Genomic DNA, 230,686 nt, shown 5'->3' with positions numbered 1-230,686 from the left:
AAGGCGCTCTCCATGCAAACCACCTTGCTCTGATAGAGGAGAAACACCAGTGGCATTGATCGAAGCTGTAGGCGCTCGCGAGATTCTCGATTCGCGCGGAAACCCGACCGTCGAGGTAGAGGTGCTGCTCGAAGACGGAATCGTCTCGCGCGCGGCCGTTCCCTCGGGAGCCTCCACCGGTGCGTTCGAGGCGTACGAACTGCGCGACGGAGACAAGAGCCGCTACCTCGGCAAGGGTGTGCAGAAGGCTGTCGCCGCTGTCATCGACGAGCTCGGCCCGGCCATCGAAGGCCTCGACGCGACCGACCAGCGCCTCATCGACGCCGAACTGATCAAGGTCGACGGCACCGAGAACAAGAAGCGCGTCGGCGCCAACGCCATCCTCGGCGTGTCGCTCGCCGTGGCGAAGGCCGCGGCCGACTCGGCCGACCTGCCCCTGTTCCGCTACGTCGGCGGCCCGAACGCGCACACGCTGCCCGTTCCGCTGCTGAACATCATCAACGGTGGATCGCACGCCGACAACGACATCGATGTGCAGGAGTTCATGATCGTTCCGCTCGGTGCGGAGTCGTTCTCCGAAGCACTGCGCTGGGGCGTCGAGACTTACCACTCGCTCAAGTCGCTGCTGCACTCGAAGGGCCTCTCGACCGGACTCGGCGACGAGGGTGGCTTCGCCCCCAACCTGTCGAGCAACCGCGAGGCTCTCGATCTCATCGCCCAGGCGATCCAGAACGCGGGCTTCACGCTCGGCAGCGACATCGCGCTCGCCACCGACGTCGCCGCGAGCGAGTTCTACAAAGACGGCTCGTACCACTTCGAGGGCAAGCAGCTCTCTGCGCTCGAGCTCACGGCGTACTTCGCCGACCTGGCCGCGAACTACCCGCTCGTGTCGATCGAAGACCCGCTGCAGGAAGACGACTGGGAGGGCTACCAGCACTTCACGGCCGAGCTCGGCTCCAAGCTGCAGATCGTGGGAGACGACCTGTTCGTCACCAACCCCGTTCGCCTGCAGAAGGGCCTCGACCTGGGCGCCGGCAACTCGATTCTGGTGAAGGTCAACCAGATCGGAACGCTCACCGAGACGCTCGACGCCGTCAGTCTGGCCCAGCGTCACGGCTACACCGCGATCCTGTCGCACCGCTCGGGTGAGACCGAAGACACCACCATCGCCGACCTCGCGGTCGCGACGGACTCGGGCCAGATCAAGACCGGAGCGCCTGCCCGCAGCGAGCGCGTCGCTAAGTACAATCAGCTTCTGAGGATCGAAGAAGAGCTGGGCGACGCCGCGTTCTACGCCGGTCGCACGGCCTTCCCCCGCTTCAAGGGCTAAGACCACCACCGAACGAAAGGCGCTCGATGCGCAAGCCGACACTGGGCGCGCCCCTCGGGGCCGCTTCGTCGGACGACGCGCCGAAGCCTCGGAATGCGCGTGCCCCCCGGGGTGCGCGCATTCCGCGTTCGCGCGGCGCCTCGTCCCAGCGGTACAGCTTCAGAGTCTCCGGCCTCACGTTCGTGATCCTGGGCGTGCTCGTGGTCTTCGTGATCGTTCTCGCGCCCGGACTGAGGCTCTACATCGAACAACGGCAGCAGCTCGCGTCGCTGCAGCAGGCCGTGATCGACAAGCAGACAGAGAACACCCAGCTCGACTCGCAGGTCGCCCGATGGAGCGACCCGGCCTACATCAAGGCGCAGGCCAGAGACAGGCTGTACTTCGTGATGCCGGGGGAGACGAGCTTCCTGGTGATCGACGACCAGGCGCCGACCGCGCCGGCCGACAACGCCCCGGTGACCACCGGCATCCAGAACACCAAGGTCGACTGGCTCGGCGCCATCTTCTCCTCCGGCGTCAATGCCGGTCTCAGCACGCAGACGCCCGAAGAACTCCAGAAATCCGGAACCATCCAGTGACGACACCCCCGTTCGACCCGCCCTCCGAGAAAGACGTCGCGACCGTCTCGGCACAGCTCGGACGCCCGGCGCGCAACGTGATCGGCATCGCCGCGCGCTGCGTCTGCGGCGCGCCGACCGTCGTGGCGACCAAGCCGCGGCTCGAAGACGGAACCCCGTTTCCCACTCTGTACTACCTGAGCCACCCCGCCGCCACAGCGGCCATGTCGGCCCTCGAGGCGACCCAGGTCATGGCCGAATTCCAGGATCTGCTGCCGAACGACGACGAGCTTCGCCAGCAGTACGAGTCGGCCCACACGACGTACATTTCTGATCGCGAGGGCATCGAGGTCGTCCCCGAGCTCGCGGGCGTCTCAGCCGGCGGTATGCCCGTGCGAGTGAAGTGTCTGCATGCCCTCGCGGGTCACGCGCTGGCGGCCGGCCCTGGGGTGAACCCGATCGGCGATCTCGCACTCGAGCGCGGGCGCTGGTCGCCCCTCGTGTGCGAGTGCATCGACTACGAGGCCACGGCATGACCGGGCGCCGTCGCACTTCACGCCTTCGGGTCGTGGCGGTCTCGGCGGCGCTCGCCACAGGCATCCTGGTGGCCGCACCTGTCGGGCCGGTGCAGACGGCGCACGCTGACACGGTGCGCAATGCCGAGTACTGGCTGGCCGACTATGGCGTTCAGGCGGCGTGGAACACCACGCGCGGTGCCGGTGTGACCGTCGCCGTGATCGATACGGGGGTCGACGGATCCGTGGCCGACCTCTCGGGGGTCGTGACCGGGGGAACAGACGTCTCCGGTGTCGGCTCGCCCAACGGCCAGACACCGGTCGGCGACGAGAATGAGCACGGAACGATGGTGGGCTCGCTCATCGCGGGCAGGGGCACAGGCCCGAACGACGGCGTCATCGGAGTTGCCCCGGAGGCGTCGCTCCTCTCTATCAGCGTGGCCCTGGGTGCCGGAGTCGTCGGAACCGACGACCAGATCGCCAACGCCGTGCGCTGGGCAGTCGACAACGGCGCCGATGTCATCAACATGTCGCTCACCCGCAACAGCCTCGACTGGCCTACGAGCTGGGATGACGCGTTTCTCTACGCGGCCGATCACGATGTGGTGGTCGTGGCCGCTGCGGGCAACCGCGGCAGCGGCACCACGGAGGTCGGAGCGCCGGCCACCATTCCTGGCGTGCTGACCGTCGCCGGCGTCGACCGCAACGGCGACGCCAGCTTCGACGCGTCGAGTCAGGGCATCACGATCGCCGTCGCGGCGCCTAGCGAACAGCTCGTGGGAGTCGTTCCCGGTGGCGGCTACGTGAGGTGGGCGGGAACGAGTGGGGCCACGCCGATCGTGTCTGGACTCGTCGCGCTCGTCCGCGCGGCGCATCCCGACCTCGATGTGGCCGGCGTCATCAATCGCATCGTGAGCACGGCCACTCCGAAGGGAGAGCCGGTACCCGGGCCCATCTATGGCCACGGGCTCATCAACGCCGAGGCTGCGGTCACGGCAGACGTGCCGTCGGTGACCGCTAATCCCATGGGATCGCTCAAAGACTGGGTCGCCACCTACAGGCCATCGCCGGATGCCTCGGGTGCGGGCCCGAAGCCGATCGCGGCCTTGGAGACCGGCGACCCGGCGAAGACGGCTCAACCGAAAGCATCCTGGTGGCCGAGCGTTGCTAAACTGACCATGAACGGAATTCCCATCGCAGTGATCTCCGTGTTCCTGATGCTCTTCGCGATGATCGTCACAGCAGCAGTGGTGCATGTTCGGCGCGTGCGGCGCAGGGAGTAGATTAACTACAACACCTTCCCCCTAGGAGAGCTTTCACTGTGCCCAGAATCTTGATCGTCGGCGGCGGCTACGCCGGTTTCTACACCGCATGGAAACTCGAAAAGTGGCTCCGGCCAGGCGAGGCAGAGGTCACCGTCGTCGACCCGCTTCCCTACATGACCTACCAGCCCTTCCTTCCCGAGGTCGCCGCAGCGTCCATCGAGCCCCGTCACGCGATCGTGCCGCTGCGCCGTCACCTCAAGAAGACCGCCATCGTCGCCGCGAAGGTCACCGGCATCGACCACGCGTCGAAGACCGCGACCATCACGCCCAACATCGGTGAGCCGTACGAGTTCGCCTATGACCAGATCGTCGTCACCGCCGGTTCGGTTTCGCGCACGTTCCCGATCCCGGGCGTCGCCGACGAGGCCATCGGACTCAAGACCATCGAAGAGGCCGTCGCCATCCGCGACCGAATTCTCACCAACATGGACAAGGCGGCCAGCCTTCCGGCGGGCCCCGAGCGCGACCGGCTTCTGACCGTCGTCGTCGTCGGTGGCGGGTTCGCTGGCATCGAGATCTTCGCCGAGCTGCGCTCGTTCGTGAGCGGCCTGCTGAAGCAGTACCCCGAGATCGCATTCGAAGACACGCACTTCCACCTCATCGAGGCCATGGGTCGAATCATGCCCGAGGTCTCGCTGCCCACGAGCCTCTGGGTCATCAAGAACCTGGCCGAGCGCGGTGCCCAGATCCACCTCGATACTCAGCTCAAGTCGGCCGTCGGCGGAGTCATCGAGCTCTCGACGGGCGAGAGCTTCGAGTCCGACACCATCATCTGGACCGCCGGTGTCATGGCGAGCCCGATGCTGAAGGGTACCGACCTGCCCATCGAGGAGCGCGGCCGACTCAAGGTGCGCCCCGACCTCCGCGTCGGCACCGCCGACGAGATCGTTGCAGGCGCATGGGGCGCCGGTGACGTGTCGGCTGTTCCTGACCTGTCGGGTGGTGGCGTCGGCGGCTTCTGCGTGCCGAACGCCCAGCACGCCGTTCGCCAGGGCCGCCTGATGGCCAAGAACATCGTCGCCGATCTGCGCGGCGAGGCGCTCGTCGAGTACAACCACAAGAACCTCGGAGCCGTCGCCGGCCTCGGTATCGGAGTCGGTGCCTTCCAGTCGGGCAAGATCGCCGTCAAGGGCCTGCCCGCGTGGTTCATGCACCGCGGCTACCACGGCCTCGCGATGCCCACGTGGGAGCGCAAGATCCGCGTCATCGGCAACTGGGTCTTCAACTTCGTTCTGGGACGCGACATCGCCTCGCTCGAGGCTCGGGTCACCCCGCGCGCCGCGTTCGAGACGTTCGCGTCGCGCCCCCGTCCGGCTGCCGACGCGCCCGCTCCGGCACCCGCCGCGGCTGCTGCAACGGCACCCGCTACGTCGTCGATCACCTCCGCGCCGACCGAAGCGGCACCGACCGTCAAGAAGGCGGCCGCCAAGCGCGCGCCCGCCAAGAAGTCGGCCGAGAAAGACCTGCCGTCGCCCGAAGGCGCTCCCATCATCGCCGGTGGCGGAGACCCCGTCGACACCAAGTAGTCGCATCGCCTCGAAGCGCCCGTTCCCTCGCGGGAAGCGGGCGCTTCGTGCGTTAGGCCGACGTCGTGTCGGTGTCGTTCATCGACTCGGCGTGCATGGTCTTGCCGCGCGCGATGGTCTCGTCGTCGTCGGTGAGGATTCCGACCGTCTCAGTGACCCGGCCCGCGATGCCCTTCACGGCATCTGCCGGGGGTTTCTCGTCTTCGGCATCGGGGATGTCGTCTGCCGACAGGTCGTAGGTGCGCAGCGTGTCGTCGTCCGTTCCCGGATGCTCCGCGAACGCCACGCAGAGCCTCGCGACCTCCTCGGCGTGCGCGTGCATCACCGAGTGCGCGGAGTCCGGCATCTCCCAGCTGCGCGAGTGGGGGAGGAGGCGGCCGACGCGTGTGACCCATCCTCGTGGCGCTACAGCGTCGTGCTCTCCGCGGATCACCAGGGTGTTCGCCTGAATCAGAGGGAGCCGGTCTTCGAGGGGAAAGGTCATCATGCGCGGCAACACGCGGAAGAACCACTTGAAGCCGCAGAGCAGGTAGGAGCTGACGGCCAGGAGCTTGACCCGGCCGGGTTCGTGCCACGCCGATTGCAGAAAGCGAATCGCCTGAGTGGGGATCCGCCGCTCAGCCGCATTGACCACAGGGCCGATCAATACCAGGGTCGTGATCTCAGGACGACGCGACGCGAGATCGCTGACGATCTGCGTGCCCATGGAGTGGCCGACGACGATCGGATCGACGAGCCCGAACTCATCGATGACCCGGCTCACGAGGTCGGCGTAGCCCCGGATGCTCAGGGCCGAGCGCGGATGCGGCACGCCCGCGAATCCCGGCAGGTCGAGAGCGTGCACGGGGCCGAAGCGGTTGAGATTCGGTGCGAGGCGCTCGAAATAGTTGCTCGAGACGCCGATTCCGGGAACGAGGACGAACGGCCGGTCTCCGGTCTTGCCGATCGTGCTCACGCGCACATACAGATCACCGTCGTAGACCCGATCGACAGTGACCTCGGTGGAGGAATTCGTCTGGGGTTCGGATCGGCGCGACGCATTCATTTTTAGAGGCTACTAAGGAGTGATCGATAGAGTGCTGGAAGTGTATTCGAGGGAGAGACGATGACGACAGGGCAGGAGCGGGAGTTCCGGCAGCGGCTGGACGCCGAGTACCCCCGGCTCGAGTCTCTGTTCACCCGCATCTACGGCGACTCGCCTGCGGTCGCCGACCATCTCGCATCCCTCGTTCGTGAGCTGACCGAGTCGTGGCAGTCGCGGCCTGCCGATCTGCGTCGGCTCGACGAGAAGCGCGAGGCGGAGCCGGACTGGTTCCTGTCGAATCGCATGCTGGGAGGCGTCTGCTACGTCGATCTCTACGCGGGCGATCTCTCGGGAATCCGCGATCGCATCCCGTACTTCGTGGAGCTCGGGCTCACGTACCTGCACCTGATGCCGCTGTTCCTCGCGCCGAGCGAGAACTCCGACGGCGGTTACGCGGTGTCGAGCTATCGGCAGGTGAATCCGTCGCTCGGCACGATGCAGCAGCTCACCGAACTCGCGGCCGAGCTGCGTTCGCACGGCATCTCGCTGGTGATCGACTTCATCTTCAATCACACCTCGAACGAGCACGAGTGGGCACAGAAGGCGCTGGCCCGTGACCCTGAGTTCGAAAACTTCTACTGGATCTTCCCCGATCGCGAGATGCCCGATGCCTACGAAGAGACCGTGCGCGAGATCTTCCCCGACGATCACCCCGGCTCCTTCGTGCAGCTCGACGACGGCCGCTGGGTGTGGGCGACGTTCCACTCGTTCCAGTGGGATCTGAACTACTCGAATCCAGCTGTCTTCCGGGCGATGGCGGGGGAGTTGCTCTTTCTGGCGAACTCCGGCGTCGATGTGGTGCGCATGGACGCGGTGGCCTTCATCTGGAAGCGGCTCGGCACGACCAGCGAGAACCTGCCTGAAGCCCATCTGCTACTGCAGGCGTTCAACGCCGTGTGTCGCATCGCCGCTCCCTCGCTGCTGTTCAAGTCGGAGGCGATCGTGCACCCCGACGAGGTGGCTCAGTACATCTCGCCAGACGAGTGCCAGCTCAGCTACAACCCTCTGCAGATGGCGTTGATCTGGAACTCGCTCGCCACCCGCGAGGTCGGCCTCCTCTCACAGGCGCTCGAGCGTCGCCACGCGATCGCCCCGGGCACCGCGTGGGTGAACTACGTGCGCAGCCACGACGACATCGGTTGGACTTTCGCCGACGAAGACGCTCGCGAGCTGGGCATCGACGGCTTCGACCATCGACACTTTCTGAACTCGTTCTACGTCAATCGCTTTCCTGGCAGCTTCGCGCGCGGGGTCGCCTTTCAGGAGAACCCGAAAACCGGGGATGCGCGCGTGTCCGGCACGACGGCATCCCTCGCCGGGCTGGAGGCCGGCGACCCCGAGGCCGTCTATCGCATCGTGCTGGCGCACTCGATCATTCTGAGCACGGGAGGAATTCCGCTGCTCTACCTCGGAGACGAGGTGGGGCAGACGAACGACTACGGTCAGCTCGAGGTTGCCGGTCACGGCGATGACAGCCGCTGGGTCGGTCGACCGCGCTACCCGGCCTCGCGCTACGCCTCGAGACAGGATGCGACGACGGATGCCGGCGCCATCTACCTCAGGCTGCGTCACCTGATCGCGGTGCGGCAGGCCACGCCGGAGTTCGCCGGGGGAGACCTCGTGCCCTTCGGCACGAACAACCCGCACGTGCTGGGCTATCAGCGCACTGGTCGCCACTACGGAGTGCCGTCGACGGTCGTTGTACTCGCCAACTTCGCCGACACGTCGCAGACCGTGACGCAGGAGACCCTGGCGGGGCTGCCGCCGACGGCCGACGACCTCGTCACGGCGAGCACCGTCGACCTGTGGACCGATCTCGTGCTGGAGCCGCACCAGTTCCTCTGGCTGCGCATCTGACGCTCTGCGCTGGTCGAGTAGGTCGCGCAGCGACCGTATCGAGACCAGACCCACCTCGAGAATCGGTAGTCTCGATGGTGACCTAAGCCCCCATAGCCCAATCGGCAGAGGCAGACGACTTAAAATCGTTTCAGTCAGGGTTCGAGTCCCTGTGGGGGTACCAGATCGACCCCTCTGCATCCCAGTAACAGCGCGGAAGTTGACGATTTTCGGCCAGGTCGAGAGACGGTTATGCCCACAATCTGACGTTATCGACGTTGCTGACACCGGACGGAAGACTGGATTTCTGGGACTCGTCGGTCGCGCGACACTACCGCCGAGCGAACTGGATGACGCCGTTCAGGTCCTGGAAGGTGGGCACGGATCGGTCCGAATTGATGTGGCAGGCGAGGACTCGAGCAGTATGGCGCCCAACTCAGGGCCCGTCGTGAAGTCGCACTGCACTCGAACGCCGCCATCGGACGGTTCGACCCGTGATTCCGATGGCTGCGTTGTCGCCTGGGCCGTGTTCCACAGCGACTGCGTGCCGTTGTCGAGGTATCCGAAGTCGGTCATGTGCTCGGAATAGAGCCTGATTCGCTCGGCCGGGTCGGGATACTTCGTCCACGCTGCTGAGGTCGGATCATCGTTGTATGCCGAGTGCAGGATAGGGGCGTGTTCGGTCACCCCGAGGAGCCCGGCTAGGGAATTGCCATCGACATCGATGACTGTCGCACCGAAGATCGGCGACCGGGGGTCGACCCTTTCGATGCGTCCGAGGCCGGCTTCCTCATCCTGTACGGCTTCCCCGGCGTAGACGCGATCGACTTTGAGGTTCGCGCTCGTACCGATCCGCTTCTCGACGCCGGCGGAGCCGAGCATCACGAAAACAGACACTCCAAGATCGTCACCAAATAGCGCGTCTGCAACCATCGTCGAGCCGTAGGAGTGCGCAATGACATCGATCGTGTCGAGACCCGTCCCCTGCCGGGTCGCCGTGAGGGCCTTGACGTCGGACGCGAATCGGGGTGCTCCCCGTGCGGCGAATCCGCCGAGGGTCGCCTCGATGCCGGGAGGAGGGGTTTGGTAGCCGATCCAGGCTATGACCGATCGGTGGCCGGGGGCGCCGGCGCGACCTTGCGCCTTGTACACGTTCTCGGCTGCGTTGGTCCAGAGCTGCATGTCCGACGTATAGGTGCCCATGCCGGGCACGACAAAGGTCGCCTGTTCGGCCGCGTCGAGGTCTCCGACTGCTATCGACGCCAAGGGTGGTTCGTCGTCGGTCAGTGAGATCAGGTATCGGGAAGGGGTGGGATGGCCGCGCAAGGCTCCTCGAATTGCCGTGAGCGCGGCGAGTTCAAGGCCGGCGTCCGTGTCACCGGGGTTCTCCGCGACTAAGCGACTTGCTGCACCGATCCGCTCCGCCAGATACTGTCGATTCGCGGTGTCGCGTGAGGTGTAATCGACACCCTGGAGGTTGCCGACCACTTGGGGCGCCGAATCGATCATCTGCGCTTGCTTCTCACGTGGGTAGCCATCCCACCATTCGGCGACCACATCGGGTCGTAGATCAAGCACCTTGATGACGAGGTCAGGGTGATCCGCCAGATAGGCGTCGGCAGCTTTCTCGGGCAGGCTCATCAATTCGACGAGGTCGGAGTCCGGTGCCACGGGATCGTATCCCGGACCCATGCCGACGGCCGCGGCGACGACGACGGCGCTCACCACAAGCCCTACCGCACGACGCGATGCTCGTCGCATCCCCATCACCACACCCTCCGCCCCGGTAGGTCGTGAGCCCCCCGGATCGTCGTAGAACAATTTTAACCGACCTGCCGTGCGGAGACAATGAATGTCAATGCGGAATCAAGACATTTCCAAACTATCCCGCATTTGTTACTGTCGGGCAGAAGCACGGGACACACTCGAGAGGGGCACGAGATGGACCCGACGACCGCCCAGCGCAGCAGCTCGCTCAACTTGGGCGCGCGGCCCGGTGGCAGGGCATGAACGACCTCCTCAGCCTCAGCCTCCTCGATGGTCCTCTGGTCGTCGCGGTCTTCGCGATCGCCGCAGTGGCGTTTCTTCTGCTCATCACCATCCGGCCGAGTCGACGGTGGCGGCGGCCGCGCTGGATTCTGGTCGCCGTCATCGGTGCAGTGGCGGGCGCTGCCCTTGGCGTGGGACTGACCTGGTCGCTGTCCGACGACCTCGACCTCTTCGGTGTCGACCTCACCCCGGTCTCCCGCACCTGGATCGCTGGCGGCTTCGCAGGTATCGGGGTCGCCCTGGCATCGCTCTGGCGTTCGACGTGGCGCCGGGTGATCGCGGTGATCCTCTCGGTCGTCCTCTTCGTCGCGACTTCGGCGATGGGTATCAATATCGACTTCGGGCAGTACCAGACGGTTCGCAGTGCCTTGGGTCTCAGCACCTACACGGGCTCGCGTCTTCCCGAGATCGCACGGCCCGATCCCGACACGCAGCCAACAATCGCGGGCTGGACCGCACCCGCGGATCTGCCCAAGGTCGGGGTGGTCGGCGAGGCGACCATCCCGGCCACGGTGTCTGGCTTTCCCGCGCGCCCCGCTGTCGTGTATCTGCCTCCGGCAGCCCTCACCTCGAACCCGCCGAAACTGCCCGTGCTCATCATGCTCTCAGGCCAACCGGGCAGCCCGCCGGCGCCGCTCGAGACGGCCAAGCTGCAGCAGAGTCTCGACGCGTACGCAGCCGCGCACCAGGGACTTGCTCCGATCGTGGTGTCGCCCGATCATCTCGGCGACCCCTCGAGCAATCCGATGTGCGTTGATTCTCCCTTGGGCAATTCGGCGAGCTACCTCACGGTCGACGTGCCGGAATGGATCCGCTCGACCCTTCCGGTGCTCGATGACCCTGGCGGCTGGGGGATCGGCGGACTGTCGCAGGGGGGAACCTGCTCCATTCAGTTGGGTGCCGCCCACCCGGAACTCTTCAGCGTGATTCTCGATGCCTCGGGGGAGGAGTTCCCGACCTTGGGTGACAAGCAGACCACGATCGATCAGGGGTTCGGCGGAGACCCAGCTGCCTACGCGGACGCGTATCCGGCGGCGATCATGGCCGCGCACGCCCCGTACACCGACACGTTCGCCGTGTTCGGCGTGGGCAGCAACGACAGCGGCTTCCTGCCGGGCGTGCAGAAGCTGTACGCCGACGCGAAGGCCGCCGGGATGACCGCCACCTACATCGAAGCGCAGGGCAGCGGTCATGACGCGACCACCTGGTCATACGTCTTCGAAAAGGGGCTCGGGCTGATCGCGGATCATTGGAAACTAGGGGGTTAGGGTGAACGTGATGCAGGGGGCGCACGACACGCTTGTGGCACATCCGGAGATCGTCGTGTTCGCGACGCTCGGCCTGGGCTTTCTGCTCGGCAGGGTGACCGTACGCGGTATCGGCCTGGGAACGGTGACCTCGACACTGCTGGTCGGCGTGATCTTCGGGGCCGTCGTCGGGGGCGACCTTCAGGTGGCGCCCGTCATGCGGCAGACCTTCTTCCTGTTGTTCCTGTTCTCGCTCGGCTACAAGCTCGGCCCGCAGTTCGTGTCGGGGCTGCGTCGAACAGGCCTGCCGCAGGCCGTCTTCGCCCTGCTGATGGCTGCCGTCGGATTCGCCACGGCGATCGGCATCAGCCTCGTGCTCGGTTTCAACCCCGGGGTTGCAGCCGGGCTGGCCAGTGGCGCGTTGACGCAGTCCGCAATCATCGGCGTCGCCCAGGATGCCATCTCGGGCCTCCCGGCCGATGGCGCGACGGTGCAGGCCTGGAGCGATCTCGTTCCGGTCGCCTACGCCGTCACCTACATCTTCGGAACGCTCGGCGCCGCCCTCTACATCTCCTTGCTCGCCCCTCGCCTCCTCGGGATCCGGGACGTGGCGGCAGCCTCACGGGATCTCGAGTCGCGGCTCGGCTTCACGGAGGAGCTGGCCGATGTCACGAGCGCCTATCCGAAGGTCGTCCGCCGCGCATATGAGCTGAGTCGGTCATTCGCATCCACGTCGGTGCGCGAGTTCGAGGCCGGGGTCGCGGCGAGCGCCGTATCCGGACTGTACGTCGCACGGATGCGGCGGGGCGGCGGCATCATCGATCCCGGCCCCGACGATGTGCTGTCGGCTGGCGATGTCATCGTGGTGGCCGGTCCTCCGGCCGTTCTGATCGAGCGCCAGCTCGTGACGACGGCTGTCGAGAGGGCCGATGAGGAGCTCCTCGATTTCCCTCTCGAGGAGCTCAGCATCGTCGTCACCAAGAAGAACGTCATCGGGATGACCGTCGCCGATATGAGGAAGCATCCGAGGTCCCGTCGGATCTTCCTCACCCGGATCACCCGCGGCGGCCAGCCGATCCCCGTCAGGCCGGATACGGTTCTCCGCTCCGGCGACGAGCTTCGCGTTCAAGGTCCTTTCGAGCTTCTCGAACGGGTGATCCCGCTTATCGGCCAGCCGGAACGAACCGATCCCAAGACCGATATCGTCACGATCGGCCTCGGTATCGCGGTCGGCGCCCTGATCGGGATACCGACCCTTGTCGTCGGAGACATCCCCCTCTCGCTCACGTCGAGCGTCGGGGCGCTTCTGGTGGGGCTGCTGCTCGGATGGCGGCGGTCGAAGCGCCCCACGTTCGGGCAGATCCCGCCAGGCGCCCAATGGTTCTTCGAAACCGTGGGACTTGCCATGTTCGTCGCGATCGTCGGCATCGATGCCGGACCCGGATTCATCGAGGGCATCCGTGACTACGGCGCCGGCCTGCTGCTGGCCGGCGTGGTGGTCACCCTGGTCCCGCTGATCGTCATGACCGTGCTCGGGCGGTACATGTTCCGCAAGACGGAACCGGTGATCATTCTCGGCATGCTCGCGGGTGCCCTGACGACGACGGCGGCCGTAGGTGCCCTGCGCGAGAAAGCCCGCAGCAGCATCCCCCTTCTCGGGTTCACCATTCCCTACGCCGTGGGGAACATCGTTCTGACCATCGGCGGCGCCGTCGTCGTCGCCGTCATCGCCGCCTGACACGAAGGAGCCACTCATGCCGATGTCCAGCATCTCCCGCGAGCAGATAGCCCGGCTGCAGACGTTGTCGCCGTTCGAGCTGAAGGCCGAGCTGCAGCGCATCGCCGGAGAGCACGAATCCCGCACCGCATTCCAGATGCTCAATGCCGGTCGCGGAAATCCCAATTTCATCGCGTCGACCCCGCGCGAGGCCTTCTTCTCGCTCGGGCAGTTCGCCTTGACCGTCAGTCGCGAGAACAGGGAATGGGATCGCGAGCTGATCGGAGTCCCCGAGAAAGACGGCATCGCCGACCGGTTCTCGCGATGGCTCACGGAGAACGAGTCGCTGCCCGGAACCGATCTCCTGCGCCGCACCCTCGACTACGGCATCGACAGACTCGGGTTCTCACCCGACTCGTTCGTCTGGGAGCTGGCGGACTCCGTGATCGGGGACCACTATCCCGAGCCCGATCGGATGCTCCGGCACGCCGAGGCGATCACTCACCGGTACCTCGTGCAGGAATTGTGTGCCGGTATCGAACCCGCGACACCGTTCGACCTCTTCGCCGTCGAGGGCGGAACAGCGGCGATGTGCTACATCTTCGACTCGCTGATCAAAAATAAGATCCTCTCCAAGGGCGACCGGATCGCGATCATGACGCCGATCTTCACGCCCTACCTCGAGATCCCTCATCTCTCTGACTACGACTTCGACGTCGTGCACCTCGCCGCGAGCGACGTCGACTCCCGGGGCGTGAACCTCTGGCAGTATCCCCGGAAGGAGATCGATCGTCTGCGCGATCCGTCGATCAAGGCGCTCTTCGTCGTCAATCCCTCGAACCCGCCGTCGGTGCGCATCTCAGACGACACGATGGAGCAGCTCTCCACCGTGGTGCGCGAGCACAATCCCGCGTTGACGATCATCACCGACGACGTCTACTGCACCTTCATCGACGGGTTCCGCTCGCTGTTGAGTGAGCTTCCTCGCAACACCATCGGTGTGTACTCCTATTCGAAGTACTTCGGCGCGACAGGGTGGCGCCTCGGCGTCGTCGCCGTGAACCAGGACAACATCTTCGACGAGAAGATCGCGGCGCTCGGTGAAGACGAGGCCGAGGAACTGGACCGCCGGTACGGGTCGCTCTCGCTCGAGCCCCGCGGCATCCGCCTCATCGACCGACTCGTGGCAGACAGCCGATCCGTCGCCCTCAACCACACGGCCGGCCTGTCGCTGCCGCAGCAGTGCATGATGCTGCTCTTCTCGTCCTACTGCGTCCTCGACACCGAGAACCACTACCGCAAGGCCGTTCAAGGCTTGATAGAGCGGCGGCTGACCATGCTCACCGACGGTATGACCGTGACGTTCCCGGACGACCCGAATCGGGTGGGCTACTACGTCGAGCTCGACCTGCTCGGTTACGCGCGCAGGCACTGGGCCCCCGAGTTCGCTGACTTCCTCGTGGCCAACTACGAGCCGACCGACATCCTGTTCCGACTCGCAGAGCAGACCGGCATCATCCTGCTCAACGGCGGCGGGTTCGAAGGACCGGAGTGGTCCATCCGGATCTCGCTCGCCAACCTGCGCGACGTGCAGTACGCGCAGATCGGCAAGAGTGTTCGTGCGGTGGCGATGCAGTATGTCGACGAGTGGCAGAGCGCCCTGTCGGGAAGAATGACGTGAACGCGAACACTCTCTCGAGACTCAGGAGGCGCGACGTGACCTTGTCTGTCCGATCCGTCATCACCCGCATACCTGCGACGCTCAGTCTGGTCGCCGTCGTCCTCGTGGCCGGGGTAGTCGGCCAGGGTCTCTGGGTGCCGACGCCGCAGCAGCCGTGGTGGGAGTCCGTCGCCTATGGGCTGCCGGCATTTCAGGAAGGCCGTTGGTGGACGCCGATCACGGGTACGTTTCTGGTCATCCATCCGTGGGCGTATCTCATTGCGATGGTGGGCTTCGTTTGGGTCGGGCTGCTGGAATGGCGACGGGGGAGCCGGGTCGCGCTGGTCTACTTCGGGGCCGGCCAACTCATCGCCATCCTGGCCACAGCCGCGTTCCTGTGGGGCGCGAGCCTGCTTCCGTGGCCGTGGGTCATCGAACTCGCGGGCATGCTCGACGTCGGCCCGTCCGGCGGAACCATGGCGTGCTTCGCGGCCTGCGTCAGCCTGTTCCCGTCTCCGTGGCGTCAGCGGGGATGGCTCATCGTCGTCGGCTACGCCGCTATCGGTGTGTTGTTCTTCGGCACGCTCGCCGATATGGAGCACGTGGTTGCCGTCATCTTCGTGCTCGCCGTCGACAGGTCGTTCCATATCGAACGGGCAAGTATCCGTGAACGGAGGCTCCTGGCCTTCGCCACGAGTCTCGCCCTCGGGGTCATACAGGTATTGACGCTGCTGTTGCCGACAAATGGACCGTTCGGCCCGACGGTGCCCGGAAACGGCCCGTGGCTGGAAGCCACCATCGATGCCGTGGTGATCCTCGTCGTGACCAACGGCCTGCGGCTCGGCCGCCACTGGGCATGGGTGCTCTCCGTCATCTGGGCCGTTGTGAACGTCGTCATCGCCGCGTTGTATCTCGGGTTGTCATTTGTGGACCCCGTGGAGCTACCGCTGGGCCTGGGCGATGTCGATGTGTTCTTCGCGACGGCGGTGCTCTGGGCCGCATTCCTGCTGTACCTCATCGCGACCCGACATGCTTTCCACTCCCACCGGCGGCGGCCGCTCGGTGCCGGTACTGATCCTCGCGGCGACACGGCTCCCACCGCCGACGACGCGCGGCAGATCATCACGCAGTACGGCGGTGGCAGTCTGTCGTGGATGGCGACGTGGGAGGGCATGGAGTACTTCCGGACCGAACAGGGAATCATCCCGTATCAGAAGCACGTCGGCGTGGCACTGGTGCTCGCCGACCCGCTCGGGCCTGAGTCCGCGGCGGCAGCGAGCATCGCCGAATTCGTCGGCGCGGCCGAGCGCGATTCCCTCATCCCGTGCTTTTTCAGCTCGAGCCAGCACACCCGCGACAGTCTTCCCGACGGGTGGCGTGACCTGATCATCGCCGACGACACTATCGTCGATCTCCCCGGCCTGGCCTTCACGGGCAAGAGTTGGCAGCACGTCAGGACGGCGATCAACAAGGCCGACCGTGAGGGCATCACGTTCCGCATGACCACCTTGGCGGAGGAGTCGTGGGGGATTCGCCAGCAGCTGCGCGCCATTTCCGAGTCGTGGGTCGGTGACAAGGATTTGCCGGAGATGAGGTTCACGTTGGGCACCCTGCAGGAGGCGGAGGACCCCGAGGTGCGGCTCGCCCTCGCCGTGTCGCCCAACGGAGACATCGACGGCTTCCTGAGCTGGCTGCCGATCTACGGGCCGGAGGGAACGCACACGGGCTGGACTCTCGATCTGATGCGGCGGCGCGAGGGCGGTTTCGGTGCGGTCATGGAGTTCTTGATCGGGTCCTCGGCGCGCACCTTTGCCGAGGAGGGCGCGTTGATCGTCTCGCTGTCTGGTGCACCGCTGGCTCATCAGGCGACCGACGACGAGGGCACGATCGCGCACCTGCTCGGCCAGCTCAGCGGCATCCTCGAACCGGTCTACGGGTTCTCGTCGTTGCATCGGTTCAAGCAGAAGTTCAATCCGCGCACGGAGCCGATCTATCTCCTTTACCGCGACGAGGGCGACCTCACCCGCATCAGTGCGGCGCTGACCCGCGCGTTCCTGCCCAATGCCACCCTGCGTCAGTTCGCGGGTGCCGGCATCGACATGCTTCGCCGCGAGTGACCGGATGCGGCAGGGCCGCGCGGTCGGCCCGGCCCACGGCCGGGTGTCAGGCGGGTGCGCTGCCGCCTGGCAGGCCGGCTGCGCCGAGCCGTGTGGCACCGCGCGAGCGGGCGCGCTGCTCCTCCAACGCGGCGGCGAAACCCGACTCCCAGTCCTCGACCACGTCGATGCCGAGGCGCCGAGCCTCTTCTATCGAGAGCTCCTTCGGGAATCCGTGGGTGTCGGAGAGGCGGAACACGTCGAGCCCGGTCAATGTCGACCCCTGGTACTCGGCGAGGGCGCGGAGCCCGCTCGTGAGAGTGCGCCGGAACGCGGTCTCCTCTTTTACGAGCACGGCGATGACTTCGTCGCGCGAGGCGGCTACCTCGGGGTAGTCCGCGGCGTACAGGTCGGCGATCACGGGAACGACCGTGGAGAAGAAGTTCTCGGACAGACCCAGCGAGAGCGCGAATCGGATGGCGCGGCGCAGCAGGCGTCGCATCACGTAGCCCTGCTCCTTGTTCGACGGGCGCACGCCGTCGACCGCGAGGAACGTTGCCCCGCGGAGATGATCGGCGATGATTCGCATCGCCGCCGTCTCGTCTTCGTAGCGGCGTCCCGTCAGCGCTTGCAGTGACTCGATGATGGGCCAGAGCAACGAGATGCGGAACACGTCGTCGGAGCCGATCGATGCTGCTGCGATCCGCTCCAGGCCGCCGCCGAAGTCGACGTTGCGCTTGGTGAGTTCCTCGAATGAGCCGTCCTCGCGGCGGCGGTACTGCATAAAGACCTGGTTGCCGATCTCCATGAACTGCCCGCCGTCGCTGGCCGGATGTGCCAGGCCGTACGACGCATCCTGATGCTCTGCGCCGAAGTCGTAGAACACCTCGCTGTCGGGCCCGCAGGGGTCGCCGATCGGCGTGCCCTCGAGCGATCCGCCTCGCGACCACCAGTTCTCGCCGCCGTCGTAGAAGAAGATTCGTTCGCCCGGCTTGACGCCCCGAGCGTCGCCGTCTGCCTGCGAGCCGATCTCGGCCACACCGTTCGAGACGCCGCGCTCAGCGAAGACTGCGGCCCAGATGGATGCCGCCTCGTCGTCGCGTGGGATTCCGTTGGCCGGATCGCCGATGAAGCACGTGACGTAGATCCTCGAGGGGTCCAGGCCGACCACGTCGACCAGGAAGCTGTAGAACTGGCGGATCTGCGTCTCTTTGAAGTAGTCGCCGAGTGACCAGTTGCCGAGCATCTCGAAGAACGTCGTGTGCCGGTTGTCGCCGACCTCGTCGATGTCCTGCGCACGCACGCACGGCTGGCTGTCGGTGAGACGCACGCCAGCCGGATGCTCCTGCCCCAGCAGGTAGGGCAGCAGCGATTGCATGCCGCTCCCGTTGAACAGGGTAGAGGTGTCACCCTTCGGAACCAGGGGCGCCCGCTCGATGACGGTATGCCCCCTCTCCTCGAGGTACGTCAGATACGAGTTGCGGATTTGCCGAGCGTCCATACTTTTAGGCTTTCACATCGGTCATGCGTTGGTGCGCTCGTTCGTGCCTCGGATGACGAAGGCGACGCTGATGAGGGCGAGGGCGCCGGCAATCAGCTCGATGGTGGCCCCGATGCCAGCGAGTGGTCCTGGGGTGCCGTGGGTGATTGCGAAGGTGGAGAAGTCCCAGAGTCCGTGGAGCACCATGGCCCAAATGAGGGTGCCTGTGACGCGGCGGACGATATAGAAGACCGTTCCGGCTATGAAGGCGAAGACGACTTGCTGGATGGTTGGGCCGAGCGCTTGGCCGTTGGTGGCGTTGAGCAGGTGCATGACTGCGAAGAGGGCGGAGGTCAGTAGCCAGACCCAGACTTCGCTGAGACGGCTGCGAAGGGCCGTGAGGAGAAGACCGCGGGTCGTGAGCTCTTCTGTGAAACCGACGAGCAGGATGACGAGCGAGGCCGCGAAGAATGCCCCGTCGTAGGCCGCCCAATCGGTGGAGATGAGGTTGAAGATCAAGGCGATGGCCATCAGAATCGGTGCGATGATCGGCCAGCGCACGCTCCGGTGACGGTCGAAGAGGGCGGGCTTCCACCAGCCGAGGAGACTGGTGGTGATCGCAAGCAGGACCGCGGCGATGATGAGGGAGAGGCCTCCGCCGAAGAAGAGGTTGCTGCCACTCTCGCCGAGTTCGTCGTAGCGCACCCCGGAGAGGGCTTGGATGCTGTAAACGACGACGGCGTAGCCGACGTAGATCACCAGACCGATCCACACCTTCGGTCGAACCCTCAAAGTCTCACTCATCGGACTTCCCCTCTTCCTTGCTATTCGTTGTGTTTCCTCGCCGAGTTGTGCGGCCACTTCTTCGTGGCCCTGGGTATCTATCGGCTGAAGTAGGCATTCGACTTCGATGTATAGAGCAACACAAGCCCGATCAGGGCGACGATCGCCGCGAGGATCGTGGCGATGAAGTTCGCGGGGTGAGCAATGAACTGAACAATCGCGGAGATGAAGGAGAACACGAAGGAGATAGCGACCAGGATCCGAGCGATGTTGCTGCCGCCGAATAGCGCGAAGGCGACCACGAAGGAGGCGACGCCGACGACTATTGCGATCCAGGCGGTCTCGTTCGAAATTCCTTCCGGGTTCAGTACTCCGGTGAGGACCAGAATTCCGGAAACGATCTGAAGCACTGCGCCGATCCACGCGAGTATTGCGATGAGAACGACGCCGCCCGGACGCTGACCAACCATGACTGCTCCCCCTAGCAATTCCTGATCTCTTCTCGACCTGCCCTGTCTACTACTTCTCTGAGCGACGGAGCCGGTGGGTTCATAGTAGACGGATTTGGGACATATTCGAATGATAAATTCCTCGTTTCGGTCGCTGCAAAAAATCTATTCGGATGTGTCTCGGATCGAGTTAGGGTTGTCCCACGCCCATGAATCCGTCTCGTAATCGGGGTGGATCGCGAACCGGAAGGATCGAAGAATGTCGAGAGAAGAGCACGCACGCGAAGGTGCACAGGCAGTCATCCCGGACGACGAAATCCTCGATGTCGCCGTGGTGATGCCCCGCGGATCGACCATCTCCGGGGTGCTCGGTGCTGCGGCAGGCGTCGGCCTGGGCGGCAACAACCAGACTGCGTGGGGCGTCGCCGGCGGGATGCTCGCGCAGCGCGCCAACAGCGCCTCGCATGGAAGCTACCCGTCGATCGTGCTGGCCGTGTCAGCAACGAAGCTCTACGTCCTCGGCCGCACCTCAACGGGGCTGGTGGGCGGGTGGAAGCACCTGCACCCGGTGGCGCACATCGACCGCAGCAACCTCGAGATCGGCCGTCGACAGAGTGGAACTGTGCGGGTCATCGAACTGACCGACACCACCACGGGAACGAAGCTCGAGTTCGAGGCGCAGAACATCGGCGGCCTCGGCCTCAAAGACCTCCTCGCCGAACTCGGCGAATAACGCTCCAGCAGCCGACCAGCACCGACATCGGGGGATGAAATGACGACAACGACACACAACCGCAACGATCGATTCGGACGGTTTCTCGAACGCCGGGACGACCGCGACTTCCCGTATTACAACGGCCAGCCCGTCGAGATCCCCACCTGGAAATGGGTGCTGATCATCCTGGCCTGCGTTGTCGGGTTCGTCGCCCTGACAACCATCCCCGCGGCAAACAATGTCGAGTTGCTTCTGCCGCGATCCCTGTTCACCGCAATCATGCTCATCGCGTTCATCCTTCTGGCCGGAAGACACTGGACGGCGATCTTCCGGAAACCCACCGGCGGCGACTGGGTTGCGATGCTGGTGTACGGCCTCGTAACCTTCGTCGTCTCGTTCATTCTCGGCGCACTCGTGCGGGCGATCTTCGGCGCGACCGCCAACACGGCAGCCGACGGGCTGGCCTCCGGTGGAGCACCGGAGATCATCACCTTCTACGTCGGCACCGCGATTCAGCTGCTCGGCGAGGAGCTGTTCAGCATCCTGCCCTTCCTCGCCCTGATGTATTTCTTCTACACCAAGGCAAAACTCAGCCGGAAGACGTCGATCATCATCGCCTGGCTCGTGATCGGTGTCTACTTCGGGGCGGCCCATCTGCCCACCTACGACTGGAACGTGATTCAGGCGCTCGTCGGGATCGGTGTCGCCCGGCTCCTGCTCACCCTCGCGTTCATTCGCACCAAGAATATCCTCGTCTCGACCGGAGCTCACATCCTGAACGACTGGATTGGCTTCACCTTCGTGCTCGTCACCAGCGCCGCCCTCGTTTCGTGATCCTGGCTGAGATCCTCAGTGCGGATTCGGGACGCCGTCGCCTCCGGCGATCGGGGGCGAGACGACATCGGCCATCGGCTGGGCCCAGGCCGCGACCTCGGCGAACAGCGCGGAGAACGTCTCGCGTAGCTGCTGAATCCCGTCGAGCACCGCACCTACCGCATTCACACCCTCTGGAGTCGCCTCGAGGACGACGGCCCGTCGGTCTGCGGGAACCGCGTCGATGAGGCGACGCACGTAACCCTTCGCGCAGAGCTGATCGACGATGTACGCGGCCCCCGCGGGAGAGACCCCCAACGAGGACGACAGGTCATTCGGACGGACCCCCACTTGGGTCGCTATCTGCACCAGGGCCGCTCGCTGACGAGCAGCCAACTGTCCTTGCATAGCCGCATCAGGCATAAAACCGACCAGCGAAGCGCCCGCCTCACAGACCCGTCGAAGAAGATCGATCGGATCCGTCGATAGTTCGTCTATTCGCGATGATTGTGGCGGAGTCGTTCCCGCGCTGATTTCCTGAGCAAGGTCTTTACTCAGGTGGAACAGGTCAGAGATCGACGTGCGGAACATTTCGGACTGCTCCTCACCGCGGTTGGTGAGGACGACCTCAACAACGCGGCCATCGCCGTCCGAGGGCCGTGTGACGACGAGGCCGTTCTCGCGCAGGCGGGACAGCATTCGCGATAGGGCACGACGGTTCATCCCGCTGACATCGGCAACCTGTCGAGTCGACACGGCGTGATCTTTCACGAGTGCAATGATCGCGAGGATCTCCTCGATTTCGGCCCATTGGGTACCGAATGTGTCATCGACGATGCGGGTTATCTGGTCGTTGAAACGCCCCAGTAACTCCATGGCGCGGTCTTGCCCTGTTGTGTCCGTCATTGTGCTCGAGAAGCAACGTCACTACACGTTGTTCGTTCAGCCCCGACGCGGGGGTCGAGATCTACTTCAGTTACGTTGGTCATGGCAGCCCTTTCAGCGATCGATACCGTGAAGCCGGCCGAGGTCCGGGGCTAACTGTTTCTTAAGTTTATCTCAGCGTCCGACGTGCATCTTCCTCGCGCGGTGATGCGAAGGCGTCGGGCGATCTCGAATTCGGTCTAGATTCAAGACAGTTCTGAACATATCCTTTCTTCAACGCCCCTCGAGCGGGGGTGTCCGGCGGCACCGATGCCGCCGTTGGATGACGGAGGGGGCCGTTGTGTCTGGATCTATTTTTTCTTATCGAGGATGGCGGATCGCCGCGGGTGTGGCGTGTGGGATCCTGGCGGCGACGGGATTAGCGGCCTCGGCCTTTGCTGCGGGTCCGTCAGCCCCTGACCCGGCCCGGAACGGGACCGCGTCGCTGACCGTCACTGTGCAGGGCAGTTCCACCTTCGAGGTTTACCGAGTCGATGTCCCTGGCGCACCGATCGACTTAACGACGAATGATGGATGGCAGACAGTCAACGGCCTGTTAGACGATCTCGGCAGCAACCCGACGGAGCAAGAACTCGTCGATCGCGGTCTCGATATTGTTGCCGTGGCCCCGGCCAACCCGCGGGTCGATCCGTTGCAGCTCGTCTTCCCGAATCTGCCCTTCGGTCTCTACTACGTCGAAGAAACGGTACCGGCCGCCGGTTTCGACCCCGTCCTGCCATTTTTGGTTACCGTCCCGACGACCGATCAGGCGGACGGGGCCAGCTGGATCTACGACGTGCAGGTGTCGCCGAAGAACCGTTCGACCACCGACAAGACCGTTGCAGACGGCACTGCATCGCATGGTGACCTGCCCGGGGATCCTGGTTCAGGAAGCGTGTTCACATGGACGGTGCGCGGCAACGTCGTCGACAACATTCAGGATCAATACGAGGTGATCGACAATCTCGACCCCCGGCTCGTATTCACCTCGGCCCGTGTGTATCTCACGACCGGTTCTCCTCAAACGACCATCCCCCTCACCGAAGGATTGGATGCGGACTACACGGTTTCCACAGATGCGGGCGGTGGAACCGGTGAAACCGTGGTGACAATCGATTTCCGGCCCAACGGCCTTTTGCAGCTCCAGAGCATCGATGAAGCCACCACCCAGGTGGTCGTCGAAATCGACACGACCATTTCCGGTGAACCTGACGGCGGCGCATCCGGACTTATCGCTAACACCGCCACCGTTATCCAGAACAATGGATTCGTGACCGAGATCCCCGGCACCGAAACCAAATGGGGCAAGGTCACAGTCACGAAGCAGTCCACTACCGGGCAGCTCCTTCAAGGTGCGACCTTCGAGGTGTACGCATCCAACAGCAACGACTTCGCCACCGCAGCGACCACCGGTCTCACCGGCACGACCGCGGCCGATGGCACGACGACCATTGGCAGCATCCGCTACTCCGACCACGCTCTCGGAGACGGCATCAGCACATCCTCGACGGCATACGAGTACTACTGGCTCGTCGAGACAGTGGCGCCCGCGGGCCACGAATTGCTTCCTGACGCAGTTCCCTTCCAGCTCACCGAAGGCAACAGCACCGACTTCACCGTCGGTGTGTCGGTCGAGAACGTCCCGACCAACGGCGGCTTCACCTTGCCGCTGACTGGTGGAACGTTCGCGACCGTGGTGTTCTACCTCATCGGAGGCTTGCTCGCCGTCGGGGCAGTCCTGCTGATCCTGCGGACGAGGCGCGTGCACGGGTGACCAAGCGAGCGCCGATGCGCGCCATCCTCCGGCCCGATCGGTGGTGGCAGGTGCCGGCGATACGCACGGCGACGTTTCTCCTCATAGCTTTTCTTGGGGGCGCATCGCTTGCTTACCCGTCCGCCGCGGAGTGGATAGGTGCTGTCGGTAGGTCGCAGACGATCTCGCACTACGGGGAGACGACAACCAGGCTCACGCCGGAGCAACGCGCCGCCCTCCTCGAGGCTGCGGCTCGGTATAACGGTGAGCTGACGGACAGCCCCCTCAGCGATCCGTTCCTGCCGAGCCCCGACGGGCCGGTGATGGGATCTGATGCGGGCCGGAAAGACTACGAGAAGCAGCTGCGTGCAGGCGAGTCGGACGGCCCGATGGCCAGATTGATGTTCCCCGCTATCGATGTCGACCTGCCCATCTTCCATGGCACGGCCAACGGCACGTTGGCGAGGGGTGCCGGACACTTGTACGGCTCATCGCTTCCCGTAGGCGGTCGGGGCACGCATTCCGTCATCACAGCGCACAACGGATACACCGGCGCCGAGATGTTCGACGACCTCGACGCTGCGCAACTCGGTGACACCTTCACGATCACGGTCGCGGGAAAGGTCCTCACGTACCGGGTCGACCAGATAGAGGTCGTCACACCCGACGAGCTCGATCATCTCCTGCAGGTTCCGGGCAGTGATTACGTGACCCTGGTCACATGCACCCCGCGGTTCATCAACTCCGACCGGCTGCTTGTGAGGGGTACTCGGGTAGGAACGGGCTGGGAATCACAAGCTGGAGGCGACCTCGAGCCTGACTCGGCAGCAGGTCCAGGTATGCCGTGGTGGGTGGTCGTCGTCGCGCTCCCACCTGCCCTGGCTGCGGGCCTCCTCTGGGTGACGAACTCGGCTCGAAAACGAAGCACCGCATTGCCCGAGAACCCGCAGGCCGAGAAGATAAGCGTGCCTTGACTCAGGCCGCCGGTGTGGGATTCTGCTCGGCACCAGCCTTGCTGGAACGAGCGCGTGGAAATGCCTTTGCGAGTCGTCCGAGGGTGGCGAGGTCAGCGTGGGTGGCGAGGTCGGCATGGCTCCCGACGGAGCGGCTGCGGCCGATCGAGTCTTCCAACTGAATCACGCCGTGCTCGATGCGGTCGTGGGTCTGAGCGAGGGTTCCGGAGAATTCTTTGAGCACCGGACGCAGCTTGGCCAGCGACCGGACCGAGTTCGCCATGTCGACGATGAGAATGCCGACGAGCGTCCATGCGAATGCGATCGACACGTCGTGCGGAATCGCAACGAGGAGGGCAACGAAAGCGGGATGCAGCACGTAGATGAGAAGCAGGCCGAGTATCCCGAACAGGAGGGAATTCTCGAGACAGATTCGTCCCTGCAGGTTGAGCCGTCGATCGCTGTAGTCCCAGAGCGTGATGTGGAAGGCCTTGTCGAGCACCAGATGTGTCGTGAACTCGAGGGTGCTGGTGATAATCACGCACGCAATGAAGATGACGAAGATGTTGTGGAAGTTCGGCACGACCAACAGGATCATCGCGATTGCTCCGAAGCCGTAGATCGGCACGAACGGACCTGTCAGGAATCCCCGATTCTGGAGAGAACGCTCGCGCACGAGCACGTAGAGTACTTCGGCGATCCATCCGATGAACGCGTAGCAGGCCACGAACAGGAAGATCATGCTGAGTGCGTACATCAGGTCGGGCTTCTCCGGCTCGGGGGGGTCCTGAAGACTGCGAGTTGCTCGCTATGTGTCATTTGGGACCACCTTTGTCCAGGCGATGTCGTCCGGCCGCACTGGAATACCAAATTTTCGCCTTCACGAGATATTGCACATGCGCAGGCGAAAATTCAAGACGTGATCCGGTTCGAATTTGATGCGGCAGTTGCTGTACAGGATGCGAACAACCGTGAAGATACGCATCGCCGTTGCTCGAGTATTGCAAACTTTCCTGCCCACATTTTGCCCACACTTTCGCGAGAACCGACGTAGTCGGCCGTTATCTCGCGTGATCAATATCCGTAGACATTGGCTGAACTTCCGCAAAAGTCAGGCAGAGGCGCGGCGATGTATCGAGTTCGAGTCCCTGTGGGGGTACCACTTCGACCTCGCTGCACCCCCTTATTGGCGCGGAAGTTGCCAATCATTGGAAAGGTCGCGGGGCGGTTTTGCCCACAATCTGTCGTTATCAACGGCGCTCGCAACGGATATCGACAGTGTTTAGCTCAGTCGTATCCAACTGGAGACGGTGCATAAGCATCGCCGAAACTGGCTCGACCACGATGGCATCGTTCGTGTCTCACAAACCGTGAATTCACCGCTGTGAGACAGTTCCCTCCGATGAGACGACTTTTCGAGACAGCCCTCATGCTGAATCTCCGGGCGATACGAGTCGACACTGGGGGAGCGGGCGGTGGCTCGAAAAGCTGTAGTTATTTGAGACGTGACCAAGGTCGCGGGTGGCGCTCCTCTCTTAGGGGCACCACTATGGAAGCAATACGACATGTCCCCGCCAGCGTCTCTGGAGCACGCGGGCCTTAGCCCGAGGAGTGTGTTCTGCGTGACGACTCTCATTGCTTGGGCTGCAGTCGATCAACGCCGGGTCTCCTCCATCTACATTGCCAGCGACAGTCGCATCTCCTGGGGTAGCTCTCACCTTTGGGACCAAGGACGCAAAACCTTCGCCGCAACCGAGACGCCTCACATTTTTGGATACTGGGGCGACGTTCTGTTTCCCTCGATTGCGCTGCCGACGGTTTTGGACCAGCTGGCGGCCAGCGCCATTAGTCCCACAAGTTCGGGCTTCAGCGCGATCGGCGGCGCCATTCAAAGCCTCTGGACTGACTACCCAAAACCGGAGAAAAGAGACTTCGGGATCGTGATGGCGACCCGACGAGGACGTGGCATGGAAGCGGTCTTTGAACTGGGAATTATGACGTTCGAAGCGAGTACCGAGACGTGGGACATAAGGGAAGCCGATATGCCCGAATCATCATCTCAACTCCACCTCGCGGGAAGTGGATCCACAGAAGTCCGGAAAGCCTGGCATTTGTGGGAGGACAGCAGTCAAGGTGGAACGAGTCGAGCTATCTACAGCGCATTCGCGGAAGCACTCGCCGAAGGAAAGGATCCCCGCTCAGGGGGTGGTCCGCAACTAGTTGCGCTTCAGCAGACGGGTCCTGGCCGGCGGTTTGGCACCGTTTACCAGGGGAAGCGCTACCTTGCCGGCGCGCAAATACAAGAATCGGCCGCACGAGCCACCGCGGTTAATTGGTTCAACGAGCTATTCGAACGTGTCGACGGCGGCGACGGAAGACGATTAGTTAACGCCCAGCGCCACGCGCCACGAAGAAGCAAAAGGGCGTAGCGTTCCAGTGCTCTTGTCCTGAATCCAGGACTGTGGGACGATATCCGCATCTGCGATGCAGATGCGTATGTCGGATTCGAACTCCTGTGTGCGCACGCAATTCCCATTCCTTCCACAACTCGGGGGAGGGTCTACGTTGGCGGCGGCTGGTTCTCCAGCCGCTTTTGGGTTTAATAGACGCATTTGATCGCTAGAGTGCGTCCTGAGGCGGCCGGGATCTTCGGCCGGACCTCGTGTTCGAGATTCTGGCGCTCTACTGTGAGAAGGTCAGACCAAATCTGCGCAATCAAGTAGCTTACGGTCTGTTCGACTACGACGAGTTAGCCTTCTCGGACGCGGTGCAGGCCTGGGGGCAAGCGCTGCAGCTGGTCTACATGCCCTACTGAAACAGTATCGGGCGGAAGCGGCGCCCACAGACGAAGACCGAATAACCCATACGAATAGGGCAATCAGCGATGCTCAGAATGGAGCACGTCAGAGTGGCTGAGCAAGACGCGCCCGACCCCGAGCGGGAGTTCGGTGTCAACGTGCTTGAGAACGTTTTCGTGACGTGGATCGAGCCAGAGCTCGCCCGACGTGGACTGGCCCCCGACCGGAGCTCCGTGTGGGCCGGCGTAGTGGAGCTCTTTCCTGGTGGTGGCTTCAAGACGACGCTCAATGATGAAGCCAAGATCGCCGCAAGGGCGACCCCCTCTGCAGGGATCGCGCCAGGCACACCGCTGACCGAGGAGAACATTGAAAGCCTCGAAACGTTCCAACCGACCGGGGTCGGGACCGACAGCGGTTGGATCGTCTACGTCGTGTTCGCAGGGGCTCCGTACCTGGCTTTCGACTTCCGCTACAACAAGAGCCGCGTCGGTGAGCTACTCGATCTCGCCGACGACTACCTCACGACAGCCCGGGCTTCCTACGTGGGGGCCCTTCGTCCCGCTGTCGACAACCTGTACTCCGCGGCCGAGCTCACCGTCCAGGCGCAGATGCTCGGCGAGTCTCAGACAACCACCTTCCATCGAGTCCGCGCGAAGTGGCTGAAGAACGCCGCCGACATGGCGAACGTCCCAGCTATGCACAACTACATACTCCAGGAACTGCACGGCCAGCGGGCAGCAGCCCGCTACGCAGATGGCCCACTGAACATGACGGCCACCGAGGTCGCTGAGGTGCTCGACGCTGTGACCCAGATGATCGACTTCGCGCGCCAGCGCACCGGCGTTCCTCGCCAGGATTTCTAAATCGATGCGGTTGAACAAAAAGCTGAAAACAGAGGTGAGGCGACGAGATGTCGATTGACGCTGAGGCGACGCGATCCACCCTGCCCTTACTCGATGTCCCCTTCGTCTTTTCTCAAGTTCAACTCTTGTCTTCTCAACAGTTTCGAGATGAGGCAAGGAGCAAGTGGGATCAGCGCGTCTCCATCGATGACCTGGAGACGCTTCACCAGCTCGGGCTACTCGTCCCGCTCTATCGAGCAGATGATGATCAGAAACCCGAGGCCCTGCCGGCGCCCCATGAAGACGACCACAGCAAGATCGCTCGATACGCGCGTGAGGGTCTGATTCGCGATCCACAAGGCGAAGACGCCTCGCCCTGGCCGCACTGTCGCCCGAATGGTGTGGGGGACAACTGGTGGGACGGGTTCTTTTACAGTCATTGGCAGCTCCTGGGGCTCCGCGATGCTCTCCAGCAGCGCGAGAACCTACGCAGAGTTCCTAATGAGGACAAGGGGTCTCGTGCGTTCGCAGCGCGGCAGCGGCATGAGTACCTGGCCTTAGCTGCGTTGTCGGCGAGGTTCTTCCCATCCATCATTGGTCGGGTTACGTACCGGGATGGTGCCGAACGCGAGACGCTCCTCACAGCCCGCCACGATGTCGACGCCACGGCACGACTCAGCGCAGCTTCTTTTCCAGCTGACCGCCTTCGGCCGACAGCGGAGTTCCTGCTCTCCCGCGCCCACGCGCATGACCCCATGCGAGAGTGGTGGGATCTCGCAAGGCATTCCGATGCGAGCGGCTGGTTTCGTCTACGCGGCGGCGCGCTCGAAGCGGTCTGGCAACGAATCGCCGCGGAAGTGTTCCTACGCGCACACGATGAACTCGCCTCGCTGGGCACCCTTGACTCGCTCCCTGAGACGGGTGACCCGCACATGTGGCATCCCTTACAGGAACGGATCGGCCTGCATCATGACAGTGACGGCATCCACCGGAGCCTGGCCCGGGTGGGACTGTCACCTGAACCATCGGTCGTGCTCGTGCTCGAAGGACAGACCGAGATGGTTCACATACCGGCGCTGCTCGATGCCCTAGGGATTAGCAAACCGCAGCAAGTGCGCGTCATCAACCAGCGCACATCGAGCGACAGGCCCAATCAGCTGGCCCGCTACGTCGCGCCGAGGTTGGGGCGGATACGGGGCAACAGGCAACTGATTGAGGCTGGCCCCACGGCACTGGTGGTGGCAATGGATGCAGAAGGACCGATCTGGGGCACCCCAGCAGCACGAGACCGACACCTCCACGAGTTACGCGAGATCGTCCGTCAGGAAGTCGCTGCGCAAGGCGGTGCCGTCACCGATCATGAACTCGAAATCCTCGTACAGCTGCATACCTGGGGTGACCAAAAGTACGAGCTTGCGAACTTCACCGACGAAGAACTAGAGACAGCGATCACGCAGGTGCTTCGAGCGAACTCCAAGACCGAACGTTCCGAGACGAACTGGGTGGCTCGACTGCGCACCGACATTGAGTACGCCCGGGAACGTGAGCTCGATATCAAGGTGGTCTTCGACCGCATTCAGCAGCAAGTCAGCAAAGTCGAACTCGCCGAGGCACTCATGCCTGTCCTGCTCGCCAAGCTCGAACACGAAGACAGTTCGGATCATACCCATCCACCGGTCCTCGATCTTGTCTTCGACCTAGTCACTCTCGTCAACCGACTCTCCGGTGGCGGATACAGTCTGGAGAAGCCCGCCGAGGCGCCCGGCTAGTGATAAATCTGGGGGTTCTCGATCGCGAGCCGTGGCGCGAGTCACTAGACAAGCGGACACCTCAATTAGGGATCGCTCGAGGGTGTTCCCCTAGAACACGAGGAGAGGTCGGGCGTAACCTCACCCCCAGAAGCAATGCAAGGTCTCCGATGATGTCCCTTATGTTTGGGCGGGAACTCCGAGATCAGGGGTGCCCCAAGGTGCGGAAATGCAAGGTAACTCCAGTGGTGATCGCACCCCTATTGGGACGTCGGTCGACGAACGATCGGGCGTTCTCCAACACGATGGCAAGGTTCTGCCACCGGACGACTCGCAGCCTTCCTGATATTGGAAACAGCTGCAGCGCAACAAGCGGCACCCGGTCCCGTCCTCGGCAAATGCATTGCTCGGCTCAACAAAATTGCAGCTGAGCTTGAACCTCTGGGTGCGGAGCTTCCGCGGCTCGAGCGCGGTCGAACGCGGCCATCGCCGGCGGAAACCTTCTACCGACAATCCTTTCCGACGCATGGAATAAGGCCGGTTGGCACGTGGAAGCCCGACGGGCGAGCGGCGGAGCACTGTTGGACCTGTGGCAGATCGTCATGTGACTTCAGGACGGACATAATCTCACGGCGCCCACAGGGCAGAACATCGGTCTTGTAACTGCGGAGTAGCATGAGGCTCCCGGAACCAATCTTTCTGCGCATAGACCGGCCGAATATTGCAAGAACAGTAGCCGAGCGCAATATTGTGGGGGAGTAGGTCCGCACAAGACCCACGTCGATTCCTGTCCGCCAAGATCCCTAGACGGCGGCGCTGACGTTGACGCGAGTCCGGAGGTCGCTGAGGCGAACCCCGATTGTGCTCAGTGATGCTCGCATTTCGTCGAAAACGGGTGCTTCGCCGGCCGGGTCTTCGATTGTCATGATGACGGCAAATTCGACGCCGGCCTCAGGGGGTCGTTCTCCGGCTCGGCTGAGATAGTCGACTTCGAGGGTCCAGTCGGTGGAACGTCCTACGCCTCGGGGCATCGCTGCTTCATAGGATTTGATCGGGTACCACTTTCCTAGTTCCGTGGCGAGGGTTCTCTCATTGGCGTAGGTGAAGCCGGAGAAGAACTGATGCGTCGGCTGCGTCTTGCGCGCGAACCGTCCGTTTTCGTCGGCCTGTTTGACTGCGGCGTCGAGGTTGATTCGGACCATCTCGTCACCGTGGACATAGTTCAGAGTCGGCCGGGCGACGATCGTCAACCGCAGTAGGCCGTGGCAGCTGCCTTCGCTGTCTGCTAGAGACCGTGGCCAGGTGAACGGGAACTCGATTCCGCGCCCGGGTAGCACCCGGTCGTTCAGAAGCACCGTCATTCGATGTGTATCGCCGTCGAGGGTTTCCTCCACAGTTTGCGGGACGCCGTGGCCGATGAAGGACTGGCCGATGTTCTTGAGCGGTTTGCTGTTGAGCAGTGCCGGCGACTCAGCGTGATGGATGGTCAGTGCGATCAGTGCCTCTCGGGACAGCGAGCCGGCAGTGCTCTGATCGAGCGTAGCGAGGTACCGGGACACGATCGGCGCTGAGTAGCTGGTGCCTCTCACGTTGTTCATGTTCCCGAACGCATCCATAGCGCGGAGACCAGTATCCGCACGCATCGAATCAGGTGCGGCGCCGCCGTAGGCCGCGAGATCCGGCTTCAGCGCCGAGGGAATCCGTCCGCCGCGGCGAGTGTAGCGCGTTGGAGCTCCTTCGATTTCGAAAGCAAGCCCCGGCGGATTGATGGCCCCGATCCCGAGATTGGCCAAGCTTTCGCTGGGCGAGCCGACGCCATCTGGGGCTCCTCCCTGGGCCAGCATGGCGATGGCGTCTGTCGGGTTCGCTGGCCACTCCAGTCGCTGGTCGATCCGCGAGAGATTTCCGACCGAAACGACGAAGATGATGTCCAGCTCGAGGGCGATCTCATCAAGGCGACGCGCTGCAATGCTGTAGGACGTGGCTCCGGGTGGCCGTCGCAGGATGGAGGAAAGGTTGAATATGCGGACTCCGAATGCGTCTCGAGCCCTCTGGCAGCCTTCCCGCAATTCAGCGAAGAAGTCCTCCAGCGAGGGGTAGTAGACACCTGTGAAGTTCGCGGCAGGGAATATGCCCAGGTCGTAAATCCGGCAGTCTTCCGCTGCCGGGAGCAGACCGCTGTTGAAGGAGCTACCCATGGCGATGATGGACGCGATTTGGGAGGCATGGTTGGCGCCGTTGATGCTGCGATGTTCCTCCGCTAGCAAGTCGGTGGCTTCCACGACAGAGGATGCCATGGGTCCGAAGACGCCGCCGTCGATTACTCCAACCACTCCTTGGGCGATGTCGGGGGTCCTGAGCTCTACCGGCGCGCCTAAATTATCAGGATCAACGCCTGGCGAAACTTCGGGATCAGGAATCTTCTCCTGCAGTCGTACGCGCTGGACGACTGCCAACTGTTCCACCTCGCCAATAGCAAGGCGAACATCTGGCGCAACCGGCAAAGCATCAGGAAGGTCATCCCGTCGGTTCTGGATAAGCCGTCGTATTGCCACGCCATCGACGGAGGTCGTCGAGGATCGCGGTGTGAATAGCATTTTCGGGAGGTTGGTTCGATCGATTGCTTCGTGACTACTCACGACCGCGTCGAGGGCACCGAACTGCGCGAGGGCTTCTCGACGCATTGGTTCATTTTCTGGAACATCAAATGTGTCGATTTCAAGCTTCGTATCGGCTTGGACTCCGACCCATTCTTCTGCTTCGTCCAGGGTGAATCCGCGTTCTGTGTTTGCGCGCCACTCTCGCACCGAGTCGATGGCACTGGTCTCGGATCGCTGCAGAGTAGGTGAATACCGCTCGACTCCTCGTGCGTCGGTTTTGATGGCAACGGCTTCTTCGGCAGAGCGGATGAGATCAATAATGGCGCCCAGCTTTGCGGAAGACGTCGCGAACACCAACTCCCCATAACGAATGGTGCCGACATGGCTCGCCCGTCTTGACGCAAAGAGCTTCGCGAATGGACGGTGCGATTTGGCGAGAGCGTCGGGACGCATCTGAACAACGATATTGATGAGATCACTGTCAGGGTGTCGCTCGAGAATTCGTTCCAACGCGGACGCAATGTCGTCTCGATGCTCGACGAAGGCGTCATCGAATCCTTTGAAAAAGTCCTTGCCGGCGCCCCCACCCTGAGGTGTCATCTTTGTGTCGCGGAACCGTTCTGGGTCAAGAACGATCTGAAGTGGACCACCAGCCATGTTCTGTTTCCCCCAGCTGTCGCGCTACGACGTCGTGCTTTGAAGCCAGCGAGCAACTGTTCGCCGGTCGCGGTCGAAAATAACTCCTAATTCGTTCGGCCCCAGATGGAGCGGCCCTTCGTTCAGCACCGACGCCAGTACAGCATCGGGTAGCTGTAACTGCGCTTTCAGGCCGTCTCCGAGTCGCAGCCCAGTCGCGTTCAGCGCCCGGCGCAACGCATCCATCTGGCTCACGTCGGACCTATCTGTCAGCACCCAGGTCTTGATGCTGGACAGGCTCAGCGTCTTCACGTCGGCGCCGGAGTGTCCTTCGGTCGCCCATCCGATCGCCTTTGCAAGGGGCCTCGGGTCCGGAAGGTGAACTAGCTGGCTTTCAGCAATGAGCGTGCGGTCCGGAAGAGACGGAAGTCCGAGGAAGATCTGGTGTTCGAAACGGCGCCAGATCGCTGTGTCGAGCAGTTGTTCGTGGTTTGTGATCGCGATCGTCAAACCGAACGGCGTGCGCTTGTCGAGATTCTGTAGCAGCGCATTGACGACGCGTTTGATCTCTCCGACCTCGTTGGAATCGTCTCGGATCTTCGCGACGGCGTCGAACTCGTCGAGGATCAGGACGGTGTCGTAGGAGTTGCAGAAGTCAAAAAGCGCACCTAAGTTACGCGCCGTGGTGCCGAGGAGCGACGATATAAGACCGTCGAGCCGAGCGATGACGGCCGGTCGACCAAGTTGGGCCGCGATCTTCATCGCTAGGGACGTTTTTCCGGTCCCGGGCGGTCCGTAGATGAGAAGTGAGCGGCTGATAGGAAGCCCCGCGTCGTAGAGCCGTTCCTGATGGCGCCATTCGTCCAGCAGCGATTCATACGCGGTCGTCGCCGTGTCGCTGAGGACAGGCCCGCGCATTTGATTCGCCGGGAATACCACTTCACACAGGGGCGCACCGGTATCCCGATCCACCGGGAGGGGCGTTCGTGTCCCCAACTTTTGAATGGATGCCGCTTCGCCTACCGAAGCACGAATAAAGTCGATCGGCTCGATGGCTTGTCTCTTTTCGCTCCGGGACAGGAGGCTGCGCAATGACTTCGCCTCGCGGCTGTCGCCCGACTCAGCCAAGCGTTCCGCGAGACGTGAGATCTGCTTAGCGATAGCCTCGGCGCTTCCTGTCAAGGCTGTACGTGCTAACGCCTGCACGACGTCGAAGTTCTCCATATGGACACTGTAGCCCGCAGGTGTGACATGGGGACCCAGATTGTGTGACAGATGAAGCGTGTTCATGTCCTATCGGGCCAGGAGTCAAAGCAACCGTCCACATACGAGGATGCGGGAACTGCCTGTCGTCGCCGAACCGAGATGACCGTGCCGTACCGGTGAGAGTTACTAACGTCGAGTGTCACTCGCTATCGGGACTGCTGAAGGAGACCCGTGCGCTGGGCTCGCTCTCGCAGAAGACACGTGTTCACCGCGGTGACTCCGGTGCTCTCTAGCGACGTAAGGGTGCTTGGACCCGGGCGCGGTGAGCGGGAGCGACAGGAGGGGAGTCGAGTTGTCATATGACCCCCGGTTATGTTGAAGGGAGCGCAACATTGAAGGTAGCCAGATAGTCGATTCGGTGGGTATGCCATCGGGAAGTTTCGTCCGGCGTGCGCAGCGTCGGCCTTTTTGTTACTACTGTGTCCCCATGCCCGCGGACACCCCCGACTCTTCCCTTCGGAACTCCTTACCGCGGATTCCCGAACGCCAACGCGTTCCCCATCCCGTAGGCGATACAGCAACGAGAATGGAAAGCCCTGATGAAAAGCGTGAAGCTGAGGGGCTCCTCGTCGAACTGTGCAAAAGAATAGACGAACTCGCGAGCTTGTCAGATCGTGGATATTTCGAAACCGAAGCGGGATCGTCCCTTGCGTTAGACAATGCAGCAATCCATCCACTCAGTGTCACCGCTGCTTCAAGCGCAGCCATCTTGTCGGCGATTGACCACCTCAATACGGTAGCCATCGTCGTACGAGCGGGAACCATGCCGTGGGTCTCGCTCTTCACGTTGCTTCGATCAGTCATCGAAACATCTTCCGTGGCCATCTACGTGCTGCAAAGCGAGTCTCGCAGTGAGCGAATCCTGCGCGTTCTCCGAGGTCAATTCGCAGAGATAAAAGACCGAGTGAACTCGCAAAAGAACTTGGGTGAGCCAGATGTGGATGCGGAAGCGGATAAAGATCTTATCCGGCGCGCCCTGGCGGGGTACCCGGACGCAGGATCGTGGGAAGAGATTGCGGGCAAGAACGGGGCTCGAAGCGGACCGGATCCAAGCATCACGCAAAAAATTTTGCTCGCCAGCGCGTCCGTACCTGTGCGAGATAACCGTCCGCCCTCAGCTGTGCTTGGCATGTGGCAGCTCTTCAGCGGCATCACTCACGCCAGACAGTACGCAATGATGACGATTCTGGACAAAGAGGAGCTCGAGTACGACGAAGAAACGGGGGTCGTCAACGTTCACTTTACGACGGGCGCCAGGTCCTTGGTCGGCAGCATCGTTATCGCGATCGACGTCGTCAACGCTGCGGTACAACTCTACGGTCGACGTTCGACTGAATTTACGAAGGTGCCTGAGGACGTTGTCCTAGAAGGCATTCTCCGCAAGCAACAACGACAATAGCGTCGGGCAGGCAATTCATTTGCGTAGCTTATGGCTATGCTCCAAGAGAGGGTGATGTATGGCAGGCGGACCTCGGGACTACAGCTCTGGGACAGAGAAGGCCTTATTTCGTCTGTCTTCCGGAACCTGCTATTTTCCCGACTGCACCACTCCAATCATTCGCACCATTGAGGGGCATCCTGTGGTCGAAGTGGAGATAGCCCATATTCGTGGCGCGAACAAGAACTCGGCTCGGTTCGATCCGTCCATGGACGATGCCGAGCGTTCGGCATTCGCCAATCTCATCCTACTTTGCACCGTTCATCACAAACTCGTCGACCGGATTTCCCCTGAAAAATACCCGGTCGAAGTCTTGAGGAGCTGGAAGGTGCTCAACGAGGCGACCGAGGGAATCGAAGCACTCAGGCAAGATGTGACAGCGGCCAACTTCGAGGCGCTACTCGAGCGGATTGCTGGCTCGCTTACCCTAAAGCGAACAGTGGAGCTCGACCTCCTTGCCGGCTTCGTCGTCAGCTCCACCGACATTGCTACGGTCCCTCCTGACTCATTCGACGTTGTACTCCGGCACAACCCTCATATGGCTAATATGACCCATGTGATGGTGAGTAACATCCGCAATATCGGCTCTCAGCCTGTCGGCATCGAGGCCGTAGATCTGTATTTCGGGTTACAGGCAAATGACGGATCAGAAAGTGAAGCATCATTCACTTTATTAGGACGAAATGATTTCGGATCGTCTAACCCGTTGCTCCCATATCGCCTTCAAGACGGAGCCGCAGTCCGGTGGCTCACCAAGATGGAAACGGTGCGGTACGTCGTCGAAACTGCGACCGAGAACGGGTCTAAGGTCCTCAATCTGCGGTCCCGCGTCCGACTGTCAACCGGGGAAGTGATCGACTCGATCAAAGTGCCCTGGCCATTCAAGAGCAGCTGGGATTGACCATGATTGCCTGAGGCCTCACCGGAAGGGTCGTTGCATTCGATGTGTCGCTGATAGGCAAAAATGCCCCCGCGCCCGCTGCGTTCTTCGACTACTCGAGGGTCGTTTCGGCGGAGCTCGCTCAGATGGCCGACGTGCCGGGCGCCGCGGTCTTGAGCCCAGACGCGATGGAATGGAGAGCCATTTTCTTACTCGAGAATCGCTTTCTGTGTCGGCGCCAGTAGCTCGGGAGTGGCCCCGCGCCAACCGAAATACTGGAAGAACTTCGAAGCGGCCGACAAGGCAGCAGCACGGCTCTCCTCGATTGAGGTACCCGGCCACATGACTATGTCCGGCAGCCTGAGTACGTTGTCGCTGTAGGTGTAAGGGACCCAGAAGCCGCCTGCGTGCCCCTGCGACTGACCGGCTGCCAACGCCCAGTCCTTGATGCCGTGCGCCTCAATTGACACAACATACTCGGGGCCGGGGGAGTTCAGGGTCTCGGGTGAACGGGCGTCCTTCTCCGCCTCCATATATCGCGCCGCAAACTCAAGCCACATAGTAAAGTCCGCCACGACCTCCTCGACCGATATGAAATTCGGATCAGCCTGTCCATCGGCCAGGATCAGTCGGCGGTCCTTCACTGCGCGGATGATGCCCATAGACCCGACGAATAGGCCCGACTGGAATGTGGTCCAGGTTTCCGGCAGGTAGGCGCCCTCATTCGTCGACCCGGAGACCCAGTCCTGGCCTTGTCCAGTAAAGGCCATATGAGGGAAGGCGCGTCCCGCATGGCGCACCTCGCTGCGATCGACCCGGGCGCGCAAAGTGGGGATGTCGAACCGATCCTCTCTGAAGGACCCGCCGCTGATGATGACGCGGAAGTATGGTTCAGGGACTCGGTCGCGCTGCCGGAGAAACACCTTGTCAACCTGCGCGGTGTAGCCCTTCGGGACGAGTGTGTTGCCGTTCTCCCGGAACTCCAAACCGCCTCCCTGGGCGCGTCGCAAGAACTGCGCCAAATTCTTGTCGACAGCGAGTTCGATCAACTCCCGCATTTCGGCGTGAGTTTGTCGAGCCGAGCTTTCCGGCTTAGCCGACGAGCGCGTGTAGAGCTGCCCGACGGCAAGTACACCGTCAAACTCCTTTTTGCACACCACCGGGTACGCGCCGAACTCCTCAATGCGCAACGCGATGACCTGCCCACCGGATGGATGCGACAACGTGCCGATCGTCATTTCCAGCGCCGGGTCGGCGTAGGCATTCACCTTCGCGGTGACATTGTCGAAGACGGTCCACTCCGACAGTTGCGAAGGAGTCAGTCCGTTCAGACCACCGACGGGGTCTGTGTCGTCGATTCCAAGCACAACGTGGCCGCCGCCTCGGTTGTTCGCTATGGAGAGACATGCCTTGACAACCTTGGCGACGTAGCCCTTATCGTTCAGACTGCCGCCTCTTTTGAACTCGACGTGACGCCGCTCCCCACCGATCTCCAGAATCACGCGTAGTTCGTCGTCGGTGAGCATGCTGACGAGTCTTCCACTGACGGAGCTGAAAATTAAGAAAGCGGGCCGGCCGGGACACGTCTCGGCCTGCCATTTTCTGGCATGGTGACGAGTGTGATTGATGATGACGCCCTGCTGCCGCTCGCTTTCTCTCTGTACTCGAGCCCCGGCGCGTACGGTCTGCTGCTGGGGGCCGGCGTTTCGGCACCCAGCGGCATCCCCACAGCGTGGGGAGTGATCGAGAACCTCACATCTCGGGTGGCGCAGCTCGTGGGTGAGAGTCCGGAGGATTCAGTGACATGGTATGAGTCGAAGTACGAGCAGCCGGCGCAGTACGAGACACTGCTCGAGCGTCTCGCGCCGACTCCGATCGAGCGACAGCGGCTCCTCCGTTCCTATTTCGAGCCCTCGGACGACGACCGCGACAACGGGCGAAAAGGCCCAACGCCAGCGCACAAAGCTATTGCCCGGCTCGTTCGGGCGGGGACGATCAGGATTATCGTCACGTTGAACTTCGACCGGTTGATGGAACAGGCAGTCCAGGCCGAGGGAATTGAACCGACGGTAGTAGCTTCTCCCGCGGATGCCGCAGGCCTTGGGCCCTTGCACATGCTCGACTGCTGCATTGTGCACTTGCACGGCGACTATTTGAGTCCCTCCTCCATGCTCAACACAGTCGATGAGCTGAAGGCGTATCCGCCGGAAATGACGGATCTGCTCCAGCGAATCCTGGGGGACTACGGACTAATTGTGGCGGGATGGTCCTCGGTCTACGACCCGGCTCTCCGGGATGCAATCGCGCGGCATTACCCGTCACGCTTGTCATTGGCTTGGGTCGAGCTGTCAGAGCCGAAAGCCGAGGCGACTCAGCTGGCGACCCTGAAGAAAGGTTCCTTTCTGCATTCTTCCGCTGACCAAGCTTTCGGCGAACTGGCGGATGCTGTTGAGGCTCTGGCGATGCGAGAGACGCGCCACCCTCTCGCGCTCTCGGTAGCCGTCGAGACCGCGAAGCGAGAACTGGCGGGGGGCAAGGTGGCAATCGGCCTCCACGACCGACTCGGACAAGAGATGACACGCCTCCACAACCTCGACGACTTCCATCTGCCGAACCACCGGAGCGCTGCAGTGCACGGCGGCTATCCGGCAATGTTTGCCCGGGTCCGAGAGGCCAGCAGGGTGCCGACTGCTTTGGTTGCAACCCTTGCCTATTGGGGTACAGACGTGACCGATCGGTGGTGGCTGGATGATGTGGGCCGTCTCGCTATAACTGCCCGGGGAGGCGGGGCAACCAGTTTGCTGGAGCTACGTCACGTTGCAGGCTCCGTGCTTTTTCTTGCCGCGGGTGTCGCGGCCGTGGCATCAAGGCGGTACGGGCTCCTCAAGCAGCTGTTCGCTCTGCAACGCCCAAATCCATACCAAAGTCGCGACGAAACTGTTTTGAATGTCTTCCGCAGTGTTGACGCCCACCCGGTCGAAGGTGCAGAGGATCTCTACCACTTCGTGACGCCCATCCTTCAAGAGTCACTCGGCATCGGGACGGATGCGCTCGATGATGCCTGGCAAACCTTTGAGGTGATTCGAAATGCGTTTCTCATCGAGACGGACTCGAGGTTCAACGAACAACGTGACGCTTACCTCGGCGAGAGTGAACGCTACCGAGACGCGATCGTAAGCTTCGGGATGTCCGTATCTGACGGGGACGAACCGAGTTCAGCGACGCAGGCGCGGGCAGAGGCACGGCTGGAAATGGACAGGACAGTCGGGCAAATCGCGAATCTATACAGGGGTGGCCATCCACACGTTCTTGTCTCCGACTTACACGGGGATGCTGGTTTCCGAAGCCCAGTTGCGGAGCGCCTAGCGGCAGATCTCGAAGCACAAGGCAAAGCGCACGAGTTAGTGCAATGTGGATTCGTAGCTATCCCGTCCTCGTTCACCCTGGCTTTGCAGGGGGCAAGCGTGGCTCTAGGCAGGACCGGCAACGACCTAACTTGGAAGCGGCCCGGACAGCATTCAGGGGTAATACCGTCAGAAATCTGGCTTGATTCGGCCCTGACACCGGAAGAGATCGAATTGTCCCAGCGAGATGCGCGCTAGTGTCCGCGAAGTTCTGGCAGACGAGCGTGCCCAACGAACGAACGGCAAGGCCTATTGACCGTCACTCCCACGAGAGGCCGCAAATACTCGCGCCTCCCGTAGCATCTCCATTACCGCGTGCCAGTTGGCCTGGAGCAGATTCATGTCAGCCGAATCTCCGACTTTGAACGTCGACACCCGCTGAATGACTTCATCGTCGCTCATCTGCTCGAGCCACGCCGTCAGGTGACTTAACGTCGGCGCGCCATCCAGCGGCAACACTATCTCGACCAGGCTGTCCCGAGCAGTGATAGCGCCCAGGCGCACCTTGTTGCGTTCGCTGGCTGTATCGTGACGCCCCGTGGAGATCGCTGCTCGCTCGTCATCATGTCCGCCCCCTATGTCGTACCAGGCGGGAAGCTGGTTCTGAACTTTGTCGTCGCCTGTGATGAGCCGTGGAACGGCGTAGTTCCTGACCCAGGACGCTATCTCGCTGAGCTCGTTCATGAGGATCGGCCATTCATCGGTTCCCGGTCGGTTGATCGACACGGTCGGGTAGAGCGTGGCCGGAACGACCACGCCGAGGGGCAGCTCAGTAATGACCTCCCCCACCCGAATCGGCCCATCGGACCTGCCTGGCAAATTCGAGATCGACCGGGGGATCGCGCCCTCGCGGATCATCCCCATGAGTCGTGCAGCTGTCACTGCTGGAGTTCGGTGCTTGGCGTTGTTCGTGTGGGCTGCGAGCGTCGCCATCGGGTGCAACTCCGGGCGGACAGTGCGCTGGAACGGCTGCAGGCTCTCGATGCGGCGAACTAGCTCGGAGCCGGACTTCAGGGTGTCGGGTCCGTTCTTGACTCGCTTCTTAAGCCAGTCCGCGAAGTCGCCGTAAGAAGTGCTGGCTGGCATCTCGATGAGCCGCGCTGCCCGGGCTGTCAGCGCCTCGCCGTTCAAGAACTCGACCTCGGTGTACAGTGTGTGCTCAACCGCGGCGCGCAGTGTGACGAGGGCATCAGCAACTACGAGTGCGAGACGGCGGGGGACAGGAGCTACACCTTTTACGGTTGTGCGGATGTTCGGCCCGACGGGCACGTTGGTAAAGCTGATGAGTTCTGGTTGGGACAGATACTGCTGCGACAGCTCGCCTACCTGCTCGATTAACTCATCCGCGTGTGCCAATGTCGCGGCGACGCCGAGATGCCGGTCCGGGAGCCACGAGAGCGAGGGCGATGTCATGAGTGCGCTGACTTGTTCACTCGGTGGAGGGCGCTGAGCCCGAAGAAACTGTGCCCGAGACAGCAGGCCCAACGATCACCGCGGGGTGTTCTGTCTCGTCGAAAGACACAGTGCTGGTCTGAACCGCGACCGAGGAACTGTACCTGTCGATAGTGGTGATGATGCGCTCAAGCAGTCCGAGTGAAGTCCCGTCCAGCGCGGAGAGTTCTCTACCAATATGACGCGCAGAAAAGCTCGTGAGTTTCGTCGTTCGGACCCCGCGGGACTTGGAAGTGTGACTTACTGACGGGGCACAGATCTGGCAAGTGACATAGGAACGGAGTGCCTCGATCGCAGCCCGGTCTACAAGCTCCGGCATCCTTGGGCCACCGTCGCCGTGAGCGAGCTGCAGCCTGAAACTCTCGGCACTGCCGATTTGCCAAAACGACCAGGCGTGATCCCGGTCGATCTGCTCGCGAAGACTCGAGCAGTCATAGAGATGCACCCGATGCGCATCTTTGCCGGCGACTACATAGACGCGTTTTTCGTCGACCGCCTGACGGATCTCGGCCTTCTCGAGCGACGCCTGTTCGGTCATCCACGCGCGGAGCTCGTCGTCTGAAAGGTGGCGCTGCTGCCGGTAGTTGGTCTCGGCCTGCGAGTAACGGTCTCCGGCTGATGCTTTAGCGGCGAGGATCTCCGCTTCGGTTCGGGTTTGCATGAGCAGAGCTTATGAGAGACGACCGGCGATCTGAGTCTCGTAGACCCGCAATGGCTGCGGCCGGGCGTCGGCAGCTCTGCTTCGGAGAAAACGTCTGCAGACGAATTCCTGTCCGCCTGTCGTTCCGTACCTCTCATATCGAGGAACTCCGCGACCGCGAAGCGGGGTGAACTCTATTGGCGCGCGCCTCTCGTCCATCAAACGACACATGCGGCAACCCATGCCTCCGTTGTGGCCGGGCTAAGTAAGGTGTGGAGACCTGCCCACATTCTGCCCACACTTCCGCGAGAACCGACGTAGTTGAGCGTTATCTAGCGTGATCAAAATCCGCGGAATATCGCCGAATTTCCGCAGAAACGGGGCGAAGGCGGGGCAATGTTTCGAGTTCGAGTCCCTGTGGGGGTACGTCAGTCAGGGTGTCGATCCCTCGGCGATCCACCGCTTGAGGGTGGATACCTGGGATGCTGACCAGGCCCCGTTGCAGGGCATGGCGCCGCTTTCGACGGCGTGAAGAATGGCGTCCTGGTGGGCGACGACGTCGGCGTGATTCCACAGGTCGAATGCCTTGATCATGCTGTTGCGGTCGAATTCGCGAAAGAGCGGCTTGATGTCTGTCGAGAAGTGCAGGGCGGCGGATTGTTGGTTCGAGTCGGTCATGATGTTCTCCAATCAGTGTTCGGTCTGGTCCGAGGGCGTCGACTGCGCCTGGTTCTTTTTTAGGAAGGTCACCGCTACGACGGCGACCGCCAGAATCATCGCTAGCGCGGAGACCACGAAAGCGGTCGAATAGCCCGCCGACGCGCTGGCGCCAGCTGAAGTGCGAGTCGCGGCGATCGTTGCGAGCGTCGCCACGCCGAGCGCCGCGCCGACCTGCTGACTGGTCGTCAGGAGGCTTGCCGCGGCGCCCTGAATATGTGCCGCGACGTCTGAGGTGGCGGCGATCGACACCGCGGGGAGTAGCAGACCGATGCCGGCCGCAGTGAGGATGAGGGCCGGAAGGACATTCAGGAGGTACTCGCCTGCGGTGGAGAGGGAGACGAACCATGCTTGGCCGCTGGCAACGAGCAGCGCTCCGAGGAGGGCTGTCGCCTTCAAGCCGATCCTCGTGATGACCAGGCGGGCGATGAACGAGGAGAGCACAACGATCGTGAGAGTTGCGGGAAGCAAGCTGATGCCGGTGAGCAGAGGACTCATTCGAAGCACGGTCTGCAGATAGAGCGAGACGAAGTAGACATAGGCGGCGAGAACGGCACCGGTGATCAGCATCACACCGAGAGCGCCGCGCCGCTGGCGAGAGTGAAGCAGATCCCGCGAGATCAGTGGATCGCGGGAGCGCACCTCGGTCACGACGAAGCCGGCGGCGACGATGAGACCGGCGATGAAGGGAACGATGGTCGACACGCTCAACGGACCAGACTCTTCCAGATTGCTCAACGCGTAGATGAGCAGACCGATGGCCACGGTGATCAGCAAAGACGGCCCGAGACGCAGGGATACGTGCCGGCCGGATACCGGTCGGGGGATGACGCGGGGCACCAGGATGACGAGCGCGACGACGACCGGAACATTGATGATGAAGACGCTTCTCCATCCGAGGAGTTCGACCATCAACCCTCCGAGCACAATGCCTGCTGTTCCTCCGGCAGCGGTGGCGCCTTGCCAGATGCCGAGGGCTCGGATCCGACTCGCACCGTCGGGGAAGAGGAGAGTCAGCGACGAAAGCGCGGCGGGTGAGACGAGGGCTCCGGCCGCCCCCTGAATGAAGCGCGCACCGATGAGAGCTTCGGGTGTGGGAGCCAGCCCGCCGCAGATGGATCCGACTCCGAAGAGGATCAGCCCGAAAAGCAGCGTCTTCCGCTGACCGAAGAGGTCTCCTGCCCGCCCGCCGAAGAGGAGGAGAGCGCCGAAGGTGAGCGCATAGCCGGTAACGATCCACTGAAGGTCGCTGTCGGAGAATCCCAGCCCGCCCTTGATGGACGGCAGCGCGACATTCACCACGCTGAAGTCGAGCTGCAACACGAACTGTGCGGCGCACACCACCGTCAGAGCGAGGCTCTGAGACGGCGCATCGGAGGCGGCGACCTTGTCTCGGACCGACGACCCCTTCGACATGCGTGCCCTCCCGAGGTGAGTGGATGCTACGAGGTGACAGCGTATGAACGTTTCTCGCTGCGAGCCACGCCCTGTCAGGGTCACCTAGCCCGGTTACCTGGATCTCAGGCCCGGATAGTCCACCTGCGGGTCACGCACGCAGCTGGTTACCATGTCTGAACGGGGCCAGTTGTAGGGGGTTGCGGCCGCCCGGCTCGATGCATTGGGTGGAGGCATGACTCAGAACACAACGCAGCCCGAAGACCGTTCCGTCGGTTCACTCGAGGTGGTGCACAGCTTCTCCTCGGGGCCGATGCCCACGGGCGTGAGCGTCTCCCATACCGGGCGGATCTTCGTCAATTTCCCCAAATGGGGAGACGACGTCGAGTTCACCGTCGCCGAGATCATCGACGGAGAGGCCGTTCCGTATCCCAGCCTGGAGGCGAACTCGCCGAGCAGCGACGACGACTCGAATGCTCTCGTCTCGGTACAGAGCATCGTCGTCGATCCCGCGGATCGATTGTGGATCCTGGACACAGGCTCACCTCTCTTCCAGAAGACGAGGCCCGGTGGGCCGAAACTGGTGCGAGTCGACCTGGAGACCGACACCATCGTGCAGACGATCACCTTCTCGCCCTCGGTCGCCTTGCCGACGACCTATCTGAACGACGTCAGGTTCGATCTGCGCCGCAACGTCGCGTTCATCACGGATTCCGCCGACAGCGGCCCGAACGGAATCATCGTGGTCGACCTCGACAGTGGGGATGCCTGGCGGCGGCTGCACGACCATCCCTCGACTGTAGCCGTCACCCCGCCCGACTACGTGGCGATGGTCGAGGGGCGCCAGCTTCTCGAGCGTGGCCCGGAGGGGGAGACGAGTCCTGTCACGATGGGCTCGGACGGCATAGCGATCTCCACCGATGGCGACCGCCTCTGGTACTGCCCGCTCGCCTCGCGCCGCTGGTACAGCGTGTCCACCGACGCCCTCCTCGACCGCACGATCGACGACGATGCGGTCGCCCGCACGGTGGTCGACGAGGGCGACAAAGGTGGGGGAGCAGACGGACTCGAGACGGACGACGCCGGTCGCATTTACGCCACCAATTGGGAACAGAACGCGATCACGCGCCGCCTGCCGGGCGGTCGGATCGAGACGGTGGCGCGCGATCCACGCATACTCTGGCCCGACACGATGAGCGTCGCGACCGACGGCTACCTCTACTTCACGGCGAACCAGCTGCACCGGCAGGAGAAGTACCAGAACGGCACCGACCTGCGCGAATATCCTTACTCGTTGTTCCGAGTGGCGGTAGGGGCTGGGCCCGTGCTGCTTCGGTAGCTCAGCCGCGCCGCTTGTCGTCGGAGCCGATGCCTAGCGTGTTCTTGACGCGTTCGACGCCTTCGGTCACCAGCGCCTCGGCCGAGTCGCGTACGACTGCCGGTGCGAACGGGTCGCCCTTGAGCAAGGCGAAGCCCGTGTTCTTCGCAAACTCGGCGGAGATGTGGGCGGGGAGCGGCGGGATGTTGCGGCTGCAGTACGCGTCGATGACCGTTACGCCGCGATGGGCGAAGGCAGCGGCGACCGCCTCCTCGATCTCGTCGTCGCTCCTCACCTGGATACCCGTGAACCCGAGCAATTCGGCCCATCCCGCGTAGTCGACCGACTCCACATCCTGCGCGGTGCGCCACACCGGATTGGCGTCCTCCGTGCGCATCTCCCACGAGACCTGGCTGAGATCGTCGTTGTGGATCACCACCACAATCAGCTGAGGGTTGCTCCACCGGCTCAGATACTTCTTGACCGTGATCAGCTCGTTCATGCCGAGCATCTGGAAGGCGCCATCACCAATGGTGCACACGACTGTGCGTTCGGGAAACGCGAATTTGGCCGCGACGGCATACGGCATAGCGGCCATCATGCTCGCCAGCCGGCCGGAGAGATCGCCCATCATGCCCTCTCGAAGGCGGATGTGGTGACCGTACCAATCGGCCGTGGTACCGGCATCCGCCGTCACGATCGCCCGCGGGGGCAGATGCTTGTTGACCTCGTGCACCACTCGACGCGGATTGACGCCATCCGGGTAGGAGACCTCGGCTTGCGCCTGCATCTCATTCTCCCAATCCACCATCTCGTCAGCGACCTTCTGCTGCCAGCTCAGATCCGTCTTCGCCTCGAGGTGGGGGATGATCGCCGCCAGCGTGGCCCGTACGTCGCCCCAGAGATTCAGCTCGGTGGGGTACCGCAGCCCCAACTGTTCCGGCTTGAGGTCGATCTGAACGGCGCGGACGGACCCGGTCTTCGGCAGGAACTGGCCGTAGGGGTAGTTGGTTCCGAGGAGCACGAGGGTGTCGCATTTCTCCACCTGGTGCAGGCTCGGCAACGACCCGAGCAGCCCGAGCTGTTGGGTGTGGTGCGGCACGTCTGACGGCACGACCTGCTTGCCCCTCAGCACGGTGATGATTCCCGCGCCGGCGAGCCGTGCCGCTTCGAGCACTTCATCGGTGGCGCCGTTCACTCCGTGGCCCACGAGGAAGGTCACTTTCTTCCCCGCGTTGATCAGCGCGGCGGCAGCGGCGATATCGGCCTCAGGCGGAACGACGGCGGTGGAGGGCGCGACGGCGCTCGACCGTGACATCCAATTCTCTGCCTGGGGCTCCACCATCTTCATGGCCTGAACGTCGTGGGGGATCACGATGACCGCAGGGCCTCGTCGAACGAGGGCGGTACGGAAGGCGGTGTCGACAACCGCCTGCGCCTGCTGCGGGGAGACGACGGTCTGCACGTACACCGCGACATCGGAGAACACCGCTCGAGATTGCTCTCCTGCATGGAGAACGTGCCGAGCGCGTTCAGCCCCTGTTGGCCGACGATCGCGACCACCGGCTGGTTGTCCATCTGAGCGTCGTACAGACCGTTGAGAAAGTGGAAGGCGCCGGGACTGGAGGTTGCGATGCACACGCCGACGTCGCCGGTGAACTTCGCGTGAGCGGTCGCCATGAGACTGCAGATCTCCTCATGAGTCGGTCGGATGTACTCCACGCCGTTCTCGGCGCGCTCCGCTCGTCCGAGTGCGCCGTCGAAGGCGCCCGCACCGTCGCCCGGATAGCCGAACACCCGGGTGACTCCCCATGATCGGATTCGGCTGATGATGAAGTCGATGACGCTTGTCGACATGGGAAACCCTTCTGACGTGATCGGTGCCGGTGCATCCGGTGCAGCTCGACGCTAATCTCGGCGTGCGCGCGCGACGCGAGGGATCGACACCTGCCCCAATGTCACCGAATGACTCGACTCGGACTTCGCGGCGCAATGGTTCCCGCCGTGACCCTCAACGACGTCTTCACTCACTAAGAGACGAGCGGATCCCCGCTGATGGAGCCGACCTCGGCGCGATTGGGCGGATTGGCGCCGGGACGCGAGACGGTGATGGCGGCGCAGCGCACGGCGTACTCGCCGATGGATGTGAGCAGCTGAGCGTCGAATGCCAGGCCGTTTCGGAGTGCGTCGGAGGGGACGCCCTCGTCGAGCAGGCGAGCGACGAAGTCGATCAACGCACTCATGAAGGAATCGCCCGCGCCGATGGTGTCTGCGACCACGACAGCGACACCGGGCACGGTCACCCGCAGCGAGCGCGTCGCCAGCAGAGCCCCGGCGCTGCCCAGGGTCAGCGTCACAAGCCCGACGCCTAATCTCAGGATGTGCTCGATCGCCGCCTCGAGACCGAGCTCGGGGTAAAGCCATTCGGCGTCTTCGTCGCTGAGCTTCACCACGGCAGCGAGCGCTGCGATCTGCTCGAAGCGGGCAAGAGCGGCATCATGATCGGTCACGATGCTCGGTCGCATGTTCGGATCGAAGCAGATGAGAGGCGGTCGATCGGAATCGGCGAGCTGTTTCAGCAGAGAAACGACCGTACTTCCGCCGGGCTCGAGGAACGCTCCGATCGATCCGACGTGGAGGAGTTCCGATCCCGCGAGTACAGGGTCGTCGACGCAGAGTCCGAGTGGAAGCGACCACCGGAGGTCGAAGACATACCGTGCGGAGCCGTCGGCTGCGAGGTAGGCCGTGGCCGTCGAGCTCGGCTCGTCGCGGATCGAGCCGACGGCGAGGGTGACGCCCGCGTCGCGCAGATGCGTGGCGATCGACATGCCTCGGGCATCGTTGCCGATGTGCGTCACGAGAGCGACGGGCCTGTCCAGACGTGCCAAGCCGAGCGCGATGTTCATCGGCGAGCCTCCGGGATGCTCCGTGCTGGGTACTCCGTCGGAGCCCACGATCACGTCGACGAGGGATTCACCGATCGCGGTGACTGCGGTGAGCGGGTGCGACACGGAAGGCCTTTCGAAACAGGGAAATGGCTCTGCCCGCCCAAGAAGAGCGGGCAGAGCCAGCCGAGAAAATGATCAGCTCGAAAGCGGCTGCAGCCAGGTTAGCTGCGAACCGTCTTCGACGATCAAAGGAGCGAGCTTGTCATTGAAGACACGACCGTAGGGAGCGTCGATGTGCGCTGTGAACGCGTCATCGTCGCGGTACACCTCGTAGACGAAGAACCGCGAAGGCTCCGTGCTCACTCGGTACGGAGCGAACTCGATGCATCCGGGCTCACGTCTCACGTCGTCTGCCAGCCCTGCGAGGAGCTCGTCCACGATCTCCTCGCATCCGGGCAGCGCCGTGAACTCCGCGTACAGCACCTTCGGAGCGGGGGCGACGGCGCTCACGCGGTGGCCGCACCCGTCATGATGGCGACGGCGTCGGTCATCGAGTGCGACTGCGGCGTGATGGTCGCCGCTCGCTTTCCGAGACGCTGAATATGGATGCGATCGGCCACGTCGAACACGTGCGGCATGTTGTGACTGATCAGGATGACGGGCACACCGCGGTCGCGCAGATTGCGGATCAGCTCGAGCACCTGGTTCGACTCGCGAACACCGAGGGCGGCTGTCGGCTCGTCCAAGACCACGACCTTCGAGCCGAATGCTGCCGATCGCGCGACGGCCACAGCCTGACGCTGTCCTCCGGAGAGATTCTCGACGGGCACGGTGACGTCTTGGAGCGTGGAGATGCCGAGCTTCGTCAGCTCCTCTTTCGCCTCACGCCGCATTCCGGCGGTGTCGAGCATGCGGAAGACAGAACCCAGGATTCCCTTCTTGCGCTTCTCTCGACCGAGGTACAGGTTCGAGGCCACATCGAGCGCCGGAGAGACGGCGAGGTTCTGGTAGACGGTCTCGATGCCGGCCACGCGGGCATCCTGCGGGCGCTTGAACGAGACCCGCTTGCCGTCGAGGAAGATCTCGCCCTCGTCGGGAACCTCGGCGCCGGTGAGGCACTTGATGAGCGTCGACTTTCCGGCTCCGTTGTCGCCGATGATCGCGAGCACCTCGCCCGGGTAGAGCTCGAGGCTGACGCCGTCGAGGCCGACGACTCGGCCGAAGGTCTTGACGAGCCGACGGGCCTGCAGAACGGGCGTGCGCGTCTCGGCTTCGGGAACGACGTTGTCTGTGATGGTCACTTGCGTACCTTTCGAATCCACTGGTCGACGCCGACCGCGACGATGATGAGAATGCCCACGGCGAGCGTCTGGTAGAGCACGTCGAGTCCGGCGAGCGAGAGCCCGTTGCGGAAGACTCCCACGATGAGGGCGCCGAGCAGCGTGCCCCAGATCGTGCCTCGACCACCGAACAGGCTCGTTCCGCCGATCACGACGGCCGTGATCGAGTCGAGGTTGAGGTCGGCTCCGGCGTTCGGGCTGGCCGCGTTGCTTCGGCCGATCTGAATCCAGGCGCCGATGGCCAGGATGGCGCCGGCGGCGATGTACACGCTGACGAGCACGCGGTTGACGCTGATACCGGCGAGACGCGCGGCCTCTTTGTCGTCGCCGACTGCATAGACGTGGCGACCCCAGGCGGTCTTGCCCAGGATGAAGGCGACCACGATGTACAGCGCGAGCATGATGATGACGCCGAAGCTGACCCGGACACCGAAGAGATCGAAGGTCTGGCCCGTCGACGGTAGCAGCGCCGGCATGTCGGAGCCGCGAACGGTGGAACCGGCCGAGTACAGCAGGGTGAGAGCGACGAAGATGTTCAGGGTGCCGAGGGTCACGATGAACGGGGGCAGTCGCAGCTTGGTGACGAGCAGTCCGTTGAACAGTCCTGCGGCGACGGCGACCAGGATGCCGATCAGGAGCGCCAGGAAGGCGGGAACCCCGTTCTGCGTTGCGGTCTGCGCCATCACCATAGACGCGAGCACCATCACGGCGCCGACCGAGAGGTCGATTCCCGCGGTGAGGATGATCAGCGTCTGGGCCACGGCGAGGGTTCCGACGACCGCGACCTGCTGGGTGATCAGCGAGAGGTTGGCGGGGGCGAGGAATCTGTCATTGAGGATGCCGAAGACGATGACGGCGATGACGAGAACCACGGCCGGACTGACGGCCGGGTAGCGGTGCAGAACGCCTCGCACACGATCGATGGGCGTGCGGCGGTCGAGGAACTCGGAAGCGAGAGCGAGCGAAGACGTCGGTGGGTTGGTCACCGGATTGGGAGAAGTCACGAGGGCCTTTCTGGGGAGGTGAAGCAAAGGGGTGCCGGGGGTGGAGAGTTCCACCCCCGGCCGTCGGGCTACTTGCCCCAGCAGATGTCGGTCGCGGCGGCAGCCGTGATGCTGTCGAGCCCATCGACGGGCTTCTCGGTGACGAGCGCCGAGCCGGTGTCGAAGAAGTCGAGTCCCGCGCTGGTCGACGGCTTCGTGCCATCGGCGGCCAGCTTGGCGATGGCTTCGACGCCGAGCTCGGCCATCTTGACCGGGTACTGCTGCGCCGTCGCTCCGATGACGCCGTCGGCTACGTTCTTCACGCCGGCGCAACCGCCGTCGATCGAGACGAGCAGCACGTCCTTTTCCTTGCCCGCGGCCTGAAGGGCCTGGTACGCACCGTAGGCGGCCGGCTCGTTGATCGTGTAGACCACGTTGATGTCGGAGTTCTTCGACAGCAGGGTCTCCATCGCCGTGCGTCCGCCGTCTTCGGCTCCGTCGGTGGCTTCGTTACCGACGATCTCGTAGTCGCCGCCGCTGTACTTGCCGGTCTTGGCCTCGTCGCCGTTCTTCTGGTCGTCGGCGGTGTCGATGCCCATTCCCGTCAGGAACCCCTGGTCGCGGTTGTAGTCGACCGAGACGACCTTGTCGTTGAAGAGGTCGAGCATGGCGATCGTCGCCTTCTTGCCGCCGAGCTGAGCCGCGGTCCACTTTCCGATCGACTCGCCCGCCTTGAAGTTGTCGGTGGCGAAGGTGATGTCGACGGCATCGGCGGGGTCGGGGGCCGTGTCGAGCGCGATGACGTAGAGGCCCGCGTCGCGCGCCTTCTGGATGGCGTCGACGACCGAAGGGCCGTTGGGCGTGATGAGGATGCCCTTGTCGCCCTTCGAGATCGCGTTCTCGATCGCCTGGATCTGAGTGTCCTCGTCACCGTCTTCCTTGCCGGCCGCCAGCGTCAGCTTGACGCCCGCCTTGTCGGCCGCGGCCTTCGCGCCGTCTTCCATGGCGACGAAGAAGGGGTTGGTCGTGGTCTTCACGATGAGCGTGACACCAGCGTCGCCGCCGCTGCCGGCAGAGTCGGTGCTGGTGGATGCGCCGCCGCTCGAGCAGGCGGCGAGCCCCACGGATGCGACGAGCGCGATGGTGCCAAAGCCGGCGAGCCGGGCGATGGGCGATTTGCGTGTGTTCATGGAGTCCTCATTGGCTCAGGGGGCGATCTGCCCGACAACGATGTCAGGTATAGGTATAGGCGTGTTTGATCGGTAGAGTCAAGTTAAACCTCGAAGAAGAAGTGCAGTTATGACATCGTTATCAGATCCCAAGCGAAGCGAAGCGCTTCGTCGCCGTCCCACCATGAAGAACGTGGCCGATCTGGCGGGGGTGGGGGTCAAGACCGTGTCGCGTGTGATCAACCGCGAGCCTCATGTGTCGGAGGAGACCATTGCTCGGGTTCGTCGGGCCGCTGAGCAACTGCAGTATCAGCCCGACATCCAGGCCGGGAATCTGAGGCGCGCGGATCGCAGGACGGACACGCTGGGGCTGCTCGTCGGAAGTGTGGCGAACCCTTTCTCTGCAGCCGTGCATCGCGCTGTCGAAGACATCGCCCTCGAGCGGCACGTAGCAGTCTTCGCGTCGAGTCTCGACGAAGATCCAGAGCGTGAGCTCTCGTCTGTGAACGCTTTCCTCCGAAGGCGGGTCGATGGCTTGATCTTGACGACGATTCAGCCGAGTCAGGCCTATCTCGGCGCTCAAGTCGATCAGGGTATTCCGATCGTGTTCGTCGACCGTCGGCCCAACGGCATCGACGCCGACGTCGTGATCACCGAGAACGCCGAAGGCGCGACGGGTGCGGTCGAGCATCTTCTCGCAACGGGCCACCGACGCATCGCCTATCTGGGCGACGATGAGAAGATCTTTACCGCTCGAGAGCGCAAGCGCGGCTATCTCGACACGCTTCGACGCAATGGGCTCGCTCCGGAGGGCCGGCTCATCGTCGACAATCTCGATGACGAAGAGAAGGCCTCTGATGCGGTCGCCCGACTTCTCGCGCTCGACGATCCTCCCACCGCCATCTTCAGTGCTCAGAACCTCATCACCGTCGGGGCGATCACGTCGCTGAGGTCGGCTGGGGCATCGACTCGGGTCGCCCTCGTCGGATTCGACGATGTGCCCATGGCGGCGCTGCTCGAGCCGGCGATCACCGTCGTCGCGCAAGATCCGACGTCTATCGGGGAGATCGCCGCACGCCGCGTGTTCGATCGACTCGATGGTCTCGATGAGCCGCCGCGGGACTTCGTCGTTCCGACCCGGCTCATCGCGAGGGGCTCGGGGGAGATCCGGCCGTCCTGAGTCGCTCGGCACGTAATCCGAATCACTTCTTGAATTGTTCGGTGGACATTCCGTAACATCACTCGCGATTGATGACATCGATGTCATCTCGACAACGCGCAGTGAAGGGCGTCCTGTGAAACATCACGATAAACAGCAACAGCATTCAAGAAATCGGCCCGGCTCGGCCACGAGGATCACGGCCGCGACCAGTGCTTTTCTCCTTCTGGCGGCCGGGGTCTCTGGTGCCGCATCGACAGCGGCCGCGCATCCGATGGCCGTATCGGCGGTTCAATCGGTCGGAGCCGCAGCGGTGTCTGACGCGGCCCCTCCGGCCGAGCCCTACCGGCCGTACCTCGGGTACAGTCCCGCGAAGAACTGGATGAACGACCCGAACGGTCTCGTCTACTACGAGGGCGTCTATCACCTCTTCTATCAGTACAACCCCTTCGGCACGACCTGGGGAAACATGAGCTGGGGCCACGCCACGAGCACCGATCTGGTGCACTGGTCGGAGCAGCCGCTGGCGATTCCCCAAGACGCCGATGCGGATATCTTCTCCGGCTCGATCGTCGTCGACCACGACAACACGTCTGGCCTCGGAACGGCCGACAATCCACCTCTTGTCGCCATGTACACCGCCGCCTACAAGACGGGCAAGCAGGCCCAGGCGCTCGCCTACAGCACTGACGCGGGCGCGACCTGGATCAAGTACTCCGGCAACCCGATCCTCGACCGCGACTCGAACAACTTCAGAGACCCACACATGTTCTGGTACGACGGCGGATCACCTGAGAAGTCCTACTGGGTCGTGGCGACCGTCGAGGCGACCGAGCACCGCGTTCTGCTCTACCGCTCTGACAACCTGATCGACTGGACCTACCTCAGCGATTTCGGGCCGGCCAATGCGACGGCCGGCATCTGGGAGTGCCCGGATCTCTTTCCGCTCGCTGTCGACGGCGACCCGGCGAACACCAAGTGGGTCATGGTGGTGAACCTCAACCCGGGCGCCGTGTCAGGCGGCTCCGGCGGTCAGTACTTCGTGGGCGACTTCGACGGCACCACGTTCACGTCCGACTCGACGCAGCCGACAGACTCTCTGCCGGAGGGCGAGCTGTTCGCCGGCTTCGACGACGGAACCTACTCGGGGTGGACCGCCGCCAACGAGCCGGGGAACTGGAAGAACGGACCATTCGGAGACCAGCCGGCCACCGGCGCGATCGACGGACAGCAGGCGGTCGTCGGTCAGATCGGGGCTGGACTCATCAACGGGTTCAACGATGGCGACTGGCCGCTCGGAAGCATGTCGTCACCGGACTTCACGGTGAGCAAGGACTACGTCAACTTCCTCGTCGGCGGCGGCAAGCACCCACGCGTCGACGGCAGCCAGTTGGGCAACGAGCCGCCCGCCGACAGCGAGCTGCTCTTCGACGGCTTCGAGTACCCGGGCAGCGAGAGCGTCGTCGATCACGGCTGGACCGTGACGGGTGACTTCGTAGCGGAACGCAACCCATCGACATCCGGTGGCGACTACGCGATCGGAGCCAAGCGCATCAATACCTGGGACGGTGGGCCGAATGGTGACGACAACATCGGAACGATGACATCGGAGGCGTTCACCATCGACAAGTCCTTCGTCAGCATGCTGATCGGAGGAGGAAAGCGCGACGGGACGAGCAGCCAGGTGCTGCAGGCCGAGCTGCTCGTCGACGGGATCGTCGTCGATACCGCATCGGGAGAGAACGACGGGGCATTGAACTGGAAAAGCTGGGATGTCAGCGAATACCAGGGTAGGCAGGCTCAGGTGCGCGTGAACGACCAGGCGACCGGGGGATGGGGCCACCTCACTCTCGACGAGGTCGTTCTGGCCGACAGCCCGGCCCTTGTTCGCAGTAACGAGACCTCGGTCAACCTCGTTGTCGATGGCCAGGTGGCTCGAAGCACGACAGGCAACGACAGCGAGACGCTGGACTGGGCCTCGTGGAACGTGTCCGACCTCATCGGCAAGACCGCGCACATCACGGTGGTCGACAACAGCCGCGCCGGATGGGGCCACGTCCTGGCCGATCAGTTCATGTTCTCCGACAAAGCCGCCGCGCCGCGCCTCGAGTCGTACGACTGGCTCGACTGGGGCCGCGACTTCTACGCGGGCGTCACCTACGACAACGCTCCCGACGGCAAGCGCATCATGGTCGCCTGGATGAACAACTGGGAGTACGCGAACGATATCCCGACCGGTCAGTGGAGGAGCGCAATGGCTCTGCCTCGCGAGCTGTCGCTCAAGAGCATCGACGGGCGACCGAAGCTGGTCTCCGACGTGGTGGAGCAGGTCGACGGGCTGTCGAAGCCCTTCGCCGCGGTGAGCGTGCCCGCCGGCCCCGTCGCCGAGGGCGAGACCGCTCTGCCCGTCGACGATGTCGGCGCGGTCTACCGAGTGGATGCCGTGCTCAAGCCGGGTACGGCGTCGAGCTTCGGCCTCGCCCTGCGCACGTCGAGCGACGGCACGCAGTCGACGCCGCTCACGTACGACACCGCATCCGGATCATTGAGCCTGGATCGCCGAGCATCGGGTGACGTCTCGTTCAACCCGACGTTCTCGTCGGTCGAGACGGCGCCCGTGGCGCTGGATGACGACGGGCGTCTGCGCCTGGAGGTCTATGTCGACAACGCGTCGGTGCAGGCCTTCGCGCAGGGCGGTTCGACGACGATCACCGACCAGGTGTTCCCCGACCCGTCGTCGACGGGGATCTCGCTCCTGTCGACCGGAGGATCGGCCGAGATCGAGAGCCTGACGATCACGCCGCTGTACGGCGGAATGTACGATCCGCAGCCGGTGCTAGCAGCTCCCGGGGCTCCGACCTCGGTGGCGGCGACGTCGACCGAGCCGGGGGTCGCGACCATCACGTGGGCTGCGCCGGAGGACGACGGCGGGTCGCCGGTCACGTCGTACGTCGTGCGCTCGGCCGCCGAGGCAGCCGAGGTCGCCGCGAATGCGCGGGCAGCGGGCTCGGTGTGCGAAGTCACGGAGGGTGAATGCCGTGTCACCGGGCTGGTTCCGGGCTCTGTGGCGAGCTTCACGGTGTCGGCCCGCAACGTGGTCGGAGAGGGGGTGACGTCGGCTCCGGTCGACGTGCGGATCGCCGCCGCATCCGGAACGCCGACGACCGCACCGTCGACTGACGGGCCTTCGGCGCCGGCCAGCGATCCACGGGCAGGGCTCGCCGCTACGGGACTCTCGGTCGGCCTCGCCGGAGTGCTCGCGGCGCTGCTGCTGGCGGCCGGGGCGGCGACGCTGTGGGCGAGAAGGCGCGCTCGTCGCAATCGAGTCACGAGCTGAGTAGGCGTGTGCCGCGCACCGAGTGCGCGGCACACGCTTCGATCCTGAACGGGCGGGTGACAGGCCCGGTATCGCGGCAGTAATGTCGGAGCGTGTCGACGACGATGCGGCACCCGTTCGGAGGTTCCCGTGGGCAAACTGATCTATTCGATGATCACCTCACTCGACGGCTACGCCATCGATGCCGAGGGCGGGTTCGACTTCACGGAGGTCGGCGAAGACGAACATGATTTCTTCGGAGAGCAGCTTCGGTCGGTGGGCACCTTTCTGTACGGCCGTCGCATGTACGAGACGATGGTCTTCTGGGAGACGGCCCATCTGCTCGAACAGGCGCCGCCGTTCATCGTTGACTTCGCCCGCGTCTGGCAGGCTGCCGACAAGGTCGTCTACTCGACGACGCTGCAGGATGTCTCCAGCGAGCGGACGCGCATCGAGCGCTCCTTCGATGTCGCCGCGATCCGAGAGCTCAAATCTGCCTCCGAGAGCGACATCACCATCGACGGCCCGCACCTCGCAGCTCACGCTGTCCGAGCGGGTCTCGTCGATGAATACCAGCCCGTTCTCGGGCCGAAGACAGTCGGTGGCGGTACGCCCTTCTTCCCCATCGGAATCCGCCTCGACCTCAGGTTGCTCGACGAGCATCGTCTGTCGTCCGGAGGGCTCTGGCTTCGCTATGTGCCCGCGTCAGACGCGCACGAAGACTGACGTCGACGCGTCATGCGGCGACGTCGGGTCGCACGGCCACCCAGATGACGCGTCCGGATGCGACGGCGAGAGGTGAATAGCCGCCGCCCAGCTGTGTGATCACCTCGTCGACAGCGTCGAGATCGTCACTGTCCATGCCCTCGGCGAGCAAGGCGCGATTGAAGGCGAGCTGCACTTCGAGGTAGCGGGAGCCGTCTCGTGTCTCTGTCGACGCGGTGACGCTCGTCTCGCGCCGACGTACCGGGGCGAATCCGGCGGAAGTGAGAGCATCCGTCCAGTCTGCGGTGACCGGATAGCCTCGTGCGGCGAGCGTATCTACGATGCGGTTTCCGAGTCGAGCGCGTCTGGTTCCCAGGTCGGCGGGTTCATAGCTCGTCTCGCCCGTCATCTCGATCACTACAAGCACGCCTCCGGGGCGAAGGGATTCGAAGAGCTGCCGCAGAAGACGAGGTGGATCTTCGACGTGGTGCAGCGACAGAGCCGCCCACGCCATGTCGATTCCGTCGGGCAGATCGGCGGTCCACTCGCCGTCGAGGTCCGCTAGGTGCGGCTGTACGCGCTCGGCCACGCCCGCTTCCCTCGCGGCCTCCCGCACGCGATCGAGCATGCCGACGGAGGCGTCGATGCTGTGGACTCGGGCGCGGCCGAAGCGGTGCGCGAGGGCGACCGTTCCGGTTCCAGTGCCGGCACCGAGATCGACGATCTCGCGAGGCTCGGTCGCGAGCGCTTGCACGGCGTCATCCATGGCCTGCGACAACACCGACGCGCCGAGCCGCGCGTCGAGATCGAGCACCTCCTCGAGCTCGGCATGGTGTTCAGGTGCCTGACCGTGTTTGGCTCGGTCGGGATGCGAGTGGTGCAGTGCGTGGGAGGCGTGCGTCATAGGACAACGCTACGCGAATCATCCTCATGCGGCATATGCTCTTGCGTATGACGCAAGACCTGATCGACGACGTGGTGCGCCAGCGCATCCGAAGCCTTCGCCTGTCTCTGGGCTGGACCCTGGACACTCTGTCGAGCCGGTGCTATCTCTCGCCGTCGACGCTCAGCCGAATCGAGACGGGGCACCGGCGCATCGCTCTCGATCAGCTCGTGCCGATCGCCCAGGCGCTCGGAACGACTCTCGATCAACTGGTCGAATCGGAGGGCGACGACGACGTCGTCATCAGGCCCGAGCCCGAGACGGGGATCGGATCGACGATCTGGCTCCTCTCGCGCGAGCGTGACCGCAGGGGAGTCATGATCGCCAAGATGCGCATCACCGCGGAGCGCGAGAAGACGGAGCCGCAGGTGCACCCGGGCTATGAATGGTTCACGGTTCTCAAGGGGGTGCTCACCTTGCGTCTCGGTGAGCGGACGATTCTGGTGCGCGAGGGTCAGGCGGCCGAGTTCTCGACGATGACGCCGCACGCCCTCGAAGCCAACGACGGACCCGTCGAGCTGCTCACGATCTTCGATCACGACGGAGAGCGTGCCCACCTACCCGGTCATCGACCCGCGAAACGGCAGGCCTGACCGCGTCTCGCGACGAGGTGAGGTGGCCGGGGCTACGGCGAGCAGCACGAGCACGAGAGCGATCACGCCGAGTCCGGCCCACCCCAGTGTGGTGAGCCTTTCGCCGACGACGAGCACGGCGAGCACGGTGGCGACGGCGGGCTCGGCGATCGTGATGGTCGTCGCCGTGCTCGCCGTCACCCGGGCCAGGCCGATTCCGAAGAGCACGTAGCCGAGGAACATCGGTACGAGCGCCATGTAGGTCGCGACGGCGAACGCCTGGGGCGATGCGATCAGCGGCGCCCCCGTGATCACGAGAACGGGAAGGAGCATCACGCCTCCGAGCCCGAAGACGGAACCCATCGAGGCGCCGCGGCTCACGCCCTCGCTCATGAGCCTGTGTGCCACCCACGAGTAGATGGCGTATGTCGCACCCGCGAGCAGCCCGAGCAGGATGCCCGAGACGGTTCCCGCCGCCGAGGAGGCCGGGCCGTCGAGCTTCGCCGCGCACAGCATGACGCTGCCGATCACGCCCAACCCGGCCGCGAGCATCCACCAGCGGCTCAGGGCGCGACGGTCGACCACCCGCTCGAGCAGGCCAGACGCCAGGGGCGCAGAGGCCAGCGAGACGACGGAACCCACCGCGACTCCAGCCGACTGCATCGAACTGTAGAAAGCGAGTGGGTAGATCGCCACCGAGACAGCGCCGAGGATCACGATGCCACGCCTCGCGCGGAGGGCAGAGCGGGCAGCGCGGAGCGCGGGCAGGGCTATGGCCGCCTGCAGCAACCCGCCGATGCCGAGAGCTGCGGAGCCGATCGCGAGGGGGCCGACGGTGGGGGCGAGGGTCGCGGCGGTTCCCGTCGTTCCCCACAGCACAGAGGTCACGAGAATGGCGGCGACACCGACGAGTCGGTGCCCCGTCACACGGCACCCTTCATGCTGCCGAGGCCGAAGCGCGCGTCGACGCCCGGGCTGAACAGCACCGAGTCTGGCGGGGAATCCACGATGCCCGGAAGTCCGGCTGCGGCACAGAGTTCGTCGTAGAGCGCGGTGACCCGCGCCGGATGCAGCACCCAGGGCTCATGCTCGTTCGGCAGCCACAGAGTGCGACCGAGCCGTTCTTGGAAGAGTCCCCATCGGGCGGTCAAGAACAGCGACAGGTCGTCGTCGACCGTGCGCGTCTCGTCGACAGACACGTCGAGGCGGAATCGCGGTTCGGGCGACCCAGGCAAGAGAGCTCGTCGACGGGATGCGTACTGCCACCCGTCGGAGCTCTGCCGCTGGTCGGTGCGCGACCACACGTAAGGGAGCCCGAAGAGGCCGCGGGCGGCGATCACGGCCGGCAGGCTGGATGCCTCGAGCGAGCGGAACACGACGCCCCGGCGGCCCGCTGCGTCGACGCCGTAGAGCCGCACGTTGACCTCGGTGAAGGATCCCCAGCGCGATGTCGGGGGCAGCGGGCCGATGCGTGCGTCGCCCAGGCGGAAGGCGATGAGCCCGACCCAGCTCGATCCATCGAAGACATCGGGAACGACGCCCGGAGGCAGGAGTGGAGCCACGACTTCAGGCGCGACCCGCCAGTGCACGAAGGCGACCTGTCGCCATTCCTGGGCGGCGACGACGCCACCGCGAAGCGAGGGAGCTGTGCGTGAGAGCTCCACGGCTATTCGGCCTTCTCGAGGGTGATGTCGTCTTCGGAGCGCAGTCTCACCCATCCGGTTCGAGGTGAGCCGTCGGCCCTGCCGGCGAGCACGGGCGCCATAACGTCGGCACCCACGAGGTCTCCGAAGTCGAGTCCCGTGAGGCTCTCGATGTCTTCGACCGGAACCTGGTAGCTGAGGTACGGCCCGAGGGGCGGCGGTCCGCCGTCGACGAGGGCCTGCGCGCTGGAGTCGTTGAGATCGATGTCCGTCAGCTGAGACGACTGATCGAGCACGAAGCCGGCCGAACGGAGGGTGGCAGTGCCGGTCTCGTCCGAGGTCCAGACCGCCACCTTCCAGAACGACTGGGGGATGCCCACGCCACGGTACAACGGATCGTTCAGCGCGAGCACCGGGGAGGTGAAGACGCTGATTCGATTGCGGTTCGTCTGGGCGTAAGAGAGCACGTGGTCTTCCAGACCGAGCCACAACTCCTTCGACTGGTTGAACTCGCTCGCCTGAGGGGCTGCGTTCGGGTATGCGAAGGTGTCGAAGTTCGCCTGGGCCGCCGTGGCACGATCTCCCCACACGGGGTCTCTCCGCCGCACCAGATGGCCGCGATCGAGCTCGTTGCGAGCGTAGATCTCCTCTCCGGTCTGCTCGCGGTCGGGAATCCTGTCGTCTATATGCCAGTCGTCACCGCGCGCGATGTCGTCGAGCGAGTCGCCGTCGATGTTCACCCCTGTCGATAGAGCGAGCCGCCTCACCGGGTCGAGAAGCACGGTGAAATGCGTGTAGAGCAGTTCTCGAAACGGGGTTCCTGTGGTCGGTGCGGGCAGAGCGACCGCAACGGCGAGGAAGTCGGATCGGTAGCCCGCACGCTGCGGGGTGATGGCGTCCATCGGCCCAGTCAACCACCTGTGAACCGTCAAAACCGCCGCCCTTTCGACCATCGTCGGAATTCGCCAGACGGGGTGTTCGCCGCGCGCTGCGAGGTCTACCGTGAGCGACATGCACGATGATGCCGATTCTGCTCGTTCTCGCGCCGCGCTGAGTGATCTGCTCGCATCGTGGGTCTCGATTCCTGCCTTCCTCTGCGACCGGCTGTTCACGGTCGTGGTGTCGAACGCCGCGGCCATCGCGTTGAGCCAGGGCTTCACCGAGGGCACCAACCTGGCGCGCTTCGCCTTTCTCGGCCCCGACGTCGACCGCGAACACGCCAGTTGGCAAGAGGCCTCAGCGCAGATGGCGGCGCTGCTTCGCGAATCGCTCGACGAGCACGAGCCCGACAGGGACTTTCACACGATCATCGGAGAGCTCTCGGTGCACAGTCGAGAGTTCTCGGTCGCGTGGGCCGACGAATCGCGCCGAGCGACGAGCAGGGGCGTTGTGCAGTTCGACCACACGCCAGTAGGCCGGATCACCTGTGCCTATTACATGCTCACGGTGCCGGAGAGCGAGGACGATGTGCTGTTCATCTGGCAGCCCGTCGACGATGACTCCCGGGAGCGCCTGGACGAGCTCATCGAGTCACGAATCGGATCCGACTCGGACTGACGTCGGATCACAACGCGAAGTCGATGGGCGATTCTCGATGGGCGTGCCACAGTCGCTCCAGCTTGAGCGCGAGGTGAAGACTGCTGCGGGCGGATCCGTCGTGAAGGGCGTCGCGAACCGCCTCGGGAGCCTTGTCGAGTCGGTAATAGAGAGTGGTGCGGTGGATGTGCAACCGAGCGCAGGCATCGGCGATGCGGCCGGCCACGTCGAGGTAGACCTCGACCGTCTGTCGATAGATCGAGTTCGCCGGTTCAAGCAGCACATCGGCCGCGGGGGAGATGTCGCGCACCCGCACGGATCCGGGCGTGATGCGGCTCAGCATGATCCACGGGCCGAGCTGATTGTGCCAGCCCATGTGACCGAGCTCTGGCAGCGCAGCCAGGATGCTTGCGGCGCGGTGGGCGCGCTCGGCCACGGGCGCGAGGTCGTAGTCGGAATGCTCGATGAGGGCTGCCCCGATGCCGAGCACGCGCAGCTCGAACCGGCTCGCGAGTTCGCGGATGCGCTCGTCGAACGTCGTCGTCTCGGGACGGGCGCGCGTGACGAAGTAGAGGCATCCGGATCTCTCGCGCACGAACACGGCCTCTGCGCGAGACGATGCGGCGATGCGTGAGGCCAGCGCTCGTGCGCGGTCGGCACCGGCGCTCGGATCGACGATGACGGCCCACACCGACGAGTGGAAACCCGGATCGATGCGCTGATGCGCCACTGCAGCGCCGAAGGCCTCGTGACGCCGGCCCGGGTCGTCGTCGAGCAGCCGGGATTGGCCGATGCGGTCGTCTGTCAGATGGTAGAGACTCATGGTGGAACGCAGCCCTCTGTCGTCTGGAGCGGGTGATGACCGCGAGTCTATGAGCGCGGGGCGACGCTCCACATGGCCGTGCCACTACCACCCAGAGATCGCCCGGCACGCTTGTCCTTTTGTGCACCATGCTCGGCCCGACACCTACTCACGCTGCGACCTCCATCTCGGCGACACTGAGAGCGGTTGCAGAGGTATTCGCTGAGGTGGAGGACGAACGCATGAGTGTGTCATCGAGTCCATTAGGCCAATTCCTTCGCGCTCGCCGCGAACTGCTGCAGCCCGAAGACGTCGGACTGCCACGCGAAGCCACCCGTCGAGTGCCCGGATTGCGGCGCGAAGAAGTGGCGGCCCGAGCCGACATCAGCCCCGAGTACTACCTCCGTATCGAACAGGGCCGCGACAGGCGCCCGTCGGAGCAGGTCGTTCGTTCGCTCGCAAAGGCACTCCTGCTCGATGACAACGGGTTGAGCTACCTCTCTCGGCTGGCTCGACCGCGTCCGTATCTCCGCGCGGTGAGGGCATCCGTCGGGGTGAGCGAGAGCGTGACCCGTCTGCTCGACCGATGGAAGCAGACGCCCGCTTACGTCACCGACGCGAATCTCGATGTGCTGGCCTCGAACTCCATGGCCCGTCTGATCGCTCCGACCATTCTCGTGCCCGGCACGAATCTGCTCGAGGCGGCCTATGACCAGGTCACCATGACGACGGTCATGCACTCCGCGGGTCAACCGCGCGACGACGAGATGATCCGCGAATACATCGCTGCGCTGCGCTTCAACGGCGACCCTCACGACGCTCGGCTTCAGGATCTCGTGGGCCGACTCTCGACCAGTCACCTCTCGTTTCGTCGCATCTGGGCCGAGTACGACGCGAAACCCCTGAGCGCCGGAGTGAGCACGATGCTCATCGAGCCCTTCGGAGTGGTATCGCTGAATTGGCAGACCCTGGGCATCCCTCTCTCGCCCGGGCAGTTCCTCACGACCTACATGGCTGAACCCGGATCGCGCGCCGTCGCCGTTCTCGACAGCCTGTCGCGCGGGCTGTCGTCAGGCCGTGAGCTCGCGATGGGTGGACTGGAATCGGCGCTGGTACTCGGAGGGCGTGATCGTGAAGCGCGCGACGAACGAGCGTCGTAGCGCCACCGGGGTGGCATAGCCCGACCGTGCGGCGGCATCGGCCACGGACGCTCCGGAGTCGAGGAAAGAGACAGCGAGGTCGAGCCTCATCGACGTGACGTATTCCATCGGCGACATGCCGACCTCGTCGCGCATCACCCGGGTCAGATGTCGCGAACTCACGTTCGCGACCGAGGCGAGAGTGCCCACCGTATAGGGCCGCGACGGGTCTTCGCTGATGTGATCGGTGATGACCGTGATCAGAGGCGTGCGCGGAGGAGGACCTTGCAACGCCGCGGAGAACTGTGACTGGTTGCCGGAGCGCTTCATGTATACGAGGAGCAGTTGCGCTACCGAGCGGGCCACCTCGGGACCGTAGTCGAGCTCGAGCAGGCAGAGTGCCAGGTCGATGCCCGCGGCGACTCCCGCCGACGTGAAGATGTCGCCATCGTGCACGAAGATGGCCTCGGGCTGAACATCGATGTCGGGGTACCTCTCTGCCAGCAGAGACGTGAACTTCCAGTGCGTCGTCGCCGACTTTCCCGCCAGCAGGCCTACGCCGGCGAGGCCGAAGGCTCCGGTGCAGATGCCGGCGATCCGGCTGGATCTCGAGGCGAGTTCGGCCACGGATTCGAGCAGCAGCGGATCGGCGAACACCGTTGCAGCCTTCTCGGTGCCGGGAACGATGAGGGTATCGAGGTATCCTGCATCCGCCACGGACGTCTGAACGCCGACCTGGATTCCCATCGAGGTCATCACGGGCCCGCCGGAGCGCGAGATGGTGACGATCTCGTAACCGGCAGAGCGCTGGTTCGCCTCGAAGAACACTTCGGCGGGGCCGGCGAAGTCGAGCATCTTGACATCGTCGAACAGCAGGATGCCGATCCGAGGCGGTCGGGAAGCGCGGGATGGCCGTGTGGCTGGCATGGTGTCCTGACGTCTACTCGCGCTGCAGTTCTGGAGCGCTGGCTCTATTAAAGCCTATGTCATCAGACATCTGTCGGTTAGACGGCTATTCGGTACCCCCGTTTGATGACCGTCGACACGATCCCCGGCACGGGAAGCGACTGTCTCAGCCGACTGATCGCGACGTCGGTCGCGTGGTCGTCTTGCATGTCGGGCTGTGCCGCCATGAGTTCTGCGCGCGACAAGACGGCCCCTTTTGCGCTCAGCAGCGCGCGGAACAGCGCGAGCGACAGCGGAGCGAGGACGGCCTCGGCGTCGCCGATGCGAACAAGCCTGCCACGCAATTCGATGTCGCCGTGTCTGGTGGAGACGCGCTGGATGCGGTTCTCTTCGAGGTGCTCGCAGACGAGTCGTATAAGCGCGCCCATGCGATAGCGCGGAGGGATGATCGGCTCGATTTCCGCGGCGACAAGAGGAGCGGCGGTCACATGACCGACTGCTGCCGCAACGACCGGGCCCATGAACGCCGCCTGCAGCGCATCGAGGCGGCCGGCTCCGTCTGCGGCGGAGAACAGAGCCTCGACGGCGGGCGCGCTCGTGAAGGTGACGGCGTCGATCGACCCCGCACAGATCGCCTCGACGAGTCGGAGCACACGTGAGGAGTCCGCCGGCAATGACCATCGGTACGGTGCGACGGTCAGCACGGTTGCGCCCGAATCGCGGAGCCGCTGGAGCTGGCCCTCGTCGGTGAACCCGTGAAGCTGAACAGCCACGGTCTTGCCCGCGGCCCCGTCGTGGAGCACATGGTCGACCAGCGACTTCGTGGTCTCCTCGTCGCTCATCCCCGAGTCGTCGAGGCCTGCCGCGCGAACCGCGCCACGAGCCTTAGGGCCGCGGACGAGGATGCGGGTGTGTGCCAGAGTCTCACTCAGCTCGTGTCCGATACCGGCGGCATCGGCGGCTTCGAACCAGCGCCTGACGCCGTACGAGGTGGTAGCCAGCAGCACGTCTGGTCGCGCGGAGATGATCGCCAGTGTGTCCGCGGTCAGCTCGGCGTCGTCATCCGCCGCCGCGATCCGGATGGCGGGAGCATGCATGACATCGGCACCCCGGCGCTCGAACGCCGCGATCAGGTCCTCCGATCGGCGATCGCTGGTCACGCCGATACGAAAGCCACGGAGTTGATCCGGGCGAAATGCTCTGACCAGGGCATCTGCGTCTGAGTCGGTCACGAGCCTCTTTCGTCAGTCGATCGTCAGCTCGGCCGCTGCATCCTGAAGGAAGGTAGCGGCCGTCACATCGAGTTGCTCGCTCAATCGTACGACCTCGCCGAACACCACGACCGCGGGCGAGCCCACCCCCAGGCGCGACGCCAGCGGTGCGATGTCACCGAGAGTGGCCCGGGTCGTTCGCTGACTCGCGGAGAACCCCTTCTCGACGACGGCCACGGGCATGGATGCCGACATGCCCGCCCGTGCGAGGCCGGCGGTGAGGTGCGGCAAGGTTCCCACGCCCATGAGAACGACGATCGTCCCCCCGAGCCCGGCCAGGTGCAGCAGCTCGCTCTCGCTGAGTGGCACGTGACCCGATACGACGGTGAAGAGCTTGGAGATCTCGCGATGCGTGACGGGAATGCCGGCAGCGCCGGGAACGGCGATGGCGCTGGTGACGCCGGATACGACGGTGACCGGAACTCCCGCGCGGCTGCAGGCGAGGACCTCCTCGCCACCCCGGCCGAAGACGAAAGGATCGCCGCCCTTCAGTCGAACGACGGTCTTGCCCGAGAGCGAAGCCTCGACGAGCAACTCCTGAATCTCGGTCTGGTTCACCGCGTGGTGACCGGGAGTCTTGCCCACGTTGACCAGTTCGGCGCCGGGCGCCCACTCCGCCAGACGCGCGATGGGACCGAGGCGGTCGAAGAAGACGACATCTGCCTCGCGGAGCGCGGCGAGAGCAGCGACCGTCAGAAGCTGGCCGTCCCCGGGCCCGCCACCGACGAGCGTCACGCGGCCGATCGGGAGCGTGGGGCTCGGAGGCTCCGTCGTGAGCCAGATGCGGGCCTCACGCGTCGCGCGTTCCAGCGCCTCGGTGGTCGCAGGAACGACTCCGACGGAGATCACGAGGTCGACCGATGACACGAGTGTCTTCCATTCGAGCCGGTTGCTCGGCACGATGACACGAACGACGGACTCGATCGCGCGCGAGTCCTGGTGCGCACCGTCGTCTGCGAGATAGACACGGGCACCGGATGCGACGCAGCGCGCGATCGTGTGGCGCGCCTGCCGAGCGTGCCCGACGACGAGCACACGGCGGCCAGCCAGGTTCACCGAGATGTCCATGGGCCTATTGTTCCCTTCGTACAGGAATGGATGGTCCCGAGACGAGAACTCGTTCCGCGGTCGCGGCCTCGCGCTCGTCGGGTCGGGCCGGCCGTGGTTGATCGCGCTCGGTAACCTGCACCACATTCGGGTCGGGTGTGCGCGGGGCATTCACGAACGAACGGAACCGGCGGAGCCGCTCAGGGTCGTTCAGCGTCGCCGCCCACTCGTCTTCGTAGCTGCCCACGTGCTCGGCCATCGCGGCCTCGAGTTCGTCGGCGAGTCCGAGCGAGTCGCTGCAGACGACGTCGCGAACGTGATCGAGTCCGCCGGGCAGCTCTTCCTGCCAGCGCGCCGTGCGCTGCAGACGGTCGGCGGTGCGGATGTAGTACATCAGGTACCGGTCGATATAGGCGATGAGTGTCTTGTCGTCGAGATCCTGTGCGAGCAGCAGTGCGTGCGCCGGCTGGTAGCCGCCGTTGCCGCCGACGTACAGATTCCATCCCTGCTCGGTGGCGATGATGCCGATGTCCTTACTCCGTGCCTCCGCGCATTCGCGCGCGCACCCTGAGACGCCGAGCTTGAACTTGTGTGGCGACCGCAGGCCTCGATAACGCAACTCGAGCTCGATGGCCATCGCCACGGCATCCTGCACGCCGAAACGGCACCAGGTCGAACCCACGCATGACTTCACGGTGCGCAGCGACTTGCCGTACGCCTGCCCCGACTCGAAGCCCGCGTCGACGAGGATCTTCCAGATGTCGGGGAGCTGCTCGAGGCGTGCCCCGAACATATCGATGCGCAGCCCGCCCGTGAGTTTCGTGTAGAGGTTGAACTGCTCCGCCACCTCGGCGATCACTTTGAGCTTCGCCGGGGTGATCTCGCCGCCGGGAATGCGGGGGACGACCGAGTAGGTGCCGTCTTTCTGCATGTTCGCGAGGGCTCGGTCATTCGTGTCCTGCAGAGCACCGCTGCCGGAGTCGAGGATGTACTTCGAGGTCTGGGTCGCCAGGATCGATGCCATGACGGGCTTGCACACGTCGCAGCCGAGGCCGCGACCGAAGTGCTCCATGATCTGCTCGTAGCTGGTGAGCTGCAGAATGCGCACGGCCTCGAACAGCTCGCTGCGACTGAGGTCGACGTGCTCGCACAGCGCCTTCGAGACCTCGATGCCGGCCTTGGAGAGCTCGGTCTCGAGGATCTTCTTGACCAGGGGCACGCACGATCCGCACTGGGTTCCCGCGCGGGTGCACGCCTTGAGCGGGCCGAGTTCGGTGCACGCGTCGCCGTGGTCGCCACGGATGGCCCCGCGCACGGCGCCGACCGAGACGTTGTTGCACGAGCACAGCTGAACGTCGTCGGGGAGCTCGGCGCTCGCGGGGGCCTCGACGCCGGCCGCAGATAGGTAGGCGCTGGGCTCGCCGGGAAGCTCTCGACCGAGGAGCGGCCTCAGCGCTGTATAGGGCGCCGCGTCTCCGACGAAGATTCCGCCGAGCAGCGTCTTGGCGTCGTTCGAGACCACGATCTTCTGGTACATGCCGCGGGCAGGATCGGCATAGACGACCTCGAGGGCACCATCGGATGCGCCGAGTGCGTCACCGAAGCTCGCCACCTCGACGCCCGACAGCTTGAGTTTCGTGGCGTCGTCGATTCCCGGGAAGGTCGCGGTGCCGCCGTGAATTCGATCGGCCACGACCTCGGCCATGGCATTCGCGGGAGCGACGAGTCCGACACAGACGCCGCCGACGCTCGCGACCTCGCCGATCGCCCAGACGCCGGCGTGCGAGGAACTGCAGTCGTCGCCGATGGCGACGCCGCCGCGTGCGCCGATATCGAGCCCGGCCGCGCGCGCGAGCTCGTCTCGCGGGGTGATGCCGATCGAGAAGACCACGAGATCGGCGCTGATGGCCCGTCCGTCGGTCAGTTCGACACCGAGCACTCGGCCGGACGGGCCCGTGAGCACCTGTGTCGGACGGTTGCCCAGGGCCAGCGTCACGCCCTGCGCCTCGATCAGCCGACCGAGGGCCTGCCCCGCGCCCTCGTCGAGTTGAGCCGACATCAACCACCGGCCCGAGTGCACGATGGTCGAGCGGGCGCCGAGTCGCTGGAGACCACCCGCGGCTTCGAGTCCGAGGAGGCCTCCGCCGACGACCACGACATCGGCGGGCCGGCCGAGCTGTGTCGCGAGCCGCGCGGTCTCCGCGACGAGAAAGTCCACGTCTTCGATGGTTCGGTACACGTAGCCCGACGAGGCTCCGGGGATCGGAGGAACCGTCGCCGCCGACCCCGTCGCGAAGACCAGGTCGTCGTACGACAACAGGCTGCCGTCCGCGAGTTCGACCGAACGCGCGTCGAGGTCGACCCGGCTCGCGGCGACACCGCCTCGGTACGCGATCCCCGGCGAATTCCAGAGCTCCCTGTCGCCGAGGGTCAGATCTTGCGACGACACGAGTCGCCGTGACAGAGCCACACGGTCGTACGGAAGATGCGTCTCGTCGCCGAGAACGGTCACCGTGACGTCGTGCGAGGAGGCCTCGGCTCGACGCGACTGCATCGATTCCGCGAACCGGTGCGCGGCGGGGCCGCCACCGATGACGACGACCCGACGGGGTCGTTCGCCGGAGAAGTTCGGGCTCGTCATGGCTGTGCCTTCCACGTGCGTCATCAGGGGATGCTCGAAGCCTAAGCAGCGCCGATTTCGTCTCGATTGCGCCCACGTAACAGCGTGTGACGCGCGCCTCACCGTTTTGCTCGGCCATGGAGAGGTCTTTGTTACGCGACCGTCACGGCGGCGGTCACAGGGCGAAATCTGCGCCGCCTAGGTTGAGGGCATCCCCGTTCGCGACCGCGCCAGAAAGGCTCGACCTATGACGACCTGGACTCCTGTCTGCCGTCTCGACGACCTCGAGGTTCTCTGGGGCGAGGCCGTGCTCGTCGACGGCGAGCAGTTCGCGCTCTTCCGCCTTCCCGGTGACCGCATCCACGCCGTCTCCAACGAGGATCCCGCCACGGGATCGCAGGTACTCGCGCGGGGCATCGTCGGTTCTCGGGGCGACCGAGTCACCATCGCCTCGCCGCTGCACAAGCAGGTCTACGACCTCGAGACGGGGGAGTGCTACAGCACTCCGGAGTACCGCCTGCCCGTCATCGGGGTGCGAGTCGTCGACGGAGTCGTGGAGATCGGCGGCGTGGCCGCGTGACGACCTCACCTCCTGTTCTGCTCGCGGCATCGCACGGCACAAGCGATCTGTCGGGTCGCCGCGCCGTCGCATCCCTCGTCTCGGCCGTCGCCGAACGTCGGCGCGATCTGACCGTCGTCGGCTCATTCGTCGATGTGCAGCAGCCCGACGTGCCGACGGCGCTCGACACGATCGGCCAGGGCGATCCCGTGGTGATCGTGCCCCTTCTGCTCTCGACTGGCTATCACGTGCACGTCGACCTGGCAGACGCCGCGGCTGACGCGATCCGGTCGTCGACGCCACGGCCGGTCGTCGTGACCTCGGCTCTGGGTCCGGATGCGCGGCTCGCACGCATTCTCTCGGCCAGGCTGGCGGCCGTCGGTCTGCGAGACGACGACAGCGTCGTGCTCGCCGCCGCTGGATCGAGCGATTCCGGCGCGGTCGACGACTGCCGCATCATGGGCTCGCTGCTCGCCGCGGAGCTGGACAGACCGGTGACCGTGGGGTTTCTCTCGGCTGTAGAGCCTCGACTCGAGCAGGCGGTCGCGATGGCGCGCTCGGAGTCGCCCGGCCGCCGCGTGGTCGTCGCGAGCTACCTGCTCGCTCCCGGCTACTTCCAATCCCTGGTGCACAGGGCGGGCGGGGATGTCGTGACGCAGCCGCTGCTGATCGACGGACAGACCCCGCCGCCCGAGCTCGTCGATGTCGTCGTCGACCGCTTCGAGAGCCAATGTGACGAGCATGTTTCCGAGGTCTATCAGGGCCGCAGCGCCCATGCGACGACCTGGTGACCGAACGGTAATCGCTCCGGCCGTCGGCTGAAACACCGCGTGGCTAGCGTCGACAACGACAGCTCGTCCACCCGCCCCTTCGACCATCGGAGAACGTCTTGACCCACACCGAAACACCCTCCGCACCGCTCATCGCCGATACGTCGACGCCTCCCGGGCTCGTGATGCGCCCGGGTCGCTGGATCGACAACTGGAACGCGGAGGACCCTGCCCAATGGGAGGGCGGAGGAAAACGGATCGCCGCGCGCAACCTCAGATGGTCGATCTTCGCCGAGTTTCTCGGCTTCGTCGTCTGGCAGCTCTGGAGCATCGTCGTCGTGTCATTGCCCGCTGTCGGCTTTACCTTCGACACCGGTCAGATCTTCTGGCTCATCTCCATTCCCAGCCTCGTCGGCGCGACCCTCCGTTTTCCCTACAGCTTCATGGTGCCGAAGTTCGGCGGCAGAAACTGGACGATCATCTCGGCAGGCCTGCTCCTGATTCCGGCGACCGGCCTCGCGATCTGTGTCGGGCATCCGGATACGCCGTTCGGCGTCATGCTCCTCGTCGCTGCCTTCGCCGGCCTCGGCGGTGGCAACTTCGCGAGCTCGATGTCGAACATCACGTACTTCTATCCGCAGAGCCAGAAGGGGTGGGCGCTCGGCCTGAACGCTGCCGGGGGCAACCTGGGGGCATCCGTCGCACAACTCGTGGTTCCCATCGCCGTCACCATCGGTGCAGCCGTGACGTTGAATCTGCCGCTGGCCGGATGGATCTGGATTCCCTTCATCCTTCTGGCTATGTGGGGCGCATATCGGCACATGGACAACCTGTCGAGCGCCAAGGCCGATTTCAGCGCCTCGCTCGCCGCTCTGCGAGAGCCTCACCTCTGGATCCTCGCGCTGCTGTACATCGGCACGTTCGGCTCGTTCATCGGGTTCGCCAGTGTGTTCCCCAAGCTCATCGCCGACCAGTTCCCCGACTTCTCGACCTTTGCCGTCGGGTCGGCATCGATCTCGCTCGCCTTCCTCGGCGCGCTGGTGGGCTCGCTCTCCCGGCCTTACGGCGGGCGTCTCGCCGACCGATTCGGCGGCGCCCGGGTGACGATGGCCGCGTTCGCCGTGATGGCACTCGGTGCCCTGGCCGTGACGTGGACGATCGGCATGAACAACTTCTGGATCTTCCTCGGCTGCTTCCTGATTCTCTTCGTCGCGGGCGGCGTGGGCAACGGCTCCACCTACCGGATGATCCCGAGCGTCTTCGCGGCCCGCTCCGGCGTCGCGAACGCGGCGACCAACTCTGGAGACGTGTCGACGCAGCGCAAGACCGCGGCCTCGCTCGGTCTCATCTCTGCGATAGGAGCGTACGGAGGCTTCGTCATCCCACAGATGCTGGGGCTGTCGAAGTCGTCGACGGGCGAGTACACCAGCGCACTGAACATGTTCGTCGTGGCATACGTCGTGTTGATGATCGTCACCGGCGTGGTCTACCTGCGCCGGGGCTCCGCATTCAGCGGCCAGCGCATCTGATCCGAACGACCGAACGAAGGACCGCGCGTAGATGACGACCAGCGAAGCCCGCACGCACTGCCCGTACTGCGCGCTGCAATGCGCCATGACCCTGTCGCCGTCGGCGGATGCCCGCGCATCCCTCACCGTCGCGGGTCGCGACTTCCCCACCAACCGTGGAGGTCTGTGCAAGAAGGGCTGGACATCGGCAGAGCTCATCGACTCGCCGCAGCGCATCAGCTCGCCCCTCATGCGTGATGAGAGGGGCGAGTTGGTCGAGACGTCGTGGGAGGAGGCCCTCGACGCGGTCGCGGGCGCGGTGACTCGCAGTCGACGCGAACACGGGGCGGATTCGGTCGGCGTCTTCGGCGGTGGCGGTCTCACGAACGAGAAGGCCTACCAGCTGGGCAAATTCGCTCGCGTCGCCCTCGGAACATCGCGCATCGACTACAACGGACGGTTCTGCATGTCGTCTGCGGCCGCGGCTGGCAACCGGGCTTTCGGTCTCGACCGTGGCCTGCCCTTTCCCCTCGACGATCTCGACAGCGCGTCGACGATCATGATGCTCGGCTCGAATGTGGCCGAGACCATGCCGCCGTTCATCGGGCACCTGGCGGGCGCACGGGCGGCGGGTGGTCTCATCGTCGTCGATCCGCGTCGATCGCCGACCGCCCGTCTCACGGAGGACGGCGGGGGCATGCACGTGCAGCCGACGCCGGGCAGCGATCTGATCCTGCTTCTCGGGCTCACTCACATCGTGATCGCCGAGAAACTGCACGACGCCGAGTATGTCGAGCGCCGCACGACCGGGTTCGACGCTGTCCGCCGGAGCGTCAGTTCGTGGTGGCCCGAGAGGGTGCAGTCCCAGACCGGCGTGCCGGTGCACCAGCTGAGGGCGATCGCGCGTCGTCTCGCCGAGAGCAAGGGCACCTACATCCTGACCGGCAGGGGAGTGGAGCAGCATGCCGACGGAACCGACACCGCGACCGCCGCGATCAATCTGAGCCTCGTGCTCGGGCTCGTGGGCAGTGCGGCCGGAGGCTACGGAACGCTCACGGGCCAGGGCAACGGGCAGGGCGGTCGCGAACACGGCCAGAAGAGCGACCAGCTTCCCGGGTATCGAAAGATCACGGATGCCCGGGCCCGGGCGCATGTCGCGTCGGTCTGGGGCGTCGAGCCAGCGTCCCTCCCGGGACCCGGCTTACCCGCCGTCGAGCTGCTGCAGTCGCTCGGATCCGACGGTGGTGTTCGATGCCTTCTCGTGCACGGCTCGAACGTCGTGGTCTCTGCGCCCGATGTCTCGGCCGTTCGGGCAGGGCTCGCCCGGCTCGACATGCTCGTCGTCTGCGACTTCTTTCTCACCGAGACCGCGTCGCTCGCCGACGTCGTTCTACCGGTCACCCAGTGGGCCGAGGAGGAAGGGACGATGACGAATCTCGAGGGCCGCGTGCTGCGAAGGCGCAGAGCGATAGAGCCTCCCGCGGGCGTGCGCAGCGAACTGTGGATTCTCAGCGAGCTCGCTCGCCGCCTCCGCTCCGCCGGTCGGTTCAGCACCGACGCTCCGACGGTGTTCGACGAGCTGTGCCGGGCGTCCGAGGGAGGGCTCGCCGACTATTCGGGGCTGAGCTACGACGCTCTCGACGACGATTCTGCGCCCGCGTACTGGCCATTTCCGCGGGGGTCGTCGGGCACTCCGCGACTGTTCGTCGACCGTTTCGCTCACGACGACGGTCGGGCCCGGCTCGTGGCGGTGAAGGCGGCGGAGCGGCACGACGCAGCTCAGAAAGACGGTGTCGTCACGCTCATCACGGGTCGCCTGCTCGAGCACTACCAGTCGGGAGCGCAGACGCGTCGCGTACCGGAGCTCCTGACCGCGAAGCCCGAGGCGAGAATGCAGATCCATCCGGCGACGGCCGACCTGCTCGGCATCGACGACGGGTCTCGGGTCGAACTGAGCCGCGGCCAGGCCTCCGTGAGGTGCCGCGCCGAACTGAGCCTCGAGATCCGCCCCGACACCGTCTTCCTACCATTCCACTTCGGTGGTGAGCAGTGCGCGAATCTCCTCACCGAACAGGTGACCGACCCGGTCTCCGGCATGCCCGAGTTCAAGCGCACCAGCGTTCGCATCCGCTCGCTCGCTACCGCATCCGTGCCGGAGGTCGTTTATGTCTGAGTCACCGCTCCGCGTTGTCCTGATCGGGTATGGGCCCGTGGGAGCCCGTCTCGTCGACGAGTTGTTGCCGGCCGTCTCCTCCGGACTCGTCGAGCTCACCGTGGTGGGAGCGGAGACCGACGCCGCATACAACAGGGTGCTCGTCGCCGAACTGGCCGTGGGCCGCGCAGAGCGGGAGAGTCTCGACCTGGCGGACCCTGGTGAGGCGGTCGCGGTCGGCGTGTCCGTGCGCACCGGTGTGTCTGCCGTCTCGATCGAGCGCACTCGGCGCACGGTGACGTTGAGCGACGGCTCGGTTCTGCCGTATGACAGGATCGTGCTCGCGACGGGAGCACGCGCGAACGTGCCCACTCTCGCCGGGGTCACGCGTCTGCGCTACGACCATCGGCGACCGTCCGACGACGCGAGCATGCTCGACTCGGCCGAGGCGCCCCTTCCTCGCGGGGTGACGGCTCTGCGCGATCTCGCCGACGCCGACACCGTGGCCCGCGCGGTTCGCCTCGGCCAGAAGATCCTCGTTCTCGGGGCCGGCGTCCTCGGAATGGAGCTCGCCCTCGCTGCCGCCGAGGCCGGAGCCGAGGTGGGCGTGGTCTACCACGGAGAGATTCCGATGGCACGGCAGCTCGATCGAGGCGCCGGCCTTCTCCTCGCCCGGGCAGCCCGGCACACGTCGGTGAGCATGATCTCGCACTCTCCCGCTGAGAGCGTCATCTTTCGGCAGGACCCCGACGGCGTAGACCGATTCGATGCGCTCGTCTGCGCCGACGGCAAGCAGATCTCCGCTGATCTGCTGGTGCTCAGCTGCGGTGTGGGCGCTCGCAGCGAGCTCGCGCGCCTCTGCGGCCTCGACGTGGCGACGGGGATCCTGGTCGACGAGCGTCTGACGAGCTGGAGCGACGATCGCATCCACGCCATCGGAGACTGCGCGCAGATCGCCACGAGACCGAAGCTCGGCGATTCACAGGCTCCCCCTCGGGGCGCACCCTCCGGACTGATCGGCCCCGGGTGGCGTCAGGCGGACTGGCTTGCCCGATCCCTGATTGCAGCGGCGAGCGGGCTCGAGAGACCCGACCCCCTCGAGGCCGAACGCAGCGCGATGGTCATGCTGAAGGCATCCGGTATCGACGTCGTCGCCGTGGGCGACGTGTCGCGGGAGCCCCTCGACGATCTCGCCGACGACGTGCATGGCGGGGGCGGTGCGCACACGAGCGGATGCCTGCACGAACCGCCGCGGAGGGTGTCGAGCTGGATGGACGCGGAGCACGGCCGCTACGTGAAGATGATCACGCTCGGGGGAGTGCTCGACGCTCTGGTGTGCGTGGGCATGCCACGCGCGGCTGCCGAACTGACGCTGCTCTACGACCGACGCAGCGAGCTGCCGACGGACCGCTCTGTTCTCTTGAGGCACGACGGCCCCGATTTCGACGATGTGTCGGCCGGCGACCTCTTCGCCGAGGACGCGACCGTGTGCTGGTGCAACGCCGTGACCGTCGGCGCCATCGCGACGGCCGCCGACGCCGGACATGCCACCGTGGCGTGCATCGGCAAGGCGACGCGCGCGGGCACCGGATGCGGTGGGTGCCGGGAGCGTATCGCTCAGGTCCTCGAGCGTCAGGCCCTCAGCACGTCGTCGATCTGACCCATCGCGAGCGTCATGCCCTCTTCCATGCCCATCTCGACCAGTTTCTCGAGCTGTTCCAGGCTCACGAACCGGCTCAGCGTGGTCATGCGGGTCTTGCCTCCGACAGAGTCGAGCGTGACGGTGGTCTCGGTGGGCTCGATCGAGTCGACGGGGTCGCCGTTCTCATCGGCGAAGCCGTCTTGGAACTCCAGACGAGTGGGAGCCTCGACCGCCGTGACCAGCCACCATCCGCCCGCCTGCGTGCCATCGGGTCCGGTCATGTAGTACGACGACCGAGATCCGACCGACAGGCTGTGCTGGGTGAAGGTGGCGGGCCAGGTAGGCGGCCCCCACCAGCGTTCCAGCTGGCGCGGGTCCTCCCACACCTGCCAGACCCGATCGACGTCGGCGTCGAACTCGGCGACGAACGTGAGGGTGAGTGCGTCGGTGTCCTTCTCAACGCTGATGACGGTCATGACTGCTCCTTCGGGGTGTCTTCGGCGAGGATCTCGTCGATATGGAGAGCGCGCTGCGCCCAGATCTGTTCGTAGGCCTGTAGCAGCGTCGCTGCACGGCCGATCGTGTCGACGCGGCCGCGCACGAGCTGCTCGCGGCCCCGTCGCTCTTTCGTGACGAGAAGAGCGCGCTCGAGCACCTGCACGTGCTTCTGCACGGCCGCGAAACTCATGTCGTAGTGCTCGGCGAGCGAGGTCACCGAGTGGCCGTCGGTGATGGCTCTGCGCACGATATCGCGCCTCGTCGCATCCGCCAGAGCGTGAAAGATGCGATCGATCTCGTCATTCATCATGTGACCTACAACCGTTTGGTTGTAGATTACCGCCCCGGCCTCGACCAGGCAAGAGCTCGAGCGACTCTAATTGCCGCCGATGCCCGGAACGACGCCGGTATTGCCCTCATCGCCGTCGCCGCCCGCTGGTGGCGTCGTTGTCGGACTGGGCGCCGGCGTGCTGCCAGGGGCTGACGGCGTGGATGTCGGTGCCGGTGTGGCAGTGGGGGAGCCCGGCGGAGAGTCGGAGTTCGACCCCGAGCCGGAACCCGAGCCGGATCCGTAGACGAGGGAGTCCTCGGGATCGGGGAAGTCGGCTGCGGCAGGAAGCACCTCGTCGTTCGCCGTCATCACCGATTTCCAGATGCGGTGACGAACGGTGTACCCCGCGTATCCGTTCGTGTCGACGTCGGTCATCGAGACGTCTCCCGACACGTTGCCGACCCAGACGGCGGTGGCAGCCTTCGTGCTGGCGCCCACCATCCAGGTGTCCTTCTCGTTGTCTGTGGTACCGGTCTTGCCGATGTGCTCGATGTCGTCGCGGGGGTTCGACGCCGTCGCGGTTCCGTTCTGAAGCGGACCCTTCATCGCATAGGCGAGGGTAGCGGCGATCTTCGGATCGAGAGCCTGTGTGCACCCGGCCTGGGGTGGCTGCAGTTCGGCACCCGAGGCATCCACGATGCGGTCGATGGCGATCGGCTTGCAGTAGACGCCGTTGGCCGCGATGCCGGCATAGGCGGCGGCCATCGTGAGAGGCGCGATGGTCTGCGTGCCGATCACATCGGCCAGATCCGACCCGAGTTCGGCGCCGTCGGCACGGTGCACGCCCAGAGCCTGCGCCGTGTTGCGAATCTGGCAGAGGTCGAGCTTCTGGGCCATCGCGAAGAACGCATTGTTCACCGAGTCGGTGAGCGCTGTCTGAACGGATATCGTTCCGGGCCTCTCGCCGCTGTCGTTACTCGGTGAGTAGTCGGGCCCATTCACGTCTGCGCAGGTGTTGGTGAAGTTCGCACGCTTGAAGGTCTGCGGATTGCCGTTGACTCTCTCGTTGAGCGTATGACCCTGCTTCAGCCATTCGGCCAGGGTGAAGACCTTGTAGGTCGAGCCGACCTGGAAGCCGGTCGAGCCGCCGTAGCCCTGATCGGTGTTGTAGTTCAACGACGTGCTGCCCGGATCGGTCGAGTCGCCGGCGACGTAGGTCTTGTTCTGCGCCATCGCCAGGATGCGACCGGTTCCGGGTTCGACGGTGACGATCGTCGATCCCAGGTCGAGTTCGTCGCTCGAGGCCGGAACGTACTCGGTCATCGTCTCGTGGGCGTTGGCCTGGAGATCGGAGTTGAGAGTCGTATAGATCTGGAATCCACCGGTCTTGAAGTTCGACCAGCGTTCGTCGGCGGTGGCGCCGAAGGTGGGGTCGTTCTTGACGATCCAAGTCACGTAATCGCAGAAGTACGCGGCGCCCTCGGCGGCGGCCTGGCACCCCGTCGACGGCTCGGTGATCACGGGGGTGACGGGCGTTGCGACGGCCTCGTCGTGCTGCGCCTGGGTGATCGTGTGCTGCTTGAGCATCGATGCGAGCACGTCGACGTCGCGACGGGCCTTGTTCGCTTCGATGTTGTCGGGCTCGTCGATGCGCAACCCGTTCGGTTCGTTCACGGTGGCGATCAGGCTCGCGGCCTGGGCGACGGTGAGTTGTGCCGCCGTCGTTCCGTAGTAGTAGTTCGCCGCGGCCTCGATGCCGTAGACCGAGCCGCCGAAGTTCGCGATGTTCAGGTAGCCGAGCAGGATCTGGTCTTTGGTGTACTTCTTCTCGAGGCCGATCGCGAGCCGCATCTCGGACAGTTTGCGATCGAGCGATGTATCGGTCGCTTCGGCGTAGGCCTTCTCGCGATCCGACTCGCTGTCGAGGGCCTCGGCTCGCTGCACGAGGATGTTCTTCACGTACTGCATCGTGATGGTCGACGCGCCGCTCTCGACGCCGCCCGACGTCACATTTCGGATCGCCGCACGCAGGGTCGACGTGAGGTCGACGCCGTTGTGCTGGTAGAAGCGCGGATCTTCCGTGGAGACGACGGCGTCTTTCACGGCCGGCGCGATCTCGTCCCAGCCGACCTCTTGACGGTTCTGGTCGAAGACGGTGGCGAGGAGAGTGTTCGTTCCATCGGTGTTCGTGGAGTAGATCTCGGACTTCTGTGCGAGCGCACCGATATCGAGGGTCGAGGGCAGATCCTCGAAGAGTCCCACTGATCGCGAGACGGACGCGCTCGTGAGAGAGACGGCGGGAACGGCCAGCGCGGTGACGAGAACGCCGGCGACGACGCTCGCGCCGAGCAGCTTCAACCAGGGCTTCGCCGCAGACATGAGACGGGACGAGGAATCAGGCATAACAGTTGAGGATACGTTCGCGCACCTCCGAAGCGGCTGAATCGTCGATCGCGTCACATGAAGTCATAGAACTTCCCGCTGGGCGTGACGGGGTAAAGGCTGGGATGCATGACACAGCACTCCTCCGTTCGCGAAGCACAGCAGACCGGCTCTGTCGACTCCCTCAACGAGCATGCAGGGCTCGACGCCGACTCGTTCAAGGCGGTCTTCCGCAATCACCCGGCCGGCGTCGCCGTGATCACGGCCGACGCTGGAGACGGACCGGTGGGCCTGACGGCGACCTCTGTCTTCTCGGTCAGCGCGGAGCCGCCGTTACTCGTGTTCTCGGTGTCGGGGCAGTCCTCGAGCGCGCCGACGATCCTGGCCGCCGATACGGTCATCGTGCACCTCCTCGGGTCGGAACAGCTCGACCTCGCTACGCTCTGCGCCACGAGCGGTATCGACCGCTTCGCCGACACATCGATCTGGGATCGGTTGATCACCGGCGAGCCCTACTTCCCGGCCGCCCAGTCGTGGATTCGGGGCAAGGTCATCGAGCGGATGGATGCCGGTGGCTCGACCGTGATCGCCGTCCACGCGCTGCAGGCGGGCATCTCCGACGGAGTCGACTCGGCCGAGCCCCTCGTGTATCACAATCGCACGTGGCACCGGCTGGGGCGGCACTCTCGCATCGACGGGTAAGCGGCCGACTTCCTCGCCAGTGCGAATAGAGTTGAACGAGAAAGACCTCGTGCAAACCGAAGGAAGTCCTAAAACATAATGAGCGCTCACTACAACCTCGTCGTTCTGGGAGCCGGCCCCGGTGGCTATGTCGCTGCCATCCGTGCCGCGCAGCTCGGGCTCAGCGTCGCCGTCGTCGAAGAGAAGTACTGGGGCGGTGTCTGCCTCAATGTCGGGTGCATCCCCTCGAAGGCCCTGCTCCGCAACGCCGAACTGGCGAACATCTTCGCCACTCAGGCGAACGAGTTCGGAATCTCCGGCGACGTATCGTTCGACTTCGGCGTCGCTTTCGATCGCAGCCGCAAGGTGGCCGACGGGCGCGTCAAGGGCGTGCACTTCTTGATGAAGAAGAACAAGATCACCGAGTACGACGGTCGCGGATCGTTCAACGACAGCCACTCGCTGACCGTCGCCAAGTCAGACGGCACGGCCGAGCAGATCACGTTCGACAACGCGATCATCGCCACGGGATCGACCGTTCGCCTGCTGCCCGGTGTGACCCTCAGCGACAACGTCGTCACCTATGAGAGCCAGATCCTGACCCGGGAGCTGCCCAAGTCGATGGTCATCGTCGGCGCCGGTGCCATCGGCATGGAGTTCGCCTACATTCTGCGCAACTACGGCGTCGAGATCACGATCATCGAGTTCCTCGACCGTGCTCTCCCGAACGAAGACGCCGATGTGTCGAAGGAGATCGCGAAGCAGTACAAGAAGCTCGGCGTCACCCTCCTCACGTCGACCAAGGTCGAGAGCATCATCGACAACGGCTCCTCCGTTGCGGTCTCCTACACGGCCAAAGACGGCACGCAGGGATCGATGGAGGTCGACAAGGTCATGATGTCGATCGGTTTCGCGCCCCGGGTCGAGGGCTTCGGACTCGACAAGACCGGCGTGCAGCTCACCGAACGCGGAGCGATCGCGATCGACGATCACATGCGCACGAACGTTCCCAACATCTACGCCATCGGCGATGTCACGGCGAAGCTGCAGCTTGCCCACGTCGCCGAGGCGCAGGGAGTCGTCGCCGCAGAGACGATGGCCGGAGCAGAGACCCAGACACTGGGCGACTACCGCAACATGCCGCGGGCCACGTTCTGCCAGCCGCAGGTTGCGAGCTTCGGTCTCACCGAGCAGCAGGCACGCGACGAGGGGCACGACGTGCTCGTCTCGACCTTCCCGATGACCGCCAACGGCAAGGCACACGGGCTCGGCGAGCCGGCCGGATTCGTCAAGCTGGTCGCAGACGCGAAGTACGGCGAGCTGCTGGGTGGCCACATGGTCGGTCACGATGTGTCCGAGCTTCTGCCCGAGCTCACGCTGGCTCAGATGTGGGACCTGACGGCCACGGAGTTGGCGCGCAACGTGCACACGCACCCGACGCTGAGCGAGGCTCTGCAGGAGGCCTTCCACGGTCTCAAGGGGCACATGATCAACCTGTAAGTCTCTCAAGAAGGGGCGGCACGGGCGTCAGATGCCCGTGCCGCCCTCCCAGAGGTGTTCGGACGTGCCGCTGATCAACGAGGCCACGCTCATAGCCTGGCTGTCGGTGAGCGACGCGATGTAGTCGACGATGCCTCGCCCCCGCCCGCGGGAGATGAGGCTCTCGTCGTCTGTAGCGCCGCGCAGAAGTTCAGGCGTGTCGGACCGGAGCCTGAAGTACCCGGCCGTCGCTACCTGAACGAGTTCGACGAGTCGGCGCGGGGCACGTGCGGCGTCGTCTTCGTCTGAGAGCCACGCGCGGAACCCCTCGACCAGAGTCTCGAGCACCCGGCCCTGCCCTCGCTGATACGTAGCGAGGTCGGGGCGTTCGAGTACGAAGCGCGTGTGCACGAATTTTAGAACGACGACGTCGTGCCACGCCTGCTGGCCGAGTCGCACGTGGGCGCTTCTCACATGCGGTGTGCGGTCGACGACGATGGACCGCTGAAGCCTGTTGATCCAGCTGCGGGTGAACGACGAGATCGCCCGCTCCGCTCCCATCGAGCCGTCGAACGGAACCGACAGCAGGCCGTCGCCGAGGTCTTCGCTGACTCTCTGCACGGCGGCCCTGAATGCATCGTCCGACGCGATCCACGCGTCTCGGGCATGGATGCGACGCCGCACCAACTCGAGGGCGTGCCCGGGTGTGCGGGCGCTCGCCTCGAGCGACTGCTCGTCGAGACGCGACAGCGCGGCCTGGTCGCGCAGCCAGCTGCGCAGTTCGGCGGAAACCGACGCCTGCTGCAGCACGCCCGCGCGGTAGAAATCGTCGAGATCATGGATCGAGTAGGCGATGTCGTCGGCGATGTCCATGACCGAGCACTCGACCGTCTGGCGCCACTCACCGATGTTCGGAAACGCTCTCTGCGCCTCGCGAAGCTCCTCGACGTCGAGTGTGTAGGCCGAGAACTTGTCGGCTCCGCCGTTACGCTGTGAGCCCACACCCCGGGGCATGCCATCGGGCATGTCAGTGCGTACGCGCGACTGCCATTCGGCGCGCAGCCACGGGTACTTGAGCACACCCGCCCGCACAGCCGCGGTGAGGTTGAGGCCCTGCTCGGTCGCGTCGCAGGCGTCGAGCTCGGTGAGGATGCGGAAGGTCTGCGCGTTACCCTCGAAGCCCTCCGAGAGACCGAGGCGCTCGCGGGCGAGTCGGTCGAGCACCTGTTCGCCGAGGTGTCCGAACGGTGGGTGGCCCAGGTCGTGGGCGCTGGCGGCCGCCTGCACGACCACGGGGTCGCATCCGCCGAGCTGCCGCACCAGAGCACCTGTCTCGCCCCGGTCTTGCTCGAGCATCACGGCGATCGACCGCGCAACGGCAGTGACCTTGACGGAGTGGGTGAGCCGGTTGTGGATCACCGGACCGGCTCCCGCCTGCGAGATGACCTGGGTCACGGCCGAGAGTCGCGAGAAGTAGGGCGAGAATCGGATGCGCTCGAGGTCGACCCTGAAGTCGGGCTGCGGCTCGATGCGTTCGATATCGTCGAGCCGCTCGGGAATGCGACGACGAACGCGCGCCTCGGAGGTGTTCTGCAGTGCGTCTGCGATGCTCATCTGACCGAGATTACATCTGCAGGGCGAGAGCAAAGGGCAACACGGGGCCCGAGCCGTGCCGTCGAAGTTCGCGCCCGGCCACCGTCATCGTCCAGCGGCTGTCGACGAGGTCGTCGACGAGAAGCACGGGTCTGCCGGCCAGCACGTCGAGCTCGGACGCCATCTGCTCGGAGACCTCGAAACGCTGCCAGACCGACGAGAGTCGATAGACGCTGTTGCCGCCCGGAGCGCCATCGGGACCGGCGCCTACCAACTCGAGTGAACCGAGATGGGGGAGTCGGCCGAGCTGGGACAGACCCTCGGCGATGGAGCGCACGAGCGCTGGCCGCCGCCTCGATGGCATGCTCACGATTGCAGCCGGTCGCTCGCTCCACGGCCACTCGCCCAATACCTTCGCGCAGGCTTGGATGAGCGCCGCGGTTGCGGGCTCATCGTGCGATCCGGCCGCGAACAGGTGCCGTAGCGTGCCTCCCCACCCGAGGTCGGTGAGCCTGGCCAGAGCCCGGCCCGGCTCGACGCGCTCGTCGGTCGCGATGCGCCCCTTCACAGCCACTCCGCGCTCCGATGCCCCGGTCGGCCATTGCGTTCGCGGCTCGATGACCGCGCCCACTCTCTGCAGAGCGGTCTCTGCCGTCGCCTGGTCGCCGGTCGAGACCGAGCTGTCGTACCACGCCGTGGTACACCTGTCGCAGCGGCCGCACGGCGCCGCTGTCGGATCGTCGAGCGCCCGCTGCAGGAACTCCATGCGGCACCCCGTAGTGGTCTCGTAGTCGAGCATCGACTGCTGCTCGGCCACACGCTCCGCAGCGATTCGCTCGTAGCGCTCGGCGTCGTAGACCCACGGATTGCCGGTGGACCGCCAGCCTCCCTGCACCTTCGACACGGCGCCGTCGACGTCGAGGACCTTGAGCAGCAGCTCGAGAGGCGTGCGGCGCAGGTCGACCAGCGCCTCGAGTGCGGGGGTCGACAGCGGGCCGGATTCGGCGTCGAGAGCGTCGAGAACGGCGCGCGCCCGTCTGTCGTCAGGCATGGATGCCGTGGCGAAGTAGTGCCAGATCTCAGGATCTTCTCGTCCGGGCAGGAGCAGGACATCAGCATTGTCGGTGGCGCGCCCTGCGCGACCGACCTGCTGGTAGTAGGCCACGGGTGACGACGGTGCTCCGAGATGGATGACGAAACCGAGGTCGGGTTTGTCGAATCCCATTCCGAGCGCGCTCGTGGCGACGAGAGCCTTGACCTCGTTGTTCTTGAGTTTCGCCTCTGCCGCCTCTCGATCGGCTGGATCGGTGCGGCCTGTATAGGCGAGGACCTCGTGGCCGGCCTCGCGGAGAAGACGCGCCGTATCTTCGGCTGCAGAGACGGTGAGCGCGTAGATGATTCCGCTGCCCTGCATCTCGCCGAGGTGGGTCAGCAGCCAGCCGAGACGAGCTTTCGAGTCGGGCAGCCTGAGTGCTCCGAGCCGGAGCGATGCGCGCGCGAGCGGGCCACGGATCGTCACGACCGTGTTCGCCTGCGGCCCGTGTGTGTCGACACTGAGCTGCTCTGCTACGTCGGCCACCACGCGGGAGTTCGCGGTCGCCGTGGTGGCGAGAACGGGAACACCGGACGGGAGTTCGGCGATGAGCGTGCGCAGACGCCGGTAGTCGGGGCGAAAATCGTGACCCCAGTCGGAGATGCAGTGTGCCTCGTCGACGACGAGGAGGCCGGTGCGGCGAACGAGTTCGGGCAGTTGCTCGTCGCGGAAGCGGGGATTGTTGAGCCGTTCGGGCGAGACGAGCAGAACGTCGATCTCGTTCTTGGCGAGCCGCTCTTTGATCGACTCCCATTCGTGGGTGTTGGCGGAGTTGAGACTGGCCGCTGTGACGCCCGCTCGTGCGGCAGCCGCAACTTGATCGCGCATCAGGGCGAGCAGGGGAGACACCAGAATGGTGGGCCCGGCACCCTGCTGACGGAGGAGGAGGGTGGCGATGAAGTACACGGCGGACTTGCCCCATCCGGTGCGCTGCACGACGAGGGCGCGGCTGCGGTCGGTGACCAGGGCGTCGATGGCCTCGCGCTGCCCCTCGTGGAACTCGGCGTCGGGGCGGCCGACGAGGGATCGCAGAATGTCGGTCGCGGTCTGCTGCGGTGGCAAGTTCATGTCTCGAGCCTGCCATCCACCGCCGACGCCGGTCGACACTCAGGGTGTTGTGAGTCGAAACGATGTAACCTCGCGCCTGTGCAGAACCGTCCGCTCGCTCACCTTGTCGCGGTCTTCCTCGGGGGAGTCGTCGGGAGTGCCTTGCGTCTCAGCCTCGATCTGGCGATCCCGCACGCCGATCAGCAGTTCCCCGTCGACACCCTGCTGATCAACACGGTCGGATCGTTCGTGCTCGGTTGGCTCACTGCCGGCCTGTTCCGCCGCGGTGTGTCGACGATCGTCAAGGCGGCCGTGGGTCCAGGCCTTCTGGGGTCGTTCACGACCTTCTCCGCGGTGATCCTCGCCCTCGTGCTGCTCACGGTGTCGGGTCCGAATCAGCTAATCCTCGCCGTCGTATACCTCGGGGTGACGCTGGTTCTGGGTCTCGGCGCAGCGTTCCTCGGGCTCCGTCTGGGTGAGCGACACGATCGACGTCGTCGAGCCGAGGAGCCCACGAGATGACGCCTCTTCTCGCTCTCGTGGTCGTCGTCTCCGGCGGCGTGGCCGCGATCGTCCGCTACTCGATCAGCACCTTCACCGCTTCGCGCCCGGCCGGGTCGGCGCTCCGTCGCTTTCCCTGGGCCGTGCTTGTCGTGAACGCGGCAGGCTCAGCTCTGGCTGGCTGCGCCGCCGGGCTCGCCGCGGGCTCGGCCCTGACGGCGGATGTACGCCTCGTTCTCATCACCGGTGTCGCGGGGGGTCTCACGACCTTCAGCACGTTCAGTGTCGAGACGGTCGATCTCCTTCGCTCCGGTCGATGGTCCACCGCCGTCGTGTCGTGTCTCGGCAATCTCGTGGTGGGCCTCGCGCTCGCCGTCGCCGGTTACGTGGTGGGTGTACTGCTCTCGTCGTGAGCTGGAGCTCGCACGAACCTGACCCATATCCAGATCGCGACACAGGTGGCAGCGAAGGTCAGTGCTGCCAGGCCGAAGACGATGAGGCCGGCGCCGCCGCCCAGACCCTCTAGCGCCGATGACAGAACACCGGCGAGCAGCGTGAAGCCCACCAGGGCCAGCACTGACCAGACGATGGGTTTCCAGCGCAGAATGTGCCGTCCGGGCAGATCGGCTATCGGAAGCAGCAGTATCGCGGCTCCACCGAGCGATGCCAGCGCGACGGTGTTGACGAACTCGGCCAGAAAGGCTCCCGCGGTGCCCGTTCCGGCGCCGGCCGCTATCGACCCCGAGATCAGGAAGGCCGTGGTGCCCACGGCGAGCAGGGCGCCGATCTGGAGCACAGCAAGGCGGCCCCGTGCTCGACGCGAGGCAGGAAGGGACAGCGCGAGACCGAAGACGATGCCGAACACGAGCGCGGGATCGAGATCGAGAACGCGCGACAGAATGGTCGCTCCGACGGAGATGAGAAGGAAAAGAGGGCGAAGCCGCACGCCGACGGTGACGTCGAAGATGCTCCGCGCCAGCATCTTCGGCACGAGTACCGCCACGATGTTCACCACGAGGACGCCCAGTATGACGGCGACGAGGAGTCGCAGGTAGGCGGGTTCGTCGGTGACGGGTGCGCTGAGCACCGTGATGGTGGCGCTGGCGACAAGGGCGAACGCGCTGGTCACCCGAGCGTTCCACGGCACGGTGGGCGCGGTGTCGTATTCCTGATAGCGCGATCGGTTGCGACCGGTGAGTCTGCCGATGCCGGCCGAGCGAGGCTCCGGCTCCGCACGCAGGCCGCGCAGGGTGCCCGCGAGGAGTCGCGCCGGCACCGCAAGCAGCGCAACCATCGCCAGTCCCATTCCGAGTGCGAGGGTCCAGTCGATCGAGCCCGCGGTTCCGAAGGCCGGCTGCATGCCGGCGCTGAATCGAGTCGACGCCGACCATCCGCCCGACGAGGTCGCGGGCGGAGCATCCGTCGTCGCTCCCGGCGGCGCCTGCTGCTGCGGGGCCGCCGCCGCGGGGTCGCCGTCGGAGATCGACGGCAGGGGTGTCGACGTGGGCGACGGTCGGGTGGCACTCGGGGTGGGCTGCTCGGTTGGCGTCGGCGTCGTCGGCGCACCGACGAAGGCCACCGCCACACGGCTGCTCTCGGCGCTGATGTTGCCCGCCGCGTCTTGCTGGATGGCCGACACCTCGTAGGTACCCGCATCGATTGCGGCCGAGGTGCACGACCAGCGTCCGCCCTCGACGCCTGACTGGCAGAGGGAGTGCGGGCCGGCGAAGAGCGTCACGGTGGCGCCGTCTTCGCCACCACCCGAGAACGAGGCACCGGATGCCGCAACGGAGCCGGCCGGGATGCTCACGCTCGGAGGGGCGGGTGCGTCGACATCGATCGTGAGGGTGCTCGCTCGGCTCGACGACGACGAGCGACCTCCGCTCCACGGCGCGACCTGACTGGCCGTCAGTTGATAGGACCCGCTCGCGAGACCCTTGGGCAGAGCGCAGAACCACGCTCCCGTGGAATCCACCGTCGCGGTGCAGGACACGGGGCCGACGACGGCCGTCACCGTGGCCCCGGGAAAACCCTCGCCCAGGACCGTTCCGTTGGAGACGAGGCCGTTGCCCGCGGAGCCCGCGGTCGGCGCATTCAAAACAGAGACAGTGACGCTCGTTTCCGCCGACTGCGCGGCGACGGTTTGAACCGCTCGCACCGTCGTCGAGGGAGACGAGGGGAGTGACACCTCGCACGACCATGTTCCCGCGGGTGTGGTCACGACACTGCACAGCGGTTGGCCGCCGTCACTGGAGTAGAGGTCGATACCGCTTGCCGGCTCAGCCGTACCGCTGAACGAGATGTTGTCTCCGACCAGCGAGGATGCCGCAGGTCTGTCGATGACTGGCGATGCCACCGCGGTCGAGTCCGGAGTCGGCGCCGGCTCGACGGGGGTGGTGGGCGCCGGGGCCGGCGGCGGATCGGTCTCCGTGGCGACAGCGGCACCACCCGGGGCCATGAAGACGGCGGCAAGAAGGCACAGGCCGAAAAGAGCCGATGCCGTCGACGATGCTGCAGCACGACGGCGCCGTGCTGCTGACAGGGGTGTTCCGGGCAAGTGGGTCACGTACCTCCCATTTAGGGGTCTCGTGTGCGCGAAGTCAAAGTCTGTTGCGTTCGCATGAGCCGTCGGTCGAAAAGAATTCACACGCCCGAAACGCCTCCCGCGCCATACTGGGCACGAGTGGGACGATCGACCCACTCGGCGAAGGAGCGAAACGATGCCCAGGATGTCGGCACAGGAGCGTCGCGTCGAGCTCGTCGCCGCTGCCTTCAGGGTGGTCGCCGCCCGTGGGGTCGGAGCGGCGAGTGTGCGAGCCATCTGCCAGGAGGCGGGAATGGCCCTGGCCAGCTTTCACTACGCCTTCGAGTCGCGAGACGCGTTGATGGCCGAGTTGGTCAGCGTCGTCGTCGAAGCCGAACGGCGTGCCATGCTCCCACCCCTCACCCCGGGAGAGACCTTTCGAGACACTGTGCGGCTCGGTCTCGAACGCTACCTGCAGCACTTGCGCTCCGATCCGCAGAGGGAGAAGGCCATGCTCGAGCTCACCCAGTACGCCCTGAGATCCCCGTCTCTCGAGGTCGTGGCCTCGAGACAGTACGAGCGATATCACGCGCTGGCCCAAGACGCCCTCGCGACGGCGGCCGAGCGCTGGAACATGACCTGGACGATCCCCGTCGACGAGATAGCTCGCATCCTCGTGGTGGTCACCGACGGCGTCACGATGTCGTGGCTGGTGACCCGCGACGACGCCGCGGCAGCGCGAGCGCTCGATTTCGCGGCCGACTCCGTCGTCGGGTTGGCGGTCGCCGCATGAGCACGACGGATGCCGCCGCGAGCGTGTTCGCCGAGCCGGTGCGCCGGGTCGGGGGTGGTTGGATCGCACTCTTCGCGGCAGCCTGGCTCGGCGTGTGGATGGCGCAGCTCACCCCGGTGCAGCTGCTGCTGCCCGTGCAGATCGAGCAACGCCTGGGCGCAGCGACCTGGGTCGACAACGTCGTCGCCTTCGGCGTCATCTCGGGAATCGCGGGCGTGGCGGCATTCATCACCTTTCCCGTCACCGGACTCCTGTCGGATCGCACGACCTCGCGCTTCGGGCGCAGGCGCCCCTGGATCGCTGCGGGAGCGGGACTGTTCGCCCTCTCGCTGCTCCTTCTGGGTCTGCAGGAGGGCTTCGTCGGCATAGGCGTCTGCTGGACCCTGGCGATCATCGGGTTCTGCATGCTCACCGCGGCCCTCACCGCGACCATCTCGGACAGAGTCCCTGTCGGGCAGCGCGGTTTCGTGTCTGGCTGGATCTCGGCCCCGCAGGCCATCGGTACGATCCTCGGCCTCGTTCTGGTCGTCACGCTCTTCACGGGTCAGTTCGCCGGCTATGCCGCGATGGCGGTGCTGCTCATCGTCCTGGTTGCTCCGTTTCTGATCTTCGGGCGCGATCAGGTCTTGACGGTCGAGGCAGCCCGACGCATTCCTCGCGGACGGCTGCTCGACGAGCTGTGGATCAGCCCCCGGCGCTATCCGGACTTCGGGTGGACCCTGCTCGGCCGCGTGCTGGTGAACACGGGCAACGCGCTCGGCACGACTCTGCTGCTCTACTTTCTGATGTACGGACTGGATGACAAGAACGCCGAAGACGACCTGATCGTCTTGACGATGATCTACATGGTCTTCGTCGTGCTCTCCTCTCTAGGAGCCGGGGCGCTCAGCGACAGGCTCGGCAGACGCCGCGTCTTCGTCTTCGTCTCGTCATCGCTCCAGGCGGTCGCCGCGCTCCTTCTGGCGTTCGTGCCCGAGCTCTCGGTGGCCATGGTGGCGGCCGGCCTGCTGGGCGCGGGCTACGGATGCTTTCTCAGCGTCGATCAGGCGCTCGCGACCCAGGTGCTTCCCGACCCGGCGACCCGCGGAAAAGACCTCGGCATCATGAACATCGCCACCGCCGTGCCCCAGGCGATGGCACCCCTGCTCGGTGCTGCCGTGGTCGCCTGGCTCGGAGGCTTCCAAGGCCTCTTCATTCTCTCTGCCCTCTTCGCCTTCGGCGGCGCACTGGCCGTCGCCCGCATCAGATCTGTGAGGTAGCCCATGATCCCCCCTCTTCTCCGCTCCACGGCAGAGCCCTGGCGCACTCCCTCGACGTGGTGGCCTCGTCTCGATGCGGCCACGGCGCATCTCGAGACCCCGCTCGCCGCGGTCAGCCTCGAAGCGTTCGCCCACAACGCCTTCGACATGACCGACCGGGCCGCCGGAAAGACGATTCGTGTCGCATCCAAGTCGGTGCGCATCCGGTCGCTCGTCGACGCCGTGCTGGCTCTCGACGGCTACGCGGGGATCCTCGCCTACACCCTTCCCGAAGCTCTCTGGCTGGCCGAGACCGTCGACGACGTCGTCGTGGGCTATCCGAGCGTCGATGTGACGGCGATTCGCGAGCTTGCCTCCAGCCCAGAGCTGTCCGCCCGGGTCACCCTGATGATCGACAGCCTCGACCACCTCGACTTCATCGACGAGGTCGCGCCTCCGGGCACACGCGAGAACCTGCGGCTGTGCCTCGAGATCGACATGTCTTTCGTCACGAAAGCCCTCGGCCACGTTGGCGTCTGGCGCTCGCCCGTGCGAGAGGTCGCCGAGGCGCGGCGTATCGCCGAGGCGGTGGCTCGACGCCGCGGCTTCACGCTGGTGGGAATCATGGGGTACGAGGCCCAGATCGCCGGGGTCGGAAACCGGCCGAAGGGCAATCCTGCGCGTGCGGTCGTGCTGGATTGGATGCAGAAGCAGTCGGTGGCCGAGCTCACCGACAGGCGGGGCGCCATCGTCGAGGCCGTCGGGCACGTCAATCCGCTCGAGTTCGTGAACGGCGGTGGCACGGGGTCGCTCGAGAGCACGTCGGCGGATGCGTCGGTGACGGAGATCGCCGCGGGCTCCGGCCTGCTGGGCGGGCACCTCTTCGACACCTACTCCCGGTTCAAGCCGGCTCCGGCGGCGGCCTTCGCCCTGTCCGTCGTCCGCAAGCCGACGCCTCGCATGGCGACGCTCCTCGGCGGCGGCTGGATCGCATCCGGACCCCCGCAGAAAGACCGCACCCCCGAGATCGTCTGGCCCCAGGGCCTCGAATTGCAGGCGCGCGAGATGGCGGGAGAGGTGCAGTCTCCGGTCTCCGGCGCGCTCGCGGCCGATCTGCGCATCGGTGATCGGGCCTGGTTGCGACACACGAAGTCGGGCGAGCTCGCCGAACACGTCGCCGAGGTCGCGATCGTCTCGGGCGACGAGGTGATGGCCATGGTTCCGAGCTACCGAGGCGAAGGGAAGTCCTTCCTGTGACCGCGAGCGGCGCCGTCTGGCGCAATTGGAGCCGCACAGAAGAGGTACGCCCACGCCGCGTCGAGCGTCCGACGAGCGCCGGAGCCGTGCAGCGAGCCGTCGTCGCCGCGGCGCGCTCGGGAATGCCGATCAAAGCCGTGGGAGCGGGCCACAGTTTCACCGGCATCGCCGTCGCTCCCGGCGTGCAACTCGACCTGACCGCGCTCACCGGCCTCATCGGAGTCGACGCCGAGCGCAAGCGGGTGACGCTGGCGGCGGGCACCCGACTCTTCGACATCCCGGCCCTCATCGAGCCTCTCGGCCTGGCGATGCCCAACCTCGGCGACATCGACCGACAGAGCATCAGCGGCGCGATCTCGACGGGAACCCATGGCACGGGCGCTGACTTCACCGGCATCGCCGGCCAGGTGCGGGGAGCCGTCATCGTCACGGGCGACGGCAGCCTGCTGCGCATCTCCGAGACCGAGAACTCCGAGCTTCTCCCCGCCGTCGCCCTGGGGCTCGGCGCCCTGGGCATCCTCGTCGAGGTCACTCTGCAGTGCGTCGACTGCTTCGTGTTGCACGCCCGCGAGCGCCCTCTTCCGTTAGATATGCTGCTCGACGCCGAACCCGGCGGCGAGGGTTCGCTCGCGGATCGCGTGCGCTCGAGTGATCATTTCGAGTTCTACTGGTTCCCTCACACGCGTACCGCTGTCTCCAAGACGAATACCCGGCTGCCGGCGACTGCGAGACTCGCTCCGCTGAAACCCCTGGCGCACTGGTTCGAAGACGTGGCTCTGACCAACGGTGTCTACCGGGCGACCTGTGCCGCTGCCGTCGCGGCCCCCGCGATCGTTCCGCGTGTCAACGGATTGGCCGAACGTCTGATGGGCAACCGCGAGTTCACCGACCGCTCGCACCGCGTCTTCGCCACGAGGCGCACCGTGCGCTTTCGCGAGATGGAATACGCGATCCCCGCAGAGGCCGTGCCCGACGCGCTCCGCGACGTCATGAAGCTCATCGCCGACCGCGGATGGCGCATCTCGTTTCCCATCGAGGTGCGCTTCGCCCGGGGTGACGACCTGTGGATGTCGACCGCGCACGGCAGAGACAGCGGCTACATCGCGGTGCATCGCTACTACCGAGAAGATCCCACGGAGTACTTTGCGGCGGTCGAGCAGATCATGCTCGGCTACGAAGGACGCCCGCACTGGGGCAAGATGCATACGAGGCAGTCAGACGATCTGCGTGCGATGTATCCGCACTTCGACGACTTTCTCGCCGTGCGCGATCGACTCGATCCCCAGCGCGTCTTCGCGAACCCCTACCTGAATCGAGTACTCGGAGAATGACGAGCAGAGCCACGCGGTTCCCCAGCGCCGAGACCCTCGCCGCCGAGCTGCCCCGCGACTTCGTGCTGGGCGTCGCGACGAGCGCCTTCCAGATCGAGGGCGCCACCCGCGAGGGCGGGCGCGGGGCTTCGACGTGGGACGTCTTCACCCACCAGGCCGGCCGTATTCGCGGCGCGGCGACCGCGGATGTCGCGACCGACCACATCCACCGACTCGGCGACGACCTCGACCTGGTGCGCGATCTGGGGGTGGATGCCTATCGCTTCTCGATCTCGTGGCCGCGGGTTCAGCCGGGCGGCTCGGGTCGACTGAACGAACACGGCGTCGCGTTCTACGACCGTCTTCTCGATCGGTTGCTCGCCGACGGCATCAGCCCGATGGCGACGCTGTTCCACTGGGACACGCCACTCGAACTGGCCGGCGGGTGGAGATCACGCGACACCGCACGCCGTCTGGGCGAGCTCGCCTTTCTGCTGGGCGAGCGGTTCGGCGACCGCGTCGATCGCTGGGTCACGATCAACGAGCCGGCCACAGTGATGCTCAACGGCTACGCGTTGGGAATCCATGCTCCGGGGGAGACCCTGCTGTTCGACGCGCTTCCGGTGGCCCACAACCTGCTTCTCGGTCACGGCTACGCCGTCGAGGGTCTGCGGGGAGCGGATGTCGCAGGCGCCGTCGGCATCACGAACGTGCACACCCCCACGACGCCGGCGACGTCGTCCGACGACGACACCGCCTTCGCGTGGCTGTTCGACGCGCTGCACAACCGCATCTTCGCCGACCCCGTGCTGCTCGGGCACTATACCGAGCCGCTCGACGACTTCGCGTCGGTGTTCGCGCCGCTGATCGAGGTCGACTCGCGCGATCTCGCGATCATCTCGCAGCCCATCGATTTCTACGGCCTCAACTACTACTTCCCCACGCGTATCGCCGCGGGCGCCGGCCGTGCGGTCGCGCCCGATGGGGAGTCCGAGGCCATGGCATCGCTGCCTTTCCACCTCGCGCCCTGGCCCGAGTTTCCCAGCACGGGTTTCGGCTGGCCGGTCGCGCCGGAGTTTCTCGAGACGACACTGGGGGAGATGGTCGAGCGCTACGGTTCGGCGCTTCCGCCCGTCTTCATCACCGAGGGGGGAGCGAGCTTCCCGGAGTCGCTCCTTCTCGACGAGCGCACCGGCGAACGGGTCGTCTCCGATCCCAGGCGCATCGACTATCTCGCTCGCCATCTTGAGGCGGCTCTGCACTCGACCGCGCCGGGCGGTATCGCCGAATCCGTCGACCTGAGGGGCTATTTCGTCTGGACTCTGCTCGACAACTTCGAGTGGGCGGCGGGGTACAGCCAGCGGTTCGGGCTCGTGCACGTCGACTTCGCAACCCAAGAGCGAACGCCGAAGGATTCGTTCCGCTGGATGCAGGCGCTCGCGGGGGATCGCAGACGCTAGGCGCCTAGGATGGCGGGCATGGCTCCCCGCATCAGAGCACCCCGGTCGCTTCGCGGTCGCGCGGGAATCTGGCTCGGCGACTATGCGTATGCGCTGCGGGCAGAGAGTCGGAGTGCTCGTGCGCGGACCGACCCTGTTCCGTTCGAGACGGGGCACGAGCGCCCTGTTCTCCTCGTTCCCGGCGTCTACGAGCGCTGGGAGTATCTACTTCCGGTCGCTCAGGCACTCAACGAACACGGCCATCCGTGCTTCATCGTTCCGGAACTGCAGCGCAATAGCATCCCGATTCCCCAAGCCGCTCGTCTCGCAGGGGCGCTTCTGCGCGAGCGTGATCTCAGCGATGCGGTCATCGTGGCGCACAGCAAGGGCGGTCTGATCGGCAAGCATGTGCTCGCCTTCGACGATCCGGATGGGCGCGTCGCTGGGGTCGTCGCGATCGCATCGCCGTTTCAGGGCTCCAGCCTCTCGAGACTGCCGCTCACCAAGCCGCTCCGCGAGTTCGCTCCGGGCCAGGGCAGCATCGCCACCCTCGCGGCCGAGAAGATGATCAACGAGCACATCGTCTCGATCTACCCCTACTACGACACTCATATCCCGAGTGGCAGCGAACTGGCGGGCGCGACCAACATCGCGCTGCCTCTGAGCGGCCACTTCAGGGTGCTCGCTGAGCCTATGGTGATCGCCGAGACGGTGCGCGCGGTGGCGGCTCTCCCGCACAGGTAGACGCGATCCTCGTGCGCCCGCTCAGTCTCTGAGAGCTTGCTCCACAGAGAACGGGGTCTGCTGAGCGCTGGCTTATAGTAAACGCTATGGAATGGCTTATCCCGGTAATCGTCGTCGTTGTTCTCGTAGCCATCATCGGTATCTACCTGTGGGCCACGTACAACTCGCTCGTGACGCTGAAGGTACGCGTCGACGAGGCCTGGAGCGACATCACGGTTCAGCTGAAGCGCCGTGCCGATCTCATTCCCAACCTCATCGAGAGCGTCAAGGGATACGCCGCGCATGAGAAGGGCGTCTTCGAGGCGGTCACGGCCGCGCGGGCCGAGACACTGCAGGCGCAGGGCCCGGTCGACGCGTCCGTCGCGGAAACCCACATGCAGACGGCACTCAAGAGCATCTTCGCTGTCGCCGAGGCCTACCCTCAGCTCCAGGCCAGCCAGAACTTCCTGCAGCTGCAGGCCGAACTCGTCGACACCGAAGACAAGGTGCAGGCGTCGCGCCGTTTCTACAACGGTGGCGTACGCGAACTCAACACGAAGATCCGCGTCTTTCCGAACAACATCTTCGCCAAGAGGCTCGGTTTCACCGAGCGCGACTTCTTCGAGGTGGCCGACCTCGCCGCCATCGCAGAGCCGCCGCGCGTGCAGTTCTAGCCTCGGGGCGAGGGCTGAATGTATCGGGCGATAGCCAAGAACAAACGCAACACCGTCTTCATCATCCTCATCTTCTTGGGCATCATCGGAGGTCTGGGGTACCTGGCCAGCGCGATCTACCAGAACACGACGATCGTGATCATCACGGTGGTCGCCGCCATCGCTTACGCGCTCTTCCAGTACTTCTTCGCCAGCAGCCAAGCGATCATGTCGAGCGGTGCCGTGCGCATCGAGAAGGCCGACAATCCTCGCCTCTGGCGCATCGTCGAGAACCTCTCGATCACCACGGGCACGCCGATGCCGGCCGTGTACATCGTGCCCGATCCCGCACCCAATGCGTTCGCGACGGGGCGTGACCCGCAGCATGCCAGTGTGGCAGCTACCACCGGGCTGCTCGACATCATGACCGACGCCGAGCTCGAGGGCGTGATGGCGCATGAACTGGGCCACGTTCGCAATTACGACATCAGGGTGTCGATGATCGTTTTCGGCCTCGTCGTGGCCGTGGGCTTCATCGCCGACATGTTCCTGCGCTTCGCCTTCTTCGGCGGAGGCCGTAACAACAACAGCAACGGCGGAGGCGGTGGCAATCCCATCGTCCTCGTTCTGGGGCTTGTCGCCATGCTCGTCGCGCCGCTCGTGGCCGGGCTCGTTCAGGCGGCGGTGTCGCGCCAGCGCGAGTATCTCGCCGACGCGACAGGAGCGCTCACCACGCGGCATCCGGATGCTCTGGCCAGCGCCCTCGAGAAGCTGGCGGCCTACGGGCGGCCCATGCAGAAACAGTCATCGTCGATGTCGCACATGTGGATCGCCGACCCGCTCAAGCCGGGGATGCTCACGCGCCTGTTCAGCACGCACCCGCCCATCGTCGACCGTGTCGCGCGTCTGGAGAAGATCGGCGGCGAGTTCTAGTCCGCCAGCTCGGCGGCGAGCGCCGCTGACAGATTGCCCTTCGGCGACACGTCGATGGAGTCGAGGCCCTGCCACTGCATCGTCTGACGCAAGACCGACGCCAGGCGCGGCGCGGTCTCGTCGGGGGCGCCGTCTTCGGCCCACGCCGCGCGCACCCGAAGCACCCTCGCCTGTCGATCGTTCTTGAGGTCGACTCTGCCCACGACCCGGTCGTCGATGAGCACCGGCAGCACGTAGTAGCCGAATACCCGCTTGGGCTCTGGTGTGTAGATCTCGATGCGGTAATGGAAATCGAAGAGACGTAGTGCTCTGGACCGCGCCCAGACCACGGGGTCGAACGGAGAGAGAATCGCGGCGGCGTCGATGCGACGCGGCAGTCGCGCGTCGCGGTGCAGCCAGGCGGGCTTCGCCCATGCGTCGATCGTGACCGGCACGAGCTCGCCCGCCTCTTCGAGCTGACGGATGGCGGGAACGGCGTCGACGGCCTTCAAACGGAAATAGTCGGCGATATCGTCTGCCGTGCCCACGCCGTGGGCCCGGGCAGAGATGGAGACGAGGCGGCGCATCGCTTCGTCGCGAGGAACGTGCAGGTCGCGGATATCGGCGGGAAGCACCTGCTCGGGCAGGGCGTAGACGCGCTCGAATCGGGTTCGACCCGCGCTGACCACATCGCCCCAACGGAAGAGAGTCTCGAGCCCCCGCTTGACGTCGGACCAGCCCCACCACGAACCGCTGCGCGTGTTCGAGTCGTGCTCGATCTCGCTCGCGCGCATCGGGCCCTTGGCGGCCAACTCGGCGAGCAGCCACTGGGTCATCGGCCTGTTCGCAGAAAACCACGAATCGTCGTCGGCCTCGGCGCGGTCGCGATGCTCCTGCTGCCGCCAGCGCAGGAGAGGCAGCGTGTCGACGGGAATGAACGACGCCTCGTGCGCCCAGTACTCGGTGATGCGGGGCGAGTACGTGACGCGGTCGAGCTGCGCTTTGTCATAGCTGCCGAGTCGGGCGAAGACCGGCAGGTAGTGGCTTCGCTCGAAGACGTTGACCGAATCGATCTGCAGAAGACCGAGGCGGTCGATCAACGCGCCGATCTGGCGCACGCCGGGGACGACGTCTGTGGACGGACGACCGAAGCCCTGCGCGGCCAGTGCGACGCGGCGGGCGAGAGCGGGAGACAGCGACTGAGCCATGTTCTCGAGCGTACCCACGCACCTGCGACATCGAGACATACGCCGTTCACCTTCGCGATGCCCGGCGGTCGCGTCCAGGTCGCGCTGCACTCATAACGTCAGCACGTCGGAACCACAGCCCCGTCCGGCACCCGCACGCTATACCTGGAGGACTCTTGCTTTCCACCCGCACAGCCATCGCCGGCATCGCCGCAGCGATCGCACTCACACTCAGCCTCAGCTCCTGCGCGAGCACCTCGGCCGACGCATCCGCCGACGGTGGAGTCGACGCCGCCACGGCCACGAGCGTCTCGGCATTCGGCGACCTCGCCGGTCTCGAAAAGGCCGCGAAGGCCGAGGGCGCACTCAACGTGATCGCCCTTCCGCGCGACTGGGCCAACTACGGCGCAGTGCTCGACGCGTTCAACGCCAAGTACCCCGAGATCACCATCACCGAGGCCTCGCCCGACGCGTCGAGCGCCGAGGAGATTCAGGCGGCCGACAACCTCAAGGGCCAGGACACGGCACCCGACGTCTTCGACGTGGGCGCGGCGGTCGCACTCGCCAACACGAAGAAGTTCGCGCCGTACCAGGTCGAGACCTGGGCTGACATTCCGGATGCGCTCAAGGAGCAGTCGGGCCTCTGGGTCGGCGACTACGGCGGATACATGGCCATCGGCTACAACCCCGACGCCGTTCCGGCGCCGAAGAGCCTCGACGACCTGCTCGGTGACGAGTACAAGGGCAAGGTAGCGATCAACGGCGACCCGACGCAGGCCGGGGCCGCTTTCGCAGCCGTCGGTATGGCATCCGTTCAGAGCGGCGGATCGACCGCCGACTTCCAGCCCGGAATCGACTTCTTCTCGAAGCTGAACAAGGCCGGCAACTTCGTGAAGATCGACCCGACCCCCGCCACGATCGCGTCGGGCGAGACCCCCGTCGTCTTCGACTGGGACTACCTGAACGTCGGCTACGGCAAGAAGCTCGACGGCCAGCGCAAATGGGAGGTCGTCGTCCTTCCGGGCACGGGTTACGCGGGCTACTACAACCAGGCCATCAGCGCCGATGCTCCGCACCCCGCCGCCGCTCGCCTGTGGCAGGAGTTCCTCTACAGCGACGAGGCCCAGAACCTGTGGCTCGCGGGTGGCGCTCGCCCGGCGCGTGCCGAGGCGATGGAAGCGGCCGGAACGATCGACAAGAAGCTCTTCGAGGCTCTGCCGGAGACGCCGGACGAGACGGTCGTGCCTTCCGCTAAGGAGTCCGAAGATGCTGCAGCCCTGCTCGGCAGCAACTGGGCCACGGCCGTTCAGTAACCGGAAGAACACCCCTACTGATGGCTGACACCCTCGTGTCGGTCGTCGCTCCCCTCGAAGGCGTCGAGCCTGCAGCAGTGCAGGCTCGACGCCCCGAGTCGTCGCGACGGGCGGCCTTCACCGTGCCGAGTTTTCTCGGCCTTGTTCCCTTCGCGGCGTACATCCTGCTCTTCCTCGGGCTGCCGACCGCGATCGCGCTCTTCACCGGCTTCCTCGACGGCACCGGATCGTTCTCGTTGACCAACATCGAGGCCCTCGCCGACCCGCTGATCGTCAGTACCTTCGGCAACTCGATCGGGCTCTCGGCTCTCACGGCGGTCATCGGCTCGGTGGTGGGTGCGGCCTGCTGCTACGCGTTGATCGGCACCAATCCGACGGGCCTTTTGCGATCCGTCGTCGACTCCGCGAGCGGGGTACTCGCCCAGTTCGGCGGCGTGATGCTGGCGTTCGCGTTCGTGGCGACCATCGGCATCCAGGGCATGGTCACCGTGTACCTGCGCGACTCGCTGGGCATCAACATCTTCGCTGACGGTGTGTGGCTCTACGAGCTGCCCGGCCTGATCCTGCCCTACATCTACTTCCAGGTTCCCCTGATGATCATCACCTTCCTTCCCGCGCTCGAGGGTCTGAAGCCCCAGTGGGCCGAGGCGAATGCCAGTCTCGGCGGATCGCGTGCGACGTACTGGTGGCGCATCGGTATCCCCGTCCTCACTCCGTCGTTTCTCGGCTGCCTGCTGCTGCTGTTCGCGAACGCCTTCTCGTCGTTCGCGACGGCTGCCGCGCTCACGAGTCAGGGCTCGCAGATCGTTCCCCTGCAGATCCGTTCGGCACTGACGAGCGAGACAGTGCTCGGGCGCGAGAACCTCGCCGGCGCACTCGCTCTGGGAATGATCGTCGTGATGGTCATCGTGATGACGCTCTACTCGCTGCTCATGAAGCGCTCTGCGAAGTGGCAGCGATGAGCGGCCAGGCGAAGGCGTTCCGGCCAGAGCCCGGTGCGCTCACGCGCTGGCTGATCCTCGGCATCGTGGGGCTGGTGTTTCTCGTGCCCATCGTGGCGATGGGCGAGTTCACGCTGCGTCGCGGACTCGAGGGCGGCTACGACTTCAGCCGCTGGATCGCCGTCTTCTCCGGGGGACTCACGGGGGAGTACAAGGGGGTGCTGACCGCCCTCGGCAACTCCGTGGTGCTGGCCATCGTCACCGTCGCGGTGATGCTCGTCATTCTCGTGCCGACCATGATCCTCGTGCAGCTGCGCTTCCCGTATCTGCGCCGAGCCATGGAGTTTCTCTGCCTCCTGCCGATCACGATCCCCGCCATCGTCCTCGTCGTCGGGCTCGCGCCGGTCTATTCGGTCATCGCCAAGATGTTCGGCAGCGGCGTCTGGACTCTCTCGTTCGCCTACGGAATCATCGTGCTGCCCTACGCCTACCGTGCCATCCAGGCCAATCTCTCGGCGATCGACGTGGTGACCCTCAGTGAGGCCGCTCGTTCGCTCGGGGCCGGATGGCTCACCGTGCTCGTTCGCGTGCTGCTGCCGAATCTTCGTCGCGGCATCCTCTCGGCGTCGTTCATCTCGGTGGCCGTCGTGCTGGGCGAATACACGATCGCTGCGCTTCTCAACCGCGTCAACCTGCAGACCGCGCTCGTCATCGTGTCGAAGTCCGACCCCTTCGTCGCCGTGATCTTCGCTCTTCTGGCACTCGTCTTCGCCTTCTTCCTGCTGCTCGCGATCGGCCGGGTCGGCGCGCCCCGCCGCAGCCGTCGCGAACCCGCCGCATCCATCACCGCGCCAGCCGCCGTCACACCGACCGGAGCATCCTCATGAGCCTCGCCACACGATCCGCCTCACCGACCGACACGAAGACCCGCGGATCCGGCGCGACCGTCGAGTTCCGCTCCGTCGTCAAGGAGTTCCCCGGACACCGCGCCCTCGACGGCGTCGATCTCACACTGAAGCCCGGTGAGTTCGTGGCGCTGCTCGGACCGAGCGGGTGCGGCAAGACCACAGCCCTGCGCGTGCTCGCCGGTCTCGAAGACGCGACGAGCGGCAGAATCACCATCGATGGCTCCAACGTCTCGGGGCTGCCCGCCAACAAGCGCGACATCGGCATGGTGTTCCAGTCGTACTCTCTGTTCCCGCACCTCACCGTGCTCTCGAATGTCGAATTCGGGCTCCGGATGCGCAAGGTCGAGAAAGACGAGCGACGCACACGGGCGTTGGCCGCGCTCGAGATGGTCGGCCTCGGCGCGCACGCCGGCCGCTATGCGCATCAGCTCTCTGGCGGTCAGCAGCAGCGAGTCGCCCTCGCCCGGGCACTCGTCACCGAACCGCGCGTCCTCCTGCTCGATGAGCCCTTGTCGGCGCTCGACGCCCGCGTTCGGGTTCAACTGCGCGACGAGATCCGGCGCATCCAGATCGATCTCGGAATCACCACGCTGTTCGTGACGCACGACCAGGAGGAGGCCCTCGCGGTCGCCGACCGGGTAGCGGTCATGCGGGCGGGCACGATCGAGCAGATCGGGGCACCCGAGGAGCTCTACACGCGGGCGAAGACCTCGTTCGTGGCCGAGTTCGTCGGGCTCAGCAACCGACTCGACGGCGTGATCGACACACCGGGCTTCGTCGCTGTCGAGGGGGTCACCCTTCCGCTCATCGATGAAGCGGCGCCTCACGGTGCGGTCTCGGCATACGTGCGACCGGAAGACGTCGCCTTCTCGTCGGAGGGCATCTCCGCAGAGGTGGTCTCGAGCAGTTTTCTCGGCAGCTTCCGCCGCACCACGGTGCGTCTGGCGTCGGGTGCACTGGTGCGAGTCCAGCACGGTTCGACGACCCCGGTGGCCGTCGGCGACAGGGTCTTCCTCTCCTTCACGGGGGCGCCTGTGGCGGTGAAGGCGGTCGACGCGTCATAGCGAATTCCCCTCAGGTATGCGCGCCTAGAATGAGGACATGTCTGAGCCTGACGTGAATGACGCTGCGGTTCCTCCGGGACTCCGTATTGCGGGAGCGTGGTCGTGGCGCCTGCTGGCTATCGCCGGTGCGCTTGCCGTGTTCTTCTTCCTCGTGTCGTACCTCCGTCTTCTCGTCATTCCCCTCCTGGTCGCGACGCTGCTGTCTGCGCTCCTGGTTCCGTTGAAGAACTGGCTGGTCAGACACAAGTGGCCGAAGTGGCTCGCCATCACGGTGGCGGAGCTCGGCACTCTGGTGATCGTCGCAGCGCTCATCTTCCTGGTCGTCGCTCAGGTGCGGGCCGGCTTCGGCGATCTGCGCGATCAGACCGTGGCGAGCGTGCACGACCTGCGCGACTGGCTGACGCAACCGCCGTTCAACGTGTCGGATAGCGATCTCACGGCGTACCTCAATCAGGCCATGTCGTTCCTGCAAGCCGACTCCTCGGCTCTGCTCTCCGGGGCCGTGTCCGTCGGTTCGACCGTCACCGAGTTGTTCGCCGGCGTACTGCTGACCCTCTTCTCGACACTGTTCATCCTGATCGACGGCAAGGGCATCTGGGCGTGGGTCGTGCGCATCTTCCCGCGCCGCGCGCGCCTTGCTCTCGACGGTGCAGGCAAGGCCGGATGGCTGACGCTGCAGAACTTCATCAAGGTGCAGATCCTCGTCGCCACCATCGACGCGATCGGCATTGGCGCGGGAGCGGCGATCCTGCAGTTGCCCTTGGCGGTCCCCATCGCGGTGCTGGTGTTCCTCGGATCCTTCATTCCCGTGATCGGCGCCGTCGCAACGGGCGCGCTCGCCGTCTTCATCGCGCTCGTCTATAACGGCTGGGTCGTCGCACTCATCATGCTGGGCATCGTTCTGCTCGTTCAGCAGATCGAGGGCCATGTCTTGCAGCCCCTCGTCATGGGAACTGCCGTCAAGGTGCATCCGCTGGCCGTCGTGCTCGCGGTGGCCGGTGGATCCGTGGTCGCCGGCATTCCCGGCGCCCTGTTCGCTGTTCCGATCGTGGCCGTGCTCAACGTGATGATCGGATACATCGCCCGGGGCGATTGGCGACAACTCCCTCTCTCGACACCGAAAGACATCGTTCCCGAATGACTGATTCCCTGACGCAGCCCGTGCTCACCGTGGTGCCCTCTCTCGACGACATGATGGATGCCCGCGAGCGGGTCTCGCGCATCGTCGATCCGACACCCATGGAGACGTCGCGCTATCTCAGCGCCGAGTTGGGCGCTCCCGTCTTTCTGAAGTGCGAGAACCTGCAGCGCACCGGCTCCTACAAGATCCGCGGCGCCTACAACAGACTGTCACGGCTCTCGATCGAGGAGCAGGCCCGCGGTGTCGTCGCGGCGTCGGCCGGCAACCACGCTCAGGGCGTGGCCTTCGCGGCGCGCGAACTCGGCATCTCGGCCACCATCTTCATGCCGCTCGGTGTTCCGCTGCCGAAGCTGCAGGCCACGAAGCACTACGGCGCCGATGTCGTGCTCCGCGGACACAGCGTCGAGGAAGCTCTGCGAGCCGCGGCGGAGTTCTCCGAGAAGACCGGCGCGGTGTTCATCCCTCCCTTCGACCACCCCGACGTGGTCCTCGGCCAGTCGACCCTCGGGCTCGAGATCCTCGACCAGGTTCCCGACCTCGAGACCGTCATCGTGCCGATCGGAGGCGGCGGTCTGATCTCGGGCGTCGCCTCTGCCGTCAAGAGGCGAGCAGAGCTCGAGGGGCGCAGTATCCGAGTCATCGGTGTGCAGGCGGCGAACGCGGCCGCTTACCCGCCCTCGCTGGCCGCCGGAGAGCCCACGCAGATCGTCACGTCACCGACGATGGCCGACGGCATCACCGTCGCGAAGCCCGGCATCCTCAACTTCGCCATCATCAAAGAACTCGTCGACGAAGTGGTCACGGTATCCGAGGCCGACATGGCCAAGGGTCTCCTGGTGCTTCTCGAGCGCGCCAAGCAGGTCGTCGAACCCGCAGGTGCCGTCGGCGTGGCGGCCATCCTCTCGGGGCAGATCGTCGCATCCGGCCCGACCGTGGTCATTCTGTCTGGCGGCAACATCGACCCGCTGCTGATGCTGAAGCTCATCAACTACGGTCTCGCCGCGTCTGACCGCTACCTCAAGATGCGCATCATGCTGCCCGATCGCCCCGGCCAGCTGGCGCGCATCTCCGAACTCCTCGCCGAGGCGAATGCCAACGTGCTCGAGGTGCTGCACACCCGTCATGGCAAGGGCCTGCAGATCAGCGAGGTGGAGCTGGAGCTGAGCGTCGAGACGCGCGGGCCGGAGCATCGTCAGCAGGTTCTCGACATGCTGCGCGATGCGGGCTTCGACCCGCGCATCAGCGACGACTGATCAGGCACGGTACGTCTCGACCTTGACGATCTCGACGTCGATGTTGCGGCCGGTCGGTCCGACGAACGAGGTCTTGTCGCCGACCTTCAGGCCGATGATGGCCTGACCGAGCGGGCTGGATTCGCTCCAGACATCGAGGTCGTTGTCGCCCGCGATCTCGCGGTTGCCGAGAAGGAAGACCGTCTCGTCTCCGGCGACGAGGGCAGTGATCACGGTGCCGCCCTCGACGACGCCGTGGCTCTCGGGGATCTCGCCGACCTCGGCGGTGCGCAGCAGCAGGGTCAGCTGACGGATGCGAGCCTCCATCTTGCCCTGCTCTTCTTTGGCGGCGTGGTAGCCGCCGTTCTCTTTGAGATCGCCCTCTTCTCGGGCCATCTCGATCTTCTTCGCGATGTCGGTGCGGCCGAACCCACTGAGCTCCTCGAGCTCATTCGTGAGGCGGTCGTAGGCCTCCTGGGTCAGCCACGTGACCTGGGCTGCTTCGTCTGCCATGGGAACTCCCTCGTACAAATATGGCCCGGGAAATCTCCCGGGCATCGAAGAAGAGCCTAGGTGAGCCAGCAGCGGTAAATCAAACCTGTCACCGACTGCTCGGTCGTGCGGACGGTCTCCGTGATTCCCCGCGTGGCCTTGTCGGAGGCGGGGATGTCGATGACCTTCCATCCCACGATCGCGAACTTCGCACTCTGCGCCTGCAGCGCGCAGCTCGACGTGGATCCCTTGGGCACGGTGAGGAGGAAGTCGATCGAGACCGTGTGCTCGTCGATGACCGTGTGACCGGTGTCTTTCGCCTCGAGCTCGGCGCCCGAGTTGTCGAGGCCGGCCCAGACGACCCAGCCCACGAGAACGACGGCGAAGACGGCCGCGGTGATGAGCGCGATCACGCGCGTGCGCCGACTGTTGGCGCGCGTTCGCCCGTAGCGGATGGCAAGGTCTTCACGCGTCACGGAATGGGTGCCTCTCGAAGCAGCGATTAGTCTTAGGTGTTGGCTTAGATGTCTAGGCTAATCGGCAATGCTGAGGAGAAGAGACCGATGACGCTGCGCCTGATGGCCGTGCACGCGCACCCCGACGACGAATCGAGCAAGGGGGCCGCGACCTACGCCTACTACCTTGACCGCGGCGTCGAGGTGATGGTGGTGAGCTGCACCGGGGGAGAGCGCGGAAGCATCCTCAACGAGTCGCTCGCCGAGCGCCGTCACGCCGAGCGCGACATGGCTGGTCTTCGTCGTTATGAGATGGCTGCCGCGCAGAAAGTCGTGGGTTTCGAGCACCGGTGGCTGGGCTATGCCGACTCCGGTCTTCCCGACGAGGGCGACCCTCTGCCGGCGAACGCGTTCGCGACGATTCCCGTCGAGATCTCGGCCGAGCCGCTTGTGCGTCTCATCCGCGACTTCAAGCCGCAGGTGTTGCTCACCTACGACGAGAACGGCGGCTACCCCCACCCCGATCACATTCGAACCCACGAGATCTCGGTGCGCGCTCTCGAGGCGGCGTCCGACGCCACGGCGTACCCCGACGCGGGGGAGCCGTGGAGCGTCTCCAAGCTCTACTACGATCGCATCTTCAGCTACCAGCGCATGAAAGCGGTCTACGACGAGATCGTCGCGACCGACCCCGAGAGCCCGCTCATCACATCCATGACCGAGCTGCGCTCGTGGATGAAGGAGAGCCCGTTCCTCGCCACCACGCAGGTGCCCGCCGGCGCATTCTTCGAGGTGCGTGACAACGCGCTGCGAGCGCACGCCAGCCAGGTCTCGCCCGACAGCCAATTCTTCTTCTGGCCGAACGAGCTGCAGCTCAAGGCGTGGCCCTTCGAGGACTACCAGCTCATCTCGTCGAAGGTCGAGACGACGATGCCAGAAGACGACCTGTTCGCCGGAATCGAGGACGACGATGTACAGCGTTGATCAGCTCACCGCGACGGTGACTCACACCCTGCTGCGGGCCTCCGACCAGCCGCAGTTCGATCCGAACACGGTCACGCCCGGATTCGTCGGGTTCATCGCGACATTCGGCGTGGCCGTCATCGTGATTCTGCTCGTCATCGACATGGTGCGCCGGGTGCGCCGCGTGAACTACCGCGAGCAGGTGCGTCAGCAGCTCGAGCAAGAGGCTCGGGATGCCGACGGCCCGGTAGACGGCGCTTAGCGGGAGATCGCGTCCCAGAGGCGCTCGATGTCGCCGGCCATGTCGACCGTGCGGTCGAGCGCCCACTGAATCTGGATGCCGTCGGCGACGGCGATAAGGACGCGGGCGACGTGCTCGGGGTCGAGTTCTGCGCGTGCTGTTCCCGCCGCCTGACGATCCCGCACGACCGCGGCGAGTGCCAGGCGGACGAAGTCGAAGCGCTCGATGAAGAATGAATGTGCCGGATGTGACGGGTCTTCGGCCGCCGCTGCGAGGGTGATGTAGAGCTGCACGAGCCCCGGCACATCGCGGTTGTGGCGCATGATCGCGAGGAGCCCGTCGAGGAAGTCTCCGTCGGCCGGATGCGCGTCCCCGTCTACCTGGTCGCGCTTCTGCAGGATCGCGGTGAGCAGATGCTCCTTCGAATCGAAGTAGTGCATTAGGCCCGGAAGGCTCACGCCCACCTGCTTCGCTATGTCTCGCAGAGACGTGCCGCGATAGCCCTCTCGAGAGAACACGTCGAGCGCGGCCGTAAGGATCTCCTCTCGGCGCACGACGCCTTTCGCGTACGACCCCCGATCCGCCATGTATCGATGCTAGGCCACAGCATCGGGTGCAGATTGACTCTTGTGGGCCGACGCGGCGAGCTGCATACTGTAACCCGTACAGTGATCGGTTTTGGTTTTCGAACCGCGAATGATGTACATCCACACTCAATGATGAGAGGAACCGGCACATGACCACAGCGAGTGGATCCGCGGCAGGAATGCCGTCGGGAATGACGACGGCGACAGCCGCCGTGCGAGGCGATCAGACATTCCCCCCGCCGACGGAGCCGGCGAAGCCGAGCTATGTCGCCTGGCTGCTCGTGGCGCAGCTGGTCTTCTTCATCGCCCTTCTGGGGCCCGCGATCGTGGGAATCGGGCTCAAGATCCAATCGCTCGTCGAGCTCGGCGAGATCGCGCAGGACGGAGCCACCGGCGCGGCGGCCGTGCTCGGCGGCGTCGGTGCACTCTTCGCGACCATCGCGAACGTCGTCTTCGGGCGCCTCTCCGACCGTACGACGAGCCGCTGGGGCCGTCGCCGGATCTGGATCGTCACGGGCACGGTCATCATGACCTTCGCCTTCCTGATCATGGCGCTCGCTCCCAACCTCCTCTTCGCCACCATCGGCTGGGCACTCGCGCAGCTCGGTGCGAACATGACTCTCGCGCCATTCTTCGCGACGATCGCGGATCAAGTGCCGAAGTTCCAGAGGGGCAAGATCACGGCGGCGATCGGCATCGCCCAGAACGTCGGCGTGCTCGGCGGAACGTATGTCGCTCAGGCGTTCGTGGGGCAGCTGGTCGTCATGTTCGTGGCGCCATCCGTTTTGGCGATCATCGTGATGGTCATCTTCGCCGTCGTTCTGCCGGATCGTCGACTGCCCTTCCCTCCTCCTCGTGCCACCCTCCGCGACTGGGCGGAGACGTTCTGGGTGAGCCCTCGCAAGAATCCCGACTATGCGCTCGCCTGGTGGTCACGCTTCCTGATCACCTTCGCGAGCTTCGGCTTCACGACCTTCCGCTTCTTCTACCTCCTCAACCACGTCGGGGTGCCGGAGGGTGACATCCCGGCCGTCATCTCGACGAGCGTGCTCATCTACACAGTCGCGCTCGTCGCCGCGAGCTACTTCGCCGGGTGGCTCTCCGACCGCCTGGGTCGTCGCAAGGTCTTCGTGTGGAGCTCGACCGCCCTGTTCGCGATCGGCACGTTCGCGCTGATCTTCGTTCAAGACGTGAGCGGCTTCTTCATACTCGAGGCACTTCTCGGCCTGGCCTTCGGCATCTACGTGGGAGTCGACCTCGCCCTCGTCGTCGACGTGCTGCCCGATGCCGAGAACTCCGGCAAAGACCTCGGGGTGTTCAACATCGCCAACGCGCTTCCTCAGACGCTCGCGCCGCTCGTCGGTGGAATCCTCGTCTACGTCAGTGATCCGACCGGAAACAACTACGCGCTCTGGTTCTCCATCTGCGCGGTAGCTGCGATCGTGGGAGCACTCGTCATTTTCCCCATCAAGAAAGTCAGATAGCCCGTGGTCTCGCACGTCCACGATCGAAAGGTGAATCACGCATGACGCTCCCCGCAGCATCCATTCAGCTGTACACGCTGGCCAAAGAATTCTCGGATGACCCGAGCGGCTCGCTCGACAAGCTCGCCGCCATCGGACTCACACACGTGGAGGCATTCGATTTCGTCCGCCGTCCCGACGAGATCCGATCCGCCCTCGATGCGAGTGGGTTGACTTCTCCGACCGGACACGCACCTCTACTCTCCGACACCCTGTGGACTCCCGATGGCTCGATCCCCACCCCTGCGCCGGAGGTCGTCTTCGAAGCGGCCGCCACGCTCGGCATGACGACGGTCATCGACCCGTTCGTGGCCGCTGACCGGTGGCTGACAGAGGTGGGCGTCCAGGACATCGCCGACCGGTTGAACGCCTCCGCCGAGCTCGCGGCCACTTTCGGCCTGTCGGTCGGGTACCACAACCACGCGCAGGAGTTCATCGCGTCGTTCGACGGTCAGACCGCGTTCGAGCGGTTCGTCTCGGCGACCGACCAGCGGGTTCTGATCGAGCTGGACCTCTTCTGGGCGCTCACGGGTGGACAAGATGGACCGCGTCTCGTCTCGTGGCTCGGCGACCGCCTCGTCGCTGTGCACGTGAAAGACGGCATCGCACCGGCCGAGAATCCGTTCGCGCCGGGAGCTGCTCCGTTCGGTTCGGAGACGCTGGACCAGCGTCGACCGGGGGAGGGACAGGTTCCTCTCGTCGACTCGCTCGCGGCCGGTGAAGGCCACATCAAGTACGCCGTCATCGAATACGACAATGCCCCGGGAGACGTCTTCGCCGACATCCAGGCGAGCTACGACTTTCTCATCGACGGAGGGTACGCCGCATGAGCGGGCCTGTGGGAGTAGGTGTCGTCGGCGCGGGCGTCATCAGTGATACGTACCTCGAGAACCTCCGCTCCTTTCCCGATGTGAACGTAATCATCGTCGGTGACCTCATCGAGGAGCGGGCCAAGAGCCAGGCTGAGAAACACGGCGTCCCCTCCTGGGGCTCCGTCGCCGACGTGCTTGGTCACGCCGACGTGCAGGTGGTCGTGAACCTGACGATCCCCGCGGCACATATCGAGGTCTCGTCCGCCGCCATCGCGGCGGGCAAGCACGTGTGGAGCGAGAAGCCTCTCGGGCTCGACCGAGCCGGTGTCGCTCAGTTGTTGAACGACGCGGCTGCTCGGGGGCTTCGTGTGGGCTCGGCGCCGGACACCATCCTGGGGCCGGGATTCCAGACGGCGAAGCGCGCCATCCAGGAGGGTCTCATCGGGGAGCCGATGTTTGCCACCACCACGTTCCAGACCATTGGTCCGGATCTCTGGCACCCGAGTCCCCAATTTCTCTTCGCCGAGGGCGCCGGCCCTCTGCTCGACATGGGCCCGTACTACATCAGTGGCCTCGTGAGCCTCTTCGGGTCGGTAGACCGCGTCGGGGCGCTCGGTCGGAAGAAGGCCGAAGAGCGCGTCATCCAGTCGGGGCCCAACGCTGGAACGACCTTTCCTGTGGAAGTCCCTAGCTCTCTACAGCTGCTCACCTCGTTCGACTCGGGCCAGCAGGCCTCGAGCCTCCTGAGCTTCGATTCGGCACTCGAACGACATGGCGTCTTCGAGGTGCACGGGACGCGGGGATCGCTCATCGTCCCCGACCCCAATCAGTTCGAAGGCCGCAGTGCATACGTCACGGCTCGGACGTCGCTCTCCGATGGAGACTGGGGAGAGCAGAAATGGATCGAGCTGGAGCAGAGAGGCACGGTCGTGGGCCGAGGTCTCGGACTGCTCGACATGGTCCGCGCGATCTCCGCGGATCGCCCGCACGTCGCCACCGGAGAGCTCGGCTACCACGTGCTCGATGTCATGCTCTCCGCCCAGGAATCGGCGGCGAGCGGCGAGTTCGTCACGGTCAGCAGCTCGCTCACCGCTCCGGTGCCATCTGTGCCTGTCGACTTCGACCCGTTCGCTCGCACGCTGTAGGGCCGGCGTCCGGTGTGCTCAGCCCCCGTAGGAGGGGTTGAGCACGATGAGCAGGATGGCCGTCCAGTGGCAGAGGAACGCCACGAGGGTCAGCGCGTGGAAGATCTCGTGAAACCCGAAGCGGCCGGGGAACGGGTTGGGTCGCTTCAGCGCGTAGACGACGGCGCCGACGGTGTAGCAGAGGCCGCCGACGAGTACGAGCAGCATCATGGCCGCATTCGTGGCCAGCAGATCGCCGAGGTACATGACGGCTGCCCAACTCAGCATCAGGTACAGCAGAACGTAGAGCCAGCGGGGCGCGTCGATCCAGAACACCCGGAACCCGATGCCGAAGAGGGCGCCGCCCCAGACGAGACAGAGCAACAGGATGCCCTTCTCCGGGGGCAGGGCGAGTACGGCGATCGGGGTGTAGGTGCCCGCGATCAACAAGAAGATATTGGCGTGATCGATGCGCTTCAGGAGCCGCTTCATGCGCGGCTTCCAGTTGAATCGGTGGTACAGCGCTGAGTTGCCGAAGAGCAACAGCGACGTCGTCATGAAGACCGCACTGGCGGCCTTCGCTGCCGAACCGTCGGCAAGGACGATCAGCACGATACCCGCGATGATCGCGAGGGGGAACGTGCCCGCGTGGATCCAGCCGCGCCACGTGGGCTTGACCTCGATGGGGTGCTCGACCGCGTCGTCGAGCAGAGGGATGTTGGGGAGGTCGGCGGGCGCGCGCATTAGGCCAGCGTACGCGGCGGCGCGTCCGCGCCGCTGTGAGTTTCTCTGCGAACACGGGTAGCGTATGCGTGTGTCCATCGAAGAGAACCCACGGGGAAGCGGCTTCCTCTACGGCCTCTACCAGAAGCGACTGAGACGAGAGCTCGCCGTCGATGCGCTGCCGCATCACGTCGCGATGATCATCGACGGAAACCGTCGTTGGGCCAAACAGAGACTGCTCGGCACCGCGGCGCATGGGCACCGCGCAGGGGCTGCAAAGATGCGCGAGTTCCTCGTCTGGTGCGACGACCTCGGCATCCAGGTCGTGACTCTCTACCTGCTCTCGACCGACAACCTGACGAGCCGCAACAAAGACGAACTCGACGAACTCGTCGAGATCATCGCCGAGCTGGCCGGCGCGCTGTCTCACTTCCGTGACTGGCGCATCAAACACGTCGGCAGCGACCTCGGCCTGCCGCCCACCCTCGTCACAGCGCTCGACGAAGCCGAAGAACGCACGGCCGGTCATACCGGGCTCCACGTCAACCTGGCGGTCGGCTATGGGGGGCGCACCGAGATCGCAGATGCTGTGCGCAGCATCATCCGCGCGCACCAGGAGCAGGGCCACACGCTCGAAGACCTGGCAGAGAGCATCGATCAGGAGCTGATCGCAGAGCACCTCTACACAGGCGGCCAGCGCGATCCTGACCTGGTCATCCGCACGTCGGGCGAGCAGCGACTCAGTGACTTCATGCTGTGGCAGAGCGCCCACAGCGAGTTCTACTTCATGGAGGCGCTCGGGCCGGATATCCGTGAGGTCGATTTCCTCCGTGCCCTCCGCGACTATTCGCGTCGGCACCGTCGTTTCGGCGGCTGAGCCCGCGGCATCCCGACCCCGCTCGTTTACATGAACGTAACCGAACACGGGGCGTGTCGTCACCGCTCGAAACACGGTGGCACGTAGCGTCAAGCACATCAGGTATGGCACCTGGTCGAGTCGGCCACATAAGTACGACTCGGGAGAAACCTAAAGACTTGAGAAAGGCTTAGGGGCCGACTCGCCACAGTGATCCGAGTGCATCACGCGCTCGGGGTTGGAGTAGTCGTGGCCGATCGCAATTCCCACCAGTCAACCGACACCGGAAGCCGCACGCGGGCATCCGGTTCTGCGCCGGCAGTCGTGAACCAGAAGGAACGAACCTACGTTCTGGACACCTCGGTTCTGCTGTCCGATCCGAAGGCGATCTTCCGGTTCGCCGAGCACCCCGTCGTTCTTCCGGTGATCGTCATCACGGAACTCGAATCCAAGAGGAACGATCCCGAGATCGGATATTTCGCCCGCCAGGCGCTGCGCAATCTGGATGAGCTGCGCGTGCTCCACGAACGGCTCGATTTTCCGATCGCGGTGGGCGAGGGCGGCAGCCTCAGGGTCGAGCTCAATCACTCCAACATGTCGGTGCTTCCCTCGGGGCTGCAGCTGAACGACAACGACTCGCGCATTCTCGCCGTCGCCCTCAACCTGGCGAACGATGGGCTCGACGTGACCGTCGTCTCGAAGGATCTGCCGTTGCGGGTCAAGGCTGCCTCGATCGGCCTCGCGGCCGAGGAGTACCGCGCGGAACTGGCGGTGGACTCGGGCTGGACCGGACTTGCGGACATCACTCTCGGATCCGACCAGATGTCGTCGCTCTACGAGTCGGAGTCGATGGACACGGACCTGGTCGAGGGAATTCCGGTGAACACCGGGCTCGTGATCCACTCCGACCGGGGATCGGCGCTGGGCCGCGTGACGGGCAAGCGCAGCTTCCAGCTCGTTCGGGGCGATCGCGACGTCTTCGGGTTGCACGGCCGCTCGGCAGAGCAGCGGGTTGCCATCGACATGCTGCTCGATCCCGAGGTCGGAATCATCTCGCTGGGAGGTCGAGCCGGAACGGGAAAGTCGGCTCTGGCCCTCTGCGCGGGACTGGAGGCGGTTCTCGAGAAGCAGCAGCACCGCAAGATCATGGTGTTCCGGCCTCTCTATGCGGTCGGCGGGCAGGAGCTCGGCTTCCTGCCGGGAGACGCGTCCGAGAAGATGAACCCCTGGGCGCAGGCGGTCTTCGACACCCTCGGATCGATCGTGTCGCAGAACGTCATCGACGAGGTGATCGAACGCAACATCCTCGAGGTGCTGCCACTCACTCACATCCGCGGTCGTTCGCTGCACGACGCGTTCGTGATCGTCGACGAGGCCCAGTCGCTCGAGCGCAACGTTCTGCTCACGGTGCTGAGCCGCATCGGGCAGAACTCCCGCGTCGTACTGACCCACGACGTGGCCCAGCGCGACAACCTTCGAGTGGGCCGCCACGACGGCGTCGCCTCGGTCATCGAGACGCTGAAGGGGCATCCTCTGTTCGGGCACATGACGCTGACCAGGTCTGAGCGCTCGGCTATCGCGGCGCTCGTCACCGAGATGCTGGAGTCGAACGAACTGGCCTGATCATCGGGGTGCGGGGCGTGCTGGCCTGAGGGAGTCCCTTGTGGATAACTTCTGACGGCACGCCCCGCTCACCGTTACCGTGGGGCGCATGAGCTCGGAGCGTCTGCCACGACCCGCTATCGGCTTGGTCGACGTCGTGCGGGGCGCGCATCCCTCTCAGGTGGTGATCGGTGCCCTGTTGCTGTGCCTGGCATTCGCTTCGGTGGGGTGTGGCCCTGGCGTCGTCACGCTCGCCTGGCTTGCACTCGTGACTCCGAGCCTCGTCGTCTTCGATCTGCGCCTGAGACGGCTGCCGAACGTGCTAGTGGTTCCCGGCTTCGGTGCCGTCGTCATCGACGGCTGCTGGGCAGGGATCTCGTCGGGGGAGTTGCCCGTAGCCGCCCTGGCGACGACCTCGATCGTGGCGGTGGTCATGCTCGTGCTCAACCTCGTGGGAGGGCTGGGCATGGGAGACGTGAAGTTGAGCACCGTGATGGCCGGATGCCTGTCGCTGGTTTCGCCGCTCCTCGCCGCCTCGGCGCTGATGCTGGCATTCTTTCTCGGCGGGGGCTACTCGGCGGTGCTTCTGCTGAGTCGTCGTGGGCACCGAGGCCGGCGCATCGCCTTCGGCCCCGTTCTGCTGGTCGCCTTCTGGGCGGTCGTGGCCCTGCGAGCGCTTTAACGGCACGACGCCGCCCGAACCGCAGGTGGATGCGGTCGGGCGGCCTCGGTTCGGACGGCGTCGAGTCGGATCAGGCCGCGGGCGGCGCCGTCATCGAGAGCACGTCGAGAGCCTTGTCGAGCTGCTCGAGGGTGACCTCGCCTCGCTCCACGAATCCGAGGTCGATGACGGCCTCGCGCACGGTCATCTTGTTGGCGACGGAGTGCTTGGCGATCTTGGCGGCAGCCTCATAGCCGATGATGCGGTTGAGCGGTGTGACGATGGAGGGAGACGACTCCGCCAGGGCGCGTGCGCGGTCGAGGTTGGCTTCGAGGCCCGCTACGGTCTTGTCGGCGAGCAGCACCGAGGAGTTCGACAGCAGCCGGATCGACTCGAGCAGTGCCGTTCCCATGACCGGAATGGCGACGTTCAGTTCGAAGGCGCCGGAGGCACCCGACCAGGCGATGCTCGCGTCGTTGCCGATGACCCGGGAGCAGACCATCAGAACGGCCTCGGGGATAACCGGGTTGACCTTGCCCGGCATGATCGATGATCCGGGCTGCAGGTCGGGGATGTGCAGTTCACCGAGACCCGCGTTGGGGCCGGAGCCCATCCAACGGAGGTCGTTGCAGATCTTGGTGAGGCTGACGGCGAGCACCCGAAGGGCGCCGGATGCCTCGACCAGCGAATCGCGGGCGCCCTGCGCTTCGAAATGGTCGCGGGCCTCGGTGATCGGCAGCCCTGTCTCTTCGGCGAGAAGTCGAATGACGAGCTGCGGGAAGCCCGCGGGTGTGTTGATGCCCGTTCCGACTGCGGTGCCGCCCAGAGGAACTTCGGCCACTCGGGGGAGCGCCGACTGTACGCGCTCGATGCCGAGCCTGATCTGCATGGCATAGCCGCCGAACTCCTGCCCGAGTGTTACCGGAGTGGCGTCCATGAGGTGCGTTCGCCCGGCCTTAACTGCTGACTTCCACAGCTCGGCCTTGGCCTCCAGCGCCGTGGCGAGGTGGTCGAGAGCCGGCAGCAGCTGTCCGATGAGGGCACCCGTGACGGCAACGTGAACGGAGGTGGGAAAGACATCGTTCGATGACTGCGATGCATTGACGTGGTCGTTGGGGTGAACGGGGCTGCCGAGTCGGGCTGTGGCGAGAGTGCTGAGCACCTCATTCATGTTCATGTTCGACGAGGTACCGCTGCCCGTCTGATAGACGTCGATCGGGAACTCGGCGTCGAGCGCCCCCGTGATGACCTCGTCTGCTGCAGATGCGATGGCATCGGCTATGGACTGGTCGAGTACCCCGAGCTGAGCGTTGGCGAGAGCCGCAGCCTTCTTGATCCGAGCGAGTGCTGAGATCTGTGCCGATTCGAGTCCGGCACCCGAAACGGGAAAGTTCTCGACGGCTCGCTGCGTCTGTGCGCCGTACTTGGCGTTGATGGGGACGCGCACTTCTCCCATCGTGTCGTGTTCGATTCGAAACTGCTCTGTTCCGTCTGTTCCGGTTGCTGTGTCCACCACTGTGTGGCCTGCCTTCCTGTGTTTCGCCTTGTGGGCGCTGTGTGTGGGTCTGAAAAGTCGTTGTCGCGAGGTTTAGACGTTGCCGATCACGAGATCGGCAACAGCGCGGCCCTCGGCCAGTCGATAGTTGGCGCCCACGATCGCGAGCCGGCCCTCGGCCACAGCCTCGCTGATCAACTCGGAGGTCTCGAGAAGCTCGCGCACGGTGTCTCGCAGGTGTAGCCGGCCGACCTCGTGGGGGTCGACGGCCTCGGGCGCGTCAGCTCCCCGGTGCTCGGCGGCATGTACGGCGGGGGTGATCTTCTCGATGATGCCTCGGATGTGCACGGGCAGCTGCGGCGCGTCAGGCCCGACGGACTCGATGGCAGCGGCCACCGCCCCGCACTCGTCGTGGCCCAGCACGACGATGAGGGGCACTCCGAGCACCCCGACCGCGTATTCGAGACTTCCGAGCACAGAGTCGGAGATGACCTGGCCGGCGTTGCGCACGACGAAGAGGTCACCGAGACCCTTGTCGAAGATGATCTCGGCGGCGAGTCGAGAATCGCTGCAACCGAACAGGGCGGCGCGGGGCGCCTGGCCCGCGGCGATCTGGTGTCGACGCTCGACATCTTGACGAGGGTGGCGCGGCGTGCCGTTGATGAAGCGCTCGTTGCCGCGCAGCATCTCGCCCCAGATCTTGGCCGGGGTAAGGGGGGAATCACTCATGATGTCGCCTCGATCGTCTGCTTTTCGATGGTGGTCGTGATGGTGGACGCCAGCGCCCTGGCGTCGTCGGGCGTGGCTGTTCCGGCCACGATGAACGTACTGCGACCCGACTCGGTGGTCAGCGCGTATTCGACGTTGCCGACATCGCGATCGGAGTCTCGGTTGTCGTAGACGATCCAGTCGACGCCGTCGATGGTGACGGTGCCTGTCGGAATCGTCTGCTGCATCTCATTGACAAGCCAGCTCGGGTTCGCGTCGACCGCCTGTGTGATCGAGAGGAACTGCTTCGACGGAGTGATGAGGCCGATGAACCACGACGTCACGCCGTCGAGGCTCGCTGTGCGGATCTCTGCCACGTTCGACGACCAGGTGTCGGGAAGCTCGGGAACGGCGAGGGGAACGGGAAGTGTGCGCTGGGCGCTGACCGCGACAGAGCGGTAGTCGACCGATTGAAGCCGGGAGGAGTCATCGCGCGGCACGATGAAGACCATCAGAGCGACGATGGCGACGGTGACGCCGACTGCCACCCAGAGGTTGCGGATGGTCTTGCTGTCGCGGTAGTTCTTGGAGTTCTGTGCCTTGCGGGCGGCTTCTTCTTCGGGCGTCTCGGGTCGTCCGAGTTCCGCCACGACGGGGCGGGGCTTCGGTTCGCGGCGTGCCACCTCTACTCGGCGACCGACTGGCGGGCGGCGTCGAGGCGGGCTTTGGCCCCGATGAGCCATTGCTCGCACCGACGGGCCAGCGCCTCGCCTCGCTCCCACAGGGCGAGGGACTGCTCCAGCGTCGATGAGCCCTGTTCGAGTTCGGTGACGACGCGAACGAGTTCGTCGCGAGCCTGCTCATAGCTCAGAGCGTCGATGTCGTCGGTCGACGGGGTTGTCGCTGTGGAGGGCATGGTTCCAATCTTATTCTGCGGTGGAGGGGGCGGCGGCTGCGGAGAGACTGCGAACACCTGTCGATGTGGCGTTGATCGCACCGTCGGAGACCGTGATGGTGAGGTCGGCCCCGCTCGGCGCGTCGTCTCGACCGCGAACGATCGAGGCGTCATCGCGCTGAACGATGGCGTATCCGCGGTCGAGGGTGCGCTGGGGAGAGAGAGCGCGTAGATGAGCCACGAGCTGACGGGTGCTGTCGTCTGCGCGCTCGACGATCCGAGACGCCAGTTCGCTGCCCCGTGCGACGTAGCGGGTGAGTTCTTCGCTGCGCACGTCGACGAGCCAGCTGGAACTCGCGAGCACGGGCCGGCTTCGCAGCTGCCCCAAGCGGTCGATCTCGTTCTTGATGACATGGTTCACCCGCACTCCGAGTCGAGCCCGCGCCTGGAGAACCCGGGACAGTTCTTCGGCGACATCAGGCACGACGCGTTTCGCGGCATCTGTGGGGGTGGATGCGCGCAGGTCGGCCACATCGTCGAGCAACGGGCGGTCGGCCTCGTGTCCGATCGCGCTGACGATCGGAGTCGACGCCGCGGCTGCAGCGCGCACGACACCCTCATCGCTGAAACCGAGGAGATTCTGGAAGTCACCGCCGCCTCTGGCGATGATGATGACGTCGACCTCGGGGTCTGCGTCGAGTTGCTGGATGGCGGAGATGACTTCGCGGGGCGTGCGCTCGCCCTGCACGGCCGCGTGGACGACTCGGAACTCAACCGACGGCCATCGGAGCTGAGCGTTGCGCAGTACGTCTTTCTCGGCATCGCTGTCTTTGCCGGTGATCAGCCCCACGCAGTGCGGCAAGAACGGAAGGCGCTTCTTTCGGGAGACGTCGAAAAGGCCTTCGGATGCGAGTTGTAGCCGCAGGCGCTCGAGTCGCTCGAGCAGGTCGCCGAGCCCCACATGGCGCATCTCGAAGACCTGCATCGTGAGGGTGCCGCCCTTGAGCCAGTAGTTCGGCTTCACGAGGGCGACGACGCGGTCGCCTTGCTTGAGGTCGTCGGGAATGCGGCTGCGAACACTCGACCAGATCGTGAAGCCGATAGTGACGTCGTCGGTGACGTCGCGCAGTTTTCCGTAGACATTCGAACCCGAAACGCCCCACTGCGTGATCTGGCCTTCGACCCACGCGGTGCCGAGTCTTTCGATGTAGCCCTTGATCTTGCTCGAGAGAAGCGCGACCGGCCAGGGGTTCTCGAGAGTCGCCGGGGCGTCGGCCTGTGGGGCGTCTGTCATGCGGGTGCTCCCTGCGCGTGGTTCTGCTACGGCCGACCACCGTGATTTCACGGTTACCATGGAGGAGTGAGCCAAGCCACTATAAGTCTGCCGATGCCGAGGATTCCCGGCGTAAGAAACAGGCTAAAGGATACCCCCGTCACCGGGGAGAAGAAGGTGCTGCTTGCGGCCCCCCGAGGCTACTGTGCAGGAGTAGACCGCGCCGTCGTCGCCGTCGAAAAAGCACTCGAGCACTACGGCGCTCCTGTGTACGTACGCAAGCAGATCGTGCACAACATCCACGTCGTGCAGACCCTCGAGAAGCGTGGAGCGATCTTCGTCGAGGAAGTCGATGAGGTTCCGCCGGGGGCGCACGTCGTCTTCAGCGCCCACGGAGTGTCGCCCGCTGTCGTGCAGGGTGCCGCCGATCGCGGTCTTCAGGCCATCGACGCCACCTGCCCGCTCGTCACCAAAGTGCACCGCGAGGCCGTGCGTTTTGCACGCGACGACTTCGAGATTCTGCTGATCGGGCACGAAGGCCACGAAGAGGTCGAGGGCACGGCGGGCGAGGCTCCCGAGCACACGACCCTGGTCGGCAGCCCCGACGAAGCCGACACCGTCGTCGTCCGCGATCCCGACAAGGTCGTGTGGCTGTCGCAGACCACCCTGTCTGTCGACGAGACGATGGAGACGGTCAACCGACTCCGCGCACGCTTTCCCAACCTGCAGGACCCGCCCAGCGACGACATCTGCTACGCCACCCAGAACCGACAGGTGGCGATCAAGAAGGTCGCCAAGAATGCCGATCTGGTCATCGTCGTCGGCTCGGCCAACTCGTCGAACTCCGTGCGTCTCGTGGAGGTCGCTCTCGAGTACGGTGCCAAGGCGGCGTATCGCGTCGACTACGCACACGAGGTCAAGCAGGAGTGGCTCGACGGCGTGAACACCGTCGGCGTCACCAGTGGAGCCTCTGTGCCCGAGGTGCTCGTGCAGGATCTGCTCGACGAGCTCGCGGGCGCCGGATACGGCGACATCGAGACCGTGATCACGGCCGAAGAAGACTTGATCTTCTCGCTGCCGAAAGAACTGCGCAAAGACATGACCGGCAAGAACGACGCCCGAGCACTCGGCGGACGTCGGTCGGGTGCGGAGCAGGCCGACTCAGAGTAGTCGACCCTGCTCAGCTGGCGCGGAGGCCCGAGATCAATCCCGGGTCTGCGACCAGTGCCACTGCGACACACGCGACCGTCACGATCATGGCGAGAGCGCCCATGAGCAGAGGAACGGGCCACGATCGCCGACGCTGACCGATGAGGCGCACGGTGAGCCAGATGGTGGTCACGAGCAGAACGAGTTGGGCGATCGCAGCGATGGCGCCCGCGATGTCGACTGCCGAACCGCCGCCGTAGTCGCCCAGGCCGCGATCTGCATAGAACATATCGAGGGTGCTGCGCAGGTCGAAGAGCGATGGAACGCTCGACGAACTCGTCATCACCGCCGTGACGAGCAGGAACACGGAGATCGACGCGTCGAGGACGCGGTAGGGGGCCGGCGAGGCCGCTGGTGTTGGTGCGTCAGCCGCATCCGGAGCCGTGCCTGCCGTCTCGGTCTCGTGAGAGTCGGCCGGAGGCGACCAGACCCACCCCTCGGGTGCGAGTTCGCCGTAGCGCGGGGTGGGCCTGTCGTCTGCCATTGTTTCTGCGGCCTACTTGCCTGCGTGGCCGGCAGAGCCGAGCTGGTGGGTCGACTCGATGACGCGCGCGGCCATGGCAGTCTCGGCGAGCTTTCCCCACGAGCGTGGGTCGTAGACCTTCTTGTTTCCGACCTCGCCGTCGACCTTGAGGAAGCCGTCGTAGTTCTTGAGCACGGTGTCGGCCACCGAGCGGCTGAAGGCGTACTGGGTGTCGGTGTCGATGTTCATCTTGATGACACCGTTCGCGACGGCCTCGGAGATCTCGGCATCGGTCGAGCCCGAGCCGCCGTGGAAGACGAGATCGAACGGCAGCGGGCCGGTTCCATACTTCGCCTGCACGCCGTCCTGGATCTCTTTGAGCAGCTCGGGGCGCAGCTTGACGTTGCCCGGCTTGTAGACGCCGTGCACGTTGCCGAAGGTGAGAGCGGCCATGTAGCGGCCCTTGTCTCCGAGTCCGAGCGCTTCGACGGTCGCGATCGCGTCGTCGACGGTCGTGTAGAGGTGCTCGTTGATGTCGTGGCTGACGCCGTCTTCCTCGCCGCCGACGACGCCGATCTCGACCTCGAGGATGGCGTTGATGGCACGCGTGCGCGCGATCATGTCCTGAGCGATCTCGAGGTTCTCGGCGAGAGGAACAGCGGAGCCGTCCCACATGTGCGACTGGAAGATCGGGTTGCGGCCGGCCTTGACCTCGGCCTCGGACGCCGCGATGAGCGGGAGCACGAAGCTCTCGAGCGCGTTCTTCGGGCAGTGGTCGGTGTGCAGGGCGACGGTCACCGGGTAGTTCTTGGCGACCTCGTGCGCGAATGCCGCGAAGGCGAGCGCTCCTGTGGCACGGGCTCCGCTGCGGGTGTGGCCGGCGAAGTAGTCTGCGCCACCCGTGGTGACCTGGATGATTCCGTCGGACTCGGCCTCGGTGAGGCCCTGAAGAACAGCGTTGAGGGTCTGCGACGACGACACGTTGAACGCGGGATAGGCGAATCCCTTCGCCTTCGCGGTGTCGAGCATCTGGGCGTACTGGTCAGGCGTTGCGATGGGCATGATTTCTCCTTGTGTCTACGCGACTTCATCCTAGGGGAGCGTCAACTTTGGGAGTGGGAGAACGTGCACAGCGGGCGGCAGAGGGGCACCGCTACGCTGGAGGGGCCAGTCGATGACGCGCGACAGGAGCCGTCACGTGGCAACGAATTCTGTGAGGTCTGCAATGACGAATCCCGAAAACGACGCTCTCTACCTTCACCCCGACCGCAACCTCGCCATGGAGCTTGTGCGCGCCACCGAGGCAGCCTCCATTCGCGCGTATCCGTTCATCGGTCGCGGCGACAAGCTCGCCGCCGACGGAGCCGCGGTCGACGCGATGCGCGCGTTCCTCACGACGGTCAACTTCGACGGTGTGGTCGTGATCGGCGAGGGCGAGAAAGACGAGGCGCCCATGCTCTTCAACGGCGAGCACGTCGGCAACGGCCGGGGGCCGGCCTGCGACATCGCCGTCGACCCGATCGATGGAACAAGCCTCACCGCGGCGGGCCGCCAGAACGCCCTCTCCGTCATCGCCGTCTCCGACAGAGGCACCATGCTCGACGCGTCCAGCGTCTTCTACATGGACAAGATCGTCACCGGCCCCGAGGGCATCGGAGTGATCGATATCGACCGGCCGATCGGCGACAACATCCGCGCGCTGGCCAAGGCGAAGGGCAAAGACGTCTCTGACATCAAGGTCGCCGTGCTCGACCGCCCCCGCCACCTCGGCCTCATCGAAGAGATCCGCGCCGCCGGTGCGGGAACGCGCCTGCTGCTGGATGGCGACGTCGCCGGTGGCATCAACGCCGCCCGTTACGAGACCAGAACTGACATGTGCGTCGGAGTCGGCGGCAGCCCGGAGGGCATCGTCACCGCCTGTGCCATCAAGGCGCTCGGCGGACTCATTCAGGGGCGGCTGCTGCCCAAGACCGACGACGAGCGCCAGCGTGCAATCGATGCCGGACTCGACATCGACCGGGTCTACGAGGCCGACGACCTGGTGAAAGGCAACAACACCATGTTCGTGGCGACGGGCGTGACGGATGGCGGCTTGGTCGCCGGTGTGCGCAAGAAGGGCCCCGTGATTCGTACGGAGAGCCTGGTTCTGCGCAGCCGCTCGGGAACGATCCGCCGGATCGTGGCCGACCACATCGCCGACAAGTGGTTTTGAGCCCTCGGTTCTAGGCCGCGGGATCGTTCTTCTCTAGTTCGGCGACGAGCTCGAAGCTCGACAGTTCTCGGCGCTGCTCCTCGATCGTGGGGAGCACGCCGAGAACGGTCGACTCGTCGAGGGCGTTGAGTTTTCGTGCGGTCGGGAACACCTGTCGCTCGAGCGACCCGACGAACGAGTTGTAGTCGCGCACACTGCGTTCGATCGAGCGGCCGAGCTTCTCGGCGTGGGTGGCGGTGGTCGCCAGGCGCGTGTACAGCTCACGACTCAGGTCGAAGAGAACCTTCGCATCGTGTGTCAGCACGTCTTGCTGCCAGCTGTAGGCCACGGTCTTCAGCACAGACCACAGCGTGACGGGCGAGGCCAGCGCGACCTTGCGGGAGAACGCGAACTCCATGATGCTCGGATCGGCCTCGAGGGCACTCGACACGAGGGACTCGCTCGGAATGAACGCGATGACGAGTTCGGGGGAGGCCTCGAGGCCCGTCCAGTAGCCCTTGTTGCTCAGCGTCGTGATGTGGTCGCGCACGGCCTTGACGTGGCGCTTCATGAGCCGGTCTCTCTCGGCGCCATCGGCACCCGCTGCTGTGGCCGGGATCGAGCTGGCCTCGAGGTACGCGTCGAAGGGCACCTTCGCGTCGACGGCGATGTTCTTGCCGCCGGGCAGATGCACGACCATGTCGGGGCGACCAGCTCCCGAGGAGCCGACGATGCTCGTCTGCACATCGAAGTCGACGCGCTCGATCAGCCCGGCCGCCTCGACGACCCGGCGAAGCTGGGTCTCTCCCCACACGCCGCGCGTGCTGTTCGACCGCAGGGCCGAGGCGAGCGACTCCGCGGTGCTGCGCAGCCTCTCTTCGGACTCGGTCGCACTGCGCAACTGCTCGCTGAGCTCGCCGTGTTGCTTCTGGCGCTGCTCTTCGAGCTCGGAGACCTTGCGCTGCACCAGACGGAGGCTCTCGGCAACGGGGCTGAGCGCCACGAGCACGCGCCCGTCTGAACTCACCCGCTCGGCTTCGGCCTCGCTCATCTCGCGGATTCGCTGCTGGAACTCGCCGATGCGCCCGACCTGCAGCTCGAGCTGTTCGTGGAGGCCGGCAATCGTCGCCTCGGCCGCTGCGGAGCGGGCCTGAAGCTCAGCCATGGGCCTGGGGTCGACCTGCGGAATGCGGCCCGAGCGGAGCATCCAGCCGATGGCGCCGCCGAGCACCATGCCGATGAGCAGACCGAGCACGAGGGCGAGTATGGGATCCATGCCGGAAGTCTCGCACCGGCATCCGACATCGCCCGACGCATCGGCCGCGCGTCAGCCGACGGGGGAGACGACCGGGGGTCGCAGCTGCGAGATCTTGACCCCGGCGGCGCCGGCGAGGGTCTCGATCGAGTTCACCTCGTGACGTTCGGCCGCATGAATGATGATCGCCGCGCACGCCTCGGCATCCGCCAGCGCATCGTGGTGTCTGAAGTCTTCGAAGCCGGCCGCCATGGCCGCGACGGGCAGGCGATACGAATCGAGCGAGTAGGTCTTTCGGGCGATCTGCAGGCTGCAGGCATAGGCGTTCGGAGGGCACTCGACGCGGGCTGCCGCACTCGCCGCGCGGATGACGGCCATGTCGAACGCCGCGTTGTGGGCCACGAAATGATCGTCTCCGACGAAGTCGACCAACTCGTCGAGCTGCTCCTCCCAGCCGCGGGCGTCTTGCACGTCTTCGCTGTAGATGCCGTGGATCTTCGTGTTCCAGGGCAAGAACTCGTCGAAGCCGACCTCGGGCTTGATGAACCACGAGGTCTCGTCGACGACGACGCCGTCGCGCACCTTGACCAGACCCACCGAACACGCGGATTCGCGATAGGAGTTGGCGGTCTCGAAGTCGATGGCAGTGAAATTCAGGGGCACATATCGATGCTCTCATGCGGTACCGACCGTCGTTTCGAAGGAGGCCGCGCGCCGGGCAAGTACGATGGATGCTCGTGGCTCTCACTATTGCAATCGTCGGTCTGCCCAATGTCGGCAAGTCCACCCTGTTCAACGCCCTGACCAAGAATCAGGTGCTCGCGGCGAACTACCCGTTCGCGACCATCGAGCCGAACGTGGGTGTGGTCAATCTTCCCGACGCGCGGCTCGCCGCTCTCGCCGAGATCTTCGGAAGCGAGCGCATCCTGCCCGCCCCCGTGTCGTTCGTCGACATCGCGGGCATCGTCAAGGGTGCGAGCGAGGGCGAGGGCCTCGGCAACAAGTTCCTCGCAAACATCCGTGAAGCGGATGCGATCGCCCAGGTCGTGCGCGGATTCACCGACGAAGATGTGGTGCACGTCGACGGCAAGGTCGACGCGGCGAGCGACCTCGAGACCATCAATACCGAGCTGATCCTCGCCGATCTTCAGACCCTCGAGAAGGCCGAGACGCGCTTCGAGAAAGAGGTCAAGGGCAAGAAGGCCGACCCCTCGACTCTCGTCGCCGTCAAGGCCGCGCGCGAGTGGCTCGACACGGGCAAGCCGCTGTCGGCCTCGGCGGTCGACCTCGAGCCGATCCGCGAGCTCGGGCTGCTGACGGCCAAGCCGTTCATCTACGTCTTCAACATCGACGAGGGAGTTCTGGGCGACCAGGCCAAGCTCGACGAGCTTGCAGCGCTCGTCGCCCCGGCCCACGCGATCTTCCTCGACGCGAAGCTCGAGTCGGAGCTCATCGACCTCGACCCCGCCGACGCCGCCGAGTTGCTCGAGTCGACAGGGCAGGAAGAGAGCGGCCTCGACCAGCTCGCCCGTATCGGTTTCGACACGCTCGGACTGCAGACCTACCTCACCGCAGGTCCGAAAGAGACCCGCGCCTGGACGATTCCGAAGGGCGCGAAGGCGCCTCAAGCGGCCGGCGTGATCCACACGGACTTCGAGAAGGGCTTCATCAAGGCCGAGATCATCGGCTTCGAAGACCTCGTTGAGACGGGCTCGATCGCAGAGGCGCGTGCCAAGGGCAAGGCGCGCATCGAGGGCAAGGACTACGTGATGCAGGACGGCGACGTGGTGGAGTTCCGCTTTAACGTGTAGCCCGCGAATCTTCGCGAACCGCCCGTACTTTCCATTTCCCACTCCAGTAGGGTGTCGGAGGCGAGCGGGAGCTTCGCCGTCGCACGAAAGGGAGCCCAGACCATGACCGAAACGCAGATCTTCGACCCCGAGGCACGCGCCATCTCGTACGCAGTGGAGGGAAACGGCCCCACGGTCGTTCTGGTCGCCGACGAGGGTCTTCCCATCGACTACCTCGGCACGCTCGCGCACATCCTCGTCGAAGAGGACTTCCAGGTTCTCCGCATCGCCGCGGGCGGTGCGTCTGGCGGCGCCTCGGCGCACGACCTCGCCAGCGGCGTGGTCGAGATCATGGATGCCGCGGGCATCGAGGATGCATGGCTGGGCGGCCACGGGTTCGGCGGCTCCGTCGCTCGCGCCGTCGCTCTGGACTTCCACGACCGCGTCAACGGGGTGCTGCTGCTCGGTGTGGAAGCCGGCGACCTGACGCTGGCCGAGGGACTGCCCGTTCTGGTCATCCAGGGGTCTGAAGACGACGTCACCCCGCCCGCCAACGGCGAGGCGTTGCAGGCGGCGGCTCCCGACCGCGTGAGCGTCGTCTCCGTCGACGGAGGCGGCCACATGTTCCCGTCAGAGAACGTCGGCGCGACGTCGTGGGCCATCGAGGACTACCTCGACTGGGACTGAGTTCTCTCTGCACCGAACGCGGCGGTTCTCGCCGAGAGCGGTGGCCGCACCACCGCGTTCGGCGACAACACCCGCGTTCGACGATGCACCGAAGGAACACCCATGAGCCTGATCCGCCTGAACGACGTGAGCGTCAAGTTCGAGAACACGCAGATCCTGCGTGAGGCCTTCTTCCGCCTCGAGCCTAAAGACCGCGTCGGCCTCATCGGTCGCAACGGCTCCGGCAAGACCACGCTCCTGAAGCTGGTGCTCGACCAGGTGCAGCCCGACCAGGGAACGGTCACCGTCGAAGCCGGAGTGAAGATCGGCTACTTCTCGCAGTTCTCCGAGCTGAACGGCGAGCAGACGATCATCGAGGTGCTGGATGCGCTGTTCGTCGAGGTGCACGCCGTCGAAGACGAACTCGCGTCGATCGACGCGACGATCGCGGTCGAGGCCGCGGCCGGCGGCTCCCTCGACACGCTCATCGAGCGGCAGTCCGAGCTCTTCGGCGAGATGGACCGCCTCGATGGCTGGGACTACACCCGCAAGATCGACCAGGCCCTGACGACGCTCGGATTCGACGAGGCGCATCGCACGTGCCCCATCGACGCCCTGTCGGGTGGATGGCGCAACCGCGCAGCGCTGGCGAAGATCCTGCTCGAAGACCCCGACGTGCTGCTGCTCGACGAGCCCACCAACTTCCTCGATGTCGCCGGAGTCGAGTGGCTCGAGTCGTGGTTCCGCGACTTCAAGGGCGCCGCCATCATCGTGTCGCACGACCGGGCGTTCCTCGACGTCGTCGTGACCCGCATCATCGAGCTCGAGAACTTTCATCTGCACGAGTACCCGGGCAACTTCGGTGAATACATCGTGCAGAAGCAGTTCCGCCTGAAGACGCTCGAGGCGCAGTTCGTGCACGAGAACGAACTGCTGGCCTTCGAGGCCGAGGGCATCTCCGATCGACGCGAGGCGGCCAAGGCGTCGAGCAAGAAGCTCGACAAGCAGCTCTCGGGAATCAAGAAGTCGCGAGCTCCCCGCCCTGTCGATCAGATCATCACCGAGATCTACGGCGGCCTGCACGTGAAAGACGTTCTCTGCCGCGTTGACGGTCTCGAAAAGGCCTACGGCGACAAACTGCTGTTCACAGGTCTGGGATTCGAGATCCGACGCGGCAATCGCATCGTGGTGCTCGGCGCCAACGGCAGCGGCAAGAGCACGCTGCTGCGCGTGCTCACGGGCGACGAGAAGCAGGATCACGGCCACGTCGACTGGGCGTCGGGCGCGAAGGTCGTCTCGTACAACCGGATGCTCGACGAGCTCGATCTCGACGACACGGTCACACACGCCGTCAACGCGCTGCCCGACAGCCTCGCTCTCACAGCGACGCGCAAATCGGTGGGCCGGTTCCTCGCCATGTTCCAGTTCTCGGAGGCCGACCTCAAGAAGCGCATCCGCGAGCTCTCGGGCGGACAACGCGCCCGCGTCGCCATGGCCCAGTGTCTGCTGTCCGGCGCATCCGTTCTTCTGCTCGACGAACCGACCAACCACCTCGACCTCGCAAGCACCCAGGTGATGGAACGCGCCCTCGTGCACTTTCCCGGCGCCGTCGTCGTGGTCAGTCACGACCGGTTCTTCACCGACAAGATCGCGAACCGGATGCTCGTTTTCGGCGCGGCTGGCGCGGGTGCGGGAGAGATCGACGTCACGGCGGCGTAGACCCCCGGCGGTGCCGCGCACCGTTCTTATCGCTAGGCCGTCCTGTCGAGCCTGACGCGATCTCGCTGCGACGAACGCCCGAACCACATCCACAGGGGGCGAGCGGTAACGAGGACGAGCACCGCGAACAGGCTCTGACTGAGGACACCGAAGATCGAGAGTCCGCCGATCACGGCAAAGACGGTCCAGTTCACCGTGATGTCGGCGATCATCACGACGATGCCGAGCACGATGCCGGAGCGCCGGCGAAAGATGATCAGCGCAACCGTGAGCGGATCCAGGATCGTCAGCGTCACCCAGAACAGCCGGACGCCGAGAGGGAAGCCGCTGTAGGCATCCACCCCGCCGAAGATCAGATCCGCCGTGTGGGTGGTCGTTCCCACGAGAAAGCCGATCAACCAGACGGCTTGGAACGCTCGGAGTGCTCGTACCGATGTGGTGACGGTGATCATTCGCTCATGTTAGCGAGCCACGTTCACTACGCTGTGTAGCACTAAGCGCGACTCGACAGAGCTGTCCGAAAGGCTGACCATGAAAGCGTCCCGACCTCGCACGCTCGATCGTGCGCGCACAACCGTCCTTCTCCTTGCAGCGATCCTCGCGCTGTCGGCGTGCTCAACCGCGGCCGACGCGCCCTCCGCGTCGCCGACCGCCTCGCCTACCGAGTCGCCCGCGCCCGTCGAGGCCGTCGATCTCGCGGCGGGCGAGCAGGATGCGCCGGTCGAGGTCTCCGTATCCGGTGACGACGGCGTCGGGGTCACCTTTCGCGAGATCACCCTGGCGCCGGGCGCATCCACGGGAGTGCACTGCCACTACGGGCAGCTGGTCGCCGTGGTCTCGGAGGGAACGTTGACGCACTATGCCGACATCTATCCGAGTGGCGTGCACGTCTACACGACCGGAGACAGCATTATCGAAGGAGCGGGGTATCGACACGAAGGACGGAACGAAGGCGACGAGAACGTCGTGCTCTGGGTGACCTACATCATTCCGGAGGGCAAGCCTCTCGCCGAGACCGACCTCTCGCACTGCGACGCCTAGCAGGCGGTGCCCACATAGAGAGAACAGCCCAGGGGGAGACACCACGATGACGCAGCATCCGCACCGAAAGCTCATGCCGGATGTGAGGCTGTGGACGGGAATCGCCGCCATCGCCGTGGCGCTCCTCACGGTGACCGAGTTCTCGGTGCAGGTCTTCGTCGTGGGTGCGCGCCCCAGCCTCGACGACGAGTTGGCTCTCGTCGACTTCATGACGCGAACGAGCAACGGCACGCTGCTCACGATTCTCATCGACACCATGCTGATGGCCGCCCTCATCGTCTTCTTTGCCGGCTTTCGTCAGCTCATCACGCACTCGGAGGTCGCCCTGCAGTGGGTCGCCGACCTCGCCTACGGCGCGGGGCTCGTGTTCGTGGCCGTGACCCTCGTCGGCGATGCGATGGAGGCGGGGACGGCTCTCGACGTCACCGGCATGGCGGGTGACTACTCCGTTCTGCGCGCGCTCACCGTGGGGCACACCATTCTGTTCGGGTCGATCGGATGCGTGTTGACGGCTCTGGTCGCGGCCGCCAGCGCATACGTGACCCTCGGCTCCGAGGCGCTGCCGCGGTGGACAGGCTGGCTCGCCTATGCGGTGGCAGGTCTGAATCTGCTCGCCGTGCCGACGATGTTCGGAGGAACCGACCCCGCATCGTTCTTCGCCGCCGGGGGAGCGGGAACCGCGCTCTTCGCCACCTTCCCGTGGCTGGTGTGGGTCACGGCGATCGGAGTCGTGACGATTCGCGATCGACGCCGCCCCTACGACGTTCCTGTCGAGCGCGTAGTCGCCACCGGCTAGGGCCCCGATCAGGGCCGTCGGCTATCGTGGGGCGCGTGACTCGACGCCTTTTCGCCCTGCCCTCCGCGCTCGCCGCGACTGCCCTCCTCGGCTCCGCGCTCGTGCTGCTCGGCGCATCCAGTGCCTCGGCGCATGACGCACTCGAGTCGTCGACTCCGGCCGCCGGCGAGGTCGTCACGGCCGATCCGACCGTGGTCTCCCTGACCTACAGCGACGAGCTCATCACCCTGGGCGGCGACACGAGCGCGTTCGCGATCCAGGTGACGGATGCGTCGGGCGGGTTCCACGAGAACGGGTGCGTCGTCGTCGACGGCACCGTCGCATCCACGGGTGTCGCTCTGGGCGACCCGGGAACGTACACCGCCACGTGGCAGGTCGTCTCGAGCGACGGGCACCCCACGTCAGGCAGCTACACGTTCGACTACCAGCCGGTAGACACGGGCAACTCGCTGCCCGGCATGGAGGCGGCGCCGGCTTGTGGTGCGCAGTGGGCCGGCTCGCCTCGCGAGGACTCCGCGCCCGCGCCAGCCGTCACGCCGGAACCGTCGGCGACCACGTTGGCCGAGGAACCGGCTCCCACACTCACGGCGACGGCCGATCCCGCATCCACTAGTGACGATGCCGACGGAAGCCGGATCGGCGTCGCGATCGCCGTCTCGATCGGTGGCCTCGCCCTGATCGTGACGGTCATCGTGCTCACCGTGCGGCGCATCCGGCGTGACCCGTTCGAGAAGCCCGAGGCGCCGAAGGGCGACGGGCACCCGGATTCCGAGCAGTAGTCGGAGTCGGTCACTCCCGTCTGGAGAACGTGATGACAGGGTGGCCACGCTGCGCGTCGCGCGCGATCGTGGCGGCGACTCCGTAGACCTCGGAGATGAGCTCTGCGGTGAGCACATCGCTGGGTGCTCCCGCGGCGACCACGCGGCCCTCTTGCAGAACGACGACGATATCGCAGTACATGGCAGCGAGGTTCAGGTCGTGGATCGCGATGACGGTGGTGACCGGAAGAGCACATACGAGTTCGAGCAGCTCGAGCTGGTGGCGGATGTCGAGGTGGTTGGTCGGTTCGTCGAGAAGCAGTTCGCGAGGCTCCTGGGCGAGGGCCCTGGCGATCTGCGCGCGCTGGCGCTCGCCGCCCGACAGCGTGTGCCATAGTCGCGCGGCCTGATCGAGCAGGCCGACGTGTGCGAGCGCCCTATCTACGGCGTCTTCGTCTGTGCTGGCGCCTCCTCCGAGGGCGGTGCGGTGGGGGATGCGACCGAGCCTCACGATGTCGCGCACGGTGATGTCGACCTCGGTATCGGCGTGCTGGGTGACGGACGCGACCGACCGTGCGACGTGTCGCCGACCCACGGAGGCGAGGTCGACGCCGTCGAGCGTCACGAATCCCGAGGTCGGCCTGACGAGCCCGTGCAGCACTCTCAGCAGAGAGGACTTGCCCGAACCGTTCGGCCCGAGCAGGCCCACAGTCTGCCCTGGCTCCGGGTGAAGGCTCGCTCCATCGACCACGAGAACACCGTTGCGGCTCCAGGTCACCTGTTCGGCGCGTAGCGTCACGTGCGCCTCCTTCGCCGGGCCAGCAAGGCGACGAACACCGGAACGCCGACGAGAGCCGTGCCGACGCCGACCGGCAGAGGGGTCGGAGAGAAGGCGACCCTCGACCCGGCGTCGACCCAGACCATGAAGATCGCGCCGATGATCGCGGTAGCGGGAACGAGGCGCGCGTGCCGAGGGCCGACGAGCAGGCGGGCGGCATGCGGCAGAACGAGCCCTACGAAGCCGACCGCACCGGCCACGCTCACGAGTGTGGCCGTGATCAGGGCGGTCGCGACCAGCAGCACGGCGCGGGTGCGGGTGACGTGGATACCGAGGGACGCGGCGACATCGTCACCGAACGCGAACGCGTCGAGGGCGTGGGCGTAGCGCAGGCACACGAACGAACCGATCACGACCACGATCGCGCAGAGCGCGACGTTGTCCCAGCGCATTCCCTCGAGCGAGCCGAGCAACCAGAACATCACTCCGCGCGTCTCGTCCGAGTCGGCGAAGGCGAAGATGATGAGAGAGGTCACGGCCGAGAAGAGCTGAGTGCTTGCGACGCCGGCGAGCACGACGCGATCGGTGCCGCCGCCAGACAGTCGTGCCAGCAGCAGAACGAGGCCGAATGCGATCAGTGCTCCGATGAACGCGCCGCCCGAGAGGCCGATCGCCGCGCCGCCCAGTCCCAGCACGCCGATCACGACCGCGCCCGTAGACGCGCCCGACGAGACGCCGAGGATGAACGGATCGGCGAGTGGATTGCGCAGAAGCGACTGCATGATCACGCCGCAGAGTCCGAGACCGGCGCCGCACGCGGCAGCGACGAACGCACGGGGCAGACGCTCCTCCCACACGATCGCATTCTTCGACACCTTCACCGCGATGTCCGTGAGCCCGAGATGGTTGGTGACGATGTCGCGAACGTTGACGAGCAGGATGTCCGCCGGTCCGAGCGTGATCGCCACACCGACCGAGACCAGGAGAAGAAGCAGTCCGGCCAGCACGAGCAGCCCTGCGATCGCCGCCCAGCGCGCGCGCGGAACCGGCCTCCTCACGGTCTGCGTCGTGTCGACCTGTGTCGGAGGCGGGGCGGCGCTCAGAGCTCGTCCTTGTGCTCGCGCAGCCAGGATTGAATCTTCTCGAGGCCGTCGACGAAGCGGATCGACGGATTCAGTTCGGCGCCGTGAAGCACGATGTATCGCTTGTTGCGCACGGCATCGATGGTCTGGGTGAGCGGATCGGACTCGAGGAAGCTGATCTTGTCGTCGAGCCGGTCACCGGGAAAACGGTCACGCTGCAGGTCGCCGAGCACGAGAATATGCGGATCCCTGTCGGCGACGGACTCCCAGGTCGTGGCGGGCCAGTCCTCGGGCGACCCGGCGAACACGTTGTCGAGGTCGACCGTCGTCGCGAGCAGACCGGCCGCGCTGAGTCCTCCCGCCATATACGGAGTCTTCGTATCTGCGAACCAGAAGGCGACTGTAGCGCCGGCGAAGTCGATGCCCTGCGTCGCCACCGCGGCCCGTGCCTTCAGCCCCTCGATGAGCGTCGCGGCGCGGTCGGGAACGTCGAAGATCGCCCCGAGTTCAGTGATCTCCTCATACAGTGCATCGATCGTGAGCGCGTGGGTTCGCGTGCCGCCGCCGTTGATGCTGGTGCCGTTGTCGCAGTCGGTGGGCGACAGGTAGCTGCCGATGCCGGTCTCAGCGAAGCGCTCGCGGCTCGCCACGCCTCCCTGCGCGAAGTGGCGGCCGAACGAGGCGGTCACGAAGTCCGGATCGGTGTCCAGCACGACCTCGTAGCTCGGCGCGTTATCAGACAGGCGCGGAACCTCTGAGTTGGCGGACGCAAGAGAGTCGAGCACGGGGTCGGTCCACGAAGCGGTTCCGACCAGCTGGTCGGCGAGTCCCAGCGAGAGCATGATCTCGGTGGAGTTCTGGTCGAGAGAGACGACGCGCTGCGGGGGTGCGTCGACGACGGTCTGGGTGCCGCAGTTGTCGATAGTCAACGGATACTGGGTCGATCCCTGTCCCGACGTGGTCGTCGGGCTGGTATCGACGACCTCGGATGCGCCGCATCCGGAGAGGCCGACGGCGACAAGGGACGCGAGGGCGAGGCTGATGGCGGCGCGCTGATGCACGTCGGGCTCCTTCGTTCGGGTGGGGGGAGTCAGATCAGGGGCCGCATTGAAGAACGACGCCCGAAAAATAAGGATAGCCTTACCTGACTCGCCACATGGAACTCAGCGCGACTGTCGGCGTTTCCCCACCCGTGGAGCACCTTTCACGACAGGCGCGCGCCCCTTGCCTTTCGACGCCTTCGCCTTACCGCCTGCCTGGGGAGCGGTGATGGTGGAGTTCCCCGTCGACTTCGCGAGGTCGGCCGCCGCCTTCTCGGCGAAAGCCACACCCTCGGGCGTCAGAACCGTCGACTCGGCGTCGTAGTCGAAGAGCGGGTAGCCCAGGTTCTGCTCGAGCTGCTTGATGGCGGCGATCATGCTCGAGCGCGGAATGCCCTCGACCTTGGCGGCTCTCGCGAAATGCAGCTCTTTCGCCGCCGTGATGAAGAGCTTGTTCAATCGATGATCCACGACATCCGTTCTGACCTGGCGTCGCCCGGTCACCCCCAGATTACGCGCTCGCGCCTCACGACGCGGGAGCCGGATGTTGCTAGGCTGGCCGCACAAACGAATATCGGGCCGACATCACGCGATGCGGGAGAGCCCGCCGATCATCTCGGCAGGCACCGAAGGAGCAATTCTCCCCACCAATCTCTCAGGTACGTGTACCGCATCGAACAGGCCACTCTGAAAAGCGATTTGCGGAGCAAATCGGATCGAGTAGGCCGCCCGCGGCCGTATCGAGATCTGACATCCAAGCGAATCCGCCCACGGTGAAAGCCGCTGCCAGGCAGCGTCGAAGCTCTCAGGCACAGATGACAGAGGGGGAGTTCTTGACTGCTCGGGTTCGCGCCCGGGTCCGCAATGCCCACTGCGCCTTGGAGAACTCGTGACCGATAGACATTCCCCGCTCAACCGCATCCACGTGGCTGCCGGAGCAAGCTTCACCGACTTCGCCGGCTGGCAGATGCCCGTGCGCTATTCGAGCGATCTCGCCGAGCATCACGCTGTGCGCACTGCCGCGGGCATCTTCGACCTCTCTCACATGGGCGAGATCTTCGTCGTCGGGCCCGAGGCGGCAGACGCTCTCGACTACGCGCTCGCGGGCAAGCTGTCGGCGACGACGGTGGGGCAGGCGAAGTACAGCCTGCTGCTCGACCGGTCGGGCGGAATCATCGACGATCTGGTCGTGTACCGCACGGGCGAGGATCGCTTTATGGTCGTGGCCAACGCGTCGAACAGAGAAGTTGTCGCGGCAGAGCTGCTCGACCGCACGTCGCCCTTCGAGTGCGAGGTCTTCGATGAGAGCGACGAACTCGCCCTCGTCGCCGTGCAAGGACCGCGCTCGCGCGAGATCCTCATCGCCACAGACGGCTTCGCCATCGAGGGCGGCCACCCCGACGGCCGCGATGTGGGGGAGAAGCTCGGCGAACTCAAGTACTACAGGGCTCTGTCGGGATCGTTCCGCACACAGCCCGTGCTGATCGCTCGCACCGGCTATACCGGTGAAGACGGCTTCGAGCTCTACATCAGCCCCGACCATGCCGAAGAGCTCTGGAACGCCCTCACCGAGGCAGGCACCCCGCTCGGGCTCGTTCCCGCCGGGCTCGCCAGCCGCGACACGCTGCGTCTCGAAGCGGGCATGCCGCTCTACGGCCACGAGCTCGGAACCGACACGTTCCCCGTGCAGGCGAGTCTCGGCCGCGTCGTCGCCACGGCCACGAAGGGCGACTTCGTCGGTCGCGAGGCCGTCGAGGCCGGTCCCGCTCCGGATGCGCGCACGCTGGTCGGCCTGGTCGCCGACGGCAAGCGGGCCGCGCGCGCGGACTACGAGATCTTCGCCTCCGACGACTCCACCGAAGCCATCGGCGTCGTGACCAGCGGTGCCGTGTCGCCGACCCTCGGCATCCCGATCGCGATGGCCTACGTCGACGCCGCCTTCGCGGCGCCCGAGACGGTCGTCAGCATAGACATCCGCGGCAAGCGCCTGAGCTACCGCGTCACCTCCCTCCCGTTCTACCGCGCGAAGAAAGACTGAACCCATGGCTAACGAAAGCGAACTGCAGTACACGAGCGAGCACGAATGGGTGCTCGTCGAGGGCACCACCGCCACCGTGGGCATCACCGCGTATGCGGCCGAGAAGCTGGGTGACGTCGTCTTCGTCGACCTGCCCGACGTGGGAACGTCGTTGGCGAGTGGCTCGATCGTCGGCGAGATCGAGTCGACCAAGTCGGTGGGTGAGCTCTTCGCTCCCGTCGATGGCACGGTGCTCGAGAAGAACTCTGCCGTGGAAGACACCCCCGAGCTCGTCAACAGCGACCCGCTGGGCGAGGGCTGGCTCATCAAGATCGAATTCACCGAACTGCCGCCACTGCTGTCGTTCGACGAGTACACCGCATTGCTGGGGGAGTAACTCACCGATGTCGCTTCCTTTCACCGCGCGTCACATCGGCATCGATGACAGCGCGCAGGCCGTCATGCTCGCCCGCCTCGGCTACGACTCGGTCGACGCCCTCGTGCGCGCCGCGATTCCCGGCTCGATCCAGCTGAGCGAGACCCACCGCGCCGAGGCGATCCCCGCAGCCGCGACCGAGCGCGAGACCATCGCCGAGCTTCGCAAGCTGGCGTCGCACAACACAGTGAACCGCTCGATGATCGGGCTCGGCTACTACGACACCATCACGCCCGCGGTGATCCGCCGCAACGTGCTCGAGAACCCCAGCTGGTACACGGCTTACACCCCGTACCAGCCGGAGATCTCCCAGGGTCGCCTCGAGGCTCTCATCAACTTCCAGACGATGGTGGCCGACCTCACCGGGTTGTCGACGGCCAACGCATCCATGCTCGACGAGGCCACGGCCGTCGTCGAGGGCATGCTGCTCGCGCGCCGCGCATCGAAGTCGACCTCGAACGTGTTCCTCGTCGACTCGGATGCTCTGCCCCAGACGAAGGCGCTGCTGCGTTCGCGCGCCGACGCCGTGGGTATCGAGATCGTCGAGCTCACCCTCGACCGCGTCGATCACCCGGCGTCGCACGACCACCCCCTCGCCACCGGTTTCGGCGCCTTCATTCAGTACCCCGGCGCATCCGGCCGCGTGTGGGACCCGCGCGACGTGATCGGCGCCGTGCACGCATCCGGCGGTCTCGCTGTCGTCGCCGCCGATCTGCTCGCCCTCACTCTCATCACCTCACCCGGAGAGCTCGGGGCCGACGTCGCCGTCGGAACGAGCCAGCGTTTCGGCGTTCCGATGGGCTTCGGCGGACCGCACGCCGGCTACATGGCCGTGCGAAAGGGGCTCGAGCGTCAGCTTCCGGGTCGTCTTGTGGGCGTGAGTCAGGATGCCGCGGGTCACCCCGCCTACCGGCTCAGTCTGCAGGCGCGCGAGCAGCACATCCGCCGTGAGAAGGCCACGTCGAACATCTGCACCGCCCAGGTTCTTCTCGCCGTGATGGCCGGCATGTACGCGGTGTACCACGGCCCCGAAGGGCTGCAGCGTATTGCCCTCGACGTGAACGACACTGCCCGCCGGCTCGCCAGTGCGCTCGAGGCCGCCGGTGCAGAACTCGTGCACGAGGACTTCTTCGACACGATCCAGGTGCGGGTGCCCGGTCGTGCCACCGACATCGCCGCTCAGGCGCACGCCGGCGGATACCTGCTGAACGTCGCCGATGACGACACGATCGGCGTCTCCGTCGACGAGACCACGACGTCGGCCGACATCGACACGGTGCTCGGCCTCTTCGGAGTGTCGCCCGCGAGCGATGCCGAGCAGCTCGCCGAGAGCCTGCCCGAGCACATCCTGCGCACCAGCGACTACCTCACGCACGAGGTGTTCAACACGCACCGCTCGGAGACGAGCATGATGCGCTACCTCAAGCGACTCGCAGATTACGACTACGCGCTCGACCGAGGCATGATCCCGCTCGGCTCCTGCACGATGAAGCTCAACGCGGCCACCGAGATGGAGGCCGTCACCTGGCCCGAGTTCGGTGCCCTGCACCCGTTCGCGCCACGCGCGGATGTCGAGGGCTACCTCACGCTCATCGCGCAGCTCGAGACGTGGCTGGCCGAGGTCACGGGCTACGACTCCGTGTCGCTCCAGCCCAATGCGGGAAGCCAGGGAGAGCTCGCGGGTCTGCTCGCGATCCGTGGCTACCACCACGCGAACGGATCGTTCGAGCGCACCGTCTGTCTCATTCCCTCGAGCGCTCACGGCACCAACGCCGCTTCGGCCGTGCTGGCGGGCATGAAGGTCGTCGTCGTCGCCTGCGACGAGAATGGCAATGTCGACGTCGACGATCTGCGGGCAAAGATCGAGCTGCATGCCGAGTCGCTCGCGGCCCTCATGATCACCTACCCGTCGACCCACGGCGTCTACGAGCACGAGGTCGCAGAGATCTGCCGTCTGGTGCACGCCGCCGGGGGACAGGTCTACGTCGACGGTGCGAACCTCAACGCACTGCTCGGCTTCGCACGCTTCGGCGACTTCGGCGGCGACGTGTCGCACCTCAACCTGCACAAGACCTTCTGCATCCCGCACGGCGGCGGCGGACCCGGCGTCGGTCCGGTCGCGGCCAAGGCCCACCTGGCCCCCTTCCTGCCCGGCCATGCGCAGGCGCAGAACCCGTCTCATCCGCTGGCCGACGGTGGAACCGTCGTGCACGCCGGCGGGCCGATCTCGGCCGCACCGTACGGCAGCCCGAGCATCCTGCCGATCAGCTGGTCGTACGTGCGCATGATGGGCTCGCAGGGGCTCGCGGATGCGACCGGTGCGGCCGTTCTCTCGGCCAACTACGTCGCGGCCCGGCTCTCGGAGCACTTCCCGGTCTTGTACGCCGGCGACAACGGACTGGTGGCGCACGAGTGCATCATCGACATCCGTCCACTCACCGCGTCGACCGGGGTCTCCGTCGACGACGTGGCCAAGCGCCTCATCGATTACGGATTCCACGCGCCCACCATGAGCTTCCCTGTGGCCGGAACGCTGATGGTCGAGCCGACCGAGAGCGAAGACCTTCCCGAGATCGACCGTTTCATCGATGCGATGATCGCGATCAAGGGCGAGGCTATGCAGGTCGCCGAGGGCGTCTGGCCGGCCGACGACAACCCGCTGCGCAATGCTCCGCACACCGCGCAGTCCGTCGTCGAGGGCGAGTGGACGCATCCCTACGACCGCGAGACCGCGGTTTATCCGGTGCGGTCGCTGATCCGTTCCAAGTACTGGCCGCCCGTGCGACGCATCGATCAGGCCTGGGGCGACCGCAATCTCGTGTGCTCGTGCCCGCCACCGGAGGCGTTCGAGTAGCAGGCGCCGGCGGTTTCGACACGTGCGGTAGCCTCTCAGCATGGCGAGACGAATTGCGATACAACGCGGCCGAATGTCGATGATGGCAGCGATGACGCTGGGCTCTCTCGCCCTGGTCGTCGCGCCAGCGGCGGTCGCGAACGCCGAAGTCTTCTATGACGAGGGCGGCTGCGTTGTGCAGCAGGTCACCGACGGCGCGCCTGCGGGAGGCAGTCAGTGCGCCGGGGTCGACTTCGGCGGAACGAGCATGGGCCAGGCCGCCTTCATGGGCGCGAACCTGGCCGGCGCCGACCTGTCGGGGTCCAAGCTGCAGGCTGCCAACTTCACGGGTGCGAACATCGAGGGTGCCGATTTCACCGACGCCCAGGTCGAGGGTGCCGACTTCACCGATTCCGGCATCCTGCCCGGAACGATCACCGTCGAGGCCGCAGACGCGAATGGTGCTCCGATCACCTTCGCTCCGGTGGTGCCAGCCGGTCTCACGGCGGGAGACTGCTTGATCGTCGACGTGCCGGTCGTCTCGGGCACGGTCTTCCCTGTCGGTGATTCGGGCATGGTCTGCAAGTTCTCGTCGTCGAACGGCACCGCGATCGCCGTCGTCAAGATCCAGGTGACACCGCATCCCGAGCAGACCGAGGCGCCCACGCCGCTCTTCACCGACGAGCCGGGCACGACGGGGGCCACGGGAACCGGCGCTTCGATGAGGCAGCCGACCGACTGGGGCCTCATTGCCGCCGTCGGTGGGGGAGCCGTCGTGGTTCTCGCCCTGGGAGTCGCGGCGATGGTCATCTCGCGACGGAGGCCGGCAGTCGAGACCGGAGATGACGCCGGCGGCGAGTCAGACGACGACGAGTCGACGGCGCCCCGCGCCTAACTCAGCCGGAACAGTTCCGGAAAGGTCGAGAGCGCCCAGGCGTAGCCGACGAACGACGCGATGTCGATGATCCAATGGGCGATGACGAGCGGCATTGTTCGACCCCAACGGGTGTAGCACCAGCCGAAGACGACTCCCATCACGACATTGCCGAAGAACGGCCCGATGCCCTGATAGAGGTGGTAGCTGCCGCGCAGCACCGCCGCCGACAGAATGATCTGCCATCGGCCCCATCCGAGCTGCTTGAGGCGGGTGAACAGGTAGCCCACCACGATCAATTCCTCGGTGAGGGCTGCTCTCAGGGCGGAGGCGATCAGCACGGGAACCGTCCACCAGTATGCGTCGATGGGCGCAGGCACGACGTTGACCGTGATGCCCGCCGCTCGTCCGATGAAGTAGAGCGCGATGCCGGGAACTCCGATGACGAGAACGAGCAGGAGCCCGCGTGCCGAGTCCCGCGCGGGCGTGCGTAGGTCGAAGCCGATGCGCCGAAACGGGTTGGGACCGGAGATCGCCAGCAGGTAGAAAACGAGTGCGACGGGTGCCAGGTCGAACAGGATGGCGAGCGACTGGTACGTGAAGTCGAGCCATTCGCGGGTGCTCAGAGCCGAGTTCAAAGCGGTGGACTGGCTCGCCAGCGGGGTGTCGTCCGTGAGTTTGGCCGCGATGCTCACGATCGAGTAGACGGCGGATGCTCCGAGAGACAGCCCGAGAACGATCGCGATCTCCCAGGTCAGCCGTCGTCGTCGCGTGGTGCGCCACAGAGGGGGGATCGATGGAGACACACGTGCTCTTTCTTGCGTGGGCTGGCCCAGATGGAGAGAAAATTGTGCGTGCGGCACAAGGAATGCCGATTTCACGTTTCTAGTGTGTAACTTTTTCCTGATGGATTTGGCAGGAACCCAGCCCCCTTTTAGGGTACTGGGTAGTCAGCCACGCGACTGATCACCTTTCGGATGCCTCCCAGAACGTCTAACGGGGCATCCGGTAGCCCAAGAAAGTCCTCAGGAGGAACATTGAAAATCAGACGCATTGGCATCGGGGCAGTCGCCCTGGCAGCGGCCAGCGCCCTCATGCTGGCCGGTTGCTCGGCGGGTGGAGACACTCCCAGCACCAGCGCCGCGGGCAATAGCTCGGCCATCATCACGGCGAACGGCTCCGAGCCGCAGAACCCGCTGATCCCCACGAACACCAACGAGGTCGGCGGTGGCAAGATCCTCGATGAGATCTTCGCCGGTCTGGTCTACTACGACGCCAAGGGTGCTCCCGTCAACGACGTGGCTGACTCCATCGAGACCACAGACGCTCAGAACTACACGATCAAGATCAAGCCGGGCCTCAAGTTCACCAACGGCGACCCGGTCGACGCTGCATCGTTCGTCGACGCATGGCAGTACGGCGCCCTGCTCTCCAACGCGCAGCTCTCCAGCTACTTCTTCGAGGACATCGAGGGTTTCAGCTACGACGCTGACAGCCCCCTGACCGGCCTCAAGGTCGTCGACGACACGACCTTCACCGTCGCGCTGACGAGCCCGAAGTCCGACTTCCCGCTGCGGCTCGGCTACTCGGCGTTCTTCCCGCTGCCCAAGTCGGCGTTCGCCGACATGGCCGCATTCGGTGAGAACCCGATCGGCAACGGTCCCTACATGCTCGCCGGTGCGGGTGCCTGGAAGCACAACGAGAAGATCGACCTCGTCGTGAACCCCGACTACAAGGGCGGACGCGTTCCCAAGAACGGCGGCGTGACCATCGTCTTCTACGCGACCCAGGACGCCGCATACTCTGACCTGCAGGGTGGCAACCTCGACGTTCTCGACGCGGTGCCCGACAGCGCATACCAGACGTTCCAGTCCGACCTCGGTGACCGCGCGGTGAACCAGCCGGCGGCCGTGTTCCAGTCGTTCACGATCCCGTCGCGACTCGCTCACTTCGGTGGCGAAGAGGGAACCCTGCGCAAGCAGGCCATCTCCATGGCCATCAACCGCGAAGAGATCACCAAGGTGATCTTCGAGGGAACCCGCACGCCGGCCAGCGACTTCACGTCGCCCGTCATCGACGGATGGACTGACAAGCTCAAGGGCGCAGACGTTCTCAAGTACAACCCCGACGAGGCCAAGAAGCTGTGGGCCGAGGCCGACAAGATCTCGCCGTGGAGCGGTACCTTCCAGATCGCGTACAACTCCGACGGTGGCCACCAGGGTTGGGTCGACGCAGTCGCGAACAGCCTGAAGAACACGCTCGGCATCGACGCATCGGGCGCTCCGTCTCCGACGTTCGCCCAGGTGCGCACGGCTATCACCGACCGCAGCATCCAGACGGCGTTCCGCACCGGATGGCAGGCCGACTACCCGGGTTTGTTCAACTTCCTCGGACCGATCTATGCGACCAACGCTGGCTCGAACGATGGTGACTACTCGAACCCCGACTTCGACGCACTGCTGGAGAAGGGCTCCTCGGAGACCGACGTCGACACGGCGAACAAGGACTTCCAGGACGCTCAGGAGATCCTGCTGAAGGACCTGCCGGCGATCCCGCTGTGGTACTCGAACGTCACCGGTGGCTACGGCACCGAGGTGTCCAACGTGACCTTCGGTTGGAACTCCGTTCCGCTGTACTCCGAAATTACCAAGGGCTAACTCATAGCATCATCGTCTGTGGGGCGGCAGCGACTCTCGCTGCCGCCCCACACATGCGCTCTGTAAGGTATTCCCAGCGTGTGCGGCCAAGTAAGAGATAGGTGTTTCCACTCGAATGTGCAATAAGCCCGAACCGGTGATGTGACCAGACCATGGCCGGATATATTTTCAGACGCGTTCTTCAGGCGATCCCCGTCTTCTTCGGGACGACCTTCCTCATCTACTTCATGGTGTTCGCCATGCCGGGCGACCCCATCGTCGCCCTCTTCGGCGACAAGACGCCCAACCCGGCGGTCATCGAGCAGCTGCGCCAGCAGTACCACCTCGACCAGCCGTTCATCGTGCAGTACTTCATCTACATCGGCGGCATCTTCCGCGGCGACTTCGGCATCTCGTTCTCTGGTGAGCCGGTCACGCAGATCCTGGCTCGCACGTTCCCTGTCACGATCCGGCTCGCGGTCCTCGCACTTCTGTTCCAGTCCATCGCCGGAATCGTCGTGGGACTGTACTCGGGTCTGCGCAAGGGAAAGCTCTTCGACTCGAGCGCTCTGGTCGTCAGCCTCATCCTGATCTCGCTCCCGATCTTCGTGATCGCCTACGTGGCGCAGTACGTCTTCGGCGTGCAGCTGGGCTGGGCGAGAACAACGGTCGGCTCCGGCGCTCCGCTCCAAGATCTCGTAATGCCTGCCCTCGTGCTCGCCAGTGTCAGCTTTGCGCAGATCGTGCGCCTCACTCGGTCATCGGTGATCGAGACGAGTGGACTCGACTTCGTGCGCACGGCCTACAGCAAGGGTCTGAGCCGGCGGCGCATCGTGCCGGTGCACATCCTGCGCAACTCGCTCATCCCCGTCGTCACATTCCTCGCCACAGACTTCGGTGTGCTTCTGGTCGGTGCGACGGTGACCGAGGGAATCTTCAACGTCCCCGGCGTCGGAAACACCCTCTACCAGGCCATCATCCGAGGTGAGGGCCCGACCGTCGTGTCGTTCGTCACCGTGATGGTGCTGCTCTACCTCGTCGTCAATCTTGTCGTAGACCTCTTGTATGGCCTGCTCGATCCAAGGATCCGTCTTGTCAAATAACACATCACGCTCGACGAGGCACTTCGTTGCCCCTCTCGAGGAAACGCCCCTGGTCGCCATCGACGCCGTCAAGGTCGATGAGAAGCCATCCAACCTCTGGATCGACGCCTGGAGGGACGCCCGCCGTCGGCCGATCTTCTGGATCTCCGGTGTGTTGATCCTGCTGATCATCGCGGTAGCGCTCCTTCCCTCGCTCTTCTCGCCCATCAACCCGCTCACCGAGGCGTGTTCGCTGTCGAACAGCAACGGCGATCCGTCGGCGGGTCACCTCCTCGGTTTCACGAAGCAGGGGTGCGATGTCTATGCGCGCATCATCTACGGCACGTCGACCTCCATCTCGGTCGGCTTGATCGTCATCCTGCTCACGACTGTCCTCGGTGTTGCGTTCGGCGCGTTCGGAGGCTTCTTCGGCGGATGGGTCGACGCGACGCTCTCCCGTCTCGGCGACATCTTCTTCTCGATTCCCTATATCCTCGCCGCGGTCGTCATCATGAGCGTGCTGTCGCAGTACCGCAGCATCTGGACTATCTCCCTCGCGATCGGTTTGTTCGCCTGGCCCTCGACGGCTCGGGTGCTTCGTGCCGAGATCCTGAGGGTCAAGCAGGCCGACTACATCACAGCCTCCGAGGCTCTCGGTGTCTCCCGCATGAAGATCCTCTTCCAGCACGTGCTGCCGAACTCCATCGCCCCCGTCATCGCGATCACCACGATCTCGCTCGCCGGGGCCATCGTCGCCGAGGCCACGTTGTCGTTCCTCGGTGTGGGACTCGGTGGAAGCATCATGTCCTGGGGCAACGACATCAACCAGGCGCAGCGCGACATCCGGGTTCACCCGCAGACCCTAATCTGGCCGTCGCTCGCCCTCTCCATTACGGTCTTCAGCTTCATCCTCCTGGGTGAAGTCGTGAGAGACGCACTCGACCCGAAAGCGAGGGCGCTCCGATGACCGCCACCGACGCATCCGCAGCCCCCATCGACGGCAGCACTGTCACGCCACTGCTCGACATCAAGAATCTCCAGGTCGGTTTCCAGACGCAGCGCGGCATGGTGACCGCCGTCGACGGTGTGAGCATCACGCTCATGCCCGGCGAGACGCTGGCCATCGTGGGGGAGTCGGGTTCCGGCAAATCCACGACGGCTCACGCCATCATCAACCTCTTGCCGGGTTCCGGTCGAATCACCGGGGGAGAGATCCTCTTCGAGGGGCGAAATATCGCTGCACTCGACGAGAAGCAGATGGAGGAGATCCGCGGGCGCAAGATCGGCTTTGTCCCGCAGGACCCCATGTCGAACCTGAACCCCGTGTGGAGCGTCGGCTTCCAGGTTGAAGAGGCGATCCGTGCAAATGGCATCGCGACGGGCAAGCAAGACGTCAAGAAGCGTGCGATCCAGGTGCTTACCGAGGCCGGCCTGTCGGATGCCGACAAGCGGCTCAAGCAGTTCCCGCACCAGTTCTCGGGCGGCATGCGTCAGCGAGTCCTCATCGGAATGGGACTCAGCTCCAATCCGAAGCTGCTGATCGCCGACGAACCGACTTCAGCGCTCGACGTCACTGTGCAGCGTCGTATCCTCGACCACCTCGAGAAGCTCACCCGCGACTCGGGCACGGCCCTCGTCTTCATCACCCACGACCTGGGCCTCGCAGCCGAGCGCGCCGAACAGCTCGTCGTGATGTACAAGGGCAAGGTCGTCGAGTCCGGCCCATCGCGGGAGATCCTGCAGAACCCGATCCACCCGTACACCCAGCGTCTCGTCGCCGCGGCACCGAGCCTGGCCTCTCGTCGCATCGAGTCGGCCTCGAAGCCCCTCGACGGTCTCGGGTACGAGGCGACTCGCGTCACTGAGGGTGTCGACCTGATCGCTGCGGCGGAGTCGCGAGTCGAGGGTCATGCCGCGGCGACGGATGTCTCTGCCGCCATTGCTGTCAAGGATCTGACCAAGGTCTACAAGATTCGCGGCGGTAAGGGCGCGGCCTCGACCCTGAAGGCCGTCGACGGTGTCAGCTTCGAGATCCAGCGCGGCACGACGATGGCGCTGGTGGGGGAGTCCGGTTCGGGCAAGTCCACCGTCGCCAAGCTGCTTCTGCGTCTCGAGGACGCCACGAGCGGCGAGATCCGCATCGACGGAACCGACACGGCGCCTCTGAAGGGCAAGAGCCTGCTCGCTCTTCGCCGCAAGATGCAGCCGGTATTCCAGGACCCCTACGGTTCCCTCGATCCGCTGCGCAACATCGGCAACACGATCGCAGAGCCTCTCAGCGTGTTCAAGGTGGGCGACTCCAAGTCGCGACGCGCGAGGGTCAACGAGCTGCTCGACCAGGTCGCCCTGCCGAAGTCGCTCGTCACGCGGTACCCGAACGAGCTGTCGGGCGGACAGCGCCAGCGTGTCGCCATCGCGCGCGCCCTGGCTCTCAAGCCCGAGATCGTCGTGCTCGACGAGGCCGTCTCGGCTCTCGACGTGCTCGTGCAGGCGCAGATCTTGCAGCTGCTCACCGATCTCCAGTCAGAACTCGACCTCACCTACCTCTTCATCACCCACGACCTGGCCGTGGTGCGAGTCATCGCCGACAACGTCAGTGTGATGAAGTCGGGGCGCATCGTGGAGGCCGCTACAACGGACGAGGTGTTCGGAAACCCGCGCGAGGAATATACTAAAGAGTTGCTTGATGCCATTCCCGGGGCCAACATACCCCTGGGCGTCTAGCCGTTCAGGGCGTTGTCGCCCGATATCCCACGCTAATAAGAGCCCGTCGAGATTCGGGTTCATCCCGATCCTCAAGGACTTTTTTCATGGCTGAAGCCACCCGCGCCGACCTGCGCAACGTCGCAATCGTCGCTCACGTCGACCACGGCAAGACGACTCTCGTCGATGCCATGCTCAAGCAGACCAACTCGTTCGACGCGCACTTCGAGGGCGACGACCGCATGATGGACTCGAACGACCTCGAGCGCGAGAAGGGCATCACGATCCTCGCGAAGAACACCGCTGTCACGTACAACGGTATTCACGCGGCAGAGCACGGTGCGGGCGGTCCGATCGTCATCAATGTCATCGACACCCCGGGCCACGCCGACTTCGGCGGGGAGGTCGAGCGCGGCCTCTCCATGGTCGATGGCGTCGTCTTGCTCGTCGACGCCAGTGAGGGTCCGCTTCCGCAGACCCGCTTCGTGCTTCGCAAGGCCCTCGAGGCCAAGCTGCCGGTCATTCTGCTCGTGAACAAGACCGACCGCCCGGATGCGCGCATCGACGAGGTCGTCGCCGAGAGCCAGGACCTGCTCTTGGGCCTCGCCAGCGACATGGCCGACGATGTTCCCGATCTCGACCTCGACGCCATCCTCGACGTGCCGGTGGTCTACGCATCCGGCCGTAACGGAGCCGCATCGACGAACAAGCCCGCCAACGGCGAGCTGCCCGACAACGACGACCTCGAGCCGCTGTTCGAGGCGATCCTCACGCACGTTCCCGCGCCGAAGTACGACGACGAGCACCCGCTGCAGGCGCACGTCACCAACCTCGACGCCTCGCCGTTCCTCGGCCGCCTCGCTCTGCTGCGCATCTTCAACGGAAACATCAAGAAGGGCCAGCAGGTCGCGTGGGTGCGTCACGACGGCACCGTGCAGAACGTCAAGCTCACCGAGCTGCTGATGACGAAGGCACTGACGCGTTACCCCGTCGACAGCGCAGGCCCCGGTGACATCGTCGCCGTCGCCGGTATCGAGGAGATCACCATCGGTGAGACCCTCGCAGACCCCGAAGACGTTCGCCCGCTGCCGACCATCACGGTCGACGACCCCGCCATCTCGATGACCATTGGCACGAACACCTCGCCGCTCGTCGGCAAGGTGAAGGGCCACAAGCTCACCGCCCGCATGGTGAAGGACCGCCTCGACCGCGAGCTCGTCGGTAACGTCTCGCTGAAGGTCGTCGACATCGGACGCCCCGACTCGTGGGAGGTACAGGGCCGTGGAGAACTCGCCCTCGCCATCCTCGTCGAGCAGATGCGACGCGAAGGCTACGAGCTCACCGTCGGCAAGCCCCAGGTCGTCACCAAGCAGGTCGACGGCAAGACGTGGGAGCCGATGGAGCACCTGACCATCGACGCTCCTGAGGAGTACCTCGGCGCCATCACGCAGCTTCTCGCCGCGCGCAAGGGCGTCATGGACGGCATGTCGAACCACGGCACCGGCTGGGTGCGCATGGAGTTCATCGTGCCGTCGCGTGGTCTCATCGGCTTCCGCACCGAGTTCCTCACCACCACCCGTGGCACGGGAATCGCCAACGCCATCTCGCACGGCTACGGTCCCTGGACCGGCCCGATCGTCACGCGCAACAACGGCTCCATCGTGGCCGACCGCGCCGGCGTCGTCACCCCGTTCTCTATCGTCAACCTGCAGGAGCGCATGAGCTTCTTCGTGGAGCCGACGCAGGAGGTCTACGAGGGCATGGTCATCGGTGAGAACTCGCGCGCCGACGACATGGACGTGAACATCACGAAAGAGAAGCAGCTCACCAACATGCGCCAGTCGACGTCTGACACGTTCGAGCGCATGACGCCGTCGCGCAAGCTGACGCTGGAAGAGAGCCTCGAATTCGCCCGTGAAGACGAGTGCGTCGAGGTCACCCCCGAGTTCGTGCGTATTCGCAAGGTCGAGCTCGACTCGAACGCGCGCGCTCGTGCCACGGCGAACCTGAAGCGCGCCAACCAGGGCAAGAACTAGTCACACCCTCTCGAAGCAGGGCAGCGGAGTCGATCCGCTGCCCTGCTTTCGTCGTTGTGGCGGGCCACCACAGACGCGCTCGCATCGCCTAGGGGATGGCGAGGGTGAAGCTGAGTAGTTGCCACCCACGACCGCCGTCGACGTCATCCGTAGTGTCGGAGATACCAGCACAACTGCTGGAAAACCCCACATTTGGAGAAGACAATGACCATCTCACGCGCACGTATCGCCATCCCTTTTCTCGCTCTCGCGCTCCTCGCCGGACCGGCTCTCACCGGATGTTCCTCTCAGGCTCTCGCCGAGGGCGTCGCCGAAGGCGTGGCGGCCGAGAACGGCCAGGAGATCGATCTCAACACCGACGGCGGGATGCCCGACGGCTTTCCCGAGAACATTCCCGTCATCGAGGGTGACGTGATTTCCGGCGTCGCGGTCGGTGACGGAGAGACGCAGACCTGGACGGTGCAGATCGCGATCACCGATCCCGAAGCGGCCTACAACGAGATCAAGACCGGGCTCGAGAAGGCAGGATTCAGCTCGGACTTCACAGGCATGAATGAGGGCCAGGGTTACGGCACATTCGACGATGGCGCCCACTCGGTGGTCATCTCCACCGGCGACAACGGCACCAACGTGGTCGCCGCGACGTACATCGTGTCGAACACGATGCGCTGACCACAGGCTCCGTCTTAGTCGAACAGGCCGGCGCCGACGTAGGAGCCCTGTCGGGCTCCGGCCGGAACAGCGAACAGGCCCGAGCCCACGTGCCTGATGTACTCGTTCATGAGGTCGTTCTTCGCCAGGTTCATCTGAATATCGATGAACTGGGCGGGGGAGCGCTGGTAGCTGATGAAGAAGAGACCGGCCTCGAGACGGCCGAGGCTGTCGTTGCCGTCGACGAAGTTGTAGCCGCGTCGCAGAATCTCGGTACCCGCGTTCGATTCCGGATGCGCGAGACGCACGTGCGAATCCTTGTCGATGAGCGGCTTGTCGGCTCGGCCGAGCACGGCGAAGTCGGGCGCCGTGAACTCCGTGCCGCCCGACAGGGGCGATCCTTCGCCCTTCGTGCGCCCGATGATGCGTTCTTGCTCGCTGAGTGCGGTTCTGTCCCAGGTCTCGATGGTCATGCGGATGCGCCGGGCGACCAGGTAGGAGCCGCCCGCGAGCCAGGAGGGGGTGGCAGAGGCGGGAACCCACACGGAGTCCATGACTTTGCCGAGTTGCTCGGCCTTGATGTTCGCCGTGCCGTCTTTGAATCCGAACAGGTTGCGTGGTGTGACCTGCGAGGTGCTCGTCGACGACGTTCGCCCGAACCCGAGCTGCGACCAGCGCAGGCTGGCCCTGCCGAAGGCGATGCGCGACAGGTTGCGGATCGCGTGCACGGCGATCTGAGGGTCGTCGGAGCAGGCCTGGATGCAGAGGTCTCCGCCCGATCTCTGGGGGTCGAGATCGTCGGCGGGAAAATGCGGGAGCTCGCGCAGTTCGGAGGGCTGCTGGGCGGCGATGCCGAAGCGGTCGGCTCCCGTCCCGTCGACGAACAGCGTCGGGCCGAAGCCGAACGTGATGGTGAGTCCGCCGGTGGGCAGATCGAGCGCCTCGCCCGTGTCCTCTGGCGGAGCGTCGTACGGGCCGTCGACCGCGCCGAACTCGCCCACGGGCTTGCCCTGGCTCATTAGTGCGGCCGCCGCGCTCCAGTCTTGCAGGAGCTCGATGAGATCCGCCCTCGAGGCTGTGGACGACATGTCGAAGGCTGCAAAGTGGAGGCGGTCTTGTGCGGGCGTGACGATGCCGGACTGATGCGTGCCGTGAAACGGATAGCTGGTGTTGCTCGTCGCGGATCCGGTGGCCGTCATGGAGGCCGATGCGGCGAGCACACCACGGTCGCCCGCGACGCCAACGCCGAGACCGACGACGCCGGCACCGGCCAGCCCGAGAAGCCCCCGTCGAGAGAGCTTCTGTGGGCTGACCGTCGTCTCCTTCTCCGTGGAGCGCTCGTCTGTCATCGTCGGTTAGCCGACGAGGGTAGCGGTGAGCTTGCTGAGCGGCTCGCTCAGGGCGTTGACCCCGTCGGCGAGTTCCTTGACCTGAGTCGGCGTGAGCTCGTTGTAGTAGACGAAGCCCTTGTCGAGGCTGCCATACGATGCGAGCTGCTTCTCGAGATCACCGAAGCGCGTGTCGAGCGTCTTGACGAGCTCGGGGTCCTTGGCCTCGACGATGTCGCGAACGCCCTCATAGGCGACCCGGGCTCCTTCGAGGTTGGCCTGGAAGTCCCACAGGTCGGTGTGGGACCAGATCTCCTCTTCGCCGGTGATCTTGCCGCTGGCAACCTCCTCGAGAAGGCCGATCGCTCCGTTCGAGATGGCATCGATCGACACGGTGTAGTCGCTCGCGTGGACGGCGTCGTAGAGCTGCTGGGTGTTCTCGGCGAGTTTGTCAGCGTAGTACGTGCGCTGGTCGGGGGTGAGGGCCACGTAGTCGACGCCCCCGTTCTCTGCGGCCGCCGGCGGGAAGAGATCCTTCTCGATGCGGTGCCAGCCGGTCCATTCCTTGTCGGGCGCGACGTCGGCCTCGCGGAAGTCGATCTCGGGGTCGAGGTCTCCGAACGACTCGGCGACCGGCTCGATGCGCTCGTAATTGGCGCGAGCGGTCGCATAGGTGGAGCGGGCGGTGTCGTCGTCGCCAGCCTTGTAGGCGGCGAGGAACGCGTCTGTTCCCGTGACCAGCTGAGCGACCTGGTCCTTGATGTAGGCCACGTAGTTGGTGGCTGCAGCGTCGACCTGCTCTTGCTCATCGCCCGCGAGCTTCACCTTGTCGCCATTCACAGAGAAGGCGGCGTTGCCGACGCCGTCTCCGACCATTCCCGGCTTGCAGACGGTGAAGTAGTCGCCCGGCTGAGCCTGCACGACGAGGTCACGTGAGATGCCGGGCCCGACATTCTCGACCTCGCCGATGATGCGGAGTCCGTCGTCGGCGAGTAGATAGAACTCGGTGACCTTGTCGCCGGAGTTGGTGACCTTGAAGCGGAGCGTTCCGCTCGATGCGCTGTTCTTGCTGACCGAGCATGCATCGGCGCTGGAGTCGACCGTGATGGCCGACGCATCCGACGCCGTGGCATTGGGAACGCATCCGGTGAGTGCCAGCAGGGTCGCTGCGGCGCCGATCGTCGTGATTACTGCTCTGGCTTTCACCGGGCTCCTTGGGGGGTTGAACGTGCTGTGTTGCTGTCGGAGGTGCGTGTCTGGGGGGACGGCGCCTTGCGGGCTACCGCGCGGAGGAAGACGACCATCGTCGGAACGACGTAGAGGGTCCACGCAGCCGCCTCGAGCCATGTCGTGGCCGGCGAGAAGTTGACGGTGCCCTTCAGCAGAGTTCCGTACCAGCTGTCGGGCGGAATGGCGCCGGATACGTCGAAGGCGAGGTTGTTCAGTCCGGGCAGGATTCCGGCCTCCTGCAGATCGTGCACCCCGTACGACAGGACCCCGGCTGCGACGACGATGAGGAACGCGCCCGACCAGGCGAAGAACTTCGCCAGATTGATGCGCACCAGGCCGCGGTTGATGAGCCAGCCGAGGGCGACGGCGACCACGATTCCGAGAGCGGCGCCGACAAGGGGCAGAGTGGTCTCTCCGGTGGCCTGCACGGCCGCCCAGATGAACAGCGCCGTCTCGATTCCCTCGCGGCCGACGGCGAGGAACGCGACGAGGACGAGTCCCGAGCCAGCGCCCGCGAGGTGCTGGTCGACATCGTGCTGCAGGTGACCCTTGAGGTTCTTCGACGTGCGCAGCATCCAGAAGACCATCCACGTGACGAAGATCGTGGCGACGATCGAGAGCGATCCGCCGATCGCCTCCTGAGCCTCGAACGAGAGGCCGTACGTGCCGAAGGTCAAGATCGCGCCGAGTGACAGCGAGACCAGAATTGCGAGGCCCACGCCGAGCCAGATGCGCTTCAGAACGTCAGGGCGTTTGATCTTGACGACGTAGGCGATGAGGATTCCGACGACGAGAGCCGCTTCGAGTCCTTCGCGCAGGCCGATGAGAAAGTTCGCGAGCACGGGTGGGGGCCTTCGGGTGAGGCGGCGCAGGGTGGCGCCGGGGCAAAGAGGCGGCCCACGCTGGTCGTCTCGTATGTTCGGTAAGGCTTGCCTTACCGAATCTGACTGTAACCCAGCGGTGTCGTCGTGTCCAGTTAGCTCGGCTGAGCGTTCACAGTGATTTCACGACCCGGCGTCACAAGTCGAAGAGCCACGGCGATCACCGCCGCGGTCAGCGTCAGAAGCAGCAGACTCCACCCCCACTGAATCTCCGCCACGAACACGGCGAACGCGAGAAGAGCGGCCACCCGGATGCGCACCGTCCCGGTCTGGCGCAGCCCTTGGAGCGCGGCTTTCGCCGGGCGCTCCCACCGCACGACGGCCAGGCTCAGCGCTCCGAGAATCAGCCAGACGGCCACGACGAAGAGTGGACGGGTCGCCCACCATGCGCCGCTTCCCGGCACGCTGTCGACCCAGCCGCTGAGGAACAGTCCACCGCTGAGCGCCACGATGATGGGCAGGTGCCAGAGGTAGATCGTCATCGCTCTGCTGCCGACGAAGAACGTCGCGATCAGAACCGGCTTGAGCGTCATGGCGATCCGCAGCAGCGGATAGAGGAGGTGCAGGATGCACACCTGTGCAACGCCCAGCAGGATCAGGGGCACGGTCGCCGGGTTGAGGTTGGTCAACATGTCGACGGGGTAGATGTGCAGCGTGTACGTGAGAAGGGCGAGCAGCGCGTAGCTCGCCACGGCTCCCGCGGCCAGCTGCCAGCGAGCGCGGCGGGCGAACCACCCGTCCGCGTAGAGGAATCCGAGCTGCTGTACCGCGAGCCAGACGAAGACGAGGTTGAAGAGACCGATCTCCTGAACGCCGCTGAGGATGCGTGCGGCATCCACGATGACGGACAGCGCGACGAGTGTGGCGATCGTCGGGGCTGGGCGCGAGACATGCCAGCGATGCACGATCGGAAGAAAGGCCTGACAGGAGATGAACGCCGCAAGGAACCAGAGCGGCATGCCGACGCCGGCCGCGACGATGTCGACGACTCCTCGGTCGACGCCGCAGAGCACGAGAACCCAGAGGACGACCGTCAGGAATACGAGGAGCGGTAGCGCGGGCCTGAGCAGGCGAACGAGGCGTGTTCGGAGGAACTCACCGGGCGTCGTGCCGCGCCGCATGGCGCTCCTCCAGGAGACGGCGCCCGCAAAGCCCCCGACGACGAAGAAGAGAGGCATGATCTGGCCGACCCATGTGGCGAGCGCGAACCAGCTCTGGGTCTGCAGCGGATTGATCTGACCGATCGCGTCGCCATCGCGGTAGAGGCCCACCATCAGCGAGTGCATCATGACGACGGCGAAGACGCAGAACACCCGCGCCAGGTCGACGACGAGGTCGCGCTTGCTCTTCGCCGCGAGACCGACGACGTCGACCGATTCTCTGCCGCTGGTCGCAGCCGTTCGGGTGGATCGGTTGGGCACGGGACATTCCCTCCGGGTGGGTATCGAACATGATAGCGACGAGTGGTGGGGGTCGGCGCAGCTCCGGTCCCAGATAGTCTGGGGTGGTGATCGACGAGACGAGAGAGCCGCTCCGGGCGGCATCCCCTGAGACGCTGTCGTCACGCGTCGTATCGTGGGTCGTCGGCCTGGGTCTGGGCGTGCTGTTCGGCGTCATGGGCACGGCCGTCAGTCAATCGACGTGGACGATCTTCGCGGGGTTCGCTCTGCCGATCGGCGTCATCATCGCACTTCTCGCAGTCACGCTCCTCCTCGTCGGGCTGCGCCTGGTTCTGCGCACGCGTACCACCGCGATCCTCGCCGCATTCGGCATCGTCGTGACCATCTTCCTGCTCTCCCAGCCCAGCGCGGGAGGCTCGATTCTCGTGCCCGGAAACGTGCTCGGGGTCATCTGGACTTTCGCACCAACCGTCATCGCGCTGCTGGTGCTCGCATGGCCACGCTTCTCGAAGAATTAGACTTGTCCAGTCGCACCATCTCCTGTGCGGCATGAAGGGAACGAACGCACTGTGACCTACGTCATCGCCCTGCCCTGTGTCGACGTCAAAGACCGGGCCTGTATCGACGAATGTCCGGTCGACTGCATCTACGAGGGCGAACGCTCGCTGTACATCCACCCCGACGAATGCGTCGACTGTGGAGCGTGCGAGCCCGTCTGCCCCGTCGAGGCCATCTACTACGAAGACGATCTGCCTGAAGAGTGGGCCGACTACTACAAGGCCAACGTCGAGTTCTTCGACGACATCGGGTCTCCGGGTGGTGCCGCCAAGATCGGTGTCATCGCCAAAGACCACCCCGTCATCTCCGCTCTGCCTCCGCAGTCGCACGGCGAGAAGTAAGTGGCCCTCGCGCCTCTTCCCGACTATCCGTGGGACGCGATGAGGCCCTACGCGGAGATCGCGCGTCGGCACTCTGACGGCATCGTCGACCTCTCTATCGGCTCGCCGGTGGATGCGACGCCGCGCCTCGTGCGTGAAGCGCTCGCGTCGGCGACGGATGCGCATTCCTACCCGCAGACAGCCGGAACGCCCGCTCTCAGGGCGGCAGTCGCCGACTGGTTCGCGCGGCGCCGCAACGTGCCGGACGTGCGCGACGACCAGGTGCTGCCGACTATCGGATCCAAAGAGCTCGTGGCGTGGCTGCCGCTCATGCTCGGGCTCGGCGACGGCGATGTCGTCGTGCATCCCCGCGCCGCGTACCCGACTTACGCGGTCGGCGCGACGATCGCGGGTGCCCGGCCCGTCGCATCCGACGACCCGGCTGACTGGCCGGAGAACACGCGTCTCGTGTGGCTGAATTCGCCCGGCAACCCCGACGGCTCGGTTCTGGATGTCGCGGACCTCGCGCGCGCGGTAGCCCGTGCGCGCGAGCTCGGTGCGATCGTCGCGAGCGACGAGTGCTACGCCGAGCTCGGATGGGACGGGCGCTGGCGCGACGAGCCCGTGCCCAGCGTGCTCGATCCTCGAGTCACCGGCGGAGACCACACCGGCCTGCTCGCGGTGTACTCGCTCAGCAAGCAGTCCAATCTGGCCGGTTACCGCGCGGCCTTCGTCGCGGGCGACAGCGTTCTCATCGATCGCCTTCTGACGGTGCGCAAGCATGCGGGAATGATGCCGCCCGCGCCAGTGCAGGCCGCGATGGCGGCCGCTCTCGCCGACGATGAACACGTCGCCGCTCAGAAGAGCCTCTACCGTGCCCGTCGCGACGCGCTACGCCCAGCTTTGGAGAATTTCGGACTGCGGATAGACCGCAGCGAGGCCGGTCTCTACCTGTGGGGCACCAAGGGTGTCGACGCTTGGGAGACCATCGCCGAGCTGGCCGAACGGGGCATTCTCGCGGGACCCGGTCCGTTCTACGGTGACCATTTTCCCCAGCACATCAGGGTGTCGCTCACCGCGACAGACGAGAGAATCGCGGCCGCCGTCTCGCGTCTTTCCTGAGTTAGGGCGTTGTCGGCAACCTCCAATGAGACTGGTCGGTTGCGGGCGGATGTCATGGTTGCCACCATTTCGCCCTAGGCTGTAGGAGGGTCAACGCGGTCCGGGGTCACACATCCTGCGTCTAGCGTCCCGCCACTTACCATCAGGCAGGAACACTCGTCAGGAGGCGCCGTGACCGACGTCGGGCAGCAGAATTCAGTACCAGAATCCGAAGCATCGGAACCGGGGAAGGCGACTCTCTCGTATCCCGGCGGAACAGCCGAGTTCCCGATCCTCGAGAGCGTCGATGGGGCATCGTCTATCGATCTCTCGACGTTCACGAAGCAGACCGGCATGACGACCCTCGACTACGGCTTCGTCAACACTGCGGCTACCAAGTCGAACATCACCTACATCGACGGAGACCAGGGAATTCTGCGCTACCGCGGATACCCGATCGAGCAGGTGGCGAAGGGGCTCAGCTTCCTCGAGGTCGCCTGGCTGCTGATCTATGGCGATATTCCCACCGAGAGCGAACTCGAAGACTTCGACCGACGAATCCGCCGTCACACGCTGCTGCACGAAGACCTCAAGCGTTTCTTCGACGGGCTGCCGCACCAGGCGCATCCCATGTCTGTGCTGTCGAGCGGCGTCTCCGCCCTCTCGACGTACTACCAGGACTCGCTCGATCCCACGAACCCCGAGCACGTGGAGATCTCGACCCTTCGTCTTCTCGCGAAGATGCCCGTCATGGCTGCATATGCGCACAAGAAGAGCGTGGGGCAGGCGTTCCTGTATCCCGACAACACCCTGAGCTTCGTCGACAACTTCCTGCGGCTCAACTTCGGCACGATGGCCGAGCCCTACGAGGTCAACCCCGTCGTGTCGAGTGCGCTCGAGCGGCTGCTCATCCTCCACGCCGACCACGAGCAGAACGCGTCGACGTCGACCGTTCGCCTCGTCGGTTCCACCCAGGCCAACATGTTCGCCTCCATCTCCGCCGGCATCAACGCTCTCTTCGGGCCCCTGCACGGTGGCGCCAACGAGGCCGTGCTGAGCATGCTCGGCGACATCCAGGCATCGGGCGAAGGCGTCGCCAAATACGTGGAGCGCGTCAAGAACAAAGAGGCGGGCGTCAAGCTCATGGGCTTCGGGCACCGCGTCTACAAGAACTACGACCCGCGCGCCAAACTCGTCAAAGAGAGCGCCGACGAGGTGCTCGAGGCGCTCGGCGTTCACGACGACCTGCTCGAGATCGCGAAGGAACTCGAGCAGATCGCCCTGGCCGACGACTACTTTATGGAGCGTCGCCTGTATCCGAACGTCGACTTCTACACGGGTGTCATTTACAAGGCCATGGGGTTCCCCACGCGCATGTTCACGGTGCTCTTCGCCATCGGTCGCCTTCCGGGGTGGATCGCGCACTGGCGCGAGATGACGAGTGACCCGCAGACCAAGATCGGCCGCCCCCAGCAGCTGTACTTAGGCCACGCGGCTCGCGACCTGCCGGCCGGTCGCTAGGACCGACCGACTGGGTCGGCGGCGGCTCAGTAGCCGCCGTCGCCCGTTGCCGGAGCGCCGGACAGCACCTGACGCGAGCTGGACACACCCAGACGCGTCGCGCCGGCCTCGATCATGGCCACGGCATCGTCGTAGCTGCGGATGCCGCCGGATGCCTTGACCCCCAGACGTGCGCCGACGGTCTCGGCCATGAGCCGCACGGCGTGCACGGTCGCGCCGCCGCTCGGGTGGAAGCCCGTGGAGGTCTTCACGAAGTCTGCGCCCGCGTTCTCTGCTGCGCGGCAGACGGACACGATCTCGTCGTCGGTCAACGCCGCGGACTCGATGATGACCTTCAGGATGCGGGGAGCCGGGATCACGGCGCGGACGGCAGCGATGTCGGCCTCGACGCGGTCGAAAGCTCCGGCCTTGGCCGCACCGATGTCGATGACCATGTCGACCTCGTCGGCGCCCTGCTCTACCGACAGAGCGGCCTCAGCAGCCTTGATCGACGAGTGGTGCTTACCGGAGGGGAAACCGCAGACGACGGCGATCTTGAGAGACGAACCCTGCGGTAGTTGCAGGGGGAGCATCGACGGAGAGACGCAGACGGAGTACGCCCACAGATCGTCGGCCTCCGTGATGAGCGTCGCAACGTCAGCTGCCGTGGCCTCCGGCTTCAGCAGGGTGTGATCGAAGTAGCGAGCGAGCTGTTCGGTGGTGATGGGCGTGCTGTCGGAGGGGGTCATGAGCGGGTCCTTTTGTCGGGAATGGAAGGGGAGGGCGAGTCGGCTCAGGCGTGCAGCATGGCGTTGAGCTCGATGCCGGTGCCCGTACGGGGCAGCACTTCGACCGCGCCGGTGAGCGAGTTGCGACGGAACAGCAGGTTCGGAACACCGGAGAGGTCGACGGCCTTCGCGGTGCGTCGCACGCCATCGGCGGTGGGGGCCGAATCGAGGATGACCACCTTCGTGCCGGCGGTGACGTAGAGACCCGCTTCGACGACAGAGTCATCGCCGATGGAGATTCCGATTCCGGAGTTGGCGCCGAGGAGCGCGCGAGCGCCGATGGAGACCCGCTGAGTTCCTCCGCCGGACAGGGTGCCCATGATCGACGCGCCGCCGCCGATGTCGGAGCCGTCGCCGACCACGACGCCCTGCGAGATTCGCCCCTCGACCATGGAGGTGCCGATCGTGCCCGCGTTGAAGTTCACGAAGCCCTCGTGCATGACGGTGGTCCCCGGGGCGAGGTGAGCGCCGAGTCGAACGCGCGACGCATCGGCGATACGAACGCCGACGGGGCTGACGTAGTCGAGCAGGCGGGGGAACTTGTCGATGCCGGTGCTCGCGATGCCGTGCCGCTGAAGTGACGGGCGGAGGCGGGAGAAGTCGTCGGGGTGCACGGGGCCTGCATTGGTCCACACCACGATCGGCAGATGTCCGAAGATACCGTCGAGGTTGATGGTGTTGGGGCGCACGAGAAGGTGAGACAAGAGGTGGAGCCGCAGGTAGGCATCCGGGGTCGAGGCCGGGGGCTCGCGCAGATCGATCTCGGTGGTCACGATCTCGACCGTGACGTTGCGCCGGGAATCGGGCTGGGCGTGGGCGTCGAGCGACGCGTCCGCGAGGTGCGGGTCTCTGCCTTCGGGTACTCGTCCCAGCGCGGGGCTCGGGTACCAGGTGTCGAGAACGACTCCACCGCCGGACACGGTGGCAAGACCGGTCGCCCAGGCGAATTCGGGCGTCGCGTGGCTGGCAAATGTCTCAGAACTCATGCACTGAGCCTACCGAGTCCGTCGCTGCCGCCAGCTGTGTGCGACGTCGGCATCTAGGCTTGGCGGCATGACGGATTCTGCCCCCGCCCTGCTCTCGCCCCTCGATCTCGGTGCCACGTCGGTCGCGTTGACGAAGCAGCTGTGCGACATGCCGTCGGTCTCCGGAGACGAGGCGTCGATCGCCGATGCGATCGTCGACAGCCTCAGGGGATTCGGCCACCTCGAGCTGCATCGAGACGGCGACACGGTCGTTGCGAGAACCAACCTCGGTCGGCCCTCACGGGTGGTGATAGCGGGTCACATCGACACAGTGCCGATCAACGACAACGTGCCGACGCGCTACGAGACCCTCGACGCGGGATCGATAGCGGGCGCGCCCGGCGATTACCTCTGGGGGCGCGGGACAGTCGACATGAAGGGCGGCGTGGCGGTGCAGTTGAAGTTGGCAGCGGAGTTGACCGCCCCCGCGGTCGATATCACATGGATGTGGTATGACAACGAGGAAGTGTCGAGCGACCTGAACGGCCTCGGACGACTCGCGAGAAACTCTCCGGAGATGTTCGCCGGGGATTTCGCCATTCTCGGAGAGCCGACCAATTCCCTCATCGAGGGCGGATGCAACGGAACCCTCCGCGCGCAGATCCGAACGCACGGTCTGCGCGCTCACTCAGCGCGGAGCTGGGTGGGAGACAACGCGATCCACTCTCTCGCGCCGGTGCTCGCCACCCTGGCGACCTATGAGCCCCGGCAGGTCGAAGTGGAGGGGCTCGTCTTCCGCGAGGGTCTGAACGCCGTCGGTATCAGCGGCGGGGTGGCCGGCAACGTGATTCCGGATGCGGCCGCGGTCGAGGTCAACTACAGATTCGCGCCGTCCCGCTCGGGCTCGGAGGCCGAGGCCCACATTCGCGAGCTGTTCGACGGCTTCGACGTGACGATCGTCGATGTGGCAGAGGGAGCTCGACCCGGGCTCGACGCTCCGGTGGCACGACAGTTCATCGACGCCGTGGGCGGAGTTCCGCTGCCCAAGTACGGATGGACCGACGTCGCCCGCTTCTCGGCACTCGGCGTTCCGGCCGTCAACTACGGCCCGGGCGATCCCTTGAAAGCGCACGCCGACGACGAGCGGGTGCTCCTCAGCCAGATCACGGCCTGCGAAGACGGCCTGCGACGGTGGCTGAACGGAACAGCCGCGTCGGCCGAATGATCACGCGCAGGCGCGCCGCGCTCGTGCGCTATCGGGTGCTTCCCTGGTGGGCGCGTGTTGCTCTCATCTATCTGGCAGCGCGCGTGGTCAGCACCGTCATCATCCTGGCCATAGCCGCCGGGCAGGGGGCCAATCCGTGGACGGGCGCGCATCCGTCGTACGTCGATTTCGCCACCATCTGGGACGGCCACTGGTATTTCATCGTGGCGATGACGGGGTACCCGGAACAGCTGCCTCTGACCGTCGACGGCCACGTCGGGGAGAACGCGTGGGCGTTCATGCCGGTGTACCCGTTTCTGGTCAGAGGACTAATGATCGTCACCACACTCTCGTGGCCTGTCGTGTCGGTGGCCGTCTCGGTTGTCGCCGGGCTCGGGGCGGCACTCGTCTTCTTCAAATTGATGCTGCGCGTGCTCTCAGACTCGCAGACCGCGATGTTCTCGGTGGTGCTGTTCTGTGTAGCGCCGGTCTCCGCGCTCTTCCAGTTGTCGTACGCGGAGTCGCTCTACACCTTCCTGCTCGTCATCGGCCTCTATCTCGTCGTGCAGCGGCGCTACGGATGGCTGATACCCCTCATCGCGGTCATGGCGCTCACAAGGCCCTCAGGGCTCGCCTTCGCGCTCTTCCTCGGGCTCCATGTCATCGTGCGCTTCGTCACGCGGCGCAGCGACCCGTTCCCATGGTCCGAACGGGTCAGCGTGAGTCTGATCGCCGTCTTCAGCGCACTCATGGGCCTCCTCTGGCCGGCGATCGCGGGGGTGGTCACGGGAGACCTCACTGCGTACACCGACACCGAGTTGGCGTGGCGGTCGGTCTACATCGGCTATCAGCACCTCGTTCCCTTCGCGCCGTGGTTCCAGGGGGCCAACTGGTGGCTCAATTCGCAGTCCGGGTTCCCGACCGGGGGAGTGGTGGTGCTGCTGCTGGTCGCCGCGTTCGGCCTGAGTCTGTTCCTCCGACCGGTGCGGCGACTGGGATCGGAATTGAGGCTCTGGGTACTGAGCTACGGGCTCTACCTGCTGGCTGTCTTCTTTCCGCAGTCGAGCACGTTCCGGCTCCTGATGCCGATGTTCCCTCTGCTCGGTGCGGTCGCGCAGCCCAAATCGGTGGCGTATCGGGTGTCGATCGTGCTCGTCTTCATCGCGGCGCAGACGGGCTGGCTGCTGCTCTGCTGGGGCGTCGACGGAGCCGACTGGACTCCGCCGTAGACGTAGCGTCCCGAGAGGCGGCGGCGGAACGGCCGCGAAATAGCGGATAATAGAAGTTCACGACGAAAGGGAGCCGCATGGCCGCCATGAAGCCCAGGACCGGAGACGGACCAATGGAGGCTGTCAAAGAAGGACGCCTCATTATCGTGCGAGTGCCACTCGAAGGAGGCGGTCGCCTCGTGGTTTCGGTGAACGATGCCGAGGCGAAAGAGTTGCACGATGCTCTCGCGGGGGTTGTGACCCCCGCCTGATCTGGCTGCGCGCAACACGAGGCGCACCACACAGCGAAGCTCGGCGGCTGATCCGACGGGAGAACGGGTATCTCACCCATTCTCCCCGACGATCAGTCGCCGACTTTTGTTATCTGGAGTAGTCCGTCGCCGGCAGGGGAGAGGGCGACCAGCACAGCGCTCGACTTCGAGAGCTCGGTGATGAGGGTTCTGAAATCGGTGGCCGTGTCGTCGCGCTGCGCCGGATCGGCGACGCGGTCACGCCACAGCGCGTGAGGAACCGCGACCGTTCCGCCCTTGCGCACGAGCCGAAGACCGTGCTCGACGTATTCGATGACGTTCTCGGCGTCGGCATCGATCAGCACGAGGTCGTAGGAGTTCTCGTTCATTCGGGGCAAGACGTCGACCGCGCGCCCGGCGATGAGTCGGAAACGATTTGCCGGGATGCCTTCGGCGAGGAATGCGGCGCGTGCCGCCTGCTGGTACTCGACCTCGGTGTCGATCGACGTGATGGACGCGTGCGGCGCACCCCGGAGCATCCACAGACCTGAGACGCCGGCGCCGGTGCCGACCTCGATGATCGCCTGGGCGCCGGATGCCGCGGCGAGAACGCCGAGTTGTGCTCCGACCGCGGGCGACACGGGATCGATACCGAGTTCGAGCGAGTGGGCGCGAGCCTGCGCTAGCCCGGCCGGCTCCAGGACGACGTCCTCGGAGTACTTCCAGTTCATTTCTTTACCTGACACGTCACTCTCCCGAACGCAAGCATAGGTACTCGGTACCCTGTCAGACGTGAGCCACGCGGCGGAGGTAGTCTGTGAGGGTGTTCAACGGGTTGTCGTTCGAGAAGCTGCTGCTCGTAGGAGTCATAGCCGTCTTCCTGCTCGGTCCCGACAAGCTCCCGAGCTACGCGGCCAAGCTGGGACGGCTCGTGAGAACTCTGCGCGACTACGCCGACGGCGCCAAGGTGCGCATGAAAGAGGAGATGGGCCCAGAGTTCGACGAGGTCGACTGGAAGAAGCTCGATCCCCGCCAGTACGACCCCCGGCGCATCATCCGCGAGGCCCTGCTCGACGACAGTCCGGCGGTCGTAGCACCCGTGATCAAGCCCGTCTCGAGGCCGGAACCCGCGTACCTCTCTCGCCAGAAAGACGCTGTGCCCTCGCAACCGATCGACGCGACGGCCACGCCGTTCGACTCGGAGTCGACATGAGATGCCGCTCGTGAGGGCTAGATTGACATCATGACAAGCGACGTCGACGGCACTGACTCTGTCACCTCTCTGTTCGAGGGTCAGGACGACCTCGTCGTCACGAACGACACGGTGCGCGCCGATTGGACCTCGTCACCGTGGACGCTGGTTGGTCTCGTGCTCGTCGGGTGTGTCGCCGTGACCGCGTTGCTGGCCTTCGTCATCCCTGTTCTCGCGGACCTCGTCTTCGGCTGGATTCCCGCGATCTTCCTCTTCTGATAACGCATCCGCGCAGAGACGTCAGAACGTGATTCGCCAGAGATACTCCGAGCCGTCGGGGCGGAACCAGCGAACGACGACGATGCCCCGTCGTGAAAGCTCCTGACCGGAGACCAGTAGTCGCACCTGTCGACCGGGGTCGAGGATCAGAGGCGCGCTCGTGCGCAGCGCGCCGCCGCCGAGCAGGCTGAACGACAGGGCCGTGAGGCGCTCGGGGCTGCGGTTGGTGAGCACCAGAGCGTGGGGAGTGCGGTGCCTCTCGATGGTGAAGGGAACGGGATACGCGTCGTCGATCATGCGGGCAGGCTAGGGGCAGCGACCGACTCCGGAGGTGCTTTCGTGGCCCGGGCGCAGCCGACCTGTGGAGAGCGTGCGGGCGCAGCTCCTCGGGGAGGACAGGCGGGTATCGTGTGCTCCAGTCGGAATCCGAGACGAAGGGAACGCCATGCGCACGCGCGAGACGACGATCGAGGAGGTCGGGCCGGGAATCTACTTCGTGACGGGCCCGGCGTCGAACTGGACGATTCTCGCGGGCGGAGACGACGTGACTCTGATCGATGCCGGCTATCCCGCCGACCTCGACGGAGTGCTCGAATCCATCGCATCGGTTGCTCCGCGCCAGCCACTTCGCAACGTGCTGGTCACGCACGGACACTCGGATCACATCGGGACGATTCCGGCCCTCGTCGAGCGTCATCACGTCACGGTGTGGGCCGCAGCGGAGGAGATTCCCAATGTGACCCGGGAGGAATTGCATCAGATCGGAGTGAAGGATCTGTTGCCCAAACTGATCCTTCCGCGATATCTCGTGTGGATGGTGCACGCGGTCCGCTCCGGTGGACTCGCTCCGATCGAGATCCGCTCGGTATCGCCGCTCGTGCCGGATGCCGAGGTCACGTTCTCGGGCATACCGCTCGTACCGAGACTGACCGCGGGCCACACGCCGGGCCATCTCGTGTTCGAGATGCCTGAGCACGGTGTGATGGTCACGGGCGATGCCCTCATCTCCGGGCATGCGACGAGCCTGGTCTCGGGCCCGCAGGAACTGCCGGCGATGTGGCACTGGGACGCGGAGGCCGCGCACGCGAGGGCGCAGACGTTCCGAGCGACCACGAACATCCTGCTGCCCGGTCATGGACCGGCCGTGTACCCGCGCGATTCAGCGGGGCGACACGCCTAACGGTCGACCGGCGAGATCTCTGCCGCGGGTCGCGATGCGGTCGGCCACGGATTGGATCGCGACGCTCGCCGCATCCGCCGGGTCTGCGATCACCAGCGGTTCGCCCGTGTCGCCGCCGCGTCGAAGATTGAGGCTCAGGGGCACGGAGGCGAGCAGAGGAACCGGGGAGGTCTGGCCCGCCGACAGACGACGCGCCACTTCTGTCCCACCGCCAGAGCCGAACAGATCGAGCACCGAGCCGTCAGCCTGCACGAGGGGCGCCATGTTCTCGATGACCCCGAAGATGCGTTGGCCCGTCTGTCTGGCCACGATCCCCGATCGCTCGGCGACATCCGCCGCAGCCGGCTGGGGGGTCGTGACGACGATCACCTCTGCATTCGGCAGCAGCTGGCCGATGGAGATGGCGATATCGCCGGTACCGGGCGGGAGATCGAGCAGCAGCACATCGAGATCGCCGAAGAACACGTCGGTGAGGAACTGCTGGATGGTTCGGTGCAGCATCGGCCCCCGCCATGCCACTGCCCCGCCCGACGAGCCCGACCCCGGGGCGGAGTCGATGAACATGCCGATCGAGATGACCTTCACGTCTCGCCCCACGGGAGGCAGAATCATGTCTCCCACTCGTGTCGGCTTCACGGCCAGGCCGTCGTCATCGACCAGACCGAGAATCGCCGGTATGGAGAAGCCGTAGACATCGGCGTCGACGATGCCGACTCGTAGCCCTCGAGCGGCGAGGGCCACCGCGAGATTCGCGGTCAGGGTCGACTTGCCCACGCCGCCCTTGCCGCTGGTGACCGCGTACACGCGGGTCAACGAGTCGGGTCCGAACTGAACAGACCGGTGCGCCGCCGACCCCCGGAGCTTGTCGACGAGGGCTCGACGCTCGTCGGAACTCATGATCGAGACGTCGACCTCGACCGTCTTCACACCCGGTACACCGGATGCCGCGGCGCGCACGTCGCGCTCGATCGTGTCGGCGGCCGGGCACCCGACGATGGTGAGCTTGAGATCGACCGACGCTCGACCGGCCTCGTCGACCGCCACGCCACCGACCATGTCGAGGTCGGTGATCGGCTTGCGGATCTCCGGGTCGATCACGCGCGACAGGGCCTGTCGCACAGCCTGGCCGAGCTCGATGTCGGGCGCCTCAGGCACCGGATGTTCCGGCTGCACGGCGACCCTCGGCATCCGGTTCGGCATCGCGGTCGAGTTCGTCGAGGAACGCGCGCAGCTCCGTTCGGATGAAGTCCTTGCTGGCGAGGTCTTTCATGGCGAGTCGCAGCGCGACGACCTCGCGAGCCAGATATTCGGTGTCGGCCAGGTTGCGTTCGGCGCGCTGCCTGTCCTGCTCGATCTGCACCCGGTCGCGGTCATCCTGTCGGTTCTGCGCCAAGAGGATCAGCGGCGCGGCGTAAGAGGCCTGCAGCGACAGGATGAGCGTGAGCGCGGTGAATCCGATCGCTGCGTCGTCGAACCGCAGGCCCTCTGGAGCCGTGGTGTTGTAGAACATCCAGGCGACGACGAAGACGGTGAGGATGACGAGGAACCAGGGTGTTCCCATGCCTCGTGCGATGGCCTCGGTTCCGCGGCCGAATCGGTCGCGGCTCTGGCGGTTGCGTCGGGGAATGACATTGCTGCGCAGGCCCTTGGGGGCGTCGAGGCGAACGTCTGAGCGGTTATTGCGTGCCATTGCCGGCCCTCCTTCGTGCGCCTATGCGTACTGGTCTCTTCGTGGGAACGGGGACTGTTCGTTCGGGGAAACGCGTCGGGGTGCGTTTCTCGTCGTCGCCGTCGTGACTTCGCCAGTCATCGGGCAGCAGGTAGTCGAGGACATCGTCAATGGTCACCACCCCGACGAGTCGGTGGTTGTCGTCGACGACCGGAACGGACACGAGGTTGTAGCTGGCGAGGATGCGGGAGACCTCGGCGGCGGACGTATCCGCGGTCACCGGGTCGAGGCTCGAGTCGAGCAGCGTACCCAGACGCTCATGCGGTGGATAGCGCAGCATGCGCTGGAAATGCACCATTCCGAGGAATCTGCCCGTGGGCGGTTCGTACGGTGGGAGCGTGACGCAGATGGCGGCGCCCAGGGCAGGTGCCATCTCCTGACGGCGGATGAGCGCGAGCCCCTCGGCCACGGTCGCGTCGGCCGACACGATGATGGGTTCTGTGGTCATGAGGCCACCGGCTGTGTCGGGCTCGTACGACAGCAGCATGCGCACGTCGTCGGCCTCTTCGGGCTGCATCAGACTCAGCAGCGCCTCGCCGCGTTCACCCGACAACTGGGCGATCAGGTCTGCGGCATCGTCGGGCTGCATCTGGTCGAGCACATCTGCCGCACGGTCGTCGCCGAGCTGGCCGAGAATCTCGACCTGCTCGCTCTCGGGCATCTCCTCGAGCACGTCGGCGAGGCGTGCGTCGGGCAATTCTTCGGCGACCTCGAGCATGCGCGCCTGAGGAAGATCCATCAGGGTCGAGGCGAGGTCGGCAGGCTTGAGGTCGGAGTAGGTCGCGATCAACTGCTCGGCCGACTGCGCTTCGCCGCCCTTCGTCTGCTCGACGACGTCGCGCCAGAGCACAAACGAGGTGGCGCCCTTCGCGAACGGTGAACCGCCCGTCTTGGGCCGACGCACGAAGAGTTGCGCGACCTGCCACTCGCCTGGGCCGACCTCTTCGATCGCGACGTCTTCGACGGTGGCCTCGCCGCTGCCGTCGTTGAAGTCGAGCTTGCGGCCGAGCATCTCTGCGATCACGCGAACCTCGCCGCCGCGCTGTTCGAATCGGCGCACGTTGATGAGCCCCGTCGTGATGATCTGGCCGCTGCCGATCGAGGTGACGCGCCCGATCGACAAGAAGACGCGACGTTTGCCGGGAATCTCCACGATCAGACCGACGACGCGGGGCGACTCGGTTCTGCGATACACCACGAGCACGTCTCGAACCTTGCCGAGGCGATCACCGGCGGGGTCGAAGACGGTGCACCCGGCCAATCTGGCGACGAAGACTCTGGTGGCACTCACACGTCTAACTTAGACCTTCCACATGAGGGTCATGGGAGGATGGTCCTGTGAGTAACCAGATGCCGTTCGGCGGCCGCGCGCCCAGCAATTCCGCGACGATGCCTCGTGGCGAGATCGTGGCCACCTACGAGTCGTACACCGAGGCGCAGAGCGCGGTCGATCGTCTCGCCCACGCCGATTTTCCGGTGGCCGAGGTGTCGATCGTGGGCAGCGATCTGAAGACGGTTGAGCGCGTCCTGGGCAAGCAGAGCTACGCCAGGGCGGCCGTCTCCGGCGCTCTGAGCGGCCTGTGGCTCGGCCTGTTCTTCGGCTTCTTCCTCGTGATCCTGTCGCCGACGGCGACATCGCTCCCGTTCATCGCCGCCGCCAGCCTCATCGGGGCGGGCTTCGGAATGATCTTCCGCATCGTCACGTATTCGATCTCGCGGCGCCGCCGCGACTTCACCTCGACGATGCAGGTGATCGCCACGAGCTACTCGATCATCGTGAGCGCCGATGTCGCCAACAAGGCGAAGAACGTGCTCGAGACGCCCGCCGCCTGATCGACGGGCGCCTTCGGCCGAACTAGCTCAGTCGTGCGATCCACGCCTCGACCTCGTCGGCCGAGCGCGGGATGCCCGCCGACAGGTTCTCCGCTCCATCGGCCGTGACGAGGATGTCGTCTTCGATGCGAACGCCGATACCCCGGAAGGACTCGGGAACCGTCAGGTCATCCGGCTGGAAGTAGAGCCCCGGCTCGATCGTGAACACCATTCCCTCCTCAACGATGCCGTCGAGGTACATCTCGCGGCGCGCCTGGGCGCAGTCGTGCACGTCGATACCGAGGTGGTGGCTCGTGCCGTGCACCATGTAGCGGCGGTGCTGCTGGTTGTCGGCCTCGAGCGCCTCCTCGGCCGTGACGGGTAGGAGGCCCCACTCGGCGGTTCGCCGCGCGATCACGGCCATCGCGGTCGCGTGGATCTCGCGGAACCGGATGCCCGGGCGCACGATCGCGAACGCCGCGTCGGCTGCCTCGCGCACGGCCTCGTAGATGTCTCTCTGAACGGGGGAGAAGGTGCCGGAGATCGGCAGCGTGCGCGTGATGTCGGCCGTGTAGAGCGTGTCGACCTCGACGCCCGCGTCGAGCAACATCAGGTCGCCGGGCACGACGGGCCCGTCGTTCGTCGTCCAGTGGAGGATGCAGGCGTGCGGTCCGGACGCGGCGATGGTGTCGTAGCCCACGGCGTTGCCGTCGACCCGGGCGCGGGTGTTGAACACGCCCTCGACGATGCGCTCGCCGCGCTGATGCGCCGAGATCTTGGGCAGGTCGCGGATAACGTCGTCGAAACCGCGAGCGGTGGCCTCGACGGCCAGTCTCATCTGTTCGATCTCGAAGCTGTCCTTCACGAGGCGCAATTCCGAGAGATCGCGGGCGAAGGCCGCGTCGAGTTCTTCGTCTGTGCCCTGCAGCAGTTCACCGGCGGCCTCGCGAACGACGCGGGTCGACGCATCCGCCGCCTGACGAACGGTGACGAAGTCGGCGATGCCGCGGGTGGTGATCCCCAGATCGCCCGCGACCTGGGCCAATGACGGCCGAGCGCCTATCCAGAACTCGCCGATCTCGGAGTTCGCATAGAACTCGTCGGAGTCGCGTCCCGCACGTTCGCGGAAGTACAGGGTCGCGTCGTGACCACCCTCTGTTCGAGGCTCGAGAACGAGGATCGCCCCGGGTTCGCTGTCGGAGCCCCAGCCCGTGAGCCAGGAGAATGCCGAATGGGCGCGGAAGGGGTAGTCGGTGTCGTTGGAGCGCTGTTTGCGATCGCCGGCGGGAATCACGAGGGTCTCGTCGGGATGCAGGGCCGAAATCGCCTCGCGGCGCGCCGCGGCGAAGGACGCCTCGGGCCGCGCCGGTGGAACGATGTCGGTTCGCTCGGCCCAACCGCTGGCGATGAAGTCGCGGAACGTCGTCGAGCCCGGTGTCGTGCTTCTGTTGCTCGACTCCGCTTCGGTAGGAGCGTCGGAGTGGTCTGTCTTCTGTGCGTCGGCCATGCTTCCATTCTGAGCCATCGTTTCGGGTGCCGAGTAAGTTAGACCCATGCCAGCAGCCCGTGACCGATCGCCGTCACGCCTGCTCTCGATGATCGAGCGAGCAGCTCCCGCTCTCTACGCCGTTTCAGCACTCGTCGTCGTTCTCGGCGCCGTGGCCGGATTCGGGGGCTTGAACACCGTGGAGGAGCGGCCCGTCGCGCGCGCCACGAGCGGTCAGGTGGTCGCCGGAAAACAACTCGACGTGACGATCGAGGATGCGTTTCTCGCCGACGGGTTCGATCCCTACCTCGAACCCGACGAGGGCAACCGGTTCCTCGCCGTGAGGGCGTTGGTCACCAATGTGTCGGATACCCCGATGGACAAGGTGAAAGACAACGTCCTGGTAGACGGGGTCGCGGGATCGGCCGGCACGGCTCAGGCCGACGAGGTAATCCGCCTCGGCGAGTCGTCGAGCAACCCCATGCTGCAGCCCGGCGTCGCGCAGGAGATCGTGTTGCTCTGGCAGATTCCTTCGACCGAGAAAAAGGCCGGCTCGGAGATCACCGTGCACGTTCTCGACAAGACCCTGCGGAAGGGGTTCCTCTTCGACGACTCCTGGGACGACCCCGTGGTCACCGCAGACGTATCCCTCGTCGTAGGCGATCGAGGCCTCGACTTCGCACAGGACGACGCGACGTGAGGCCCGGAAGAGTCAGCCGACGCGGTGCCCTCTCGGCGCTGACGGTCGTCGTCGCGCTTGCGGCGACCGTGCTGGTCTACGGGGTGACGCCTCACGGCGATGACATCAACGCGCCCTTCAACGTGCGCGGTGACATCGGCGATGTTCTGACCGGACGCACGCTCACAGGCGCCGTGACGTCGGTGCGTCTCGCTTCGTCGATCGACGCAACCGCAGCCGACAGCGATTGGACGGGCGAGACCACAGGAACCTGGGTCGTCGTCGACGCCGAGATCGCCGCCCGCTTCGAGCCCTCGTCGTTGTACAGACCGACGTTGACGATCGGCGACACGACCTACTACGCCTCGGAGCGCCTGCCTCTCGTGACGCTCGACGACGGCACCGTCAGGCCTGGCATCGCCTCGGTCGGTGTCATCCTCTTCGAGGTATCCGACGACGCACTCCGATCGGCAGAAGCAGCACGGGCCGAGATCGGTATCAACGCATCGTTCCAGTCGATTCTCGACTCTCGTCTTGTCACCCAGGTCGATCTGACGAGCCTGTCCGTCGAGACCGACGTAGCCGTGTCTCGACCGGTGGAGCGGGTTCTATGACGACCGAGCAGTCGTGGTGGAGACGCAATCGGTGGCCCGTGCTTGCCCTCGCCGTGCTGCTGCCTGGAACCGTGATCCTGACAACCTCGAGCGAGTGGTTCGACTACCAGAACGGCCTCTACTCGCATGCGGTGACCGTGCCCGACGGTCAGAGCGCGGTCTACGGGGGAGCCGAATTCCGCGTCGACGACACCGTGCTCGTGCGTGGCGGAACAGAGGGCGGAGACGAGCTCGAACTCGACCCTGACATGGATCTCATCGTCGCGGTGCTCGAGGTCACCCCCGGCAAGGACCTCGTCGACTCGTGCAATCTCACGATCTCGGCGACGAGCCCGGCGCATCCGGAGAAGCGAACGTGGAACGCCAACGTCGACCTGCCTCGCAAGTTCCCCCCGACCGGCGATTCACAGACGACCTGCTCGGACTCGCAGGGGGAGCCCTATCGACTTGTCGTCGCGGCCACCGTGCCGAGTGGTGCCGCAGAGACGAGTTCGTGGGTGCAGATCGAGAAGATCGGCCTGACGCCGAACTACCTCGAACTCGAGCTGTCACCCTCGGCGGTCTCCAGCGCATCCACGTCTTCAGACATCTCGTCGAGCTCCACGTCGGCAGTTCGGCGCGACGACCTCAGACAGAAGTCGAATGCGACAGCGAGCAGGCTGACGCGGACGGGCTCGACGATCAGGTCGATCACGAACCCAATCGGCTGATCGGTGGCCATCCACCACGCATAGGGGTGGGGACCGATAGCCGCATAGATGCCGGCGAGAACCCAATCGCCGATGCTCACCCAGAGGGCGTAGGCGAAGACGTAGACGGCGAGAAAGACGATTCCCCCTCGAAGGATGACCCGGGCGCTGAGGAGCAAGGGCTTCGCTATCTCGATGGCGTCGTCGAACAGGGGGCGTGCGCGGCGAGCCAGACCGACGGGTGCGGACGTGAGAGTCGACCCCAGGAGCGGGCCGGGCGGGCGTGCTCGTCGACGGAGCTCGAGCCGCGAGGTCGTCAGCGAGCGCACGTAGACGACTCCGGCCACGAGGAGCCACGCCAGGGCGAGGAAGACGATCTCGCTGCTCGAGTTCCAGACCCAGGATGCGCCGTCCCACGCCAGTCTGAGGGTCAGGGAATTCTCGACCAGAGTCTGTCTCAGCTCATCGAGAGACCGGATGAACTGGCGGCTGTCGATCCAGTCGGGCACGACGCTGAAGAGGCTCGACAGCACGTTGACCGCGATGAAGACCCAGACCGCCTCGAGGTACACCGTGATGATCGAGGTCCACGCCGGCAGCCGCGACCGCAGGCGCTTCAGCGCGAAGCGACCCGCGAAGGCGATCACGGCGACCGTGACCGAAGCAGGAGTCGCTGTCACCGCGAGCACCGTCGTCCCGGAATCGGCGTAGGTGAAGAAATTGTCCGACTCGATGGCGAGTCCGGCGTACTTGAGCAGATCCTGACGCATCAGATCCATCGCCGAGTACAGGGCGAAGAACACGAGCACGCTCGAGAGCAGGATGTCGCGGAATCCGAGGGCCGTCTCCTCGGCAGAGTCGTCGGTGACGTTGCCTCGCGCGAGCCGGGTGAAGGCGGGCATGGAGTCGCGGAGGACGAGAAACATGCCGATGTACGACACCAACCTCGCGAGGACCGCGATCGGCAGAACGATGAGGCCCAGGGTCGCGTCGATCGCCCCGAGCTCGGCCGCGATGCGGATGACCACCCAGCGCACAATCCAGCCGCCGAGGAACCAGACCAGCAGCAAGGGCCACGTGCGTCCCGCGAGCCTGAGCACTTCGCGGATCGTCGACCTCATGCGCTCATCGTAGCGGCGAGCCTCGACGTGCTCGAACTCGTACGATGGGCAGATGGCATCCGCATTCCCTCCAGGGCCGATCGATCTGCACACGCACTCCAGCGCCTCGGATGGAACCGAGACTCCGGCCAATCTCGTCCGTGCGGCGGCCGAAGCCGGCCTGGGTACCGTCGCCATCACCGACCACGACTCGACCGCCGGCTGGGAGTCGGCATCCAATGAGGCACGACGGTCGGGCATCGCTCTGATTCCCGGAATGGAACTGTCGACCCGCCGTGGCCGCGCGAGCATCCACATGCTCGCGTATCTCTTCGATCCCAACAGCGCGGGCCTGGTCGCCGAGACCGCGCGCATCCGATCTGCCCGGCTCACTCGAGCCGAAGACATGGTGCAGGCCATCGGCGCCGACTACGACCTCAGCTGGGACGACGTCCTCGCGCAGACGCAGGACGGGGCGACGGTAGGGCGACCGCACATCGCCGATGCTCTGGTGGCCAAGGGCCACTCGCTGACGAGAAGCGATGCTTTCGCGGGCATCCTTCATTGGCGAGCCGGCTACTATCTGCCGCACTACGCACCCGATCCGCTGACCGGCGTGGAGCTCATCGTGGCCGCGGGCGGTGTGCCGGTGATCGCGCATCCGGCCACCCGCGGTCGTGACGGGGTCGTGAGCGAGGGGGAGCTCTCTCGCCTGGTCGATGCGGGTCTCTTCGGGCTCGAGATCGACCACAGAGAGAACACCGAAGACGGCAAGGCCAGGCTGCGAGAGCTGGCGGCCAAATTCGACCTGGCCGTCACAGGCTCGAGCGACTATCACGGCGAGGGAAAGCCCAATCGGCTCGCCGAGAATCAGACGTCACCCGCCGTGCTCGAGCGCCTCGTCGAGCGAAGCACGGGCTGGAAGCCCGTGCTGCCCGACTGACGAGAAGATCTACTCCGACGCTCGGGGCGTGCGGCGACGCGTGCGACGGCGAGGCGCACTGTTGCCGTCGTGATGCTCCGGGCCGGTGCCCGTGTGGGTTCCAGCGCCGTCGGCCGAGGTCGTGCGCGGCGCGTTCGCCGTACCCGACTCTGTGCCCGCCGAACGTGGGGCGCGCGAGCGGGTGCGCGGGGGGCGGGAGTCGCCCGAGCCGCGTGGCGCGCGGTCGGCGGCGGGCGCATCCGTCTTGGGCGAAGCGGGCCGCAGGCGGCCCTTGGTGCCGGCCGGGATGTTCAGATCGGAGAACAGGTGCGGGCTCGACGAGTACGTCTCGGTGGGCTCGGGCTGGCCGAACTCGAGAGCACGGTTGATGAGCGCCCACTTGTGCAGGTCGTCCCAATCGACAAACGTCACGGCGATTCCGGTCTTGCCGGCGCGGCCCGTGCGACCGACGCGGTGCAGGTAGGCCTTCTCGTCTTCGGGGATCGTGTGGTTGATGACGTGGGTCACGTCGAGCACATCGATGCCGCGCGCCGCGACGTCGGTGGCGATGAGGATGTCTTTCTTGCCCGCCTTGAACGCGGCCATGGCGCGCTCGCGCTGCTCCTGGTTCAGGTCGCCGTGCACCGCCGCCGCGTTGAAGCCACGATCGTTGAGCTCTTCGACGAGTTTCGCCGCGGCCCGCTTGGTGCGGGTGAAGATCACGGTCTTGCCGCGACCCTCGGCCTGAAGGATGCGGGCGATGACCTCGTCTTTGTCCATGTTGTGGGCGCGGTAGATGAGGTGGTTGATCTGCGCCTGAACCTGGCCCTCATCGGGGTCGGTGGCGCGGATGTGGATGGGCTTCGACATGAAGCGGCGCGCGAGGGCCACGATCGGCCCGGGCATGGTCGCCGAGAAGAGCATCGTGTGACGCGTCGCCGGAGTCTGGGCGAAGAGCTTCTCGATGTCGGCGAGGAAACCGAGGTCGAGCATCTTATCGGCCTCGTCGAGCACCATCTCGCGCACATTGGCGAGATTCAGCAGGCGCTGGCCCGCGAGGTCCAGCAGTCGACCGGGGGTTCCGACGACGATCTGCGCGCCCGCCTTCAACTGTTCGATCTGACCCTCGTATGCCTTGCCGCCGTAGATCGACACGATCGTCGTGGGGCGGTTCGACGTGGCGAGCACGAGGTCTTCGGTCACCTGCACCGCGAGTTCGCGGGTGGGAACGACGACGAGCGCCTGCACGCCGTTCTCGGGGGTGAGGCCGAGGCGCTGGATGAGCGGCAGGCCGAACCCGAACGTCTTGCCGGTTCCCGTCTTAGCCTGGCCGATGATGTCCTGGCCGTCGAGGGCCAGGGGGATCGTCTGCGTCTGAATGGGGAATGGCTCGAGGATGCCCTTGCTTGCAAGCGCGTCGGCCATGTCCTGGTCGATGCCTAGATCGGTGAAAGTCACTGTGTGATGCCCTGTCATGAATTATCGGGCTACGCCGCTGGGGAGAATGGTCGCGGCGGGATCGAGACCGGTTGTGGTCCGTGCCCTGCGCGTCGAAGGCCGGCGATGGCGCCTGGCGGGCGGCGTAGACGCCCCGATTCGTGTCAGGGCATCCCCGAGTTTATCGGATCGACACGATTAAGGGGGCGCCCGGTCCATTGGCGGGCGCGCCGCGCCGCTAGGCTAACGAGGGTGTTCACGTTTCGCCGGCCCAAGGTGCGCCTCGAGGTGCCCCGCCTGAAGCCCCGCGGCGAGGCTGCACAACTGCCGCGCGTGAATCTGGCCGAACTGACGCCCGCGCTGCTTCCGTATCTGGGCCAGGCCGCATACATCCAGCTCTCGCTCTTCGAATCCCTCTCGCGCATCGTGACCCAGGCGCCCACCGTCGCGCACAAGGAGTCGCTCGGTCCGGCCGCCGGTCAGGCGCTCGACAAGCACGAACGCCTCGTCGCCGAGATCCGCAGGCACGTCGCCGATCCGGCGGTCATCATGCAGCCGTTCGCCGCTGCCATCGACGACTACCGTGAAGTTGTGGCGGGAGCGACCTGGCACGAGGCTCTGACGAGTCTCTACGTCAGCGCCGGCATCCTCGACGACTTCTTCATCCACCTCGCCGCAGGGCTCGAGAACGGTTCAGGGCCGCGCATGGTGCAGATCCTCGATGCCGAGAGCGGTCGTCAGGCCATCGCCACGATCGTGGCCGAGGGCATCGCGAACGATCCGAAGCTCGGGTCTCACCTCGCCATGTGGGGTCGACGCGTCGTCGGAGACACCCTGCTGGTTGCTCGTTCCGCGATTCACCACACCGACAACCGCAACTCCGACGAACAGCGCATAGAGCCGGTCTTCACCGAGGTCATCGCTGCGCACACCCGCCGCATGGACGGGCTCGGACTCACAGCCTGACGAGCTGCTCCCGCACGGCCTCGAGGCCGTTCCAGAGCTCGACGTGACTCGTCGACAGGGGCGAGAGTCCGAGGCGCATGCCGTGAGGAGCACGGAAGTCGGGAATGACGCCACGGCGCCACAGCTCGGCGGTGATCTGTTTGAACGCCGGATGCTCGATGGTCACGTGGCTGCCCCGGCGCTCGGCCTCACGCGGGGTCGCTAGCTCGACTGCCCAGGATGCGGGCCAGTCGTCGACGGCCTCGACGGCGAACCGGGTGAGGGTCTCCGATTTAGCGCGGATCGCCGCCATTCCCACCTCGGCGATGAGATCGACCATGTCACGGAGTGCCTGCATGCCGACGATCGACGGCGTGCCACTCAGGAATCGCCGCATGCCGGGCGCGGGGGAGTATCCGGGACCCATGTCGAACGGTGCCGCGTGGCCCATCCACCCCTGGATCGGCTGGGACAGCTGGTCTTGCAGCTCGCGACGAACGTAGACGAATGCCGGCGATCCAGGACCGCCGTTCAGGTACTTGTAGGTGCAGCCGACGGCGATGTCGACGCCCCAATCGTCGAGTTCGATCGGCACGCTCGCGACCGAGTGGCAGACATCCCACAGCACCAGAGCGCCGGAATCGTGAGCGATCGCTGTGAGCGCAGGCACATCGGCGAGGAACCCCGATCGGTAGGCGACGTGAGAGAGGAGCACGAGCGCGGTCTTCGTGCCGACCACCGCCTCGAGTTCAGCGGGCGATACCCCACCGCGAGTGTCGGATTCGATCCATCGGAGTTCGAGGCCGCGTTCGGCCGCTATGCCCTCGACGAGATAACGGTCTGTCGGAAAGTTGTCGGTGTCGACGACGATCTCGGTGCGCCCGGGCCGCGCATCCACAGCCGCCCGAATGAGCTTGTAGAGGAGCACCGTCGTGGAGTCACCGACGGCGACCTGACCGGCTGCAGCGCCCAGCGTCACCGTTCCGATACGGTCTCCGAGGGTGAGAGGAAGGTCGAACCACTCCTCGTCCCAGCCTCTGATCAGCCGTGAGCCCCAGGCATCCGATGCGAACGACGCGAGCCGCGCCGCGCTCGCCCGGAGGGGGCGACCGAGCGAGTTGCCGTCGAGGTAGGCGGTGACGTGCGGGTCATCCGAACCGACGAAGAGTTCTCGTCGTGATGCCAGGGGGTCGCGCGCGTCGAGCTGTTCGGCCTCGACGAGGGATGCCATCGGTTCAGTTCGCGGCGGACGGCGTGCGGAGCGCGTTGAATCGCGCCATGTCCGCTCGCTCACGGGAGCTGCCGATGACTCGATCGGCGATACCGACGACCGCGGCCGTCACCACGAGGCTGATCACCCAGATCCAGCCGCCATCCCACGTCATTCCCGCCCAGGTGAGCGCCACCCAGACCACGGCCGCCGCGGCAGCACCGATCGAGGGCACGAGCGCGACGCCATGGTTCTCTCGGAGAGACAGGCTGTACCGCGCAACGAGACCGAGAATGGCGCCGCCGAGGGTGATGAAGAGCAGCTCCATCGGGCTAGAGAACGAAGCCGACGCGTCGTGCTTCTTCTGCACCGATCTCGACGTAGCTGAGCGTCGTCGCGGGAACGAGGTAGACGGTGCCCTTGATGTCGGTCAGTGAGAGGTGACCGGATGCTCCGCTCAGTACCTCTGCAACGGCCTTCTCGATGTCGGCCGGTGACTGGCTCGACTCGAAGCTGATTTCGCGGGGGGAGTGTGCAATGCCGATTCGAATATCCACCAGGACTACCTTTCACAAGTGCTGCGGCCCGCTCTGGGGCCATGCGTCCAGATTAGGACAGAATCGCGAACCCTCGCGCCGATCGGAGGCTCGGGCGACTCGCCGAGAGCGAACAGGCTCGGCGCCCGCGATGCGAACCCGTGTCGGTGGCACACGTTAGCTTTGCTCTCGTGGAAATTGATGGGCCTGCGCGCCTCGACCCCGGGCAGTCGCGTGTGCTGGCGCTCGGAGACTCGGCCAGTTGTGCCGTGATCGGTGCGCCGGGCACGGGCAAGAGCACCGCCCTGGTCGAACTGCTGTGCAACCGTGTGCACGACCGGGGTTTCTCGCCCGACGAGGTTCTTGTCATCACTCCTACTCGGGCATCCGCGACGGCGCTTCGTGACCGACTGGCCCTGCGCATGGCTGTGCCCTCGAACGGTCCTCTCGCCCGAACGGCGAATTCGATCGCATTCCAGATCGTGCGAGGCATGGCGGCGGTGCGCGGCGAAGAACCGCCCGTTCTTCTGACCGGTGCAGAACAAGACCAGATAATCTCCGAGTTGCTCGCGGGCGATATCGCCGATGGCTCCGGGCCGGCCTGGCCCGACCACCTCGGAGAAGACGTGCGGCGCCTCAGGGGCTTCCGCACCGAACTGCGCGACCTCATGATGCGCGCCGTCGAGACGGGCACATCTGCCGATCGGCTCGCGATGCTCGCCGAATCCGCGGGTCGGCCGGAGTGGGCGGCCGCGGCCCAATTCATCGAGGGCTACGACCGCGTCAAGACCAGCTACCGCGACCGCAGTTTCGATTCCGCCGAACTCCTGCGTGAAGCCGCTGTGCTGCTGCGCGAGGCCGAGTCGGCTCCCGACGAGCTCGAGGCGGCCGTCGGCTCGCTCGCGCGACTGCGCCTCCTGGTGCTCGACGACGCACAGGAGTCGACCCTCGCGACACTGGCTCTGGTTCGAGAGTTCGCTCGTCGAGGCGTGGCTGTCGTCGCGTTCGGCGACCCCGACATCAGCACCGGAACGTTCCGCGGTGCTCATCCCGACGCGCTCGCGCGTCTCGGCGAATACCTGCGCGTGTCGACAGAGTCACCGATCGTCCTCGAAACGGTGCACCGTCACGGCAGTCAGTTGCGGTCGCTCGTCGCCGACGTCACCGCCCGAATCGGAACCGCCAGGGCAGGTAGCCAACGCCGCGCGATCGCTTCTGTCGAAGCCAGTGCTTCGCATGCCCGAAAAGAGGTCTCGACGGTTCGCGCGACGAGCCCGTCCGATGAGATAGGCGTGATCGCGCGGCGTCTCCGCGAGGCGCACGTGTTCGAGAACATCGCGTGGGACGACATGGCCGTCATCGTTCGGAGTGGCTCGCAGATCGCGCCGCTCGAAAGAGGCCTCGCGGCGTTCGACGTGCCCACGAGGGTGTCGAGGGCTCGTGTCGCGCTGCGAGACGAGCCCGTGGTTCGGGCATTCGCATCCATCCTCGAGGTCGCGTTGGGGCGCCGCGAGCTGACGGGCGAACTCGCCGAGGCGCTGCTACTAAGTCCGCTGACAGCCTCCGACGCGGTGCTGCTTCGGCGGCTGAAGCGCGCCCTCCGGCAACTCGAGTTCGAATCAGGTGGACACCGCACGGGGTCCGAGCTGTTGGTAGACGCTCTGCAGATGCCGCTGGTGCTCGCTCGGATCGAGCCGCGAGTCGGCCGCAAGGCGCGTCTGCTCGCCACGATGATCACCCTCACCCGCGAAGCCGCATCGACCGAAGCGAGCGTCGAGGAGTTGCTGTGGCAGATCTGGGAGACCAGCGGACTCGCGGAGCCCTGGCGCGCACAGTCCCTCGGCACGGGCCTGGTCGCCGATGAGACTGCACACGACCTCGACGCCGTCGTCGCTCTCTTCTCGTCGGCGAAGAGGTTCGTCGAGCGGTCGCCCGAAGCTCCGGCGACCGTGTTCCTCGAACAGCTCCTCGATGTCGACGTTCCCGAAGACACTTTGGCGAGGGCGGCAACCGCGCGCGCGGTCACCGTTACCTCACCTGCGGGCGCTGTCGGCACGCAGTTCGCCCTCGTCGTGGTGGCCGGGGTTCAGGAGAATGTGTGGCCCAACCTCAGAATCCGAGGCACCCTGCTCGGCGCCGACGATCTCGAGGGGGCGAGGCGAGGCGAGGCTCCAGCCGTGCTCGACCAGAGAACCGCAGTCCTGCATGACGAGCTCCGCATGTTCGCCCAGGCGATCTCACGCGCCTCGACCGAATTGCTGGTCACGGCGGTCGACGACGAAGATTCGTCGCCATCGCCTCTGTTCACATTGCTACCCGAACCGGTTCCCGGGGCGGTGTCGCGCACGCCCTTGTCGTTGCGTGGACTCGTCGGCGTCCTCCGCCGAACCGTCGCTACTCGCGGCGACTCTCAGGCGGCGTCCGCGCTCGCCACGCTCGCGCGCGAGGCCGTGCCCGGGGCGCATCCTGCGGAGTGGTACGGGCTGTCTGCGGCGAGTTCGATGGAGCCTCTCGTCGATTTGTCCGACGACCAGGCGCGGGTCACCGTCTCTCCGTCGCGCATGGAGTCGTTCGAAACGTGCCCTCTCAACTGGTTGATCGATCACCTGGGCGGAGGATCATCGAATACGTCGTCGCAGGTCGGAACACTCATCCATGAGGCGATGGAGACGAGCACGACGGCGCCCGCCCCCGACATCAGCGAACAGGCGCTCTTCGATCTCGTCCACTCGCGTTGGGGCGAACTGTATTTCGAGTCGTCGTGGCTCAGCGAGATCAAGCGAAGAGAGGCTAGACAGATCGTCTCCCGGCTGTCGACATATCTCGCCGACTTCGACCGCCAGGGTGGCACGCTCCTGGGCGCGGAGTCGAAGTTCGAACTCGAGGTCGATCAGGCCGTCCTCCGGGGAACGATCGATCGGGTCGAACTCTATCCAGACGGATCGGTGGTGATCGTCGATCTGAAGACCGGCAAACGCGCGTACACGGCCGCAGAGATCGGCGAGAACGCACAGCTCGGCGCTTATCAGCTCGCCTTCGACGCCGGCCTGATCGAGGGCGTGCCTGCTGACGCGCGACCCGGAGGAGCACGGCTCCTCATCGTGTCGAAGTCGAGCCGTGGCAAGAATTTCGTCGATCACACCCAGGCGCCTCGCTCGACCGACGAACTCGAGGAGTTCCGGCGGCGCATTCTGACGGACGCCTCCGGTATGGCCGGTTCTCAGGTCGACGCTCGCATCGGGTCGCACTGCCTCGATCCGTGGTCGCACGGCGCGTGTCGCATTCACGTGATCAGGGCGGTCAGCGCGTGATCGGCGCGGTCGAGCTCGCCGACGCGCTCAAGATGCCCCGGCCCACCGACGAGCAGTGTGCCGTGATCGAAGCACCTCTGGTGCCATCGCTCGTCATCGCCGGAGCCGGGAGCGGCAAGACGGCGACGATGGCGAACAGAGTGGTCTGGTTGCTCGCCAATGGTCATGTCCAGGTCAACGAAGTTCTCGGTCTCACTTTCACGCGCAAAGCGGCCGGCGAGTTGAACACTCGAATCACGGGGCACATCGAGTCGTTGCGACGAGCCGAGCTTCTGCCCTCTGCCTCCGCTCAGACTCCGGCAGGAGTAGACGGAGCGGCGGACTCCCGGGATCTCTTCGACAGGCCTACCGTTTCGACCTACAACTCCTTCGGCAACACGATCTTTCGAGACAATGCGTTGCTGGTCGGTCGTGAACCCGAATCGGTTCTCCTCGGAGAGAACGCGGCCTGGGGTCTGGCCCGGCGGGTCCTGCTGGCCGAGGGCGATGACAAGCTCGTGCCCCTCGGAAAGAGCCTCGATCAGCTGGTCGAGGCCGTGCTCGCCCTCAGCTCCGAATTGAGCGAGAACGTGGTCGACGCGGAGGGCGTCGCTGAGCTGGCCGAGAGGTTCTCGTATCTGGTCGATCTTCCCTATACAGAGGGCAAGGCGAAGTCGACTCCGTACGCGTCGGTCAACGCCGCCGTCGAGCAGGTCAGCGCCCTCCCGCTCCTCGTCGACCTTGCGAGAGCGTATGCCAGGCAGAAGCAGGCGAAGGGACTGGTCGAGTTCTCCGACCAGGTCGCGCTTGCGCTCGAGATCTGCATGCGCAATCCGCAGATCGTCGACGAGTATCGTTCACGCTTCGCCGTGGTGTTGCTCGACGAGTATCAAGACACGTCCGTCGTTCAGACTCGCCTGCTCGCCAAACTCTTCGGCGGACACGGCGTCATGGCCGTGGGTGACCCGCACCAGTCGATCTACGGGTGGAGGGGCGCGAGCGCCAGCAACCTCGGATGGTTCGCACGAGACTTCGGCTCCGGCATCGTTCCGACTTTCTCTCTCTCCACGAGCTGGCGCAACTCTCGGTCGGTGCTCGACGCGGCGAACACCCTCGTCGAGCCGCTGCGTCACGAGTCGGCGGTCGACGTGCATCGCTTGAAACCGCGCCCTGATGCCCCCGAGGGAAGCGTCGAGTACCGATTCCTCGAGACGCGCGACGACGAGGCCGAAGCGGTGGCAGACTGGCTCGCCCAGCAGTTCGCGTCACACGCGTCTTCGGCCACGGCCGACTCGGCCAAGCCGTTGTCTGCGGCGATGCTCTTCAGGGTCCGAAGCCACATGGACTTCTTCGCCGCCGCTCTCGATCGTCGAGGAATCCCGTTCCACATCCTCGGGGTAGGCGGACTTCTGAGCTCGCCCGAGGTCGTCGACGTCGTCAGCGCCCTCCGCGCCGCCCACGATCCGGCGGCAGGCTCATCGTTGATCAGGCTCCTCTCGGGTGCCCGATGGAACATCGGGGTCCGCGATCTCCGAGCCCTGAACGACGTTGCGAGTTGGCTCGCCTCTCGAGACTCCTTCCACCGCCAGGTGCCGGAAGACGTCAGACGCAGCATGCGCGAATCGGTTGCGCCCGACGATGCGGCCTCGATCGTCGATGCCCTCGACTTCGTCACAGAGCACGCGTCGACGCACCATCAACTCGAGCGCTTCTCGGAGCAGGGACTCGAACGCTTGCGACACGCTGGCCGCACGCTGGCCACCTTCCGTGCCCGCGCGAATCTCCCCCTCATCGATTTCGTGCGCTTCGTCGAGCAGCAGCTGCTACTCGACGTCGAACTCGCCGCTAACGAGCGGGTGACCTCGGCCGGCGGCGCCCGCGGAGCGCTCGATGCCTTCCATGACGAGATCGCGTCCTTCCTCGCCGGCGACGATGTGGGAACCCTGGGTAGCTTCCTCGCCTGGCTCGACCGGGCCGAGAAACGAGACGACCTGAGTCCCCGAACCGACGAGCCCGAGCCCGGCACCGTGCAGCTCCTCACCATTCACGGATCCAAGGGCCTGGAGTGGGACGTCGTGGCTGTGCCGAGGCTGGTGGCGGATGAGATTCCCGCACAGAGCAAAGAAGGAAAAGGGTGGTTGCGCTTCGGCGTGCTGCCATACGAGTTCAGAGGCGACGCCTCGTCGCTACCCTCTCTCGACTGGCGCGGGCTGGCGTCGCAACAGGCATTCGACGGCGCGGTGAAGACCTTCCAGGCCGACCTCGCGGCGAAACACCTGGCAGAGGAGCGCCGGCTCATCTACGTCGCCGTCACTCGAGCACGACACTCGCTTCTGCTCAGCGGATCGTTCTGGGCCACGCAGTCGAAGCCCCGCCGAGCATCGACGTTCCTCACCGAACTCGCGCAATCCGGGCTCATCGACGACCTGCCGCAGCAGTCTGAAAACGAAGAGAACCCGCTCGAGGGCGAGGGACTCACCGCACGCTGGCCTCTCGACCCGCTGGGCGGCCGACGTGGCCGCGTCGAGCAGGCCGCCGAACTGGTGCTCGCGCGCATCCAGAGCCCCCAGCCGCTCACCGCCGGTCGCTGGCAGCGCGACCTCGATCTGCTCTTGGCAGAACGCGACCGACAGATCGAGGAGGCTGGCGTCGCACCGGTGCCCAGCCGTATCGCCGCCTCACGCTTCAAGGACTACGTAACCGATCCCGAGGCTGTCGCCCGATCGCTTCGTCGCCCTATGCCCGAGAAGCCGTTCCGGCAGACGAGACTGGGCACCCGGTTCCATGCCTGGGTAGAGAGCCGCTATGGCATGGCGGGCAGCGCCGAATTGATCGATGCAGCAGCTGCTGAGAGCGACCAGGCAGCCGACGAGCTTCCTCTCGAGCAGTCTCAACTCGAGGGTCTCAAAGCCACGTTCGAAGCGTCGCCGTGGGCCGATAGGCAGCCGCTCGAGGTCGAACTCGAGATCCACCTGGTGCTCGGCACGCAGGTCGTGGTCTGCAAGATCGATGCCATCTTCACCGATGGCGAGCGCTACCAGGTCGTCGACTGGAAGACGGGAAAAGCCCCGAGCACTCCCGACGACCTCGAGGTCAAGCAGCTGCAACTGGCGCTCTATCGCCTCGCCTATGCGAAATGGAAGGGCATAGACCCAGAGCTGATCGACGCCGTGTTCTACTTCGTCGCCGATGACACGGTCATCGCGCCCGAGGAGCTCTTCTCAGAGAAGCAGCTCCTCGAGCTCTGGCCGTTCTAGTCTTCAGAGATTCCGCTCACTCGGGTGCTGTCGCGTGCCGACGACACGTCGGTGCGCGGCGTGCGACGCAGCATCTCCTCGACCTCTTCGACCGCCATGATCTGACCCGTGTCGGTAGAGAGGGGATTCAGCATGTCCGACTCCACGCTCACAGACAGGCCCGCCAGCATCGTCTTGGCATCGGAGATGATCGTCTCGTCGTGCTTCTCGGTGCCGTGAAGCAGCCACTTGGCGATTTCGAGCTCGGCGTACAACCGGGCACGCTTGCGCAGTTGACGGTCGACGGGGGTGTTTCGGCCCAGGTTGTAGGCGCCGAAGACGCGCGTGGCCAACTGCTCACTGGGCGCTGAACTCAGCCAGAAGAGATCCGACGCAGGGTCGCCGACCTGCAGCTGCGACCAGCCCAGCACTCCCGTCACGGCGTCGGCGGCAATCAGGAACGATTCGGGGGAGAGCGAGCCGTGTACGACGGTCGGCTGGAACTGCCAGAGCGCGCTGTCTTCGAGTGCCGTCGACCAACGCGCAAGCAGGTCGGAGGGCACGGCGCCGGTGGCAGCGGCCCGATCTTTGGTGATGCGGGCGACCCGCGCTGCATCGGCGGCCGTCTGCACGGGGAGCCCCGAGTCGGTGACGAGCGACGTGGGTAGCGAGTGAATGCATGCGATGGCGCGGCCGATCGACTCGGCCACCGGATCGGCGGCGTCGAGCTCCGCCAGTACGGCGGGGCTGCCGGGAATGTACCCGTAGACGATCGCTCGGGTATTCGCGACGGGGGTCTGGCCCTCGACGTGGGGAACGTCGAAGGGGAGACGGCCTCGGAATCCTGCGGTGAGGGCGGTGAGGGCGACGAGGTCGCGCGACTGCTCGGTCTCGGCGTCCTGCGACGTCGGCACACGAACGATGAGTTCATTGCGGTCGCGCAGCGTGACGACCGCGGAGTCGTAGCGTCCGCCCGTTCCCGTGCCGATAGGCCGGGTCGAGACGATGTCAGCCCCGGGGACGGCCGCGGTCGAGAGCGCGGCTAGAGTGAAGTGGGATCTGGCCATACCAACAGGGTAGGGCTGGCATCTTCTAAGCGGTGCGTTCGCCACGCACGATTGGTTCACATGACTTCCACCTTCCTCAATCACCTGCCTCTCTCTCGGCAGGAAATCGACCGCGACCACGAGTCCCGCGCTCGACCCGAGCTCTTCGACGAGCTCTGGGCCGATCCGACGACCCGCCTGCTGCCGCTGTGGCGAGGGCGCGCTCTCGCGGCGCCCGACTTCAGCAGCAGACCGGCCCTGGGGCTCCTTCCCGTCGATCGGGTTCACGACGTCGAGCTGCGCGTCTACCTCGGTATCTCGCTGTCGACCACGTCTCCCGAACCGGCCGGAACGCGTATCGTGCTCGTCGTCGTGAGCGACGACGAGGCCGAGCGGCTCGAGCCAGACGAGGCCCGTTGGCTGAATCTCAGAGAAGCGGCGACCGTCTTGAGCGATCGCGACGCCGGAGCGTTCGTGGAGGCTCTGGCGATAGCCGGCTGGCACGCGTCGCACACCCATTCGCCTCGTAGTGGAGCGGAGACGGTCGTCGAGAAGGGCGGGTGGGTTCGGCGCGACGTGGAACTCGGCGTCGAGCTCTTTCCGCGTACCGACGCCGCCGTCATCGTAGGCATCGTCGACTCGCAGGACAGGATCCTCCTCGGCTCCAACGCCATGTGGAAGCAGAATCGGTACTCCCTTCTGGCCGGGTTCGTGGAGCCGGGGGAGTCGTTCGAGGCTGCCGCTCAGCGAGAGGTCTTCGAGGAGTCGGGGGTGCGCATCCTCACTCCTCAGTACCTCGGGTCGCAGCCGTGGCCCTTCCCCGCCTCTCTGATGGTCGGTTTCTACGCGCACGTCGATCCCGCGTTCGCGGACGACGCGTTGCGGCCGGATGGCGAAGAGATCCTCGATCTCCGATGGTTCACCCGCGCAGAGATCGCCGACCCTGCCACGGGCGTGGCCCTGCCCGGCCCCTCGTCGATCGCCCATGCCATCCTCGAGCACTGGTACGGGGGACCGCTGCCCGCCGAGGCCCTCGCGTGGTGAACGCCGCGACGGTCGCAGACGGGGAGCTCTCGGAGAGAATTCTCGCCGCTCTCGATGATGACCAGCAGGTCGCTGCGCGCGCGCTCGTCGGCCCGGTGTGCATTCTTGCGGGTGCCGGAACGGGAAAGACGCGGGCGATCACACACCGCATCGCCTACGGCGTCGCCACGGGCGTCTATTCGCCCAATCGCGTCATGGCACTCACGTTCACCGCTCGTTCGGCCGCAGAACTGCGCACGCGGTTGCGCCCGCTCGGGGCGGGCGGCGTCTCGGCCCGCACGTTCCACGCAGCGGCGCTGTCGCAGCTGAACTATTTCTGGCCCACCGTCGTCGGGGGCGACATGCCGCGAGTGCTGGAGGGCAAGGCCCGCCTGTTGGGGCACGCCGCAGAGACGCTGCGGTTGAAGGTCGATACGGCCAGTCTCCGTGATCTCGCCGCCGAGATCGAATGGCGAAAGGTGTCGAGCCTCGATCTGGATGCGTATGAATTGGCCCTGCGCACGTCGCGTTCGTTGCCGGGCACGCTCACGGTCGACCAGGTGCTCGCCATGCACCAGAAGTACGAAGACATCAAGGACGAGCGACGTCAGCTCGACTTCGAGGATGTTCTGCTTGCGACCGCGGGCATGATCGAGCAAGAACCCGCCGTCGCGATGCAGGTACACGAGCAGTACAGGTTCTTCGTCGTCGACGAATACCAGGACGTCTCGCCGCTGCAGCATCATCTGCTGTCGCTCTGGGTAGGCGGCCGAAGCGACCTCTGCGTCGTCGGCGATGCCAGCCAGACCATCTACTCCTTCGCGGGCGCTCGAAGCGACTACCTGCTCTCGTTTGCCGCGGAGTACGACAACACCACCACGGTGCGCCTGGAACAGAACTATCGCAGCACGCCGGCGATCGTCGATGTGGCGAACCGATTGATGAAGGGGCGCTCAGGGGCGCTCTCTCTGCACGCCCTCGGCGAGCAGGGCGGCGATCCCGTGGTCACCCCGTACTCATCAGACCTGGCAGAGGCGAGGGGGATCGCGGCCAGGATCGCGCGACTCATCGAGGAGGGAACTCCGGCGGAGGACATCGCCGTTCTCTACCGAGTCAATGTGCAGGCCGCCGCTCTCGAGACCGCGCTGGCCGACGCGGGGGTCAGTTATCAGATCCGCGGATCGAAGCGGTTCTTCGATCTCCCCGAGGTGAAGCAGGCGGTGATGTCGCTGAGAGCGGCGTCGGTGTCGATCACCGGCGAGCCCCTGTTCAAGTCGGTGAGTGACGTTCTGCGCTCGCTCGGGTGGAGCCAGGACGCGCCCGAGGCCCGCGGCGCCGTCCGAGACAAGTGGGAGGCGCTCAACGCTCTGATGGCCTTGGCCGAGAGCCAACCGGCCTCGACCACCTTCCGCCAATTCACCGATGAATTGATGGAGCGTCAGGGGTCGGGGCACGAACCGACTCTCCGCGCGGTCACGCTCGCGACACTGCACTCTGCGAAGGGCCTCGAGTGGCCCGTGGTCTTTCTCGCTGGCCTGTCGGAAGGCCTCGTTCCGATCAGTTACGCCACGACATTCGAGCAGATCGACGAGGAGCGGCGACTGCTCTACGTGGGACTCACCCGCGCGCGCCGCCGGCTCGAGCTGTCGTACTCGGAGTCGGGGATGGGGCGCTCTCAGCAGAGACAACCTTCTCGTTTTCTGCAGGAGGCACTCCCTGGCATGCACAATCGGCGTGCGGGCTGAACGTCTTCTCTTCGATGTCGCCGGTCTGCCCATCGACGATTCTTGCGCGCGAGCGCAATCGGAGTCTTCTCGATTTCGGAGAATCAGGGCCGAGTCGGTCGAGCACCGCGCGCGCCACAACCGGCGTGACGGTCGATACCGTGAGCGTGTCTTCGGTGTGAGCCCGTCGTCCGAGAAGCTGCCCGGCGAGGGCGGGCCAGCTCGGATCGTCGTCGATCCGGGCACGTTCGACGCAATGAAGACAGGGGCCCGATCCCGGTTCCACCAGGGGCCCGACGCGCACTTCGGAGTCGCCGAACACCACGGCGAGATGCGGAATATCGCGTCGTAGCCAGACGCCGGACTGACGAGGATCGGTGCTGAATGTCGACACGATGATCGCCAAGTCGACGGGCATGGAGCCGTCGACGAGGTCTGCTCCCAGCCCCGCGAGCACCGAGCGGATGGCGTCCGCGCCAGCCGAAGAACCGGTGACGACGATCGTGAGCCCCTCGAGGCCACGTGTCGATGCCCGATGTCGGAGAAGAGCCGGGCGGATTCGCGCGAGCAGATCCGCGACGTGCTCGGGCGTCGCGCCGACGGTCTCGCCGACCATGTCGAGTCCGGGCGGGCTGATGCCTTTGCGCAGAACGGCCACGAGCTGCTCGTCGGCGACGGTGACCTCGTGCAGAGTCACGATCGATCGGTCTGCACCGATCTGCATGCTCGACGGCGTACGCCAGAGAACGGGATATCGGGGATCTATCTGCAGAACCATGCAGCGATGATGCCCGATCGGCGGCGTGGACCGTCGAAGTTATGCACAACCGGAGCACGCCCGCGCGTGACCTCGCGGCTTACTCGCCTTCGCCGCGGAGCAGATCTTCGAGCGCCTGGTCCATCTCGTCGGGCGCGGGCGTTCCCGCCTGCAGCCGCGAGACGAGCGCCGCAGGGTCATCGATATCAGCGGCCGTCGGAACGAGATCGGGATGCGACCAGAGTTCATCGCGCACGTCTGAACCGACCGCGTCGGTGACGGCCTGCCACATTGCGGCTGCCTCGCGAAGACGCCGGGGGCGGAGCTCGAGTCCGATGAGCGTCGAGAACGCGGACTCCGCTGGCCCCCCGGTGGCTCGGCGTCGGCGCACGGTCTCAGCGACGGCATTGCTCGACGGCAGACGTTTCGTCGCCTGAGCGGTCACGACATCCACCCATCCTTCGACGAGCGCGAGCATGGTCTCGAGGCGCGTGAGCGCGTGCTGCTGAGCCTCGGTCTTCGGCGGAATCAGCGCGCCCGAGACGACGGCCTGACGAAGCTCCTCGGGATTCGAGGGGTCGAAGCCCTCCGCCAGTTCCTCGAGTCGGTCTGTGTCGATTCGAATTCCCCGAGCGAATTCCGTGATCGAGGTGATGAGGTGCAGTCGCAGCCACTTGGCGTGCCGAAAGAGTCGAGCATGGGCCAACTCTCGAACAGCAAGGTAGAGCTGAACCTGATCGAGGGGGATGTCGAGGCCTTCGCTGAAGGTGGCGATGTTCTGCGGCAGCAGCGCGGCCGTCTGATTCTCGAACAGCGGGATGCCTACATCGCCGCCCGAGACGACCTCGGTCGAGAGCTGGCCGACGACCTGGCCGAGCTGTACCGCGAAGAGTGCACCTCCGAGGTTGCGCATGAGCTTGGACGCGCCGGCGAGCATGCCGGCCATCTCCTCCGGAGCCTGGTCTTTCAACACGGCGGTCAAGGCATCGGCGATGCTCAGAGCGACGGGTTCGGCGAGTTGACTCCAGACGGGCATCGTCTCGGTCGTCCACTGCTGTCGGGTGAGGAAGACGGGAGGCAGAGCCAGCTCGGTGACACTCGTGACCTCGTCGAGCCAGAGCGCTGCGATGTGCAGAGCCCCGTCGAGTTCGGTGCGCTGGGCGTCGGTGACACTCAGAGATGACTGTCCGGCGAACTCGTTCGCCTGCTTCGTGGCGACCTGCCAGTCGATGCCGTCGCCCGTCGTGCGCATCGCGTTCTGCAGCTGCTGCATGAGTTGCTGCACGGCCGCGGGATCCGAGGGGAGTCCCGCCGCGCTTGCCAGCTTGGCCGGGTCCATCTCCGAGTTGCCCTCGAGGAAGCTCCGCAGCATGTCCCGGAAGTCGTCCTCCGGCTCCTTCGGTGTGTCGTCGCTCATGGCAGGAAACCTCTTTCGCCTGGCAGTCGGCGCGGATCCGGTGTGCTCCATGCCCGCTGTCAGAATTGCTCTCTACGCTATCTGGTGGCCGATCAGCCTTGCTGGGATTTCCCATAGGCTGGTGAGTCTGGCCGTGCGCCCTTGGCGAACAGTCCCCGTTGGGCTCCGCCCCATCTGATTTCCACCCTTCGTCGAGGAGACACGTGAGCCTGTTCGGTTTGAATGACGCAGACCGCGTCGACGACACGGACGCGCATCCGGCTGTGCCTTTCGTTCTCCGCTCGCCCGAAGAGATCGCGGCCGAGCGTCGCGCGACGCGCCGGCGGACGACAGGCTGGACCGTCCTGGTCGTCGCGCTTGTACTCGGGCTCGTGATGAGTTTCCTTCCGACTCCCTACGTCATCGAGCAGCCGGGGCCTGTCTTCGACACCCTCGGCTCTCAGACGGTGGAGGGCAAGGACACCCCGTTGATCTCCGTCGACGGGGAGACCACCTATCCCACCGCGGGAACCCTCGACATGCTTACGGTCTCCGTCGTCGGCACTCCGAAACAGACCCCGTCGTGGGCCGAGGTCGTGCAGGCGTATTTCGACAGCAGCAAGGCCGTCGTGCCGCTCGAGGCCGTCTATCCTCCCGATGTCACGACGGAACAGCGCGACGAGCAGAACGCCGCTTTGATGGTCGACAGCCAGCAGGAGGCCATCGCGGCCGCGCTCAGCAGCCTCGGCTACGACTTCACGACCAGTGTCAGCGTCGGAAACGTGGCGAAGGGCTCGCCCGCCGAGGGCGAGCTCCAAGCCGGCGACATCGTCACCAGTGTCAACGGCCAGGCAGTCGGCTCAATCGACCAACTCCGAGCGGCCGTCGCGGCGAACGGTATCGACAAGCCCGCCGTCGTCGACGTGACGCGCGCGGGCGCACCCATCGAGGCATCCATCACCCCGATCACCAGCGGCGACACATCGGTCTTGGGAATCGGCGTGCAGGCCAGCTTCGAGTTCCCGTTCGACGTGAAGATCCAGCTCGACAACGTGGGCGGCCCGAGCGCCGGCATGATGTTCGCGCTCGGAATCATCGACAAGCTCAGTGACGGTCAGTTGAATGGCGGCCAGAAGGTGGCCGGCACAGGAACGATCTCGGCAGACGGAACCGTCGGTCCCATCGGCGGCATCCGCCAGAAGCTCTTCGGTGCGCGCGATGCGGGAGCCGATTGGTTTCTGGCCCCCGCGTCGAATTGCGACGAGGTCACCGGTCACGTGCCCGACGGCATCCGGGTCTTCGCCGTGTCGACCCTCGACGATTCGTTGAACGCCCTGAAGGCGATCTCGAGCGGTACGGGTCTCGACGCGCTACCCACCTGCGACGCGAGCGCTGCCAAGTAACCGACGGCGGGCCGTGTGGTCGGCTGTGTTCTCCCGTGGCGCAACTCTCGACAGGGCACTTCTCAGCATGCCTTGTCTAGGATGGTCGGACACCGCACCGCTGTAAAGAGGCCCCCACACGTGACTTCCCAAACCGCCGAGAAGCCCATCAGAAGATCCCGAGCACCGCTGGCGATCACCATCGCCATCGTCGTTGCCCTGGCAATCGCATTCTTCGCTTTCTCCAATCTCTACACCGAGATCCTCTGGTACGACCAGATCGGGTTCGTCGATGTACTGACCACCCAGTGGGCCGCAGGCGGGGTGATGTTCCTCGTCGGCTTCCTGGCGATGGCCATTCCCGTCTGGGCGTCCATCGAGATCGCGTTCCGCTGGCGTCCGGTTTACGCGAAGCTGAACTCGCAACTCGACCGCTATCAGCAGGTCGTCGAGCCGCTTCGGCGCCTCGCGTCCATCGGCATCCCCGTCGTGCTCGGCATCTTCGCGGGTGTCGCCACGGCGTCGCGCTGGCAGTTGACGCTGATGTGGCTGAACAGAACGCCCACGGGTCAGACCGACCCGCAGTTCGGTCTCGACATCTCGTTCTTCCTCTACGACCTGCCGTTCTTCCGCGGCGTCGTCGGGTTCGCCTCGGCGGTCATCCTCGTCGCCGGTATCGCGGCCCTTGCCACCAGCTACCTCTACGGAGCGATTCGTGTGGCCGGTCGCGAGGTGCGCATCTCGAAGACCGCGCGCATCCAGATCGCGATTCTGGCGGCGCTGTACCTCGCCGTTCAGGCGGCGAGCATCTGGCTCGACCAGTACTCCACGGCCACGAACGGCACGGGCAAGCTCATCACCGGTGCGACCTACGCCGACGTCAACGGCACCATTCCGGGTCTCTCGATTCTGGCGGGTATCGCCGGCATCGTGGCGCTGCTCTTCATCGTCGCCGCGGTCATCGGTCGCTGGCGCCTGCCGATCATCGGCACCGTGCTGCTGATCGTGTCCAGCCTTATCCTCGGCTCGCTGTACCCCTGGGTCGTTCAGCGCTTCCAGGTCGACCCCTCGGAGCGTTCGCTCGAGTCGGAGTACATCCAGCGAAACATCGACTCGACCCGCGACGCCTACGGCGTCTCCGGCGTCGAAGAGACGGAGTACGACGCCACGACCGACGCGACCGCCGGTGCGCTTCGTCAGGATGCGGTCACGACCGCGAATATCCGCATCATCGACCCGGCTCTCGTCTCTGACACGTACAAGCAGCTCGAGCAGTTCCGCCAGTACTACCAGTTCCCGCAGTACCTCGATGTCGATCGCTACAACATCAACGGCACCGTTCAAGACGCGGTGACCACTGTCCGCGACCTGAACCTCGACGGCCTCGGTACATCGAACACCTGGTACAACCAGCACATCGTCTACACGCACGGTTACGGTCTCGTCGCGGCGTTCGGCAACCAGCGCTCCGTCGACGGGCAGCCCGTCTTCCTCGAGTCGGGCATTCCCACCACGGGTGAGCTCGGCCAGTACGAGCCGAGGGTGTACTTCGGCGAGTCCTCGCCCGACTACTCCATCGTCGGCGGCCCAGAGGGCGGCCCCAAGAACGAACTCGACTACCCGTCGGGTGAAGAGGGTGCGCAGCAGACCTACACCACGTTCACCGGCGACGGCGGGCCGAAGCTCGACAACATCTTCAACAAGCTCGTCTACGCCCTGAAGTTCCAGTCCGAGCAGATCTTCCTGTCAGACGGAGTGACCGACCAGTCGCAGATCCTCTACGATCGCGACCCGGCGAAGCGTGTCTCGAAGGTCGCTCCCTACCTGACGATGGACTCTGACCCCTACGCCTCCGTCGTCGACGGCAAGGTCGTCTGGATCGTCGATGGCTACACCACGAGCGCGAACTACCCGTATTCGCGCACGGAGAGCCTCTCCGATGTGATCGCCGATACCTACCAGCCTCGGCCTGCTTTCGCTGTCGACGACATCAACTACATCCGCAACTCGGTGAAAGCTACGGTCGACGCCTACGACGGCAAGGTCACCCTGTACGCCTGGGACGACACCGACCCGCTGCTCAAGACCTGGCAGAAGATCTTCCCGTCGACGCTCAAGCCGATGAGCGAGATGAGCGGCGACCTGCTGAGCCACGTGCGTTACCCGGCCGATCTGTTCAAGGTGCAGCGTGCCATCCTCGGCGAGTACCACGTCACCGACGCTGGTTCGTTCTACTCGAAGCAAGACGCCTGGACGACGCCGAACGATCCCACGGCACCATCGAACAGCCCGAGCCTGCAGCCGCCGTACTACCTGACGCTGCAGATGCCGGGTCAGGAAGCGCCGTCGTACTCCCTGTACTCCACCTTCATTCCGGTCTCAACAGGAGAGGGCAGCCGCAACGTCTTGAACGGCTATCTGGCTGTCGACTCGAATGCCGGATCTGAAGACGGCAAGGTGTCGGCCGACTATGGCAAGCTCAGGCTGCTCACGTTGCCGAAGGACGATACAGTTCCTGGCCCCGGTCAGGTGCAGAACAACTTCACCACCGACCCGACGGTGTCGCAGGCGCTCAACCTGCTTCGCCAGGGTGAGACCCAGGTCAAGAGTGGAAACCTCCTGACCCTCCCGGTCGGCGGCGGCCTCCTCTACGTGCAGCCCGTCTACGTGCAGTCCAAGGGCGGCACGAGCTACCCGCTCCTGCAGAAGATCCTTGTCGCCTTCGGTGACAAGATCGCCTTCGAAGACACGCTGGATGCCGCGCTCGATGAGCTGTTCGGGGGAGACTCCGGTGCAGTTGCCGGCGATGAGGCCGTTCCCGTCACCGACGGAGGTCAGGCGCCCGACAATTCCGCGGGCACGCAGCCGGATGCTGGAACGGGAACAGCGACGCCCGACACCGGCGGTCTCACGCAGGCGCTGAAGGATGCCAAGGCCGCGCTCGACGAGCGGGACACCGCGCTGAAGGCGGGCGACTGGGCTGCCTACGGCGTGGCCGATGCCAAGCTCAAGGCTGCTCTCGACCGCGCGTTGTCAGCTCAGGGTCAATAAGCACGGCCCGGTGGTCCGAACCGCTCCCGCCCTGTGTTAGTCTTAACAGGTAGCGCGGGGTGGAGCAGTTCGGTAGCTCGCTGGGCTCATAACCCAGAGGTCGCAGGTTCAAATCCTGTCCCCGCAACAGAAGAACGAAAGCCCTAGACGAAAGTCTGGGGCTTTCGTCGTTTCTGGCATAAGTCAGGCCACCTGCTGAAGGTCATAATTGCCGTAGGCGAGAAAGGACCCGATGAACCGAGCGCTCTTGGCAGACTTCCTTCGGGCCCGTCGGCACGCGGTGCAGCCAGAGGATGTCGGGCTGTCGCGCGGGCCGCGACGGCGCACGACAGGCCTGCGCCGAGAAGAAGTCGCCGCGCTCTCGGGTATCTCGACCGACTACTACTCCCGGATCGAGCAGCAGCGGGGCCCCTTACCGTCGGATCAGATTCTCTCGGCTCTCGCCCGTGGACTCCGGTTGAATCCGAGTGAACGTAACCACCTGTACCGACTCGGAGGGTTCACGCTCTCGTCCCGCGCCGGCCAATCCGATGCGGTCAGCCCGACGATGAAGCGGATCATGGAGCGGATGTCGGACACACCGGTCATTCTGCTGACCCAGCTGGGGGAGACGCTCGCTCAGAACCAGATGGCGATCAGCCTCCTGGGTGATTACACGCGATTCACAGGTCTAGAGCGCTACCTCGCGTACCGCTGGTTCACCGGTGACTCGATGCTCCGCAACCTCTATCCGATCGAAGACCATACGCAGCGGGGTCGAGTCTTCGTGGCCGAGATTCGCGAGGCCTATACGTCGAATCCCCGTGGCCCAGCCGGCGAGATCGTGGCGGCGCTCCTGATCCTCAGCGTCGAATTCGCCCAGATCTGGCAGGCGCACGAGGTGGGGGTTGTGCATCACTTGGATCTGAAGCGCTATCGTCACCCCGAATTGGGGGAGCTGGAGTTGTACTGCCAGTTGCTCGTAGAACCCGATGAGCAGGACGTCCTCCACGTCTTCACCGCCCCACCCGGATCTCCGTCGGAACACAAGCTCGAGCGGCTCGGCATGCTCGCCGCTGATCGCTCATCTCAGACCGATGGGTAGTCCGGCGAGCAGCGAGTAAGCGATCTTATTGGCATACTCATCGATATGGGCGATCTGCCCGTTCCGGATCTCGAACTTGAAGACGTACGTGTTGAGGTACGGGGCGCCGGTGCCCGCCTGCACGAGGTCTCCTTCGGCCTGAACGAACACGGAAGTCTCCCCGTCGGCGACCGTGTACCGCTTGTTGTTGAGGACGACGCGCGAGAAGTTCGTGACGATGGTGTCGAGATAGCCCATCACTTGGGCCTTTCCAGTGAACGTGTAGAACGGTTCGGTGGTTCCGGTGTTCGAGAACGGGATGATCTCCACGACGTCGTTCGTGAGGTGAGGCTCGATGAGAGCGATGTCACGCTTCTCGAGCGCCTCGAAGAAGGTCTCGGCAAGCTCGCGCGGGGAAAGGTGCTCTCTGTTCATCGTGGATCCGTTCTCTAGCGATGTGATGGTGCGGTGAATGAGACTGTAGGCAATCCGCGCAGGGGTACCCAGGGACGATTCGTCCCTGTATCGAGACGACGAGCCTTTCTATGGTGAGGACATGCTTTTCGCCAACAGAAAGAAGATGACCATGAAGGCAGTACGTTTCCACGATTTCGGCGGTCCCGAGGTTCTCCGTTATGAGGAGGCTGACCAGCCCGTCGCTGGTGAAGGTCAGGTACTCATCCGTGTTGCGGGATCCGCGTTCAACCCGGCGGACAATGGCATCCGGAGCGGGACTCTTCCGTTCCCCGTGTCTCTGCCCCACGTTCCGGGCTATGACGTCTCTGGCATCGTCGAGGCAGTCGGTGCGGGGGTCACCACTCTGCACGTCGATGACGCCGTCATCGGGTTCATCCCCATGGGGGAGGACGGGTCTGCGGCTGAGTATGTCGTGGCTCCCGCCGACGTGCTCGTCGCGGCGCCGTCCGGCATCGACCTCGCCGATGCGGCGGGCCTGCCATCCGTGGCGCTTACAGCCTGGCAGGGACTCTTCGACCTGGGAGGTCTGAAAGATGGTCAGCGCGTATTGATCACGGGCGCCGGCGGAGCGGTGGGAGGGTACGCCGTGCAACTCGCCGGGCGAGCCGGAGCCTACGTGATTGCAACGGCCAGCCCGCGCAGCCACGATGCGGTCGCGGCCGCCGGTGCGAATGAGGTCATCGACCACAGCAGCACGAGCGTCCTCGACTCGGTGACCGAGCCCGTCGACCTGCTCTTGAATCTCGCGCCGATCAGTCCGGAGGAATTCGCCTCCCTCGTCGATCTCGTTCGCGACGGCGGCATCGTCGTGGCCACGACGGCCTGGATGACCACGCCCGGCGACGACAAGCGCGGCGTGCGGACCGCCGGTGTGTTCGTCGAGCCCAAGGTCGACGAACTGGCCCAACTGGTGTCTCTCGTCGATCGGGGTGAACTCACCGTCGACATCGCCCAGCGTGTGCCGCTGAGCGAGCTACCCTCGATCCACGCGAAGGCCGCCGCCGGCGAGGTTCACGGCAAGGTCGTCGCCGTCCCCAACTGATCCACCGGCCCTGCGGTCGTCGCGAGGAAGTCACGAGAGCCCCAGACTTCGCTCTGGGGCTTTCGTCGTTCTCACTCACTCGGTGACGATGATCTTCCATCCCGTCTTGTGCGAGATGAGGGTTCGTAGTTGATCGCGCGCGAGCAAAGCCTCTTTCGGGCCCTTCCAATGCCACACCGTGAGGACGAGAGGGTGCAGGGGATCTTCTTCGTCGACATGCACTTCGAGTGTCGTGTCCGACGTCGGCCTGAGGTAGGCAGACCCATCGTCGTCGATTTCGAGCGGAAAACGGAACGTCGAGCCGAGCATGACCAGAGCATCTCTCTGCGTGATGCGTGTGTCGGCTCGCATCCGGGCGATCATCGTCGACCGACGACCATGAGGCGAAGCTGCGTCACGGTTCGTCGACGGCCGCTGAACGACGTTGTGTCGTGCGGTCGAGCTCCTCGAGGCAGGCGCAGATGGTGCTCGGGTCGAAGTCTGGATCAGCCACGAGGAACTGGTCGAAGATGGCGAGGAAGCCGATTGCCGACGGGGCCCATTCCGTAGGCTCGTCGGTGAGCGTGGGGGGACCCATGTAGAAATTGTCCGTCACGGTGGGGTTCGACAAGTGGCGCACCGCGAGCCCTTCGACGATCGATGATCCGAGCACGGCGTACAGCGTGTATCCGCCCACGAAATCGTCGCGCAATTTGAACCCCAGGAGACACGTCAACGCCTCATGGAACGCGGCCATGTCGGCGATGAAACGGTCGCTGCCCTGCCGCAGCGTCTCAGCAACTCGGCGCAGCGCCTCGTTGCCGTCGTCTGCCAGAAGTGCCGCCGAGGTGGCAAGAAAGGACTGCCACGCGGGAGAGTCGATCGTGCTGTAGAAATTCTGTTCGAGGACCACGCGGATAGCTTCCCGTATGAGACGCAGTCTTCCGGACTCAGACGAGTGGAGGTCGGGTCGAGAGGAGATGAGGTCGATGGCGGTGCGAAGAGCGCGATCGTCGCTGAGTTCGGCTGAGAAGTGACTCGCGGCCTCGTTGAGGAGGTCGCCGATGAACAGTTCCTTCGAATTCCAGATTCGGTAGACAGAGCTCCGCGATACGCCAGCGGCGGTGATCACCTCGTCCATCTGAAGGCCCGGAAACCCCAAGCTCATGCCACCCTGGCCGACGGACTGTAACGCAGTATCGAGCATGCGGCGCCGAATCTGCTCCGAGGTCATGCGGGTCGACCGGGCTCCATTCAGCAATTCGCTGTCATCGATTGCCATGAGTTCTCCTGAAGATCGTTTTCGCCCTATAGTCTCGTCGTCTTATTGCCGCGCCTGTAATGCGCGATGAGACGCCGAGTCCCAAGAACTCAGGAGAAATCGGCCTCCAGGGCGTCCAGGAGAGATTCCTGAACAAAGGCCAACCAACGGTACACATCGAAGAGATAGCGGTCTGAACCGGCGAGTGAGGATTCGTCGTCATCGCCGTCGATACCGAGCCCAGCCGCGATCGACAGTCGGATGTCGGTGAGACATCGCAGCCAGGCCTGCACCGCCGCCGCATTCAGCCTCACCGGCGTGGCAGCCACCTTCGCGCCCTGGAGAGTGTCGATCACCGATTGAGCGTTTCCGATCTTGCGCTCGACGAGCCCTTCCGACGTGAAGCGACGGAACTCCGCATCGTCATCGCCCCCGTCGCCATACGCTGCGGGCAAAAGTCTGTCAATGGCCCGCGATCGCGTTGAGTCAGGCTCGGCTTCAGCGGCATCGGCGAGTAGCTGCTGCACGTCGTCGGCGAGTTGAACGAGGATCTCGGTTTCGGCCGGCTCGAACGTCGCGACGATGACATCGCCCTCTCGTGCGAACGGTGTCACGCGTCGACCCTCTGCAGGGTCGCCCACAAGCCGAAGCCGTGCATAGCCTCGACGTGGCGTTCCATTTCCTCTCGCGTACCCGAGGCGACGACCGCGCGACCCTCGGTATGCACTTGCAACATTCGGCGCTCTGCTTCGGCCTTCGAGAATCCGAAGTAGCTGCGAAAGACGTACGAGACATACGACATGAGGTTGACCGGGTCATTCCACACGAGGGTGATCCATGGAGACCCCAAAGATAAGCGCTCGTTGAGTTCTGCGTCTACGTCGATCGCATCGAGAGTCTGGGCCACAACGACAAGCCTGTCATATCGGCTGTGCCGCCCGGCGACTGCCCGGCGTTGTCAGCTATTGCGCAGAGATGAGATGAGCTGCGCCTTCGTCTTCTTCGAATAGCCTTTCTGGCCGAGTTCCTTCGCGCGTCTCTTGAGCTCAGGCACCGTCCAGTCCTCGTACGATCCAGACTCACCTCCTGAGCGCCCGACCTCAGACCGGCCCTTCTTCGCGGCCGCGTTCGAAATGCGTGCCGCCTTCTGTTTCGAAGCTCCCTCGTCGCGAAGCTCCTCGTAGAGTTCCGGATCCTTCAACGACGGATTCGACTTGCCTGGCACGATGACCCTCCTCACCGGCGCGTGTGCACCTCTCTCGACGATAGGCCGGCGGATGGCGCGTACTCCAGGGGTTGAAATCGTTTGGGGGCACTCCCTCGTACGGGGGACGGAGGGTGCGTCGGGTCACCCGAGCGGCGGATGTGTGCGAGCTCTGCCGTTCATACGCTGATACCCACAATCAGGCGTCGAGCAAGGAGTCTTGAATGAGCAACGCATCGCAGAATCTCACGCCGGTGCCGACGGGGCAGCCCGTTGCCGCGGCGCCGACCCGAGCCGAGGTCCGGCTGGCGAAGATCGAGGCGCAGAAAGCCAAGAACGACAGGGGCGGCCCGGTCTACCCGACCTCGGTCTCATGGTCGGCGGTGGTGTGCTTCGTGCTCATCTCGTGCGGTCTGGCTTGGATGGTGCAGCTTCCCGTCTGGCTTTCCGGCGAAGGCTTGTCGGATCCACGCTTCATGCTCTTCACGCTCGCCATGATGTACACACCGACCATCGCCGCTTTCGTCTGCGTTCTGTTCATCAGGAGGCCCGCGAACATTCCGCGCCTGCTCGGACTCTCGCCGTTGCGGCCGTTCGGACGAACGATTCTGTTCTGCGCCCTGGCGTTCGTCGGGGTTCCGCTCATCGCTTTCGTCGCGATGATTCTCGGCAGCGCTCTGGGATTGATCCGGCTCGACTTCGCATCGTATTCCGGCCTCGAGGCAGCCATGGCTGCGTCCGGACAGAACGTTCCGGGGCTGTCGATCGAGATGATCGTGCTGATCAACGTGCTGACGTTGCCGATCGCGATCGTGAGTTCGTCGCTTGCTGCTTTCGGCGAAGAGCTGGGCTGGCGAGGGTGGCTCTTGCCGAACTTGCGGCCTCTCGGCACGTGGCCCGCTCTTCTTCTCACCGGCGCGATCTGGGGCCTCTGGCACTCGCCGATCATTCTGCTCGGCTACAACTATGGCCGCACCGACCTACTGGGTGTCCTGATGATGACGGCCTGGTGCATGCTGCTCGGCGTGATCTTCGGATGGCTGCGCTTGCGTACCGCATCGGTGTGGCCCGCCGTCATCGCTCATGGCGCCCTCAACGCGGCGACGACGACCTGGCTGGTCACGTTTTCAGACGAAAAGCCAGGGGATAACGCGATCTGGGGCACGATTCTCGGCGCATCCGGTGCCATCGTTCTTGTGGCAGTGATCGTCGTGCTGGCCGTATCAGGCCAGCTGAAGAAGCAGCCTCAGCCTGGCCTTCGGCTCGACGAGAGCGATGCGACGACCTCGCGTACTCTGTCGTGACCTGACGTATGCACCGTTGGCTACGGCGCGTCGATAGGAGCGTCGGCTTCCACATCGTCTAGGGCGTTGAGCACCCGAACCGCGGCGTCGTTCGCGCCGATCGCGTACTCGTTCGTCTCTGTCTCGTCGACGAGTTCTTCTGTCGCGATCTGCTCGATGCGACTGATCTTCTGCTCGAGAGCCTGCGTCGTTGACTGAACGAACTCGACGAGTCGCTCGTCGGGAGCGTTGTCCTCGGTCCAGTCGCCGACGACGTCTGCACTCGCCAGAGCGGCCACGGTCAAGCGAAGACGGTTCTCCCACTCGCCGCGCTGGGCCGTGACACCGTCGAGTTCCTCGATCGCCGCGTCGCGCTGAGCGGCGCTGCGGTCGCGTTCCTCACGCAGCGCTGCGATTTCGGCGCGGCTTTCTTCGAGATCGGATGCCGCCTGCTCTGCCCGAGCGACAGCATCGGCCAGATCGCTCCGCACCTCGGAGAGCGTGCTGTCGGACTCTGGGGCTTCCGCCTGCGTTTCGGAAGCCAGTGACTCTTTCTCCGCAATCAACTCCGACGTCTGGCGCTCGTGGCTCGCGCTCAGCTCGGCGAGCTGCTGCTCGTGGGCGCTGGTCAGCTCGTCTACCTGCGCGTCGTGAGCGGCCTTCAAATCGGCGATCTGCTGCTGGTGGGCCTCGTCGATGGTCTCGAGCTCGGTGGTGTGCTCCGCAGCCAGCGCGGTGACGTCTGTCGTGCGGGTGCCTTCCAGCTCGGCGACCTGTGACTCGAGTCGAGCCGTGAGCTCGGCGACCTGTGCGTCTCGCTGAGCACGAAGCTCTGCGAGTTCTGCCGTGAGCGACGCCACTTCGGTCTCTCGCTGTGCGTGAAGCCCGGCGACCGTGGCGTCTCGCTCACTGCGGAGCGTCGCGACCTCGTTCTCACGCTGGCTCGACACGGCAGCGACGTCAGAGGCCAGTCTGCCTCGGAGTTCGGCGACCTCGGCGTCGTGGTTCTGCTGGAGGGTCGCCAACTGGGCGTCGTGCTGGGTCGTCAACGAGAGCAGCTCGTTCTCGCGCTGCTGATGCAGCGCCGCGACCTGAGCATCGCGCTCGTTCGTCAGCGCCGCGAGCTCTGCTTCGCGCTGCTGATGAGCCGAAGTGACGTCGTTGTCGCGCTGCGCAGTAAGGGCTGTCACCTCTGTCGTCAAACGAGCCGAGAGCTCCGCGACCTCCGCGGCGCGCTTATCGTTCAGCGCGGAGACTTCGTGCTCGCGCTGCTGGTGAAGCGCCGCGACCTCGGCCTCTCGCTGCTGCTGTACCGCCCCGACCTCGGCTTCACGCTGTGCGGTGAGGGCAGCGACCCGGCTCTGCAGTTCGGCTCGAAGTCGCGCGACCTCTGCCTCTGCACTCTCAGCGCGAGCAGTCTGCGTGGTCAGCTGCTGTTGCAGGTCGTCGGCGTGAGCACGAGACTCCGCCAGTTGCGTCGACACATCTGCCAGGTGCGCTTCGGCGTTGATTCGTGCTTCGTCGCGCGCCTGACGATCTTCGATCACGCTGTCGAGATGAAGACGGATGATCTCCAGGGGATCCTCCGTGGTCTCGAGCGTCGAGATCGGTTCGAGGTCGGGCTGCACGTAGGCCGGCTTGGCCGTTGGGTCGATGAGGTGGTGGCTGAAGAGTTCTTCGGTGACAGGGCGATAGCGCGCCTGAAAGTCCTCTGAGCCGATCTTGACGGCGGCATCGATGAGCTTGACGGCGAAGCGATCGCGACCCGAGAGCACGAGCGGCTGTTCGGTGCTGGATGCCACGGCAGAAGGGACTTTCTCCCTGTTCTCATCAGAATTCTGAGGTTCGGGGGAGAGGGCATCGAAAGTCATGGAACTCCTTCGGCATTCGGATCGATCGAATACCGTCGCTGTGGTCGGGCAGGCCGTTTTTCAGGATACCGGGCCATGGGGGTGCGTGGGGTCAGGAAGAGAAACCGGCCCCCGACATCCGGAGCGCGCGACCGTTCGGTCGATCACACCGCGTCATCGGTCAGCAGGTGTGCCGTCGGTTCGTCGATGATGAGGTCGGTGATCAGGCCCGCGGCCAGTGCTCCTCGAAGAGCCGGCAGCTTGGATTTGCCGCTCACCACACAGATGCGTCGGGCGACGCGCGATACGAGTTCGAGGCTCGGGCCGCTCGTGCGGGAGTTCATGGGGATGTCGGTAGACGATCCATCAGCTCGGTAGAAGACGGTGGCCACGTCGCCGACGACATCAGATCGGGTGAGGGATGCGTAGTCGGACTCGTCGAGGTAGCCGCCGATGTAGACATGGCTGGGCACATCGGCGAACGGCGAACCGATGCCGAAGAGAGCGATATCCATGCGCTTCTGAATGTCGAGCACACGCCTGATGGCCCGCTCACGCCACATGGCCTGCTTGGTGGCGGCGTCGTCGAAGAACGCGGGAACGGGAAACTGCTGCACGGCTGCGCCGAACGCGACTCCGAAACGTGTCATGATCTCGCTCGCGTACACGATGCCGGTCGTCTGGAAGTTCGCGGCTCCGTTGAGCTGCACGAGGGTCGTGTTGTGTGTGACCTTTTCGGGAAGGTGTCGGCTCACTGCGCTGATGGTCGAGCCCCAGGCGACTCCGATCGTCATATTGGAATCGACGAACGGCGTGAGAATTCGTGCAGCCGACACGGCCACGCGTTCGAGGCGATCGACCTCGTTCGTCGAGGCGGGCACAGGAACGATGTGGGCGGTTACTCCGTAGCGCTCACGCATGCGCTGTTGAGATGTCGAGACTCGCTCGGCGGGCGACTTGACCTGGATCTCGACGAGGCCCGTCTCGCGCGCAAAACTCAGCAGCCGAGAGACCGACGAGCGCGATGTGTGCAACTCGTGAGCGATCGCCTCCATGGTGATGTCTTGGAGGTAGTAGAGCTGCGCCGCACGCAGAGCGTCGCGCGACTTCTCTGCGTGCTGGTCCGCGGAAGCGATGGTCATGTGAACATACTCCCACGTACTGCACGTCTGTTCATATCGCTTGAACAATTGTGTACAGATGTCGAGACTTGACAAGTAATCGAGAACTTACTTACACGAAGGCGAGTACACAGTGAGTGCACCAGTCGTTTCCCCATCCAACGCCGCAGAGCTGCGGCCCGACGTCGCCGGCCTCGTCGCGCAGCCGCGGGCGCAGGTGCTCGTGATCGGCGGAGGTATCAACGGCATCGCGACGTTCCGAGACCTGGCCCTGCAGGGGGTCGATGTGATCCTGGTGGAGCGCAGCGACTACTGTTCCGGCGCTTCTGCCGCGTCGAGCCACATGATCCACGGTGGCGTGCGCTACCTCGAGAACGGCGAATTCCGCCTCGTGCGCGAGTCGGTGCAAGAGCGGAACCGCCTGCTGCGACTGGCCCCTCACTACGTCAAGCCCCTGCCGACGACGATCCCCATCTTCTCCACGTTCTCGGGCATCGTCTCCGCACCGCTGCGCTTCCTCACCCACAAGCAGGGCAAGCCGAAGGAGCGCGGTGCTCTTCTCATCAAGCTCGGACTTCTCGGATACGACTCGTTCTCTCGCGACGGCGGATCCGTTCCCCGTCACCAGTTCACCGGTCGTAAGAAGTCGCTCAAGAAGCTTCCCCAGCTGCGCCCAGACGTGAAGTACACGGCAACCTACTTCGACGCTGCCGTCGAGAACCCCGAGCGGCTCGCTCTCGACCTGGTCGAGGACGCACGCGCGGTCGGGTCGAATGCTCGCAGCGCCAACTACGTCGAGGCCATCGGCGTCTCGGGCGACGAAGTCCTTCTGCGCGACACGGTCTCGGGCCGCGAGTTCAGCGTCGCGGCCGACGTGGTCGTGAACACCACCGGCCCCTGGACGGATCTCACGAACGAGGCCCTCGGAATGCCGAGTACATTCATGGGCGGAACCAAAGGCTCCCACATCGTTCTCGACAACCCCGCCCTCTATAAGGCGTGTGCTGGCGGCGAGGTCTTCTTCGAGAACAACGACGGCCGCATCGTGCTGATCTACCCGCTCAATGGCAGAGTTCTCGTCGGCACCACCGACCTCGAGGCCGATATCACCCAGCCCGCGGTGTGCACTGAAGAAGAGGTGGATTACTTCTTCAAGCTCGTGTCGCACGTTTTCCCACGCATCCCCGTCGACCGATCGCAGATCGTGTACCGCTACTCGGGCATCCGCCCGCTGCCCAAGCACGACGACACCGCGCCCGGATTCGTCTCTCGTGACTACCGCATCGAACCGTCGCGTCTCGGCGGAACACAGGTTCCCATGCTCAGCCTGGTCGGTGGCAAGTGGACGACATTCCGCGCTCTGTCTGAGCACCTCTCCAACGAGACGCTCGAACTGATCGGTCGCACCCGCAGCGTCAGCACAGAGAAGCTTGCCATCGGCGGCGGGGTCGGCTTCCCGACCACCACCCAGGCGACCGATTCCTGGGTCTCGGCGCACGCATCCGATGTCGGCGCCGAGCGCGCCCGGGCTCTGTTGGCGCGGTACGGCACCAAGGCCGACAAGGTCATCGAGGCTCTGAACTCCGCCGATGAGGACAATCAGCTGGCCAGTGTGTCAGGGTTCTCGGCCGCAGAGATCGCCTATCTGGTCGAGAACGAATTCGTCGTGCACCTCACCGACCTCGTTCTGCGCCGCACGATCCTCGCGTTCGTAGGGGAACTCGATCAGGCTGCATTCGACGAGCTCAGTTCTCTCGTCGCGGATGCGCTGGGATGGTCTGCAGAGCAGGTCGCCCTCGAGCGCGCGACTGCCGTGCGCGACCTCGCGTTGTTCCACGGCCTCGAGCTCGACGCGGCACAGGCGACGGCTACGGCCGCTGTCGTCGCCGACTGACGAGGTCGAGTCTGAACAGACGTGCAGGCGAATCGGTTGATTGCATCGACGACTGATCGCTAGCGTCAGTGAGGGGTCGACGTCGGTCGGCCCCTCATTCGTATCAAGGTGACGTCGACGTCACACGAAGGAAGGTCAATGTGGACAATCTCGGGGTTGTATTTCTTGCGGAGTTGGTAGGCACCGCCCTACTGGTTCTGCTCGGTTGTGGAGTCGTCGCCAACGTGGCTCTGGTGAAGAACAAGGGCTTCAACGGCGGATTCCTGATGGTCAACATCGGCTGGGGCTTCGCGGTCTTCTGCGGTGTCATCGTGTCGTACAACAGCGGTGCACACCTGAACCCGGCCGTCACACTGGGACTCGTCGCGAGCGGCGCCAAGGAGTTCGGTTCCGGTGTCCCCGTGAACCTGGTCTCGATCCTCGTGTACATCGGTGCTCAGCTGCTCGGTGCGATCATCGGTGCTGTCTTCGTGTGGCTTGCGTACAAGCAGCACTTCGACGAGGAGCCCGACGCGGCCAACAAGCTGGGCGTGTTCTCCACTGGTCCCGCCATCCGCTCCTACGGGTGGAACTTCCTTACCGAGGTCATCGGCACCTTCGTCCTCGTGTTCGTGGTGATCGGTTTCGGTCGGCAGGAGCCCGGTGGAGGTCTTGCGGCGTTGGGCGCTCTTCCGGTGGCGATCCTCGTGATCGCGATCGGCGCATCCCTCGGTGGCCCGACCGGCTACGCGATCAACCCGGCCCGTGACCTCGGCCCGCGCATCGCGCACGCCCTGCTGCCGATCAAGGGCAAGGGAGGATCGGACTGGTCGTACTCCTGGATCCCGGTCTTCGGACCCATCGTCGGCGGAGTGATCGCCGGCCTCGCCGCAGGACCGCTTCTCCCCATCCTCACGTAACCGGCATCCCGGCTCACCAGAACACATAACGAAGGAGTTAGACATGAGCAAGTACGTCATTGCGATCGACCAGGGAACCACGAGTTCCCGCGCGATCATCTTCAACCACGAGGGCGGAATCGTCTCGACGGGTCAGAAGGAGCACGAGCAGATCTTCCCCAAGGCGGGCTGGGTCGAGCACAACCCCAAGGAGATCTGGGACAACGTTCGCGAGGTCATCGGTCAGGCCCTCTCCAAGGCGAACCTGACGCGTCACGACATCGTCGCGGTCGGCATCACCAACCAGCGCGAGACAGCCGTCGTGTGGGACAAGAACACCGGTGAGCCCGTCTACAACGCCATCGTCTGGCAGGACACCCGCACACAGTCCATCGTCGACCGCCTCTCGGCAGACGGCGGCGGAGACCGGTTCAAGGACACCGTCGGACTCCCGCTCTCGACGTACTTCGCCGGAACGAAGATCGTCTGGATCCTCGAGAACGTCGAGGGCGCACGTGAGCGCGCCGAGGCCGGCGACCTCATCTTCGGCACGACCGACACCTGGGTTCTGTGGAACCTGACCGGTGGCGTCAACGGGGGAGTACACGCGACAGACGTCACGAACGCCAGCCGCACCCTCTTCCTCGACCTCAAGACCCTGGAGTGGGACGAGGAGATCCTCAAGGCTTTCGATGTTCCCAAGTCGATGCTGCCCGTGGTTCGCAGCTCGTCGGAGGTGTACGGCACTGTTTCCGACTCGAGCCTGCTTCGTGAGGTTCCGGTGGCCGGAATCCTGGGCGACCAGCAGGCCGCCACGTTCGGCCAGGCGGCGTTCGACAAGGGCGAGGCCAAGAACACCTACGGCACCGGCAACTTCCTCATCTTCAACACCGGCACCGACATCGTCAAGAGCGAGAACGGCCTGCTCACCACCATCGGCTACAAGCTCGGCGACGGAGAGACCCACTACGCTCTCGAGGGCTCCATCGCCGTCACCGGCTCGCTCGTTCAGTGGCTGCGCGACAACCTGGGTATCATCCAGAGCGCTCCCGACATCGAGGTGCTCGCCAAGACGGTAGATGACAACGGTGGCGCGTACTTCGTGCCGGCGTTCTCGGGTCTGTTCGCGCCGCACTGGCGATCGGATGCCCGTGGCGCGCTGGTCGGACTCACCCGATACGTGAACAAGGGCCACATCGCCCGCGCCGCGCTGGAGTCCATCGCGTTCCAGACCCGCGAGGTTCTCGACGCGGTCAACGCCGACTCGGGTGTGCCGCTCACCGAGCTGAAGGTCGACGGCGGAGCAACCGCTAACGACACTCTCCTGCAGTTCCAGGCCGACATCCTGAACGTGCCCGTGGTGCGCCCGGTCGTTGCCGAGACCACCGCTCTCGGAGCTGCCTACGCTGCCGGCCTCGCCGTCGGATACTGGGACAACCTCGACGATCTGCGCAACAACTGGCAGGAGGACAAGCGCTGGACTCCGAACATGGATGATGCCGAGCGTGAGCGTCTGTACCGCAACTGGAAGAAGGCCGTCACGAAGACCCTCGACTGGGTCGACGAAGACGTCGCGGAGTAACGACCCGCTCACAAAGCCCCCACCCGCCGATACCCGATCGGCGAGTGGGGGCTTTCGTCGCTATAGGGCGAAGATGGTCCAGCTCGCGCTGTGCTCTTCGCCTGGGTCGAGAACGACGAGGTCGGTTCCCGTGTTGAAGGCGTCCGGCGGGCAGGTCATCGGTTCGACGGCCAGCCCGAGGCGGTCGATCGACGGCTCCGGTTGGTCTGCAGTGTGGATCTGCACCCACTGGCACTCGGTGCCCCAGCTGATCGCGACACCAGACGCTCCGTCGCGGGTCGTGACGCGCACCGTCGCGATTCCGGCCTCGTCGCGTTCCAATTCGGTAAAGGCGTGGTCGATGAACGTGGAATCGATAGGCCTGGTGGCAACGAAGTCGAAGGCGCCGTCGTCTTCGAGCTCGACATCGCCGAGGTCGATCGGGATCAATCTGTCGGGGGTGACCGTGAGCACCGCGCGCGCCGGCAGCTCGAGCGACCAGTCGTCGACACGGCCGGGGCCTGCAACGAGATACGGATGCGGACCGGTTCCGTAGGGGGCTGCGTCGCGACCCGTGTTGATGGCCCTGATGGTCGTGGTCAGGCCGGCGGGGGAGAGCTCGTAGCGCGCTGAGACCAAGACGCGGAACGGGTATCCAGACTGCGCTTCGACCTGGAACGCGAGCTCGACGAAGTCATCACCTTCGTCGACGAGCGACCATTCCTGCCACGCCGCAAGGCCATGCAGCGCGTGTCCACGACGGGGCTCGGTGAGGGAGAGTTCGTACTCCGTGCCGCGGAACGTGTAGCGGCCGTCGACCACTCGGTTGGGCCACGGAGCGAGGACGGCTCCGCGGAAGGCGGGCCGGACCTCGTCGGCGTCGAAGGGAACGATGAGATCGCGCCCTCGATGCCGCAAAGTACGAAGACTCGCGCCGACTCCGGCGATGTCGGCCGAATAGTCGCCCGAGGTCAGTGTGTAGGCAGCGCCGGCGAGGGGGACGTCGGACAGGGTGGAGGCAGTGTTCATAGTGCCTCCACCGTAGCGGCAGAAGCTCAGCCCAGGTGAACCGCGTCGGGCACGTTCATCAGCTCGTCCTTCGACGGACGCACGAGGAAGAACGAGATCGGTGCGGCGAGCAGAATGAGGCCCGCGGCCCAGAGGAACGCCGTCGAGTATCCGCTGACGAACGCTTCGAGCTGCGCTGTTGCAGACGGCGGGTTGGCCGCCAGATACGCGGAGATCGCCGCGGTGTACAGCGCAGTGAACAGTGCGGTTCCGATCGATCCGCCGATCTGTTGCGTCGCCGAGACGGCCGCGCTGGCGACGCCCGCGTCGTGCTCATCGATGCCAGAGAGTGCGACGTTCTGCAAGGGCACGAAGATGCAGGCCAGACCGATGCCCAGCAGGATCACTCCCGGCAGAACCTGGATCGCGTAGTTGCCCTCGACGGTGATGAACGACAACCAGGTGAGACCGGCGGCCGCCACGATGGGACCGACCGTCATGGGCAGACGAACGCCGATCGCGGGCAGGAACTTCGACAGCACCGTGGCACCGATCATGATCGTGAACGTCATCGGCAGCGAAGCCAGGCCCGACTGCAGCGGGCTGTAGGCCAGCACGATCTGGAAGTAGAAGGTGAGGAAGAGCAGTCCACCGAGCAGCGCGGCGCCGGTCAGAAGCGACACGAGGAAAGCGCCACCACGGACGCGGTTGAGGATGACGCGGAGTGGGAGCAGGGGATTCGCTGCGCGAGACTCGACCCAGACGAAAGCGGCGAGCAGAACGACGCCGAGGGCGAGGAAACCGATCGTCTCCCAGCGACCCCATCCATTCTCGGCCTGCGAGAAACCGTAGACCAGCGAGGCGAGCCCGCCGACGACGAGCACGGTGCCGGGAAGGTCGTAACGCGTATTGCCGTGGGCGCGGCTCTCTCTGATCAGGGGAAATCCTGCGACGATGGCGACGATGGCGATGGGCACGTTGACCAGGAGGCACCAGCCCCAGCTGGCGTACTCGGTGAGCACTCCGCCAAGCAGCAGGCCGACGGCTGCGCCACCACCACCGATCGCACCGTAGACGGCGAACGCCTTGATGCGGTCCTTGCCGTTCGGGAAAGTGATGGTGAGAATGGCGAGCGAAGCCGGCGCCAGGAGCGCGGCGAACGCGCCCTGCAGACCACGCGCGATGAGGAGCTGCTCGGTCGTCGCGGCGAATCCGCCGATGCCCGATGCGATGGCGAAGCCGACCATGCCGAGCATGAATGAGCGCTTGCGGCCCCAGTAGTCGGCTACTCGACCGCCGAGCAGGAGGAGTGAGCCGAACGCGAGCGCGTAGATCGTGACGACCCAGGTTCTGTCGCCATCGCTCATGCCGAGCTCGATCTGAGCGTCGGGCAGGGCGATGTTCACGATCGTTCCATCGAGCACCACCATGAGCTGGGCGAGTGCGAGAACGGCGAGCAGCCACCACCGACGGGGGTGTGCTGCGTGATCGTGGACGGCCTCGGTCGAGGCGGTTGAGGGGGACGTCATAAAGAAGTGGGATCCTATTCGAACGAACTAGTTGGTTGGCTTAGCTATGCTATACCCATGAGAAGCGACGGTGAAGCGACCAGAAGGCGAATTCTCGATGCCGCACGAACGGAGTTCGCCGCCTTCGGACTCGCAGGAGCACGGGTCGACCGGATCGCTGCGGCGGCCAGCGCGAGCAAGGAGAGGCTGTATGCCTACTTCGGCGACAAGGTCTCGCTCTTCCAACAGGTGCTCGAACTCAACCAGCACGACGTCGCCGACGCCATACCGATCGACGTCAATGACCTGCCCGAGTTCGTCGGCCGGGTCTTCGACCACACGATCACGCATCCCGAGCACCTGAGGATGCTGCACTGGGCCAGGCTCGAAGGGATATCCGCCCTGCTCGTCGACGAGGACCGCTCGCGGCTGTTCTCCGAAGGGGAGCTGCTTCGACGAGCCCAACTCGACGGTCTCATCGACGACGAGTGGGAGCCGGAGGATCTTGTGGCCATGCTGTTCGGTCTGGCTTCCACCTGGGCGAGCGCCCCCGGAATCTTCGCCGACTCCGGCGTCGACGTGACCCCTGAGATCCTGGCCCGGCGGCGCGCGTCGGCGGTGCGGGCCGCCGCGAGGTTGGTGCAGCCTTCTACGACACCCCGAAGTGGCGATCGAGCGAGAAGTTGAAAACGCCGGAATCGAAGGCGTTATACGCCTCGTAGTCGAGTACCTCGTAGAGGCGAGCGCGCGTCTGCATCTCGGGCAGCAACGAGGTGAGCGAGCCCTCACGTGTGATCGTGTCGAGCCCCTTCTCTGCGGCCCCCATCGCCAGCCGCAGCAGCGACACCGGGAAGATCACGAGATTGAGCCCGACATCGGCGAGTTGTCTCGTCGTGAACAGCTCGCTCTTGCCGAACTCCGTCATGTTGGCGAGGATCGGCACGTCGACGGCGGCTCGCACGGCGGCGAACTCCTCCAGCGAGGCCATGGCTTCTGGGAAGATCGCGTCGGCGCCAGCATCGACCAGAGCCTTGGCGCGGTCGACCGCGGCCTGCAGGCCGTCGACGCCACGGGCATCCGTTCTGGCCATGATGAGGAAGTTCGGGTCGCGCCGAGCCTCGACGGCGGCTTTGATGCGCTTGAGGGCGGTGTCGAGATCGACGACCTGTTTGCCGTCGAGGTGCCCGCAGCGTTTCGGGTTGACCTGATCCTCGAGGTGCATTCCGGCTACCCCGGCATCTTCGAGTGTCTGTATCGTGCGGGCGACGTTCATGGGTTCGCCGAATCCGGTGTCGGCGTCGACGATCGACGGCAGGTCCGTCATTCGCGCGATCTGCTGTGAGCGATCGGCGACCTCGGTGAGGGTCGTGAGACCGATGTCGGGGAGTCCGAGGTCGGCTGACAGGACGGCGCCGGAGATGTAGACCCCGTCCATGCCCTTCTGCTGGATGAGCTTCGCCGAGAGTGGGTTGAACGCGCCCGGGAAGAGTTGCAGTTCGCCGCTGGCCAGGCCGGCGCGCAGAGCGACGCGCTTGTCGGCCGCTGTCGTCGGGGCGTACAGCATCAGAAGAGTCCCTTCGGGGTGGCGATGCCTTCGAACAATTCGGGACGCGCAGTGATGGTGAGGCCCGCGAGTTCGTCGGCGCGGAGTTCGGGAAGACGAGCGGCGAGCGATAGGAACCGCTCGATCTCGGTCTGCTCGAGTACTCCCTCGGCGAGAGTGCGGAACTTGGCGACGTACTGCTCGCGGGCGAAGGGTCTCGCGCCGAGTGGGTGGGCATCGGCGACGGCGATCTGATCACTGATCAGTGTGCCGTCGGTGAGAAGGATCTCGACGCGGCCGCCGAATGCCTTCTCCTGCGGGTGGATCGAGTGGTATCGCCTCGTCCATTCGGAGTCCTCGACGGTGCGCACGGTCTTCCACAGCCGCACCGTGTCTTCGCGTCCTGCGCGCTCGGGCGCGTAGGAGTCGACGTGGTGCCAGGATCCGTCTTGCAGGGCCACCGTGAAGATGTACGGGATCGAGTGGTCGAGCGTCTCGCGCGACGCTGAGGGATCGTATTTCTGCGGGTCGCCGGCGCCGGAACCGATCACGAAGTGCGTGTGGTGACTCGTGTGGATCGTGATGCTGCCGATGTTCTCGGGGTGTTCCACGAGAATCGGGTATTCGTTGTGCAGCTTGCGCGCCAGGTCGATCCACGCCTGGGCCTGATACTCGGCCGAGTGCTCCTTGGTGTAGGTATCGAGGATGCCGCGCTTCGACTCTCCGGCGTTCGGAAGCGGAACCTCGTAGGCGGCATCCGGGCCGTCGAGCAGCCAGGCGATGACGCCGTCTTCGCCCTCGTAGATCGGTGTGGGGCTGGTCTCTCCACGCATCGCTCTGTCGACGGCCTCGACGGCCATCTTGCCTGCGAAGGCCGGAGCGTGGGCCTTCCACGACGAGATCTCGCCCTTGCGGGACTGCCGCGTGGCCGTGGTCGTGTGCAACGCCTGGCCGACGGCTTGGAAGATCGTCTCGACGTCGAGACCCAGCAGGGTTCCGATTCCGGCGGCGGCAGAGGGACCGAGGTGCGCGACGTGATCGATCTTGTGCGCGTGAAGGCTGATCGCGCGGACGAGGTCGACCTGGATCTCGTAGCCGGTGGCGATGCCGCGGATCAGCTCGGCGCCTGTGCGGCCCGCGTGCTGCGCGACTGCGAGGATCGGCGGGATGTTGTCGCCGGGGTGCGAATACTCCGCCGCGAGAAAGGTGTCGTGGAAGTCGAGCTCGCGAACAGCGACGCCGTTGGCCCAGGCCGCCCACTCGGGAGAGAACCGCGCATCCGATGCCAGGCCGAACACCGTGGACCCGGGGGAGTATGGATGCCGTTCCGCCTGCGATCGCGCCGAGACGACGGGCCGTCTGGTCAGCGACGCGGCAGCGACCGATGCGTTGTCGATGACCCGGTTGATGATCATCTCGGTGACATCGGCGTCGACAGCCACCGGATCTGCGGCAACCTCTGCGATCGCGTGAGCAAGCTGGTCGGCTCGCTCCAGAGAGTCTGAACTGGGGTGGACGCGAACGGAGTGGAGCTTCACGGGTGCGATGTCCTTTCGACGGATCGGCGCGGCAGACGGCGCCTAGACCAGGCTAGGCCACAGGATCGGCGCCCGCCCGCTGGGAACGCCTATACACGCGGGCCTCCCACGGCTCGAGAACCGCATCTGGCCAGTCTGGATAGTTGCCGACGAGGCGCGTGCCAGCGTCGTCGGCGAGACCCTCGGGCAGCCGTAGCCGCTCGCTCGACCAGTTGCCGAGCACGAGCAGACGGTCGTCGCCGAGGGTGCGGTTGAACGCGTAGAGGGTGGGATGCGCAGGCTCGAGGAGGGCGAATTCCCCGAGTGCCACGACGGGCAAGTCGTGCCGCAACCCGATGAGGCTTCGGTAGAACTCGAAGATCGACCGGTCACCGGCGGCTCGATCGGTCTGCACGCTGATTATTTCGGCGTTGCGGCCGACCTGGATCCACGGGTCAGCCGTGCTGAATCCGGCGTACGGCCCCGGCGTCCACTGCACCGGGGTTCGTGCGTTGTCACGACTACGGAACGCTAGTTGCTCGAGAACGGTCGCGGGGTCCGCTCCCGCGTCGACGGCCTCCGCGAAGTAGTTCAGGCTCTCGATGTCTCTGTACTGTTCGATCGTCGTGAATTTCGCATTGGTCATGCCGATCTCGTCACCCTGATAGATGTAGGGCGTGCCGCGGTGCAGGTGCAGAATCGTCGCGAGCAGGGTGGCGGATTCGTAGCGGTAGCGTGCATCGTCACCGAATCGCGAGACCGAGCGCGGCTGATCGTGGTTGCCGAAGTAGAGGCTGTTCCATCCAGACGATGCGAGACCCGTCTGCCATCGGGCCAGTGACGTCTTGAGAGCCACCAGATCGAACGGAAGATTCTCGAATTTGCCGGTATCACTGTGGTCGAGCCCGACATGCTCGAACTGGAAGACCATATCCAGCTCGTTCCGGTCGGCTCCCGTGAAGAGAACCGCATCCTCGACCGTGACGCCGGGCATCTCGCCGACGGTGATCAGCTCGGTGTCCCTGCCCGCGAAGACCTCGCGATGCATCTCCTGCAGATAGTCGTGAATCTGAGCGCCCATGCTCGGACGCGTGCTCTCGCCGACCAACTCCGCCTCGGTCTTGGCGATGAAGTTGATCACGTCCATCCTGAAGCCATCGACTCCACGATCGAGCCATCGGTTCATCATGGCGAAGACAGCCGCACGCACCTCGGGGTTCTGCCAGTTGAGATCGGGCTGTTTGGCGGCGAACAGATGCAGGTAGTACTGACCCGTGGCGTCGTCGAGACTCCAGGCCGGCCCGCTGAAGGCACTTGTCCACCCGTTGGGTTCGTGCGCATCCCGTGGGTCGCGCCAGATGTACCAATCGCGCTTCGGATTCTCTCGCGATGAGCGCGATTCGACGAACCACGGGTGTTCGTCGCTGGTGTGGTTGACCACCAGATCCATCACGAGCTTCATACCGCGCTCATGCACCTCGGCGAGCAACCGATCGAACTCGGCGAGGGTGCCGAAGAGCGGGTCGATGTCTTCGTAGTCGCTGATGTCATAGCCGTTGTCGGCCTGCGGCGAACGGTAGATCGGAGAGAGCCAGATCACGTCGACGCCCAACTCGGCGAGGTAGTCGAGCTTCGAGCGGATGCCGCCCAGGTCGCCGATGCCGTCGCCGTTCGAGTCGGCGAAGCTGCGCGGGTAGACCTGGTAGACCACCGCCCGCGTCCACCATGCGGGATTTTCACGAGCGAGTTCAGTCGTCATCACTTGACCGATCCTCTCATCACACCGGAGACGACCCATTTCTGAGCGATGACGTAGACGATCAGCAGAGGCGCAAGTGCCATCAGATACGAGGCGAACGCAACGGTGTAGTTCGTGTTGAACTGCCCCTGAAAAATGAACTGAGCCAGGGGGAGTGTCTGCGCAGAGGGATCTGAGAGCACCACGAGGGGCAGGAGGAAGTCGTTCCACGCCCACACGCAGGTCAGGATGCCGACGGTCGCGTTCATGGGTGTGAGCAACGGGAAGACGACCTTCCAGAAGACGCCCCAGGTGCTGGCCCCATCCATGCGCGCAGCCTCCTCGAGTTCGATGGGTATCGATTGGATGTAGGCGACGAAGATGAAGATGTTGAACGAGAGCCCGTAGACCGTGTAGAGCAGGATCAGACCGACAGGAGTGTCCAGGCCGAGTAGAGCCGTCTCTTTCACCACGGGAAGCATGATGATCGGGAAGGGCACGAAGATCGCCGCGAGGAAGTAGAAGTACAGCCCTTTAAAGAACTTCTTGTGCATGTTGCGAGCGATCGCATAGGCGACGAGGGAGTTGGTCAGCAGTGTCAACACGACCGCTCCGACCGTGATGAGTGCCGTGTTCAAGAGCGCGCGGGGAAAGTTGGTCAACTGATACGCGTCCGAGAAGTTCTCCCAGCGCACGCTGGTGGGCCACTCGAACCCTGTGCCCCCGAGCTGGTCGGGAGTCTTGAGGGCCGTGATGATCGTGAAGTAGAGCGGAATCAGCACGGTCAACGAGCAGACCGCGATCAGCGCGGTTACCCACCAATTCGTTCCTCCGTTGACGCTGCTGCGCCGGCGACGCCTGCGGGGGCCGGGAGTGGGTACGGTGCGGAGGGCTTCGGTGCCCTGGAGTGCTGCGGACATCAGTAGCTCGCCTCCCTGCGCTGGAGGAAGCGCAGTTGAATGAATGACACGAGGATGATGACGAAGAGGTACACGACCGCGTTCGCCATCTGGTAGCCGTATTCGCCACCCTGGAAACCGCCACGGTAGATCACCATGGCGATGGATTCTGTGCTCGTTCCCGGGCCACCGTTCGTGAGGGCGACGATCTGGTCGAACACCTGTAGGAACGACTTGAACGACAGCACCATGTTGATGGTGAAGTACGCGCCGATGAGGGGAAACGTCAGCGACCAGAACCGGCGCCAGGCCGATGCTCCGTCGATGCCCGCTGCCTCGTAGATCTCGCCGGGGATCGTCTGCAGCCCCGCGAGGTAGAGAATCACGTTGAATGCGGCCGCCTGCCAGACAGTGGTGATGACGATCCCGACCCAGGCGAAGTTCGGGTCGGCCAGGATGTTGCCCGACAGCCCGGTCAGACCAAGGCTCTCGAAGATGGCCGGGAACGAATTCGCGAATAGGTAGTTGAAGACGTATCCGATGATGAGGATGGCGAGCACATACGGGATGAAGAAGACGCCTCGAAACGCCGTCTTGAACTTGATCCTCGCGTTAAGGCCCAGCGCGATTGCCAGGGCGATCACGTTGACGAGCACGGTGGAGACGATCGCAAAGCCGAATGTGAAGCCGTACGAGTTGAGTACCCTGTCGTCGAGGAAGAGGTTGACGTAGTTCGACAGCCCCACCAGATCCCACGTGCCGTAACCGGCGTAGTTCGTGAGGCTGAAGAACATTCCTGTGAGCACCGGAACGGTGTGCAGGCCGAAGAAGATCACGACGGCGGGGACGACCATCCAGAAGAAGGTTCTGGGCGTGCGGCCGGTGCGGCGGGGCGTGGCCGCCCGGCGCGCTGCGGATGCGACGGGCGCAGTCATGATTTTCCCTTTCGCGCGGTCGCGGTGCGGGCCGCGACTTTGCTCCATTCGGAGTCCAGATCAGACAGGAATGCTTCGGCGTCGCCGGTCAGGACGAGGCTCTGAAGCATGTTCACCAGCGGGATCGAGGCGGGGATCTGGTGATCGATGAATCCGATGATGCGGCCGTCGGTGAAGTACGGCTCGAGGCCGGCAAGTGCCGGATCGGCGTTCGGCACGGCGTTCTTCAGGGGCGAGAAGGTGCTTTGCGCCTCGGAGTACGACTGCACGACCTCGGGAGACATGAGGTAGTCCACAAAACGTTGGGCTTCTGCTCTGTGCGGGGTGTCTCGGCCTATCGACAGGCCCACGTCCACTCCGGAGACGACAACGCGGGAATCCGGGTCATCCGTGACGGGGTAGGGGAACGTAGCGATCTGCGCATCCGGATTCGTAGCCCGGATGGCGGGAATCGCGTATGAGCCCTGAAGATACATGGCGGACTCGCCGGCGCCGAAAGCCTGGTTGCCCGCGTTGTAGTCACGGCTCGCGAAGTCGTCCTGGCAGAAGCTGTAGAGCTTCACCTCCTTCTGGGCGGCGTCGCCGAAGTTCTTCGAGAACGACACGGTGTCGAGATCGGACCCCTCGGAACGCAGCTTCTCGAAGAATCCTTCCGGCATCAGTGCCCCTCCCAGGTTGACGAACGCGGGGCCGGCGGTCCAGGCGTCTTTCATCGTGCAGTAGAAGGGCGTGACGCCGTTCTGCTCGAACGTCTGGGCGGCCGCGAGCAGTTCGTCCCAGGTGGTGGGCACCTCGACGCCGTTCTCGGCGAAGATCTGAGGGTTGTACATGATGCCTGAAGCGTTGCTCGCGAAGGGAAGCGCGTTGATCTCTGCTCCCGATCCCTGATCGCAGCTGCCGAGGTTCTGAACGATCTTCTGCACGGCGGGGTTCACCGTCGGGGCCGTTGCTTCGTCGCTGAGATCTGCGAAGACACACGCCCGGGCGAGCTCGGCGAAGTTGCCGCTCACGTTCAGCGTGAGAACGTCAGGCACTTTGTTCTTCACCAGGAGTGTGCGAATCGCGGTGTCGGGATCGGGGACCGAGTTCTGCACCACCCGGATGTCGGGGTTCTCGGCCTCGAAGTCGTCGATGATCGACGCGAACTCCTTGACCGCCTCGGGCTTGAACTGGAAGAAGTCGAGGGTGACGACCTGATTGTCTGTGCTCGAGCAGGCCACCAGGGCCGAGCTCGCGATCACGAGCCCGATTCCCGCGGACAGCGCGCGCCTTACGGCCCGTCCGTTCCGTCCTGTGGAACGGGCTGAGGGTGGTTGAAACACGAAAACGCCTCCTTGCGTCGTGCGAAACGCGATCTGGGGTCAGATCGCGGAGATGTCGATCAGCCGAAGCTGTTCGGGAAAAAGAACGGGAGCCTGGATGCCGACGGTCCGAAGCGACCGGCCGGTGAGGTGCACGGGGTGCTCGGTCCACGCCAGCGACGATTGGCCCGCACCGTCGAGAGGTGTCGTCGGTGAGGCCAGCGATACCCCGTACACCTGATCGTCGTCGAGCCCCGGAAAAGTAATGGGACCTGGCGGATAGCTCGCACTGCTCGTCACCTGCGTGTAGGCGTACAGGGCCCGATCTCGATCGCGTGAGACGACGCCGCGCAGGTCTGCCGTTTCGTCGGGCAGGTCGGCGTAGACCGCGCGCCCGGTATGGGCTAGCTCGCGAACGCGCTTGTGGGCGTCGACCCATGCCGCGAGCTCATTGAGCTCCGCGTCGTCCAGTCGAGAGATGTCCCACTCGATGCCGAAGTGACCAGGCAGTGCCGCGCCGGCACGAAGCGCCAGCTCGTGCCGGCGACCAGTCGAGTGCGACCGCGGGCCACCGATGTGGGCGCCCATGAGCTCGTAGGGAACGACGACGTTGGTGTATTTCTGAATCGTCAAGCGCTCGATCGGATCGATGCAGTCGCTGGTCCAGATTCGGTCTGTGTGGTCGAGAATACCCAGGTCGACGCGCGCCCCTCCCGACGCGCAACTCTCGATTTCGAGCGCCGGATGCCGACTTTTCAACTCGTCGAGGAGCCTGTACAGAGCGCGAACATTGCTGTGTACAGCGGCCTTTCCAGTGACGGTGCTTCCTGCCTCGAGGAGATCCCGATTGTGATCCCATTTGAGATATGCGATGTCGTACGCGCCGAGAAGTGCGTCGAGTCGCTCGAGTAGGTAATCGAAGACGGCGCCGTTCGAGAGATCCAGCACCTGCTGTTGGCGGCCTTCGAGCGGCAGGTGATCACCTGTCTGCAGAATCCAGTCGGGATGCGCCCGAGCGAGTTCGGAGTCGGGGTTTACCATCTCGGGCTCGACCCACAGGCCGAACTGCATGCCAAGAGCGGCGACATGCTCGACGATCGGTGTGAGTCCACGGGGCCAGATATCGTCGTCGACGAACCAGTCGCCAAGCCCGGCCGTGTCGTCGCGTCGGCCGCGGAACCAGCCGTCGTCGAGGACGAAGCGTTCCGCTCCGACCCGAGCACCGGCGTCGGCGAGCCGCGTCAGCCGATCGAGGTCGTGGTCGAAGTAGACAGCTTCCCAGGTGTTGAGCGTGACTGGCCGCGAGGTTGAGGGGTGGCTCGGCCGCGCACGCACCGAGTCGTGGAACCGGGCCGAGACGGCCGTGAGGCCGTCGCCCCACGAGCCCAATGCATCCGGGGTCGTGTAGCTCTCGCCGGGGCCGAGACAGAGTTCGCCTGGCGCCAGCAATTCGCCCGCCTGCACGAGCGCGTGCGAGGCGACCGTTCGTTCTGCGGCGACGCGCTGGTTGCCGCTCCAGGCGAGGTGCACTGCGTGCACGAGGCCTCGTTCGAAGCCGAACCCGGGAGTGCCGGCAGCGAGGAACAACGTCGAATCTGCCCCGGGACGGCCACGACGACTGTCTCGAACGTGTCGACCGGTGGTGAATCCGTGTCGCTGCGGTGAGCGCTCCCTCAGATGGCGTCCCGTCGTGTCGAGCAGCTCTCGAGCGGACTGGGGCACAGGGAAGGTCGCGAGCAGATGCTGCACCTCGTAGTCCGTGTCTCCGAGATTGGTGAGCGTGTGCTGCTGGTGCAGGAGGCCAGCGCCGTCAAGGGTGAGGGTCGACTGGATGTCGAGTTGCGCGTGCTCGTCGACCGAGCGGAGCCTCACGGAGGTCGTAGGTCCACCGTCTGGAGCGTCGGAATGTGTCTCTGTGAGGACGAAGGTGGGGGAGAAGTCCCGTCCGTGGCGTGAGCCGACGAGGCCGGGTTCGTTGTGCCAGCCGGCCGATTCGAGGGGAACGAGCGTGAGCCGAGACGGCGTGTCCAGGCCGCCAGAGACGCGCTGGGGGCGGCCGGCGATGCCAAGGTCCTCGAGTTGAGCTTCGGTGAGCTCGCCGAGATCTTCTCCCCAGTGGACGATCGCGGGGAACCCCAGAGCAGTGAGATCGATGACAACGCTCGTTCCGGCTGACCTGAGATGAAAATACTCGTTGCGACTCTGCATGGATAATTTCTACCGCGAAACTAATTGCGCTGTCAACCGCCGATTCGAGAAGGGAAAAGGTGTGTTTTACTCGCTAAACGACAGTCGTTAGTTGATAATCGAAACAAATGTCTGACACCTTCCGTGACACCGTCGTCCGTGATCCCGCGCGTGAACTCGCCCGCGAGGTCCTGATTCACGGCCCGATTGCCCGTGGAGAACTGGGCCGCAGGCTGGGGCTCTCGCCAGCGAGTCTGACCCGTCTCAGTCGTCCATTTCTCGACCACGGCATTCTTGTCGAGGCTCAAGAGAGGCAGGATGGTGTCGTCGGCAGGCCTGTCAAGCCGCTCGATGTTCGTGTCGATGCGCAGCGGATGCTCGGCGTGAAGATCACCGGGGAGCGCGTGTTCGGTGTCGTGACCGATCTCCGTGCCACGGTCGGGGTGTCAGCGACAGCGCCGCTGGTCGCACACGGCGTCGATAACGTACTCGACAGCATCCAACAGGTGATGGATGCGCTGGAAGCCCACGACGTGACGGCAATCGGCGCGAGTATCGGTGGCAAGGTCACCGGCTCATCCCTCGTCGTTCGGGCTCCGTTTCTCGACTGGCACGACGTCGATCTTGGCGCGGCCATCGAAGAACGCTTCGGCAAGCCCGCGACCGTAGAGAACGACGTCGTAGCCCTCACCGCCGCCGAGCAATGGTTCGGTCATGCCCGAGGCATCGACAACTTCTCCGTCGTCACCATCGGAGCGGGCGTCGGCTACGGACTCGTCGTGCATGGTCGCCAGGTGATCTCGTCGGACACCGGCCTCGGCCTCGGGGGGCACTTTCCCCTCGACCCCACAGGGCCACTCTGCGCCGATGGCCATCGCGGATGCTCCTCAGCGATGTTGTCGATCCCGAGCATGTGCGCCAGCGCCGGCATCGGGCTCGGGCGTGCCGTCGATTACGACGAGCTTCTCGCGCTCGCGGCCGACGGAAATGCGGTAGCGCGGCAGGTTGTGGATACGTCAGGCCGCGCTCTGGGCCGACTCATTGCGGCCAGCGCCAACCTGGCCATGGTCGACACCGTTGTGGTGTCGGGCGAGGGGATCGGGTTGCTCGCCGTCGCGGAGGCTTCGGTGCGTGCAGCGATGCAGGCCGATCGCGATCCTGACGCACTTCCCGTGGATATCAGGCAGACCGGTTCCGACTTCACCGCGTGGGCCCGGGGTGCCGCTGCAGTCGCAATTCAATCGGGTTTCGGTCTCATTCCGAGCGCTGCATAGCTTCGCTAGGGTGAGGGAATGATCCGATCGTCTCAGCAGGGAGCGGCGTCGGGCTATGCCCTCGGCGTCGCCGTCGCGCAGTTCGCGCCGGGCGACGACAAGGCAGAGAATCTCGCCGCGATTAGCCGCCTGGCCGAACGAGCAGCGTCGCGCGGTGCATCCCTCGTCGTCTTCCCCGAATACTCGTCGTACTTCTCGGAACCGTTCGGTGAGGGTTTTCTCGAAAAGGCCGAGCCGATCGACGGAGAGTTCGTCACGCACCTGTCGGCCCTCTCTGAGAGACTGCAGATCCACATCGTCGCGGGCATGATCGAGACGACGGATCGAGGCGATCGTTTCTCGAACACGGTCGTCGCCGTCTCGCCCCAGGGCGCGGCGGTCGCCTCGTATCGCAAGCTGCACCTCTACGACGCCTTCGGTTCGCGTGAGAGCGACTTCGTCGAGCCCGGCAGCATTGCCGCTCCCGAGACCTTCGAGGTCGGCGACTTCACCGTGGCACTGCAGACTTGCTACGACATCCGCTTTCCCGAGATGACGCGACGGCTGGTCGATGCGGGCGCCGATCTCGTACTCGTGCCTGCGGAGTGGGTGACGGGCGTGCTGAAAGAACACCATTGGCGCACCCTCGTCACCGCACGGGCTCTCGAGAACACCATCTACGTCGCCGCCGCCGACCACACCCCGCCTATCGGTGTCGGAGCCAGTCTCGTCGTCGATCCGATGGGCGTGACGGTCGCATCCCTCGCAGAGAATGAGGACGTGGGCGTCGCGTGGATCACCCGAGCCCGGGTGGACCATGTCCGACGCGTGAATCCGGCGCTCGCCCTGCGACGCTTCGGCATCAGCGAACTGTAGGAGCGTCGACGTGGCTGCCGATCGGGAGAGCATCCAATTCGGCTCGCGCAAGGAATTCCGAGACTGGATGCTGGTCAATCAGGATCTCGAGGCCGGGATCTGGCTGATCGTCGCCAAGAAGGCTGCGCCGTTCGAGACGGTCACCTACGCCGAGGCGCTCGACGTGGCCCTCGAATTCGGCTGGATCGACGGGCAGTCACGAGGCCGTGATGAGTACACGTCATATCGTGGATTCACGCCGCGACGCTCAGCGAGCCCGTGGTCGATGCGCAACCGTTTGGCTGCAGAGGCCATGATCGCCGAAGGCAGGATGTCGGCGCGTGGGCTTGCCGAGATCGAGCGTGCGCAGGCAGATGGCCGGTGGCAGAGGGCGTACGCGACCTCGACCGAGGCGCAGCCGCATCCGGATTTTTTGGCCGCGCTCGAGCGCGACGCCGCGGCGAAAGAGTTCTACGCGACCCTCAACGCTCAGAACCGGTTTGCGGTGTACTACCGCATCCACTCACTGAAAACCGATGAAGGACGAGCGCGTGCCATCGGCCGGATGGTGGACAAGCTCGCGCGCGGCGAGAAGCCGGCGGGCTGACGTCAGCGGCTCTCGCGCCCCACTCGAGCGAGCTGGGCGGCGGCCCGCTCGAGAACGTCGACCTTCTTGCAGTATGCGAACCGCACGAGCGACGCGTAGTCACCCGCGAGCTGGTCGCCGCAGAAAGCACTGATCGGAATGCCGACGACACCGGCTAGAGCAGGCAGCTCGCGGCACAGCGCTGCGGCGTCGCTGTATCCGAGGGGGGCGGCGTCCGCGACGACGAAGTATCCGGCCTGCGGAGTGAAGACGTCGAAGCCCGCTTTGGTGAGTCCCGCCGAAAGGATGTCGCGCTTCGACTGCAGGCTTCGGGCGATGTGTTCGAAGAATTCGTCGGGCAGACCGAGACCGACCGCGATCGCTGGTTGGAACGGAGCGCCGTTCACGAAGGTCAGGAATTGCTTCACGGCCAGGACGGCTGTGACGATCTCGTCCGGTGCCGTCAACCAGCCGATCTTCCAGCCGGTCGTGTTGAACGTCTTGCCGCCCGACGAGATCGTGACCGTGCGCTCGCGTGCTCCGGGCAGGGTCGCAATCGGCACGTGCGGAACACCGAAGGTCAGGTGCTCGTACACCTCATCGGTGACGATGATCGCGTCGTGTTTGTGGGCGAGATCGACGATCAACTCGAGCGTCTCACGGGGGAGCACGGTGCCCGTGGGGTTGTGCGGGTTGTTGATCAGGATGACGCGGGTGCGGTCGGTCACGGCCGCGCGCAGATCGTCGTGGTCGGGCAGGAACGCCGGAAGTCGCAGGGGAACGGTGCGATGGATGCCGCGGGCCAGGGCGATCACGGCGCCGTACGCATCGTAGAAGGGCTCGAGCGTGACCACCTCGTCGCCGTCGTCGACCAGGGCGAGGAGTGTGGCCGCGAGAGCCTCGGTAGCCCCCGCGGTCACGAGCACCTCGCGGTCGGCGTCGACGTCGATTCCGTAGAAGCGCTTCTGGTGCGACGCGATCGCTTCGCGCAGAACGGGCATACCGAGGCCGGGCGGGTACTGGTTCAGTCCATCGCTGATGGCTTGACGTGCCGCGTCGAGGATCTCGGCGGGCCCGTCTTCGTCGGGAAAACCCTGCCCGAGGTTGATAGCGCCGGTCGCGGTGGCCAGGGCACTCATCTCGGCGAAGATCGTGGAGCGAATGGAGCCGTCAGGCGAGAGAAGCCCTGCGCCGCGCGCTGTGCGCCGCCAGGAACCGGAGATAGTCACGAAGACCAAATCTACCGCCAGCTTTCATGTGGATAACTTTCCCCGTCATCCGCCGTCATCCTTTACGGTGTACCCATGTTCGGTCAGAAACGCGCTGGGTCTGTAGCTGTGACAGCTCTGATAGTGCTTTCCGTTGGGTTACTCGTGGCAAGTTGTAGCCAGCCTCTTCCTGAGGTTCCTAATGTGAGTAGCGCTTCGCCCACGAAAGCCTCCGTCTCGTCCGATCAAGAGATGTACGCGTCGCTGATGGCGAGCTATCAGGCTTACCTCGACGTTGCTGATCAGATTCTCGCGGATGGTGGTCAATCCGCTAACAGGATTGAGTCCGTATCGACCTCGGCCTATGCAACTGACTTCAAGACGGACGCGGCGGAGTACGCAAGTGCTGGACTGCGATCCGTAGGGTCAACAGAGGTGAAAACTGCGAGTCTTCAAAGTTGGTCTCAGGATGGGAGCGGCTTCAAAGTAACTGCGTACGTTTGCGAGGACGTCACCGGCGTGGACGTCCTCAATAGCGAAGGGGTTTCCGTGGTCTCACCTGATCGAGATCCGACGACACCCTACGAAGTCTCTTTCGAAGGCGCCACGGTTAGCCCTCTACTTGTGACTTCTAGAGAACTCTGGACGGGGGCAGATTTTTGCGACGAATAGCATTTGGACTGTTTGCCGTTGCGATTCTCTTGCTGCTTCCGATTCAAGCCGCGAGTGCAAGCGATTGCTCCATCCTTCAGGCTCAAACAACGGGCTGCGGTGAGGTCTCCGGCGGCGGCGTCGATGTCGGGGTCGGGAGCAATAGCCCCGGCCGCGATGGATCGGCGTCCGGCGGAAGCGACGAGTCCAGCGGCGGGGGAGCGGAAGAGCCCGTTTCCGACGGGGGCGCTGTTGAGGTGCCGTGCATCGCGACGAATCTCGAGCTGTGCAACGAGCAGCGTCTCGACGCGCCAGGTGGGGGAACCCCTCCGGGACCTGCCGTGACGACGGGCGAGGTAGCCCATCTGGTGCCGAGTGTCAGCGTGCAAGGTATGGAGCCGAGGGGCTTCATGGTGGTGGGGCTTCCGACAAACTTCTACGCCGACGCTCAGCCGTCGATAGTGTCGACCACACTGCTCGGAACTCCGGCAGAGGTGCGTTTCACTCCGGCCTCTTTTAGGTGGGACAACGGAGACGGGTCAACGACGACAAGCGCGACGGGCGGTGCGACATGGGCTGCTCTAGGCCTCGCCGAGTTCTCTGAGACCGAGACGAGTCACGTCTTCGACCGGGCCGGCGAGTACACGATCTCTCTCACGATCATCTACTCCGCCGAGTACCGAATCGGCGGCGGTGCGTGGCAGCAATTGGCCGGCACGGTGCCTTCCACATCGCCGCCTCTGACGGCCTCGGCCAAGGCTGCGAAGACGGTGCTGGTCGCCGACGACTGCGGGCGTCGTCGCGTATCTCCCGGGTGCTGACGGCCCTGGAATAGAGCCGCAGGAAATCCGGTTTTCTAACTCCAAGGTCCACCCGAGTGTTACGGCAGTTCGTTTTCAGCCCACGTCGAGTCAACGTTCAGCTTTGGTGGTGATGCTTACAGGGCTTGGAAGGAGCACCCATTGTCTGAGAACACCGACAACCCGATCAACCCGGCGGCAGCCGAGGGCGTTGACCGCGACGACACCACGAACACCGGTTCGAGCCCCGCCGCCACTGAGCACGCCCCCGCCTTCCCCCACTACGCACCCAGCGCATCAAGCGCAACTCCGAATTCGACGCCCGCGTCCGAGACCTCGCCGGCCCCTCACGCCCCCCAGGTTCCCGACCAGCAGGCTCCAGGGGCGATGGTCCCGGCGACCGCGTCTGCGCAGCCGACGGCTCCGCAGCCTGCACCGTACACGCCCGGACACCCTCACGCCCCCACCGCAGCGCAGCCGAACCAGCCCGTTGCTCCGACGAATCCGACTCAGGCGGCAACAGCTCAGTATCCCGCGCCGCACAATCAGGCCCAGCCTCATCAGGCACACGCCAACCAGACGCAGCCGACCGTGCCCTACGGCGCAGCTCCCGGCAACTACGGCAACGGCGCATTCGGCCAGCCACCACAGCAGCCTCCGGTCGCGGGCGCAGCCACGTCCGGCGCCAACGCCCCGAAGCGGCGCGGTGCAACCCTCGTCGTTGCTGCTCTGGCGATCGCCGCCCTCGTGGGCGGAGCATCCGGCGCCGGAATCACCGCCTGGACTCTGAGCCAGAATCAGCAGACCTCGACCTCGAGCGCGTCTGGCCCGCAGACCATCACCGTGAACAATGCAGACGACGCATCGCTCGCAACCGCGGTCGCGGCGAAGGCCTCTCCCTCGGTCGTGACCATCTCGGTCAACGACGGCCAGTCGGGTGGCACCGGTTCGGGCGTCATCCTCTCGGACGACGGCTACATCCTCACCAACACCCACGTCGTCACCCTCGATGGGGCAACCGGAAAGCCGACCATCCAGGTCACCACGAACGACGGACGACTCTTCGCTGGAACGCTCGTCGGAACAGACCCGGTCGCAGATCTCGCCGTGATCAAGCTCGACAAGGCGAAAGACCTCACTCCCATCACCTGGGGCGACTCGACCAAGCTCAACGTCGGTGACTCCGTCGTTGCCATCGGTGCACCGCTCGGACTGTCGGGAACCGTGACAACGGGAATCGTCAGCGCGCTGAATCGCGCGATCACGGTCGCTTCGTCCGCCGCTCCCAAGGGCGACGACACGGAGTCGACTCCGCCCGACGATAACGGCGGGCCTGGCGACGGTACGAAACAGAATCCCTACGACTTCTGGAACTTCGACATTCCGGGCCAGGGAGGCTCTGAAGCGCCCAAGCAGGCGCAGGCCACCTCGAGCATCTCGCTCGCGGTCATCCAGACGGACGCGGCGATCAACCCCGGCAACTCGGGCGGCGCTCTGCTGAACGACAAGGGCGAACTCATCGGCATCAACGTCGCCATCGCCAGCGCCGGCTCCTCGAGTGGATCCGGCCAGTCCGGTTCGATCGGCGTCGGCTTCTCCATCCCCGCCGCGCTGGCCCAGCGAATCTCGCAAGAGATCATCAAGGACGGCGCCGGCAGCCACGGTCTCCTCGGCGCCTCCGTGGGGGACGCCAGCTCAGACCAGGCCCTCGCGAGCGTCACGGCCGGAGCTCTTGTCAAAGAGGTCTCGTCAGGCGGAGCGGCGGAGAAGGCCGGCATCAAGTCGGGCGACGTCATCACGGCGTTCAATGGCATCCCTGTCGCCGGCGCGACCGACCTCACCGCGCAGGTTCGCAGCCTCGCCGCCGGCTCCGACGCCAAGCTCACGGTCTACCGTGACGGCAAGAACCAGGACGTCGACGTGAAGCTCGGAGAACTCACCCAGTAATCGACCTCGGTAGCAGCGATCCCCGGACGGCCTCGGCCGTCCGGGGATTGCTGCGTGCTGGAAGCATCGGCGCGGTAACGGTGCATGAGCCCTGCGATAGGCTCGTTCGGCCAGCGTCGGCGCGACGACATCGAATCCCGCGTGCGACACGGCGCCAGAACACAACGAGTGGATGCCATGACCCCGAACACCCCAGCGAGTTCCCTGCCCGGCGTTTCCTACGTCATGCCGGTGCTCAACGAGGTCACCCATGTCGAGGCGGCGATCGACAGCCTGCTCTCACAGGATTACCGTGGCCCGTTCGACGTGATCGTCGCACTCGGACCGAGCATCGACGGGACCACCGAGTTGGTCGAGCGGCTCTCGCGTGTCGACCCGCGCATTCAGGTGATCGAGAACCCCACGGGTTCGACCCCGAGCGGGTTGAACGTGGCGATCAACGCGTCACGCAACCCGATCGTGGTGCGTGTCGACGCGCACTCGGTCCTTCCGTCGGACTACACGCGCATCGCCGTAGAGACGATGGCGCGCACGAACGCGGCCAACGTCGGCGGCATCATGCAGGCCGAGGGCACCACGCCGTTCGAGGATGCCGTGGCCGCGGCATACGGGTCGGCGATCGGTCTCGGAGGCGGCCAGCACCACCTCGGAGGCGACGAAGGGCCGGCCGAGACCGTCTATCTCGGAGTGTTCCGTCGCGAGTGGATTCAGCGTGTGGGCCTCTTCAACGAGGAGATCCGGCGCGGCCAGGACTGGGAGCTGAACCGTCGACTGCGTGAGGCCGGGGGAGTCGTCTGGTTCACGCCCAAGCTCACCGTCACCTACCGCCCGAGGCCGTCTCTCGAGAAACTCGCCCGGCAGTTCTTCTCCACGGGTCTGTGGCGGGGCGATCTCGCTCGCCGCTTCTTCAGCTCCAATGCACTGAAGTACTTCGCGCCGCCCGTCGCAGTGATGGCCGTGACGCTCGGCCTGCTTCTGGGCTGCTTCGGCTACTTCGGGCTGGTCGGTAATGCGCAGGGCCCTGCGCTCGTGATCTCATGGATCTTCACCGCGCTCTTCATCTTTCCGATCCTCTACGTGCTGCTCGTCGCTGTCGCGTCGATCGGCATCGCAGCGCGTCGGGGCGTTCGCACGGGTGCGTGGTTTCTCGTAGTCTTGCCCTGCATCCACTTCAGCTGGGGCACGGGCTTCATTCTGGGGTTCCTGAAGCTCACGAGCAACATCACCGCTCACACCGGAAGGTAACAGTGTCACCGACGTCTACGCGAGGGCGGCCGTCCTCGATCGCCGAGCTGCGCGCTGTCGCCCAGCCTCCCGAGGTGCGGGGGCGGCGCAATGCGGAGCACTGGACCGCGTCGCTGTACCTGCGCAACATCTCGCCCTATCTGACCTGGCTGTTGCTGAAGACGTCAATCTCGGCCAACGGGGTCACCGGGCTCATGATCCTCGTCGGATGGTCGACCGCCGCTGCGCTCCTCATTCCGGGGATCGGAGGAGCCTCCCTCGCTCTCGTGCTCGGTCAACTGCAGATGCTCGTCGACTGCTGCGACGGCGAGGTAGCCAGGTGGCGAGGAACGTCGTCTCCAGCCGGAGTCTTCCTCGACAAGGTCGGCCACTACACGACCGAGTCGCTGATCCCCATCGCGCTGGGCATCCGCGCGGCCGGTTTTCCTTTCGATGCACCGGCCGACTATCTCTGGACCACCCTCGGATTCGCCCTCGCACTCGTGATCGTGCTCAACAAGGCCCTCAACGACATGGTGCACGTGGCGCGGGCCAATGCCGGGCTCAGCAAGCTCGCCGACAAGCAGGGAGAATCCGAGCCGTCGCAGCGGCTTGTGGCTCGACTGCGTCGCTTGGCCCGGTTCGTGCCCTTCCACAGGCTCTACCACTCGGTGGAACTCACGATGCTGGCATTCGCTTTCGCAGCCCTCGGCCTCTTCATCGGCGGTCCTCTCGCCGATCGTATTCTGCTCGGTGCGCTACTGCCTCTGTCGGTTCTCGCTCTGATCGGGCATTTCATAGCGATCATGGCCTCGAAGAGGGTGCGCTCATAGTCGACGAGCTTCCGCCGACTGTCGGTGTCGTCGTGCTGACACAGGGCACGCGGCCCGATGACCTGCGCCGTGGGCTCGAGTCGATTCTTGCCCAGACGGGGGTGACCCTCGATGTCGTGTGTGTTGGAAATGGCTGGGTGCCGGTCGGGTTGCCTGAGGGCGTCGCACCGCTCGCGTTGGCCGAGAACCTCGGGATTCCCGCGGGTCGCAACGCGGGGGTCGACAGGGTCTCCGGGGAGTTCATCTTCTTCCTCGACGACGACGCCAGCATCCCGTCGTCGACCTTTCTCCTCGACGCGATCACCATCATTCGACGAGACCCGAGCATCGGACTCCTGCAGCCGCGGGTCGTCGATCCTCGGGGAGTGA

The 230,686-nt window shown here is 65.1% G+C and carries 206 protein-coding genes, 2 tRNA genes, 1 pseudogene and 1 riboswitch (1 of these 210 only partly in view); of the genes and pseudogenes, 115 read left to right on the top strand and 94 right to left on the bottom strand.

Annotation, left to right across the window (positions count from 1 at the left end):
* Positions 1–49: 49 nt before the first annotated feature.
* The 5 genes from eno to CCK87_RS09035 are packed head-to-tail and all read left to right on the top strand — an operon-like array spanning position 50 to position 5,253.
* Positions 50–1,330 carry a phosphopyruvate hydratase gene (eno, locus tag CCK87_RS09055; RefSeq protein ID WP_055854200.1) on the top strand — a complete coding sequence of 427 codons (1,281 nt, stop codon included), beginning with the start codon at positions 50–52 and terminating at the stop codon, positions 1,328–1,330.
* Positions 1,331–1,356: 26 nt separating this feature from the next.
* Positions 1,357–1,908, top strand: a complete 552-nt coding sequence (locus tag CCK87_RS09050; protein ID WP_086461047.1) for a septum formation initiator family protein — start codon at positions 1,357–1,359, stop codon at positions 1,906–1,908.
* A complete protein-coding gene (locus CCK87_RS09045) occupies positions 1,905–2,423 on the top strand; it encodes a DUF501 domain-containing protein (protein ID WP_086461046.1) in 519 nt (172 codons plus the stop codon). Before CCK87_RS09050 ends, CCK87_RS09045 begins: the two co-directional genes overlap by 4 nt.
* Positions 2,420–3,685 carry a S8 family serine peptidase gene (locus CCK87_RS09040; protein WP_086461045.1) on the top strand — a complete coding sequence of 422 codons (1,266 nt, stop codon included), beginning with the start codon at positions 2,420–2,422 and terminating at the stop codon, positions 3,683–3,685. The genes CCK87_RS09045 and CCK87_RS09040 overlap by 4 nt, the downstream gene beginning before the upstream one ends.
* A 38-nt stretch (positions 3,686–3,723) precedes the next feature.
* Positions 3,724–5,253, top strand: a complete 1,530-nt coding sequence (locus CCK87_RS09035) for an FAD-dependent oxidoreductase (protein WP_086461044.1) — start codon at positions 3,724–3,726, stop codon at positions 5,251–5,253.
* A 52-nt stretch (positions 5,254–5,305) separates the two neighbouring features.
* Here CCK87_RS09035 and CCK87_RS09030 read toward each other — a convergent pair whose 3' ends face one another.
* The gene (locus CCK87_RS09030; protein ID WP_086461043.1) at positions 5,306–6,298 is read right to left on the bottom strand and encodes an alpha/beta hydrolase; all 993 of its coding nucleotides are present in this window, start codon (positions 6,296–6,298) and stop codon (positions 5,306–5,308) included.
* Positions 6,299–6,358: 60 nt separating this feature from the next.
* On the opposite strand from CCK87_RS09030, the gene CCK87_RS09025 reads away from it, so the two are divergent.
* Positions 6,359–8,194 carry an alpha-amylase family protein gene (locus tag CCK87_RS09025; protein ID WP_086461042.1) on the top strand — a complete coding sequence of 612 codons (1,836 nt, stop codon included), beginning with the start codon at positions 6,359–6,361 and terminating at the stop codon, positions 8,192–8,194.
* A gap of 86 nt (positions 8,195–8,280) precedes the next feature.
* Positions 8,281–8,357, top strand: a tRNA-Leu gene (locus CCK87_RS09020).
* A 176-nt stretch (positions 8,358–8,533) separates the two neighbouring features.
* Here CCK87_RS09020 and CCK87_RS09015 read toward each other — a convergent pair.
* Positions 8,534–9,814, bottom strand: coding sequence for an alpha/beta hydrolase (locus CCK87_RS09015; RefSeq protein WP_249273798.1), 1,281 nt, complete (start codon positions 9,812–9,814; stop codon positions 8,534–8,536).
* A gap of 365 nt (positions 9,815–10,179) precedes the next feature.
* Here CCK87_RS09015 and CCK87_RS09010 point away from each other — a divergent pair, with 365 nt between their 5' ends.
* From CCK87_RS09010 to CCK87_RS08995, 4 genes are read left to right on the top strand one after another with little or no spacing between them, the layout of a single operon-like run.
* Entirely contained in the window at positions 10,180–11,490 is a 1,311-nt protein-coding gene (locus CCK87_RS09010) for an alpha/beta hydrolase-fold protein (protein WP_086461040.1), read from the top strand.
* A 10-nt stretch (positions 11,491–11,500) separates the two neighbouring features.
* The gene (locus CCK87_RS09005; protein ID WP_249273831.1) at positions 11,501–13,207 is read left to right on the top strand and encodes a TrkA C-terminal domain-containing protein; all 1,707 of its coding nucleotides are present in this window, start codon (positions 11,501–11,503) and stop codon (positions 13,205–13,207) included.
* A gap of 16 nt (positions 13,208–13,223) precedes the next feature.
* Positions 13,224–14,867: a bifunctional aspartate transaminase/aspartate 4-decarboxylase gene (locus tag CCK87_RS09000; RefSeq protein ID WP_170927208.1), complete on the top strand. Its 1,644-nt coding sequence runs from the start codon at positions 13,224–13,226 to the stop codon at positions 14,865–14,867.
* Between the two features lie 35 nt (positions 14,868–14,902).
* Positions 14,903–16,963 carry a DUF2156 domain-containing protein gene (locus tag CCK87_RS08995; RefSeq protein WP_249273797.1) on the top strand — a complete coding sequence of 687 codons (2,061 nt, stop codon included), beginning with the start codon at positions 14,903–14,905 and terminating at the stop codon, positions 16,961–16,963.
* Between the two features lie 46 nt (positions 16,964–17,009).
* On the opposite strand, the gene CCK87_RS08990 is transcribed toward CCK87_RS08995, so the two are convergent.
* The 3 genes from CCK87_RS08990 to CCK87_RS08980 form a co-directional block, all read right to left on the bottom strand.
* Entirely contained in the window at positions 17,010–18,443 is a 1,434-nt protein-coding gene (locus CCK87_RS08990; protein ID WP_086461038.1) for an alanine--tRNA ligase-related protein, read from the bottom strand.
* A 21-nt stretch (positions 18,444–18,464) separates the two neighbouring features.
* Positions 18,465–19,226 carry a CPBP family intramembrane glutamic endopeptidase gene (locus CCK87_RS08985; protein WP_249273796.1) on the bottom strand — a complete coding sequence of 254 codons (762 nt, stop codon included), beginning with the start codon at positions 19,224–19,226 and terminating at the stop codon, positions 18,465–18,467.
* Positions 19,227–19,303: 77 nt separating this feature from the next.
* The gene (locus CCK87_RS08980; RefSeq protein ID WP_086461037.1) at positions 19,304–19,675 is read right to left on the bottom strand and encodes a hypothetical protein; all 372 of its coding nucleotides are present in this window, start codon (positions 19,673–19,675) and stop codon (positions 19,304–19,306) included.
* Between the two features lie 238 nt (positions 19,676–19,913).
* Here CCK87_RS08980 and CCK87_RS08975 point away from each other — a divergent pair, with 238 nt between their 5' ends.
* Together CCK87_RS08975 and CCK87_RS08970 are read left to right on the top strand one after the other, a co-directional pair.
* Positions 19,914–20,387: a hypothetical protein gene (locus tag CCK87_RS08975; protein ID WP_086461036.1), complete on the top strand. Its 474-nt coding sequence runs from the start codon at positions 19,914–19,916 to the stop codon at positions 20,385–20,387.
* Positions 20,388–20,426: 39 nt separating this feature from the next.
* Complete coding sequence (locus CCK87_RS08970) at positions 20,427–21,203, top strand: type II CAAX endopeptidase family protein (RefSeq protein WP_086461035.1); 777 nt, start codon at positions 20,427–20,429, stop codon at positions 21,201–21,203.
* 15 nt (positions 21,204–21,218) lie between these two features.
* Here CCK87_RS08970 and CCK87_RS18450 read toward each other — a convergent pair whose 3' ends face one another.
* Entirely contained in the window at positions 21,219–22,088 is an 870-nt protein-coding gene (locus CCK87_RS18450) for a MarR family winged helix-turn-helix transcriptional regulator (RefSeq protein ID WP_086461034.1), read from the bottom strand.
* Between the two features lie 319 nt (positions 22,089–22,407).
* On the opposite strand from CCK87_RS18450, the gene CCK87_RS08960 reads away from it, so the two are divergent.
* Positions 22,408–23,880, top strand: a complete 1,473-nt coding sequence (locus CCK87_RS08960; RefSeq protein WP_140162796.1) for a SpaH/EbpB family LPXTG-anchored major pilin — start codon at positions 22,408–22,410, stop codon at positions 23,878–23,880.
* A 14-nt stretch (positions 23,881–23,894) separates the two neighbouring features.
* Complete coding sequence (locus CCK87_RS08955) at positions 23,895–24,833, top strand: class C sortase (protein ID WP_140162795.1); 939 nt, start codon at positions 23,895–23,897, stop codon at positions 24,831–24,833.
* Position 24,834: 1 nt separating this feature from the next.
* Here CCK87_RS08955 and CCK87_RS08950 read toward each other — a convergent pair whose 3' ends face one another.
* The gene (locus CCK87_RS08950; protein WP_086461032.1) at positions 24,835–25,569 is read right to left on the bottom strand and encodes a putative ABC transporter permease; all 735 of its coding nucleotides are present in this window, start codon (positions 25,567–25,569) and stop codon (positions 24,835–24,837) included.
* Between the two features lie 865 nt (positions 25,570–26,434).
* Here CCK87_RS08950 and CCK87_RS17980 point away from each other — a divergent pair.
* The 4 genes from CCK87_RS17980 to CCK87_RS08940 all read left to right on the top strand — a co-directional run bounded on the left by CCK87_RS17980 (position 26,435) and on the right by CCK87_RS08940 (position 30,221).
* Positions 26,435–27,241 (top strand): hypothetical protein, encoded by an 807-nt coding sequence (locus CCK87_RS17980; protein WP_140162794.1) that lies wholly within the window; start codon positions 26,435–26,437, stop codon positions 27,239–27,241.
* A 233-nt stretch (positions 27,242–27,474) separates the two neighbouring features.
* Positions 27,475–27,627 (top strand): hypothetical protein, encoded by a 153-nt coding sequence (locus CCK87_RS18240; protein ID WP_170927207.1) that lies wholly within the window; start codon positions 27,475–27,477, stop codon positions 27,625–27,627.
* Between the two features lie 69 nt (positions 27,628–27,696).
* Positions 27,697–28,473, top strand: a complete 777-nt coding sequence (locus tag CCK87_RS08945; RefSeq protein WP_140162793.1) for a hypothetical protein — start codon at positions 27,697–27,699, stop codon at positions 28,471–28,473.
* A 47-nt stretch (positions 28,474–28,520) separates the two neighbouring features.
* A complete protein-coding gene (locus CCK87_RS08940) occupies positions 28,521–30,221 on the top strand; it encodes a hypothetical protein (RefSeq protein ID WP_086461030.1) in 1,701 nt (566 codons plus the stop codon).
* A 782-nt stretch (positions 30,222–31,003) separates the two neighbouring features.
* On the opposite strand, the gene CCK87_RS08935 is transcribed toward CCK87_RS08940, so the two are convergent.
* Entirely contained in the window at positions 31,004–33,457 is a 2,454-nt protein-coding gene (locus CCK87_RS08935; RefSeq protein WP_086461029.1) for a S8 family serine peptidase, read from the bottom strand.
* 24 nt (positions 33,458–33,481) lie between these two features.
* Positions 33,482–34,660 carry an ATP-binding protein gene (locus CCK87_RS08930; RefSeq protein ID WP_170927206.1) on the bottom strand — a complete coding sequence of 393 codons (1,179 nt, stop codon included), beginning with the start codon at positions 34,658–34,660 and terminating at the stop codon, positions 33,482–33,484.
* A 568-nt stretch (positions 34,661–35,228) separates the two neighbouring features.
* On the opposite strand from CCK87_RS08930, the gene CCK87_RS08925 reads away from it, so the two are divergent.
* On the top strand, positions 35,229–36,101 hold the full coding sequence (locus CCK87_RS08925) for a hypothetical protein (RefSeq protein WP_140162792.1): 873 nt from the start codon (positions 35,229–35,231) through the stop codon (positions 36,099–36,101).
* A gap of 181 nt (positions 36,102–36,282) precedes the next feature.
* On the top strand, positions 36,283–37,041 hold the full coding sequence (locus tag CCK87_RS08920) for a hypothetical protein (protein WP_086461026.1): 759 nt from the start codon (positions 36,283–36,285) through the stop codon (positions 37,039–37,041).
* Positions 37,042–37,229: 188 nt separating this feature from the next.
* On the opposite strand, the gene CCK87_RS08915 is transcribed toward CCK87_RS08920, so the two are convergent.
* Positions 37,230–38,546: an ATP-binding protein gene (locus CCK87_RS08915; RefSeq protein WP_086461025.1), complete on the bottom strand. Its 1,317-nt coding sequence runs from the start codon at positions 38,544–38,546 to the stop codon at positions 37,230–37,232.
* Positions 38,547–38,627: 81 nt separating this feature from the next.
* On the opposite strand from CCK87_RS08915, the gene CCK87_RS08910 reads away from it, so the two are divergent.
* Entirely contained in the window at positions 38,628–40,622 is a 1,995-nt protein-coding gene (locus CCK87_RS08910; protein WP_086461024.1) for an SIR2 family protein, read from the top strand.
* Between the two features lie 51 nt (positions 40,623–40,673).
* Here CCK87_RS08910 and CCK87_RS08905 read toward each other — a convergent pair whose 3' ends face one another.
* From CCK87_RS08905 to CCK87_RS08890, 4 genes are all read right to left on the bottom strand, one after another.
* Entirely contained in the window at positions 40,674–41,837 is a 1,164-nt protein-coding gene (locus CCK87_RS08905) for a hypothetical protein (RefSeq protein WP_086461023.1), read from the bottom strand.
* A gap of 16 nt (positions 41,838–41,853) precedes the next feature.
* On the bottom strand, positions 41,854–42,537 hold the full coding sequence (locus CCK87_RS08900; protein ID WP_086461022.1) for a hypothetical protein: 684 nt from the start codon (positions 42,535–42,537) through the stop codon (positions 41,854–41,856).
* Positions 42,538–42,948: 411 nt separating this feature from the next.
* A complete protein-coding gene (locus tag CCK87_RS08895; protein WP_086461259.1) occupies positions 42,949–43,194 on the bottom strand; it encodes a hypothetical protein in 246 nt (81 codons plus the stop codon).
* 12 nt (positions 43,195–43,206) lie between these two features.
* On the bottom strand, positions 43,207–44,649 hold the full coding sequence (locus CCK87_RS08890) for an MFS transporter (protein ID WP_086461021.1): 1,443 nt from the start codon (positions 44,647–44,649) through the stop codon (positions 43,207–43,209).
* 214 nt (positions 44,650–44,863) lie between these two features.
* On the opposite strand from CCK87_RS08890, the gene CCK87_RS08885 reads away from it, so the two are divergent.
* Positions 44,864–45,967 (top strand): L-dopachrome tautomerase-related protein, encoded by a 1,104-nt coding sequence (locus CCK87_RS08885; protein WP_086461020.1) that lies wholly within the window; start codon positions 44,864–44,866, stop codon positions 45,965–45,967.
* Between the two features lies 1 nt (position 45,968).
* Here CCK87_RS08885 and CCK87_RS18680 read toward each other — a convergent pair whose 3' ends face one another.
* The 7 genes from CCK87_RS18680 to CCK87_RS08855 all read right to left on the bottom strand — a co-directional run bounded on the left by CCK87_RS18680 (position 45,969) and on the right by CCK87_RS08855 (position 52,347).
* Positions 45,969–47,435, bottom strand: coding sequence for a thiamine pyrophosphate-dependent enzyme (locus tag CCK87_RS18680; RefSeq protein ID WP_349289990.1), 1,467 nt, complete (start codon positions 47,433–47,435; stop codon positions 45,969–45,971).
* A complete protein-coding gene (locus CCK87_RS18675; protein WP_349289989.1) occupies positions 47,318–47,803 on the bottom strand; it encodes a thiamine pyrophosphate-binding protein in 486 nt (161 codons plus the stop codon). Before CCK87_RS18675 ends, CCK87_RS18680 begins: the two co-directional genes overlap by 118 nt.
* A gap of 173 nt (positions 47,804–47,976) precedes the next feature.
* Entirely contained in the window at positions 47,977–48,957 is a 981-nt protein-coding gene (locus CCK87_RS08875; RefSeq protein WP_086461019.1) for a carbohydrate kinase, read from the bottom strand.
* A gap of 72 nt (positions 48,958–49,029) precedes the next feature.
* Positions 49,030–49,344 (bottom strand): putative quinol monooxygenase, encoded by a 315-nt coding sequence (locus CCK87_RS08870; protein WP_170927205.1) that lies wholly within the window; start codon positions 49,342–49,344, stop codon positions 49,030–49,032.
* Positions 49,341–50,135 carry an ATP-binding cassette domain-containing protein gene (locus CCK87_RS08865; RefSeq protein WP_086461018.1) on the bottom strand — a complete coding sequence of 265 codons (795 nt, stop codon included), beginning with the start codon at positions 50,133–50,135 and terminating at the stop codon, positions 49,341–49,343. Before CCK87_RS08865 ends, CCK87_RS08870 begins: the two co-directional genes overlap by 4 nt.
* A complete protein-coding gene (locus tag CCK87_RS08860) occupies positions 50,132–51,178 on the bottom strand; it encodes an ABC transporter permease (RefSeq protein WP_086461257.1) in 1,047 nt (348 codons plus the stop codon). Before CCK87_RS08860 ends, CCK87_RS08865 begins: the two co-directional genes overlap by 4 nt.
* Positions 51,179–51,246: 68 nt before the next feature.
* The gene (locus tag CCK87_RS08855) at positions 51,247–52,347 is read right to left on the bottom strand and encodes a substrate-binding domain-containing protein (protein WP_086461017.1); all 1,101 of its coding nucleotides are present in this window, start codon (positions 52,345–52,347) and stop codon (positions 51,247–51,249) included.
* A 109-nt stretch (positions 52,348–52,456) separates the two neighbouring features.
* Between CCK87_RS08855 and CCK87_RS08850 the strand changes: the two genes are divergently transcribed.
* The 3 genes from CCK87_RS08850 to CCK87_RS08840 all read left to right on the top strand — a co-directional run bounded on the left by CCK87_RS08850 (position 52,457) and on the right by CCK87_RS08840 (position 57,527).
* Positions 52,457–53,506 carry a LacI family DNA-binding transcriptional regulator gene (locus CCK87_RS08850; RefSeq protein WP_086461016.1) on the top strand — a complete coding sequence of 350 codons (1,050 nt, stop codon included), beginning with the start codon at positions 52,457–52,459 and terminating at the stop codon, positions 53,504–53,506.
* A 115-nt stretch (positions 53,507–53,621) separates the two neighbouring features.
* Entirely contained in the window at positions 53,622–56,822 is a 3,201-nt protein-coding gene (locus CCK87_RS08845) for a GH32 C-terminal domain-containing protein (protein ID WP_349289988.1), read from the top strand.
* A gap of 129 nt (positions 56,823–56,951) precedes the next feature.
* Positions 56,952–57,527 (top strand): dihydrofolate reductase family protein, encoded by a 576-nt coding sequence (locus tag CCK87_RS08840; protein ID WP_086461014.1) that lies wholly within the window; start codon positions 56,952–56,954, stop codon positions 57,525–57,527.
* A gap of 10 nt (positions 57,528–57,537) precedes the next feature.
* Here the strand turns inward: CCK87_RS08840 and CCK87_RS08835 are convergent, their stop codons facing one another.
* The gene (locus tag CCK87_RS08835; protein ID WP_086461013.1) at positions 57,538–58,410 is read right to left on the bottom strand and encodes a class I SAM-dependent methyltransferase; all 873 of its coding nucleotides are present in this window, start codon (positions 58,408–58,410) and stop codon (positions 57,538–57,540) included.
* A 47-nt stretch (positions 58,411–58,457) separates the two neighbouring features.
* Between CCK87_RS08835 and CCK87_RS08830 the strand changes: the two genes are divergently transcribed.
* Positions 58,458–59,042, top strand: coding sequence for an XRE family transcriptional regulator (locus CCK87_RS08830; protein ID WP_086461256.1), 585 nt, complete (start codon positions 58,458–58,460; stop codon positions 59,040–59,042).
* Here CCK87_RS08830 and CCK87_RS08825 read toward each other — a convergent pair.
* From CCK87_RS08825 to CCK87_RS08815, 3 genes are read right to left on the bottom strand one after another with little or no spacing between them, the layout of a single operon-like run.
* Positions 59,007–59,948, bottom strand: a complete 942-nt coding sequence (locus tag CCK87_RS08825; RefSeq protein WP_086461012.1) for an EamA family transporter — start codon at positions 59,946–59,948, stop codon at positions 59,007–59,009. The two genes, CCK87_RS08830 and CCK87_RS08825, sit on opposite strands and share 36 nt — an antisense overlap.
* Entirely contained in the window at positions 59,945–60,685 is a 741-nt protein-coding gene (locus CCK87_RS08820; RefSeq protein ID WP_249273795.1) for a DUF2071 domain-containing protein, read from the bottom strand. The genes CCK87_RS08825 and CCK87_RS08820 overlap by 4 nt, the downstream gene beginning before the upstream one ends.
* 2 nt (positions 60,686–60,687) lie before the next feature.
* A complete protein-coding gene (locus CCK87_RS08815; RefSeq protein ID WP_086461010.1) occupies positions 60,688–61,566 on the bottom strand; it encodes a DNA/RNA non-specific endonuclease in 879 nt (292 codons plus the stop codon).
* Between the two features lie 109 nt (positions 61,567–61,675).
* Here CCK87_RS08815 and CCK87_RS08810 point away from each other — a divergent pair, with 109 nt between their 5' ends.
* Positions 61,676–62,221 carry a hypothetical protein gene (locus tag CCK87_RS08810; RefSeq protein WP_170927204.1) on the top strand — a complete coding sequence of 182 codons (546 nt, stop codon included), beginning with the start codon at positions 61,676–61,678 and terminating at the stop codon, positions 62,219–62,221.
* Positions 62,222–62,228: 7 nt separating this feature from the next.
* On the opposite strand, the gene CCK87_RS08805 is transcribed toward CCK87_RS08810, so the two are convergent.
* Positions 62,229–63,023: a helix-turn-helix domain-containing protein gene (locus CCK87_RS08805; RefSeq protein WP_086461008.1), complete on the bottom strand. Its 795-nt coding sequence runs from the start codon at positions 63,021–63,023 to the stop codon at positions 62,229–62,231.
* Between the two features lie 221 nt (positions 63,024–63,244).
* Between CCK87_RS08805 and CCK87_RS08800 the strand changes: the two genes are divergently transcribed.
* On the top strand, positions 63,245–64,162 hold the full coding sequence (locus CCK87_RS08800) for a helix-turn-helix transcriptional regulator (RefSeq protein WP_170927203.1): 918 nt from the start codon (positions 63,245–63,247) through the stop codon (positions 64,160–64,162).
* Here the strand turns inward: CCK87_RS08800 and CCK87_RS08795 are convergent.
* The 4 genes from CCK87_RS08795 to nirB all read right to left on the bottom strand — a co-directional run bounded on the left by CCK87_RS08795 (position 64,073) and on the right by nirB (position 70,006).
* A complete protein-coding gene (locus CCK87_RS08795) occupies positions 64,073–65,068 on the bottom strand; it encodes a DJ-1/PfpI family protein (RefSeq protein ID WP_086461006.1) in 996 nt (331 codons plus the stop codon). The two genes, CCK87_RS08800 and CCK87_RS08795, sit on opposite strands and share 90 nt — an antisense overlap.
* Positions 65,069–65,145: 77 nt before the next feature.
* Positions 65,146–66,279, bottom strand: a complete 1,134-nt coding sequence (locus CCK87_RS08790) for a uroporphyrinogen-III synthase (RefSeq protein WP_086461005.1) — start codon at positions 66,277–66,279, stop codon at positions 65,146–65,148.
* A 12-nt stretch (positions 66,280–66,291) separates the two neighbouring features.
* A complete protein-coding gene (gene cobA, locus CCK87_RS08785) occupies positions 66,292–67,386 on the bottom strand; it encodes a uroporphyrinogen-III C-methyltransferase (protein ID WP_086461004.1) in 1,095 nt (364 codons plus the stop codon).
* Between the two features lie 4 nt (positions 67,387–67,390).
* On the bottom strand, positions 67,391–70,006 hold the full coding sequence (gene nirB, locus CCK87_RS08780; RefSeq protein ID WP_086461255.1) for a nitrite reductase large subunit NirB: 2,616 nt from the start codon (positions 70,004–70,006) through the stop codon (positions 67,391–67,393).
* A gap of 226 nt (positions 70,007–70,232) precedes the next feature.
* Between nirB and nirD the strand changes: the two genes are divergently transcribed.
* The 5 genes from nirD to CCK87_RS08755 all read left to right on the top strand — a co-directional run bounded on the left by nirD (position 70,233) and on the right by CCK87_RS08755 (position 76,634).
* Positions 70,233–70,565 (top strand): nitrite reductase small subunit NirD, encoded by a 333-nt coding sequence (gene nirD, locus CCK87_RS08775; protein WP_086461003.1) that lies wholly within the window; start codon positions 70,233–70,235, stop codon positions 70,563–70,565.
* Positions 70,562–71,335, top strand: coding sequence for a CbiX/SirB N-terminal domain-containing protein (locus CCK87_RS08770; RefSeq protein ID WP_086461002.1), 774 nt, complete (start codon positions 70,562–70,564; stop codon positions 71,333–71,335). The genes nirD and CCK87_RS08770 overlap by 4 nt, the downstream gene beginning before the upstream one ends.
* A 164-nt stretch (positions 71,336–71,499) precedes the next feature.
* The gene (locus CCK87_RS08765; protein WP_086461254.1) at positions 71,500–72,843 is read left to right on the top strand and encodes an MFS transporter; all 1,344 of its coding nucleotides are present in this window, start codon (positions 71,500–71,502) and stop codon (positions 72,841–72,843) included.
* 31 nt (positions 72,844–72,874) lie between these two features.
* On the top strand, positions 72,875–74,995 hold the full coding sequence (locus CCK87_RS08760; protein ID WP_086461001.1) for a molybdopterin oxidoreductase family protein: 2,121 nt from the start codon (positions 72,875–72,877) through the stop codon (positions 74,993–74,995).
* Complete coding sequence (locus tag CCK87_RS08755; RefSeq protein ID WP_086461000.1) at positions 74,988–76,634, top strand: FAD-dependent oxidoreductase; 1,647 nt, start codon at positions 74,988–74,990, stop codon at positions 76,632–76,634. Before CCK87_RS08760 ends, CCK87_RS08755 begins: the two co-directional genes overlap by 8 nt.
* On the opposite strand, the gene CCK87_RS08750 is transcribed toward CCK87_RS08755, so the two are convergent.
* The 3 genes from CCK87_RS08750 to CCK87_RS08740 all read right to left on the bottom strand — a co-directional run bounded on the left by CCK87_RS08750 (position 76,607) and on the right by CCK87_RS08740 (position 79,788).
* The gene (locus CCK87_RS08750; protein WP_086460999.1) at positions 76,607–77,092 is read right to left on the bottom strand and encodes an SRPBCC domain-containing protein; all 486 of its coding nucleotides are present in this window, start codon (positions 77,090–77,092) and stop codon (positions 76,607–76,609) included. The genes CCK87_RS08755 and CCK87_RS08750 overlap by 28 nt on opposite strands.
* Positions 77,089–77,424, bottom strand: a complete 336-nt coding sequence (locus CCK87_RS08745) for a helix-turn-helix domain-containing protein (RefSeq protein WP_086460998.1) — start codon at positions 77,422–77,424, stop codon at positions 77,089–77,091. The genes CCK87_RS08750 and CCK87_RS08745 overlap by 4 nt, the downstream gene beginning before the upstream one ends.
* A gap of 66 nt (positions 77,425–77,490) precedes the next feature.
* Positions 77,491–79,788, bottom strand: a complete 2,298-nt coding sequence (locus CCK87_RS08740; protein ID WP_086460997.1) for a transglycosylase domain-containing protein — start codon at positions 79,786–79,788, stop codon at positions 77,491–77,493.
* Positions 79,789–79,896: 108 nt separating this feature from the next.
* On the opposite strand from CCK87_RS08740, the gene CCK87_RS08735 reads away from it, so the two are divergent.
* A complete protein-coding gene (locus CCK87_RS08735) occupies positions 79,897–80,469 on the top strand; it encodes a flavin reductase family protein (RefSeq protein ID WP_086460996.1) in 573 nt (190 codons plus the stop codon).
* Between the two features lie 78 nt (positions 80,470–80,547).
* Positions 80,548–81,948 carry a dihydrolipoyl dehydrogenase gene (gene lpdA / locus CCK87_RS08730; RefSeq protein ID WP_086460995.1) on the top strand — a complete coding sequence of 467 codons (1,401 nt, stop codon included), beginning with the start codon at positions 80,548–80,550 and terminating at the stop codon, positions 81,946–81,948.
* A 27-nt stretch (positions 81,949–81,975) separates the two neighbouring features.
* Here lpdA and dgt read toward each other — a convergent pair whose 3' ends face one another.
* Both dgt and CCK87_RS08720 read right to left on the bottom strand, forming a co-directional pair.
* Positions 81,976–83,541, bottom strand: coding sequence for a dGTP triphosphohydrolase (dgt, locus tag CCK87_RS08725; protein ID WP_086460994.1), 1,566 nt, complete (start codon positions 83,539–83,541; stop codon positions 81,976–81,978).
* A gap of 10 nt (positions 83,542–83,551) precedes the next feature.
* Positions 83,552–85,681, bottom strand: a complete 2,130-nt coding sequence (locus CCK87_RS08720) for a RecQ family ATP-dependent DNA helicase (RefSeq protein ID WP_086461253.1) — start codon at positions 85,679–85,681, stop codon at positions 83,552–83,554.
* A 78-nt stretch (positions 85,682–85,759) separates the two neighbouring features.
* Here CCK87_RS08720 and CCK87_RS08715 point away from each other — a divergent pair, with 78 nt between their 5' ends.
* Together CCK87_RS08715 and CCK87_RS08710 are read left to right on the top strand one after the other, a co-directional pair.
* A complete protein-coding gene (locus CCK87_RS08715; protein ID WP_086460993.1) occupies positions 85,760–86,182 on the top strand; it encodes a CrcB family protein in 423 nt (140 codons plus the stop codon).
* Complete coding sequence (locus CCK87_RS08710) at positions 86,179–86,574, top strand: CrcB family protein (protein WP_086460992.1); 396 nt, start codon at positions 86,179–86,181, stop codon at positions 86,572–86,574. Before CCK87_RS08715 ends, CCK87_RS08710 begins: the two co-directional genes overlap by 4 nt.
* On the opposite strand, the gene CCK87_RS08705 is transcribed toward CCK87_RS08710, so the two are convergent.
* Positions 86,544–88,727 (bottom strand): Ig-like domain-containing protein, encoded by a 2,184-nt coding sequence (locus CCK87_RS08705; protein WP_086460991.1) that lies wholly within the window; start codon positions 88,725–88,727, stop codon positions 86,544–86,546. The genes CCK87_RS08710 and CCK87_RS08705 overlap by 31 nt on opposite strands.
* A 154-nt stretch (positions 88,728–88,881) precedes the next feature.
* On the opposite strand from CCK87_RS08705, the gene CCK87_RS08700 reads away from it, so the two are divergent.
* From CCK87_RS08700 to CCK87_RS08665, 8 genes are all read left to right on the top strand, one after another.
* Entirely contained in the window at positions 88,882–89,478 is a 597-nt protein-coding gene (locus CCK87_RS08700; RefSeq protein ID WP_086460990.1) for a TetR family transcriptional regulator, read from the top strand.
* On the top strand, positions 89,475–90,737 hold the full coding sequence (locus CCK87_RS08695; RefSeq protein ID WP_086460989.1) for an MFS transporter: 1,263 nt from the start codon (positions 89,475–89,477) through the stop codon (positions 90,735–90,737). The genes CCK87_RS08700 and CCK87_RS08695 overlap by 4 nt, the downstream gene beginning before the upstream one ends.
* Before the next feature lie 3 nt (positions 90,738–90,740).
* Complete coding sequence (locus tag CCK87_RS08690) at positions 90,741–91,973, top strand: alanine racemase (protein WP_086460988.1); 1,233 nt, start codon at positions 90,741–90,743, stop codon at positions 91,971–91,973.
* Positions 91,970–93,304, top strand: a complete 1,335-nt coding sequence (locus tag CCK87_RS08685) for a D-arabinono-1,4-lactone oxidase (protein WP_086460987.1) — start codon at positions 91,970–91,972, stop codon at positions 93,302–93,304. Before CCK87_RS08690 ends, CCK87_RS08685 begins: the two co-directional genes overlap by 4 nt.
* Positions 93,301–94,743 (top strand): family 1 glycosylhydrolase, encoded by a 1,443-nt coding sequence (locus CCK87_RS08680; RefSeq protein WP_086460986.1) that lies wholly within the window; start codon positions 93,301–93,303, stop codon positions 94,741–94,743. Before CCK87_RS08685 ends, CCK87_RS08680 begins: the two co-directional genes overlap by 4 nt.
* 18 nt (positions 94,744–94,761) lie before the next feature.
* A complete protein-coding gene (locus CCK87_RS08675) occupies positions 94,762–95,466 on the top strand; it encodes a hypothetical protein (protein ID WP_086460985.1) in 705 nt (234 codons plus the stop codon).
* An 86-nt stretch (positions 95,467–95,552) separates the two neighbouring features.
* Positions 95,553–96,119, top strand: coding sequence for a LemA family protein (locus CCK87_RS08670; protein ID WP_086460984.1), 567 nt, complete (start codon positions 95,553–95,555; stop codon positions 96,117–96,119).
* An 18-nt stretch (positions 96,120–96,137) separates the two neighbouring features.
* Positions 96,138–97,031 (top strand): M48 family metallopeptidase, encoded by an 894-nt coding sequence (locus CCK87_RS08665; protein WP_086460983.1) that lies wholly within the window; start codon positions 96,138–96,140, stop codon positions 97,029–97,031.
* On the opposite strand, the gene CCK87_RS08660 is transcribed toward CCK87_RS08665, so the two are convergent.
* Positions 97,028–98,218: a crosslink repair DNA glycosylase YcaQ family protein gene (locus CCK87_RS08660; RefSeq protein WP_086461252.1), complete on the bottom strand. Its 1,191-nt coding sequence runs from the start codon at positions 98,216–98,218 to the stop codon at positions 97,028–97,030. The two genes, CCK87_RS08665 and CCK87_RS08660, sit on opposite strands and share 4 nt — an antisense overlap.
* Positions 98,219–98,373: 155 nt before the next feature.
* On the opposite strand from CCK87_RS08660, the gene CCK87_RS08655 reads away from it, so the two are divergent.
* Genes CCK87_RS08655 through ilvA form a run of 6 tightly spaced genes read left to right on the top strand, consistent with a single transcriptional unit; the run spans position 98,374 to position 104,817 of the window.
* Positions 98,374–99,510, top strand: a complete 1,137-nt coding sequence (locus CCK87_RS08655) for an ABC transporter substrate-binding protein (RefSeq protein WP_086460982.1) — start codon at positions 98,374–98,376, stop codon at positions 99,508–99,510.
* 20 nt (positions 99,511–99,530) lie between these two features.
* Positions 99,531–100,472, top strand: coding sequence for an ABC transporter permease (locus CCK87_RS08650; RefSeq protein WP_249273794.1), 942 nt, complete (start codon positions 99,531–99,533; stop codon positions 100,470–100,472).
* Positions 100,469–101,338, top strand: a complete 870-nt coding sequence (locus CCK87_RS08645) for an ABC transporter permease subunit (RefSeq protein WP_170927220.1) — start codon at positions 100,469–100,471, stop codon at positions 101,336–101,338. Before CCK87_RS08650 ends, CCK87_RS08645 begins: the two co-directional genes overlap by 4 nt.
* Positions 101,335–102,423: an ABC transporter ATP-binding protein gene (locus CCK87_RS08640; protein ID WP_086460980.1), complete on the top strand. Its 1,089-nt coding sequence runs from the start codon at positions 101,335–101,337 to the stop codon at positions 102,421–102,423. Before CCK87_RS08645 ends, CCK87_RS08640 begins: the two co-directional genes overlap by 4 nt.
* A gap of 37 nt (positions 102,424–102,460) precedes the next feature.
* The gene (locus CCK87_RS08635; RefSeq protein ID WP_086460979.1) at positions 102,461–103,564 is read left to right on the top strand and encodes an AI-2E family transporter; all 1,104 of its coding nucleotides are present in this window, start codon (positions 102,461–102,463) and stop codon (positions 103,562–103,564) included.
* Positions 103,561–104,817, top strand: a complete 1,257-nt coding sequence (ilvA, locus tag CCK87_RS08630) for a threonine ammonia-lyase (protein ID WP_086460978.1) — start codon at positions 103,561–103,563, stop codon at positions 104,815–104,817. The genes CCK87_RS08635 and ilvA overlap by 4 nt, the downstream gene beginning before the upstream one ends.
* Here the strand turns inward: ilvA and greA are convergent, their stop codons facing one another.
* On the bottom strand, positions 104,818–105,309 hold the full coding sequence (gene greA, locus CCK87_RS08625; protein WP_044438983.1) for a transcription elongation factor GreA: 492 nt from the start codon (positions 105,307–105,309) through the stop codon (positions 104,818–104,820).
* A gap of 56 nt (positions 105,310–105,365) precedes the next feature.
* Positions 105,366–105,764, bottom strand: coding sequence for a DUF4307 domain-containing protein (locus CCK87_RS08620; protein WP_170927202.1), 399 nt, complete (start codon positions 105,762–105,764; stop codon positions 105,366–105,368).
* Positions 105,765–105,851: 87 nt separating this feature from the next.
* On the opposite strand from CCK87_RS08620, the gene mca reads away from it, so the two are divergent.
* Both mca and CCK87_RS08610 read left to right on the top strand, forming a co-directional pair.
* Positions 105,852–106,727, top strand: a complete 876-nt coding sequence (gene mca, locus CCK87_RS08615) for a mycothiol conjugate amidase Mca (protein WP_170927201.1) — start codon at positions 105,852–105,854, stop codon at positions 106,725–106,727.
* Complete coding sequence (locus CCK87_RS08610; protein WP_086460976.1) at positions 106,714–106,968, top strand: hypothetical protein; 255 nt, start codon at positions 106,714–106,716, stop codon at positions 106,966–106,968. Before mca ends, CCK87_RS08610 begins: the two co-directional genes overlap by 14 nt.
* Here CCK87_RS08610 and CCK87_RS08605 read toward each other — a convergent pair.
* Positions 106,965–107,534 (bottom strand): TetR/AcrR family transcriptional regulator, encoded by a 570-nt coding sequence (locus CCK87_RS08605; protein WP_086460975.1) that lies wholly within the window; start codon positions 107,532–107,534, stop codon positions 106,965–106,967. The two genes, CCK87_RS08610 and CCK87_RS08605, sit on opposite strands and share 4 nt — an antisense overlap.
* Positions 107,535–107,683: 149 nt before the next feature.
* Here CCK87_RS08605 and CCK87_RS08600 point away from each other — a divergent pair, with 149 nt between their 5' ends.
* From CCK87_RS08600 to CCK87_RS08590, 3 genes are read left to right on the top strand one after another with little or no spacing between them, the layout of a single operon-like run.
* The gene (locus CCK87_RS08600; RefSeq protein WP_212638203.1) at positions 107,684–109,018 is read left to right on the top strand and encodes an MFS transporter; all 1,335 of its coding nucleotides are present in this window, start codon (positions 107,684–107,686) and stop codon (positions 109,016–109,018) included.
* 41 nt (positions 109,019–109,059) lie between these two features.
* The gene (locus CCK87_RS08595; RefSeq protein WP_086460973.1) at positions 109,060–109,887 is read left to right on the top strand and encodes a sugar phosphate isomerase/epimerase; all 828 of its coding nucleotides are present in this window, start codon (positions 109,060–109,062) and stop codon (positions 109,885–109,887) included.
* Positions 109,884–111,014 (top strand): Gfo/Idh/MocA family oxidoreductase, encoded by a 1,131-nt coding sequence (locus CCK87_RS08590; RefSeq protein ID WP_086460972.1) that lies wholly within the window; start codon positions 109,884–109,886, stop codon positions 111,012–111,014. Before CCK87_RS08595 ends, CCK87_RS08590 begins: the two co-directional genes overlap by 4 nt.
* Before the next feature lie 18 nt (positions 111,015–111,032).
* Here CCK87_RS08590 and CCK87_RS08585 read toward each other — a convergent pair whose 3' ends face one another.
* Positions 111,033–111,737 (bottom strand): hemolysin III family protein, encoded by a 705-nt coding sequence (locus CCK87_RS08585; protein WP_086460971.1) that lies wholly within the window; start codon positions 111,735–111,737, stop codon positions 111,033–111,035.
* A gap of 70 nt (positions 111,738–111,807) precedes the next feature.
* Here CCK87_RS08585 and CCK87_RS08580 point away from each other — a divergent pair, with 70 nt between their 5' ends.
* From CCK87_RS08580 to CCK87_RS08570, 3 genes are all read left to right on the top strand, one after another.
* Positions 111,808–112,593 (top strand): isoprenyl transferase, encoded by a 786-nt coding sequence (locus CCK87_RS08580; protein WP_249273793.1) that lies wholly within the window; start codon positions 111,808–111,810, stop codon positions 112,591–112,593.
* Positions 112,594–112,896: 303 nt separating this feature from the next.
* Positions 112,897–114,195, top strand: coding sequence for a PhoH family protein (locus tag CCK87_RS08575; protein WP_249273829.1), 1,299 nt, complete (start codon positions 112,897–112,899; stop codon positions 114,193–114,195).
* An 88-nt stretch (positions 114,196–114,283) separates the two neighbouring features.
* Positions 114,284–114,856: a prepilin peptidase gene (locus CCK87_RS08570; protein WP_140162790.1), complete on the top strand. Its 573-nt coding sequence runs from the start codon at positions 114,284–114,286 to the stop codon at positions 114,854–114,856.
* Positions 114,857–114,926: 70 nt separating this feature from the next.
* On the opposite strand, the gene CCK87_RS08565 is transcribed toward CCK87_RS08570, so the two are convergent.
* The 5 genes from CCK87_RS08565 to xseA all read right to left on the bottom strand — a co-directional run bounded on the left by CCK87_RS08565 (position 114,927) and on the right by xseA (position 119,227).
* Positions 114,927–116,351 (bottom strand): class II fumarate hydratase, encoded by a 1,425-nt coding sequence (locus tag CCK87_RS08565; RefSeq protein WP_086460967.1) that lies wholly within the window; start codon positions 116,349–116,351, stop codon positions 114,927–114,929.
* A 72-nt stretch (positions 116,352–116,423) separates the two neighbouring features.
* Positions 116,424–117,059: a carbonic anhydrase gene (locus tag CCK87_RS08560; RefSeq protein WP_086460966.1), complete on the bottom strand. Its 636-nt coding sequence runs from the start codon at positions 117,057–117,059 to the stop codon at positions 116,424–116,426.
* Positions 117,056–117,721, bottom strand: coding sequence for a DUF4245 domain-containing protein (locus CCK87_RS08555; RefSeq protein WP_086460965.1), 666 nt, complete (start codon positions 117,719–117,721; stop codon positions 117,056–117,058). The genes CCK87_RS08560 and CCK87_RS08555 overlap by 4 nt, the downstream gene beginning before the upstream one ends.
* 2 nt (positions 117,722–117,723) lie before the next feature.
* Entirely contained in the window at positions 117,724–117,954 is a 231-nt protein-coding gene (locus CCK87_RS08550; protein ID WP_085486787.1) for an exodeoxyribonuclease VII small subunit, read from the bottom strand.
* A gap of 10 nt (positions 117,955–117,964) precedes the next feature.
* Entirely contained in the window at positions 117,965–119,227 is a 1,263-nt protein-coding gene (xseA, locus tag CCK87_RS08545) for an exodeoxyribonuclease VII large subunit (protein WP_249273792.1), read from the bottom strand.
* A gap of 93 nt (positions 119,228–119,320) precedes the next feature.
* On the opposite strand from xseA, the gene CCK87_RS08540 reads away from it, so the two are divergent.
* Entirely contained in the window at positions 119,321–120,376 is a 1,056-nt protein-coding gene (locus CCK87_RS08540) for a 4-hydroxy-3-methylbut-2-enyl diphosphate reductase (RefSeq protein ID WP_086460963.1), read from the top strand.
* Between the two features lie 10 nt (positions 120,377–120,386).
* Here CCK87_RS08540 and CCK87_RS08535 read toward each other — a convergent pair whose 3' ends face one another.
* Together CCK87_RS08535 and fbaA are read right to left on the bottom strand one after the other, a co-directional pair.
* Positions 120,387–120,899 carry a DUF6264 family protein gene (locus tag CCK87_RS08535; protein WP_086460962.1) on the bottom strand — a complete coding sequence of 171 codons (513 nt, stop codon included), beginning with the start codon at positions 120,897–120,899 and terminating at the stop codon, positions 120,387–120,389.
* Positions 120,900–120,911: 12 nt separating this feature from the next.
* Entirely contained in the window at positions 120,912–121,940 is a 1,029-nt protein-coding gene (fbaA, locus tag CCK87_RS08530) for a class II fructose-bisphosphate aldolase (RefSeq protein ID WP_086460961.1), read from the bottom strand.
* Positions 121,941–122,103: 163 nt separating this feature from the next.
* Here fbaA and glpX point away from each other — a divergent pair, with 163 nt between their 5' ends.
* A complete protein-coding gene (glpX, locus tag CCK87_RS08525; protein ID WP_086460960.1) occupies positions 122,104–123,090 on the top strand; it encodes a class II fructose-bisphosphatase in 987 nt (328 codons plus the stop codon).
* 10 nt (positions 123,091–123,100) lie between these two features.
* Here the strand turns inward: glpX and rmuC are convergent, their stop codons facing one another.
* On the bottom strand, positions 123,101–124,345 hold the full coding sequence (gene rmuC, locus CCK87_RS08520; RefSeq protein ID WP_086460959.1) for a DNA recombination protein RmuC: 1,245 nt from the start codon (positions 124,343–124,345) through the stop codon (positions 123,101–123,103).
* Between the two features lie 51 nt (positions 124,346–124,396).
* Positions 124,397–124,987 carry an exonuclease domain-containing protein gene (locus CCK87_RS08515; RefSeq protein WP_086460958.1) on the bottom strand — a complete coding sequence of 197 codons (591 nt, stop codon included), beginning with the start codon at positions 124,985–124,987 and terminating at the stop codon, positions 124,397–124,399.
* 74 nt (positions 124,988–125,061) lie between these two features.
* Between CCK87_RS08515 and ychF the strand changes: the two genes are divergently transcribed.
* The 3 genes from ychF (at position 125,062) to CCK87_RS08500 (ending at position 128,499) form a co-directional block, all read left to right on the top strand.
* Entirely contained in the window at positions 125,062–126,135 is a 1,074-nt protein-coding gene (gene ychF / locus CCK87_RS08510; RefSeq protein ID WP_086461249.1) for a redox-regulated ATPase YchF, read from the top strand.
* 102 nt (positions 126,136–126,237) lie between these two features.
* Positions 126,238–126,801: an alpha/beta hydrolase gene (locus CCK87_RS08505; protein ID WP_086460957.1), complete on the top strand. Its 564-nt coding sequence runs from the start codon at positions 126,238–126,240 to the stop codon at positions 126,799–126,801.
* Positions 126,802–126,903: 102 nt separating this feature from the next.
* The gene (locus tag CCK87_RS08500; RefSeq protein WP_086460956.1) at positions 126,904–128,499 is read left to right on the top strand and encodes an ABC-F family ATP-binding cassette domain-containing protein; all 1,596 of its coding nucleotides are present in this window, start codon (positions 126,904–126,906) and stop codon (positions 128,497–128,499) included.
* Positions 128,500–128,531: 32 nt separating this feature from the next.
* On the opposite strand, the gene CCK87_RS08495 is transcribed toward CCK87_RS08500, so the two are convergent.
* Positions 128,532–128,951, bottom strand: a complete 420-nt coding sequence (locus tag CCK87_RS08495) for a hypothetical protein (protein ID WP_086460955.1) — start codon at positions 128,949–128,951, stop codon at positions 128,532–128,534.
* Positions 128,952–129,030: 79 nt separating this feature from the next.
* On the opposite strand from CCK87_RS08495, the gene CCK87_RS08490 reads away from it, so the two are divergent.
* From CCK87_RS08490 to CCK87_RS08485, 3 genes are read left to right on the top strand one after another with little or no spacing between them, the layout of a single operon-like run.
* Positions 129,031–129,540, top strand: a complete 510-nt coding sequence (locus CCK87_RS08490; protein WP_086460954.1) for a cupin domain-containing protein — start codon at positions 129,031–129,033, stop codon at positions 129,538–129,540.
* Between the two features lie 46 nt (positions 129,541–129,586).
* Positions 129,587–130,336 carry a hypothetical protein gene (locus CCK87_RS18235; RefSeq protein WP_170927200.1) on the top strand — a complete coding sequence of 250 codons (750 nt, stop codon included), beginning with the start codon at positions 129,587–129,589 and terminating at the stop codon, positions 130,334–130,336.
* Positions 130,337–130,371: 35 nt separating this feature from the next.
* Positions 130,372–131,115 (top strand): copper resistance CopC family protein, encoded by a 744-nt coding sequence (locus CCK87_RS08485; RefSeq protein WP_170927199.1) that lies wholly within the window; start codon positions 130,372–130,374, stop codon positions 131,113–131,115.
* Between the two features lie 10 nt (positions 131,116–131,125).
* On the opposite strand, the gene CCK87_RS08480 is transcribed toward CCK87_RS08485, so the two are convergent.
* From CCK87_RS08480 to CCK87_RS08465, 4 genes are all read right to left on the bottom strand, one after another.
* Entirely contained in the window at positions 131,126–131,893 is a 768-nt protein-coding gene (locus tag CCK87_RS08480) for an ABC transporter ATP-binding protein (RefSeq protein ID WP_086460952.1), read from the bottom strand.
* Complete coding sequence (locus tag CCK87_RS08475; RefSeq protein ID WP_212638202.1) at positions 131,890–132,930, bottom strand: iron chelate uptake ABC transporter family permease subunit; 1,041 nt, start codon at positions 132,928–132,930, stop codon at positions 131,890–131,892. Before CCK87_RS08475 ends, CCK87_RS08480 begins: the two co-directional genes overlap by 4 nt.
* A gap of 41 nt (positions 132,931–132,971) precedes the next feature.
* The gene (locus tag CCK87_RS08470; RefSeq protein ID WP_086460951.1) at positions 132,972–134,015 is read right to left on the bottom strand and encodes an ABC transporter substrate-binding protein; all 1,044 of its coding nucleotides are present in this window, start codon (positions 134,013–134,015) and stop codon (positions 132,972–132,974) included.
* 102 nt (positions 134,016–134,117) lie between these two features.
* On the bottom strand, positions 134,118–134,465 hold the full coding sequence (locus tag CCK87_RS08465) for a LysR family transcriptional regulator (protein ID WP_086461247.1): 348 nt from the start codon (positions 134,463–134,465) through the stop codon (positions 134,118–134,120).
* Positions 134,466–134,579: 114 nt separating this feature from the next.
* A riboswitch (glycine riboswitch) is annotated at positions 134,580–134,675 on the top strand.
* Between the two features lie 208 nt (positions 134,676–134,883).
* On the opposite strand from CCK87_RS08465, the gene gcvT reads away from it, so the two are divergent.
* The 4 genes from gcvT to CCK87_RS08445 all read left to right on the top strand — a co-directional run bounded on the left by gcvT (position 134,884) and on the right by CCK87_RS08445 (position 140,175).
* A complete protein-coding gene (gcvT, locus tag CCK87_RS08460; protein ID WP_249273791.1) occupies positions 134,884–136,032 on the top strand; it encodes a glycine cleavage system aminomethyltransferase GcvT in 1,149 nt (382 codons plus the stop codon).
* A gap of 4 nt (positions 136,033–136,036) precedes the next feature.
* The gene (gcvH, locus tag CCK87_RS08455; RefSeq protein WP_086460949.1) at positions 136,037–136,408 is read left to right on the top strand and encodes a glycine cleavage system protein GcvH; all 372 of its coding nucleotides are present in this window, start codon (positions 136,037–136,039) and stop codon (positions 136,406–136,408) included.
* Positions 136,409–136,415: 7 nt separating this feature from the next.
* On the top strand, positions 136,416–139,301 hold the full coding sequence (gene gcvP / locus CCK87_RS08450) for an aminomethyl-transferring glycine dehydrogenase (RefSeq protein ID WP_086460948.1): 2,886 nt from the start codon (positions 136,416–136,418) through the stop codon (positions 139,299–139,301).
* Positions 139,302–139,392: 91 nt separating this feature from the next.
* On the top strand, positions 139,393–140,175 hold the full coding sequence (locus CCK87_RS08445) for a pentapeptide repeat-containing protein (protein ID WP_086461246.1): 783 nt from the start codon (positions 139,393–139,395) through the stop codon (positions 140,173–140,175).
* On the opposite strand, the gene CCK87_RS08440 is transcribed toward CCK87_RS08445, so the two are convergent.
* Positions 140,172–140,960 carry a CPBP family intramembrane glutamic endopeptidase gene (locus tag CCK87_RS08440; RefSeq protein WP_086460947.1) on the bottom strand — a complete coding sequence of 263 codons (789 nt, stop codon included), beginning with the start codon at positions 140,958–140,960 and terminating at the stop codon, positions 140,172–140,174. The two genes, CCK87_RS08445 and CCK87_RS08440, sit on opposite strands and share 4 nt — an antisense overlap.
* A gap of 231 nt (positions 140,961–141,191) precedes the next feature.
* Between CCK87_RS08440 and CCK87_RS08435 the strand changes: the two genes are divergently transcribed.
* The 6 genes from CCK87_RS08435 to CCK87_RS08410 all read left to right on the top strand — a co-directional run bounded on the left by CCK87_RS08435 (position 141,192) and on the right by CCK87_RS08410 (position 149,283).
* Complete coding sequence (locus CCK87_RS08435; RefSeq protein ID WP_212638201.1) at positions 141,192–142,811, top strand: ABC transporter substrate-binding protein; 1,620 nt, start codon at positions 141,192–141,194, stop codon at positions 142,809–142,811.
* 152 nt (positions 142,812–142,963) lie between these two features.
* Positions 142,964–143,893: an ABC transporter permease gene (locus CCK87_RS08430; RefSeq protein WP_086460945.1), complete on the top strand. Its 930-nt coding sequence runs from the start codon at positions 142,964–142,966 to the stop codon at positions 143,891–143,893.
* A complete protein-coding gene (locus CCK87_RS08425; protein ID WP_086460944.1) occupies positions 143,856–144,839 on the top strand; it encodes an ABC transporter permease in 984 nt (327 codons plus the stop codon). Before CCK87_RS08430 ends, CCK87_RS08425 begins: the two co-directional genes overlap by 38 nt.
* A complete protein-coding gene (locus CCK87_RS08420; protein ID WP_086460943.1) occupies positions 144,836–146,596 on the top strand; it encodes an ABC transporter ATP-binding protein in 1,761 nt (586 codons plus the stop codon). Before CCK87_RS08425 ends, CCK87_RS08420 begins: the two co-directional genes overlap by 4 nt.
* An 86-nt stretch (positions 146,597–146,682) precedes the next feature.
* Positions 146,683–148,611, top strand: coding sequence for a translational GTPase TypA (gene typA / locus CCK87_RS08415; RefSeq protein WP_086460942.1), 1,929 nt, complete (start codon positions 146,683–146,685; stop codon positions 148,609–148,611).
* A 204-nt stretch (positions 148,612–148,815) separates the two neighbouring features.
* The gene (locus CCK87_RS08410; RefSeq protein ID WP_086460941.1) at positions 148,816–149,283 is read left to right on the top strand and encodes a hypothetical protein; all 468 of its coding nucleotides are present in this window, start codon (positions 148,816–148,818) and stop codon (positions 149,281–149,283) included.
* A 14-nt stretch (positions 149,284–149,297) separates the two neighbouring features.
* Here CCK87_RS08410 and efeB read toward each other — a convergent pair whose 3' ends face one another.
* From efeB to CCK87_RS08390, 4 genes are all read right to left on the bottom strand, one after another.
* Positions 149,298–150,611, bottom strand: a complete 1,314-nt coding sequence (gene efeB / locus CCK87_RS08405) for an iron uptake transporter deferrochelatase/peroxidase subunit (protein WP_086460940.1) — start codon at positions 150,609–150,611, stop codon at positions 149,298–149,300.
* A 6-nt stretch (positions 150,612–150,617) separates the two neighbouring features.
* Positions 150,618–151,796, bottom strand: a complete 1,179-nt coding sequence (gene efeO / locus CCK87_RS08400) for an iron uptake system protein EfeO (protein WP_086460939.1) — start codon at positions 151,794–151,796, stop codon at positions 150,618–150,620.
* Positions 151,793–152,662 (bottom strand): iron uptake transporter permease EfeU, encoded by an 870-nt coding sequence (efeU, locus tag CCK87_RS08395; protein WP_086460938.1) that lies wholly within the window; start codon positions 152,660–152,662, stop codon positions 151,793–151,795. The genes efeO and efeU overlap by 4 nt, the downstream gene beginning before the upstream one ends.
* Before the next feature lie 134 nt (positions 152,663–152,796).
* Positions 152,797–154,122, bottom strand: coding sequence for an acyltransferase (locus tag CCK87_RS08390; protein WP_170927198.1), 1,326 nt, complete (start codon positions 154,120–154,122; stop codon positions 152,797–152,799).
* Between the two features lie 86 nt (positions 154,123–154,208).
* On the opposite strand from CCK87_RS08390, the gene CCK87_RS08385 reads away from it, so the two are divergent.
* The 4 genes from CCK87_RS08385 (at position 154,209) to CCK87_RS08370 (ending at position 157,601) form a co-directional block, all read left to right on the top strand.
* Positions 154,209–154,619 (top strand): DUF6113 family protein, encoded by a 411-nt coding sequence (locus CCK87_RS08385; RefSeq protein ID WP_086460936.1) that lies wholly within the window; start codon positions 154,209–154,211, stop codon positions 154,617–154,619.
* A gap of 51 nt (positions 154,620–154,670) precedes the next feature.
* Complete coding sequence (gene fdxA / locus CCK87_RS08380; RefSeq protein WP_085486855.1) at positions 154,671–155,000, top strand: ferredoxin; 330 nt, start codon at positions 154,671–154,673, stop codon at positions 154,998–155,000.
* Complete coding sequence (dapC, locus tag CCK87_RS08375) at positions 155,001–156,101, top strand: succinyldiaminopimelate transaminase (protein ID WP_086460935.1); 1,101 nt, start codon at positions 155,001–155,003, stop codon at positions 156,099–156,101.
* Between the two features lie 171 nt (positions 156,102–156,272).
* Positions 156,273–157,601 (top strand): citrate synthase, encoded by a 1,329-nt coding sequence (locus CCK87_RS08370; protein WP_086460934.1) that lies wholly within the window; start codon positions 156,273–156,275, stop codon positions 157,599–157,601.
* Positions 157,602–157,627: 26 nt separating this feature from the next.
* Here CCK87_RS08370 and deoC read toward each other — a convergent pair whose 3' ends face one another.
* Both deoC and dapD read right to left on the bottom strand, forming a co-directional pair.
* Positions 157,628–158,329: a deoxyribose-phosphate aldolase gene (deoC, locus tag CCK87_RS08365; protein ID WP_086460933.1), complete on the bottom strand. Its 702-nt coding sequence runs from the start codon at positions 158,327–158,329 to the stop codon at positions 157,628–157,630.
* Positions 158,330–158,373: 44 nt separating this feature from the next.
* Positions 158,374–159,354 carry a 2,3,4,5-tetrahydropyridine-2,6-dicarboxylate N-succinyltransferase gene (gene dapD, locus CCK87_RS08360; RefSeq protein ID WP_086460932.1) on the bottom strand — a complete coding sequence of 327 codons (981 nt, stop codon included), beginning with the start codon at positions 159,352–159,354 and terminating at the stop codon, positions 158,374–158,376.
* 67 nt (positions 159,355–159,421) lie between these two features.
* On the opposite strand from dapD, the gene dapE reads away from it, so the two are divergent.
* From dapE to CCK87_RS08345, 3 genes are all read left to right on the top strand, one after another.
* Positions 159,422–160,558, top strand: coding sequence for a succinyl-diaminopimelate desuccinylase (dapE, locus tag CCK87_RS08355; RefSeq protein ID WP_086460931.1), 1,137 nt, complete (start codon positions 159,422–159,424; stop codon positions 160,556–160,558).
* The gene (locus tag CCK87_RS08350) at positions 160,555–161,766 is read left to right on the top strand and encodes a mannosyltransferase family protein (protein ID WP_086460930.1); all 1,212 of its coding nucleotides are present in this window, start codon (positions 160,555–160,557) and stop codon (positions 161,764–161,766) included. The genes dapE and CCK87_RS08350 overlap by 4 nt, the downstream gene beginning before the upstream one ends.
* 77 nt (positions 161,767–161,843) lie before the next feature.
* Positions 161,844–162,017, top strand: a complete 174-nt coding sequence (locus CCK87_RS08345) for a DUF3117 domain-containing protein (protein WP_078714890.1) — start codon at positions 161,844–161,846, stop codon at positions 162,015–162,017.
* Positions 162,018–162,109: 92 nt separating this feature from the next.
* On the opposite strand, the gene CCK87_RS08340 is transcribed toward CCK87_RS08345, so the two are convergent.
* Entirely contained in the window at positions 162,110–162,742 is a 633-nt protein-coding gene (locus tag CCK87_RS08340; protein WP_086460929.1) for a class I SAM-dependent methyltransferase, read from the bottom strand.
* 77 nt (positions 162,743–162,819) lie between these two features.
* Between CCK87_RS08340 and CCK87_RS08335 the strand changes: the two genes are divergently transcribed.
* Together CCK87_RS08335 and CCK87_RS08330 are read left to right on the top strand one after the other, a co-directional pair.
* Positions 162,820–163,209: a twin-arginine translocase TatA/TatE family subunit gene (locus CCK87_RS08335; protein ID WP_086460928.1), complete on the top strand. Its 390-nt coding sequence runs from the start codon at positions 162,820–162,822 to the stop codon at positions 163,207–163,209.
* Positions 163,210–163,239: 30 nt separating this feature from the next.
* Positions 163,240–163,467, top strand: a complete 228-nt coding sequence (locus tag CCK87_RS08330) for a hypothetical protein (RefSeq protein ID WP_086460927.1) — start codon at positions 163,240–163,242, stop codon at positions 163,465–163,467.
* Between the two features lie 21 nt (positions 163,468–163,488).
* On the opposite strand, the gene CCK87_RS08325 is transcribed toward CCK87_RS08330, so the two are convergent.
* On the bottom strand, positions 163,489–163,764 hold the full coding sequence (locus CCK87_RS08325) for a hypothetical protein (protein WP_086460926.1): 276 nt from the start codon (positions 163,762–163,764) through the stop codon (positions 163,489–163,491).
* Positions 163,765–163,912: 148 nt separating this feature from the next.
* Here CCK87_RS08325 and CCK87_RS08320 point away from each other — a divergent pair, with 148 nt between their 5' ends.
* On the top strand, positions 163,913–164,647 hold the full coding sequence (locus CCK87_RS08320; RefSeq protein WP_086460925.1) for an MBL fold metallo-hydrolase: 735 nt from the start codon (positions 163,913–163,915) through the stop codon (positions 164,645–164,647).
* Here CCK87_RS08320 and CCK87_RS08315 read toward each other — a convergent pair.
* From CCK87_RS08315 to CCK87_RS08305, 3 genes are read right to left on the bottom strand one after another with little or no spacing between them, the layout of a single operon-like run.
* Positions 164,627–165,820, bottom strand: a complete 1,194-nt coding sequence (locus CCK87_RS08315) for a P-loop NTPase (protein ID WP_249273790.1) — start codon at positions 165,818–165,820, stop codon at positions 164,627–164,629. The genes CCK87_RS08320 and CCK87_RS08315 overlap by 21 nt on opposite strands.
* Positions 165,795–166,337 carry a DUF1003 domain-containing protein gene (locus CCK87_RS08310; RefSeq protein ID WP_085486879.1) on the bottom strand — a complete coding sequence of 181 codons (543 nt, stop codon included), beginning with the start codon at positions 166,335–166,337 and terminating at the stop codon, positions 165,795–165,797. The genes CCK87_RS08315 and CCK87_RS08310 overlap by 26 nt, the downstream gene beginning before the upstream one ends.
* A complete protein-coding gene (locus CCK87_RS08305) occupies positions 166,324–167,667 on the bottom strand; it encodes a CBS domain-containing protein (RefSeq protein WP_086460923.1) in 1,344 nt (447 codons plus the stop codon). The genes CCK87_RS08310 and CCK87_RS08305 overlap by 14 nt, the downstream gene beginning before the upstream one ends.
* A gap of 47 nt (positions 167,668–167,714) precedes the next feature.
* Between CCK87_RS08305 and CCK87_RS08300 the strand changes: the two genes are divergently transcribed.
* Positions 167,715–168,209 (top strand): general stress protein, encoded by a 495-nt coding sequence (locus CCK87_RS08300; protein WP_249273789.1) that lies wholly within the window; start codon positions 167,715–167,717, stop codon positions 168,207–168,209.
* Positions 168,210–168,231: 22 nt separating this feature from the next.
* On the opposite strand, the gene CCK87_RS08295 is transcribed toward CCK87_RS08300, so the two are convergent.
* Positions 168,232–169,695 carry an aminopeptidase P family protein gene (locus CCK87_RS08295; RefSeq protein ID WP_212638200.1) on the bottom strand — a complete coding sequence of 488 codons (1,464 nt, stop codon included), beginning with the start codon at positions 169,693–169,695 and terminating at the stop codon, positions 168,232–168,234.
* 46 nt (positions 169,696–169,741) lie between these two features.
* Between CCK87_RS08295 and CCK87_RS08290 the strand changes: the two genes are divergently transcribed.
* Positions 169,742–170,374: a hypothetical protein gene (locus CCK87_RS08290; RefSeq protein WP_086460921.1), complete on the top strand. Its 633-nt coding sequence runs from the start codon at positions 169,742–169,744 to the stop codon at positions 170,372–170,374.
* Complete coding sequence (locus CCK87_RS08285; RefSeq protein ID WP_086460920.1) at positions 170,371–170,967, top strand: hypothetical protein; 597 nt, start codon at positions 170,371–170,373, stop codon at positions 170,965–170,967. Before CCK87_RS08290 ends, CCK87_RS08285 begins: the two co-directional genes overlap by 4 nt.
* A gap of 529 nt (positions 170,968–171,496) precedes the next feature.
* On the opposite strand, the gene CCK87_RS08280 is transcribed toward CCK87_RS08285, so the two are convergent.
* On the bottom strand, positions 171,497–172,777 hold the full coding sequence (locus CCK87_RS08280; RefSeq protein ID WP_140162788.1) for a hypothetical protein: 1,281 nt from the start codon (positions 172,775–172,777) through the stop codon (positions 171,497–171,499).
* Positions 172,778–172,829: 52 nt separating this feature from the next.
* Here CCK87_RS08280 and CCK87_RS08275 point away from each other — a divergent pair, with 52 nt between their 5' ends.
* Entirely contained in the window at positions 172,830–173,699 is an 870-nt protein-coding gene (locus CCK87_RS08275) for a PHP domain-containing protein (RefSeq protein ID WP_086460918.1), read from the top strand.
* A gap of 9 nt (positions 173,700–173,708) precedes the next feature.
* On the opposite strand, the gene CCK87_RS08270 is transcribed toward CCK87_RS08275, so the two are convergent.
* Positions 173,709–175,136, bottom strand: a complete 1,428-nt coding sequence (locus tag CCK87_RS08270) for a DEAD/DEAH box helicase (protein ID WP_086460917.1) — start codon at positions 175,134–175,136, stop codon at positions 173,709–173,711.
* Between the two features lie 231 nt (positions 175,137–175,367).
* Here CCK87_RS08270 and CCK87_RS08265 point away from each other — a divergent pair, with 231 nt between their 5' ends.
* Positions 175,368–176,081, top strand: coding sequence for a ferritin-like fold-containing protein (locus CCK87_RS08265; protein WP_249273788.1), 714 nt, complete (start codon positions 175,368–175,370; stop codon positions 176,079–176,081).
* Here the strand turns inward: CCK87_RS08265 and CCK87_RS08260 are convergent.
* From CCK87_RS08260 to CCK87_RS08250, 3 genes are read right to left on the bottom strand one after another with little or no spacing between them, the layout of a single operon-like run.
* Positions 176,071–177,291: an aminotransferase class V-fold PLP-dependent enzyme gene (locus CCK87_RS08260; protein WP_086460915.1), complete on the bottom strand. Its 1,221-nt coding sequence runs from the start codon at positions 177,289–177,291 to the stop codon at positions 176,071–176,073. The two genes, CCK87_RS08265 and CCK87_RS08260, sit on opposite strands and share 11 nt — an antisense overlap.
* Positions 177,292–177,295: 4 nt before the next feature.
* Positions 177,296–177,598, bottom strand: a complete 303-nt coding sequence (locus CCK87_RS08255; protein WP_086460914.1) for a hypothetical protein — start codon at positions 177,596–177,598, stop codon at positions 177,296–177,298.
* A 4-nt stretch (positions 177,599–177,602) separates the two neighbouring features.
* Positions 177,603–177,827 (bottom strand): DUF3107 domain-containing protein, encoded by a 225-nt coding sequence (locus CCK87_RS08250; RefSeq protein WP_086460913.1) that lies wholly within the window; start codon positions 177,825–177,827, stop codon positions 177,603–177,605.
* A gap of 170 nt (positions 177,828–177,997) precedes the next feature.
* Here CCK87_RS08250 and CCK87_RS08245 point away from each other — a divergent pair, with 170 nt between their 5' ends.
* Both CCK87_RS08245 and CCK87_RS08240 read left to right on the top strand, forming a co-directional pair.
* Complete coding sequence (locus tag CCK87_RS08245) at positions 177,998–181,117, top strand: UrvD/REP family ATP-dependent DNA helicase (RefSeq protein ID WP_140162787.1); 3,120 nt, start codon at positions 177,998–178,000, stop codon at positions 181,115–181,117.
* Positions 181,081–184,353, top strand: a complete 3,273-nt coding sequence (locus tag CCK87_RS08240; protein WP_249273787.1) for an ATP-dependent DNA helicase — start codon at positions 181,081–181,083, stop codon at positions 184,351–184,353. Before CCK87_RS08245 ends, CCK87_RS08240 begins: the two co-directional genes overlap by 37 nt.
* Here the strand turns inward: CCK87_RS08240 and CCK87_RS08235 are convergent.
* Positions 184,350–185,399: a phosphotransferase gene (locus CCK87_RS08235; RefSeq protein WP_086460911.1), complete on the bottom strand. Its 1,050-nt coding sequence runs from the start codon at positions 185,397–185,399 to the stop codon at positions 184,350–184,352. The two genes, CCK87_RS08240 and CCK87_RS08235, sit on opposite strands and share 4 nt — an antisense overlap.
* 60 nt (positions 185,400–185,459) lie before the next feature.
* Here CCK87_RS08235 and nudC point away from each other — a divergent pair, with 60 nt between their 5' ends.
* Together nudC and CCK87_RS18565 are read left to right on the top strand one after the other, a co-directional pair.
* Positions 185,460–186,422 (top strand): NAD(+) diphosphatase, encoded by a 963-nt coding sequence (gene nudC, locus CCK87_RS08230; RefSeq protein ID WP_086460910.1) that lies wholly within the window; start codon positions 185,460–185,462, stop codon positions 186,420–186,422.
* Positions 186,416–188,146 (top strand): ATP-dependent helicase, encoded by a 1,731-nt coding sequence (locus CCK87_RS18565; RefSeq protein ID WP_249273786.1) that lies wholly within the window; start codon positions 186,416–186,418, stop codon positions 188,144–188,146. Before nudC ends, CCK87_RS18565 begins: the two co-directional genes overlap by 7 nt.
* Here the strand turns inward: CCK87_RS18565 and CCK87_RS18560 are convergent.
* Positions 188,109–188,543, bottom strand: a pseudogene (locus CCK87_RS18560) (TOMM precursor leader peptide-binding protein); the annotation flags it as partial. The gene CCK87_RS18565 and the pseudogene CCK87_RS18560 overlap by 38 nt on opposite strands.
* Positions 188,544–188,982: 439 nt before the next feature.
* Positions 188,983–190,299, bottom strand: a complete 1,317-nt coding sequence (locus CCK87_RS08215) for a zinc-dependent metalloprotease (RefSeq protein WP_086460907.1) — start codon at positions 190,297–190,299, stop codon at positions 188,983–188,985.
* Positions 190,300–190,517: 218 nt separating this feature from the next.
* On the opposite strand from CCK87_RS08215, the gene CCK87_RS08210 reads away from it, so the two are divergent.
* The 4 genes from CCK87_RS08210 to CCK87_RS08195 all read left to right on the top strand — a co-directional run bounded on the left by CCK87_RS08210 (position 190,518) and on the right by CCK87_RS08195 (position 195,795).
* Positions 190,518–191,681, top strand: a complete 1,164-nt coding sequence (locus CCK87_RS08210; RefSeq protein WP_249273785.1) for a PDZ domain-containing protein — start codon at positions 190,518–190,520, stop codon at positions 191,679–191,681.
* A 120-nt stretch (positions 191,682–191,801) separates the two neighbouring features.
* Positions 191,802–194,711 (top strand): UPF0182 family protein, encoded by a 2,910-nt coding sequence (locus CCK87_RS08205; protein WP_249273784.1) that lies wholly within the window; start codon positions 191,802–191,804, stop codon positions 194,709–194,711.
* Positions 194,712–194,764: 53 nt separating this feature from the next.
* Positions 194,765–194,838, top strand: a tRNA-Met gene (locus CCK87_RS08200).
* A 105-nt stretch (positions 194,839–194,943) separates the two neighbouring features.
* Entirely contained in the window at positions 194,944–195,795 is an 852-nt protein-coding gene (locus tag CCK87_RS08195; protein WP_086460906.1) for a helix-turn-helix transcriptional regulator, read from the top strand.
* Here the strand turns inward: CCK87_RS08195 and CCK87_RS08190 are convergent.
* The gene (locus CCK87_RS08190; protein ID WP_086460905.1) at positions 195,775–196,209 is read right to left on the bottom strand and encodes a nuclear transport factor 2 family protein; all 435 of its coding nucleotides are present in this window, start codon (positions 196,207–196,209) and stop codon (positions 195,775–195,777) included. The two genes, CCK87_RS08195 and CCK87_RS08190, sit on opposite strands and share 21 nt — an antisense overlap.
* 145 nt (positions 196,210–196,354) lie before the next feature.
* Between CCK87_RS08190 and CCK87_RS08185 the strand changes: the two genes are divergently transcribed.
* Complete coding sequence (locus CCK87_RS08185; RefSeq protein ID WP_086461241.1) at positions 196,355–197,293, top strand: NADP-dependent oxidoreductase; 939 nt, start codon at positions 196,355–196,357, stop codon at positions 197,291–197,293.
* A gap of 75 nt (positions 197,294–197,368) precedes the next feature.
* On the opposite strand, the gene CCK87_RS08180 is transcribed toward CCK87_RS08185, so the two are convergent.
* From CCK87_RS08180 to CCK87_RS08160, 5 genes are all read right to left on the bottom strand, one after another.
* On the bottom strand, positions 197,369–197,644 hold the full coding sequence (locus tag CCK87_RS08180) for a hypothetical protein (protein WP_086460904.1): 276 nt from the start codon (positions 197,642–197,644) through the stop codon (positions 197,369–197,371).
* 43 nt (positions 197,645–197,687) lie between these two features.
* The gene (locus CCK87_RS08175) at positions 197,688–198,554 is read right to left on the bottom strand and encodes a TetR/AcrR family transcriptional regulator (protein WP_086460903.1); all 867 of its coding nucleotides are present in this window, start codon (positions 198,552–198,554) and stop codon (positions 197,688–197,690) included.
* An 89-nt stretch (positions 198,555–198,643) separates the two neighbouring features.
* Positions 198,644–199,147, bottom strand: a complete 504-nt coding sequence (locus CCK87_RS08170) for a DUF2017 family protein (RefSeq protein ID WP_170927195.1) — start codon at positions 199,145–199,147, stop codon at positions 198,644–198,646.
* Positions 199,144–199,419: an ATP-dependent Clp protease adapter ClpS gene (gene clpS, locus CCK87_RS08165; protein ID WP_249273826.1), complete on the bottom strand. Its 276-nt coding sequence runs from the start codon at positions 199,417–199,419 to the stop codon at positions 199,144–199,146. Before clpS ends, CCK87_RS08170 begins: the two co-directional genes overlap by 4 nt.
* A 72-nt stretch (positions 199,420–199,491) precedes the next feature.
* Entirely contained in the window at positions 199,492–199,758 is a 267-nt protein-coding gene (locus tag CCK87_RS08160; RefSeq protein ID WP_086461240.1) for a Rho termination factor, read from the bottom strand.
* 203 nt (positions 199,759–199,961) lie between these two features.
* Between CCK87_RS08160 and CCK87_RS08155 the strand changes: the two genes are divergently transcribed.
* Positions 199,962–201,041, top strand: a complete 1,080-nt coding sequence (locus CCK87_RS08155) for a type II CAAX endopeptidase family protein (protein WP_086460900.1) — start codon at positions 199,962–199,964, stop codon at positions 201,039–201,041.
* Positions 201,042–201,061: 20 nt separating this feature from the next.
* On the opposite strand, the gene CCK87_RS08150 is transcribed toward CCK87_RS08155, so the two are convergent.
* Together CCK87_RS08150 and CCK87_RS08145 are read right to left on the bottom strand one after the other, a co-directional pair.
* Entirely contained in the window at positions 201,062–202,891 is a 1,830-nt protein-coding gene (locus CCK87_RS08150; RefSeq protein ID WP_140162786.1) for a hypothetical protein, read from the bottom strand.
* A 143-nt stretch (positions 202,892–203,034) separates the two neighbouring features.
* Positions 203,035–204,012 (bottom strand): sugar-binding domain-containing protein, encoded by a 978-nt coding sequence (locus CCK87_RS08145; protein ID WP_086460898.1) that lies wholly within the window; start codon positions 204,010–204,012, stop codon positions 203,035–203,037.
* Positions 204,013–204,163: 151 nt separating this feature from the next.
* Here CCK87_RS08145 and CCK87_RS08140 point away from each other — a divergent pair, with 151 nt between their 5' ends.
* From CCK87_RS08140 to glpK, 3 genes are all read left to right on the top strand, one after another.
* Positions 204,164–205,885 carry a glycerol-3-phosphate dehydrogenase/oxidase gene (locus CCK87_RS08140; RefSeq protein WP_249273825.1) on the top strand — a complete coding sequence of 574 codons (1,722 nt, stop codon included), beginning with the start codon at positions 204,164–204,166 and terminating at the stop codon, positions 205,883–205,885.
* 140 nt (positions 205,886–206,025) lie between these two features.
* A complete protein-coding gene (locus CCK87_RS08135) occupies positions 206,026–206,784 on the top strand; it encodes an MIP/aquaporin family protein (protein WP_086460896.1) in 759 nt (252 codons plus the stop codon).
* Positions 206,785–206,827: 43 nt separating this feature from the next.
* Positions 206,828–208,345: a glycerol kinase GlpK gene (gene glpK, locus CCK87_RS08130; protein WP_086460895.1), complete on the top strand. Its 1,518-nt coding sequence runs from the start codon at positions 206,828–206,830 to the stop codon at positions 208,343–208,345.
* Positions 208,346–208,405: 60 nt separating this feature from the next.
* Here the strand turns inward: glpK and CCK87_RS08125 are convergent, their stop codons facing one another.
* Both CCK87_RS08125 and CCK87_RS08120 read right to left on the bottom strand, forming a co-directional pair.
* Entirely contained in the window at positions 208,406–209,353 is a 948-nt protein-coding gene (locus CCK87_RS08125; RefSeq protein ID WP_086460894.1) for an aldose 1-epimerase family protein, read from the bottom strand.
* A 26-nt stretch (positions 209,354–209,379) separates the two neighbouring features.
* Positions 209,380–210,861: an MFS transporter gene (locus CCK87_RS08120; protein ID WP_086460893.1), complete on the bottom strand. Its 1,482-nt coding sequence runs from the start codon at positions 210,859–210,861 to the stop codon at positions 209,380–209,382.
* A 57-nt stretch (positions 210,862–210,918) separates the two neighbouring features.
* On the opposite strand from CCK87_RS08120, the gene CCK87_RS08115 reads away from it, so the two are divergent.
* Entirely contained in the window at positions 210,919–211,527 is a 609-nt protein-coding gene (locus CCK87_RS08115) for a TetR family transcriptional regulator (RefSeq protein WP_086460892.1), read from the top strand.
* On the opposite strand, the gene prpB is transcribed toward CCK87_RS08115, so the two are convergent.
* The 7 genes from prpB to CCK87_RS08080 all read right to left on the bottom strand — a co-directional run bounded on the left by prpB (position 211,490) and on the right by CCK87_RS08080 (position 220,981).
* Entirely contained in the window at positions 211,490–212,404 is a 915-nt protein-coding gene (prpB, locus tag CCK87_RS08110; RefSeq protein ID WP_086460891.1) for a methylisocitrate lyase, read from the bottom strand. The genes CCK87_RS08115 and prpB overlap by 38 nt on opposite strands.
* Positions 212,404–213,921, bottom strand: a complete 1,518-nt coding sequence (locus CCK87_RS08105; RefSeq protein WP_086460890.1) for an MmgE/PrpD family protein — start codon at positions 213,919–213,921, stop codon at positions 212,404–212,406. The genes prpB and CCK87_RS08105 overlap by 1 nt, the downstream gene beginning before the upstream one ends.
* Before the next feature lie 52 nt (positions 213,922–213,973).
* On the bottom strand, positions 213,974–215,659 hold the full coding sequence (locus CCK87_RS08100) for an alpha-glucosidase (protein WP_086460889.1): 1,686 nt from the start codon (positions 215,657–215,659) through the stop codon (positions 213,974–213,976).
* On the bottom strand, positions 215,659–216,558 hold the full coding sequence (locus CCK87_RS08095; RefSeq protein WP_086460888.1) for a carbohydrate ABC transporter permease: 900 nt from the start codon (positions 216,556–216,558) through the stop codon (positions 215,659–215,661). Before CCK87_RS08095 ends, CCK87_RS08100 begins: the two co-directional genes overlap by 1 nt.
* Entirely contained in the window at positions 216,558–217,472 is a 915-nt protein-coding gene (locus CCK87_RS08090; protein ID WP_086460887.1) for a sugar ABC transporter permease, read from the bottom strand. Before CCK87_RS08090 ends, CCK87_RS08095 begins: the two co-directional genes overlap by 1 nt.
* On the bottom strand, positions 217,469–218,713 hold the full coding sequence (locus CCK87_RS08085; protein WP_249273783.1) for an extracellular solute-binding protein: 1,245 nt from the start codon (positions 218,711–218,713) through the stop codon (positions 217,469–217,471). Before CCK87_RS08085 ends, CCK87_RS08090 begins: the two co-directional genes overlap by 4 nt.
* Positions 218,714–218,833: 120 nt before the next feature.
* Positions 218,834–220,981, bottom strand: a complete 2,148-nt coding sequence (locus tag CCK87_RS08080; protein ID WP_086460885.1) for an alpha-galactosidase — start codon at positions 220,979–220,981, stop codon at positions 218,834–218,836.
* Positions 220,982–221,088: 107 nt separating this feature from the next.
* Between CCK87_RS08080 and CCK87_RS08075 the strand changes: the two genes are divergently transcribed.
* Genes CCK87_RS08075 through CCK87_RS08065 form a run of 3 tightly spaced genes read left to right on the top strand, consistent with a single transcriptional unit; the run spans position 221,089 to position 223,675 of the window.
* A complete protein-coding gene (locus CCK87_RS08075) occupies positions 221,089–222,234 on the top strand; it encodes an ROK family protein (RefSeq protein WP_086460884.1) in 1,146 nt (381 codons plus the stop codon).
* A gap of 18 nt (positions 222,235–222,252) precedes the next feature.
* A complete protein-coding gene (locus CCK87_RS08070; RefSeq protein ID WP_086460883.1) occupies positions 222,253–223,089 on the top strand; it encodes a carbon-nitrogen hydrolase family protein in 837 nt (278 codons plus the stop codon).
* Positions 223,090–223,099: 10 nt separating this feature from the next.
* On the top strand, positions 223,100–223,675 hold the full coding sequence (locus CCK87_RS08065; RefSeq protein WP_086460882.1) for a YdeI/OmpD-associated family protein: 576 nt from the start codon (positions 223,100–223,102) through the stop codon (positions 223,673–223,675).
* A gap of 2 nt (positions 223,676–223,677) precedes the next feature.
* Here the strand turns inward: CCK87_RS08065 and CCK87_RS08060 are convergent, their stop codons facing one another.
* Positions 223,678–224,883 (bottom strand): aminotransferase class I/II-fold pyridoxal phosphate-dependent enzyme, encoded by a 1,206-nt coding sequence (locus CCK87_RS08060; RefSeq protein ID WP_086461239.1) that lies wholly within the window; start codon positions 224,881–224,883, stop codon positions 223,678–223,680.
* Between the two features lie 1,022 nt (positions 224,884–225,905).
* Here CCK87_RS08060 and CCK87_RS08050 point away from each other — a divergent pair.
* The 5 genes from CCK87_RS08050 to CCK87_RS08030 form a co-directional block, all read left to right on the top strand.
* Entirely contained in the window at positions 225,906–226,334 is a 429-nt protein-coding gene (locus CCK87_RS08050; RefSeq protein WP_140162785.1) for a hypothetical protein, read from the top strand.
* A 141-nt stretch (positions 226,335–226,475) separates the two neighbouring features.
* Positions 226,476–228,260, top strand: coding sequence for a trypsin-like peptidase domain-containing protein (locus tag CCK87_RS08045; RefSeq protein WP_249273782.1), 1,785 nt, complete (start codon positions 226,476–226,478; stop codon positions 228,258–228,260).
* A gap of 177 nt (positions 228,261–228,437) precedes the next feature.
* Entirely contained in the window at positions 228,438–229,505 is a 1,068-nt protein-coding gene (locus CCK87_RS08040) for a glycosyltransferase family 2 protein (RefSeq protein ID WP_086461237.1), read from the top strand.
* Between the two features lie 2 nt (positions 229,506–229,507).
* A complete protein-coding gene (locus CCK87_RS08035; RefSeq protein WP_086460879.1) occupies positions 229,508–230,317 on the top strand; it encodes a CDP-alcohol phosphatidyltransferase family protein in 810 nt (269 codons plus the stop codon).
* A 32-nt stretch (positions 230,318–230,349) separates the two neighbouring features.
* Positions 230,350–230,686 carry the 5' portion of a glycosyltransferase gene (locus tag CCK87_RS08030; RefSeq protein ID WP_249273781.1) on the top strand. It continues 506 nt past the right edge of the window, so the window shows 337 of its 843 coding nt (coding positions 1–337); it begins with the start codon at positions 230,350–230,352; its stop codon lies off the right edge, out of view.

Origin of the sequence: Agreia sp. VKM Ac-1783, from assembly GCF_900177765.1 — a bacterium.
GTDB lineage: Bacteria > Actinomycetota > Actinomycetes > Actinomycetales > Microbacteriaceae > Agreia.
This window is presented reverse-complemented; position numbering and strand designations above follow the sequence as displayed.

What these genes read in the sequence shown, in the direction of transcription:
- CCK87_RS09050 (WP_086461047.1), top strand. Translation starts at nt 1,357, where the DNA reads ATGCGCAAGCCGACACTGGGCGCGCCCCTCGGGGCCGCTTCGTCGGAC.
- CCK87_RS09040 (WP_086461045.1), top strand. Translation starts at nt 2,420, where the DNA reads ATGACCGGGCGCCGTCGCACTTCACGCCTTCGGGTCGTGGCGGTCTCG.
- CCK87_RS09030 (WP_086461043.1), bottom strand. Translation starts at nt 6,298, where the DNA reads ATGAATGCGTCGCGCCGATCCGAACCCCAGACGAATTCCTCCACCGAG.
- CCK87_RS09025 (WP_086461042.1), top strand. Translation starts at nt 6,359, where the DNA reads ATGACGACAGGGCAGGAGCGGGAGTTCCGGCAGCGGCTGGACGCCGAG.
- CCK87_RS09015 (WP_249273798.1), bottom strand. Translation starts at nt 9,814, where the DNA reads ATGAGCCTGCCCGAGAAAGCTGCCGACGCCTATCTGGCGGATCACCCT.
- CCK87_RS09010 (WP_086461040.1), top strand. Translation starts at nt 10,180, where the DNA reads ATGAACGACCTCCTCAGCCTCAGCCTCCTCGATGGTCCTCTGGTCGTC.
- CCK87_RS09005 (WP_249273831.1), top strand. Translation starts at nt 11,501, where the DNA reads ATGCAGGGGGCGCACGACACGCTTGTGGCACATCCGGAGATCGTCGTG.
- CCK87_RS09000 (WP_170927208.1), top strand. Translation starts at nt 13,224, where the DNA reads ATGCCGATGTCCAGCATCTCCCGCGAGCAGATAGCCCGGCTGCAGACG.
- CCK87_RS08990 (WP_086461038.1), bottom strand. Translation starts at nt 18,443, where the DNA reads ATGGACGCTCGGCAAATCCGCAACTCGTATCTGACGTACCTCGAGGAG.
- CCK87_RS08985 (WP_249273796.1), bottom strand. Translation starts at nt 19,226, where the DNA reads ATGAGTGAGACTTTGAGGGTTCGACCGAAGGTGTGGATCGGTCTGGTG.
- CCK87_RS08980 (WP_086461037.1), bottom strand. Translation starts at nt 19,675, where the DNA reads ATGGTTGGTCAGCGTCCGGGCGGCGTCGTTCTCATCGCAATACTCGCG.
- CCK87_RS08975 (WP_086461036.1), top strand. Translation starts at nt 19,914, where the DNA reads ATGTCGAGAGAAGAGCACGCACGCGAAGGTGCACAGGCAGTCATCCCG.
- CCK87_RS08970 (WP_086461035.1), top strand. Translation starts at nt 20,427, where the DNA reads ATGACGACAACGACACACAACCGCAACGATCGATTCGGACGGTTTCTC.
- CCK87_RS18450 (WP_086461034.1), bottom strand. Translation starts at nt 22,088, where the DNA reads ATGACGGACACAACAGGGCAAGACCGCGCCATGGAGTTACTGGGGCGT.
- CCK87_RS08955 (WP_140162795.1), top strand. Translation starts at nt 23,895, where the DNA reads ATGCGCGCCATCCTCCGGCCCGATCGGTGGTGGCAGGTGCCGGCGATA.
- CCK87_RS08950 (WP_086461032.1), bottom strand. Translation starts at nt 25,569, where the DNA reads ATGTACGCACTCAGCATGATCTTCCTGTTCGTGGCCTGCTACGCGTTC.
- CCK87_RS08945 (WP_140162793.1), top strand. Translation starts at nt 27,697, where the DNA reads ATGCTCAGAATGGAGCACGTCAGAGTGGCTGAGCAAGACGCGCCCGAC.
- CCK87_RS08940 (WP_086461030.1), top strand. Translation starts at nt 28,521, where the DNA reads ATGTCGATTGACGCTGAGGCGACGCGATCCACCCTGCCCTTACTCGAT.
- CCK87_RS08935 (WP_086461029.1), bottom strand. Translation starts at nt 33,457, where the DNA reads ATGGCTGGTGGTCCACTTCAGATCGTTCTTGACCCAGAACGGTTCCGC.
- CCK87_RS08930 (WP_170927206.1), bottom strand. Translation starts at nt 34,660, where the DNA reads ATGGAGAACTTCGACGTCGTGCAGGCGTTAGCACGTACAGCCTTGACA.
- CCK87_RS08925 (WP_140162792.1), top strand. Translation starts at nt 35,229, where the DNA reads ATGGAAAGCCCTGATGAAAAGCGTGAAGCTGAGGGGCTCCTCGTCGAA.
- CCK87_RS08915 (WP_086461025.1), bottom strand. Translation starts at nt 38,546, where the DNA reads ATGCTCACCGACGACGAACTACGCGTGATTCTGGAGATCGGTGGGGAG.
- CCK87_RS08910 (WP_086461024.1), top strand. Translation starts at nt 38,628, where the DNA reads ATGGTGACGAGTGTGATTGATGATGACGCCCTGCTGCCGCTCGCTTTC.
- CCK87_RS08905 (WP_086461023.1), bottom strand. Translation starts at nt 41,837, where the DNA reads ATGACATCGCCCTCGCTCTCGTGGCTCCCGGACCGGCATCTCGGCGTC.
- CCK87_RS08900 (WP_086461022.1), bottom strand. Translation starts at nt 42,537, where the DNA reads ATGCAAACCCGAACCGAAGCGGAGATCCTCGCCGCTAAAGCATCAGCC.
- CCK87_RS08895 (WP_086461259.1), bottom strand. Translation starts at nt 43,194, where the DNA reads ATGACCGACTCGAACCAACAATCCGCCGCCCTGCACTTCTCGACAGAC.
- CCK87_RS08890 (WP_086461021.1), bottom strand. Translation starts at nt 44,649, where the DNA reads ATGTCGAAGGGGTCGTCGGTCCGAGACAAGGTCGCCGCCTCCGATGCG.
- CCK87_RS08885 (WP_086461020.1), top strand. Translation starts at nt 44,864, where the DNA reads ATGACTCAGAACACAACGCAGCCCGAAGACCGTTCCGTCGGTTCACTC.
- CCK87_RS18675 (WP_349289989.1), bottom strand. Translation starts at nt 47,803, where the DNA reads ATGTCGACAAGCGTCATCGACTTCATCATCAGCCGAATCCGATCATGG.
- CCK87_RS08855 (WP_086461017.1), bottom strand. Translation starts at nt 52,347, where the DNA reads ATGAACACACGCAAATCGCCCATCGCCCGGCTCGCCGGCTTTGGCACC.
- CCK87_RS08850 (WP_086461016.1), top strand. Translation starts at nt 52,457, where the DNA reads ATGACATCGTTATCAGATCCCAAGCGAAGCGAAGCGCTTCGTCGCCGT.
- CCK87_RS08835 (WP_086461013.1), bottom strand. Translation starts at nt 58,410, where the DNA reads ATGACGCACGCCTCCCACGCACTGCACCACTCGCATCCCGACCGAGCC.
- CCK87_RS08830 (WP_086461256.1), top strand. Translation starts at nt 58,458, where the DNA reads ATGACGCAAGACCTGATCGACGACGTGGTGCGCCAGCGCATCCGAAGC.
- CCK87_RS08815 (WP_086461010.1), bottom strand. Translation starts at nt 61,566, where the DNA reads ATGGACGCCATCACCCCGCAGCGTGCGGGCTACCGATCCGACTTCCTC.
- CCK87_RS08810 (WP_170927204.1), top strand. Translation starts at nt 61,676, where the DNA reads ATGCACGATGATGCCGATTCTGCTCGTTCTCGCGCCGCGCTGAGTGAT.
- CCK87_RS08805 (WP_086461008.1), bottom strand. Translation starts at nt 63,023, where the DNA reads ATGAGTCTCTACCATCTGACAGACGACCGCATCGGCCAATCCCGGCTG.
- CCK87_RS08800 (WP_170927203.1), top strand. Translation starts at nt 63,245, where the DNA reads ATGAGTGTGTCATCGAGTCCATTAGGCCAATTCCTTCGCGCTCGCCGC.
- CCK87_RS08795 (WP_086461006.1), bottom strand. Translation starts at nt 65,068, where the DNA reads ATGCCAGCCACACGGCCATCCCGCGCTTCCCGACCGCCTCGGATCGGC.
- cobA (WP_086461004.1), bottom strand. Translation starts at nt 67,386, where the DNA reads ATGGACATCTCGGTGAACCTGGCTGGCCGCCGTGTGCTCGTCGTCGGG.
- nirB (WP_086461255.1), bottom strand. Translation starts at nt 70,006, where the DNA reads ATGACGAGCCCGAACTTCTCCGGCGAACGACCCCGTCGGGTCGTCGTC.
- nirD (WP_086461003.1), top strand. Translation starts at nt 70,233, where the DNA reads ATGACGACCTGGACTCCTGTCTGCCGTCTCGACGACCTCGAGGTTCTC.
- CCK87_RS08765 (WP_086461254.1), top strand. Translation starts at nt 71,500, where the DNA reads ATGCGCCCGGGTCGCTGGATCGACAACTGGAACGCGGAGGACCCTGCC.
- CCK87_RS08760 (WP_086461001.1), top strand. Translation starts at nt 72,875, where the DNA reads ATGACGACCAGCGAAGCCCGCACGCACTGCCCGTACTGCGCGCTGCAA.
- CCK87_RS08755 (WP_086461000.1), top strand. Translation starts at nt 74,988, where the DNA reads ATGTCTGAGTCACCGCTCCGCGTTGTCCTGATCGGGTATGGGCCCGTG.
- CCK87_RS08750 (WP_086460999.1), bottom strand. Translation starts at nt 77,092, where the DNA reads ATGACCGTCATCAGCGTTGAGAAGGACACCGACGCACTCACCCTCACG.
- CCK87_RS08745 (WP_086460998.1), bottom strand. Translation starts at nt 77,424, where the DNA reads ATGATGAATGACGAGATCGATCGCATCTTTCACGCTCTGGCGGATGCG.
- CCK87_RS08740 (WP_086460997.1), bottom strand. Translation starts at nt 79,788, where the DNA reads ATGCCTGATTCCTCGTCCCGTCTCATGTCTGCGGCGAAGCCCTGGTTG.
- CCK87_RS08735 (WP_086460996.1), top strand. Translation starts at nt 79,897, where the DNA reads ATGACACAGCACTCCTCCGTTCGCGAAGCACAGCAGACCGGCTCTGTC.
- lpdA (WP_086460995.1), top strand. Translation starts at nt 80,548, where the DNA reads ATGAGCGCTCACTACAACCTCGTCGTTCTGGGAGCCGGCCCCGGTGGC.
- dgt (WP_086460994.1), bottom strand. Translation starts at nt 83,541, where the DNA reads ATGAGCATCGCAGACGCACTGCAGAACACCTCCGAGGCGCGCGTTCGT.
- CCK87_RS08720 (WP_086461253.1), bottom strand. Translation starts at nt 85,681, where the DNA reads ATGAACTTGCCACCGCAGCAGACCGCGACCGACATTCTGCGATCCCTC.
- CCK87_RS08710 (WP_086460992.1), top strand. Translation starts at nt 86,179, where the DNA reads ATGACGCCTCTTCTCGCTCTCGTGGTCGTCGTCTCCGGCGGCGTGGCC.
- CCK87_RS08700 (WP_086460990.1), top strand. Translation starts at nt 88,882, where the DNA reads ATGCCCAGGATGTCGGCACAGGAGCGTCGCGTCGAGCTCGTCGCCGCT.
- CCK87_RS08695 (WP_086460989.1), top strand. Translation starts at nt 89,475, where the DNA reads ATGAGCACGACGGATGCCGCCGCGAGCGTGTTCGCCGAGCCGGTGCGC.
- CCK87_RS08690 (WP_086460988.1), top strand. Translation starts at nt 90,741, where the DNA reads ATGATCCCCCCTCTTCTCCGCTCCACGGCAGAGCCCTGGCGCACTCCC.
- CCK87_RS08680 (WP_086460986.1), top strand. Translation starts at nt 93,301, where the DNA reads ATGACGAGCAGAGCCACGCGGTTCCCCAGCGCCGAGACCCTCGCCGCC.
- CCK87_RS08675 (WP_086460985.1), top strand. Translation starts at nt 94,762, where the DNA reads ATGGCTCCCCGCATCAGAGCACCCCGGTCGCTTCGCGGTCGCGCGGGA.
- CCK87_RS08670 (WP_086460984.1), top strand. Translation starts at nt 95,553, where the DNA reads ATGGAATGGCTTATCCCGGTAATCGTCGTCGTTGTTCTCGTAGCCATC.
- CCK87_RS08665 (WP_086460983.1), top strand. Translation starts at nt 96,138, where the DNA reads ATGTATCGGGCGATAGCCAAGAACAAACGCAACACCGTCTTCATCATC.
- CCK87_RS08660 (WP_086461252.1), bottom strand. Translation starts at nt 98,218, where the DNA reads ATGGCTCAGTCGCTGTCTCCCGCTCTCGCCCGCCGCGTCGCACTGGCC.
- CCK87_RS08650 (WP_249273794.1), top strand. Translation starts at nt 99,531, where the DNA reads ATGGCTGACACCCTCGTGTCGGTCGTCGCTCCCCTCGAAGGCGTCGAG.
- CCK87_RS08645 (WP_170927220.1), top strand. Translation starts at nt 100,469, where the DNA reads ATGAGCGGCCAGGCGAAGGCGTTCCGGCCAGAGCCCGGTGCGCTCACG.
- CCK87_RS08640 (WP_086460980.1), top strand. Translation starts at nt 101,335, where the DNA reads ATGAGCCTCGCCACACGATCCGCCTCACCGACCGACACGAAGACCCGC.
- CCK87_RS08635 (WP_086460979.1), top strand. Translation starts at nt 102,461, where the DNA reads ATGTCTGAGCCTGACGTGAATGACGCTGCGGTTCCTCCGGGACTCCGT.
- ilvA (WP_086460978.1), top strand. Translation starts at nt 103,561, where the DNA reads ATGACTGATTCCCTGACGCAGCCCGTGCTCACCGTGGTGCCCTCTCTC.
- greA (WP_044438983.1), bottom strand. Translation starts at nt 105,309, where the DNA reads ATGGCAGACGAAGCAGCCCAGGTCACGTGGCTGACCCAGGAGGCCTAC.
- mca (WP_170927201.1), top strand. Translation starts at nt 105,852, where the DNA reads ATGACGCTGCGCCTGATGGCCGTGCACGCGCACCCCGACGACGAATCG.
- CCK87_RS08610 (WP_086460976.1), top strand. Translation starts at nt 106,714, where the DNA reads ATGTACAGCGTTGATCAGCTCACCGCGACGGTGACTCACACCCTGCTG.
- CCK87_RS08605 (WP_086460975.1), bottom strand. Translation starts at nt 107,534, where the DNA reads ATGGCGGATCGGGGGTCGTACGCGAAAGGCGTCGTGCGCCGAGAGGAG.
- CCK87_RS08600 (WP_212638203.1), top strand. Translation starts at nt 107,684, where the DNA reads ATGACCACAGCGAGTGGATCCGCGGCAGGAATGCCGTCGGGAATGACG.
- CCK87_RS08595 (WP_086460973.1), top strand. Translation starts at nt 109,060, where the DNA reads ATGACGCTCCCCGCAGCATCCATTCAGCTGTACACGCTGGCCAAAGAA.
- CCK87_RS08590 (WP_086460972.1), top strand. Translation starts at nt 109,884, where the DNA reads ATGAGCGGGCCTGTGGGAGTAGGTGTCGTCGGCGCGGGCGTCATCAGT.
- CCK87_RS08585 (WP_086460971.1), bottom strand. Translation starts at nt 111,737, where the DNA reads ATGCGCGCGCCCGCCGACCTCCCCAACATCCCTCTGCTCGACGACGCG.
- CCK87_RS08570 (WP_140162790.1), top strand. Translation starts at nt 114,284, where the DNA reads ATGAGCTCGGAGCGTCTGCCACGACCCGCTATCGGCTTGGTCGACGTC.
- CCK87_RS08560 (WP_086460966.1), bottom strand. Translation starts at nt 117,059, where the DNA reads ATGAGTGATTCCCCCCTTACCCCGGCCAAGATCTGGGGCGAGATGCTG.
- CCK87_RS08550 (WP_085486787.1), bottom strand. Translation starts at nt 117,954, where the DNA reads ATGCCCTCCACAGCGACAACCCCGTCGACCGACGACATCGACGCTCTG.
- xseA (WP_249273792.1), bottom strand. Translation starts at nt 119,227, where the DNA reads ATGACAGACGCCCCACAGGCCGACGCCCCGGCGACTCTCGAGAACCCC.
- CCK87_RS08540 (WP_086460963.1), top strand. Translation starts at nt 119,321, where the DNA reads ATGCCGAGGATTCCCGGCGTAAGAAACAGGCTAAAGGATACCCCCGTC.
- CCK87_RS08535 (WP_086460962.1), bottom strand. Translation starts at nt 120,899, where the DNA reads ATGGCAGACGACAGGCCCACCCCGCGCTACGGCGAACTCGCACCCGAG.
- fbaA (WP_086460961.1), bottom strand. Translation starts at nt 121,940, where the DNA reads ATGCCCATCGCAACGCCTGACCAGTACGCCCAGATGCTCGACACCGCG.
- glpX (WP_086460960.1), top strand. Translation starts at nt 122,104, where the DNA reads ATGACGAATCCCGAAAACGACGCTCTCTACCTTCACCCCGACCGCAAC.
- rmuC (WP_086460959.1), bottom strand. Translation starts at nt 124,345, where the DNA reads ATGGATCCCATACTCGCCCTCGTGCTCGGTCTGCTCATCGGCATGGTG.
- CCK87_RS08505 (WP_086460957.1), top strand. Translation starts at nt 126,238, where the DNA reads ATGACCGAAACGCAGATCTTCGACCCCGAGGCACGCGCCATCTCGTAC.
- CCK87_RS08500 (WP_086460956.1), top strand. Translation starts at nt 126,904, where the DNA reads ATGAGCCTGATCCGCCTGAACGACGTGAGCGTCAAGTTCGAGAACACG.
- CCK87_RS08495 (WP_086460955.1), bottom strand. Translation starts at nt 128,951, where the DNA reads ATGATCACCGTCACCACATCGGTACGAGCACTCCGAGCGTTCCAAGCC.
- CCK87_RS08490 (WP_086460954.1), top strand. Translation starts at nt 129,031, where the DNA reads ATGAAAGCGTCCCGACCTCGCACGCTCGATCGTGCGCGCACAACCGTC.
- CCK87_RS18235 (WP_170927200.1), top strand. Translation starts at nt 129,587, where the DNA reads ATGACGCAGCATCCGCACCGAAAGCTCATGCCGGATGTGAGGCTGTGG.
- gcvH (WP_086460949.1), top strand. Translation starts at nt 136,037, where the DNA reads ATGGCTAACGAAAGCGAACTGCAGTACACGAGCGAGCACGAATGGGTG.
- gcvP (WP_086460948.1), top strand. Translation starts at nt 136,416, where the DNA reads ATGTCGCTTCCTTTCACCGCGCGTCACATCGGCATCGATGACAGCGCG.
- CCK87_RS08445 (WP_086461246.1), top strand. Translation starts at nt 139,393, where the DNA reads ATGACGCTGGGCTCTCTCGCCCTGGTCGTCGCGCCAGCGGCGGTCGCG.
- CCK87_RS08430 (WP_086460945.1), top strand. Translation starts at nt 142,964, where the DNA reads ATGGCCGGATATATTTTCAGACGCGTTCTTCAGGCGATCCCCGTCTTC.
- CCK87_RS08425 (WP_086460944.1), top strand. Translation starts at nt 143,856, where the DNA reads ATGGCCTGCTCGATCCAAGGATCCGTCTTGTCAAATAACACATCACGC.
- CCK87_RS08420 (WP_086460943.1), top strand. Translation starts at nt 144,836, where the DNA reads ATGACCGCCACCGACGCATCCGCAGCCCCCATCGACGGCAGCACTGTC.
- typA (WP_086460942.1), top strand. Translation starts at nt 146,683, where the DNA reads ATGGCTGAAGCCACCCGCGCCGACCTGCGCAACGTCGCAATCGTCGCT.
- CCK87_RS08410 (WP_086460941.1), top strand. Translation starts at nt 148,816, where the DNA reads ATGACCATCTCACGCGCACGTATCGCCATCCCTTTTCTCGCTCTCGCG.
- efeB (WP_086460940.1), bottom strand. Translation starts at nt 150,611, where the DNA reads ATGACAGACGAGCGCTCCACGGAGAAGGAGACGACGGTCAGCCCACAG.
- deoC (WP_086460933.1), bottom strand. Translation starts at nt 158,329, where the DNA reads ATGACCCCCTCCGACAGCACGCCCATCACCACCGAACAGCTCGCTCGC.
- dapD (WP_086460932.1), bottom strand. Translation starts at nt 159,354, where the DNA reads ATGAGTTCTGAGACATTTGCCAGCCACGCGACGCCCGAATTCGCCTGG.
- dapE (WP_086460931.1), top strand. Translation starts at nt 159,422, where the DNA reads ATGACGGATTCTGCCCCCGCCCTGCTCTCGCCCCTCGATCTCGGTGCC.
- CCK87_RS08350 (WP_086460930.1), top strand. Translation starts at nt 160,555, where the DNA reads ATGATCACGCGCAGGCGCGCCGCGCTCGTGCGCTATCGGGTGCTTCCC.
- CCK87_RS08345 (WP_078714890.1), top strand. Translation starts at nt 161,844, where the DNA reads ATGGCCGCCATGAAGCCCAGGACCGGAGACGGACCAATGGAGGCTGTC.
- CCK87_RS08330 (WP_086460927.1), top strand. Translation starts at nt 163,240, where the DNA reads ATGACAAGCGACGTCGACGGCACTGACTCTGTCACCTCTCTGTTCGAG.
- CCK87_RS08325 (WP_086460926.1), bottom strand. Translation starts at nt 163,764, where the DNA reads ATGATCGACGACGCGTATCCCGTTCCCTTCACCATCGAGAGGCACCGC.
- CCK87_RS08320 (WP_086460925.1), top strand. Translation starts at nt 163,913, where the DNA reads ATGCGCACGCGCGAGACGACGATCGAGGAGGTCGGGCCGGGAATCTAC.
- CCK87_RS08310 (WP_085486879.1), bottom strand. Translation starts at nt 166,337, where the DNA reads ATGGCACGCAATAACCGCTCAGACGTTCGCCTCGACGCCCCCAAGGGC.
- CCK87_RS08295 (WP_212638200.1), bottom strand. Translation starts at nt 169,695, where the DNA reads ATGGCCGACGCACAGAAGACAGACCACTCCGACGCTCCTACCGAAGCG.
- CCK87_RS08290 (WP_086460921.1), top strand. Translation starts at nt 169,742, where the DNA reads ATGCCAGCAGCCCGTGACCGATCGCCGTCACGCCTGCTCTCGATGATC.
- CCK87_RS08280 (WP_140162788.1), bottom strand. Translation starts at nt 172,777, where the DNA reads ATGAGGTCGACGATCCGCGAAGTGCTCAGGCTCGCGGGACGCACGTGG.
- CCK87_RS08275 (WP_086460918.1), top strand. Translation starts at nt 172,830, where the DNA reads ATGGCATCCGCATTCCCTCCAGGGCCGATCGATCTGCACACGCACTCC.
- CCK87_RS08260 (WP_086460915.1), bottom strand. Translation starts at nt 177,291, where the DNA reads ATGGCATCCCTCGTCGAGGCCGAACAGCTCGACGCGCGCGACCCCCTG.
- CCK87_RS08255 (WP_086460914.1), bottom strand. Translation starts at nt 177,598, where the DNA reads ATGGAGCTGCTCTTCATCACCCTCGGCGGCGCCATTCTCGGTCTCGTT.
- CCK87_RS08235 (WP_086460911.1), bottom strand. Translation starts at nt 185,399, where the DNA reads ATGGCCAGATCCCACTTCACTCTAGCCGCGCTCTCGACCGCGGCCGTC.
- nudC (WP_086460910.1), top strand. Translation starts at nt 185,460, where the DNA reads ATGACTTCCACCTTCCTCAATCACCTGCCTCTCTCTCGGCAGGAAATC.
- CCK87_RS08215 (WP_086460907.1), bottom strand. Translation starts at nt 190,299, where the DNA reads ATGAGCGACGACACACCGAAGGAGCCGGAGGACGACTTCCGGGACATG.
- CCK87_RS08195 (WP_086460906.1), top strand. Translation starts at nt 194,944, where the DNA reads ATGAACCGAGCGCTCTTGGCAGACTTCCTTCGGGCCCGTCGGCACGCG.
- CCK87_RS08190 (WP_086460905.1), bottom strand. Translation starts at nt 196,209, where the DNA reads ATGAACAGAGAGCACCTTTCCCCGCGCGAGCTTGCCGAGACCTTCTTC.
- CCK87_RS08185 (WP_086461241.1), top strand. Translation starts at nt 196,355, where the DNA reads ATGACCATGAAGGCAGTACGTTTCCACGATTTCGGCGGTCCCGAGGTT.
- CCK87_RS08180 (WP_086460904.1), bottom strand. Translation starts at nt 197,644, where the DNA reads ATGCGAGCCGACACACGCATCACGCAGAGAGATGCTCTGGTCATGCTC.
- CCK87_RS08175 (WP_086460903.1), bottom strand. Translation starts at nt 198,554, where the DNA reads ATGGCAATCGATGACAGCGAATTGCTGAATGGAGCCCGGTCGACCCGC.
- CCK87_RS08155 (WP_086460900.1), top strand. Translation starts at nt 199,962, where the DNA reads ATGAGCAACGCATCGCAGAATCTCACGCCGGTGCCGACGGGGCAGCCC.
- CCK87_RS08150 (WP_140162786.1), bottom strand. Translation starts at nt 202,891, where the DNA reads ATGACTTTCGATGCCCTCTCCCCCGAACCTCAGAATTCTGATGAGAAC.
- CCK87_RS08145 (WP_086460898.1), bottom strand. Translation starts at nt 204,012, where the DNA reads ATGACCATCGCTTCCGCGGACCAGCACGCAGAGAAGTCGCGCGACGCT.
- glpK (WP_086460895.1), top strand. Translation starts at nt 206,828, where the DNA reads ATGAGCAAGTACGTCATTGCGATCGACCAGGGAACCACGAGTTCCCGC.
- CCK87_RS08125 (WP_086460894.1), bottom strand. Translation starts at nt 209,353, where the DNA reads ATGAACACTGCCTCCACCCTGTCCGACGTCCCCCTCGCCGGCGCTGCC.
- CCK87_RS08120 (WP_086460893.1), bottom strand. Translation starts at nt 210,861, where the DNA reads ATGACGTCCCCCTCAACCGCCTCGACCGAGGCCGTCCACGATCACGCA.
- CCK87_RS08115 (WP_086460892.1), top strand. Translation starts at nt 210,919, where the DNA reads ATGAGAAGCGACGGTGAAGCGACCAGAAGGCGAATTCTCGATGCCGCA.
- prpB (WP_086460891.1), bottom strand. Translation starts at nt 212,404, where the DNA reads ATGCTGTACGCCCCGACGACAGCGGCCGACAAGCGCGTCGCTCTGCGC.
- CCK87_RS08100 (WP_086460889.1), bottom strand. Translation starts at nt 215,659, where the DNA reads ATGACGACTGAACTCGCTCGTGAAAATCCCGCATGGTGGACGCGGGCG.
- CCK87_RS08095 (WP_086460888.1), bottom strand. Translation starts at nt 216,558, where the DNA reads ATGTCCGCAGCACTCCAGGGCACCGAAGCCCTCCGCACCGTACCCACT.
- CCK87_RS08090 (WP_086460887.1), bottom strand. Translation starts at nt 217,472, where the DNA reads ATGACTGCGCCCGTCGCATCCGCAGCGCGCCGGGCGGCCACGCCCCGC.
- CCK87_RS08080 (WP_086460885.1), bottom strand. Translation starts at nt 220,981, where the DNA reads ATGCAGAGTCGCAACGAGTATTTTCATCTCAGGTCAGCCGGAACGAGC.
- CCK87_RS08075 (WP_086460884.1), top strand. Translation starts at nt 221,089, where the DNA reads ATGTCTGACACCTTCCGTGACACCGTCGTCCGTGATCCCGCGCGTGAA.
- CCK87_RS08070 (WP_086460883.1), top strand. Translation starts at nt 222,253, where the DNA reads ATGATCCGATCGTCTCAGCAGGGAGCGGCGTCGGGCTATGCCCTCGGC.
- CCK87_RS08050 (WP_140162785.1), top strand. Translation starts at nt 225,906, where the DNA reads ATGGAGCCGAGGGGCTTCATGGTGGTGGGGCTTCCGACAAACTTCTAC.
- CCK87_RS08040 (WP_086461237.1), top strand. Translation starts at nt 228,438, where the DNA reads ATGACCCCGAACACCCCAGCGAGTTCCCTGCCCGGCGTTTCCTACGTC.